The organism is Chitinophaga sp. S165, from assembly GCF_003182155.1.
In the GTDB taxonomy this organism is placed as follows: Bacteria; Bacteroidota; Bacteroidia; order Chitinophagales; family Chitinophagaceae; genus Chitinophaga.
In genome coordinates, this window is sequence record NZ_QGTG01000001.1 from 536,061 (window position 1) to 766,746 (window position 230,686).

The 230,686-nt window shown below is 46.2% G+C and carries 169 protein-coding genes and 4 riboswitches (2 of these 173 only partly in view); of the genes, 80 read left to right on the forward strand and 89 right to left on the reverse strand.

What is annotated here, in order from left to right; all coding sequences use genetic code 11:
- The 6 genes from C7475_RS02040 to C7475_RS02065 form a co-directional block, all read left to right on the forward strand.
- A protein-coding gene (locus tag C7475_RS02040) for a hypothetical protein (RefSeq protein WP_110050525.1) crosses the window boundary here: on the forward strand, positions 1 to 978 show its final stretch. Its footprint begins 2,787 nt before the window's first position; 978 of the gene's 3,765 nt are visible here — the last part of the coding sequence; the start codon falls outside the window, past its left edge; its stop codon occupies positions 976 to 978.
- A gap of 6 nt (positions 979 to 984) precedes the next feature.
- A complete protein-coding gene (locus C7475_RS02045) occupies positions 985 to 1,770 on the forward strand; it encodes a hypothetical protein (protein ID WP_110050527.1) in 786 nt (261 codons plus the stop codon).
- A gap of 9 nt (positions 1,771 to 1,779) precedes the next feature.
- Positions 1,780 to 4,542 (forward strand): hypothetical protein, encoded by a 2,763-nt coding sequence (locus tag C7475_RS02050; RefSeq protein WP_110050529.1) that lies wholly within the window; start codon positions 1,780 to 1,782, stop codon positions 4,540 to 4,542.
- On the forward strand, positions 4,543 to 7,074 hold the full coding sequence (locus tag C7475_RS02055) for a contractile injection system tape measure protein (protein ID WP_110050531.1): 2,532 nt from the start codon (positions 4,543 to 4,545) through the stop codon (positions 7,072 to 7,074). It abuts the gene before it with no gap.
- Positions 7,059 to 8,411, forward strand: a complete 1,353-nt coding sequence (locus tag C7475_RS02060) for an ATP-binding protein (RefSeq protein WP_110050533.1) — start codon at positions 7,059 to 7,061, stop codon at positions 8,409 to 8,411. The genes C7475_RS02055 and C7475_RS02060 overlap by 16 nt, the downstream gene beginning before the upstream one ends.
- A gap of 102 nt (positions 8,412 to 8,513) precedes the next feature.
- Positions 8,514 to 10,124: a murein L,D-transpeptidase gene (locus C7475_RS02065; protein WP_110050535.1), complete on the forward strand. Its 1,611-nt coding sequence runs from the start codon at positions 8,514 to 8,516 to the stop codon at positions 10,122 to 10,124.
- A 232-nt stretch (positions 10,125 to 10,356) separates the two neighbouring features.
- Here C7475_RS02065 and C7475_RS02070 read toward each other — a convergent pair whose 3' ends face one another.
- The 4 genes from C7475_RS02070 to C7475_RS02090 form a co-directional block, all read right to left on the reverse strand.
- Positions 10,357 to 11,106, reverse strand: coding sequence for a murein L,D-transpeptidase catalytic domain family protein (locus C7475_RS02070; protein WP_110050537.1), 750 nt, complete (start codon positions 11,104 to 11,106; stop codon positions 10,357 to 10,359).
- A 1,135-nt stretch (positions 11,107 to 12,241) separates the two neighbouring features.
- Positions 12,242 to 13,288, reverse strand: coding sequence for an agmatine/peptidylarginine deiminase (locus C7475_RS02080; protein ID WP_110050541.1), 1,047 nt, complete (start codon positions 13,286 to 13,288; stop codon positions 12,242 to 12,244).
- Complete coding sequence (locus C7475_RS02085; RefSeq protein WP_110050543.1) at positions 13,288 to 14,163, reverse strand: carbon-nitrogen hydrolase; 876 nt, start codon at positions 14,161 to 14,163, stop codon at positions 13,288 to 13,290. The genes C7475_RS02080 and C7475_RS02085 overlap by 1 nt, the downstream gene beginning before the upstream one ends.
- 56 nt (positions 14,164 to 14,219) lie before the next feature.
- Positions 14,220 to 16,115, reverse strand: a complete 1,896-nt coding sequence (locus C7475_RS02090; RefSeq protein WP_110050545.1) for an STN and carboxypeptidase regulatory-like domain-containing protein — start codon at positions 16,113 to 16,115, stop codon at positions 14,220 to 14,222.
- A 68-nt stretch (positions 16,116 to 16,183) separates the two neighbouring features.
- Positions 16,184 to 16,397: riboswitch (cobalamin riboswitch) on the forward strand.
- A gap of 168 nt (positions 16,398 to 16,565) precedes the next feature.
- On the opposite strand from C7475_RS02090, the gene C7475_RS02095 reads away from it, so the two are divergent.
- The 5 genes from C7475_RS02095 to C7475_RS02115 all read left to right on the forward strand — a co-directional run bounded on the left by C7475_RS02095 (position 16,566) and on the right by C7475_RS02115 (position 23,053).
- Positions 16,566 to 17,624 (forward strand): DUF5074 domain-containing protein, encoded by a 1,059-nt coding sequence (locus tag C7475_RS02095; RefSeq protein ID WP_110050547.1) that lies wholly within the window; start codon positions 16,566 to 16,568, stop codon positions 17,622 to 17,624.
- Positions 17,625 to 17,637: 13 nt separating this feature from the next.
- On the forward strand, positions 17,638 to 19,665 hold the full coding sequence (locus C7475_RS02100) for a TonB-dependent receptor (protein ID WP_233259744.1): 2,028 nt from the start codon (positions 17,638 to 17,640) through the stop codon (positions 19,663 to 19,665).
- Positions 19,666 to 19,669: 4 nt separating this feature from the next.
- Positions 19,670 to 20,812 (forward strand): YncE family protein, encoded by a 1,143-nt coding sequence (locus C7475_RS02105; RefSeq protein ID WP_110050549.1) that lies wholly within the window; start codon positions 19,670 to 19,672, stop codon positions 20,810 to 20,812.
- Positions 20,813 to 20,830: 18 nt separating this feature from the next.
- Positions 20,831 to 21,754 (forward strand): PKD domain-containing protein, encoded by a 924-nt coding sequence (locus C7475_RS02110; RefSeq protein WP_110050551.1) that lies wholly within the window; start codon positions 20,831 to 20,833, stop codon positions 21,752 to 21,754.
- Between the two features lie 99 nt (positions 21,755 to 21,853).
- Positions 21,854 to 23,053, forward strand: coding sequence for a family 20 glycosylhydrolase (locus C7475_RS02115; RefSeq protein WP_110050553.1), 1,200 nt, complete (start codon positions 21,854 to 21,856; stop codon positions 23,051 to 23,053).
- A 102-nt stretch (positions 23,054 to 23,155) separates the two neighbouring features.
- On the opposite strand, the gene C7475_RS02120 is transcribed toward C7475_RS02115, so the two are convergent.
- Entirely contained in the window at positions 23,156 to 24,244 is a 1,089-nt protein-coding gene (locus C7475_RS02120) for an acyl-CoA desaturase (RefSeq protein WP_110050555.1), read from the reverse strand.
- Positions 24,245 to 24,535: 291 nt separating this feature from the next.
- Between C7475_RS02120 and C7475_RS02125 the strand changes: the two genes are divergently transcribed.
- Both C7475_RS02125 and C7475_RS02130 read left to right on the forward strand, forming a co-directional pair.
- Positions 24,536 to 24,739 carry a cold-shock protein gene (locus tag C7475_RS02125; protein ID WP_110050557.1) on the forward strand — a complete coding sequence of 68 codons (204 nt, stop codon included), beginning with the start codon at positions 24,536 to 24,538 and terminating at the stop codon, positions 24,737 to 24,739.
- Positions 24,740 to 24,932: 193 nt separating this feature from the next.
- Positions 24,933 to 26,012 carry an NADH:flavin oxidoreductase/NADH oxidase gene (locus tag C7475_RS02130; RefSeq protein ID WP_110050559.1) on the forward strand — a complete coding sequence of 360 codons (1,080 nt, stop codon included), beginning with the start codon at positions 24,933 to 24,935 and terminating at the stop codon, positions 26,010 to 26,012.
- A gap of 364 nt (positions 26,013 to 26,376) precedes the next feature.
- Here the strand turns inward: C7475_RS02130 and C7475_RS02135 are convergent, their stop codons facing one another.
- The 6 genes from C7475_RS02135 to C7475_RS02160 all read right to left on the reverse strand — a co-directional run bounded on the left by C7475_RS02135 (position 26,377) and on the right by C7475_RS02160 (position 36,539).
- Complete coding sequence (locus C7475_RS02135; RefSeq protein WP_110050561.1) at positions 26,377 to 28,668, reverse strand: hypothetical protein; 2,292 nt, start codon at positions 28,666 to 28,668, stop codon at positions 26,377 to 26,379.
- Between the two features lie 315 nt (positions 28,669 to 28,983).
- Positions 28,984 to 29,472, reverse strand: coding sequence for a polymer-forming cytoskeletal protein (locus C7475_RS02140; RefSeq protein ID WP_158286392.1), 489 nt, complete (start codon positions 29,470 to 29,472; stop codon positions 28,984 to 28,986).
- Positions 29,435 to 30,490, reverse strand: a complete 1,056-nt coding sequence (locus tag C7475_RS02145; RefSeq protein WP_110050565.1) for a ParM/StbA family protein — start codon at positions 30,488 to 30,490, stop codon at positions 29,435 to 29,437. Before C7475_RS02145 ends, C7475_RS02140 begins: the two co-directional genes overlap by 38 nt.
- Positions 30,491 to 30,818: 328 nt before the next feature.
- Positions 30,819 to 31,793 carry a hypothetical protein gene (locus tag C7475_RS02150; protein WP_110050568.1) on the reverse strand — a complete coding sequence of 325 codons (975 nt, stop codon included), beginning with the start codon at positions 31,791 to 31,793 and terminating at the stop codon, positions 30,819 to 30,821.
- Positions 31,794 to 31,946: 153 nt separating this feature from the next.
- A complete protein-coding gene (locus tag C7475_RS02155; RefSeq protein ID WP_110050570.1) occupies positions 31,947 to 33,725 on the reverse strand; it encodes an ATP-binding protein in 1,779 nt (592 codons plus the stop codon).
- A gap of 216 nt (positions 33,726 to 33,941) precedes the next feature.
- Entirely contained in the window at positions 33,942 to 36,539 is a 2,598-nt protein-coding gene (locus C7475_RS02160; RefSeq protein WP_158286393.1) for a M1 family metallopeptidase, read from the reverse strand.
- A gap of 150 nt (positions 36,540 to 36,689) precedes the next feature.
- Here C7475_RS02160 and C7475_RS02165 point away from each other — a divergent pair, with 150 nt between their 5' ends.
- Entirely contained in the window at positions 36,690 to 38,330 is a 1,641-nt protein-coding gene (locus C7475_RS02165; protein ID WP_110050572.1) for a hypothetical protein, read from the forward strand.
- A gap of 106 nt (positions 38,331 to 38,436) precedes the next feature.
- On the opposite strand, the gene C7475_RS02170 is transcribed toward C7475_RS02165, so the two are convergent.
- Complete coding sequence (locus tag C7475_RS02170) at positions 38,437 to 40,233, reverse strand: ATP-binding protein (protein ID WP_110050574.1); 1,797 nt, start codon at positions 40,231 to 40,233, stop codon at positions 38,437 to 38,439.
- Positions 40,234 to 40,894: 661 nt separating this feature from the next.
- On the opposite strand from C7475_RS02170, the gene C7475_RS02175 reads away from it, so the two are divergent.
- Complete coding sequence (locus C7475_RS02175) at positions 40,895 to 41,257, forward strand: hypothetical protein (RefSeq protein ID WP_110050576.1); 363 nt, start codon at positions 40,895 to 40,897, stop codon at positions 41,255 to 41,257.
- A 95-nt stretch (positions 41,258 to 41,352) separates the two neighbouring features.
- On the opposite strand, the gene C7475_RS02180 is transcribed toward C7475_RS02175, so the two are convergent.
- The 4 genes from C7475_RS02180 to C7475_RS02200 all read right to left on the reverse strand — a co-directional run bounded on the left by C7475_RS02180 (position 41,353) and on the right by C7475_RS02200 (position 49,175).
- Positions 41,353 to 42,855: a reverse transcriptase family protein gene (locus C7475_RS02180; RefSeq protein WP_110050578.1), complete on the reverse strand. Its 1,503-nt coding sequence runs from the start codon at positions 42,853 to 42,855 to the stop codon at positions 41,353 to 41,355.
- A 442-nt stretch (positions 42,856 to 43,297) separates the two neighbouring features.
- Complete coding sequence (locus C7475_RS02185) at positions 43,298 to 44,956, reverse strand: hypothetical protein (RefSeq protein ID WP_110050580.1); 1,659 nt, start codon at positions 44,954 to 44,956, stop codon at positions 43,298 to 43,300.
- A gap of 10 nt (positions 44,957 to 44,966) precedes the next feature.
- Positions 44,967 to 48,170: a HEAT repeat domain-containing protein gene (locus C7475_RS02190; protein WP_110050582.1), complete on the reverse strand. Its 3,204-nt coding sequence runs from the start codon at positions 48,168 to 48,170 to the stop codon at positions 44,967 to 44,969.
- A gap of 540 nt (positions 48,171 to 48,710) precedes the next feature.
- Complete coding sequence (locus tag C7475_RS02200) at positions 48,711 to 49,175, reverse strand: YhcH/YjgK/YiaL family protein (RefSeq protein ID WP_110050584.1); 465 nt, start codon at positions 49,173 to 49,175, stop codon at positions 48,711 to 48,713.
- Positions 49,176 to 49,280: 105 nt separating this feature from the next.
- On the opposite strand from C7475_RS02200, the gene C7475_RS02205 reads away from it, so the two are divergent.
- The 4 genes from C7475_RS02205 to C7475_RS02220 all read left to right on the forward strand — a co-directional run bounded on the left by C7475_RS02205 (position 49,281) and on the right by C7475_RS02220 (position 54,759).
- The gene (locus C7475_RS02205) at positions 49,281 to 50,723 is read left to right on the forward strand and encodes a cell wall metabolism sensor histidine kinase WalK (RefSeq protein WP_110050586.1); all 1,443 of its coding nucleotides are present in this window, start codon (positions 49,281 to 49,283) and stop codon (positions 50,721 to 50,723) included.
- Entirely contained in the window at positions 50,695 to 51,393 is a 699-nt protein-coding gene (locus C7475_RS02210) for a response regulator transcription factor (RefSeq protein WP_110050588.1), read from the forward strand. Before C7475_RS02205 ends, C7475_RS02210 begins: the two co-directional genes overlap by 29 nt.
- Before the next feature lie 104 nt (positions 51,394 to 51,497).
- Entirely contained in the window at positions 51,498 to 54,044 is a 2,547-nt protein-coding gene (locus C7475_RS02215; protein WP_158286394.1) for an outer membrane beta-barrel protein, read from the forward strand.
- Positions 54,045 to 54,069: 25 nt separating this feature from the next.
- Complete coding sequence (locus C7475_RS02220; RefSeq protein ID WP_110050592.1) at positions 54,070 to 54,759, forward strand: hypothetical protein; 690 nt, start codon at positions 54,070 to 54,072, stop codon at positions 54,757 to 54,759.
- Positions 54,760 to 54,787: 28 nt separating this feature from the next.
- Here C7475_RS02220 and C7475_RS02225 read toward each other — a convergent pair whose 3' ends face one another.
- On the reverse strand, positions 54,788 to 57,250 hold the full coding sequence (locus C7475_RS02225; RefSeq protein WP_110050594.1) for a TonB-dependent receptor domain-containing protein: 2,463 nt from the start codon (positions 57,248 to 57,250) through the stop codon (positions 54,788 to 54,790).
- A gap of 327 nt (positions 57,251 to 57,577) precedes the next feature.
- On the opposite strand from C7475_RS02225, the gene C7475_RS02230 reads away from it, so the two are divergent.
- The gene (locus C7475_RS02230; RefSeq protein ID WP_110050596.1) at positions 57,578 to 58,705 is read left to right on the forward strand and encodes a sensor histidine kinase; all 1,128 of its coding nucleotides are present in this window, start codon (positions 57,578 to 57,580) and stop codon (positions 58,703 to 58,705) included.
- A 15-nt stretch (positions 58,706 to 58,720) separates the two neighbouring features.
- Entirely contained in the window at positions 58,721 to 59,464 is a 744-nt protein-coding gene (locus C7475_RS02235) for a LytTR family DNA-binding domain-containing protein (RefSeq protein WP_233259745.1), read from the forward strand.
- A gap of 61 nt (positions 59,465 to 59,525) precedes the next feature.
- On the opposite strand, the gene C7475_RS02240 is transcribed toward C7475_RS02235, so the two are convergent.
- Positions 59,526 to 61,751: a xanthine dehydrogenase family protein molybdopterin-binding subunit gene (locus C7475_RS02240; protein WP_110050598.1), complete on the reverse strand. Its 2,226-nt coding sequence runs from the start codon at positions 61,749 to 61,751 to the stop codon at positions 59,526 to 59,528.
- A gap of 1,287 nt (positions 61,752 to 63,038) precedes the next feature.
- Between C7475_RS02240 and C7475_RS02245 the strand changes: the two genes are divergently transcribed.
- Positions 63,039 to 63,587, forward strand: coding sequence for an NADPH-dependent FMN reductase (locus C7475_RS02245; RefSeq protein ID WP_110050600.1), 549 nt, complete (start codon positions 63,039 to 63,041; stop codon positions 63,585 to 63,587).
- On the opposite strand, the gene C7475_RS02250 is transcribed toward C7475_RS02245, so the two are convergent.
- The 3 genes from C7475_RS02250 to C7475_RS02260 all read right to left on the reverse strand — a co-directional run bounded on the left by C7475_RS02250 (position 63,571) and on the right by C7475_RS02260 (position 66,136).
- Positions 63,571 to 64,572: an outer membrane beta-barrel protein gene (locus C7475_RS02250; protein WP_110050602.1), complete on the reverse strand. Its 1,002-nt coding sequence runs from the start codon at positions 64,570 to 64,572 to the stop codon at positions 63,571 to 63,573. The genes C7475_RS02245 and C7475_RS02250 overlap by 17 nt on opposite strands.
- 85 nt (positions 64,573 to 64,657) lie before the next feature.
- A complete protein-coding gene (locus C7475_RS02255) occupies positions 64,658 to 65,824 on the reverse strand; it encodes a polymerase (protein ID WP_146217441.1) in 1,167 nt (388 codons plus the stop codon).
- A gap of 33 nt (positions 65,825 to 65,857) precedes the next feature.
- Positions 65,858 to 66,136, reverse strand: a complete 279-nt coding sequence (locus tag C7475_RS02260) for a SelT/SelW/SelH family protein (RefSeq protein WP_110050606.1) — start codon at positions 66,134 to 66,136, stop codon at positions 65,858 to 65,860.
- A 232-nt stretch (positions 66,137 to 66,368) separates the two neighbouring features.
- On the opposite strand from C7475_RS02260, the gene C7475_RS02265 reads away from it, so the two are divergent.
- Positions 66,369 to 68,375: a tetratricopeptide repeat-containing sensor histidine kinase gene (locus C7475_RS02265; protein WP_110050608.1), complete on the forward strand. Its 2,007-nt coding sequence runs from the start codon at positions 66,369 to 66,371 to the stop codon at positions 68,373 to 68,375.
- A 49-nt stretch (positions 68,376 to 68,424) separates the two neighbouring features.
- Here C7475_RS02265 and C7475_RS02270 read toward each other — a convergent pair whose 3' ends face one another.
- Entirely contained in the window at positions 68,425 to 69,285 is an 861-nt protein-coding gene (locus C7475_RS02270) for a neutral zinc metallopeptidase (RefSeq protein WP_110050610.1), read from the reverse strand.
- 171 nt (positions 69,286 to 69,456) lie between these two features.
- Between C7475_RS02270 and C7475_RS02275 the strand changes: the two genes are divergently transcribed.
- Genes C7475_RS02275 through C7475_RS02285 form a run of 3 tightly spaced genes read left to right on the forward strand, consistent with a single transcriptional unit; the run spans position 69,457 to position 74,533 of the window.
- Positions 69,457 to 71,313, forward strand: a complete 1,857-nt coding sequence (locus C7475_RS02275) for a DUF4132 domain-containing protein (protein WP_110050612.1) — start codon at positions 69,457 to 69,459, stop codon at positions 71,311 to 71,313.
- A gap of 42 nt (positions 71,314 to 71,355) precedes the next feature.
- On the forward strand, positions 71,356 to 72,210 hold the full coding sequence (fdhD, locus tag C7475_RS02280; protein WP_110050615.1) for a formate dehydrogenase accessory sulfurtransferase FdhD: 855 nt from the start codon (positions 71,356 to 71,358) through the stop codon (positions 72,208 to 72,210).
- A 10-nt stretch (positions 72,211 to 72,220) separates the two neighbouring features.
- Positions 72,221 to 74,533: an FdhF/YdeP family oxidoreductase gene (locus C7475_RS02285; RefSeq protein WP_110050617.1), complete on the forward strand. Its 2,313-nt coding sequence runs from the start codon at positions 72,221 to 72,223 to the stop codon at positions 74,531 to 74,533.
- Here C7475_RS02285 and C7475_RS02290 read toward each other — a convergent pair.
- Both C7475_RS02290 and C7475_RS02295 read right to left on the reverse strand, forming a co-directional pair.
- The gene (locus C7475_RS02290; RefSeq protein WP_110050619.1) at positions 74,519 to 76,558 is read right to left on the reverse strand and encodes a hypothetical protein; all 2,040 of its coding nucleotides are present in this window, start codon (positions 76,556 to 76,558) and stop codon (positions 74,519 to 74,521) included. The genes C7475_RS02285 and C7475_RS02290 overlap by 15 nt on opposite strands.
- 113 nt (positions 76,559 to 76,671) lie before the next feature.
- Positions 76,672 to 77,433 (reverse strand): DUF695 domain-containing protein, encoded by a 762-nt coding sequence (locus C7475_RS02295; protein ID WP_158286395.1) that lies wholly within the window; start codon positions 77,431 to 77,433, stop codon positions 76,672 to 76,674.
- A gap of 143 nt (positions 77,434 to 77,576) precedes the next feature.
- On the opposite strand from C7475_RS02295, the gene C7475_RS02300 reads away from it, so the two are divergent.
- From C7475_RS02300 to C7475_RS02310, 3 genes are all read left to right on the forward strand, one after another.
- On the forward strand, positions 77,577 to 80,054 hold the full coding sequence (locus tag C7475_RS02300) for an outer membrane beta-barrel family protein (protein ID WP_110050623.1): 2,478 nt from the start codon (positions 77,577 to 77,579) through the stop codon (positions 80,052 to 80,054).
- 27 nt (positions 80,055 to 80,081) lie between these two features.
- Positions 80,082 to 80,558, forward strand: a complete 477-nt coding sequence (locus tag C7475_RS02305) for an acyl-CoA thioesterase (protein ID WP_110050625.1) — start codon at positions 80,082 to 80,084, stop codon at positions 80,556 to 80,558.
- A 114-nt stretch (positions 80,559 to 80,672) separates the two neighbouring features.
- The gene (locus tag C7475_RS02310; protein ID WP_110050627.1) at positions 80,673 to 81,410 is read left to right on the forward strand and encodes a hypothetical protein; all 738 of its coding nucleotides are present in this window, start codon (positions 80,673 to 80,675) and stop codon (positions 81,408 to 81,410) included.
- 8 nt (positions 81,411 to 81,418) lie between these two features.
- Here the strand turns inward: C7475_RS02310 and C7475_RS02315 are convergent, their stop codons facing one another.
- The 3 genes from C7475_RS02315 to C7475_RS02325 all read right to left on the reverse strand — a co-directional run bounded on the left by C7475_RS02315 (position 81,419) and on the right by C7475_RS02325 (position 84,137).
- Positions 81,419 to 83,206, reverse strand: a complete 1,788-nt coding sequence (locus tag C7475_RS02315; RefSeq protein WP_233259746.1) for an ABC transporter ATP-binding protein — start codon at positions 83,204 to 83,206, stop codon at positions 81,419 to 81,421.
- Between the two features lie 329 nt (positions 83,207 to 83,535).
- Complete coding sequence (locus C7475_RS02320; protein WP_110050629.1) at positions 83,536 to 83,781, reverse strand: hypothetical protein; 246 nt, start codon at positions 83,779 to 83,781, stop codon at positions 83,536 to 83,538.
- A 104-nt stretch (positions 83,782 to 83,885) separates the two neighbouring features.
- Entirely contained in the window at positions 83,886 to 84,137 is a 252-nt protein-coding gene (locus C7475_RS02325; RefSeq protein WP_110050632.1) for a hypothetical protein, read from the reverse strand.
- A 101-nt stretch (positions 84,138 to 84,238) separates the two neighbouring features.
- Here C7475_RS02325 and C7475_RS02330 point away from each other — a divergent pair, with 101 nt between their 5' ends.
- From C7475_RS02330 to nfi, 3 genes are all read left to right on the forward strand, one after another.
- Positions 84,239 to 84,910 carry an MgtC/SapB family protein gene (locus C7475_RS02330; RefSeq protein ID WP_110050634.1) on the forward strand — a complete coding sequence of 224 codons (672 nt, stop codon included), beginning with the start codon at positions 84,239 to 84,241 and terminating at the stop codon, positions 84,908 to 84,910.
- An 11-nt stretch (positions 84,911 to 84,921) separates the two neighbouring features.
- Complete coding sequence (locus C7475_RS02335; RefSeq protein ID WP_110050636.1) at positions 84,922 to 86,133, forward strand: DUF763 domain-containing protein; 1,212 nt, start codon at positions 84,922 to 84,924, stop codon at positions 86,131 to 86,133.
- Positions 86,134 to 86,185: 52 nt separating this feature from the next.
- A riboswitch (TPP riboswitch) is annotated at positions 86,186 to 86,284 on the reverse strand.
- Positions 86,285 to 86,382: 98 nt separating this feature from the next.
- Positions 86,383 to 87,075, forward strand: coding sequence for a deoxyribonuclease V (gene nfi / locus C7475_RS02340; protein ID WP_199236159.1), 693 nt, complete (start codon positions 86,383 to 86,385; stop codon positions 87,073 to 87,075).
- A 691-nt stretch (positions 87,076 to 87,766) separates the two neighbouring features.
- On the opposite strand, the gene C7475_RS02345 is transcribed toward nfi, so the two are convergent.
- The 5 genes from C7475_RS02345 to C7475_RS02360 all read right to left on the reverse strand — a co-directional run bounded on the left by C7475_RS02345 (position 87,767) and on the right by C7475_RS02360 (position 93,258).
- Positions 87,767 to 88,537: a TIGR03915 family putative DNA repair protein gene (locus C7475_RS02345; protein WP_110050638.1), complete on the reverse strand. Its 771-nt coding sequence runs from the start codon at positions 88,535 to 88,537 to the stop codon at positions 87,767 to 87,769.
- A gap of 363 nt (positions 88,538 to 88,900) precedes the next feature.
- A complete protein-coding gene (locus tag C7475_RS33235) occupies positions 88,901 to 89,266 on the reverse strand; it encodes a hypothetical protein (RefSeq protein ID WP_233259747.1) in 366 nt (121 codons plus the stop codon).
- A 63-nt stretch (positions 89,267 to 89,329) separates the two neighbouring features.
- A complete protein-coding gene (locus C7475_RS02350; RefSeq protein ID WP_233259748.1) occupies positions 89,330 to 90,157 on the reverse strand; it encodes a putative DNA modification/repair radical SAM protein in 828 nt (275 codons plus the stop codon).
- 429 nt (positions 90,158 to 90,586) lie between these two features.
- Positions 90,587 to 91,501, reverse strand: coding sequence for an EamA family transporter (locus C7475_RS02355; protein WP_146217442.1), 915 nt, complete (start codon positions 91,499 to 91,501; stop codon positions 90,587 to 90,589).
- A 59-nt stretch (positions 91,502 to 91,560) separates the two neighbouring features.
- Entirely contained in the window at positions 91,561 to 93,258 is a 1,698-nt protein-coding gene (locus tag C7475_RS02360) for a hypothetical protein (RefSeq protein ID WP_110050642.1), read from the reverse strand.
- A gap of 145 nt (positions 93,259 to 93,403) precedes the next feature.
- Here C7475_RS02360 and C7475_RS02365 point away from each other — a divergent pair, with 145 nt between their 5' ends.
- The 4 genes from C7475_RS02365 to C7475_RS02380 are packed head-to-tail and all read left to right on the forward strand — an operon-like array spanning position 93,404 to position 96,975.
- Complete coding sequence (locus tag C7475_RS02365; protein ID WP_110050645.1) at positions 93,404 to 94,291, forward strand: decaprenyl-phosphate phosphoribosyltransferase; 888 nt, start codon at positions 93,404 to 93,406, stop codon at positions 94,289 to 94,291.
- Positions 94,291 to 95,622 (forward strand): FAD-binding oxidoreductase, encoded by a 1,332-nt coding sequence (locus C7475_RS02370; RefSeq protein WP_110050647.1) that lies wholly within the window; start codon positions 94,291 to 94,293, stop codon positions 95,620 to 95,622. Before C7475_RS02365 ends, C7475_RS02370 begins: the two co-directional genes overlap by 1 nt.
- Positions 95,623 to 95,656: 34 nt before the next feature.
- The gene (locus C7475_RS02375) at positions 95,657 to 96,388 is read left to right on the forward strand and encodes an SDR family oxidoreductase (RefSeq protein ID WP_110050649.1); all 732 of its coding nucleotides are present in this window, start codon (positions 95,657 to 95,659) and stop codon (positions 96,386 to 96,388) included.
- On the forward strand, positions 96,385 to 96,975 hold the full coding sequence (locus tag C7475_RS02380) for an HAD family hydrolase (RefSeq protein ID WP_110050651.1): 591 nt from the start codon (positions 96,385 to 96,387) through the stop codon (positions 96,973 to 96,975). Before C7475_RS02375 ends, C7475_RS02380 begins: the two co-directional genes overlap by 4 nt.
- 87 nt (positions 96,976 to 97,062) lie before the next feature.
- Here C7475_RS02380 and C7475_RS02385 read toward each other — a convergent pair whose 3' ends face one another.
- From C7475_RS02385 to C7475_RS02405, 5 genes are all read right to left on the reverse strand, one after another.
- Positions 97,063 to 97,833 carry an acyl-CoA desaturase gene (locus tag C7475_RS02385; protein WP_110050653.1) on the reverse strand — a complete coding sequence of 257 codons (771 nt, stop codon included), beginning with the start codon at positions 97,831 to 97,833 and terminating at the stop codon, positions 97,063 to 97,065.
- A 194-nt stretch (positions 97,834 to 98,027) separates the two neighbouring features.
- Entirely contained in the window at positions 98,028 to 98,204 is a 177-nt protein-coding gene (locus C7475_RS02390) for a hypothetical protein (RefSeq protein ID WP_199236160.1), read from the reverse strand.
- Positions 98,201 to 99,220 carry an oxidoreductase gene (locus C7475_RS02395; RefSeq protein ID WP_110052789.1) on the reverse strand — a complete coding sequence of 340 codons (1,020 nt, stop codon included), beginning with the start codon at positions 99,218 to 99,220 and terminating at the stop codon, positions 98,201 to 98,203. The genes C7475_RS02390 and C7475_RS02395 overlap by 4 nt, the downstream gene beginning before the upstream one ends.
- Positions 99,221 to 99,297: 77 nt before the next feature.
- Positions 99,298 to 100,188: an AraC family transcriptional regulator gene (locus tag C7475_RS02400; RefSeq protein ID WP_110050655.1), complete on the reverse strand. Its 891-nt coding sequence runs from the start codon at positions 100,186 to 100,188 to the stop codon at positions 99,298 to 99,300.
- Positions 100,189 to 100,210: 22 nt separating this feature from the next.
- Complete coding sequence (locus tag C7475_RS02405; protein WP_110050657.1) at positions 100,211 to 101,830, reverse strand: ABC transporter substrate-binding protein; 1,620 nt, start codon at positions 101,828 to 101,830, stop codon at positions 100,211 to 100,213.
- Between the two features lie 138 nt (positions 101,831 to 101,968).
- Between C7475_RS02405 and C7475_RS02410 the strand changes: the two genes are divergently transcribed.
- Entirely contained in the window at positions 101,969 to 103,609 is a 1,641-nt protein-coding gene (locus tag C7475_RS02410; protein WP_110050659.1) for a M1 family metallopeptidase, read from the forward strand.
- Positions 103,610 to 103,706: 97 nt separating this feature from the next.
- Here the strand turns inward: C7475_RS02410 and C7475_RS02415 are convergent, their stop codons facing one another.
- On the reverse strand, positions 103,707 to 104,372 hold the full coding sequence (locus C7475_RS02415; RefSeq protein ID WP_158286396.1) for an NADPH-dependent F420 reductase: 666 nt from the start codon (positions 104,370 to 104,372) through the stop codon (positions 103,707 to 103,709).
- A 186-nt stretch (positions 104,373 to 104,558) separates the two neighbouring features.
- Positions 104,559 to 105,296 (reverse strand): menaquinone biosynthetic enzyme MqnA/MqnD family protein, encoded by a 738-nt coding sequence (locus C7475_RS02420; protein ID WP_110050663.1) that lies wholly within the window; start codon positions 105,294 to 105,296, stop codon positions 104,559 to 104,561.
- 65 nt (positions 105,297 to 105,361) lie between these two features.
- Between C7475_RS02420 and purB the strand changes: the two genes are divergently transcribed.
- Positions 105,362 to 106,702, forward strand: a complete 1,341-nt coding sequence (gene purB, locus C7475_RS02425; protein ID WP_110050665.1) for an adenylosuccinate lyase — start codon at positions 105,362 to 105,364, stop codon at positions 106,700 to 106,702.
- 251 nt (positions 106,703 to 106,953) lie between these two features.
- Here purB and C7475_RS02430 read toward each other — a convergent pair whose 3' ends face one another.
- Positions 106,954 to 107,310 (reverse strand): YraN family protein, encoded by a 357-nt coding sequence (locus tag C7475_RS02430; protein ID WP_110050667.1) that lies wholly within the window; start codon positions 107,308 to 107,310, stop codon positions 106,954 to 106,956.
- Between the two features lie 76 nt (positions 107,311 to 107,386).
- Between C7475_RS02430 and manA the strand changes: the two genes are divergently transcribed.
- Positions 107,387 to 108,613, forward strand: a complete 1,227-nt coding sequence (gene manA, locus C7475_RS02435; protein WP_110050669.1) for a mannose-6-phosphate isomerase, class I — start codon at positions 107,387 to 107,389, stop codon at positions 108,611 to 108,613.
- Positions 108,614 to 108,647: 34 nt separating this feature from the next.
- Positions 108,648 to 109,244 (forward strand): DUF6580 family putative transport protein, encoded by a 597-nt coding sequence (locus C7475_RS02440; RefSeq protein WP_110050671.1) that lies wholly within the window; start codon positions 108,648 to 108,650, stop codon positions 109,242 to 109,244.
- A 217-nt stretch (positions 109,245 to 109,461) separates the two neighbouring features.
- Here C7475_RS02440 and lepA read toward each other — a convergent pair whose 3' ends face one another.
- On the reverse strand, positions 109,462 to 111,252 hold the full coding sequence (lepA, locus tag C7475_RS02445) for a translation elongation factor 4 (protein WP_110052790.1): 1,791 nt from the start codon (positions 111,250 to 111,252) through the stop codon (positions 109,462 to 109,464).
- A 131-nt stretch (positions 111,253 to 111,383) separates the two neighbouring features.
- Here lepA and C7475_RS02450 point away from each other — a divergent pair, with 131 nt between their 5' ends.
- From C7475_RS02450 to C7475_RS02460, 3 genes are read left to right on the forward strand one after another with little or no spacing between them, the layout of a single operon-like run.
- Positions 111,384 to 111,653, forward strand: coding sequence for an acyl-CoA-binding protein (locus C7475_RS02450; protein WP_110050673.1), 270 nt, complete (start codon positions 111,384 to 111,386; stop codon positions 111,651 to 111,653).
- Positions 111,654 to 111,678: 25 nt separating this feature from the next.
- Positions 111,679 to 112,911: an ornithine--oxo-acid transaminase gene (gene rocD, locus C7475_RS02455; protein ID WP_110050675.1), complete on the forward strand. Its 1,233-nt coding sequence runs from the start codon at positions 111,679 to 111,681 to the stop codon at positions 112,909 to 112,911.
- 25 nt (positions 112,912 to 112,936) lie between these two features.
- A complete protein-coding gene (locus C7475_RS02460) occupies positions 112,937 to 113,581 on the forward strand; it encodes a VIT1/CCC1 transporter family protein (RefSeq protein ID WP_110050677.1) in 645 nt (214 codons plus the stop codon).
- A gap of 778 nt (positions 113,582 to 114,359) precedes the next feature.
- Here the strand turns inward: C7475_RS02460 and C7475_RS02465 are convergent.
- The 3 genes from C7475_RS02465 to C7475_RS02475 form a co-directional block, all read right to left on the reverse strand.
- Positions 114,360 to 114,899 carry a hypothetical protein gene (locus C7475_RS02465; RefSeq protein ID WP_110050679.1) on the reverse strand — a complete coding sequence of 180 codons (540 nt, stop codon included), beginning with the start codon at positions 114,897 to 114,899 and terminating at the stop codon, positions 114,360 to 114,362.
- Between the two features lie 395 nt (positions 114,900 to 115,294).
- On the reverse strand, positions 115,295 to 115,696 hold the full coding sequence (locus tag C7475_RS02470; RefSeq protein ID WP_110050681.1) for a hypothetical protein: 402 nt from the start codon (positions 115,694 to 115,696) through the stop codon (positions 115,295 to 115,297).
- Positions 115,697 to 115,703: 7 nt separating this feature from the next.
- On the reverse strand, positions 115,704 to 117,899 hold the full coding sequence (locus C7475_RS02475; RefSeq protein ID WP_110050683.1) for a S9 family peptidase: 2,196 nt from the start codon (positions 117,897 to 117,899) through the stop codon (positions 115,704 to 115,706).
- A gap of 256 nt (positions 117,900 to 118,155) precedes the next feature.
- Between C7475_RS02475 and C7475_RS02480 the strand changes: the two genes are divergently transcribed.
- The gene (locus C7475_RS02480; RefSeq protein ID WP_110050685.1) at positions 118,156 to 118,398 is read left to right on the forward strand and encodes a hypothetical protein; all 243 of its coding nucleotides are present in this window, start codon (positions 118,156 to 118,158) and stop codon (positions 118,396 to 118,398) included.
- Between the two features lies 1 nt (position 118,399).
- On the opposite strand, the gene C7475_RS02485 is transcribed toward C7475_RS02480, so the two are convergent.
- The 3 genes from C7475_RS02485 to C7475_RS02495 form a co-directional block, all read right to left on the reverse strand.
- Positions 118,400 to 119,308, reverse strand: a complete 909-nt coding sequence (locus C7475_RS02485) for a YihY/virulence factor BrkB family protein (RefSeq protein ID WP_110050687.1) — start codon at positions 119,306 to 119,308, stop codon at positions 118,400 to 118,402.
- 66 nt (positions 119,309 to 119,374) lie between these two features.
- Positions 119,375 to 119,800, reverse strand: coding sequence for a hypothetical protein (locus C7475_RS02490; RefSeq protein ID WP_110050689.1), 426 nt, complete (start codon positions 119,798 to 119,800; stop codon positions 119,375 to 119,377).
- 57 nt (positions 119,801 to 119,857) lie between these two features.
- Positions 119,858 to 122,320, reverse strand: a complete 2,463-nt coding sequence (locus C7475_RS02495) for an AsmA family protein (RefSeq protein WP_110050691.1) — start codon at positions 122,318 to 122,320, stop codon at positions 119,858 to 119,860.
- 52 nt (positions 122,321 to 122,372) lie between these two features.
- On the opposite strand from C7475_RS02495, the gene C7475_RS02500 reads away from it, so the two are divergent.
- A complete protein-coding gene (locus tag C7475_RS02500) occupies positions 122,373 to 124,208 on the forward strand; it encodes a glycoside hydrolase family 15 protein (RefSeq protein ID WP_255412612.1) in 1,836 nt (611 codons plus the stop codon).
- Positions 124,209 to 124,973: 765 nt separating this feature from the next.
- Here the strand turns inward: C7475_RS02500 and C7475_RS02505 are convergent.
- On the reverse strand, positions 124,974 to 127,145 hold the full coding sequence (locus C7475_RS02505) for a bifunctional alpha,alpha-trehalose-phosphate synthase (UDP-forming)/trehalose-phosphatase (protein ID WP_110050695.1): 2,172 nt from the start codon (positions 127,143 to 127,145) through the stop codon (positions 124,974 to 124,976).
- Positions 127,146 to 127,177: 32 nt separating this feature from the next.
- On the opposite strand from C7475_RS02505, the gene C7475_RS02510 reads away from it, so the two are divergent.
- Positions 127,178 to 127,441 (forward strand): hypothetical protein, encoded by a 264-nt coding sequence (locus tag C7475_RS02510; RefSeq protein WP_146217443.1) that lies wholly within the window; start codon positions 127,178 to 127,180, stop codon positions 127,439 to 127,441.
- Positions 127,442 to 127,595: 154 nt separating this feature from the next.
- Positions 127,596 to 128,540 carry an aldo/keto reductase gene (locus C7475_RS02515; protein WP_110050699.1) on the forward strand — a complete coding sequence of 315 codons (945 nt, stop codon included), beginning with the start codon at positions 127,596 to 127,598 and terminating at the stop codon, positions 128,538 to 128,540.
- Positions 128,541 to 129,349: 809 nt separating this feature from the next.
- On the opposite strand, the gene C7475_RS02520 is transcribed toward C7475_RS02515, so the two are convergent.
- Both C7475_RS02520 and C7475_RS02525 read right to left on the reverse strand, forming a co-directional pair.
- Positions 129,350 to 130,300, reverse strand: a complete 951-nt coding sequence (locus tag C7475_RS02520; RefSeq protein WP_110050701.1) for an NADP-dependent oxidoreductase — start codon at positions 130,298 to 130,300, stop codon at positions 129,350 to 129,352.
- 22 nt (positions 130,301 to 130,322) lie between these two features.
- Positions 130,323 to 131,609: a voltage-gated chloride channel family protein gene (locus tag C7475_RS02525; RefSeq protein ID WP_110050703.1), complete on the reverse strand. Its 1,287-nt coding sequence runs from the start codon at positions 131,607 to 131,609 to the stop codon at positions 130,323 to 130,325.
- Between the two features lie 51 nt (positions 131,610 to 131,660).
- Positions 131,661 to 131,744: riboswitch (Fluoride riboswitch) on the reverse strand.
- A gap of 144 nt (positions 131,745 to 131,888) precedes the next feature.
- On the opposite strand from C7475_RS02525, the gene C7475_RS02530 reads away from it, so the two are divergent.
- The 6 genes from C7475_RS02530 to C7475_RS02555 all read left to right on the forward strand — a co-directional run bounded on the left by C7475_RS02530 (position 131,889) and on the right by C7475_RS02555 (position 143,381).
- A complete protein-coding gene (locus tag C7475_RS02530; protein ID WP_110050705.1) occupies positions 131,889 to 132,758 on the forward strand; it encodes a phosphatase PAP2 family protein in 870 nt (289 codons plus the stop codon).
- Positions 132,759 to 132,926: 168 nt separating this feature from the next.
- Positions 132,927 to 134,882, forward strand: a complete 1,956-nt coding sequence (locus C7475_RS02535) for a caspase family protein (RefSeq protein WP_110050707.1) — start codon at positions 132,927 to 132,929, stop codon at positions 134,880 to 134,882.
- A 13-nt stretch (positions 134,883 to 134,895) separates the two neighbouring features.
- Complete coding sequence (locus tag C7475_RS02540) at positions 134,896 to 136,602, forward strand: hypothetical protein (RefSeq protein WP_110050709.1); 1,707 nt, start codon at positions 134,896 to 134,898, stop codon at positions 136,600 to 136,602.
- Positions 136,603 to 136,642: 40 nt separating this feature from the next.
- Positions 136,643 to 137,686, forward strand: coding sequence for a MoxR family ATPase (locus C7475_RS02545; RefSeq protein WP_110050711.1), 1,044 nt, complete (start codon positions 136,643 to 136,645; stop codon positions 137,684 to 137,686).
- Between the two features lie 53 nt (positions 137,687 to 137,739).
- Positions 137,740 to 138,879 carry a hypothetical protein gene (locus C7475_RS02550; protein WP_146217444.1) on the forward strand — a complete coding sequence of 380 codons (1,140 nt, stop codon included), beginning with the start codon at positions 137,740 to 137,742 and terminating at the stop codon, positions 138,877 to 138,879.
- Positions 138,876 to 143,381, forward strand: coding sequence for a caspase family protein (locus C7475_RS02555; RefSeq protein ID WP_110050715.1), 4,506 nt, complete (start codon positions 138,876 to 138,878; stop codon positions 143,379 to 143,381). The genes C7475_RS02550 and C7475_RS02555 overlap by 4 nt, the downstream gene beginning before the upstream one ends.
- Before the next feature lie 430 nt (positions 143,382 to 143,811).
- Here C7475_RS02555 and C7475_RS02560 read toward each other — a convergent pair whose 3' ends face one another.
- The 6 genes from C7475_RS02560 to C7475_RS02585 all read right to left on the reverse strand — a co-directional run bounded on the left by C7475_RS02560 (position 143,812) and on the right by C7475_RS02585 (position 151,355).
- Complete coding sequence (locus C7475_RS02560; protein WP_110050717.1) at positions 143,812 to 144,702, reverse strand: hypothetical protein; 891 nt, start codon at positions 144,700 to 144,702, stop codon at positions 143,812 to 143,814.
- A 189-nt stretch (positions 144,703 to 144,891) separates the two neighbouring features.
- Positions 144,892 to 145,086 carry a hypothetical protein gene (locus tag C7475_RS02565; RefSeq protein WP_110050719.1) on the reverse strand — a complete coding sequence of 65 codons (195 nt, stop codon included), beginning with the start codon at positions 145,084 to 145,086 and terminating at the stop codon, positions 144,892 to 144,894.
- 96 nt (positions 145,087 to 145,182) lie between these two features.
- Positions 145,183 to 146,268 carry an efflux RND transporter periplasmic adaptor subunit gene (locus tag C7475_RS02570; RefSeq protein WP_110050721.1) on the reverse strand — a complete coding sequence of 362 codons (1,086 nt, stop codon included), beginning with the start codon at positions 146,266 to 146,268 and terminating at the stop codon, positions 145,183 to 145,185.
- On the reverse strand, positions 146,261 to 149,467 hold the full coding sequence (locus tag C7475_RS02575; RefSeq protein ID WP_110050723.1) for an efflux RND transporter permease subunit: 3,207 nt from the start codon (positions 149,465 to 149,467) through the stop codon (positions 146,261 to 146,263). The genes C7475_RS02570 and C7475_RS02575 overlap by 8 nt, the downstream gene beginning before the upstream one ends.
- Before the next feature lie 17 nt (positions 149,468 to 149,484).
- Complete coding sequence (locus C7475_RS02580) at positions 149,485 to 150,906, reverse strand: TolC family protein (protein WP_110050725.1); 1,422 nt, start codon at positions 150,904 to 150,906, stop codon at positions 149,485 to 149,487.
- A 74-nt stretch (positions 150,907 to 150,980) separates the two neighbouring features.
- On the reverse strand, positions 150,981 to 151,355 hold the full coding sequence (locus C7475_RS02585; protein WP_146217445.1) for a hypothetical protein: 375 nt from the start codon (positions 151,353 to 151,355) through the stop codon (positions 150,981 to 150,983).
- Between the two features lie 127 nt (positions 151,356 to 151,482).
- Here C7475_RS02585 and C7475_RS02590 point away from each other — a divergent pair, with 127 nt between their 5' ends.
- Complete coding sequence (locus C7475_RS02590) at positions 151,483 to 152,178, forward strand: LytTR family DNA-binding domain-containing protein (protein WP_110050729.1); 696 nt, start codon at positions 151,483 to 151,485, stop codon at positions 152,176 to 152,178.
- Between the two features lie 214 nt (positions 152,179 to 152,392).
- Here the strand turns inward: C7475_RS02590 and C7475_RS02595 are convergent, their stop codons facing one another.
- Positions 152,393 to 154,627: a transferrin receptor-like dimerization domain-containing protein gene (locus tag C7475_RS02595; RefSeq protein WP_110050731.1), complete on the reverse strand. Its 2,235-nt coding sequence runs from the start codon at positions 154,625 to 154,627 to the stop codon at positions 152,393 to 152,395.
- A 208-nt stretch (positions 154,628 to 154,835) separates the two neighbouring features.
- On the opposite strand from C7475_RS02595, the gene C7475_RS02600 reads away from it, so the two are divergent.
- The 3 genes from C7475_RS02600 (at position 154,836) to C7475_RS02610 (ending at position 157,923) form a co-directional block, all read left to right on the forward strand.
- Complete coding sequence (locus tag C7475_RS02600) at positions 154,836 to 155,081, forward strand: hypothetical protein (RefSeq protein WP_110050733.1); 246 nt, start codon at positions 154,836 to 154,838, stop codon at positions 155,079 to 155,081.
- A gap of 258 nt (positions 155,082 to 155,339) precedes the next feature.
- Complete coding sequence (locus C7475_RS02605) at positions 155,340 to 157,592, forward strand: ATP-binding protein (RefSeq protein ID WP_110050735.1); 2,253 nt, start codon at positions 155,340 to 155,342, stop codon at positions 157,590 to 157,592.
- A gap of 142 nt (positions 157,593 to 157,734) precedes the next feature.
- Positions 157,735 to 157,923 (forward strand): hypothetical protein, encoded by a 189-nt coding sequence (locus C7475_RS02610; RefSeq protein ID WP_110050737.1) that lies wholly within the window; start codon positions 157,735 to 157,737, stop codon positions 157,921 to 157,923.
- Between the two features lie 122 nt (positions 157,924 to 158,045).
- Here the strand turns inward: C7475_RS02610 and C7475_RS02615 are convergent, their stop codons facing one another.
- The 4 genes from C7475_RS02615 to C7475_RS02630 form a co-directional block, all read right to left on the reverse strand.
- Positions 158,046 to 158,525, reverse strand: a complete 480-nt coding sequence (locus tag C7475_RS02615) for a nucleoside deaminase (RefSeq protein ID WP_110050739.1) — start codon at positions 158,523 to 158,525, stop codon at positions 158,046 to 158,048.
- A 133-nt stretch (positions 158,526 to 158,658) separates the two neighbouring features.
- Positions 158,659 to 161,277, reverse strand: coding sequence for an ATP-dependent chaperone ClpB (clpB, locus tag C7475_RS02620; RefSeq protein WP_110050741.1), 2,619 nt, complete (start codon positions 161,275 to 161,277; stop codon positions 158,659 to 158,661).
- A gap of 163 nt (positions 161,278 to 161,440) precedes the next feature.
- Entirely contained in the window at positions 161,441 to 163,306 is a 1,866-nt protein-coding gene (locus C7475_RS02625; protein WP_158286397.1) for a transglutaminase family protein, read from the reverse strand.
- 68 nt (positions 163,307 to 163,374) lie between these two features.
- Positions 163,375 to 165,399: a DUF3858 domain-containing protein gene (locus C7475_RS02630; RefSeq protein ID WP_146217446.1), complete on the reverse strand. Its 2,025-nt coding sequence runs from the start codon at positions 165,397 to 165,399 to the stop codon at positions 163,375 to 163,377.
- A gap of 97 nt (positions 165,400 to 165,496) precedes the next feature.
- Here C7475_RS02630 and queG point away from each other — a divergent pair, with 97 nt between their 5' ends.
- Both queG and C7475_RS02640 read left to right on the forward strand, forming a co-directional pair.
- Positions 165,497 to 166,423: a tRNA epoxyqueuosine(34) reductase QueG gene (gene queG / locus C7475_RS02635; RefSeq protein ID WP_110050747.1), complete on the forward strand. Its 927-nt coding sequence runs from the start codon at positions 165,497 to 165,499 to the stop codon at positions 166,421 to 166,423.
- A gap of 101 nt (positions 166,424 to 166,524) precedes the next feature.
- Complete coding sequence (locus C7475_RS02640) at positions 166,525 to 167,067, forward strand: alpha/beta hydrolase (RefSeq protein WP_110050749.1); 543 nt, start codon at positions 166,525 to 166,527, stop codon at positions 167,065 to 167,067.
- A gap of 81 nt (positions 167,068 to 167,148) precedes the next feature.
- Here C7475_RS02640 and araA read toward each other — a convergent pair whose 3' ends face one another.
- The 6 genes from araA to ygiD form a co-directional block, all read right to left on the reverse strand.
- Complete coding sequence (gene araA, locus C7475_RS02645) at positions 167,149 to 168,654, reverse strand: L-arabinose isomerase (RefSeq protein ID WP_110050751.1); 1,506 nt, start codon at positions 168,652 to 168,654, stop codon at positions 167,149 to 167,151.
- 30 nt (positions 168,655 to 168,684) lie between these two features.
- Complete coding sequence (locus C7475_RS02650; RefSeq protein WP_110050753.1) at positions 168,685 to 169,386, reverse strand: L-ribulose-5-phosphate 4-epimerase; 702 nt, start codon at positions 169,384 to 169,386, stop codon at positions 168,685 to 168,687.
- Complete coding sequence (locus C7475_RS02655) at positions 169,383 to 171,026, reverse strand: ribulokinase (RefSeq protein ID WP_110050755.1); 1,644 nt, start codon at positions 171,024 to 171,026, stop codon at positions 169,383 to 169,385. Before C7475_RS02655 ends, C7475_RS02650 begins: the two co-directional genes overlap by 4 nt.
- Positions 171,027 to 171,200: 174 nt before the next feature.
- Positions 171,201 to 171,905, reverse strand: coding sequence for an NUDIX domain-containing protein (locus C7475_RS02660; RefSeq protein ID WP_110052791.1), 705 nt, complete (start codon positions 171,903 to 171,905; stop codon positions 171,201 to 171,203).
- Between the two features lie 125 nt (positions 171,906 to 172,030).
- Positions 172,031 to 172,681: an HAD family phosphatase gene (locus C7475_RS02665; protein ID WP_110050757.1), complete on the reverse strand. Its 651-nt coding sequence runs from the start codon at positions 172,679 to 172,681 to the stop codon at positions 172,031 to 172,033.
- A gap of 895 nt (positions 172,682 to 173,576) precedes the next feature.
- Entirely contained in the window at positions 173,577 to 174,458 is an 882-nt protein-coding gene (ygiD, locus tag C7475_RS02670) for a 4,5-DOPA dioxygenase extradiol (protein WP_110050759.1), read from the reverse strand.
- Positions 174,459 to 174,540: 82 nt separating this feature from the next.
- On the opposite strand from ygiD, the gene C7475_RS02675 reads away from it, so the two are divergent.
- Positions 174,541 to 175,803: a dicarboxylate/amino acid:cation symporter gene (locus tag C7475_RS02675; RefSeq protein WP_110050761.1), complete on the forward strand. Its 1,263-nt coding sequence runs from the start codon at positions 174,541 to 174,543 to the stop codon at positions 175,801 to 175,803.
- Here the strand turns inward: C7475_RS02675 and C7475_RS02680 are convergent.
- From C7475_RS02680 to C7475_RS02695, 4 genes are all read right to left on the reverse strand, one after another.
- Positions 175,745 to 177,049 (reverse strand): YdcF family protein, encoded by a 1,305-nt coding sequence (locus C7475_RS02680; RefSeq protein WP_110050763.1) that lies wholly within the window; start codon positions 177,047 to 177,049, stop codon positions 175,745 to 175,747. The genes C7475_RS02675 and C7475_RS02680 overlap by 59 nt on opposite strands.
- 40 nt (positions 177,050 to 177,089) lie before the next feature.
- Positions 177,090 to 178,400, reverse strand: coding sequence for an amidohydrolase family protein (locus C7475_RS02685; protein WP_110050765.1), 1,311 nt, complete (start codon positions 178,398 to 178,400; stop codon positions 177,090 to 177,092).
- Between the two features lie 46 nt (positions 178,401 to 178,446).
- Positions 178,447 to 179,619, reverse strand: a complete 1,173-nt coding sequence (locus C7475_RS02690) for a PLP-dependent aspartate aminotransferase family protein (protein WP_110050767.1) — start codon at positions 179,617 to 179,619, stop codon at positions 178,447 to 178,449.
- Positions 179,620 to 179,783: 164 nt separating this feature from the next.
- Positions 179,784 to 179,896: riboswitch (SAM riboswitch) on the reverse strand.
- 50 nt (positions 179,897 to 179,946) lie between these two features.
- Positions 179,947 to 180,918 (reverse strand): NAD-dependent epimerase/dehydratase family protein, encoded by a 972-nt coding sequence (locus C7475_RS02695; protein ID WP_110050769.1) that lies wholly within the window; start codon positions 180,916 to 180,918, stop codon positions 179,947 to 179,949.
- Between the two features lie 100 nt (positions 180,919 to 181,018).
- On the opposite strand from C7475_RS02695, the gene C7475_RS02700 reads away from it, so the two are divergent.
- The 4 genes from C7475_RS02700 (at position 181,019) to C7475_RS02715 (ending at position 187,321) form a co-directional block, all read left to right on the forward strand.
- A complete protein-coding gene (locus tag C7475_RS02700) occupies positions 181,019 to 181,621 on the forward strand; it encodes a TetR/AcrR family transcriptional regulator (protein WP_110050771.1) in 603 nt (200 codons plus the stop codon).
- Positions 181,622 to 181,813: 192 nt separating this feature from the next.
- Positions 181,814 to 183,145, forward strand: a complete 1,332-nt coding sequence (locus C7475_RS02705; protein WP_158286398.1) for a TolC family protein — start codon at positions 181,814 to 181,816, stop codon at positions 183,143 to 183,145.
- Between the two features lie 23 nt (positions 183,146 to 183,168).
- Positions 183,169 to 184,236 (forward strand): efflux RND transporter periplasmic adaptor subunit, encoded by a 1,068-nt coding sequence (locus C7475_RS02710; RefSeq protein ID WP_110050775.1) that lies wholly within the window; start codon positions 183,169 to 183,171, stop codon positions 184,234 to 184,236.
- A 43-nt stretch (positions 184,237 to 184,279) separates the two neighbouring features.
- Positions 184,280 to 187,321: an efflux RND transporter permease subunit gene (locus tag C7475_RS02715; protein WP_110050777.1), complete on the forward strand. Its 3,042-nt coding sequence runs from the start codon at positions 184,280 to 184,282 to the stop codon at positions 187,319 to 187,321.
- A gap of 53 nt (positions 187,322 to 187,374) precedes the next feature.
- Here the strand turns inward: C7475_RS02715 and C7475_RS02720 are convergent, their stop codons facing one another.
- On the reverse strand, positions 187,375 to 188,148 hold the full coding sequence (locus C7475_RS02720) for an SGNH/GDSL hydrolase family protein (protein WP_110050779.1): 774 nt from the start codon (positions 188,146 to 188,148) through the stop codon (positions 187,375 to 187,377).
- 826 nt (positions 188,149 to 188,974) lie between these two features.
- Between C7475_RS02720 and C7475_RS02725 the strand changes: the two genes are divergently transcribed.
- Positions 188,975 to 189,640 (forward strand): response regulator transcription factor, encoded by a 666-nt coding sequence (locus C7475_RS02725; protein WP_110050781.1) that lies wholly within the window; start codon positions 188,975 to 188,977, stop codon positions 189,638 to 189,640.
- Between the two features lie 44 nt (positions 189,641 to 189,684).
- On the opposite strand, the gene C7475_RS02730 is transcribed toward C7475_RS02725, so the two are convergent.
- Complete coding sequence (locus C7475_RS02730; protein WP_110050783.1) at positions 189,685 to 190,839, reverse strand: FecR family protein; 1,155 nt, start codon at positions 190,837 to 190,839, stop codon at positions 189,685 to 189,687.
- A gap of 278 nt (positions 190,840 to 191,117) precedes the next feature.
- Positions 191,118 to 193,403 (reverse strand): GH92 family glycosyl hydrolase, encoded by a 2,286-nt coding sequence (locus tag C7475_RS02735; RefSeq protein ID WP_110050785.1) that lies wholly within the window; start codon positions 193,401 to 193,403, stop codon positions 191,118 to 191,120.
- Between the two features lie 391 nt (positions 193,404 to 193,794).
- On the opposite strand from C7475_RS02735, the gene C7475_RS02740 reads away from it, so the two are divergent.
- The 3 genes from C7475_RS02740 to C7475_RS02750 are packed head-to-tail and all read left to right on the forward strand — an operon-like array spanning position 193,795 to position 197,711.
- Positions 193,795 to 196,692 (forward strand): OmpA family protein, encoded by a 2,898-nt coding sequence (locus C7475_RS02740; RefSeq protein ID WP_110050787.1) that lies wholly within the window; start codon positions 193,795 to 193,797, stop codon positions 196,690 to 196,692.
- Positions 196,693 to 196,694: 2 nt separating this feature from the next.
- A complete protein-coding gene (locus C7475_RS02745) occupies positions 196,695 to 197,231 on the forward strand; it encodes a T9SS type A sorting domain-containing protein (protein WP_110050789.1) in 537 nt (178 codons plus the stop codon).
- Between the two features lie 18 nt (positions 197,232 to 197,249).
- Positions 197,250 to 197,711, forward strand: a complete 462-nt coding sequence (locus C7475_RS02750; RefSeq protein ID WP_233259749.1) for a VOC family protein — start codon at positions 197,250 to 197,252, stop codon at positions 197,709 to 197,711.
- Positions 197,712 to 197,731: 20 nt separating this feature from the next.
- Here the strand turns inward: C7475_RS02750 and C7475_RS02755 are convergent, their stop codons facing one another.
- Positions 197,732 to 198,823, reverse strand: a complete 1,092-nt coding sequence (locus C7475_RS02755) for a mechanosensitive ion channel family protein (protein WP_110050792.1) — start codon at positions 198,821 to 198,823, stop codon at positions 197,732 to 197,734.
- 114 nt (positions 198,824 to 198,937) lie between these two features.
- Here C7475_RS02755 and C7475_RS02760 point away from each other — a divergent pair, with 114 nt between their 5' ends.
- From C7475_RS02760 to C7475_RS02780, 5 genes are all read left to right on the forward strand, one after another.
- Positions 198,938 to 200,263: a DEAD/DEAH box helicase gene (locus C7475_RS02760; RefSeq protein WP_233259750.1), complete on the forward strand. Its 1,326-nt coding sequence runs from the start codon at positions 198,938 to 198,940 to the stop codon at positions 200,261 to 200,263.
- Between the two features lie 222 nt (positions 200,264 to 200,485).
- Positions 200,486 to 200,974, forward strand: coding sequence for a response regulator (locus C7475_RS02765; protein WP_158286399.1), 489 nt, complete (start codon positions 200,486 to 200,488; stop codon positions 200,972 to 200,974).
- 94 nt (positions 200,975 to 201,068) lie between these two features.
- Complete coding sequence (locus tag C7475_RS02770; protein ID WP_110050795.1) at positions 201,069 to 202,244, forward strand: glycosyltransferase; 1,176 nt, start codon at positions 201,069 to 201,071, stop codon at positions 202,242 to 202,244.
- A gap of 470 nt (positions 202,245 to 202,714) precedes the next feature.
- Positions 202,715 to 204,073: a sigma-54 dependent transcriptional regulator gene (locus tag C7475_RS02775; protein WP_110050797.1), complete on the forward strand. Its 1,359-nt coding sequence runs from the start codon at positions 202,715 to 202,717 to the stop codon at positions 204,071 to 204,073.
- A gap of 14 nt (positions 204,074 to 204,087) precedes the next feature.
- The gene (locus C7475_RS02780; protein WP_110050799.1) at positions 204,088 to 204,450 is read left to right on the forward strand and encodes an Hpt domain-containing protein; all 363 of its coding nucleotides are present in this window, start codon (positions 204,088 to 204,090) and stop codon (positions 204,448 to 204,450) included.
- A 66-nt stretch (positions 204,451 to 204,516) separates the two neighbouring features.
- On the opposite strand, the gene C7475_RS02785 is transcribed toward C7475_RS02780, so the two are convergent.
- The 5 genes from C7475_RS02785 to C7475_RS02805 all read right to left on the reverse strand — a co-directional run bounded on the left by C7475_RS02785 (position 204,517) and on the right by C7475_RS02805 (position 207,455).
- Positions 204,517 to 204,978: a PA2169 family four-helix-bundle protein gene (locus C7475_RS02785; RefSeq protein WP_110050801.1), complete on the reverse strand. Its 462-nt coding sequence runs from the start codon at positions 204,976 to 204,978 to the stop codon at positions 204,517 to 204,519.
- Between the two features lie 163 nt (positions 204,979 to 205,141).
- On the reverse strand, positions 205,142 to 205,540 hold the full coding sequence (locus tag C7475_RS02790) for a nuclear transport factor 2 family protein (RefSeq protein WP_233259751.1): 399 nt from the start codon (positions 205,538 to 205,540) through the stop codon (positions 205,142 to 205,144).
- 78 nt (positions 205,541 to 205,618) lie between these two features.
- Entirely contained in the window at positions 205,619 to 206,491 is an 873-nt protein-coding gene (locus C7475_RS02795) for an SAM-dependent methyltransferase (protein ID WP_110050803.1), read from the reverse strand.
- Between the two features lie 113 nt (positions 206,492 to 206,604).
- Positions 206,605 to 206,868 (reverse strand): hypothetical protein, encoded by a 264-nt coding sequence (locus tag C7475_RS02800; RefSeq protein WP_110050805.1) that lies wholly within the window; start codon positions 206,866 to 206,868, stop codon positions 206,605 to 206,607.
- Positions 206,869 to 206,951: 83 nt separating this feature from the next.
- A complete protein-coding gene (locus tag C7475_RS02805; RefSeq protein WP_110050807.1) occupies positions 206,952 to 207,455 on the reverse strand; it encodes a DUF4251 domain-containing protein in 504 nt (167 codons plus the stop codon).
- A gap of 151 nt (positions 207,456 to 207,606) precedes the next feature.
- On the opposite strand from C7475_RS02805, the gene C7475_RS02810 reads away from it, so the two are divergent.
- On the forward strand, positions 207,607 to 208,953 hold the full coding sequence (locus tag C7475_RS02810) for a sensor histidine kinase KdpD (protein ID WP_158286400.1): 1,347 nt from the start codon (positions 207,607 to 207,609) through the stop codon (positions 208,951 to 208,953).
- Positions 208,954 to 209,260: 307 nt separating this feature from the next.
- Here the strand turns inward: C7475_RS02810 and C7475_RS02815 are convergent, their stop codons facing one another.
- The 3 genes from C7475_RS02815 to C7475_RS02825 all read right to left on the reverse strand — a co-directional run bounded on the left by C7475_RS02815 (position 209,261) and on the right by C7475_RS02825 (position 215,657).
- Complete coding sequence (locus tag C7475_RS02815) at positions 209,261 to 210,685, reverse strand: SusD/RagB family nutrient-binding outer membrane lipoprotein (protein WP_110050811.1); 1,425 nt, start codon at positions 210,683 to 210,685, stop codon at positions 209,261 to 209,263.
- Positions 210,686 to 210,696: 11 nt separating this feature from the next.
- The gene (locus C7475_RS02820) at positions 210,697 to 213,825 is read right to left on the reverse strand and encodes a SusC/RagA family TonB-linked outer membrane protein (protein ID WP_110050813.1); all 3,129 of its coding nucleotides are present in this window, start codon (positions 213,823 to 213,825) and stop codon (positions 210,697 to 210,699) included.
- Positions 213,826 to 214,160: 335 nt separating this feature from the next.
- On the reverse strand, positions 214,161 to 215,657 hold the full coding sequence (locus tag C7475_RS02825) for an OmpA family protein (protein WP_110050815.1): 1,497 nt from the start codon (positions 215,655 to 215,657) through the stop codon (positions 214,161 to 214,163).
- 55 nt (positions 215,658 to 215,712) lie between these two features.
- Here C7475_RS02825 and C7475_RS02830 point away from each other — a divergent pair, with 55 nt between their 5' ends.
- Positions 215,713 to 216,075 (forward strand): DUF1304 domain-containing protein, encoded by a 363-nt coding sequence (locus C7475_RS02830; protein WP_110050817.1) that lies wholly within the window; start codon positions 215,713 to 215,715, stop codon positions 216,073 to 216,075.
- Positions 216,076 to 216,213: 138 nt separating this feature from the next.
- On the opposite strand, the gene C7475_RS33240 is transcribed toward C7475_RS02830, so the two are convergent.
- Both C7475_RS33240 and C7475_RS02840 read right to left on the reverse strand, forming a co-directional pair.
- On the reverse strand, positions 216,214 to 216,510 hold the full coding sequence (locus C7475_RS33240; protein ID WP_233259752.1) for a hypothetical protein: 297 nt from the start codon (positions 216,508 to 216,510) through the stop codon (positions 216,214 to 216,216).
- On the reverse strand, positions 216,503 to 217,246 hold the full coding sequence (locus C7475_RS02840; RefSeq protein ID WP_199236161.1) for an SDR family NAD(P)-dependent oxidoreductase: 744 nt from the start codon (positions 217,244 to 217,246) through the stop codon (positions 216,503 to 216,505). Before C7475_RS02840 ends, C7475_RS33240 begins: the two co-directional genes overlap by 8 nt.
- Positions 217,247 to 217,342: 96 nt before the next feature.
- Here C7475_RS02840 and C7475_RS02845 point away from each other — a divergent pair, with 96 nt between their 5' ends.
- The 4 genes from C7475_RS02845 to C7475_RS02860 all read left to right on the forward strand — a co-directional run bounded on the left by C7475_RS02845 (position 217,343) and on the right by C7475_RS02860 (position 223,012).
- Positions 217,343 to 217,699, forward strand: a complete 357-nt coding sequence (locus tag C7475_RS02845; RefSeq protein ID WP_110050821.1) for a helix-turn-helix domain-containing protein — start codon at positions 217,343 to 217,345, stop codon at positions 217,697 to 217,699.
- 43 nt (positions 217,700 to 217,742) lie between these two features.
- Complete coding sequence (locus tag C7475_RS02850; protein WP_110050823.1) at positions 217,743 to 219,077, forward strand: hemolysin family protein; 1,335 nt, start codon at positions 217,743 to 217,745, stop codon at positions 219,075 to 219,077.
- 101 nt (positions 219,078 to 219,178) lie between these two features.
- Positions 219,179 to 221,695, forward strand: a complete 2,517-nt coding sequence (locus C7475_RS02855) for a YfhO family protein (protein WP_110050825.1) — start codon at positions 219,179 to 219,181, stop codon at positions 221,693 to 221,695.
- A 930-nt stretch (positions 221,696 to 222,625) separates the two neighbouring features.
- Positions 222,626 to 223,012: a hypothetical protein gene (locus C7475_RS02860; protein WP_110050827.1), complete on the forward strand. Its 387-nt coding sequence runs from the start codon at positions 222,626 to 222,628 to the stop codon at positions 223,010 to 223,012.
- A 307-nt stretch (positions 223,013 to 223,319) separates the two neighbouring features.
- Here the strand turns inward: C7475_RS02860 and C7475_RS02865 are convergent, their stop codons facing one another.
- Both C7475_RS02865 and C7475_RS02870 read right to left on the reverse strand, forming a co-directional pair.
- Positions 223,320 to 225,089, reverse strand: coding sequence for a M23 family metallopeptidase (locus C7475_RS02865; protein WP_110050829.1), 1,770 nt, complete (start codon positions 225,087 to 225,089; stop codon positions 223,320 to 223,322).
- A 330-nt stretch (positions 225,090 to 225,419) separates the two neighbouring features.
- Complete coding sequence (locus C7475_RS02870) at positions 225,420 to 226,394, reverse strand: sugar phosphate isomerase/epimerase (protein WP_110050831.1); 975 nt, start codon at positions 226,392 to 226,394, stop codon at positions 225,420 to 225,422.
- A 502-nt stretch (positions 226,395 to 226,896) separates the two neighbouring features.
- On the opposite strand from C7475_RS02870, the gene C7475_RS02875 reads away from it, so the two are divergent.
- Entirely contained in the window at positions 226,897 to 227,436 is a 540-nt protein-coding gene (locus C7475_RS02875; protein WP_110050833.1) for a hypothetical protein, read from the forward strand.
- Positions 227,437 to 227,558: 122 nt separating this feature from the next.
- On the opposite strand, the gene porV is transcribed toward C7475_RS02875, so the two are convergent.
- The gene (porV, locus tag C7475_RS02880; protein ID WP_110050836.1) at positions 227,559 to 228,689 is read right to left on the reverse strand and encodes a type IX secretion system outer membrane channel protein PorV; all 1,131 of its coding nucleotides are present in this window, start codon (positions 228,687 to 228,689) and stop codon (positions 227,559 to 227,561) included.
- 52 nt (positions 228,690 to 228,741) lie between these two features.
- On the reverse strand, positions 228,742 to 230,686 hold the final stretch of the coding sequence (locus C7475_RS02885; protein ID WP_158286402.1) for an Ig-like domain-containing protein. Its footprint extends 9,290 nt past the window's final position; 1,945 of the gene's 11,235 nt are visible here — the last part of the coding sequence; its start codon lies beyond the right edge, outside the window; it ends in the stop codon at positions 228,742 to 228,744.

Below are 230,686 nucleotides of genomic sequence, written 5' to 3' on the forward strand. Positions count from 1 at the left end.
AATGCAGCGCTTGCAGCCCGTGATCAGAAAGATACGGCTATCGCCACAACGCTTGCCCCGCTGTTCATTAAGTCTTTACAGCAGGACGTACGGGGTGTTCAGCGTATATGGCAGCTGTTCCCATCTTTTGGTGGCAGGCCGGCGGAAACTGCAGAGGAATATTATCAGCGTGTCAGTGAGCGCTTGCGTCATAAGAAGCGTCCTACATCCGGTATTGATATCATACAGCTCGTGTTGGAAGAGTTTCCGGATGTGCTCATTGTTAAATGTGTGACCGGCATCACTTCCTCTGACGTACAACTTGTAGTGGTTCCGAAACCACCAGAGAACGGAATGTATGAAAGTGAAGAGCCGCTGATGGATATTGCTACCCTGTACCGGATCTTCCATTTCGTGAAAGAACTGTTGCCGCCTTATGTGAAGTTATCGATACATCATCCGGACTATGAACGGGTAAAGATCATCTGTGATGTAGGCTTCGTAAAAGGTACCAGCAGTACTGACAAGAATTATTACCTGGTGAAATTACAGGAAGATATCCGCCGGTTCCTTACGCCCTGGTTGTTTGACAGCCATACGGATGTTAAGATGGGCGGAGTTTTGTATATAGCGGATATCCTGAACTTTATTAAAAAACTGCCTTATATCGCCTATGTAACCGGCTTTTCCATGGTGCACTTCTTCGAAGAAAGAGATGCCGACGACAAGCCCATTCACTGTATGCTGGACACTGCGGCCAGCAATACGGACTATGTAAAAGCCTCAACATCTGCAGCGATACTGATACCCGCATTACATCACTCAATCAGGGTACTGGACGAGTGGGAATACCGCGATCCGGAGCCTATAGGCATCAGTAACGTCATTACAGGTGAAGAGATGATCATTGGGCAGCATGAAAGGAACAGTTACCGGGAGGACGACGACTCCCATTATGCAGAAGGAGAAATTATCTCACTCACCATACAACCCAAATAACGGACTATGGCCACGACAAACAACAATAAGATCTATGGCAGAGAAGAACTGAAGGAGCATTTCCGTAATGGAAAACTGCCGACAGAACATCACTTTGCGCATCTGATAGACTCCACCATTAACAAACAGGAGGACGGTTTCTCGAAGGATGAGGAGAATGGTATGCTGGTAGCAGCATTGGGCGCTTCCAAAAGATTTGTTTCCTTTTATCGTACCAACGATGACCTGGAGCCTTTCTTCCTCATGGAGAAAGATGAACGCGATAATCCCGGTTTCCGGATGGGCGCCAATCCTGATGCTTCGAAAGAAGTACAGACAGATGAAAAGAACTTTTATTTCCATCTGAACGGCAACATGGGCGTTGGCAGGAAATGCAATCCCTGTTATAAAATGGATGTTGCCGGTTTTGTAGCAATGGAAGGCCGCACAGGCACCTATGTGATGGGCAAGGTACCGGCTGACGGTCAGTGGCATCCTATTATCAGCGGACTTGATAACTGTCACGCCTATGAGATAATGGCCAGGACAGGTAAACGTAACTCCGGCCGTTTTGCTATTATGCACGCCATTGCGGTAAGTGCATTTGGCGGTTCAGCATGTAGCATACGCCGTACTTCCGCACACTATGGTTTCTTCTGGAACAGACTGAGATTAAGGTGGAAGGGCAGTGCGCACAATTATGATCTGCAATTGCGTACCAACAGTAATTACGGAGAAGGCGTGGACATCTATTATCGTATCATGCGTTTGTGGGATGATACTTCATTTATGCCGGAGGAATATTATCATTAAGTTTCGTTTATGGCAAAGATTCCTTTACAGATCAGCCGTGATAAGGCGCGTGACACTACCCTGGACTATGCCAGGCTGAGAGCGGAAGCGCTTACACTTGTGCAGGAACTGTCCGGACACGTCTGGACGGATTACAACCTGCATGACCCGGGTGTTACCATCCTGGAACAGTTATGTTTTGCATTGACTGATCTGGCCTATAAAACGGACTTCCCGGTCAATGAACTGCTGGCCGACAAGAACGGGCGTATCAACGCAATGGATAACGCCTTCTTCAGTAAGGCGGACATCCTCAGTTCAGGACCGGTAACGGTAGCAGACTATCGCAAACTGATACTGGACCAGCTGGAGAATGTAGAGAACATCTGGATAGAGCCTGTTTTATCAAAATATACGCCCGGTGCAGGAAAGGGTACCTACCGGGTATTTATACAACCCAATGATAAACTTACACGTGAGATCGAAGTACTGGCTTCTGCTGCTGACAAACTGGTAGCATCCGTCAGGAACTGCCTGATGCGTTACCGGAGTGTAGGAGAGAATTTTGAAGAGATCTCCGTATTAAAGCCGCAACATATTTCTATCAAGGCTACCATCATGGTGGACGCCCGTTACCCGGTGAGGGAAACGCTGGCTTATATCTGTAACGCCATTGAACAGGTGGTACATCCTTCTGTAAGGTTCCTTTCGGAAAGCGAGCTGCTGGAGGCAGGTTATGCAACGGAAGACATCTACCTGGGGCCGCAGCTGACCAGGGGCTTCGTGCCCGATGAAGACCTGTTGGAAAGGAAACAACAGATCGACCCTTCGGAGATGGTAAAAGCTGTTTCTTCTGTTACAGGAGTGTTACAGATAAAGTCACTGAATGTCTCGACGGACGGCGTGAACTTTAGCAGTCGCCCGGTATTGGTGCAACCGGGTTATTATCCTTATGTGGACATTGCGGACGCCCGCAATGACATCGGCATTTACAGTGACCAGTTCGAGCAGCATTCCCGCGATGCGATATTCTGGAACGTATACGAGAAGGTCAGGGAAGTGAAGAAGCGGCATTATACTGTGCAGGAAAAGGGGCTTGCGGACCATTCACTGGAGGCTGACTATCGTAACGCCGGACAATACTTCTCCATGCAGCATTTCTTTCCTGCCATTTACGGTATTGGCATTGAAGAAATATCCCGACATGAAACATTACAACGGAGGGCGCAGGCTAAACAGCTGAAGGCTTATCTTTTATTCTTTGAGCAGATCATGGCAAACTACCTGGCGCAGCTGGGTAATCTGTCGTCTGTGTTTTCTCCTGATCTCAATAAGGTACCGGCTACCACCTACTTCACACAACCACTGTATGAAGTCCCGCACGTGAAACACCTGCTGAAAGCATTCCGGCCCAGCAAACAAAGCTGGGAGGCGTTCATGGCAGACCCTGAGAATGTCTATGTAAAGTCACTACAGGACATGACGGAGAACGATGAATTGTACCAGCAAAGGAAGGTCCGCATCTTTGATCACTTGCTGGCACGCTTCAATATGGTAGTGCCGAGATACCCTGTGAGCCTGTATGAGATGGTATATCAGCCGCCAAATGAAAAGAACAGGATCAACTACGAGTTACGCTGGAAGGCCAGCATATTGCAAAGACTGACGGTGTTGTTATCAGAGCGTGTGCAGGCCTTTAACTATATGCTTGATATGGAAGCGAAAGGTATCTATTCAGGATATCATCAATGGTTATATAAGCTGCTGCATATTGAACGTAACTTCAGACAGAAATTAACGGACGTTTTCAATAAAGACCATCTGGATATGAAAGTAGGCGGATGGCAACCGGTACCGCAATCAAAACATCTGCATGTAAATGGAGAAACTGTCTGGTATAGTGATGATATAGCGGATGACGCAATAGGTACTGACAAATATTATTTCGGTCATCAGCCTGTTTCGCTGTTGAAGCATGGTATTGATACCGCGCATTACAAGATAGTAGAAGACCCTGCGAATAATCATTTCCTTGTACTATATAAAGCGCCGGGTCAGAACACCTGGCATGCAACAGCCAAACACTTTACCAAACAGGCGGCCATGCAGGCACAATGCCGGATGATCACGCATTTGCAGGAGATTAGTATGGAGTCGGAAGGTTTTTATATTGTAGAACATACCTTGCTGAAACCGTTGCTGAAAACCGCGGCATATGGGTTCCGGCTTTGCGGGCAAGGAGGAAAGCTGCTCCTGGAACAACGTACGTACCAGTCGTTCGATGATCGTGAGAGAACAGTAAACCTCCTGATAGATACTGACTGGGAAGAACTGGAAGCGCAGGATATGTATCAGCAGTTATTGAGTTCCTGCCTGGTGTATACAAGTCAGGCTACTCTTGCCGCCGATATGGTTGAGATAGCGTCATGCCTACGGCATATAGCCGCCGGCTCGAATGCAGACTATCCCAGGATGGAATATTATATTGACTCCGGGAACGGGTACTCGCTGCCGGATACCTTTTATAAGCCCACCATAACTATCGTGCTGCCGTCCTGGCCTGCCAGGTTCCAGTATGAAGAATTCAGGAAGTTCACACAGGACCTTATCCGCGAACAGACGCCTGTGTATTACAGGTTATCTTTCCGCTGGCTGGGTATAGCTGATATGCGTCAGTTTGAAAGTATTTATTATCCCTGGTTAGAGGCATTGCCTAACCTGTATCTCCACGGCACCGTGCCCGCAGAGCGCCGGAGGATGCTGGAATTCCTGACTAAAAACAGGCGGCCGTAAATGGGCAGGGGCGAACATATTATCCGTAAGTGGACATTTGATGTGCAATATGCAGATAAGGAATCTGCCAGGTCTTTACAGGATAAATTCAGTAGTCTGTTCAATCTTCATTTGACTGCCGCAGCTGAAAGTGTAATAGACAAAGTATTATTATCAACGGAAAGCGTCTGGATACAGGAACTGGAAATTGATCTGGGAGAATTACCCTATACCAATTTTGAGCAGGACATCATCCGTTTATTGCCAGAGGCGCTGGAGAAGGCATTACGGGAGAAGATAGACAAAGCCGATCAGCATAATACTGCTGGTGAAGGACTATACTTTCATAACGAGACTGCACGTCAATATGCTTTGCTGGCACATTACCTGCGTACAGGCAGTATGCCCTGGTGGTCGCAGGCAGCAGACGGTGATCAGCTGGAAACGATATTACTGGCGCTGATAGCGGAAGACCCTTCCCGTTTTGCGGCATTCATTACGGAGATCGCGCAGCAGGATTATATCCTGAAACGTATTGCCTGGCATTTTTCCCGGGAGGTGGTACAACAGATCATCACTTCACTGGAAGAGGCACAGGCTACCTTCATTCTAGGATACATCACGGGTGTTATTACCCTTCACAATAAGCAACCTGTGATACAGAATGCCCGGAGTGAGTTTGAGCGTGCTGTGTGGCTGTTCGTACTGACCTATCTTGTTACCGACAACAGTGGTCAGTTCAACAGGAAACAGTTCATCCGCCGTAACCTTGAAAGACTGGCGCGTCACTTCAACGTTGATTATTTTCACCTGCTATATATTTTTCGTAAGGCGATAGATGCTTATCGCCAGTACATCCCTTCTGACTCTTTCGTAACCTTCATCCAGGTATTGTATGAAGAGAATGAAGCGGCGGGCTTACATACACAGAGCGGGCAATCACTGGTGGTCATGCCGCACGATGCGTATGAGAACGTGATCGCGCCCCGTTTACTGCCCTTACCTGGCGGTATGCATTCTGACCTGCCGTTACCTTTATTGTGGATCAATTACGACACGATCGTCAGTAAAGAAGACCGTGAAGAGGTGTGGCAACAGGCGGTGGTATTGTTCCGTGCGTTTATTACCGGTCAGCCTTTGCCGGTATGGTTCAGCAGATTGCAAACGGGAAGACAGGAAATACTCTTAAGGCAAGCGGTGATCCTGCTGTTCAGAAAGCGGCCGCTGGTACTTGCAGCGATGTGGGAACATCCGGTAAATAATCTGCAGGCGCGCCTGGAGGTGCACCGCTTGTTTGACAGACCGGTTACCCCGTTGGAAGAGAATATCCGTAAACAATTACAGGTCTATGCAGAGCAGGATACCTTGCAGTTCCTGCAACAGGCATTACCACACACTTTTATACAACACCGGAACAGCTTCCGCGAGATCTGGCTGCAATACCAGCAACGATCGCATCCGGAGAGGATGGCTTTTTACCGGAGCGTACTGGCACCGGTAGCAGTATTACAACAAGTAGCCTTGCATACTACAGAAGATGATTTCTGGCACATGATGCGCGATGCGCTTCCACTGTTGTGGGGCAACCATACAATTACAGCGCTGAAGGAATGGCAGGGCCTTATGGAAAGCCTGCTTACGGATAACCTGGAGCGTGAACATATCCGTTTGCTGTTCAGAAGGTTTAATTTGTTATGGCTGTCAGGTAAGTTACTGATCAATAACAGTGATGACTATATTAACAGCCTGGCGAAGTATATCGGGAGTTATAATGAGACGACCATGCATAAACTGCTGAAGGCGATCGTGAGCTTTGATGCAGGCAAGGTATCGTCCTTTATGCAGATCCGTACTGCAGTGCCTTTATTACAACAGGCAACCGCTGAAATGCTGAAGACCAGCACCTCACAAGTGGTTGCTATGGCGGAAGAGCGACAGCTGGCAAAGCTGGCGGATCATCCGAAGGAAATATTACAACCAATACCTGAAGACAGGCCTTACGAGAGCCTTTTCGGCGAGCGGAAGCCATTGGCAGCATCTGCGGAAGAGGCGGTTACTGTACAGAATGCGGGGCTCGTATTACTGCATCCTTTCTTTCATACTTATTTCTCGCGACTGCAATTATTGGAAGGAGGGAAGTTCGTCAATGAAGCTGCCAGACATCGGGCCGTGCATCTGCTTCAATTGCTGGTAGACGATAATACAGATCATCCTGAACATGCGCTGACGCTGAATAAAGTGCTGTGTAATATGCCATGGCAGGAACCATTGATGCCGGACATTGTGTTAACTGACGCCGAAAAAGAACTGTCAAAGCAACTGATAGGCGCTGCTATCCAGCAATGGCCGAAGATGCATAACAGTTCCATAGAAGGGTTCAGGGCGTCTTTCCTGAAGAGGGAAGGCATGGTGTGGCAAACGGAAGAAGCTTGGTTCTTACGGGTGCAGCAACGCAGTTATGATATTATATTACAAACATTACCCTGGAGTTATGGAATGATGCGTTTTTCCTGGCTCCCTAAAGTATTATATACCGAATGGACAATCACCTGATCTCAGCTAACGCATTGGCTTTGCACAACGACCTGCAATGGTTCTCTGAGATACTGCAGCTGAGAATGAAACAATATTTTGAGCAGGCGCATACTTATGTGGCTGAAGAACCGGCACCACCGGCAGCTGTAAAAGATGCGGTGTATTCTCAGATCGTCAGTCATTACAATATGAGCGTGCAGGAAAGGCTGGTGTTGCTGTTGGCTTTATGTCCGCATATACAACCGCAATTGCTGGATGTTTTCTTTGTGAAGAACAGTACCTACGACAGAGGATTCACTGAATTCGGCGGTATCAAAGGGAACCAGCACGGAGGCTTTCTTCCTACGGGAGAAACAGCTGCATTCTTACTGGCGGCAAATGATCTGCAACAACGCTTTCAGTTATTACAGATCTTCAGTCCGGGGCATTTCTTTGCCCGGCATAATATGCTGAAACTGGTCTCTGCACATACTGATGAACCCTCGCTCAGTGGCGGCTTACAGATCTCTGCGGAATACCTTAGTTTTTTTACGCACGGTACGGCCTATCAGCCGCATTACAGCACGCAGTTTCCGGCGAAGCAGATCAAAACTGACCTGGACTGGAAAGACCTGGTGCTGGACCAACATACATTGGCAGAAGTCGAAGAGATCCGTACCTGGATAGAACATGGACCCACACTGATGAAGGAGTGGGAGATGGAAAACAGGATCAAACCCGGTTACAGGGCGTTGTTTTATGGTCCGCCGGGAACGGGTAAATCCTTCACTGCCTGTCTGCTGGGAAAGACGTTCCAGCTGGACGTATACCGTATAGATCTTTCCATGGTGGTGTCTAAATACATCGGTGAAACAGAAAAGAACCTGGCAGGTGTATTCGATCAGGCAGCTAATAAAAACTGGATACTTTTCTTTGATGAAGCGGACGCGTTGTTTGGTAAAAGAAGCGCCACGAACTCTTCGCATGACAGGTATGCGAACCAGGAAGTAGCTTACCTGCTGCAACGGATAGAAGACTTTCCAGGACTTGTAGTACTGGCCACCAATCTGAAAGCGAATATAGATGAAGCCTTTGGAAGAAGGTTCCAGTCGATGATCTATTTTCCTGTTCCATCACCTGAACAGCGGCAACGTTTATGGCAACAATCGTTTCCTGCGAAGGTGCAGATGGATGCAGGCATCAACCTGGAAGACATTGCCAGAAAATACGAACTGGCAGGTGGCGCTATCATTAACGTAGTGCAGTATAGTTGTCTGGCGGCACTTAAAAGAAATAGTCAAACCATTTTACTAAAAGATATACTCACGGGTATCCGCAAGGAGTTCAGCAAAGAAGGAAAGACCATTAATTCCTGATTGGCCACACTTCCTGTGCAGTTTTTTCTACAAAAATGGAACGGTCAAGTATGCTGACCCTTTTGCAAAAGCAGAGGCACGCCTTTTGCAAAAGGGTTAAGCATGAGAACGAATCATCTACTGATACTGATCACTTTCGGGCTGTTTATCTTTTCTTATGGATGTAAGAACAAGACTGGTAAGAACCAGCAGGAGGAAGCCATTACCGTTACACCTCGAAACACCGATATTACTCCGGCGAATGCCTACAATGATCTCTTTCTTGATACCAGTGATGTCAACAAATTCATCTCTCAGCAAAAGCTGAACGATACACTGGCTAAACGCCTGATCAGCTTTTATAATGCACGTAACTTTCAATATGCCTGGTTTGACGGCCAGGGGCTGAATGAACAGGCATACGGTTTTCGGAGTCTCTATGACTATAGTGTGGATACCAGTGAAAATAACAAGGCGCTGGAATACCGCCTGAACGCTATGATGAACGGAGATAGTGATTCTGCCGCATCTCCGCGCGATGCGAATATTGTAAAGACAGAGCTACAGTTAACGCAACGTTTCATTAATTACTTCCTGAATAACGGGACAGATAGATCTGTTGAAGGACTGGAACATACCGTTCCTGCAACGAAAGAAGAGCTGCTGAAAAAGGCGGAGGCTATTCTAAAAGACAAGAACAGGAACGACATCAATAACAATTATACGGCACTCACAAAATCACTGGAGCAGTATCTTGATATTGCTAAAAAGAGTCCCTGGGACACAGTAATTGTTGAGAAGAAGAAACGTTATAAAAAGGGCGACAGTACTGCTTTGATCGGATGGGTGAAAAAGCGTTTACAGATCACTGGTGAATACCCTGAAAAGGATACGACCACTGTCTTTAACGACGGATTGGAAAATGCAGTAAAGGTTTTTGAAGCAACACACGGACATACACCGAAAGGCATTATAACAGATACGCTTTTACGTGAAATGAATGTTCCGGCCATCAAACTGGTAGAGCGGATGGTGGTTAACCTTCAAAGAATGATATGGGCGCCATCCACACCGGAAGGCCGTCTTATACTCGTGAACATTCCGGAATTTGCCCTGCATGTATGGAAGGGAAAGAATAAAGAATTTGATATGCCTGTGGTGGTGGGTAAAGAGGGTAAAAGCACTACCATGTTCTCAGGTAATCTGAACCAGGTTGTGTTCAGTCCTTACTGGAACCTGCCTAACAGCATCGTACGGGAGGAAGTGTTACCAGCCATGGCGCGTAATAAAAATTATCTCAGCGATAAGAATATGGAAGTGACAGGAGAGCGTAACGGGCTACCGGTGATCAGGCAGTTACCAGGAGAGGATAATCCGCTGGGAAAGGTAAAGTTCCTGTTCCCTAACAGCTTCAATATCTATTTTCATGATACGAACCAGAAGTACCTCTTTCAGAAAGACCAGCGGGCATTCAGCCATGGTTGTATCCGCCTGGGAGATCCTGTAAAGATGGCCAACTACCTGTTAGCCGACAATAACACCTGGACGGCAGAGAGAATCGACAGCGCAATGAACAGTGGAAAGGAAAAATATGTGAGAGTAAAGGACCCGGTACCGGTGTTGATCACTTACTATACCACCTGGGTTGACGAAGGGGGAAAACTGCAATTCAGAGAGGATATTTACGACCACGATACCTACATGGCGCGTAAGCTTTTTACTGATCCTAAATAATGTTCGTTGGGTCAAAATGATGAATGATCACCTACAACTTTTACATAAAGCTCATCCCATCCCCCTGGCCCTTTTCGGTACACGCATTACCACCATGCAGAGGCTGTAATGTATTGCGGCGTGACAATATAATTGGGCGCCGATCTGTGAGTATCTGAAGAGGGGCCAGGGAGGATGAAGGATGAACGGATCTGATCTATTGGAAAATGGATGTCAGACTCGTATCGTAGGTTTAGGCAACAGTAGAATCCATCTCTGGTGCTGTTAACATTTTTGAATTGGCCATGTATGATTTATCAGGGCTGTACAGGAACAGACAGCTGCCATTTTTAATAACTTCAATGATCTGTTTGTGTACCTTTTCGGGAATAGCCGGGCAACCCAGGCTACGACCTACATAACCCTGCAACTTAGCGATCTGTTCGCTTACGTATTTCGCACTATGCATCACAATACCCCTGCTCATAGCATTATCATTAATACCTTGTTCTTCGCCTTCTAAGCGCAGGGAATAACCATGCTGTCCCTTATAGGTATCGCCGGTCACATAGAACCCCAGGCTGCTTTTAAAGCTCTCAGGCGCATTCGAGAATGAATTAGCTACAGCTGTTCCGGAATTACGTCCATGAGATACGAATGTATTGAACAGTACAGTTCCCTGTTTCAGGTCAATAACGAACAAACGTTTCTTATTGGAAGGCTGACTAAAGTCGGCAATGGTAAGCAGGTCAGGATTTTTCAGTTTACCCTCTTTTTCCAGTTTCTCCAGGCCCGATAGTGCGAAATTGAACGCTGCTTTGGACAGACCCAGGGAATCCAGCTTTAATGCCTCAAATAAGGCCTGTTTGCTGCTTAGCCTGTTCTCTGTCAGCGGCACCACTTTCATCTTATTTCCGGCCGTTGGAGCAATGGTAAAAAGGACTCCGGCAAACATACCGGTGGCAAGTGTGAACTTAATGAGTTTGTTAATAGGTTTCTTCATTAGCGGAAATGGCTTAGGTTCCTAAAAATAAGCCGGGCCTATGGTGAGTCCGGCTGCGTTTACGTAAAATGACTAATGCAAATTTAACCCTCAAAAAGCTAAAGAAATGTGAAGGCGTGAATTTAAGCTCTGCTGTAGGGCGATCTTTAACAATGTTGTGACATATAAGCGGGCGCTGCAAGCGATTGATTGTTGTTTTATAGACCGCGTAAAGTAGCTCGGTTCCAGTATGGGATCGCGGTCGGCGCCTCTTTGGTTGAATTTCTATTTAGCTTTTTCAAGCGTATGGGCCGTTGGATCTTTATTTAGCGGTATCAAGCGTGTGTCAAAGAGCCGAAGGCCCGCGATTCCCATCTGAAACCGTTGCTACTTAGACGCTCCCTATTGTTAGCTGGAGTACTATATACAAGGCAAAATACAATATATGGCATCTTACTGCTTCCTGTGGTCATATTAAAGTAGATCTGGAAAGTCGATGATCCCCGAAGTACGCTTTATACATGGCGTATACATGGCTTATACATGGCTTATACGCGGCGTATACATGGAGTAAGGTTGGACCTGGAAGGACCGAAGTACGCTTTATACAGGACGTATACATGGCTTATACGCGGCGTATACATGGAGTAAGGTTGGACCTGGAAGGACCGAAGTACGCTTTATACAAGGCGTATACATGGCTTATACCAGGCGCATACATGACGTATGGTTGGACCTGGAAGAACCGAAGTACGCTTTATACAGGGCGTATACATGGCTTATACCCGACGCATACATGGCGTATAGGTGGAGTTGAACATCCAAAGTGCAGCAACTGATCTGTATCTCAGTAGGGAAGGACTGGCTATAATATTATAGGTAGCCCCGAAGCAGCGGAGGCTCAGGTGGAGAACCGGGCCTCAGTTGTTTGAAGCTTGCTGACACGACCAACCAGGGGTTAAATAACGATTCAAAAGCCCATCCGCTTGATAAAGCCGAAAAGAACGAGGCTTCAAAGAACTGCAGCCCGGGGCCCACCTGAAGCCGTAGCGAAGGGCATTCCCATGAACAAGGATGAATGCGCATAGGCGTCTACATAAAGAAAGCCTGTCCAGGGATAAACCGGACAGGCTTTATAAGTAATTTTGGAAGCGGCTTATATCGCAGGTTCCTGCTGGCTCAGACAGTGGAAGCTACCCAGGCCCCAGATGATCTCGGTAGAGTCGATCCCAACTACTTCACGATCTTTAAAACATGAAGCAATGACCTGCAGCGCCTTATCGTCGTTCTTGCAGTTGAAGACAGGAACGATTACATGTTTATTGCTGATGTAGAAATTAGCATAGGAAGCCGGCAGACGCTGGTCTTCGTAAGCTACGGCGTCCGGCATAGGAAGCTCAACCACGTTCAGCTGTTTGCCGTTTAACAGGCGCATCTGCTGTAACTGACGGAGGTTGCCCTGGAGCAGTTCGTAGTTCTCGTCCTGCTTGTCGGTTTCAACGACGGAGAGGACGGTATCGTCATTTACAAAGCGGATGGTATCGTCAATGTGGCCGTCGGTATCATCGCCTACGATGCCTTCGTCAACCCAGAGGATCTGGTCAACACCGTAGAAGTCCTGCAGGTAACCCTCGATCTGTTCCCTGTTGAGGTGTGGATTGCGGTTCTCATTCAGGAGGCAACAGCCGGAGGTGAGGACGGTACCTTTCCCGTTGAATTCTACAGAGCCGCCTTCCATGATGATACCGGGATGGTATACAGGCAGGTTGAAGTGCTCGGCGATACGGGTAGGAATGACGTCGTCTTTGTCGAAAGGCGGATACTTACCGCCCCAGGCGTTGTAGTTCCAGTCAACGATCACCTTTTTCCGAGTGGTGGGGTTGATCAGGAAAGCAGGGCCGTGGTCGCGGCACCAGGCGTCGTTGGTGGGGTGGAGGAAGAACTCCACCTTGTTCATGTTCACGCCTGCATTGCGCAGGTGGCCGGTAGCGAAGGCCTTCATGGCCTCGTCATTCACATTGATACGGACTATTTCACTTTCCGCCAGGTATTTTACGAACTGGCTGTAATAAGGATAGATCGTATGGATCTTTCCGGGCCAGCTGGCTTCTTTGTGGGGCCAGCTCAGCCAGGTAGCGACATGCGGATGGAATTCGGCAGGGAAGAAGTATCCCTGCTGTTTCAGCGTTGGTTGTCCGTTCATTATGCTTCGTCGATAAATCTTTTGGTAATAGGAGCGTAAGAGTCAATTCTTCTGTCGCGCATGAAAGGCCAGTGGGTGCGGTACCTGTCGGTAACGGCCAGGTCCAGTTCCTGTACGTACACTTCTTCCTGGTCGTGAGATGCCTGGTAGATGATAGTGCCAAAAGGATTGGAGATGAAGGAACCACCCCAGAACTTCATCAGGCCGTCCTGTTCGAAGCCTACACGGTTCACGCTTACTACGTGTATACCGTTGGCAATGGCGTGGCTGCGCTGGATGGTCTGCCATGCGTTGTATTGCTCTGTGTTGGTAGCATCGTCCTGGGAGGTAGCCCAGCCGATAGCGGTTGGGTAGAACAGCACTTCAGCACCCATGAGGGCAGTGATCCTTGCTGCTTCCGGATACCACTGGTCCCAGCAGATCAGGACACCGATGGTAGCGAATTTTGTCTTGAAGACTTTATAACCCAGGTCGCCCGGGGTGAAATAGAATTTCTCGTAATAAGCCGGATCATCAGGAATATGCATTTTACGGTATTTACCCAGGTAGGCGCCGTCTGCATCGAGAACCGCGGTGGTGTTGTGGTAGATACCCTGTGCACGTTTTTCGAACAGGGAGGCGATGATCACCACGCCCAGTTCTGCCGCTACTTTCTGAAGTGAGTCGGTAGACGGACCGGGGATAGGTTCTGCCAGGGAGAAGTTATCATAATCCTCCACATCACAGAAATAAAGGGAAGTGAACAATTCCTGCAAACATACAATCTGCGCGCCTTTAGCAGCAGCTTCACGGATTCCCTTGCTGGCTTTGGCAAGGTTTTCAGCCTTGTCATTGCTGCAGGACATCTGCACAAAACCTACTTTAACTTTTGACATTACCTGAGTTTAAATTTAACCGTTAGAAAAATGAAGGCGCAAAAATACCAAATAATCTAGAAAAACCCGATGCCGATATGCCAGCCAAACCAGGCCTTTACTCCGCCACCCAGATTGAAGGGGCTGTAATGCCTGGGGACCTTTATTTCATAATCCGGATCGGATACATCGTGTTTGTCGCTATAATACACAGTGAAGCTTGGGCCTGCAAAGAGATGAATGTTTTTAGTCAGCCGGTGGTTCCAGGCTATTTGCAGTCTGGCCATAGAGTTGGTCGAATTCCAGTTACCCACGTACAGCGCCTGGGATGTCAGTTCGGTAGAAATGGTATTGGCTGATTTTAGTTTGAACTCGTGGCCGATACCATAACCGAAGGAATATGCATGTTTATCGCCCAGGCTCACACCTGCCAACAGGAGACTATATAATTTGCGATTGCCGGATTTATAAGCGATGTTAAGGTCCAGGATCTCGTTCGTATAGATCTGCACCTGATGATATCCTCTTCTGACGAAACTGAAAAGCCCAATGCTGTACCCATCGGAGGAGTCAGCATAATTCACTATGCCGATCTGTACACCTTTAAGGACGCGTGTATAGTTGACAACGCCGGATATCTGTGTACCTGAAACGGTGTCTATGGCGACGTTAACAGCACCTGCGATCTGTACGCCCTTGACCGATTTGGTGTAGTTAATGGCGCCGGCGATCTGGGCCCCGTTGGTCGTATCGATGTTGACATTCACGGCACCGGCCAGCTGTGCACCGCCGATGCCCTGGCTGTAGTTGATAGCACCGGCCATCTGTGCACCATGAATGGTACCACGTGACACGTTTATGGCACCGGCGGCCTGTATGCCTTCGGTTGTTCCGGCGGTATGGTTAATAGCGCCCGAGAACTGTGCTCCTCTGGAATCGCCGCCGGTTTGATTATATACGCCACTCAGCTGTACGCCGGTAAAGCCGTGTTTGAGCACATTGCTTACCCCGCCCGCCTGTACACCTTTCAGTGTGTCCATGGTATGATTATGTACGCCAGCAATCTGCACACCGGTCATATGTCCGCCGACAATATTAAACACACCTGCCGCCTGCACCCACTTTACGTCCTTCTGGTCAATGTTGAACACACCTGCTATTTCCACACCGCTTAAGCCAGCGGTATATCCACCGATCAGGTTAAGAGAAAATTTGTTGATCACCTGGGAGCCGATCTTTCCATGTGTACCGAGAGCGGGTACGAGGGAGTATTGATACGGCTGTTTAGTAAAGAAGTCACTCAGGTTAAGACTCTGCATCCGTTGACGGGAGGAGAGGAAGAACTTCCCGAACATGGTCTGTTCTACATGTGAGTTTTGGTTCACATCCACGATAGAGAGCTGTATGGGAGGAGCTGGTTTAATGCTGGCGTTCACTTCCTGGTCATGGCCGGTGGTGAGCAACATGATGGTATCGCGGTATAGTTCTTTACTGACGGTAAGCATGGTAGCGCTCCTTTCTCTTTCACGCAGGCGTATCCTGAAATAGCCTTGTTCATTGGTCATCGTGGAGATGAGCTGTACCCTTTCATAAACGCTGGCATTGTTGATAGGCCTTCCCGTGTGGGCGTCATTTACATGGCCGCTTACCACAAACCATTTCTCTTTGGAAGATGTACCTGGTTGTATGATGATCTGGTTACCGATCTCACGGAACTGGAAGTTACCCTGGAATAAAATATCCAGGACCTGCTTAACGGGTTTGTCGGTGACATGTATTGTTACGAGGCTATCGTCATGAATAAATTCTTTTACATAGGAAAAGTGAAAACCGCCCTGCATGCTAATGTTATCAAGTACGAGCGCAAGGGGCTGTCGGTCGGCATCAACGGAAACCGTCTTATTGAGCGGGCTTTGGGCGTAACCGGCGTAACTCGTGGTGAAGAGTACGACCAGCAGGAATAGATGTTTCAACAGAACAGTTTTGAATTTGCGGCAAGATACTACGGATTTTTCTTTTTGGATATTAACTACTCATACAGTAGGTTTGTGCCCGCATTGGTTTCACCTGATGGTGAATTAATAGGGAATCCGGTGTAAAACCGGAGCTATCCCCGTAGCTGTGATCCTGCATCGTAATAACGATCGGTTTTTCCGGACATTTAATCTCCAACTGCCACTGTCCGCCAAAGGCGAATGGGAAGGCCCGGAAAAAGCAGGAGAGCCAGAAGACCTGCCAATAGCAACAGACATCAGTGTTTTCGGGAGAAGAACATTGAATGAAATTACAGCCTGTATGGGGCGAAATTTCTTACTTATCAGTCTATAATATACCGGTGTCACTGTCAGCAGGATCTCCTGTAACCAGGTCTGTACAGCTGATGAAGGTCATGATATCTATCAACTGAAATAAACGTTCGAAGTATGTATAAAAATTTACGTTCCTGGTTATTGGCCGGCTTTTTATTGGCCGCTGCTTCATGTAGTGACGACAATGACATTGCACCGGCTCCGGGCAAGTATGATAATGGTTTCTTTATGATCAGTGAAGGACAGTTCAATGTGGCTTCCGGAGATATCAATTTCTACGATTATGACCTGGACACCATGTACCAGCGCGCTTATTCGGTTGAAAACCCTGGTAAAAAGCTGGGCACTCCGATGACTTCAATGCAGTTTGGTACTGTGTACAATGGAAAATTGTACCTGGTAGGGAAATTTGATGGTCCGTTTGTTGTGACCGATGCGAAAACCCTGAAGGAAACAGGACGCATAGACAGTTTGCCTGGACATGACGGCCGTGCTTTCCTGGGTGTGGACGATAGCAAAGGATTACTCAGCACCGCAGTAGGTTTATATCCTGTTACTTTGTCTCCACTTGCTTTGGGCACGAAGATCGCCAGCGTTGACGGTGAAGTGAAAGACATGATCAAAAGCGGTAACTACATTTTCGTGATGTCTGCAAAAGATGGCATCGTTGCCCTGAATGCAAATGACTATAGCCTGGCAAAGAAATTGGGGACCGCTGTAGCTGGTTTTGTACAGGGCAAAGATGGTAATGTATGGGCTGCCTCCGCTACACAGCTGAAGAAGATCAATGCTTCCACACTGGCGGTAGATAGTATTACCACCGGCGTTCCTGTCTTCTTTAATGAGTGGACCTATTATAATAGTTCGATGGCGGCATCTGCTACAGATAATGCGCTCTTTTTCATATCAGGAAATAACAAAGTGTATCGTTATACCGGTGAAGTAGCCTCTCTGAGCGCACCATTTATTACGTTGCCAGCCGGACAATACTTTTATGGTAAAGGCATAGGATATGATAAGGCAAAGAATTACCTGGTGCTGAACAGCAACACTAATGTTTACGGTTCGGATCCAAATACTACGATCTATATACACAATGCCACAACAGGCGCATTACAGCACAGCGTATATTATGAGGGATACATTTTCCCTGGTATGGCTGTTTTCCATTAATCATTAGACACACTTGGACAATCGCCACTACATACGATATGTATCTTTTTTTATCCTGTGCATTGCAGCCAACTACGGGCTGCATGCACAAGATAAAGTGGCGTATCCTGCAACCTCTCCAAAAGATACAGCGGCTGCCAGGATGTTACAGGGTGTGACGATTTTCTCCAACAGGACGAATCCTCTGTCGCCCGTACAGACGTTAAGCGGCATTGCACTCGAAAAGATGAACAGCCTTTCGGTGGCTGATGCCCTGCGTTTCTTTTCCGGCGTGCAATTGAAAGATTACGGCGGATTGGGAGGATTAAAGACACTGAACGTGCGCAGTATGGGCACGAATCATACAGCGGTATTCTATGATGGCATACAGTTAGGCAATGCCCAGAACGGCACAGTTGACCTGGGCCGTTTTTCGCTGGATAATATAGAACAGATCGATCTTTACAACGCACAAAAGGGTACTCTTCTTCAACCGGCGAGGGGCTTCGCTTCAGCTTCCGCCATCTACCTGCAATCGCGTAAGCCCGTGTTTCACGGCAATGAAAAGACACATGGAAAGGTATCCTTTAAAACAGGTTCTTTCGGATTGGTCAATCCTGCTGTGAGGATGGAGCAACGTTTGTCTGACCGCTTATCGGCTGTTGTGAGCAGTGAGTGGCTGCATGGCAACGGACGCTATAAGTTCAGGTATACTAATGGGACTTACGACACAACTGCTGTGAGGCAAAACGCTGCCATCGACGCTGCACGTGTGGAAGCAGGGCTGTTCGGACAAGGAAAGGACAGCAGTACCTGGCAGGCGAAGGCATATTATTATAACTCCACAAGAGGGCTGCCGGGCGCTATTGTCAGTAATAAGTTCCTCAACGGACAACATCAATGGGACCGGAATTTCTTTGTACAATCATCTTATAATAAACCATTCGGCAAACGGTATACACTTTTGCTGAATGCGAAGTTCACGTATGACTATGTCCGTTACCTGGACACCGCTATTGTGACGGTGGACGGGCCTTTGATGAACCGTTATCAGCAGAAAGAATATTATATATCGGCAGCTAATCAGTATAAGATCACTTCCTTCTGGGACGTGGCTTTATCGGCAGATTTCCAGGTGAACAATATGACAGCCGTTAACCTGGACCGCTTTGCCATTCCTACGCGGTATAGTACATTAGTAGCCGCAGCCACGCAGCTACATCTCGGGCCGGTAGCACTACAGGGAAATCTGCTTACTACCATCATTAATGAAACGACGAAGGCCTATACTGCAGGCCGGGATTTCAATGCGATAACCCCTACAATATTAGCCTCCTGGCAACCGTTCCAGGGAGAAGACCTGAAGATAAGGGCATTCTATAAGAACATCTTTCGAATGCCGACGTTCAACGACATGTACTATAGTACAGTGGGCAATCCTGCGCTGAAGCCGGAATACACCAAACAATATAATATCGGGACTGGTTATACGCGGAACTCAGACGGTTTTCTGCAATACTTTTCCCTGCAGGCCGATGCCTATTACAGTCATGTGAAAGATAAGATCGTTGCTTCTCCAGGACGTAATTTCCAGTGGATGATGCAGAATATTGGTTCAGTTGATATCTATGGCATAGATGCCAGCATACAGTTATCGCCGGTACTGTTAAACGCGGTGAAGACAGATTTTTCTGTGAAATACACTTATCAGAAGGCATTAGACGTAAGCAATCCGGCGGAGGTCAACTACAAAGACCAGATCGCCTATATTCCCGTTCACAGCGGATCTTTCATCGCTCATGCTTCATGGCACAAATGGGATGTGAACTATAGTTTTATTTATGTGGGAGAAAGGTATTTCCTGAATACCAATATTCCGCTATATTACATGGAACCCTGGTATACCAGTGACGTGTCGGTATCGACCAGTTTTCTGTTCAGTCATAAGCTGGTGAAACTGACGGGTGAATTAAACAATGTATTTAACCAGTATTACGATGTGGTGATCAACTACCCGATGCCGGGTCGTTATTATCGTCTTACTGCCAGTATAAATTTTTAGACGTATGCGGTTTGCTTCTTTTCATATACCTCGCCGTTACCTGTTGCTGATGGTCCTTTTTACAGGACTTGCGGCTTGTCGTAAGGGCGCGGGTATAACACCGGGAGATGATACAAATGTTGGTGCAGACAGCCTGAGAAATGGGTTTTATCTGCTGAATGAGGGTAATATGGGAATGAACCTGGCTACACTTGATTACTATAATAGTGGCACAGGTATCTACAGCAGCAATATTTACGGCACGATCAATCCGGGTGCTACCAAAGAGTTGGGAGATGTGGGGAATGACATGCAGATCTACGGAGGAAAATTGTATGCCGTTATAGCGATGTCGGACAAGGTGGAGGTGATGGATGTGCATACAGCAAAACGTTTAGGGCAGATCAATGTACCATCCTGCCGTTACATTACTTTCTACAAAGGGAAGGCGTATGTCAGTTCATATGCAACTGTGGCAGGCGGTACGCCTGGTGTAAGCGGTTATGTAGCCGAAGTAGATACCGCTACGCTGCAGGTCATCCGTACTGTTAACGTCGGCAGGCAGCCGGAGGAAATGGCTATTACGGGAGATAAAATGTATGTAGCTAATTCCGGGGGATATAGCCAGGGACATTTTGAAAGAACGGTGTCGGTGATTAATATGAATACCTTCACAGAGACAAAACGAATAGATGTAGCGCTTAACCTGCATCATGTGAAAGCCGACAAGTATGGTGATGTCTATGTTACTTCCCGTGGGGATTATTATGAGGTGCATTCAAAGCTTTACGTGATAGACACACAGAAAGATATTGTAAAAGATTCGCTGCCTACCGCTGTCAGCGACATCTGGATATCGGGCGACAGTGCCTATATCTATGGTGTTGAATGGAGTTATGTTACGAATAAGAATACCGTTAGCTATGGTATTGTAGATATTAAGAATGAGCGCCTGCTGGGAGATATGTTTATTACAGACGGAACAGATAAACAGATCACAACACCATCCGGCGTAGCCGTAGACCCGACTACAAAAGAGATCTATGTAACTGATGCAAAGGATAACCTGTTGCCGGGTACATTGTATTGCTTCAGTCCCGCCGGCAAAAAGAAATGGAGTGTAACAGCAGGGAATATTCCCGGACATTTTGCTTTTGTAAGGCATTAACCAGTAAAACTGATTATCATGAGCATAGGAAGAATAAGTAAAGGTGCAATAGCAACGGGACTGCTTTCGGTGGTACTGTTTTCCTGTTCAAAAGATGAAGACAAACCCGGAGATACGAATATCAGGCCGATCACAGACAACAGCAGTCCATATATCAGTGTGGTATTTGACTATCAGCCTGCACCGGGACAGTTTGTAAATGAAAGCAGTGTGGGCACTCCCGAAGCCGCGCAGAAGATCATCGGAGGAACGGCTTCTCTCTTGCATCTGGGCGCCTTTGGCGGTTATGTTGTGTTTGGGTTTGATCATTCCATCCTTAATAAAAGCGGTGCTGATCTGGCTATTTATGGCAATCCTGTTAAACCGCCGGTGGAGCTGTCGGAGCCGGGTATTGTGATGGTTAGCCAGGATGTGAATGGAAACGGCAAGCCTGATGATGTGTGGTATGAGCTGGCAGGAAGTGAGTATACTGCCGCTACGACCATAAAACATTACAAGGTGACTTACTACAATCCGGGGGGTAAGGCAGATGTGCCCTGGAAAGACAATCGTGGAGGTTCGGGTAAGGTAATGATCAACACTTTTCATGATCACAGCTACTATCCGTTATTTGCGGCTAACCAGGACTCTGTTATATTTGAAGGGACCTTGCTGAAAAGTACGTTCGGTCTTGCGGCCGGTACTACGGATACTTACGTTAATACAGGCTTTGCCTGGGGCTATGCGGATAACTGGGCTACAGACGCTGTAAAAGATCCTTTTGCTACTAATTTGTATAATGCACTGGACATATCCTGGGCGGTAAACGACAACGGGCAGGCGGTTACACTGAAGGCTATTGATTTCGTGAAAGTGTATACCGGTCAGCAGGACAAAGGGAATAATGCGATAGGGGAGATCTCTTCAGAGATCAGAGGGGCCGAAGACCTGAACATGCGATAATTTCCAGCTGATTTTTTCTTATTTTACAGGGGCTGTCCGCCAAAGCGCGACGGCCCTCTTTGTTTATTATCCAAGTATTCATGCTCTAAACTCAATTCCATGCTCAACGCCACATTTATGAGAAATGTGCTCCTGCTTTGTGTGCTGGCTGCCGCCTTAACGGCCTTCAGATCTGCCAGCAGGACAACACCGATCCCTGCGCCTGTAAATGACAGTATTATGCCCGTGCGTGGTTTCTGTATAGGAGCGCCAAGAAAGCCAGCACTTGATGCCTTTATCAAATTTATCAAAGAAGAACTGGTAACACGTAAGGTCAATACCCTCATACTGCGGGTGGACTATAACTATCAGTATGAAAGCTATCCGCAGGTGAGAGATTCCATTGCACTATCGAAAGCAGACGTTAAAAAGCTGGTGCAGGTATGCCGTCAGAACAACATCAATCTTATTCCGCAGTTAAACCTGCTGGGACACCAGTCCTGGGCCGGGCAGACACATAACCTGCTGGCTAAGTTCCCGCAGTTTGATGAAACGCCCTGGGTGACAATGCCGGAGAAATATGAATGGCCGAATGCAGACGGACTGTATTGCAAGAGTTATTGTCCGTTGCACCCGGAAGTCCATGATGTAGTGTTCAAGCTGGTAGATGAGCTGTGCGACGCATTTGAGAGCACTGCGTTCCATGCAGGCATGGACGAGGTATTCTATATCGGAGAAGATAAATGCCCCCGTTGCGGCGGCCGCGACAAGGCTGAGTTATTTGCAGGGGAAGTAACCCTGTTACGTAATCACCTGGCGCAAAAGGGCAGGGGCTTATGGATCTGGGGCGATCGCCTCATAGATGGTAAAACGACCGGTATCGGTATGTGGGAAGGCAGCATGAACAATACCTTTCGTGCGGTTGACCTGATACCTAAAGATGTGGTGATCTGCGACTGGCATTACGACCGTCCTGACAAAACCCCTGTGTATTTTGCAATGAAGGGTCTGAAGGTGATCACCTGTCCGTGGAGGAAGCCTGAATTTGCTACGCAGCAGGTAAAGGATATGCTGGAGTACAGGGCATCTGCTACGAAGATCATGAAAGACAGGTATCAGGGTATGATGCAGACGGTATGGTCAGGCGCTGAAGACTTTATGGACGAGTATTATGGCAGAAAGCAACCTAAACCTCGTAAGGAAGGTCAACCGGCAGATACGGTGCATACTCAGACGAAGTGTTTCCGTCAGCTGTTCACAGAGATCAATAAGGCGACGAATGAAGCAGCACCTGCTGTTGCTGTTAAAGGCTCCAAATAGTGTTATCTCCGCATTAGCATAAATAATAAAACCCGGCAGAATATTAATCCTGCCGGGTTTTATTATTTATGATTGACTTTGTCAATTAGTTATTTGCTTGCGTCAACTAGCCAGTGCGGGAACCGGTTTCCTACCAAGATCGCGCATAAAGCGGAAGTGGGAGCGTACGGCGGCCGACATGGTAGGCAGGCAGTTATATTGTACATTAAATTCAGCACATTTGGCTTCTACGATCTTACTGATTTCAGGGTAGTGTACGTGGCTGATACGTGGGAACAGGTGATGTTCCACCTGGTAGTTCAGTCCGCCGACAAACCAGGAAATGATCTTATTACCCGGAGCAAAGTTGGAAGTTGTATTGATCTGGTGAATGGCCCATTCGTTTTCGATCACTTTGGCCTCGGTACCTACCACTTCGAAATTGGTTTCTTCCACCACATGGGCCAGCTGGAAAACGATGGCCAGTGTAAAGCCCATTACTACGTGCATGGCAGCGAAACCGATCCCCCATGCCTGCCAGCCAACTGCTGCAACGGGAATAGCGACATAGAACAGGAGATACAGTGCCTTGCTGGCCCAGAAAGTGATATGATCACTCATCTTCATAGGTTGTAATGGCGTTCTGTATACTTTACGGCTGAGATATTTGGTGAAGTCCATGATGAATACCCAGGCAAAGGAGGAGATGGCGTAGATCAGCACAACGTAAATGTGCTGTACACGGTGTGCCGGAGTCCAGGTCTGCGTGCTGCATTGGCGCATAAGCGGGCTCTTGGCGATGTCATCATCCATACCGTCTACGTTGGTGTAGGTGTGATGGATCACATTATGTTTTTGTTTCCAGATGAATGCATTCCCGCCGAGTGCGTTCAAGGTAAGTCCGAGGATATTGTTCACCCTGGAGTTCTCTGAGTAACTGCCGTGGCAGGCATCATGCATCACATTAAAACCTATACATGCGAGAATGAAGCCGAGTATTGCGGAGAGCGCAATACCTAATAATGCCGGCAATGGAAATATCAGCAGAGAAAGGTAAAGTACTGCCGCGAGTGGTATAAGTACGATCGTTTTTACATACAGGTGTCTGTTCCCTGTTTTCTTAATGTTGTTTTCTACAAAGTACTCTTCTACGGAAGCTTTGAGGGACTGAAAAAAGAGTGCTTTCTTGTTATTGAACGTAACTTTGGCCATAAATTATTTTAAAGAAAATTGATTCGCAAATATGTTGTAGGTGTTGAAAAAATAGGTTGGCAAGTGACGATAGAACTGAAAAAGAAATAATAGTTCAAGTCCAAATAAGTTACATCCCCGCGTTGCGTAAGCACAATGTACATATAAGATCTCATATATAAAAGTGTTATAAATATGTTAATGTTATAATAGTGAACAATATGGGAAAATATTGAAAGAGAATGAGTTTTATTTGGTGCGGGAGGTTTTATACATTACCTTTAACCTTTACAAATTTTTTAATTTTCACAAATGACACAAAAATTCCAGGGAACTGTAAAGTTCTTTAACGAGACAAAAGGCTTTGGCTTCATTAAGCATGATGAGTCCAATAAAGAGACTTTTGTACACGTGAACGGTTTAGTACACGAGATCCAGGCAGATGACAGAGTAGAGTTTGAACTGCAGGAAGGTAGGAAAGGTATGAACGCCGTTAACGTTAGACGTATCGACTAAGCTTGCTTTTTCATACATTTAGCAAAAGACCCCCAGGTTTAACCTGGGGGTCTTTGTATTTAGGGAACTCTAACGTGCAACAGTAGCTCTGTCTGTATAACAGGTATGCCTTATTCAGCAGGCGTTAACTGCAATTCGTTCAGGATCGTTTTGTCTATATTTGTTATATCACAAAACCGGAAACGTAAACAAAATGGCAGCACTCTTCACTCCGTTACAGATCAGAGATATTACATTCAGGAACAGGATCGTTGTTTCCCCCATGTGTGAATACAGTTCAGAGAATGGCTTTGCCAATGACTGGCATCTGGTACATCTTGGCAGCCGTGCAGTAGGCGGGGCGGGGCTTATCATCACAGAAGCAGCCGCCGTAAGTCCGGAGGGACGGATTTCCCCGGCGGATCTCGGCATATGGGATGATGCACATATTTCCAATCTGCAAAGGATCACCAGTTTTCTTACAGCACATGGAGCAGTACCGGGCATACAGCTGGCGCATGCAGGCAGAAAAGCAAGTACTGATGTTCCGTGGAAGGGGATCAAACTGGTATCGCCAGCAGATGGCGGATGGGAGAATATCTATGCACCAAGTGCTGTTCCATTTTCAGAGAAGTATGGAAAGCCGATCGCGCTAACAGCAGAAGGTATCCATAAAGTGATCGGCGATTTCAAAACAGCAGCCGCACGTGCATTGAAAGCCGGTTTCAAAGTAATAGAACTCCACGGAGCACATGGTTATCTGTTACATCAATTCCTTTCCCCACTTAGCAATCAAAGAACAGATGAATATGGCGGCAGTTTTGAAAACAGAATTCGCCTAATGCTGGAAGTAGTTGCCGCTGTAAGAGAAGTGTGGCCTGCGGAATATCCTTTGTTTGTAAGGCTCTCAGCCACGGACTGGGCAGATGGTGGCTGGGACCTGGAAAGCACTACGGAACTGGCACATATTCTGAAAGCTAAAGGCGTTGATCTTATCGATACTTCTTCCGGCGGTCTGGCATCACATCAGAAAATATCATTAGGCCCCTTATATCAAACACCTTTTGCTGAACATGTCCGCAAGGAAACAGGTATTCTTACAGGGGCTGTTGGATTGATTACAACGGCCACAGAAGCCGAATCTATCATTGCAGAAGGCAAAGCCGATTTAGTGATCATGGCGCGGGAGTTTTTGAGGGACCCATATTTTCCCATGCATGCAGCGCATGAGTTAAAGGATGATTCTTTCGTATGGCCGGTACAATATGAGAGAGCGAAGTTGAGCCATGTTTAATACTGTTGGAGCCACCTCCAATTACTAATTCCAGTGAGCAATAGCTAACCGATCTTATCTAATACCAGACATCATTGGCAATTATCAATGAAGTTCTACCGATAGAAAGATGGATTTAAATTCACTGCCACGTGAAGTTATTGGGAGACCGCCATAACGAGGTTTCAGATGGAGCTTGTGGGCATTTGCCCTTTGAGAGCGTTCATACGCTTGACGGGAGTTAAATAGCGATCCAACGGCCCCTACGCTTGAAAAAGCCCGATAGTAAGGGCTCGAAAAGGGGTACAGCCCACAAGCCCATACTGAAACCGAGTAAGAAGGTCAACGCTGGAATCATGTCAGCTTAAATTCGCATAAAAGCCCCTCATTTCGTTACAACAACTTCAAAATCCGATTTACCCACCATACCATTACCGCTGATACCTTCTACGAGGCCATAAAACCTAACATTGATATCCGAAGAGAAGAACTCCAGCGTCGCATTCCCGTTTTCATCAGTAACGATGTCCGGCGCCCACAATAAGGTGTTCCGGTAATCCGGTAGCGGGTCCTTTTCCTTATCGTAATCAGGTTGATAAAACTCCTTCTTAGGATAATAGCCCTTTGACCGCGCTAGTCCGAACTTTTTAAGCAGTTCCTCTTCTGTAAATTTAGGATAGTGATACACGATCCTTTTGGTATTGGTTGCATCGAATGAGAAGGGGTGTGTTGTAGGTGGATTGGGACCGGTCCATACGATGTATGTATGTCCTTCGATGGGGCGTTCATCACCATCTCCCACAGGACAATTTAACCATCCTCCCTCTGCTCTGTCGGTAAGACCTTCATATTTTGCAAGACTGTCCAGCTGACCGATATATTTATCCCGAAACACCGTTTCTGTCCTGCCTTTTATCTCTATTTCCTTTAGTTTAATGCTGCCGCGTGTCAACAGGAAAGGGTTCTCTGCATCCGTTTTGCGATCTGTAGTAGCTGGTAGTCTTTCCGAAGGATAATCTATTTTCTGCCACGGTCTTATCTTATTGATAGTTTCGAAAGGCTCAGTGAGTTTCAGTTCAACGTCGTTCTGTTCTCCGAAGTGTTTGATGTAGATGCGTGGTGACATTTGCAAATGTTCCGGAGCAAGCCGGAAGGCTCCCTGATCGTCTAATGCCAACACCTGGTTTCCCCGTTGGTCAGCATCGAACAGCATAACCGCATGTTGAGTTGCCTTTGATTTCTTTTTAAGTGCAATCAGCTGACCCGTTGTACTGTCGGACAATAACGGATTCCCGTTCTCTGCTAATCTTTTCATTGACTGCTCATCCCATGAATAAGCGCGCCAGCCCTGGGTCAGTAGCAGGAGATCTAACGCCTGTTTCCGGTCAGCATTGGCAGTGTCGAAATAATAGCTGGGATCATAAATCCTGCCTTTCAACTGTGTTGACAGCAGGTAATGTGTTTGGATGTCTTTCGGGTCTATAGGCTGGCGATAGATACCATCATATACAACAGCACCCAATTGAGCGACAGCCGGCTGGCCTAGTTCGTCTGCCGCGTGTATTTGTAAGGAGATCTTTGATTTCGTGTTGTAGCTTTTCTTTGAAAGGGTAGCCGTGATGGATAGGCGCTTATCTGGTTTTATATAGATCAGTCTTTCTGCTACAGGAGCAGGCGTATCATCAAAAAGGGTGGCTTCAGCGATTCCCGCCGGTACGTCCTGCAAAGGTAGTTTAAGATCGAGGCTATCCTTTATTTCTGCTGCCGCCATCAGGTGTGTGATACCTTTTGCTTGCATTCTGAAATAGAAATGTCGTTGTTCAACGCCACGGTTATAGACGCGGAAAATGACAGTATCTGCAGTATTGCTTAACAACCGGAACTTCATTCCCTGCGTACGAATATCCGATAGTGTATAGATGCTATCTGTGAAAGGCGCATCCAGGCGTACCTGGTATGTTTTACCAGCTTGCGGCTGAAATACGAAACTGCCCATTCCGGCATGTGCGCTCTTAAAATGCCCGATAGCCTGATTACCGTCAAATAAGGTACAGGATACATCGTAAGGCTGACCGCTTTCTGTAACGGCCTTAAAAGCAACTCTGTTAGGTACTCCCGCCAACAGCGTACCTCCTTCCGGCAGGAGGCTGAACTGTATTTTCTTCAAAGTATCGGAATAGGGTATTGCGGGTTTCCTGCGTACCAGTTCAGCTACATTTTGCACGATCCGTATCCTACGTGCGCCAATGAAGGACTTAGCATCTGCAGTAAGTGAATGAGCGGAATAGGCACATAGCCAATAATTCCCCTCCGGCAGTGCATTGTCCAGGTAGATATGCCCGCTGGCAATACCTCTGCCGACAGGATATTTCTCCTCCCATACGATACTGTCTTTCATTTCATGGATCAACTGGACATACAACGTCTGCTCTGCGCCTGACAAAAGCTGATGCCGGGCATCTACTATGTAGGTTTTAAACCAGAGGTCTTCCATGGATTCATAAATATCTTTGCTGGTACGTATATACAGCGACGTATATGTACGGTCTGTATAGGTTTCCAGGCTGCGCGCGATCGAGTCCAGTTGATGGGTTTTGGTCTGGGCGCGCCCGTACGAAAGGATAAAAAACGAGCCGAGTACTATGAGGTATATCTTTAGCATCCTGTTAACTGCCATTCAATTTAGTGTTAAGTGATAGAACCAATCGTTCTGTTTAAGGCTTGGGCGAAGTGATGACACTCGCGGGATGACAGATAAAGAAAGCCAATAAGGTAAAAAGATAATCGCTTTTCGTGGATATTCCTACCAGCAGGACCAGAAAGATGCTTTGCAAGAAGGTTGTGAACAGAAAAAAGGGAAGAGACCGGGGCGGGTAAAAGGTATCAGGTGTTGTAAAACGGGTATCAAATAAAAAGATCAATTACAAATTACAAACGAAAATTGTGTTGAGCAGACCTTCATCCGTAAATTGTAATTGATCAGTAGGCGTGATTAAAACCATGAACTGGCCTGTTCTTCATCTTCGGCCGGTTGCTGTGGTTTCTCCATGTCTTCTTCAGTAACGGGAGGAACGACATCGTCTGCTTCTGTCGGGTGTTTGCGGATGGCGCCTTCAATAACGGCATCCTGCTCTACCTCCAGTACCAGTGCGGTTACATCTCCTTTTACATATGCTTTGTTGCTGATCACAGCTTTATTGCTTACAAAAATATCCCCATACACTTTTCCGAACACAACCAGATCTGTTGCATAGACATGACCGCGTATGTTCGCGGTTTTACCTATTACCAGCATACCTTCGGTGCGGACATCACCTCTTACGTTACCATCAATACGACCGGGAATAGTAGATTCTATAGCGCCCTGCACGGACACCTGGCTGGGAATGACAAACATGTCCTTTCCAAAGGCCTTTTTAATTAACTCTTTCAAGGGAAGCACATCACAAATTTGAGCCAGCAGATAAAGTTTCTTCTTCAAAAATCGAAATGATAGAGGATGCATTGCCCAGGTCAATCCCTACGCTACGCTGATGTTTATCGTCTGATATTCTCAAAGAGTTGTATAAATAGCCTATGCTTACAAGATTTTCAGGATTAGGCGCTACTTCCACAGGAATGAAATCTTTGAAATCTTCCATAAATGCGTCAGTCAGTTCCCTATAATATGCGCCTCCACCCATCAGGTAGATCTTGCTACAGTTCTCAAAGTCCTGATCGGTAAAGTAGTTCCTCATCAGCGGAGATACCACTTCTTTGTAGTACTGCGTCAGTAAAGCCTTGCGAAGGTCCTTCAGGTCAATACGTTTCCTGTTGGTAAAGATAGAACCTTTCATGAAAGCATCATCCAGCTGATGCTCATTTTTCATATCCAGGTAGTACTGTTTGTTCAGCTCACGGGCCAGGTTATTGATGGCATACTTGATACCATGAGAGCTAAAGCAGGTACGGTGAATGAGGCCATCCGCCGTAGCCATACCGCCTTCGATGGTGCCAAAGCCAAAGCTGACAGCTATGAAGTTTTCAGTCTTGGGGTCATTAACGGTCTTTTTCAAGCCAATGATACCACCTACGATCTCAGGAATTACTTCATAACGTTCAATGTCCAGCATGCCTTTTTTTATAGCGCCTTTATTATTGAAAGTATGCGTATCGTACTCTATAAGGAAGTGGCGCTTGTTCAGAAAGCTTTCTGCAGCGCTTTTATAGACATTATAAGTAGAAAAAGGAAAACCCATTGTGATGGACAATGGCTGTTGTACCCTATCCAGTACATTTACCAGGCCTGCTTTGAACAGGATCTCATAATCATCCTCCTGCGGAGCGGCATTGGTTACACGACCGGGGTTAATACCACCGCGTCTTGCCAGGTTTCCGACTATATACCAGTTTTCGTCTTTTTTGATCTTAAGGCCATTCAATAAGTCTTTTGAGGAATTTTCGTTGTTACCATACGCAGTTTCGAAAACACTCGGAAAGCTGATAGGTGTTACTTTCATGATAGCAGGATTAATGTATATGATTAAAATTCAGGTGTTTAGTTGTTTCAATAATCGGTCTGGTCACTCACGCTGGCTCGAGGGTATTAGGTTTCTCCAATCGGGAGGGGCATTGCTACTCCCGCACAATAACAACATTAAATATATAAAATTATATTAAACATTAGCAAGCACTCACTGAACACTTTTCAAATATATTGATTCTCAGTGTTTTGCCGGGTTAACAAATTGCTATTTAATGATTGTTACTGAGTTGTACTGGATAAGTTGCAGGAGAGGGCTGTCTTTATTTAAAAACCTGGCAGGGATCTCCTGCCAGGACTGGATACTACCTGTTCATGTAATTAAATTCATACCTGGCCGTGTCGTAGATCGACCAGTCCATGAAACCGCGGACCATCGTACCTAACGCATCCAGATGGCGCTGGATGGCAAAGTCAATGTGTGGGCCGAACGAAGGCAGCTGGGTTCGCAGTTCATTAAACAATGCTATTTCCCGGTTATGGATAGCAGCTGTTTCTGCGATGGCTTCTTCAAGGCTGATCTGCTGTTCGTGCTCAATTACGACTACCAGATTATGATCATCTCCATGCGCCAGCTCTTTTGAGAGCGAGAAGAGATCATTGGCCCAACAGACAGCACGGCGGGCCAGATCGACCAGTTTCTGGAACTGTTCATTCTGGAGCACAAAAATGGGCAGGTAAGTCTGAGCTGCCACTTCAAGCATGTCAGTACCCAGGTTAGCGCCACTAAAGAATGGCCGCATCTGCATGTACTGAAATACGGAAGGGTGCTTTTGTTGTTTGGCATTTTCAGCCTCCCAGACAGCCGCCTCAAAAGTGGCTTTCAGACTGAGGGTGAACTGGCACTGCCATGATACAGTGCTCAGTTGCCGCATCTTGTTCCAGAAATCGCTGAGGGCGGCCAGTACCGGATTTGACGCCCGGTCAATGGACTTGTCATACCGCAGCACGTTGACGAAATCAGTAATGACCTGCTGAAGGTATTTCTGTTCCCTGTAACCGGCCGTTTCAGGCGTTACATGGTCAAGCAGATCATCCAGTACGAAAAGCCATGTGTTAAGGTCATTGGCCGTACATAGAAAATCCAGGTCAGCATCCGGGTAAGTCCGGGCTGTCATCCAGGCAAATTTGTACTTACGGAAACGATCATACGCTTCATCGGACTGTAACAGGTTAAATTCCTGTAACCACGATGCTGTGTGCTGATCAATCTCAGACACGAAAGGACTGATCTTTGCCTCAAACGGGCAATCCAGTAATGGAACGTTAATTGGTTGCATAAAAATTGGGTTTAAAAGTGAGAGGAGAAAAACTAATTCAGACAAAAATGTAATGTGATGACGCGAGATAATCGCAGTCAGATAGCGTGGGAATCAGAAAGATGAGTAATTATGCAGCCGGTAATAGGAGGTGTGGGGATAGGGGATGGATGGTTAGAACAATGCCGGGCTATTCAGGCATTGTTTGAGTGCAACATTCAACAATTTAAAATCGACCGGTTTGATCAGGTAGGCAGTAGCGCCAGCATTAAAGGTGGCGATCCTGTCTTCCTCAAAAACATCACCGGAAATGACAATTACAGGCACTCTCTGCAGCATAGGTGTACTTCTTACGAAGGCCAGTATCTCTTCCGCATCCATGTCGGGCAGGTGCCTGTCTGCCAGGATGATATCAGGTGTATAATGATGCAATAATTCTATGGTGTCTGCACCAGTACTGCAGGCTTCCAGCTCGCAACCAAGACGCCGGAGGTACTGTGTCAGGTAAATCCGGCTCATATCATCGTCTTCAACGACGAGCACTTTTGCGCCGGTATAAATGCTATCGTCGATGCTGGTGCTGGTTTCAGCGACTTCCACCTGTGCAGCAGGCACTGCGCATGCCTGTAAGGGGAACGTAAAGCTGAATTCCGTTCCTTTTCCTACAACACTTTCTACCGAGATCACACCTCCCAGTAAGGTTGCAAGGTGCCGTGCAATGTGCAGTCCGAGGCCCGTACCGCCGGAAAAGCTGTTCCAGCCGGTAATGAACGGATCGAAGATAGGCGCTATCTTATCCTGGCTGATGCCTTCTCCCTGGTCTTTCACTTTGATACAACAGGAATCATTCTCAACGATAGCCGATAATGTAATGATGCTATTGTCGGCCGTGAACTTAACTGCGTTGAACAAAAGATTATTGATGATCTGGGTAAGTTTTACTTTATCGGTCACCAGGAATGGCGGTAACTTCCGCTTATTATAGTTCAGCATAATTCGCACGCCTTTGGTAGCGGCGATGTATTGACCGGTATCTACTATATTGTCCAGCAGGCTTCTGATAGCAAAGGTTTCATTATGCACTTCATGCAGCTTTCCCGCTTCTATTCTCGACAGTTCCAGTACATTATTAATAACGTCCAGTGCATGATGACTGGCAGCACATAAGTGTTCCGCCTGTTTTACATAGTTAGTGTCATTGTTCTTGTTTGCATCCAGCAGCAACAACTGACTGATGGAATATATGGCATTGAGCGGTACACGGATCTCATGATTGGTTTCACGGAGAAAGATGCTCTTATAATTGTTGGCTTTTTCCAGTTCGGCAGTTCTGATCTGCACCTGTTGTTCCAGGTTCTCCGTATGCTCTTTCTGTGCATGTAACAATTCATCATTATGTTTTACATAGAACATAATGATCAGAATATTGAGTGATACGATCACCAGGATCGCTGAATAATGAATAACGATCTCGCTAAGAGGATTGACATCGAGAGGAGGGATGATGCCCGCCACTTTGTTGATCTCCAGCATCACAAGGGTGATGATCGCTACAACGATACAGGTTGTACGGAAGATCTTATTTTTTACGATCAGGAGCGATGTGCCTATAAGAAATATAGCGAGGAGACTGGCTTCTACATTATCTGACAATAAACAACCAAAATAGAATGTTGCTGCATTATGTATCATCTGCAGATAGAATGCTGCAATATCATATTTCCGTTTTTTATTCAGGAATATCACGTAGAAACACGCAGAACCTTCTACGAGGGTGCCTAAAAAAAGACCGAGCTGTCCAGAGATAAGGTAAAAGAGCAATCCAAAGAATATTGCCGATACACCGGTTATTATGGCGAGTAAATTTACTTTAATGATCCTGCTCTTTTCCTTAAGATCTATGGTGTCTGCTCCTATCAGGGTAATCGCTCGAAATATCCCCTTTACTGTCATTCGCGTTCGGGTTTACTGGAATTACTTCCGGGGTTTGTTAGTGTTGTTGTTATAGGTCGTTGTGATATAAAAGTTGTCCTGCTTAGTTATATCCGGATAATTGTTCACAATATAATTAATTACCCGCAAAAAAAATCAAGGAGAAGCCCTTCTGCTGATAATAAAACATATCAACAGAAGGGCTTCTCCTTCAACAAATAATCTTTTCGTTATACGTTATTTAAAATCGGTATCTGTGAGATTGCTGTTCACTTTGATCTCATCCACTTTAAAATCGATCTGTTGTCCGCCGATATTATTCTTCAGCAGGAAAGGGAACTTCACACCATTTACCTCTCTGTAATCGCTGGCTTCGATAGCGCCTGTTTCCTGTTCACCGTTACGGCTTACTTTTTTCACGAGGAAGCCTGTATTAACATCATAATAAAGCTCGGATACCAGTTCCTCATCTTCCTGTACAGTGATGAGGTAAGTATCTTTACCGTTGTCATCTGTTACGATGTTGGGAGATAAATGTATTGCAACGCCATCTTTCAGGTAGTCAACTTCCGGGATCAGTGCCAAATTGGCTTTGATACGCTCTTTTGACTCAGCATCCAGCGGTGTGGGTGCACCCATCTGTATTGCAGAAACACTGTCTCCGTTCACAACAAGTTTAGTTGCGTGTACATTCATCATCGGGATGAAAACATCCAGCAGGAACTTGTCGGGCGATTTAAATTTCTTTGTCATTTTGATCTCAGTACCCTGTACAGAACCGGTAGCGGTGATCGTCTGATCTTTAATAGCTTTCACTTTATCGATACCGCCGATAGCCTGTAAGTATTTATTGAGTACATCCTTCGCAGAAACATTAGCAGGTACTTTCTTGCCCGCACCGCTCCAGGTATTGTTGGACGGATCAACATCAGGGAATGCCTTATCAGGATCTATCACAACTTTAGTGATCCTGGAATCTGAATTATGTTTAAATGTCCAGGTCCCACCACGCTGCCAGATCTCAGCAGGCAGTTTTACCGTATCGGTCTTTCCTTTGCTGTCGGTGATGGCCAGTACTACGGGAAGGGCCATCTGTTCCAGATTTTCTATGGTGATCAATGATCCTTTGGCAGGGTCATTACCTGCATATTTTACGTCTTTTACAGATTGGTCCAGCTTCCAGCTATTGAGGAACCAGCCTCTCCAGAACCAGCTTAAGTCTTCACCTGCTACATTTTCCATCGTGCGGAAGAAATCCCACGGAGTAGGATGTTTGAACGCCCAACGGTCTATATATGTGCGGAACGCATAATCGAAGCGCTCTTTACCGAGTATATAATCACGCAGGATGCCCAGGCCCATAGCTGGCTTATAGTAAGCGCCAATGCCCAGGTAGCTGCTCTGGATCACATCGGGTGTGCTCATGATAGGATCTCCGCTCATAGCACGGCCCATTGACTGGCCCTGTTGTTTATGATAGAACTCTCCGTTGTTGAACTCCTTACCTGAACCATCGTTGATGAATGTATTAAATCCTTCATCCATCCATGCATATTTTCTTTCGTTGGAACCTACGATCATCGGGAACCAGTTGTGCCCGAACTCGTGATCGGTTACGCCCCATAATCCGCCGCCGGTGCTTCTGTGGGAACAGAAAACAATACCGGGATATTCCATGCCACCTACGATACCCGCCACATTGGTAGCTACCGGATAGGTATATTCAAACCACTGTTTAGAATAGATCTCAATACAGCCTTTTACGAACTCTGTAGACCTTACCCAGCCATTAGGGGCCATGATGCTTTCTACAGGATATATAGACTGCGCCAGTGCTTTTTTACCACTTGGCAGATTGATACGGGCTGCATCCCAGACAAATGCGGTTGAAGCTGCCCAGGCAATATCGCGTGCGTTCTTACATACGAAGTGCCAGGAGAGCATACCACCTTTAGGTTGTGCGGCCGCTACTTCAGCGCTGTCCCTGATCATCACAGTTTTGTCGCTGTTACGTGCTTTAGCCAGTTGCGCCTGTTGCTGTGGCGTCAGTACCTGCGCTTCGTTCTGCAGTGCGCCGGAACCTGCTACGATCATCCCAGCAGGTGCAGTGATGGTATAGTCAAAGTCGCCGTACTCAAGATAGAACTCCGAAGCGCCCTGATAAGGGATAGAGTTCCAGCCCAGTACATCGTCGTACACTTCCATGCGCGGGTACCATTGTGCGATCTCATAGATCCAGCCGTAACGTGTTTTCAGACGGCCGGTACGGTCGGTACCATATTGCGGAACCTCGTAGGCATACTCCACATAGATCTTTGCAACGCCGCCATCTGCTTTCAGGGCTTCCGGCAGGATCAGCTGCATACGGGTATCGTTGATAATATACTTAACAGGTGTTTTCTTACCGCCTATTGCTACGTTTACGGACTTGATGTTATATCCATCCGTAAAAGAGCGGTTAGCGAAACGACCGCCGGTTACCACCGATGTAGCAGCACCACGGGAGTCTTCCCTGTAGATGTTCTGATCGAGCTGTAACCACAGGAAAGGCAGTTTGTCGGGGCTGCTGTTCTTATAAGTGATGCTCACCGAACCTTCAATGCGGTGTTTGGCAGTGTCCAGCACAACGCTGATGTTATAATCGGCCCTGTTCTGCCAGTATTTATGGCCCGGGGCGCCACTGGCACTACGATATTCGTTACCGTTGGTAGGGTAAAACAGAGGACTAAAGGCCTCATGCTGGTCATACTTTGAAGTAGCTGTCTGTCCCACTGCATTGTGGACAAAGCTTGCCAGCAGGAAGCAGGAGCAGAGCAGGATTTTGTTGATTGTCATTAGCGTTTGGTTTGGAAATAGCCATAAATATAATAAAAGCCACTCAAGCACAAAGGACAAAAAGGTTAAGAGGATTGTAATTTGTATAACAGCGGGACACACATTTGAAAAATATTATATCTTTACGATCAGAACGACATACTTTATCCTATGAAATATATCCGGACAGGCATGGGCCTGTTTTTCCTGCTATTCACCAGCCAGGCTTTCGCCCAAGTACCCACCACAGCACCATCCGTACAGCTTAGCCCAGCATTCCCGGAACCAGGGGAAGGTTTTGATAAACTGGTAATGTTACCCGGCGGAAATACCTGTTACCTGCATTTCGATAAGAAACAGGGGATCGTCGCAAACATTTACAATGAGCAGCGTGCGGTTACTGCCACGGAAGTGATCAAAGGTAAATTATGGGATGCCTCCAATCTGAACGATACGGAGATCGACGGTATCTTCGCTGTTAATAACCAGGTCGTCATCTTCCTGCAACAGCTGGTAAAATATAAACCGAATCTATATCGCCTGGTACTGGACGGTACTAATGGTAAACTGGTACTGGAAGACAAGCTGGGAGAATTACCTACCGTACTGCACCGGGACGTAATGGTACAGGACCATTTTGCTTCGCACGATTTCCATGTATCCAAAGACCCTAACAGCGGTTACTACGCCGTAGCTTCCTTTGCAGGCGGAGAATTGCAGCGTAAGGAGACAGGCGCGGAAAGAGCACAAATACTTCATTTTTCGCCTGATCATCAGCTGATAAAACAAAGTTATTATTCCGTTTCTGAAAACTATCCTTACCTGGCTTATATGGATATGGCCGTGCAGGGAGCCGACAAAGTATATCTTGCTACCGTTGCGTTGAACAATCGCAGGAAAGATACCAGCGCCGTGGTTGTTATTTCTGCCATTGGTAAAGACGATAATCATTTCACACATACTATCCTGCCATATACGGCCAACTTTACCGATGTACATGCTTCAGTACAATATGCATCTGCAGTGAATGGTCTGCAGGTATTACTGACCACGACCAATAACCAGTCGGCTAAAGCCGCTGTACCTGCCAGTTACCTGAACTATCTTGATGCCGGCACGCTGGCATTTAAAACTAATCAACTGCTGACCAATGAGAAGATTTCTGCCTTTGCACAACAGAAAATGAAATATACAGCTGCTTATGCCGGTCAGCCACAGGAACTGATCACATATGCAGACGGCAGCAGTACCGTACTGCTGGAAAGTATGAGCCAGTTTGCAACGAGCGGCAGCAACTCCTGGAATAAGATGCATACCAATATGAACGATATCGGTGTGAGCCGTATAGATGCAGGTGGTCATGAACAGGCAGGATATGCGCTGGTAAAAATGCAGGTGGCGAATGGCACTTATGAACCGTTGTATTTTCACCGTAAGAAAAAAGGGCAGTGGTTCTTCCGTAACAGGATACAGGTATTGAATACGACGCCTTATCTGTCATATGAATATCTGCCAACACCTAAAGCTACTTATATCATCTTTAACGACTATCTCGCATACCTGGACCAGGGAGGTACCTACCAGGACAAAAAGCCGATGAGGTATCTGACCGAAGCGAACACTGTTTGTTACAAATGTACCGATGCTAACCAGGAAAGGTTATTCCTGTTCGGAACGCCTGAAACATTCAAAGGATATTATTGCATGCTGGGCGCATCAGATTATGATGAGAAAAAATATACTTACGCCACGATCATGATCACGCGGAAAGGAGAGGACAAGAAGGCCTGTATTGCATGGGTTAAATTCTAAACAAATACTTTGACCATAGATAATAAAAGAGCGGCCGCCGGATCATCCGACGGCCGTTCTCTTTGCTACATGACAATCTTACCTCTCACTTTTGATAACAATAGGATCAGGGATGAACATTCGCTCTCACGTATTTAGATAAGGTGGTGTGTAATGTTTTGAAATCTATCGGTTTAACGAGATAGTCATTCGCACCTGCCCTTAATAGTTCCGCACTGTTTTCCTTGAAGGCATCGCCGCTGGCAATGATCACCGGGATATTCTTCAGCTCTTCATCCCTGCGTATCTTTAACAGCGTATCTTTACCGCTCATGCCGGGAAGATGTGAATCGAGGATAATGATATCCGGTATGGAAGCCTTCGCCATTTCCAGTCCTTCAGTACCATCCGCCGCTAAGAAGATCCGGCTGCCCATACCACTCAGGAAGCGGGACAATACCATCTGGCTCATTTTATCGTCTTCAATGATCAGGATGCTGGTATCGGTCAGGTTCACGAAGCCGGTATCATCGTCAACGGCATTGCTGAAAGATTGTTCTGTTGGCATCCTTAAGGGCAGCATGACCGTGAAGGTAGTGCCGTTGCCTACCTTGCTGTACACTTTGATCTCGCCGCCCATGCTGTTCACCAGGTGCCGGGTAATATGCAGTCCCAGTCCGGTCCCTTCCAGGAATATATTTCTCTCTGTAACGAAAGCATCAAATATCTTGGACTGTCTTTCGGCTTTGATACCAGGGCCTTCATCAGTGACCTGGATGCACAACCAGTACTCACTCCTGTAAATATCAAGTGTGACGGTACTTTCCTGCGGCGAGAACTTGATGGCGTTCGACAACAGGTTGTTCAGTGTTTTGGTAAGCAGGATCTTATCGCCCATGATGGTCTGGGGAACGCCTTTGTCAACGCTCGCGCTGACCTTAACGGCTTTGACGCTTCCTACATATCGATGCATGTTGACAATATCTTCCATCCATTCCCTAACATTTAAAGGGGCTGCCAGGGGCACATCCAGTTTGCCTGCTTCAATGCGGGAGAATTCGAGTACGTTATTGATGATATCGCGGGTATTGCAACTGGCGGCATACAGGTGGTCGGCCAGCTGGCGGATGGGAGCCAGGGAGCGGTCCTGCTCTACTTTGAGCTGCAACAGCTGACTGATCCCGAAGATGGCATTGAGCGGGGTCCGGATCTCATGGCTGGTTTCACGAACGAAAACAGTTTTTGCATCAGTGGCTTTAACCAGTTCCGTGGTCAGGTCTTCCAGGTCCCTGTTGTGCTCTTTTACGGTATCCAGCATACGCCTGACATGGAGCATCTCACGTATCCTTAACCGGTCGATGCTTCTTATGTAGTAGTAGATGACCACCAGATCCAGGAGCAGGATCCCCGGAATACTTACCCATCTGATAATGAACTGTGCGTTCGTATGCTCCTGGGGTGGCATAACGGGGACTATAAAGCCGTTGTACAGGTTGATCTCGCCGATAAGGAAGGCGAAGATGGTGAAGGAGATGCTGAATACGCGCCTGGGCTTATCCTTTTCAAATACGATCAGAGAAAGCCCGAGGAGGAAGATGAACAGCAGATGTACTTCTGTTACTTTGCCCATAATGGCGCTGTAGTACTGGATGCTGACATTGGTAATAATGATCAGCGCCAGTCCGGCGGCGGTATATTTTCCCCGGGAGTTGGTAAGGATGACGGCCGACAATAGAAAGCAGCCTATTGCGGCAGGGGCGGAGATAGCAACACTGTGGGTTGCCATAAAGCAGCAAAGGCCGAAAGCGCCGGACATGACAGCAGTCATAAGTGCAATAGTATTCACTATTTTAACCGTGTGTCTGTCGTCTTCATTAGGTACCTTACTGTAGCCAGTCGTAGTTAGTAATTGTAATAAATTCATGCACCAAGCATTTACGTTAAGGGGACATACAAATACGGAAATAATACAGGTTCCCAACTTGTAGTTAGTTCCATTCCGAGTTTCCTATTCAGGATTAATTAGCTAGTCAGTCAGTAATATGAATATGCAATATAGATTTTGGGGGCCAGTTCCAACTGCAATTTACATACATTCGAAATTATATCACTTAGTATAATCAGTATACTTTTTAACAATTTTTATTTAGTTGGCCCACATATTATTTTTGTTAAGATACAATAGGCAGGTCCGGGAAGCTACCATGGCACGTGCATTACGTGGTGTAGAGCGGCTGTCTGGTTCAGGTTGCCGCCTGGCGGCCTTGCCTGCGGAAAATGGCACCTGCGTTTAAGATCACAATAAAGCGGTAACGCATCCTGCATTTTACCATGCGAGGATACAAGGGGTGTCAAGATAGATGGTGTCATACAATCTTTAAGTTGTAACGAATGCTGATTTCGGTTAGTTGGATCGAATATTAATTAGATAAGCGAGCTATATTATAGCTATTTAACATACACCCGTGTAAAATAGTTCAATACGCTGAAGAAAAAGTTAACTGGTTGTTAATGACTTAAGATTTCTTTCTGCCTGAAGATCTTTTTCAGAAAATCTAAATAGATTGCCGGGATAATTCCACCACATGAAATATTACATATCCATTACCATCGTTGCGCTCTTCAGTTGTTATGCATGTCAGCAAACAACAACCCCGGCATCCAATGATCCATATGCACTGGCTGATACGTCAGATTACAAGCTTACTGAAACACTACAGGGACAAGGAGGTGTTTACGCCAGGACGGAAGTATACACACACAACAAAGACACAACGCGTTCTTATGTAAAGGTCTTTAGTTACAATCAGCAGGTAGCGGCCATTCAATTTTATAAGAGCAATAAGAAAGACGGACCAACGATCACCTTCAATGAAAAAGGTCAACGGCAATTAGGTACTTATTACAGAAATGATACCGTGATCGATATGCATCCGTTTAATCAATAAAAATGCTTAATTTTATCATCAGAGATTTACTAATCCTCTATTTATAAAAAAGGCCCGTATACATTTAGTACACGGGCCTTTCTGTTTTCATTACTTTATACAACGTCCCACCAGGGTTTATCGCCTTCTTTCTTTGTGTCGTTATTTCCAGGCGTAGCAGGCGGTATATCGGATTGCACAGCTGATGCACGTGCCTGTGCCTTGATATCATCCCTGTTCAGCAGGAGCAGCCATTTATCTTTCAGCTGTTTGCCTGCTTCAGGTTTCACCATTGATACATAGTTAATGTAACCTTCGATACTGCTTACAATATTTCCTTTGCCCCATTGTTTACCTGCCAGTCCGGATACAGAGATCTGGTGCAGCAAGGCCCTGAACTTACGTAAAGTATCTCTGTCAAGGCTTAACTTGTCATTAACCACAATACCTGTCACTTCTCTCTTATCACCTTTCCGCATCACCTTCAACTTGTCGGGATGGATCACAAAGCCTTCTTCTTTTACCACCTGTTTCACACCCCATATCAGCTTACCGGCATCGTCTGCAGCAGTATCTTTAGCGGAGAATGTCATATCATCCGCGTAGCGGGTATAAGTATAATTAAACCTGCGGGCAAGTCCTTCAAAACGTCGGTCCAGGCGGAAGCAGATAATATTAGTGATAGCGGGACTGCAAGGTGCGCCCTGTGGCAGATGCCGGTCCGTATTGGCTACATAATAATCCTTTCCATCAAGCGCTACCTGGTCTACTTCCGGTTCTGTGCACAACAACGCGAGGATAGTAGCCACCTGTTCACTGTAACCCAGTTTGCAGAACATTCCTTTTACACGTTTATACCCGATGGTCGGGAAGAAATCGCGCAGGTCGATATTGATCACGATATCCTGCGCCACATGATGAACTGCGTTCGTTACGATAGATCTTCCAGGTACAAATCCATGTGCTGCATCACTGTTTGGCACCTTATACAGGATGTTTTCAAGGATCCAGTACTGAGCGGCTTTCAGTTGTGGCATCGGTGCTGAGATCAGGCGTTTACCACCGGACTTCTTAGGTATGTAGAATCGCTTGTAGTGCGTAACATGCCCAACTTTCCTGTTAAAGGAGAGGAAGCGCAGTTTACCGAGGCTGATGCCCATTGCCGCTGCCAGTGCTACGCCGTCATGCAAGACAGGCAAGCCTGCTGTCGTGAGGCGTTCTGTATCGGAAACAGTTTTATTAAGTCCCTGGGATACATCTTCTCCCAGGTAAACGATCTGATGTTCTTTTTGCTGTGCCCAGAGTGCGGCTTTCTCCTTACGCTTTTCTTCATTGCGCAGTTTTGTTTCCGCTCTTTTGGCTTTAGCTGCGGCCATACGTTGTTTACGCATTTCCATCAGCATCCTTTCCCTGTTCTGGTAACGGCGTTTCTCATCCAGCAACTGGTTGAGCTCTCTGCGTAATTCGCTTTCCTTACGGATCAATACCTCCGAAGGCGAAGGCATAAGCGTATTGGGTTTCCAGAAACCCAGGCGGGTCATTTCTGCCAGGATGACTTCATCTTTGGTAGATGCTCTGATACGGTCATATAGTTGCTGACGCGTCAATCCTTCTGCCATAATCTTTCAGACGGTTTATTGCTGATAAAAGATAATACGTTGTTGATGCTAATGATGGGAAGAGAAGAAAGGGGAGAAGGGTTCAACAGGAAAAACAATGTAAAGAGGAAACGGCCTTCGTGCAAGCCATTGACTAAATCAATCAACTCCAGGGAGGGGGCTACCTACCGGATATTTGAAGCCCCCGGGGCTCGTACCGTAAATGTCCGGTAGGTAGCCCCCTCCCAAAGTAAAGATTGCATTTAGTGAAGCATGAAAATGTCATGTTACCTGAGTGACGAAACATCACTCTTCCTGAAACCAGGCGCAAGTGCAATCATTTCCTCTTTACAAAGATCTTTTTTTCTGATGCGAAAGATAGAGAGATTTATTTAAAGTGCAAATACATATTGCATTTTTTTCTTTCATTTCTTTCTACCTGCTCACTTTTCTTTTATTCCGCTTATGCGTTATTGTTATTTTTATTTTGTTCGTACGTCATACGCAGTGCCAGCATATGTTCACAAGGCCCTTTATACAACTTGTTAGTGATATAATCATAACAATCGCAATGGCCTGTGCTCATTCTCTCGTCGCCGTCTATCACAATAACAGGATGGTATGAACGACGATCTGCCGTTATCTGTCCTTCCACCTGTAAACCAACTGACGGCACCTGTTGTGCAGAAAACCTGATCTTACCTGCTGTGACCAATCGTGTTGCTGATTCTTCTTTCGGATTGGAGAACCTTAACTGGTCAAGCGGCAATGGGTCCTGACTGAGCTCACGTAAGCGATAGTAACCTGTATGCAGGTCATAGATCACTTTTCCGGCTTGTGTATAGATACCCAGTGTCGCGAGTACTTCAGGAACAGATACGCCTGTTCTCGCGGAGATCTCTTCCGGTTTGCCGAACCACATCTGCTGCAGCTCACTGAACACACGGAGTTTGGTAGCGTCTTCCACACTTGCTCTTGGCGCCATGAGGTCAAACTGTCCGGCACGTGACCAGTCGTTCGCTGTCCATCCGGAGAGACCTAATGTGAATTGCATGTCTCCCAGATCAGCCACATAGAAAGATGGTAATCCGCTGCCTGTCAGGTGTACGGTGAACTTCTTTGCTACCGGTATCAGTCGCTCCAGGATGAGCATGCGCCTGCGGCCCCATATGCGGATCTCCCTGCGTTGCGGACCTGTATAGATAGAACGTGCACATTCGATCTCCTTGTTCCACGGCTCGAAGATGGCCTTCACCGGTTTACCGGGGTCCAGTACGAAACGGATAGAACGCGGTCCTTTCTTTTCCTTGAACCTGCGCAGCCAGCTACAGAAGTTGTATACGTCCATAGGATGCAGGTCAAAGCTGGCGGCTGGTAATGTCATTGCAGAACTAACCTGCAGGAACCCACGCACCCAGCTGTCGGGCAGGTCTATCTTCACTTCACGGAACATCTCTTCCTGGGTGGTCTGCACGGAGAAACCGGCAGGATCTACAGTGAAGGTCGTTTCCTTATAATCACGGATCTTCTGGAACTCATTATACAGGGCGGCAGAGTAGTCAATGTTGGTCGTACCACATTTAAACTCGTTCACCTCTTTGAATACGTTATAGCTGGCGCTCAGTTTACCATAAGCGGATTCGTCCTGGCTGAAACATTCAAAGAAGATCTCGTCCGGATGTACGCTGATAACAGGGTCCAGTACGAACCAGGCATCTCTGTCCTTTTGATACAGATAATCGAAATAGGCTTTGCGCGCTTTGTAATATGGCGCCATCGTTCTTTCTTTCTCGTGGTATATGCTGCTTAATTCCTCGTTCAGGAAACTGATACGGCTGTTGGCAGCTTCTGCATCATATTGTCCCATGTATTGGGCCAGCCAGATCGATTCCTGCTGAGCAGCCCATTCTTTATAGGCAGTTTTGTCTTTGGGTTTGAAACGCAGGTCAGAAACTACCACGTCATGCAATGCAGAGATAGCCTCACGGAACGCGATCTTCTTATGCAGCTTACCGGCAAAGTATGTCGGGTCTCTACGGGTATCGGGCGCAAAAGATATTCCCGCTGATGTCGCATTGCTGTATACCTCACTTTGTCCGCTGTATCTGTAGTTAAATAACATCTTCCAGGGTTTAAGATTGTTTCATGGGAAATTCAGTGAATCTTACCGGCAATGCCAGGTCAGCATACAACTGATGGATGTTACGCATGATGGCAATACAGCGGGCTTTATCGCCGATGGCTACCGTTGCGGATATATCTGTAATAATGTCGCCAATATATGCAGCTGCTTCTCTCGATTTCAGTGCTTCCTTTTCCAGGAAGTTGAAGATCCTTTCCTTTGCCACACGTGCCTTGTTCACTCTTGACAGCACTGACCTGAAGTAGTGTTCAAGCTCCTTCAGATAGGACAGATTATCTGCTGCATAATTCTCCAGGTAATTGGTGGCGAACAATTGCATTGTGACTGTAGGATGCTGGCTGAGTTTCATCAGGTAAACCGTGCCATCCTGCTCCTGGAAGAAGCGGGTGAGCAGTTCCCGGCCAAAGGCCTGTACGTGTGGGTTCACGCTGTCAGCAACAGCTACGAGCGACTCAGGCGACCAGTCTGCAGCTTCAAACTGACTACGGAAGTAGTTCGCTGCAAACTCGCGGGTATCATCCCAGGTCGCATCCAGCAGGGCTACGGCTGCATCTCTTTCATAACGGATGCGGGTAACATGCTGTTCGAAGAAACGCCAGCACCATTCCCTCACTGCCTGCAATTCATGATTGCCTGCTGCAATGACCTGCTTGATGGTCAGGTTATCCGCCGGGATATATTTTTCCAACACCACTATACCGAATGCCTGGGCCGGACGGTAATTTGAATATAATAAGCGCAGTGCGGTCGCCTGATCAATATCCTGCAGGTGACTAACCAGTTCATTACTGAGCATTTCAGCCAGGTCTGCATGCAGTCCTTCGGAAGTTTCCTTACGCATCAGCAATGGCACCAGTTCATTCACCAGCCATACCGCGAGGTCCGCAAATTGTGTGGTGAGCCTTTTCAGTAATGGCCGTACTGCATTCCTCACATCAGTATGAGGCGCGGTACAACAGTATAACAGCAATCCGTGACGTTTAACCAGCTCCGTTTCACTGATGGCGGAGATAACGTCAATACCGGCCGCTCTTACCGGCTGGTAGCTGTGATCCAGTAAACTGTGCAACAGGCTGTCGGTAATATGATCGAGCGTGAACTGTCTTTTCTTGAGGATCAGCAGGCGGGCTGCGAATGCCTGTGCCGCTGGCAACTTGCTCTGCAGCAGATCTTCCATGATCTTGAAATCAAGGTGTACCAGCGCATGACCGAAGTATTGTTCGAGGATGCGGCAGCTATCTGTAAGATCATCATTGGTCTTGTCATCAGCTTCAGTGACAGACAGGAGATAGGAGATGACCTTAACCGCCAGCAGTTTCACTTTATCTTCTGTGAGTTTAGCCTGTCCCAGCTGCGCTTTTGCAAAAGCGCGTACGTCTTCATGCGGACAGAGGATCAATTCACGGACAAAATCAATATCTGCGAAACAAAGATCAGGTCTTGCTGCTATCCATTCCAGCCCCTGCTCACGTGCTTCGGCGGACGTGCTGCATAACAGTGCAAGTATTATCGGCAGAGATGGATTATTGACATCAAACTTCTCCCTGGCAAGCTGCAAACCATATTCCTGCGGCAGGCGGAATGGATTGCCCAACAGTGCGCGTATCACATGACTGTCCATCTTTTCCTTCAGCGCATTGTAGTCAGGATGTTGCAGTAACTGATGTAAGGCAAAGTCATGGACCTCATCCAGTTTTCCTTTTACAAGCAGCTGAATGAATGCCTGTGGCAACTGACGCCATAAATGAAGGAATGGTACATCACTTGTCTCGGCCTTAGTCACCTGTTCCGCTGAAATAGTAGGCTGTACATCTGCATGTTTACGGCCGCTCCTGAAGAGGGATGCAACTTTCTTCAGCAGACTTTCCCCTTTATTTTGTTCCTTATTTGCTTTGTTTGCTTGTGTTTGATCATTGGCAGGAATGAACCATAACGTACCATCAAATGCTACTTCTTTGCTATTACCCTGCAGGATATAATGCAGCAACACCGCTCTTGCATTGGCTGGATAGTTCTTGGTAGCAGGACTGTAAATACTATTGTAAGGACCACCGCCCCAGCCGTAAAGCTGATACACAGGGCCTGTCTGTTTATCCGCGTCGTATTGCAACAACATGGCCGTTGCAAACCTTACATACTGGATATCATCCTGTTGGCCCATCCGCTTCAATCTTCTCAGCACACGGCGGCGCAGATAGAGACGGGTATGTTTTGAATAAGCTCTTTTTTTACTTGGAAGAGAATAATCCTGCGCAGCTTCCTGTTCTCTTTCAAAACGTTCTGTCAGCATAGCTACCAGCTCGTGATCGTCCCTCAATTCCGCCTGTTTGAACAGGTGACGGATATGCTGGAAGAAGTTGTTTTTCAATGGCAGTGTAGCGAGAAATCGCAATAATACTTCTCTTACGACAGGATTTGTGATACCTACTATATAAAGCTCTTCCAGCACCGGATACGCCGGTTGTACGAGGAGCTTTATTCTTTCATTCAGTAAACGGCTCAATTGCAGTTTATCGCCCGACCGTACCGCTTCCTGGAATTCCGGTGGCAATCCTTTTTCAAATTGCTCTATATAAGTCTTGCGACCATCTTCAGACAGCAGCAACAGTAGTGCGTGTACCGCTATCTGACGCTGATAGTAAGGGTAGGTCGTATTTTCCGCATATGCTTTCAGCGTAGGAATATCTGCCTCACTACCGCAACGCCCCAACGCCCACAGCGACGAATAACGCTGCATGGTATCTTCGCGCTCAATTAGTTTGGTAATATAAGGCGCTGCTTCTTTGATACGCAATTCACCTGCCTTCCAGATAACACGGGAAGTCTTCCATTCTGTTTTGAACTTCGAATGCCGCTTCAGGGCATATTCAAGGCGTTTGAGAATAGCAATATGAGCAGGGTTGCCCACCTGTGAAGTATCAGGAGGAACAAATTCCGCTACCGGACCAGCATCCTGTTCGGCGGCGTACCCTTTGGAGCGTTTTTCCTTTTCAAGTGCGTCATAGATAGCGGTTGCTGACGGGAGGTCCACCGGGGACACCGTTTTGCTACCTTCTTTCAATGCACTTCCCCGCTTACCGTAGCGGAAGTTTACTATGTATTGTCCGGGGCCAACTTCACATAAATCAATCTCATAGGTCTTGTCAGAGTTCCCCTCCCTGAAAAAAAGCTTCGTTTGCTTTATAAATCGCATGAGCTAACAACATTAAAGACGGGACCCAAAATAATATTATTTTTAATATATATAGTAGATTTTTTTTATCAGGGTCATCCTGAAAAGGTAAAGCGATTGTTCACTTATATGCAAAAACATGAGGGGGTAGTTTTCAAAAGGAAAGATGAAATAGCGCGCCTGGCATTGAGTGATAAGAGCACTATCCGGGAGTAGCTTTTTTACCGGTTAATGTTCGCTTATGTATCGCTTAGATACCGCTCATCCTACGTTAATCTTACGTTCATGAACGTAGGATTAACGTAGGATGAGCGGTATCTAAGCGATACATAAGCGATATCAAAGCGAACATCAACTGAAGATAAACACTTTATATGCCTTTATCCGGAAATTATTACATTCTATTGAAAAACAGCTTGTTATGTACGAAAAAATCCGTATTTCCCGCATCTCTTTTCTAATTAACTTTGTGATGTGATCAGAAAATAAGATCATCTGAAACGAAAAATCCGCGTTGTTAACGCGTCAAAATAAAAGTGTATTTGGCTTATAGCATTGGCATCATTCCGGAGATGCGGTGCTTATCTTAATCACTACTTTCTTTACAGGAACAGGAGCTTTTACCTTGATATTCGGCATGTGCAGATCGGTAGGGAAGAAGATGGCGAACATGCCCTGTTCCAGCTTTGAAAAGAATGTGGGCGTTTCTCCGAACAGCATGAAATCTGCTGTTTCGTCGTAGGCTTTAGAAGGCGTGTGACTTTTCAGGAAATCATGCCCGATCAGTTCTTCACCGCTCACAATATATTGTACGTCGATATACTTCTTATGTGACTCCATCTGCTCGCCTTCAGTAGATATCGTATCGTACTCATTCACAATGGCGAAGATATCCGTACCGTCAATTTCATATTTACCCTTTTCCACTTTGGAAAAGTCCGTCTGCTGCAGATATTCAAAAGCTTTTACAAATCTGCTACCCAGGCCGTAATAAAGCTGTGCGTTCTTTAAAGTATCGATGATCATGTCAGTATTTTAAGCGCCGGAAAGATACAATCAAATGTGAACAAACGTTAACGATTGTTAAAGAAACGGCTGCCGGAAGTACGGGATGGTTAAATTTGCGGGAATATGGGTAAGATCAGGAAAAGAATATGGTGGATAGCTATGCCGGCATTACTGACGGTACTGCTGTTTCAATCGTACTGGCTACGGCAAACGTACCAGTCGCAGCAGGAGGCTTTTGTAGCTACTGCTACGGAGGCTTTCCATAATGCTTATGATAACACCATCATTGTTACTGCGAAGCTGTATGGCGGAGATACATCGCAGCCGCTGAAAAAGTATAGTATTCAGGCCTCGATAGGCATAAACGACATCCCGGACAGTACACCGCTGCCCCCGGGCCATGTGTCGGGAGCGCGCATCACATATGATACTACGGAGAAGCCTTTGGGAAAAGGCATTCACATGGATACTTCTGCGGCTAACAGGAACCTGTCTTTGGATAGCGGCTCTCCACTGTCTCATTTTATATCCACCATCTTTTCATCCTTTACGGATGTTATACCGGATAAGGATACCCTGGATAAAAACTACAGGAAGGAATTGGACAAGAAGCATATTCCGTTGGCATTCAGGGTCCTGGCCAATAACAAGGAAATCGATACGATCAGCAACCGTCCTACCTTGCTCATCTATCCCGGTTTGAATAACCCCAACAGGGTGATGGGTGTACAGTTCATCGGGCTGCCCAGTTATCTGCTGAAGAAAATGAGCAGCGCCATCATTCTTTCCATATTCGTCGCCTTTCTTATTACAGGCTGTATCTGGATCTTGTGGCGGATCATTCTGCGCCAGGAGAAACTGGAGAATATGAAGCGGGAATTCATCAGCCATGTTACACATGAACTGAAAACACCAGTTTCTATCTTACAGGCTACCAATGAAGCATTGCTGACCTTCCGGGGTATGAATGATCCGGATAAAACGGAACGTTACCTCCGCCATTCGAAAACCGAGCTTGACAAACTGCAGGACCTGATCGACAAGATCATGCAGGTGACGAGGGAGGAACAGGAACAACAACCACTGTCTGTTACAAGGGCGGATATTAATACCTTGGTGGCCGATGCCGCCGGCCGTTTCTCTCACTTACCCGGATTGACCATAGAACAGCAGTTCGACATACAGGACGGTACCTTTTTTACTGATGTAACTGCGTTCAATACCATTCTTTCCAATTTGCTCGACAATGCGGTGAAGTACAACGATAAGCCGCATAAGGAGATCCTGATTCATGTGAAAGAGACAACAGGGCATTATAGTTTCACCGTAAAAGACAACGGGAACGGTATTGAGAAACAGCATTTGCCGTTCCTGTATGATAAGTTTTACCGTGTGGTGCAGGGCGACAGGCATGACATAAAAGGATATGGTCTGGGACTGAGTCATGTGAAAGCACTATTGCATCAATTACAGGGGAGTATCAGCGTTAGCAGTACTCCCGGCAATGGCACTACCTTTATTTTCCAATTACCGAAATATGAAAAAGATCAAGCTGCTGCTGGTTGAAGATGAGATAGTATTGGCGGGCGTGGTGAAAGAAACACTGGAGGCACATGGCTTTCAGATCAGCCTCGCGGAGAATGGCGTGCAGGGCTGGGAACAATATCTGTCGTTCCGTCCTGATATATGTGTGATAGACATCATGATGCCTAAAAAAGACGGTATTTCGCTGGTGAAGGATATCCGCGCTGTGGATGAGCAAACGCCGGTGATCTTCCTGACGGCTAAAAGTGAGACACAGGATGTTATCAAAGGATTGCAGACAGGGGCGGACGATTATATGAAAAAGCCTTTCAGCATGGAAGAGCTTATGCTGAGGATCAGAACATTATTAAAACGTACACAACCCAATACTACGCCGTCTCCCGCTAAAACTAATACGGGGATCTATCTGCTGGGAAGTTATACCTTCGACCATAACAGGCAGGAGCTACGTCATGAGAAGGAACAGGTCCGTCTCTCGTTACGGGAAGCCGATATACTGAAAATGCTGGCGGAACGGCCTAATGTCACTACCCACCGTAAGAATATCCTGCTGGAGCTGTGGGGAGATGATAACTTCTTCAACGCCCGTAATATGGACGTTTATATCAGCAAGATCCGTAAGTACCTGCAACACGATCCATCTGTACAACTGATCAATGTACGTGGACTGGGATATAAACTGGTGTATTAACACAAGCGGCAGATTAACATTCATTAACTTTATTCCTGTACTCGTTAACCTTCTTCCATAGCACTCACAGCTACTTTTGCATGGTCTGTAAACATAAAAGGACCATGCGAAGTTTTACCATTTTTAGTCTGCTGTTATTAGTTACTGTCAGCCTGTTTGCCCAAAACAAGGATAGCGTGCGGACAGATACCGCTAAGCCCAGGGTACGCGACCTGAAAGAAGTGGTCGTTGAAAGCCGTACACCCATCCGTATGAAAGGCGATACGGTAGAATACAACGCGGCACAATTTAAAACGAAGGAGAATGCGGTAGTGGAAGATCTGTTGAAGAAGTTACCCGGCGTGAAGGTGGACCAGGGAGGTAATATTACGGCACAGGGAGAAACAGTCGGAAAAGTACTGGTGGACGGAAAAGAGTTCTTTGGGAATGATCCGACAATTGCTACTAAAAATCTGCCTGCGGATATGGTGTCTAAAGTGCAGGTGCTGGATAAGGCAAGCGACCAGGAAGAATTCTCCGGTATTGACGATGGCAATAAAGTAAAGACCATCAATATTGTTACAAAGAAGAACAGTAAAAAAGGCTATTTCGGGAACATCTCCGCAGGCATCGGACCGGACGGCAAGTATGACGGCGGACTGAATATCAACAGTCTTGTGGGGGAACAACAACTTTCACTTCTATTCAAGGCGAACAACGTTAACAAGTCCGGCTTCTCAGCTTCTGAGCTGATAAGGATGGTTAGCTCCAATCCGGAGTTATTCAATAATCTGCCTGCTGCTGCCATTGCTGAACTTAGTAAGATGAAGGGGGTAACAATTAACAGTGACGATCCTTCGGAGAAGGCGCAACTGGCGCGTCCTACAGGTATCAACAATACACAGTATGGTGGCGTGAACTGCAATAATGACTGGAATGATGTGCTTAAGTTACGCAGCAGTTATTTCTATAATCGTTTCACCTCACGCAATAACTTTAATTACGATCGCCATTACCTGCTGCCGGATACTGCTTATAATTATCTGCAACAGGGAATTTCACAACAGGAGAATAATAACCATCGTGGTAATGCGGCGATTGATATTAAGCTGGACGATTACAATTCACTAAAGCTATCACCGGTTATAAACAACAACACAGCTATCCTCAACAGCAACAGAAGTTATCGTTCCTATAATGCGGATAATACGCTACTACTCAATGAAGGTGAACAGGCATTGAACAGCAGGAATACCAATACGAATGCAAGTGCCGACATCCTGTACCGTCACCGTTTTAATAAACCCGGCCGGACATTCTCCATTACGGTTACGCCGGAATATTTAAAGCTGGAGAATAATTCCCTGAACATCTCCCGGAACCAGTATCATAACCTGGGAACGATAGACAGTATTAATCAGCAGATGACGGGGCATTCCGACAACTATTCGTTGAACAATAACCTGGTCTATACAGAACAGCTTTCAAAACATACGGCCCTGCGACTGACAGAACAGTTTAATATCAGTCAGGGCGATTATAAACAACTGGCCTACAATATCAATCATGCTGATGGCAGTTATTCGCTGATAGATGACCGGTATAGCGATATTTATAATAGCACGATTACAAGGAATATCGCCGATGTGGCTATTGCCGGCCGTTATAAGAAGTTTAACTATACTTTGGGGCTGAGTATCGAGAATAGTCATCTGAAGGGAAATTCTGACTATAAGACGTATCGTCTCAATGGGTCTTATAACACGCTGTTACCACATCTCTATGCACGCTACCGCTTTTCGAAGTCAAAATACCTGACGCTTAACTATAACAGTAATGCTGTTTTACCGGGGCTTAATCAGCTGCGCCCACTGGAAGACATCAGCGATCCGCTTTATATAAAGAGAGGAAATCCAGGACTGAAACAGGCTGTTAATCAGAGTATGACACTGGCTTACCTGGCAAACAACGTTTACAGGAATACGTTCACCAATGTGCAGTTGCGCATGTCCACGATCAGGGACCAGTTCACTGATGCCTATGCAATTGACAGCAGTGGCAGACAAATCATTTCGCCCATTAACGCCAATGGCTATTTCTCAGGAAGCCTTCATGGAGAGCGCTCTGTTCCCTTTGGAGGCAATGGTTCTGATCTGAGCTTTGGCGCGGAATTGTCCTACAATAGGTATCCCGGTTATTTTAATGCCATTGCCGATGATATCAGGCAATGGGGTATTACGCCGGATTTCAATTTCAATTATTATCCTGTCAACAATCTTAGTGTGACGCTAAGAGGAGATGCTACCTGGAATGACAGACGATCCAGGGCTAATCCGAACGCCAATCAGCAATACTGGTTCCTGAACTATGGTCTGGACCTGATGGCTACACTGCCCTGGAAAATGAGTGCTGATGCAGGTCTGGAATGTTATACCACCACCGGCCTTAGTGCGGCGTACAATAATACGGTAGCGCTGCTGAATGCCGGTATTGCCAAGGATCTCAGCAAACAGTTCTCTCTTCGCCTGGAAGGGCGTGACCTGCTGAACCGGAATAAGAGCTTTAACAGGCTGGCGCGCAACGGGTATACGGAAGACAGGCAGAATAATGTGCTGGGCCGCTACTATATGCTGAGCCTCATTTGTAAACTGCGTCATTTCAAAAAACAATAGTCACTAACAATTTAAATAATCACATATGCAACACATTCTTCGTGCACTGCTTCTTACTACAGGTGTAGGCTTGGTACAGCAATACAGTTTCGCACAGGATAAAACACAGGGACAGATCCATTATGAGATCGTTTATCATGTTCATGCGTCTTTAAAGCCTGATCAGATGCAGTATAAAGACCTGATACCGGAATCGGTTATTGAAAAAGCAGAACTGATATACAAAGGACAACGCCTCAAAGCTTACTTTAATGATGAAGTTAAAAAAGAGGAAGACGGCGTCAGCTCAAGTATCAAAGTGGCTACAGACGATGGTAACGAGCGGTATGTGGACCTGGACAAGAAAACACTCTGGTGGGTAGATAAAACAAAGAACCCGGCGGTGCTTGTTGAAAAGGCCGTATTTGAACAAGACAAGGACAGCGATAAGGAAGTAGAACATCCGGACACGAAAAAGATCCTGGATTATAACTGCCGGAAGCTTACGTTTAAGTCAAAGGACGGTATGCGTACCATCTGGTATACGACAGAACTGCCCTTGAAAGCGGGTACGCCACTGGGGCAGTTTACCGATAAGGGCGTGATACTGGGACTGGAAAGTAAAAAAATGAGCTTTACTGCCACCAGCATCGATTTCGTACCGGTGGCAGAAGATATCATAACTCCCCCGGCAGACCTAAAGATCGTTAAAACCGGCGACCATAAAGGAAAGTAGCCGACTGAAAGGGGCAGGAGGGGAGTGGTTAATCCTTCCTGATCCTGTCTCTTTCGTCTTTTGACCCACTCTCCTTCTTCGTAGTCTTCAAAGTGCCTGTACCAAAGGGTTTTGACCAGGACAGCCTGAAGATAGGGGAGCGGCTGGACTCCTGCCTGATCGTCAAATGATTTTTTATGTGGAAAGCTTCTTCAGTAATAGTGCCGTAATCAACATTGAAGCTCATGGTGGTGAAAATATCTGATACAGATAGCTGAAGACTACCGGCATTATTTTTCAGCTCCTTTTTCACACCAGCGCTTACTGTACCCATTCTGCCGACTTTTATAGTGCCGTTGTAGAAAGGAGAATTGTACCAGCCGGTCAATTCCGCAGAGAAATTTGCAGGAAGTTTGAACGTCTCAGTAAAGTTCAGGGAATATCCGAAGTAACTTTTTGTAACAGGTTGTAAAGTGTGATCTGCTTTAAATTGCCGCAGACCGCCAGTAAAGCTATAGCTCATGTCCCACCAGTTATTTACCTTAAATGGGAGCGTGGTTTGAAAGGTGATATTATTCTGGTAAACAAGGTTTTGTGGTGACACGTACAGGATATTAGCTGCCGGGCTTTCACTTAACTGGTAACGTGCAATGGGATGATCATCCCTGCTGAAGAGCAATGAAAAAATATAAGCGTCGTAGCTATACCCCAGCTTGATATTGTTCGTAATAGTTGGCTTCAGGAGTGAATTACCAGCGTAAACGGCCGTAGGATCACTATAAGCGACAAAAGAAGCGAGGTCATTATAAGACGGTCTGCTGATCCTTTTTGTGTAAGATAATTGCAGATCGGAATGCCCGTTCAGCTTTTTGGAGAGGAAGATGTTCGGGAATAAGGTGGAGAGTTTTCTGTCCACAGTATGTTTGTCTGTTTTCGTATCATCCATAGTAGTACGGGCATATTCATATCTGGCCCCGGCAGTCAGACTAATGGATGGCGATAGCTGTATATTAGCCGAAACATATGCAGCCGCGATACCTTCTTTCATACGCATTTCGTTGATCGTCTCGGTCCTGTTAACCCAATGGCCGTCTATCAGGCTCTCTATGCGGGATAAGGTATTGCTGTTGGTATAGGTACCTTTGATACCGCCTTCCAGTTTTATCTTGTCGTTAAGCTGTTTGCTGTAATCCGTTTTAAGTACGCCCACCTGAATAACAGTATTGCCAAAGCCTTGCTGGTGAGGAGAAAACAGGCTGTCATTAGCGTTTACCGGTTTGCCGTTCTCATTGAGCAGGGAGCTGTATACCTGTGACGGATTATCATTCTTAAAATAGAGATAATCCATGTCTATATTGATCTTTGAGGTGGGGTTCAGTTCCTTTTCCAGGTAAACAGATGATATGAGATTACGCCAGCGGTTCTCCCTGTCAATTCTCCCATCAAAGGTAAGCAGGGAATCGGGCAGGAGACGGTAGTAAGCAGCAGGAGTATTGACTGTTGACGCCTTGCTGGCATTGTAGGTAAGATTAGCGCCTATGGTTGTTTTCCGGTTTAGTTTTATATCAGCGCCCAGTGTGATGTCGTGGTTATGTTGCCGGAGGTTTGTCGTATCCCAGCCCAGGACTTCCATTTTTCCGCCAAAGACGGGCATATCCTGGTAACTGAGTACTTCAAAATCGCTGTAACTACGATTGAATGAATAGTTATAAGAGCCATAACTGTTGATCTTCGCGCTATTGTGCGACAGGCTGATACTGGCGGCAGCCTTTTCTTTATAGCCATAACCACCTGTTAATGAAACAGTGCCGTTAGTGCCCAGCTGTTTGTCTTTTTTCAATACGATGTTGATCATACCAGCGCTGCCTTCTGCATCGTATTTAGACGAGGGAGTACTGAGCAGTTCTATCTTATCGATATCATCAGCACTCATACCGTTCAGCAGATTTACGAGTTGTTCCAGTGGCATACGTATCAGCTTACCGTTGAGCATAACGGAGACACCGCCTTTTCCATTCAGGGCGATATTATTGTTCCGGTAATCGATCATTACCCCGGGAGATCGTTCCAGGATGGCAAGTGCGGTACTGCCTTTTGTAAGCAGGCTGCTTTGTACGTTGACCACCATGCCTTCCGCCCGTTGCTGGAATAGTGGCTTTTCTGCTTCAATGACCACTTCTCCCAGTTGACGCGAGTTATCATTAACTACCTGGCGCCCGAAATCGTGCACCTTCTGTTGTGCGCTTAGTTCAAATACAGGGGAGTTCCAGGTTTGAAAACCCATACTGTTAAAGCGGAGGAGATACTTTCCGGAGGGAGTACCCTCTATGCGATAAGTTCCCTTTTCGTCTGTCAGTACTGCTTTCACAAGGGTAGTATCTGTTCCGTTCAGCAGCAGCACATTGGCAAAAGGGACTGGTTGTCCTGTGGTAGTAGCAAAGCTGCCGGAGATCTGTGCGAATGTAGTCTGCGTAAGCAATACCCAGCACAGGAAGAACAATAATCTTTTCATATTTCATTGATTTAAAGGGGACCATTCTACTTCAGCAGCCGCGAAGAGGGCTGTTTACACCTGATATGTCACTGCAAAGAAATGAGCGGCGGAAGGCTTTAAAAAAAGAGAATGACCACCAGCAGGAATGGATTGATAAAGTGCAGCAAACGGGTCGGAAGGCACATAAAAATGACCAAAATGGTGGGAGAGGACCTCTCCTGTAGCCAGGGAAACATTTGGTCAATTATTTCCTGCAGTTCAAATAGTATTACTTTAAAATCGGTGGAAACTGGCGTAACTTCCAGAAAGGCCTTTAGTATTCCCTACAGCTAAAATCCAGATGAAATGAACGCTTCATTATATAATCCGTCAGCGCAGAACTGGTTGATCAGGAATAAACTTTATCATCTTCCTTTCTGGGTGTTGTATAATTTTACCTGGTGGACGGTAGCAATGGGCAATCCGGTAAAGGCTTTTGCGGCGATATTCTTTACGGCGTTCATACTGAAATTCCTGTTTTATGTAGTGTTTCAGGCGCTGGCGGTATACTTCAATCTCTATTATCTCATTCCAAAATACCTGGCAAAAGGGAGGTTCACTCAATACCTGGTAGCGCTGCTACTTACGATCACTGCTGCTTCGCTGCTGATCATCCCCGGATATTATCTCAGTGCTTTCTTTTCCGGTCAAACCATGCAGCAGGCATATGGCGCGAACGGCGATTGTTTCTACGGATATCTGGGTACTTCGTTGCCATCCACTTTGGCAGCCATGACACTCGCGATGAGTATCAAACTTGGCAAGAACTGGCTGCAGACGCAGCGGAGGCAACAAGTGCTGGAGAAGGAAAAACTGGAAACGGAGCTTAATTTTCTGAAGCACCAGTTCAATCCACATTTCCTTTTTAATACGATCAATTCCATTTTCTTCCTGATCCATAAGAACCCTGATATGGCGTCAGCTTCGCTGGCTAAGTTTTCAGAGTTATTACGATACCAACTCTATGAATGCAATGACAGGCAGATCCTATTGTCCAAAGAGATCTCTTACATGGAAAATTCCATAGAGCTGGAGAAGCTCCGCCAAAACGACAATGTGTCCGTTAGTTTACGTATAGACCAGGAAAACAGCGGCCAATGGGGCATAGCGCCGTTCATCCTGATGACGTTCGTGGAGAATGCATTTAAACATGTATCGAAGCATACGGACAGGCACAACTGGATCAGGATACAACTGGACCAGGAGCAGGGGCAGCTGAATTTCCTGGTATCCAACAGTGCTGCAGATGTTGTAAGCAGCGACATTGTACATTACGGCGGCATTGGCCTGAAGAATGTGCAGAGAAGGCTGGACCTGCTCTATCCTGGTCAGTACAGCCTTGACATCCAACATAACGGCAGTAGTTTTGAAGTCCGTCTTCAATTGCAGCTAACGCCGCTGGAGCTGCCACAACCAATGCAAAAGATCGCCTGAATACAATAACACCTTATGATGATGAACTGTGTAATTACCGATGATGAACCGCTGGCCAGGGAAGGCCTTTCGAATTATGTGAGAGAGGTGGATTTCCTTCATCTGGTCGATACCTGTACCAATCCGGTTGAACTGATCAAAGTACTGGACCAGCATCCGGTAGACCTGATCTTCCTGGATATCCAGATGCCGAAAATGAATGGACTGGATTTTCTGAAGATCGTTCAGAAGCCGCCCATGGTTATTATTACTACAGCATTCCCCAGTTATGCACTGGAAGGGTTTCAGTTGAATGTAATGGACTATCTGTTGAAACCGATCACGTTTGACCGTTTCTTTAAAGCTGCGAATAAAGTGAAGGACTATTACCAGCTGCTTAATAAAAACACGCAGGCTGACAACTATAAACCTGACAGGGAAGAAGACTATTTCTTCATCAAATGCGGCAGCAAATACGAGAAGATCTATTTCGATGATATCCTGTATGTGCAGGGCATGCAGAACTATGTTACCATCTATACACGCAAGGGTAAATACATGACATTACTGTACCTGAAGAACCTCGAGGAAAACCTGGACAGGAAGGCTTTCATACGGGTACATAAATCTTATATCGTTTCTATCAATAAGATCGAAAGTATTGAAGGGAATGAGATCTTTATTCAATCAGACAAGATACCTATCAGCAGGAACTATCATGATATGGTAATTGAGCAGGTGGTGAAAAACAAACTGTGGGATAAGATCAAATTCTCCTGAAGCAGGGCATAAAAAAAGGTCCCACGTTATAATAACAGGGACCTTTTTTCACTGTCTGGTATCAAACGCCCGCCTTTTCCAGATGCACTTCCGGACGGGGGGATTCCCCATGCAGTTCGTGATTCATTAAAGGCAATGACCTGATACGTTTGCCGGTTGCGGCAAATATTGCATTTGTTAGAGCAGGCATGATCTGACCGGTGGCAGCTTCGCCAACGCCTCCGGGTTTTTCTTTACTGGGGAGAATAAACGTTTCTATTTCGGGTGTTTCATTGATACGCATCACTCTATAGTCGGTGAAACTATGTTGTTGTACTCTTCCCGCTTTAAAAGTGATTTCACTGTATAGAGTAGTTGACAGCCCAAATAGGATATTGCTGTCCATTTGCGCCAGGACGCCATCAGGATTGACAGCCGTACCACAGTCGACAACGCAGGTCACCTTATGAACCTGCAGCTGGCCATACTTTGTAACAGATACTTCCGCCACTACAGCTACAAAACTACCCATTGCTTCAGACACGGCAATACCTCGTCCACGTCCGGCAGGCAGTTGTTGGTCCCATTTACATTTTTCTGCTGCTACCTCCAGTACGTTCAATAAGCGGGGTGAATCTTTATACAACATACGGCGATATGCTACGGGATCTTTTTTAGTGGCATGAGCTAATTCATCAACCAGGCTTTCCATTGCGAAAATGGTATGGCTCAGTCCTACGGCCCTCCAGTTGTCTATAGTAATTGGCCAGACAGGCGTATTGACTTCAATCCGCTGGTCGCGGATACTTTTTACATACACGGCAGTATGCATGCCCTCAATGGAGTATTGATCAACGCCATTGATAACGGCTAGTTTTTCAAAAGGGCCGCCTGTCATAACGGACTGCCCGACAGTGACCTGTTTCCAGGCAATAGGCATGCCGCTATGATCCAGCCCGATCTTGAACCGGTGGAGGAATGCGGGACGGTACCTGCCGCCTTCTATATCGTCTTCCCGGGTCCAGACGGTCTTTACGACTTTGCCGGAGGCTTTAGCGACTTCTACGCCTTCACGTACAAAATCAGACCGTGTGATGTTCCTTCGTCCAAAGGAACCGCCCAGGAACTGCATATGGATGAAGACTTTATCTAAGGGTAATCCTGTTATTTCCGCAGCTGCGTGTTGATCGTCTGTTACTGTTTGAGTGCCAGTCCAGATCTCACATTTATCAGCAGTTAACTTTACTGTACAATTCAAGGGTTCCATAGGCGCGTGTGCGAGGAAGGGTTGGAAGTATTCAACTTCCACGACATGCGCTGCGTTCGGGAAGATACTGTCAGGATTGCCTGCATTGGTAGCAACGAGGCCGCCTTCGTTTGCACGTTGTTTGAACTCAGCCAGCAGGGTATCGCTGTTGATACGAACGGCCTGTCCGAGGTCCCAGTCAATTTTCAGTTTATCACGGCCCTTTCTGGCGGCCCAGTAATTATCTGCCAGTACAGCTATACCACTGGGTACAGCAACAACCTGGCGCACACCGGGAACGGCCATGGTAGCTGTAGCGTTATATGTTTTTACTTTGGCCCCGGGAACAGGCTCGCGGGCTACAACGGCAGTCAGCATGCCCGGAAATTGGATATCCATTCCAAAGATAGCTTCACCGGTTACTTTAGCAGGAGTGTCCAGCCGTTTAACACCCTTACCGATGAACTTCCAGTTGTCAGGGTCTTTCAGCCCAACATCAGTGGGGACAGATAAAGTTGCGGCTTCTTCAGCCAGCTCACCGTAGCTTAGTTTTTTATCGCCCGAAATAACGTAGCCGTCTTCGGTCCTGCAATCTTTTGCATCCACCTGTAAACGTTTAGCGGCAGTCTGCACCAGCATGGCACGCGCAGTAGCTCCGGCAATGCGGTAACGGTCAAATTCAGATAACAGGCTTGTAGAGCCACCTGTGCGCTGCGTGCCATAGATGGTATGGTAATAGATCACGGCAGCGGGAGCGTCTTCCACTTTTATTTGCTTCCAGTCTGCATCCAGTTCTTCCGCAATCAGCATGGCGAGCGAAGTAGAGATGCCTTGTCCCAGTTCGCAATGGGATAAGGTGATGGTGACGGTATTGTCTGTACCGATCCTGAGAAATGCATTAGGAGGTACTGCATTCAGATTATCTGAAGGAAGTTCCTCTTTACTTAGTAATCGTTTTTTACGGCCAATAGCTGGTACGGTAAAAGCGATCACGAGTCCGCCTGTGGCAAGGGCGGCATCTTTAATGAACTGTCTGCGGCCAGGCATGTGCGGTGTTGTCATGGCGTTACTTTTTAGACGGTTTGAATGGGATCTGTTCACATGTCATATACTAAAGGAAGGCAATCATTAGAGATCCTGGAGGACCAGGAAATGTGATTATTATAACCGCTATGTGATTGTAAATGTTCGGGGAGCGACCCCGGCGTTAAAGGTGCCAGGGCTTCAAGTATTTGTTGAAGGAGCGGTATATCCGTGATTTGTAAGGGCAAAGAATAGTAGCTTAATTTATTGATAATTATATACTTATAGTGAATGCTTAGAGTAAGGCTTGCGAAGGATTGAAAATCAGCAGGAGAGATGCAAGGCTATGAATTTCACATCTGTTTGCTTGAATTCTACAATTCCTAACGGGCGAGATCACAGGGCTACATTCAACATGAGATACGAGATATGCCTGTTTATGGCAAACCTTAATAACGACAGTAAAGAGGTAAATTATGACCAACGAAACTACAACGGCCAGGTGTTGGGATTTTCTGAAAACGGCGACCTTGTTCGGCAAAACAGGCGATGGGAAGGTCGGGGATAGACGGTTCTTCGGAAGTCCATTCTGATATTATTTTCTCATGCCAGGACCTTACATAGGAGATCAGTGGCGTATACATGCCGAAAGGTAGTCGTATGGCGGCTTTATACGTGAAGCATACATGGAGTTAAGGTGGACATGAGGTGGACTTGATCGCCATATGATTGAGGAGAAAATTATATTAAAATCATCCGTGGAGAGAAAGATATTTGAGCCATATGTATAGGCGTTGTTTTATAAAGAAGTATCTGCATCAGTTTAAAGCCTTGTAAAGCGATTAGAAGTCTGTTTAAATATGATAATCCAGGAAGAACAAATAGAAGAGAATTGAGCTTATTCTGACTTATAGCCTATTTAACATAATATAAATTATAAGTCTTATACGGATGAAATAAAATAAGGGAAGATATCGTATAAATTGGCCATAGCGCTGTGTTTAAGAAGTAATTTAGGGATTTATCGCTAAACAGCTTTCAGCCATTTTCATTCAGTTTTAACATAGGGATTTCATTCAAATATCAGCTTATGGATGAATGGTTTTCCTGGTCCGGATATAACAATTAGATTAGCAGCTTGCTAAAATAAACAGTCTGTTTTAGGCTGATCTATGCTTCAATAATTCGTCGATAAAGCGAACTTTTAAAGCCTGGAATTACATCGTTTGTCTGAAGATTAAATCTTGTTTTGGGCAATCAATTTGGGAAATTCCGGGGCTTTAAAACAGAGAATTTTCAACTACAAATTTACGAAAAAATCAAGGGATGACAGTCAGAATATTAGGAATATCAGGCAGTTTAAGAAGTTCTTCGTCCAATACAGCCTTGCTCAGAGCCATTGCTGCGATCGCTCCGGCAAACGTTCAGCTAACGGTCTATGATGGCCTGGACAAACTGCCCTATTTCAGTCCGGAGCTTGATACGGAAGGCTCCACTCCCATTGATTCCGTGCTTTCTTTCAGAAACCTGGTACGCGACGCTGATGCGGTTATATTCAGCACACCCGAATATGCTTTTGGCGTTCCGGGCGTGCTGAAAAATGCTTTGGACTGGCTTGTTTCCTCCGGGGAATTTGTACATAAACCTACTGGCGTGATCAGCGCGTCCCCGCTGGTTACCGGTGGCGATAAAGCCCACGCATCGCTCGTACAGACGCTGAATGTGATGACGGCAAGCATACAGGAGGAATATAAACTGATTATCCCGCTGGTACGTACAAAAATGGACCCTCAGGGAAATGTTACCGATCCTGAACTGGAAAGATCATTGTTAGCTTTGGTCAACAGTCTTGTCAGTGCTAGAACTTCCATTTGAGGCCTGCATTAGCGCCTAAACCACCAATGTTGATGTAGGACTTCAGGTCATTTGAAGGCTGGTCGTCATGCTTATAAGTAACTGTTGCACCTTGTTGGCTTACCGGTGTGTTGGAGCTCTGATCCAGTGTCGTCACATATTTTGTATGTCGCTCGGCCGTCGACAGGTCGCCCAAAGCGCGACGTTGTGTAGAGATCACAGTGCCATTGGCAGGATTCAGCAGCGCGATTGCTTCATCATAACTGGTCACTTCTTTTTCCTTGCTTCTTACAGGAATGTTCCTGTATTCGGCTTCAACAAAAATGTCAAACCTTTCAGACACCGGGAAAGCAACGCCGAGTGCCCCCTGGAAGCCGAGGGTAACATTTGGCTTGACAGTTTCATTCCTGTGGATCGTTGTTTGCGTCAGAACGGTTTGTCCGGCTACTACCGCAGACCCGCTGCGACTGGCGTCTGTTTCGATCTTCAGGTTGCCCCATAACGGCACGACCATACCAAAACGAACGTAAGGATTTACTTTTTCCAGTCCCGGGCTGACTACAACACCTGGCGCAAAATCGATGGCGTCTACATAACCATGTGATTCAATTTTACCGAGCGTCTGATTGCTACCGGCCATCGTGGTGACTTCACGTGTCATCAGATTTTTCTTGCTCCGGTAATAGTTGAACGTTCCTTCAACAGCAATATAACGGTTGATGTTCCAGCCGAAGGAGAGTCCTCCCCTCCCACCAGCGCCATAAGATCCGGTTAGCACCTTTTCGGAGACAGACGTGGACGATTCAGTTGCAGGATTGTATTCCAGGTGCTGATCATGCGGCTGATAGCTGCCGACCTTTGGGAATTGTCCCGGAAACACACTGAAATAGTAGCCTCCGGCGATCTTTACGTAAAACTTGGACGTAGGTTTAATACTCTGAGCCTGGGTTGCGGGCACAGAAATGACAGCGCATAGCGCAGCCAATAGGGCTGTTTTTGGTTTCATAACGGATTGTTTGAATTACTAGCTTGATTGATCTATAACGTGTATAGGTTCACAATTTATATGCCCAATAACGGGGATGGCAATACTAAAATGCTTCGGCGAGAGACAGGTATAAACCAGACTGACGCTGTTCTCCGGAACGTTTTTCGCCCCATGCATAGTCGATACGGATGGTAAGCCGGGCGCCTTCGTCGTAAAACCAGCGTCCGCCAATGCCATAACTGGGTTTAAAGTGTGACATGGCAATATCCTTATTGTTGAATACCGCACCGGAACCGCCAAATACTGCCAGTGCAAATTTAGGTTGCATATGTACGAACCAGATATTGATAGGGATCTTCGGGTCCAGGAAATAACGGTATTCTACCTGTCCGGCCAGGTAGTTCTGATCGCGGTACCTGCCACTGTAATATCCTCTCATCATGAGATCGTTCCCCATTTCGGGCAACAGGTAAAACGGTAAACGGCTTCCCTGTAATGAATTGAATAATCCGTTGAAACCTACTGTGCTCTTAGGAGAAATGGGGATGAAATGACGCAGCTGGCCATCTATTTTCCATAGCTCATGTTTACTGAGGAATCCCGGTGCATAGGATATATTCAAACGTAACCAGGTACCGGTACGTGTATAGTTCTGGTTATCCCTGTTATCGAAGATGCCGGTAGCGCCAATGAAGGTAACATAACCGCCATCTTTGTCAATCAATGACATACCGGGATAAACGCCTTTCTGATCACGCGCTGAATAATCGTCCTGTTGGAACAACAGGGACAGCCCAGCGTAAAAATGTCCGCCTACACGTTTTTCAGCCTCCAGCTGTACTTTATACCGCCTGTTATCGAGCAGTGTTGCTCCGGCCTTACGGGTAGTATCTCCCAGTCCGTAGAAGTTAATAGGGAAGTCGTGATACCGGAGGTTACTCTTAAAATGCCAGTTATTGGCATCAGTCCAGATATCCGTTTTCAGGTCTATTTTAAGCTGTTTCTCTGTCGTGATTGACGGAATGAGGTTAATTGTGGAATTGCGTAGTACAGGATCTTTAGAAGTGTAGAAAGAATACAACATAGCCGCGCCGATCTCCAAACCTTTCTCGGGCGAATAGCCCAATACCGGCAGCGGAAAGAAACTACGCTTATGCACTACGGTGGTATCGGTTACAACGCCTTGTATTGTATCCTTTCCTTGCTGTTGCGCTATCAGGTCCTGGCCTAACGCCAGCATTGCTATAGTAAAAAATATGGTCCTTTGCATACTCATCCGGGTTGCAAAGAAACAACTTTTATACTACTTTCTGTCACTATGTCCCAGGCTCTTTTCCGGGGCCACTTTATCCCTGATCAGCTGCTTAACTTCTTTTATTTCAGGGAAATGTCCCAGTTCCTTCCGGTTGATCAGCGCTACACCGTCCACGTAGATGATATAACTGCCATTCACCTCGCTGGGCTGTAAGGTAAGGCTATATATATCGTCTGCGAAGGTGGTCAGCAGTTCCTGTGCCATCCATGCCGCCCGCATCAGCCATCCGCATTTAGGGCAATATTCTATTGTTACTGTCGGTTTCATATATCAGATAATCTATTTAAAATCATTGCCAATGTAAGATTTATTCTTTCCAAAGTTCATAGATATCAATCGGCTACCGGAATACTCCTTACATAAGTATCGTTACATCCCGAAAGATACAACGATTCATAATATTTCGGATTTTGAAAACTTGCATCCTTTTTTTTATTTACTTTAGCGCCAGCATTCAGGTTACCCTTAAAGATCGTTTGTGCCGACAACTAGACTCTCAATGCGGATTGTTCGACGTAATTTATATACTGTTATATATCTGGCTTTGCTATGCACATTGAATACCAGTGTTTTTGCCCAGACAAATGAACTACAGCAACACCCCGCGAAGGACACCGTTCGCGTTCGTTTACTGAACGAGTCAAGCCGTAGGTCCTTCCCCAAAAACCTCCTTCAAACAGAACAGTACGCCCGGGAAGCGTTATGGCTTAGTGACAGCCTCCATTTTAAAACGGGGACCATGTGGGCCACCCGCAATCTGGCCCTCGCTGAGAACATCAGGGGTAACCTGGAAAAACAACTGGACCTGACTATCAAGGCCCTGAAACTCGCTGAAGAATTAAAGGATAAACATGCGGAAGGCGTTTTAAACACCGATATCGGCAACATCCTGGTGGAACAGAACCAACCCAGGCAGGCCTTGCGTTACCAGCGGAAGGCATTACGTATTAAACAGGCCCTGGGACAGCCGGCCGAGATCGCGAGGACGCTGAATAGTATCGGATCAGGATATATCCGCCTGAATAAACCGGATTCCGCACTGTATTTTCTGCTGGAATCGGAAAAGATCAAATTATCACTGAACGACCATGCCGGGCTGGCCGTTACCTATGAAAATATTGGGTTGGTTTATACGCAGCTGGAAAAATACGGCATCGCCCTACCCTATTTTGAGATCTCGGAACAGTACTATCAGGAAGCGGATAATATGAACGGTATGGTGAAAGCTCATCTGAATATCGGGTTCACCAAGACCATGCTGCATAGGTATGAAGAAGCCGAGCAGGAGCTTGCAGAAGCGGCGAGGCTGAACAGTCATATCCAGAATGCGAAAAATAAGCTGATCTATCATAAGAACATGGCGACGCTGGATTCTGCGCGTGGAAATTATGCGGCAGCACTGGCTAACTATAAGCAATTCAGCATGATGAGTGAAGAGATGTTCAGCCTGGAGAAGTCGAAGTTCATCGCCAATACCAAAGAAAAATACGAGTCTGAAAAGAAGCAACATGAGAATAAACTGCTCCGGAAAGAGCAGCAACTGCACCTGGCTACTATCAAACAACAACGTATCCTGGTGGTTTTCTGTACAATGTTATTGCTGGGGCTTTTTGTGATCACTGCGGTGTTGTACCTCATGTACAGGCGTCAGCAGGACCTGTACAGACAGTTAAACCATCGCAATATACAAGTACAGGAACAGAATAAGATCATCATGGAGCAGAATGCCGCCCTGGAGAGCGGTAACCAGGTAAAGGATAAGATCTTCTCTGTTATTTCCCACGACCTGCGTTCTCCGCTGGCCATCCTGGAAGGATTGCTCTTTCTGTTAAGGGACGATAAGATGTCGGAAGAGCAATTCAGGATCTTCTCTCACGAGCTTTGGCGGGACATGAAGAACACTGCTTACATGATGGACAACCTGCTTCAATGGGCCAGTAGCCAGATGAAGGGTATTCATGTTACGCCGGATGATTTTGATATCAGCACGATCCTGAACAGTGAATTTGAACTGCTGCAATCACTCGCCAAACAAAAGGAAATAACGCTGACGCATGCACTGCATCGCCGGTTGATGGTCTATGCCGATCCGGATATGATCCGCCTGGTACTCAGGAACCTGATCAGTAATGCGATCAAGTTCACCCCTGAAAACGGAACTGTCAACGTCAACTACCTGCTGTTGCCGGATAAAATAGAACTGATCGTAGAAGATGACGGATTGGGCATCGCTACAGCAGATCAGACGAAAGTGTTCTCCAATATTTACTACTCTACCAATGGCACGCGGAATGAAAAAGGATGTGGTTTGGGACTACCCTTATCGAAAGATTTCATAGAACGTAATAAGGGCAGGATCTGGTTCCACAGCGTTGCGGGAAAAGGTACCAGCTTTCACTTTACTTTACCATTATCTGCTGAGGATGAAACTCCGGGCCGCGGTTATACCATTATAGTGAAAGATAATCAGGCGTATAATGAAACTGCGCTGAACAGCTGGAAATAAAAAAGCCGTACCCGGTAAGGATACGGCCTGTATAAGAATATTCAACTGATTACAGATCAGCAGCGTTAAATGTATCTCCCTGTCTGATATCACCTGTTTCAAAACCTTTCTTGAACCAACGTACACGCTGTGCTGAAGTGCCATGTGTGAATGCATCCGGAACTACACGTCCCTGGGACGCTTTCTGCAAGGCATCATCTCCAACAGCGCTGGCGGCGTTTAAGGCTTCTTCGATATCACCCGGCTCCAGGATATTATGCTTTTTCTGTGCATGATGCGCCCATACACCTGCCAGGAAATCAGCCTGTAGTTCCAGCATTACAGACAATTTATTGTATTCACGCTCACTCAGTTGTGAACGCATAGATTGTACTTTGCGGCTGGTACCGAGCAGGTTCTGTACATGATGGCCAACTTCATGTGCAATGACATAAGCCATGGCAAAGTCGCCCGCTACCTTAAACCTTTGTTCCATCTCGGTAAAGAAGTTCAGGTCCAGGTATACCTTTTCATCTGCAGGACAATAGAACGGGCCCATAGCAGCTTGTGCGGCGCCACAACCGGATTGGTTGTAGTCGGTGTACAATACCATACCTGCATCTTTGTAGTTCTTATTCATCTGGGAAAACAACTCATGCCAGACTTCTTCAGTATCTGCCAGTACAGTGGAGGCAAAGCGTGAAATTTCGTCACTGTTACCGGTAACGGTCTGGGATTGTGACTGAGGCGCTCCGCCATTGCCCTGCTGAACGGATTGTAACGCCTGTTGCGGGTCCTGGTTGAATAACAATGCCAATACCACGATAATAATACCGCCAATGCCTCCTCCGATACCAATGGTCCGGATGCCACCACCGCCACCGCGGCGATCTTCTACATTGTCGCTTAGTCTTCTGTTTTGCCAGCGCATATTTTAGGTTCTTTTTATATGTCGAAAGTACAGAAATTTTAATCTCCTTTATTAGAACAATTTCCCTGCCCAATTCAGCTGTAGCCCGGGCTTCATTTTTTTTAATACCTGTTTTTTACATAAATTGGGTAGTGCGATACCCTCATTGTTACACCTCTACATTATGAAGCTATGCAATTTACTGACTTCTGGATCGGGAAAATACAGGCAGATAAGTTACCTGAAGCACTGGACACCGCAGGGCTTATCAAGTATCTGTCAGTATACACTTCCGATGAGCAATGCTTCCATATTATTTTCCAATGGCATGAAACGACTTTAAAGCGTAGCAGCGACTGGTGGTTTCCCAAACAGGAACTGCTCAATGTCATCCAGGCCAAGATCAGCAAAAAAGGCGTGACCGATACCCTGCGCCATTGTCTTGAACTGCTGGACACCTCAGAGAAGAAAACGCTGAGTGTTGCGGCAGACAAGGTCAATATCCAGATAGATATCCTGCTGCATGGTGGTCCGGAATTGCTTATCAGCCGCCGGGACTCCCTCGGGATCATCGTTATTGAATTCCTTTCCAATATTAAAAGCACACGGCAGAGAGAATACTGGACAGCCTTCGTGGATCATTGCCTGAACGTAGGTGAAGGCAGTGCGCCGAACCGTAAATGGTGGAAGAAGGCTAAGGAACTGGTGGGGCGTATCAATGCCGAACATTTCATTGCAAAACTGAAGGACTGGATCTCCTTTTCTCACGGTTTGCTGATGAGGATCCATGAGGGACGCGATCACAGTTTCGTTGACTATGATATTGATTTTCTGAGCGCTATCAATCATAACATGCTAAAAGCCGTTATATGGTGCAGCGCCATTCCCGACAACAAAGCGTTGCTGGATATACTGGAACCTTATGCTTTATGGGCATATAAGAAAAAGGAAGGCATTGGCCCATTGTCGGCCAAAACCGGTACGGCCTGTATCTATGCCCTGACCTTTCTGCCTTTCAGGGAAGCCCTGACGCGGATCAGCAGATTCCGCTCTTTGATAAGACATGCAGGCATCCTGAAAAGCATTGATAAGATATTACATGAACTGGCGGAGGAACACGACATTCCTTTATACGAACTGGAGGAATACATTGTACCCGATTACGGTTTGAATAAGGAAGGGACGGTCCGTGTACAGATAGGAACGGACCTGATAGGTGTGTATGCGATTGGCAATACCGGTAAGTCAACCGTTTCCTGGGAACGGGACGGTAAACCGGCAAAGGGGCCGCATGCCTGGTTTGCTCCCGGAATGGAATTCAAGAGATTAACCAGAGAGATAGATCAGGCATTGATCAACAACAGCGCCCGGATAGAACGGGCATTCATGCGTATGACCCCGTGGCCCTACAGTCACTGGAAGATCTATTACCTCGATCATCCCCTTGTCAGGACACTGACCACACGGCTGATCTGGAAGTTCAATACAAATGGTCTGCTTACGACCGGGTACTACCTGGATGGGCTTTTTATTGATTGTACAGGCAAACCGTTGACCGTCACCGAAGAGACAGCTGTAAGCCTGTGGCATCCTATGAATGAACCGGCCAAAACAGTAAAAGCATGGCGGAACTTCCTCGATCAGCGTCATATAGATCAGCCATTCAAGCAGGTGGACCGTGAGATCTTTACCCCTAACAATGTAGAACTGGCGGATGGTTTCTACTCTTCACGTTTTGCTTCACAGGTACTTAATAAGCAGAAGTTTAAAAACGTCATCACGCAAAGAGGCTGGACATTGCGACAAAAGGCCCAGCACAATTGGGCATACATTCCCTATATACAACTGACCGACTGGGATATCAGGGTCAACTTCTTTGCCGACAGGAAAGAGGAAGAGACCGTTCTTACGGATATGATCAACTTTTACAAGGAAGGCGAGCCATTAGCCCTTCGGGATGTTCCTGCTGTTATTTTCTCTGAAACCATCAGGGATATCAGCTACTTCGTTAATACAGCCGGGACTACCGAACTGCACAACCGCTCCTGAGTAAGCGGTGTGTTCGCACCTTATTTTATGTAACTTTACTCCATGCTAAACCCTGCTATTTCTTATACACGGATAACAAGAGTACAGGATACAACTGTTACTGCCTCGGAAGATGCATTGGCTGCCGAAGAACCGCTTGAGATACAATTGATCTACGGTCCGATGGCCAACAGGCAGCAACAGAGCATTTCAGTTACTATGCGTACTCCCGGCCAGGACGCTGAACTGGCCACAGGCTTTCTGTTTACAGAAGGGATCATCCGGTCCGAAAAGGATATCAAAGCTATCAGCTCCGACAGTGACGTCACCAATATGGTACAGGTAAGCCTGCACGAAGATGTCACTCCTGTACTGAAAACCACACAACGTAATTTCATATCAAATGCCGGATGCGGCGTCTGTGGAAAAACAGACCTGGCGGCTATTTATACTACTGTTGAAGTGCAGGCATCTGCACAGACCGTTCCTGCATGGCCAACAGAACTGATACTCCGTTTGCCTGACCTGCTCCGCAAGCAGCAACAGCTTTTTGACGATACCGGAGGTATACATGCAGCGGCGTTATTCGATCAGTCATCCACGTTACTATTGATGCGGGAAGATATCGGACGGCATAATGCGGTGGACAAACTAATCGGCGCTTCTTTGCAGCAACAGCTCTTCCCTATGCAGCCATACATCTTATTACTGAGCGGCCGTGCGGGTTTTGAACTGATCCAGAAAGCCGCAGTAGCTGGTATTAAGGTGATCGCCGCAGTAGGCGCTCCTTCAGGAATGGCGGTGAAGATGGCCCGTGAATGGGACATTACTTTGATCGGGTTCCTGCGCCAGCAAAGGTTTAATATATATACAGGTGAACACAGAGTAGCTGTCGGATCACTCACGAATCTCAAATGACTTACTACAAATGGATCAGCATAACACCACAGACCCTTCTCAGAATCCCGAGCATTTTACAGGGCATGTCCGCCTGGGCAAACCTAAGACAGTGGCGGCAGGCATTCCTGCTGTGGTATCCAGCGTGAAACACATCCTGGATGAAATGGACGCTATGCGCGGCATGAAGGCGCTGTTGAAACTGAACCAGAAAGATGGTTTTGACTGTCCGGGTTGTGCCTGGCCCGATCCTGACGATGATCGCTCGGCTATTGGAGAATATTGTGAGAACGGAGCAAAAGCAATTGCCGAAGAAGCTACCAGCAAAAAGCTGGACGCTGCTTTTTTTGCAAAGCATAGTGTGGCAGAACTGGCTGCGCTGACCGATTATGAAATAGGTAAAAAGGGCCGTGTAGCGCAACCTGTATATCTTGCCAAAGGAGCTACGCACTATGAACCGGTGTCCTGGGAATATGCGTTTAACAAAGTAGCTGAACATCTGAATGCACTGGCTTCTCCGGACGAAGCCATTTTTTATACTTCCGGCCGCACCAGTAATGAAGCGGCTTTCCTTTATCAGTTATTCGTAAGGGAATTCGGCACGAACAACCTGCCCGACTGTTCCAATATGTGCCATGAATCCAGTGGTGTAGCACTTTCTGAAACGGTGGGCATAGGTAAAGGTTCTGTAACGCTGGATGATCTGTATAAGGCTGAGGTGATCATTATTCTCGGACAGAATCCCGGTACTAATCATCCCCGGATGCTAAGTGCGCTCCAAAAAGCAAAGGCGAACGGAGCGACGATCATTTCTGTGAACCCCCTTCCTGAAACGGGACTACTTAACTTTCTGAATCCACAGACGGTCAAGGGCATGCTGCATATCAAAACCCAGCTGACCGACCTGTTCCTGCAGGTGAAGATCAATGGGGATATGGCATTGCTGCAGGCTATCGCACTGCTCTTGCTGGAGGAGGAAGAACGCCATCCGGGAACTGTGTTTGACCATGACTTCATTGGCTCCAATACAAGCGGCTATGAAGAATATCTGCGTCACATCCGGCAACAACAACTGGACACACTTTCCGATGCCTGTGGTATTCCCATAGAACAGATCCGCGAGGCCGCATCTATACTGATGCATAAAAAGAAGATCGTCGCCTGTTGGGCCATGGGATTGACACAACATAAAAATGCCGTTGATACGATCAAAGAGGTTGTGAACCTCCTGTTGCTGAAAGGAAGTATCGGCAAAGAAGGTGCTGGCACGTGTCCGGTTCGCGGGCATAGTAATGTACAGGGCGATCGTACCATGGGGATCTTTGAGAAGCCTTCTGATGCATTGCTTAATAAGATAGAATCAGTATACGGGTTCGAACCTCCGCGGAAACATGGTTATGATACTGTGAATGCGATCCGCGCTATGCGTGATGGTAAAGCGCGTGTGTTCTTTGCCCTGGGCGGTAATTTCCTGTCTGCAACACCAGACACAAAAGTAACCGCTGAAGCGCTGCAAAATTGTTCCCTGACGGTACATGTCTCCACTAAACTGAACCGTAGTCACCTGGTACATGGCAAGGAAGCCATCATCCTACCTACGCTCGGGCGTAGTGATCTTGATATCCAGGAAGACCAGAAACAATTTGTGACCTGTGAGAATTCCATGGGTGTTATCCAGATGTCCAAAGGCAACCTGCCGCCCGTTTCTTCTCACCTGTTAAGCGAACCTGTTATTGTGTGCAGACTGGCACAAGCCACACTCGGTGAGCGCTCTAAGGTGAACTGGCAACATTATACCAGGCATTATGACTACATCCGTCAGGATATTGAAAAAGTAATCCCCGGCTTTAATAATTATAATAATCGTGTAAGGCATCCCGGTGGTTTTTACCTGCCTAACAATGCACGTGAAGGACGTTTCAATACCAACACTGGTAAGGCGAATTTCAATGTCGCCGGAGTGACTGTTCAACGACTGGCGGCAGATGAGTACATGATGATGACCATCCGCAGCCACGATCAGTTCAATACTACCATTTATGGCCTGGACGACCGCTACCGTGGTATTTATCAGGAAAGAAGGGTGATACTCATGAACGCGAAGGACATGCGGGCCGCCGGACTTAAGCCCAGTGATGTAGTAGATCTGATCAATAACTTTGAAGGTGTAGAAAGGATCGTACATAAATTCCTGGTAGTGGCGTACGATATTCCTGAGAAGTGTACAGCAACCTACTTCCCTGAAGCAAATGCGCTGGTACCGCTTAACAGTGTTGCCGACAAAAGCAATACGCCCACATCAAAAATGGTCATCATTAAGATCAGGAAATCACTTGAACTGTAAGAAGGCCGGTGCTCTTAACGCGAAGATGTTGAAGCGGAAGTCGACAGTGGTGGTCGCTTCCCAGAAAACGGACTTCATCGGCGAAGGGGCGTTGGGGTAATAGTTGGCTGATAATCGCAAGGTATTGAGAGACAGGTTTTCGTTCTTTATTTTCATACCCAATCCGAAACCTGCGAAAATGGGGTTGTTAAACAGGGAGCCTTTGTCTTTATAATCGAGCTGCGAGGCCTGGATGGTCGAGAAGAAATTAAACTTGAAACCAAAGACCTTCAGGGGACTGTAATAGGTGGTTTCTGATCTGACATTCAATCGCTCATAACCACTTAACGGAACATCTCTGTACCCCCACACACCGAGGTCCCGGTTAATATTCAGCGGGCGATAGAAGTAACTGTTAGGATTGCAGACATAGTCTGCATAAAGGAACTGGCGAAGCTTGCCACCTGCAAACCTGAAAGCCCGGCTATAGTATTCTACCCTGGCATGGAGCACCGCATCTTCCGACTTACCCTGATAGAAAGTACTGATTCCCAATGCTCCCGAGAGGATACCTTTCCCATTCGTTACCCAGAATTTCTCGGCCTCTACGCCTACATATGCGCGTGTGCGTCCTTTCCAGGTTTCCCATCCCGCAGTGGCGGACGCGGTGTACCCCAGCGGAATATCCTCCGTTCTACCGAACCCAAAGAAATGGCTTGTTTTGAAGAATTCCTGCCGGAAGGTGACGACCTGTCCGAGGTAAAAGCGATGGTTATTATAGACGGGGTCCAGCTTATAGATCTCCTGGAACGGCTTTTTCGAGAACAGCAGGTTGAAATGCCGGACCAGGAACGCGAGGTTAGGTTTGCGCGAATCGGGATTGCGGCTGTCCTGTTTCAGAAAGTTGAAACCACCCCACACGTCGAGAATATTATACCGGTAGTCGCGGTACAGTGTATCCGGACGATTAGACACGTTAATCGAGTAGTTAGTACTGAAATTCAAGCCTCCCAGCCAGGTCGCCCCACTTTTGTAGAGCGGTCTGTCGAACGCAACATAATATGTCCCTTCATAAGTGCCCGAATCCAGTGTATTGATATTGTTCAAAGTGGTATAACCGCCTGAGAAGTCAATAAATGAGCCCAACAGGTTTGTTTTAGTGTACCTGACCTGCGAACCGAAGGGCGGGTTATCACTGTCGCTCCAGGACCCGCCGATCCTGATACCTTGTCCTGCACCGAAGAGGTTATCGTTAGATACGCTGGCCCTCACACCGGAGGTACTGAGCCTGGACAGGTCAAAACCGTACTCGAATACGTCTTTAGTCACAACAAGGAGGTCGATAGAATCTTCTGAAGCCCCTGTATTAATGATATACAAGCGGGCATCCTGTATGAAGGGCCGGCTACGGATATAACGTTCATTGTCCGACATCTCGTAAGGATTGAGCGTATCGTTCTGCCTGAAAAAGAGCAGCTGCCGTATGACCCATTCTTCTGAGTTAAAGTGAAGGCGGTTAGCCAGATGTACCAGCTTCATGGAAGTAGAGAAGGTGGTATCCTTGATATTGCTGGGACCAAACACGTTTACGCGGCGGTAGTAGATATCGCGGATCACCTTTCCTGTAAACGGTTTGAAGTATTGTTCACTTTTGATGATGCTGCTGTCCATTCCCGGTTCCGGAACATTTTGCCGGGTCACTTTCCTGATGAGCGAATCCCGGTATTGTTTGTTACGCAGGGAATCGCGGTAGGCCCGCATACGGCCGAACCAGGAATTGGAATACTTCTTTGATACGGGGATCGTATCTCCTTCCAGGATCACATCTCCGGGTACTATGGTATCGCCGGGATTGGTCGGAACGATGGGTACTGATGGGATGTGGGGAATGATCGGGAAGATCGTATCATCCGGAACAGGACTGACCGGGACGGAGGGTACTACCGGAACTACTGTATCGCGGGTGATAGAAATACGGGCTGTTTCGTTACCGACAGGGCTGCCATATGCCTTTAATAATCCAAAGGCCAGGCAACAGCTGATCAAGACATAAGTTAATATTTTCGGCGATTTTCTCACTCGTTTCTTAGAAGTAATAAGCAAGCTACTCTTTACTTAACGTAAAGAGTATGTAACAGTTGTAATAAGTTAACTAAATATTATTGCGCCACTATAACAGTTTCCCACCCATCATAACGTGCGTTCATTTCCTGGGCCAGTTCCCAGAGCAGCATAACCGCTGCGTCAATGCTTTCCTCATCGGTCCGGTCGTTACGGGAAAGCCTTAATCCATAGGGTTGAGGGTCTTTTTCGTCAACCGGACGGGCCTCTATGACGAATCCTAACCGTTGCACCTGCTGGCCGTATATTTCGCGTTCAGCTTCGGCAGAAAAATAGATCCAATGATCAATGAGGCGGGCTTTTTCGGCAATGTCCCCATGTTGTTTCAAGGTACGTAATACTTTGCGGTTCTGGATGCGCTGAAATTCCTGGACATCCGGGAAGAGGAAATCGAAATACAACTCCCATGTCTTGTCTTCCTTTACCCCGAAATCATACTGATAATCAGGGAACTGGATCATGGCATCAGCAATGTATTTGTCGTGCAGCAAAGTACCAGCGGCGTAAAAATAAAAATCCCTGACTCCATTTGACATAGTACGGCCAACAAAATGTGCCTGCAACGTAGTTTCGAGCTGTTGCACCAGGCAGTCTTCAATCTCTCCCAGCATGGTGAACTCATCCCCTTGCGGAAAGCCGTCCGCGCGGGGATCTTTCAAATATACTGATACGAAGATGGCATACGGCTTTTTACTTAAGGGGGCAAAACGCCGCAAGTCCAGGTCCAGGCCTATAATAGCCGGCTTATCTTCGATATGGCAGGTATAGATGTCCCAGTCTGGTTGGTAAGCGTCAGGCATAATGCATTGATTCGAAAGGTAACAGTTCGCCGTAAAGATACGGAACCCTTCCCGCCATTCATCCATTAATGGATCAATCTTTTTTTAAATCAGACTACTTTTATGGGTAGTTACAGGCTAATATTAGAAAAGTACTTTGGATCATGCAGAAAATTGTCGCTTTATGTTTGGGGATGATACTTTCATCCTTCTCTATTATTTACGCTCAGCAACCGGCGCACGGACCCGCTGGTAATGGCTCCCTATACGGAAAACTCGTTGATGCAAAAACTAATTCTCCTATCGAATACGCTTCAGTCGCCCTGCTCCGCGCAGCAGATTCCAGTGTGGCTACAGGGATGTTATCAAAGCCTAACGGTGATTTTAATTTCCCGGAAGTTGCTTACGGCAAGTATATTGTGAAAGTGAATTTCATTGGTTACGAAACCGTTTATAAAACAATTTCACTTACAGGAAAAAATAATAATGTAGATATTGGTAATATCAAAATAAGCCCTAACGTGAGGTCGCTGGCCGGTGTGGAAGTAGTAGGCGATAAACCTACTTTCCAGATGGCGATTGACAAACGTGTATTTAACGTTGATAAGAATATTTCCAGCGTGGGCGGTACTGCAACCGATGTACTAAAGCAGGTGCCTTCTGTGAATGTTGATATTGATGGAAACGTCAGCGTGCGTAACGGCTCTCCCACCATCTTCGTAGATGGCCGTCCGACCACACTGACACTGGACCAGATACCTGCCGATGCGATCGCTTCTGTAGAAGTAGTAACAAACCCTTCTGCGAAATATGATGCTGAAGGTGTGAGCGGTATCCTGAATATCGTACTGAAAAAGAACCGTAAGGCGGGCATCAACGGACAGATCAATGGTGGTCTTTCTACGCTCGGCGGAGGCAACGCAGGAATGGACCTGAATATCCGCAGAGAGAAATTCAACGTGTCTCTTAGTTACAATCTGAGAAGCCGTCAGGGTAAAGCCCGCTCAAACCTCTTCCGTAAGAATATCGGTGCTGACACTACGACTTACCTGGATCAGCATAACGAAGGTGAAAATGGCCGTCGTTTTCAGTTCGGCCGTGTCGGCTTCGACTGGTTTATGGATAACCGTAATACGTTCAGCATTTCCCAGGGTATTATGGCGGGCGATTTTAAAGATAATAGCGATCTGAAACTTTTCGATCTGAATGAAGCACAGCAGCAGATACGATATGGTACCGGTATCGACAATGAGAATCATAACTTCCGCAACTACAGCACACAGATCGGCTATAAACATACTTTCGCCAAGCAGGGACATGAGCTGACCGCCGACTTTAACTATAATTATGCTACCTCGGAAGATAATTCCGATTACTCATTACAGTATTATAGTATGGCACACCAGCCTATTGACTCGCCGAATATTCCACAGGAACGTTATGGTCGCGGTCATGGCAATACGACTTACATCACCGGTCAGATCGATTATGTAAATCCGCTGACCGAGCATTCCAAGATAGAAGCTGGTTTACGTACTACTACCCGTAAGTTCAACAATCTGCTGAATACCAATGGAAAGGATTTCTCTACAGGTGATTTCGTATTAGACTCTTCCCTGTCTAACGACTACCACTACTCTGAAACGATCAACGCTGCTTATCTGAGCTACGCAGGAACCGTAGGTAATTTTGGTTACCAGGGAGGTCTGCGTGCAGAGCAGTCCTTCTATGATGGTGAAATGAGAAGCATCAATAAGAACAGTTATAAAATAGATTATCCTATCAGTTTGTTTCCCAGCGTGTATCTCTCCCAGAAATTCAAAGGAGATCATGAGCTGCAGCTGAACTATAGCCGCCGTGTACGCCGTCCCTGGTTCCGCGACCTGTTACCAAACCTGGAGTACACCGCCCAAAGCGCCAATCGTGGTAACCCGGCTTTGCGTCCGGAGTTCACTAACTCGTTCGAGCTGAGTTACCTGAAAGACTTCAACAGGAAACATAACGTACTGGTATCCTTGTATTTCCGTAATACGGAAAAGGCCATTACTGATTTCTATACAGATACTACCATCACCATCAACGGCGTAACGCAGAAGGTTGTATTGTCCTACCCTGTCAATGCCGATACAAGGAATGCCTATGGTGCGGAATTCACTGTCCGTAACCAGATCCTGAAAGGCTGGGACATCACATCCAACTTTAACCTGGCACAGACAAAGATCAATGCCAGCAACCTGCAGAACAGTCTTAGTAACCAGGGTTTTATCTGGTTCGGTAAGATCAACAGTAATACCAAACTGCCATGGAACTCGACCCTGCAGATCACCGGTAACTATGAATCAAAGCAGATCCTGCCACAGGGAGAAAGAGCAGCTCAGTACTCAGCCGACATTGCGCTACGTAAGGAATTCCTGAAGAAAAGGAACCTGGTAGTGTCCCTGGCATTGAACGACATCTTCAATACCGACCGCAACCTGACTTATACGACAACTGAATTCTCCGAACAGGAAAGATACCGTAAACGTGCTACCCGCGAGTTAAGATTGAATGTATCCTACCGTTTTGGTAAAATGGATACCCAATTATTCAAACGTAAGAATAATAAGAAGGAAGAACAGCAGGATAATCAACAAGAGTATTAATTTTAGCTGTCCAAAACCTATTTACTTATGATTGATGTAATCGGCAATACTATTACTCTTCGCTTTCTTGCGGAACCTTCAGATGTCAATTTCGGCGGTAAAGTACATGGAGGCGCTGTAATGAAATGGATTGACCAGGCAGGATATGCGTGTGCAGCTAACTGGAGTGGTCAGTATTGCGTAACTGTGTATGTTGGGGGTATCCGTTTCTTTAAGCCTATTTCCATTGGCGATATGGTCGAGATCACGGCTACCGTTATTTACACCGGCAATTCAAGTATGCATATTGCTATCAATGTGCAGGCAGGCAATCCAAGACGTAAAGACCGGGTGAAGACCACCCACTGTGTAATGGTGTTCGCAGCAGTTGATGATAATGGAAAGACCGTACCGGTCCCTAAATGGACGCCACAAAGCACTGAAGGCATTGATCTTGAGAATTATGCGAAAAAGTTAATGGCGCTGAGACAGAATATTGAGGATGAGATGAAGCCGTACATGTAAGATACTATCGATAAAGCATTGAAATGCAGGAGGTAATTCTCCTGCATTTTTTGTATGTTTTCATAACCGTCATGTCTGGTATATTTTTACATCAAAACATTTTGAAGTACCCCGATGAAGGAAATAAACAAACAGAAAATCGGCATTTTAAGGCAGCGCGTCCCTATTGGTTTTTCGCATGGGCTAACCGTCCTTGAAAAAACAAATGGCGACATTGATGCCGCTGAGATAATATTTAAGGACGAAGTCTTACAGATTGTCTTCAACAAAACTGGTATTGCGAAGGATGTTGCGCAGAAACATCTGATCAACAGCAACTATGACATTCCAGCCACATTAAAAAGCATAGACGAGGAGCGGTTTACGTTGACCGAACTTATTTACAGACGGTATAAAGACAAGGAGAACGCTTTAGCGAAAGTCGTGCATGTGGTAGAAATACATTACAACATACAGGGACCGACTGAGAGCTGGTTATATTTTAAGACACTTTCAGATTTACTCCCAGAAATATTTTGTCCGCTGGCAATTATGAGGTGGTTAACTTATGAAGAATATGAAAGTTTCGGGGTCGCATTGTGTTTTGAGTTAGACACTGTAACCGATCTGATTGAAAATGTTTTGAAACTTGCCCCTCTGGCCAGCTCCCTTAGAGAAGCAAGAGATATACAGGAGATAATATACAGGGAGAATGCTGTTGTGGGTAACATTGAGAATTATATAAAAGCAAATAATGAATTGAGGAAAAATAAAGCCTATCAAAAATGTGAGAACAACTATTATGATCAGAAAAATTTGCTAATAGAAACGCTTTATGATTTCGTGAAGGTGAATATCAACAAATTTCCATGATGCAAGGATCAATGCGAGAACTGCATTTCGCTCAGATTCCTGTACAACCCTCCTTCTACCAGTATCAATTCCTGGTGCGTTCCTTCCTCTACCAATTTTCCCTTATCCAGCACAATGATCTTATCTGACTGACGCACAGTACTTAAGCGGTGGGCGATGACAATGGAAGTACGTCCTTCCATCAGCTTCTCCAGCGCGTCCTGCACTAGACGTTCTGATTCGGAATCCAATGCGGAAGTGGCTTCGTCGAGGATAAGAATGCGTGGGTCTTTCAACACTGCTCTGGCAATAGCGATCCTTTGCCGTTGCCCGCCCGATAACTGGATACCCCTTTCGCCAACGATCGTTTCCAATCCATCAGGGAACCGCTCGATAAACTCCCATGCGTTAGCTTTTCTTGCTGCTGCCTCAATTTCATCGGTTGTTGCTCCTGGTTTGCCATAGGCGATATTCTCACGGATCGTTCCGCCAAAGAGAAATACATCCTGTGGTACGATGGCCATCTGACTGCGGAGGGCTGATAACGGGAAGCTGGCAGCATCCTTCCCGTTAAAACGGACCAGACCTTCCGTCGGACTGTAAAGACGCAGCAAGAGAGACACGATTGTGCTCTTTCCCGCCCCGCTGGGTCCTACCAATGCTACCTGCTGGTCGGGCGCGATATCGAAGGAGATGCCTGTCAATACATCCTGATCGTCTCTTGTAGGATAGCGGAAGGATACATCTTCAAAGGATATCTGGCCGGTGAGATGATCCTGGGGAGCAATCGTTGTAATTTCTTCTACTGGTTCTGCAGGTTCGTCCAGAATTTCCAGCAGATGCTCTGTCGCTCCAATGCTCTTTTGAATACTGGTATATACTTCTGCCAGTCCTGCAACAGATCCACCGATGAAGCTTGAATACAGTACGAAGGATAGCAACATTCCCGGGTCCATCTGGCCTGCAGCGATCAGCAGGGCGCCTCTCCAGATCACGGCGATCATGGCGCCGAATACCGCTATCAGCATACTGGCGGTGAAGGCTCCGCGGAAGCGGCCGGTTTTCATACCGGTAACTGCTACTTCCTGGATCTTCGTCCGATAGCGTTTCATTTCAAAGAATTCGTTCGCGAACGCTTTGACATTCAAAACGCCCTGCAATGTTTCTTCAACAATTGTATTTGCTTCAGCTACCTGGCTCTGTGCCTTCTTCGAATAACGTCTTACCACCTTTCCGAAGAGATAGGCGATCAGGACGATCAGCGGCAGTGTTGCCAGCATCAGCAAGGTGAGTTGTATTGAAGTATGCAGTAGCAAGGCCAGTCCGCCGATAATAATGATCACCTGCCTGATAAATTCCGCTACTGTTGTAGTAAACGTCTCCTGTAATAAGGAGATATCCGAGGAGATCCTGCTACCCAATTCACCTACACGCCTGCTCAGAAAGAACCGCATGGGCAGTTTGATAAGATGATTATAAATATGCTGACGTAAAGATGCCAGTGAGCGTTCCGTTACATTGACAAACAGCATGATACGCATGTACCCGAAGATGCCCTGTGCCAGCAGTATCCCCACCAGCAACAGGCCGATACGGTTAATCTTATGAGGATCTGTCAATACTTTATGGGTATTCGCAGCATTTACCAGGTCTCCCAACAATTTTGGAAAAGCCAGGTTAGCCAGACTGGATATAAAAAGGAAGAATAATCCCAGGCCGAAGGCCGGCCAATAAGGCTTTACGTATTTATACAATCTGAACGTGCGCTTTAAAGCAGCTGCCTGGAATGGCTTCTTCTGTTGTGTACTGTCTTGCATCAGCGGATAAGAATTACAAAAATATGGAGGTATGCACAAATCTGCTTACGTGCCTCTGAGTTGTATAGGTTATGACGGGCAGGGAAGGTAAATATTTTATTCCTGTTTTAAATAAAGAAAGGAGGCCAGGCGCCTCCTTTTCTTTTGACGAAGATACAATCACGAATATATTCTATTGCCTTTTTTTATAACATTATCGACTTAAATAGCCAATCTGCGTCGATTTCAATGAGTTTTACCATATCCTTTTAGGGGCAACATTTACCAGATGATAATCAGAATAATCCGTAATTGTAAAAAATGTATTTACTACCAGTACATTTAACCGTTTATTTCTGGTTCCTGCTTGAATCGCCGGTACCGGTTCCATAACGGGAAGAATCTTCTCCCGGGTTAATAGCTCCCGGTGGTATTTCTGCTGAAGCCGTATCTGGTGTTACCGCCGCGGTATCCGGACCTCCTACCGTGGTAGAATCGGTACTTGTCGTATTGCCACCTCCGCACGAAGCCAGAAAGGTTCCTCCTGCTATAAGCAGGCCGCCGAGGAAGAGTTTACTTTTTTGGGTCATTTTCATAAAAATGTTTTTAACCAGTTAACAAATATGGGTTATTGGACATATGTCCCTGAACTTTTTTCTACAAATAGTGGACGCTTGTAGACAACCATTCACCCCAATAATTATTTAATAGGCATTGAATCCGGCCTCATAGAAGACGTATCCGTAGCCCTGTTCATTGTGTCTATGGTATTCGTGTTATCTGATTGTATTACAGACGATGTATCTGTCGTATTACCACTTTCCCTTGAACTGCCACAGGCAAACAGGAAGATGCTCAGGATAATAGCAAGACACGTAGTAATACCAATTTTGCACAGCGCCAGGCGCACAGTGATTGCATTATTTCCGAGGTCTTTCTTTTGCATACTCATGATTAACAAATTTTCAGGTTGAACAATAAATATTTACGTACGATTTCTGCTTAATGCATAAAGAATTATGCCAAGGCTTACATTTGTGATTGAACACGCATATGGAATATTCTATCTTTCAGGTTGTTGAACAGCATCAATTGCTAAAGGTTCTCGTTGCGCTGGTCATCGGCGGACTGCTCGGCCTTGAGCGGGAATACCGTCGTAAAGCGGCCGGTATGCGCACCCTTACGCTCATTTGCCTGGGAAGCACATTGTTTACGATACTTTCAGCGGAGTTGGGATATCCTTCCAGCCCCGACCGTGTGGCTTCCAATATTCTTACAGGTGTCGGCTTTATAGGCGCCGGGGTAATCTTCAAAGGCGATTACACAATTGACGGTATTACTACCGCCGCTACTATCTGGATAGCCTCCGCATTGGGGATTGCCATCGGTATGAGCCATTATATGCTGGCAGGTTTCTCACTTGGGATCGTGTTGTTGCTGCTGCTGGGTTTAAAAGCACTGGAAGGAAAGATCAGCAGCTTGAATGAGAAACGTACTTACACCATTGGTTGTCACATTGAACAATATGATCCTGTTGCAATAGCTGGTATCTTTAAGCGTTTTAACATTAAACACAAACAGCTGCTTCATACAAAAAATGAAGAGCTTATCATTGAAGACAAATACGAAGCAGTTGGCAAACCCGATGATATCGCAGCTATCAACGCCTTCCTTTTGAAGGATAAAAGCATTCATCATTTTACCGTGCAGGTCAACCCATTATAGGAGAATAAATTATGTCAGGAGCCCATGCCGATCTACCCTTACATTATGGTCATGTACCACCCTGGCTGGCTAAGAGAATGAGCCTGCTGGGCGGTGCTATTATGGAAACGATCATCGCCGACTACGGAAAGGGCGAAGTGCTGCGCCGCCTGAGTGATCCCTGCTGGTTTCAGGCACTAGGTTGTGTGCTTGGAATGGACTGGCATTCTTCCGGTATTACCACCAGCGTGATGGGCGCACTCAAAAAGGCGTTGAACCCCAGAGCACAGGAACTGGGTATTTATATCTGTGGTGGAAAAGGCAGGCATTCTAAAGAAACACCAACAGAATTACTCGCGATAGCCGAACGTACAGGCTTACCCGGACAAGAGCTTGTGCGTTGCAGTAAACTGGCCGCCAAAGTAGACAACACTGCTGTACAGGATGGCTTTCAACTGTACCTGCACTCTTTCATTGTATCCAACGAGGGTGAATGGGCGGTAGTTCAGCAGGGAATGAATGACGCCAGCGGCATGGCCCGCCGGTATCATTGGCATTCTACTGCGTTTAAAGAATTCACGGAAACTCCCCATACGTTCATATATGGTCATAACCAGGGGCTCATTCTTAATCTGACCGACAAAGACGCTTCGCCTACCAAAGCTGGTATGCTTCAGCTGATCCAAGAAAAGCCCGCACACCTGCTGCCGGAGATCCGCAACCTGATCATGCCTTCCCATCATGATGTGAGAACAAAGGACGTCGATCTTAAAAGATTGGGAAGTGTACTGGCTGTTGCGCATGAACGGCAGTTACATGATTTCGAGTCCCTCTTACTGCTGGAAGGCGTCGGTCCACGTACGTTACAGTCGCTCACACTGGTCAGTGAAGTCATTCATGGCACTCCCTCGCGCTTTACAGATCCTGCCCGCTTTTCTTTCGCTCACGGCGGTAAAGACGGTCATCCCTTCCCTGTCCCGGTCAACGTGTACGACGAAACGATCAGCGTGTTGAAAGATGCTGTCAACAAAGCTAAGATCGGCCAGTCCGATAAACAGGAAGCTATCCGTAAATTGTCTGTATTGTCGCAACAGGTAGAGAAAGACTTTATTCCTAATGCCAGGCTTGAAGAGCTGATTCAGGAGGAAAGAGATAACTCCTGGCAATATGGTGGCAGGACTGTCATGGGAAAAGCACAACCTCCGGATAAGAAAAAGGGCGGCTCACAACTCAGTTTATTCTAGGAAACTTACCATTGTAAAATAGAAATCCCGGCTTTTTAAGCCGGGACTCCTTTAGAATTTCTCTATCCCATTTTCTACGCTGGCATTACCCAGTTCAGATAATTAGGGTTTCATCTCAGGCTACAAATTATAGCCACCCCTAGGCTAGGAAAGAGAAATCGTTCTGTTATAAATACCGCGAAGTTCATGCCAGAATCACTTCCTTTTCTGGAGTAAAATTTGAATCCGGATATCACTTAAATGTACAGCATGGCCTCATTGAACTATGATACACTGACAGTTACAGCAGCTACACAAATACAGAACGAACTCAGGAACGATACCATTATACAGCCACGGAATTTCCCTGTGAATGTTATTGCAGGTGCAGACATCTCTTTCAACAAATTCAGCACTGCTGTTTATGCCGGCATCATTCTTCTACGTTTTCCGGAACTGATTCCGACAGGTTATTCGTTGGTAAAACGTGAGGTCCTTTTCCCCTATGTACCGGGTTATCTCGCATTCCGCGAAGTGCCTGCTCTTATGGCGGCCTGGGACAACCTTCCTGTTAAACCGGATCTGTTAGTTGCTGATGGTCACGGAATTGCACATCCCCGCCGTATGGGTATTGCTGCTCATTTTGGCGTCCTGACACAAACACCGACCGTGGGTTGCGCTAAAAAGGTGCTTTGCGGGAAATACGAGGAGCCTGCGTCTGTAAAGGGTAGTTATACTCCGCTTGTTTTTAAGGACGAGGTGGTGGGTGCTGCTCTGCGGACGAAGAATGCGGTTAAGCCAGTGTTTGTTTCTCCGGGTAATTTGATGGACGTTGAGAGTACTGTGGAGATTATCACACAGTGTGTAGGGCGTTATCGTATACCGGAACCTACGAGACTGGCGCATGATATTGTTAACAGGTTCCGGGTCGGTGAGATCAGCGAGGGGTATGCGGAGATATAAGGTTCCTCTTCATTAGGCTTTAGCGGCTGGGACTCGCCTTTTTCTTAGTTCGTGAACCGGGTTTTGCAGTTATTCTAGCGTTGACCTTCCAGCAGTTCGGATGGTAATTGGTTTTCGCGGATGTTGGCTGACAGTTATTCTAGCGTTGACCTTCTAGCAGTTCGGATGGAATCACTGGCTCTACTTCTTTGAAGTTGCCAGGCATTAGGCGTTGGTGGTCGGTTGAGCTTTAGTTTTCCTATTAAACCCCTCGTGCGACGCATCCCGCGTACTTCAAAGAACTAAAGGCCAGTGATTTCCACCCGAATGCTCGCCGCGGCCGGTCTCAAAATAAATAACAGGGCATCTAACCTCGATATCTCATGTTCATACGCCGATGCCACCATATTCACTTTCTAAAGCTAATATTGGATAGAAATAAGGATTACCTTGATTATAAAGTGCAGAATGCGTTAATCAAACCTAACTCCTGAAATAATTATTCAATATTCAGCATGCCTACCTCCAAAAGCCATTACCGCAAAGGGGAAAAGAGAAAAGCCAAACCGTCCATCAACGTTCAATACTTAGGAACTTCAAAGAACAACAGCCAGTGATTCCATCCGAACTGCGAGCTAGAAGGTCAGCGCTAGAATCACTTTCAGTCCTATTTGCGAATATCCATCGGCAAACGCTTGTGATGCAAACGAAATTACCCAGCCCGCATCTCCGTTAAATACTTCCAATATCGCCTCGGCATATGCTGCAGTTGTAACCGCGGATTTCTCCGGCTGGCAATATCCACCTCCTTGAAGTAGGTATTCCATAAACGCTGATACAATTCCTCCTCCGGTGCCCAGACATTTCCCGTACTGTGATAATAAGGATCGTAGTCGGCATTAAAATGCAGGCGGATAGTCTCTACATGCCCGAGGTTATAATAGATGCCGAAACGGCGACGCTCATCATAGATGAGCCAATACTGATCGGCATAACGGTCCTTAAAATGCCGCGCGATCAACGGTAATACATTATAGTCCGGTGAAACAAGCGAATAATAAATATTGTCTTTTGTAAGCTGGAAACGGACGAAGGCTTCCATACGATGTTTTTCGCGCAATACTTTACGCGATACCTGTGAAACATGCAGGACATATCTATTTCCAAAATCGCTCGTTACATCCTGCTCATTCGCGAAAACATAACGGATAAATCCTACCATATTATCCTCTTCTCCAGGCAGTTCTGAAAGATAGCAGCAAAACAACTGCTGCAAACTTGCTTCAGATAATTTCTTCGTTAGCCCAGCCCATACCCTGTCGGCATTCGCTACCACGGTAGGGGTAAATATAACATTCTCAAACAAGCCACGCACGTGGTCCTGCTCCTTCCTGATCATGACATCTGTCCTCTTTTGCCAGTATAAATCAAATACGGCAGACAGGAAGCCGTCAAAACTTCCATCATACAACCACGTAGTCATTTTAGTAACATTTAGCCTACCGCCGGCAGACTATCCACCACAGCACAGGAGATAGCCCGCCCAACGATAGTAATTGAGGATTTTCATAGCTTATAGCTTCTGATATGGTATATTGTTCATCGTTCGAATATGCTTTGCCTTTCAATATTGTTCATTTTTCGATATCGTTGCCTGACAAAACCTTCTGTTCGTGCTGGTCCGGAAGGTTGTTAATTATTTGAATTATTTAAGAATACTTACCGCTTGATTATCTTAATGTTTTGTTCTCTTATCGTCTTATCGCAACATTGTCTTGTTGTAACATGTCCGATTATTACTTGACTGTTCTGTATGGTTTGACTGCTGAAAACTATTTCCCACATCTTAAAACAGGCTCAATTGAGGCGTATGTGACCGTAACCATTTACTGTGTGATTGGGTCAGTAATTGCTGTCTGATCTGTTCCGCGCTCAGTTCCCGCTTTTCAAGTGATCTGGCCTTGCAGATAATGAAATACCGCGCTTTACTGATCTTCACTCCTATCTGTTTCAACTGATCCCATCCCAGTGCGGCATGTACACGTGCTGCACATATCTTTTTTGCACTCTCCAATCCGATGCCTGGCACTCTGGCTATCAGCATTTTATCGGCCTTATTGATATCTATCGGAAAACAGTCCAGGTGCCGGAGCGCCCAGGAGAGTTTGGGGTCAATATCAGTGTCGAGGTTCGGATGACCTTCATTCAGCAACTCATGGGGTTCAAATCCATATAGTCTCAATAACCAGTCCGCCTGATAGAGGCGGTTTTCACGCTATAGCGGTACCTGGCTATGCAGAGCTGGCAACCTTGTGTCGTTGCTAATAGGTACATATCCTGAATAGTATACCCGCTTCAACTGGAATTGTCGGTAGAATTGGGAGGCCATGTGCATAATTTCCATATCTGTCTCTCCACTGGCCCCCACGATTACCTGGGTGCTTTGTCCGGCGGGAACAAACTTGGGTACCTTCTTCAAAACCTTCCGTTCATCTTCCAACCGGATGATCTCACTTTGAAGGAAACGGATCGGCTTTATCATAGCCGGCCGGCTTTTCTCCGGCGCCAGTAATTTCAGACCTGCCTCTGTTGGCAATTCGAGGTTAACGCTCAAACGGTCAGCATACAGCCCTGCTTCCTGCATTAACTCATCACTGGCCCCGGGGATGGCTTTCAGGTGAATATAGCCGTTGAAATTGCATTCTGTGCGCAATTTCTTTGCTACCCTCACCAGCCGTTCCATGGTATAATCAGGATCTTTGAAAATCCCCGAACTGAGGAACAACCCTTCTATGTAATTCCGGCGGTAAAAATTGATGGTGAGGTCAACTACTTCCTGTACCGTAAAAGCTGCTCTTTTGATGTCATTGCTTTTCCGGGACACACAATAAGCACAATCGTAGATGCAGACGTTGGTTAACAGTATCTTCAACAGGGACACACAACGGCCGTCGGCTGTATAGGAATGGCAGATACCCATTCCAGGATGAGCATTGCCCAATCCTTTTGTATCATTCTTGCGGTCGCTACCGCTGGAAGCACAGGAAACATCATATTTCGCCGCATCTGCCAGTATCGCTAGTTTTTCCTGTATCCTCTCCATAACATTCAACTGAAAGACTAAATTACTAATATTTTTAGCAAATACTAATTGGCTTAGTGGATTTATTTTTCAACAGTGATGATTTTCAGATAAATGTATGATGCAGTTATGAGGTGGACCGGGCAGATCCTGTAATCAAATCGGCCTATCCGACGGCGTATTTGAGACATTGATTGCCTTCAAGTTCGCTGAGGCGTAGTTAAACGGTCTGATGATCGAGGATATTTTCTGGGGGCTGACCAAAAAGTAAAGTGAGGGCTTTGAGAATCGCTTAAACGATGACAGGCCTCCATCAGGTACCCGAATAAATTAGGGCTGACCATTACTTTTTGGTCAGCCCCCAAGTTGTATCATAGTTTAGAACAACCATGCGGGAAAGTCGGTTTGACCCTCGCAACGAATAAGTCTTAGTGCCAGGTAAATTTGCAATTATGTCTTTCTCTTACCCAATGTCATCAGCACTACCCCACCAATGACAATCACGCAGGCCATCAAGGCCTGGGAAGACAAGCTTTCATGACCTATAAGCCAGCCCAGAAAGAGGGCGACCACCGGGTTTACATACGCATAGGTAGACAATAACCGCGGCGGTGCATTCCGGGTTAGCCAGCTGTAGGAAGTAAATCCGACGAGGGAGCCAATGAGCACCAGGTACACATAAGCGGATATTGTACGAGTGGAAATATGATGGAGGGTATCCCAGGCACCCGGTTCAACAACGGCGCTGATCAGGAAGCAGAAAACAGATCCTGTCAGCATCTGGAGCGCTGCAGAAGTCATCGGCGCCGGCATTGCCAACTTTGATACGGCTAATGAGCCGAGTGCCCAACAGGCGCATCCGCCAGCCAGGATGGCAATGGGCCATAGAGGATAATTCCTGGTCGTATGAGCCGCAAACGGATTGAACAGCAGGACCAGGCCTGCCAGTCCGACGATAATACCGCATGCCGTCATTACAGTGGGACGCTGTTTGCTGAAAAAAGCCCAGTCGAACCCAATGAACCATACCGGTATCGCTGCCACGATCAACGCGACAAGCCCGGAGGGCATGTAGTGTACCGCGAGGGCTGTACAGGAATTGCCTATGCCGATCAGCATCAGGCCCACGAAAGCGGCCGATAATACCTGCTTACGGGAAGGCAGTTGTTTTTCACTGCTCCGGCTAATGACTGCCAGCAGTGTACCGGCTACGAGGAAACGGAAGGCCGAGAGAAGGAACGGAGGTACTACTTCCGTGGCGATCTTCATCCCCAGGTAAGTAGATCCCCAGATGATGTAGACGGCAAAGAGAAATCCCCATAGCTTGGTTTTATCCGGATTAGAAGACACGTTTTCAGTTGCCACAGGCTATTAAGTAAAGATGAAGCAAATAACTATAAATCGCTGAATATTAATTAATTCATTCATTCCTTCACATACACTTCGATCGTCGCATTGGTCGGACGGCGGGGTGCAAGGAATTCATCTACCTTCCGGTAGTGCTTTTGTAGTTGATATCTAAGTGCAAACGGGAAAAAGTTGTTGTTACCCGGTGCGTATTCATACAACACCACGTCATAATGATGGTTCTGAACTTTTTTTACAAAAGCGGCCAGCTGTTTATTGAACATACCTACTCCCAAATGATACCATAACGGGTAATCACTTCCTGTTTCAAGCTTGTAAGGCATGGCTTGCGCCAATGGGGTTAATTCAGTCATATTCAGCAACTTAAGCGCCTCTTTCTTTTCTTTTACAACAGGCAGTTCCATCACGCGGGCCATACCATGCACTGTAGATGGCGGCATATAGATCTTATGGAAAGCCCAGAGATCAGAAAAGATCCATTGGTCCACCGGAACATCTGTAGTATCGTTATTGATCATGAAATTGTTACGGGACACAACGTTTTCTCCGGTAGGGCTGATCTGAGGATTGTACATCGCGTAAGCTGAACTGTCGCCTTTAACCGCATCGCTGTTGCCTGCTACTACCTGCTCATGTGGTACAAGACGGGCTACGACCCTATCCAGGTATTTCCAGAAAGAACCTGACCACCAGAGTAATACCAGCGCTGCTGCGGCACCGAAAGACGGCCAGCGTCCCATATCAAGTTTCAGCTGTTCCTGAAAACGGCTGGCGATGAACGCAAAGGCGAAACTATGGAAGAAGATATTGTTATCCGGAGGAGTATAACTCGTTACCTGGAAGATGGCTGCTTCTGCCAGGATGCCCAGGGTGAGCAAGGCAAACAACACGGCAGGTCTGTCGTTCCAGAAACTTTTCCATTGGCGGAACGCGGGCACAAGACATAAGATCACCAGTAACAGGTACAATTTGATCCATTGTGAGAAACCCATTAATTCCGACAGGATATCATACAATGACAATCTCGAATTGTGCGGCGCTTGTCCGTGGTTAAACCAATAACCAAAACCGTAAGGCAGCAACGGTAAAATGATCGCCAGTGCAATGATGCCGTAGAAAGCGAGGTAAGCGATGAAATCAAGCCATTTCTTCCCCTGTAATGTATTGTAAGCCAGTAAAGCGAGTGAAAGCAGTAATGCCAGTCCGCCGCCATCCTGCTTCGTGAAAAAGGACAGGAATGTAAAAAAAGCAGACAGGAAAAGGAACAGGAAGCGGAGTTTTCCCTGTGGTCCCATCAGGTAACGGAACAGGAAAGCAAGCCCGATCAGCTCATATACGATCACTGTCTGGTTATACCAGGGCCAGAAATTGAAAAACGAATACGACAATACGAACAACAATACGGCAAGTACCCGGATGGCTGCCTGTACGTTCAGGCTTTTCAGGATAGACCGGAAGGCAAGTCCTGCCAGGATATTCATGAAAACCTGGGCTTTCACGAGGGATATCAGCTGGGGACCAAATAATTTGAAGAACAATGCAGGCATGAGCCAGAAGCCATAACCCAGCGGCAGACCAAAATCTTTATACGGCACCTGGCCCTGTGATATCCGGTAAGCGCCCTCCCACGATAGAAAGATATTTACCCTGTAGGGGAATGTCACAAACAAGGGGACCAGGGCAAAACCGATGATGATCAGCAGTTCTGCGATAAACGCACCTTTACGGCTGAACGGAGCATAAGTTGACGGCATAAACGGGGATAATAAATTGATGAAAACGAGTATAAATTAACATGAACGGCCTCAAAAATAGTAGAATTTACCCGAAAATAGCATAAATCGATATCGTTGTTCGGTAATCAGTCGTATCTTGTCGCCAACTTTAAGTTATATCCCCGTGCAATATTTAAAACTCTTAAGACCCTCCCATTGGGCAAAGAACCTGTTCTTATATATTCCCCTTTTCTTCGCGGGAGAGATATTCGACCTGCATAAGGTGGCGGAATTACTCGTCGGATTTTTTGCATTCAGCCTCACTGCCAGCAGTATCTATGTCATCAATGATTATAAAGATGTAGAAGCCGACAGGCTGCATCCGGTGAAGTGTAAACGCCCTATTGCATCAGGCGCTGTTTCCAAACCGGCGGCGTTATTCTTCTTCGTGTTATGTCTGGCCATAGGTGGGGTACTTGCGTATTACGTTAAACCCAAGTTTGCGTTTGTTGTAGGCATTTATTTCATTATCAATCTATTATATTCTTTTGGTTTAAAGAACATTTCTATCCTGGACATCCTGATCCTCTCAGCGGGATTTGTATTAAGGGTAAAAGCAGGTGGGGTAGCCGCTACCGTAGCTGTATCGGAATGGTTGATGATCATGGTTTTCCTGCTGGCGTTGTTCATGGCTATCGCCAAACGCCGCGATGATGTGCTGATCAAAACACAGTCGGGCCAGGACATGAGAAAAGCGGCCAAAGGATATAACATGGACTTTATGAACGTAATGCTTGCGCTTGTATCCGCTGTTATTATTGTGGCCTACCTGATGTATACCATGGCTCCGGAAACGATGGCACGCTTTGGTACTTACCGCCTTTATTATACATGTCTTTTTGTAATTGGTGGATTATTACGATATTTGCAAATAACATATGTGGAGAATAATACAGGTTCTCCAACCAAAATCCTATACAAAGACCGTTTCATTCAATTAACCATACTCCTGTGGGTGCTGAGTTTTTATGTGATTATTTATTTACCCACTAACAAAAGTTTTTTTGAGTAATGGAAAAACGGTTAGCAAACTGGGGGAATTACCCCGCAATGTCCTGCGATGAAACAACATTTTCGCAGGAAGAACAGGTTCAGGATTTTATATCCACTCACTCTTCTGTTATCGCCCGCGGAAACGGTCGCTGTTATGGTGATGCTTCTCTGGCCCAACACAGCGTTTCCACCCTTAAATACGACAAGGTGCTGGCTTTTGATACCACCAATGGCGTCTTCGAATGCCAGTCCGGTATCACACTCGATCAGATACTCGATATTATCGTTCCCCAGGGATGGTTCCTGCCGGTTACACCCGGCACGAAATTTATCACTGTCGGCGGTGCTGTAGCCTCTGATGTACATGGTAAGAACCACCACGTAGACGGCTCATTTTCAGGCCATATCATCGATATGGACGTGATCACCGGTAATAAAGAAACGATCACCTGTTCCGCCAGTATCCACCCCGACCTCTTCTGGGCTACCTGTGGTGGCATGGGGCTTACCGGTATCATTACCAGGGTTAGATTTGGCTTGAAGAAGATCAATACTGCTTACATCCGTCAAAAACAGATCAAGGCCCAGAACCTGGAAGACCTGATCCGTCTTTTTGAAGAATATAAGGATTATACTTATTCCATGGCCTGGATCGATTGCCTGCAGAAGGGCGATAGTTTTGGCCGTGGTATCCTTATTGTTGGCGAACACGCTACCCCTGAAGAACTGAACGAGCAGCAACGGAAAGCGCCACTTCAACTGGCAGCAAAACGTAAACTGTCTGTCCCTTTCAATCTCCCTTCCTTTGTCCTCAATACGCTGACCGTCAAAGCATTCAACTGGCTTTATTATTTAAAGAATACCAAACGGGAGATCAATAACATTATCCCTTACGAACCTTTCTTTTATCCGCTGGACGCTATTCTGCACTGGAACCGCGGCTATGGTAAAGCAGGTTTTGTGCAATACCAGTTTGTACTGCCCCTGGAAAAGAAAGAAGGTCTGATTGCCATCCTGCAGAAGATCAGCGATGCCGGTCTGGGATCTTTCCTGGCAGTACTGAAGATCTTCGGTAAACAGGATAGCCTCATTTCATTCCCTATGGAGGGTTACACATTGGCGCTGGACTTCCCCGTTCGTAAAGGGCTCTTTGAATTTCTTGATAAGCTGGATGAGATTGTGCTGCAATACGGCGGGCGCCTCTACCTGTCGAAAGATGCCCGCATGAAACAGGAGGTTTTCTGGCAGAGTTATCCCAATGCGCAAAAATTTGCCGATATCATCAAAACATACAATGGTACTAAGCTGTTCCGTTCAGTACAGTCAGACAGATTACTGCTGACGGAATAAACTTCTTCTACCTTAAATACCGACAATCAATTATATGCCTACTGTTCTTATTCTGGGAGCTGGGTCAGACATGGCTGTTGCCATTGCCCGTCAGTTTGCCAGTAACAAATTCGATATTCAACTCGCTGCGCGTAATGTAGCGTCCCTCTCCGCGCTGGAGCAGGACCTCCAAATCCGCTACGGGGTTACTGCCAGCTCTCATACCTTCGATGCAACTGATTTCACCGGTCACGCCGCTTTTTATACGGCCCTGCCCCAGCCTCCGGATGTTACTATTTCTGTATTCGGCTACCTGGGTTCGCAGGAAAGAGGCCAGTCTGACTGGAACGAAGCCGCCCGCATTCTTCATACAAACTATACCGGTGCCGTCTCTGTGCTGAATATCATTGCAGATGAATATGCTGCACGCGGAGCAGGCACCATCGTCGGTATCAGCTCTGTAGCCGGCGAACGTGGCCGTCTGAGTAACTACCTTTATGGTAGCGCAAAGGCAGGTTTTACTGCTTATCTCAGCGGGCTTCGTAATCGTCTTGCTCACAAGGGAGTACATGTGCTGACCGTCAAACCAGGCTTTGTATATACCCGCATGACGGAGAACATGAAAACACCTGCCCCACTTACCGCCCAGCCGCAGGACGTTGCGAAGGATATTTACAATGCTGTGAAGGCGAAAAAGAATGTTATTTATACCAGGTGGTTCTGGCGATATATTATGCTCATTATCAAATCAATTCCTGAGGGCATCTTCAAAAAACTCAAATTATGAAGCCCGCGATCGCTTTTTTCGATTTTGATGGCACCATCACCCGGAGAGATACTTTGTTTGAGATCATCCGTTTTCAAAAGGGCGAGGGTGCATTGTATGCCGGTCTGGCTTTGCTGTCTCCCGCGCTGATCATGATGAAAGCAGGATTGATCTCCAAGCAGAAAGGTAAGGACCTCGTGCTGCAATACTTTTTCAGGAATACCCCTGTCGATGAGTTCCGTGACAAATGTGCCGCTTTCTGCCGTGACAAACTTCCTGGCCTGATCAGAGAAAATGCGCTAAAAGAGATCAACCAACATCTCTCGAAAGGACATCGCGTAGTGGTAGTCACTGCTTCCGCCCAGGAATGGGTAAAGCCCTGGTGCGATTGTCAGGGTATTGAATGTATCGGTACGCAACTCGAGGTCCGGAATGCGAAGGTTACGGGCCGCATCCACGGTGTGAATTGTAACGGTGAGGAGAAAGTTCGTCGTATCCGCCAGCAGTACGATCTGCCTGTATTTGGTGATATCTATGCCTATGGGGATACTGATGGCGACAGGCCCATGCTGCAGTTAGCCACCTTTGGTTTCTTCAGGAAGTTCTAAAAACACTCAGGCCATCAATCATAGTCGTCTGGACTATAATTGATGGCCTGGAATGTATCTATCTATTTCTACTTACTATCTGTGTGATCAGGCAGCCGCCTTCATCTTCACTACTTTCACTTTCGCAGTCTTCAACTTAATGATACCAACGAAGTTAAAGAATTTCATTACCGGATAAGTTGGGTCCAGTTCAAACCATTTCTTAGCGAAGTTAGGACTGTCTTTATACTTGTGGTGATTGTTCTGGAACAGTTCACCCAGCAGCAGAATACCCCATGGAGAAGTGTTCCTGGATTTATCACCGTTGTCAAAGCTCTTATAACCATATTTATGACCACACCAGTTCACTACAGCGCCCTGTACAGGTCCTACCAGGAAATGGATCGGCAATAACAGGAACCAATACCAGGCTGGTGCGAAAGCTACGTAGAAAGCTATATAAACCCCTGCCCATGCCAGACGGGTAATGGTATGATCGCCAAAGCGGTCCATCGCATTCCATACCGGCAGCGGAGGATTGGTTGTAAATTTCTCATCCAACACCTTTTCACCAGTATAAATATCGTTGTACAGTTTACGGGTTTGCCACATCATGCTCCATACATCTTTAAAGAAGTGTGGAGAATGCGGATCGTCTTCGGTATCACTGAATTCATGGTGCATGCGGTGCATAGCGCCATAAGCACGCGGAACTAAGTAAGAAGTTCCCTGGAAGAACCAGGTACAGAAGTAAAATACCCTTTCCCAACCTTTACTGGTAGTATACATCTGGTGGGACGCATATCTGTGCAGGAAAAACGTGTGGAAGAATAAGGATAAGAACCAGTGTGAAAAAAAGAATATTAAAATCGCAGTCATTTTCTCTCTTTAAACGTAATTAATAAGTAGACAAAGGTAGCCTAAAATGAGCGGTAACCCTCATAAATAATTACGTATCAATCCCCGATACCCTTAATCGAGTACCGAGATAGCCACTGGGGCTTGTTTAAGAAATGTTAAAATTATTTTAAGGTTCGGGATTTTGTCACCCAAACGTGGGATGAGTACGATCCTTATTCCTTCGCATACCTGATAATCAATGCCGTAACCTGAAAACTGCTGCGTGCAGGTTTCTTCTCACCCGGTACAATTAATCTGAGCGGTCCCTTACCGTCCGGAAGAGGGCCATTTTCCAGGCCATCCGGGAATACGTTTCCTCCAGGATGGCTGTCATATTTAAGATCAATCATGTCAACCCTGTCAATTGCTCGCTCAACTCCCACAAACGCTCTGCTGCCGCCGGATCTATAGCGTAAGGTAATACACCAAATGCCCTGGATGGGGTCCTGTCGAGAATTTCGTTATTTTTCTGTGCCTGCTCTTTTGTTGTTACTGGTGATATATCACAGTTTTCGCAATACACACCACCCATGCCATTCAGCTGTGGGCTTACGGCACACCAGATGCTTGTGGCGGCGCCCTGCTCTATGGTCTTCAGTTGTCTTGATGGATCAAGTATAGCCTTGCCGTCCTTATCGAATACGCCGGCCTTTTCGAGTTCGTCCATAGACATATGCCGCTTAAGGTCAGTGTCTACTATACTTCCCGGATGTACCGCAAACGCACGGATACCGTCTTCCCGACCGCGCCTGTCCAGTTCTACAGCGAAAAGTACATTTGCTGTCTTTGACTGCCCGTAAGCCAGCCATCGGTCGTATGCCCGGTGTTGAAAATGGAGGTCGTCAAATATTACCGGCGAATATCGATGGCCCCAGGATGATAATGCTACTACCCTCGCCCCATTGGCACGGCGTAGTGCAGGCCACAACCGGACAACCAGTTGGAAGTGCCCCAGGTGATTAGTGGCGAATTGTGATTCATACCCACGCGCATCAAGGGTAAACGGATTGGCCATGACACCTGCATTATTTATAATGAGATGTAACGGTTGTTCAGTAGCCAGAAATCTGTCAGCAAAAGCATTAATAGACACCGGATCTATCAGATCAAGCTGCGTGATCTGTACACCGTCGATTCCCTTTAAAGCAAGGGAGGCTTTCTCCAGATCCCGGGCAGGAACGATCACCGTGGCGCCGGCCGCACACAATACTTTTGTGGTTTCCAGACCAATACCGGCATAACCGCCTGTTACGATGGCTGTTTTGCCTGTCAGGTCAATGCCTTGTATTATTTCTGCTGCTGTAGATGCACCGTCAAATCCTGAATGAATGGGTTGTTGTAAAGTTGTCGTTATCTGTATGTCCATAAACTGAATTTTCTGATCCAAAGGTAGAACCATCAGCTACGGAAACTTTGTGTGCTTCAAACCAATATTTGTAAAAATCAAACCTGCCGGAAAACAGAGGGGGATGCTTTTACCCGTTTCTTAAAGAAGTTATTGAAGTGCGCCTGATCTTCAAATCCCAGAGCATAACTGATCTCCGCGATATTGAGGCTGGTATGTTTTAACATAGCTTTAGCCTCGCCGGTCAGTCTTTCGAAAATATGTTCAGTAGTAGTTTTACCGGTCTCTGTTTTTATTGCCCTGTTAAGGTAATTAACATGAATGGAGAGCCTGTCAGCGAAGTCTTTAGGTGTGCGAAGCAACACACGGCCGGAAAATAATTCAACGGGGAATTGTCTGTCGAGTAATTCCAGGAAGACGGCAGTAACACGTGCGGTGCCATTCGACTCCTTATGTGTATTCCTGAACGGAGCCAGTTTCATGGCATAGTAGATCAACTCAGTGATATAACTTCTGATCAGCTCAAACTTGTAGTCATACGTGCTGTTGAGTTCCCGGACGATCTTCTGAAACAGTACTTCTGTTTCTCTTAACTCCTCAGTACCAAGTATAAAAACCGGTTTAGCATCAGGCATGAAAAGCGGGATTTCGTCCAGTTTCAGGCGCAGGTTTTCCCTGAAGAATTCATCCTTGAATACGCAGGCATATCCGGAGATGTCTTCCCGGAAGTTATCAAACTTGTATGGCACCCTGGGATTGAAGAAAAGCAGCGTATCATTATTCAACGCAATACTCTGATCTCCAAAGTGTAAGGTTGCTGCGCCACGAAATAACATGATCTTGTAGAAATCCCGACGGATATAGGCCGGGTATACCATGCCCGACTTCAGGCGTTCCTGTATACTGTATGCATTGAAAAGCGGCCCGGCGCGATATTCTCCGTCCTGGTTACATTCATGGGTCTCCCACGGTTGAATTGCCATTCCCATAACTCTTCCTTTTTTGCAAATATCAAACTTTTATCTTCACTTTCCGCAGTTCGAGCAGGTTGAGGGCATTACTGGTGAATCCTGTCACATTGGGCTGTACCAGGTGAATGACCTGGTCATAGAACAATGGTACTACGGGGGCATCTGCTACTATCATCCTGTCCATCTCCTGGTAAAGCAGGTAGCGCAGGGAGTCATTATTTTCCTGCAGCGCTTTTTCATACAAGCGGTCAAACGCCGGATTGGCGTACCGGGTATAATTAGGCGGCGCGGGATTTTTACTATAGAAAACAGCCAGGTAATTTTCGGCGTCAGCGTAATCGCCCATCCAGCTGCCACGGAAAAAGAGCGCTTCTGATTTGGACGTTTGTTCCAGCAACAGCGCTTTTTGCATCACCTCTACCTGTACAGGAATACCGACCTGCTGTAGTTGGTTCGCTACATAGTTGGCGTAATCTTCATAGATCGGTATGGATAACAAATGCATGGCCGGCAGCCCCTTCCCTTCCGGAAATCCGGCTTCCTGTAATAGCTGCCGGGCTTTCGCAGGATCATAAGGGTAGCCTTTCACCTTCGCAGTATCAAAAGAAGGTAATCCCATCGGCACGAATCCGGCATTAGCCGGATAGCCGATACCGTTACGGAGGTATGTGATCATCCTGCCTCTGTCGATACTATAATTAATGGCCAGTCTTATTTTTTGCAACCGGGAGGGCGAGATCTTTACGGCTGATTTTGTACTGTCCAGCAGGAATCCCAGGTATTCTATATTAAGATACGGGCTTTTATCAAGCACCAGCTTACCCTCCCACTCCTTCTTAAGTAATCCCTTCTTAGTCAGCACCTCGTCCTTAAAAGAAGCATCAATGTCATTCATAAAGTCTAGCTGCCCCTGGCGGAACAACAGGAACTCAGTCGCCTTACTGTCCTGGAAGGTCACCTTTACAGCATCGAGGTAGGGCAATGTATGGCCTGTGCTGTCCTTTTCGAAGTAATGTGGATTTCGATGCAGGACCAATGCCTGTCCCTCTTCCCAGAAAGAATACATAAAGGGTCCGGTACCACAGGGATGGTTCCTGAAGTCCTTTCCATGCTTGTCTACAATTTCGTGTGGTATGATGGAACAGTACTGCATGCTGAGGATCCCGAATATGGGATGGAAAGGTTGCAGTAAGCTAAGCTGAAAGGTAGAGTCATTCAAAGCCTGAAACCCCTGCTCAGGGTCAACCTTTCCGTTAAAGATCCAGGCGCCGGGAGAGGCGGTGGCGGGGTCCATGATACGTCTCAGGCTGTACACAACATCTGCAGCGGTCATCTTCCTGCCTTTGCCGCCATCAAATACGGGATTATCATGGAAATAAACATCCGTCCGCAGATGGAAAATGTACGTTTTATGATCAGGTGCCACCTCCCAGCGGGTAGCCAGAGAAGGACGGATATTCAGATGATCGTCCGGCTCTACAAGGGTATTGTATAATTGTTTTACCGCCCATATTACAGCCTGGTTCTTGGCAAACGCCGGGTCCAGGGAAGCGATGCCTTCCTGTACGTTATAACGGAACACCTGTTTACCTGAAGATGGCGGATGGCCGCAGGCTGCAAGTAGTAAAATCAACGGTATGCATAAATATCTCATGTACATGTGAACAGACTTAAGACCCATTGACCGGGGCCGCTTACCGTTCATGTATATCTACATTATCCGCTAAGCATTAGCCATTCAGCGCTAGGCATTATTAAATGAAAATTAATACCTTTCCGGCATAAAATAAGATTTTCTATGCGAGGCATTCTAATGCTTTTCCTGGTTCTGCTTACGGCTCTTACCGCCGGCGCCCAACATCAACAAACATTTACCCGGGCCGACTCCCTACGTGGAACTATCGGCAGAGAACGTGCATGGTGGGATGTGAAATCCTACGACCTCCACGTAAAACCCAATATCAGCGACAGTACGATTGAGGGCTACAATGTAATCACCTACAGGGTCCTGAAAGTGGATAGTATCATGCAGATAGACCTGCAGGAACCCCTGGAGATAGATAGTATCTCGCAGGACAAACAATCTCTCACCTATCAGCGGGAAGGCAATGCCATCTTCATTAATATGGTTGCTAAAAAACAGGTGAAAGGCAAGGACAAGAAGATCACTATTGTTTATCATGGCAAACCACGTGTGGCTGTCAACCCACCATGGGACGGAGGACTGATCTGGAGAAAAGACAACCAGGGCCGACCCTGGGTAGCTACCGCCTGTCAGGGTCTTGGCGCCAGTGTGTGGTGGCCTAACAAAGATCATCAGAGTGATGAGCCTAACAATATGACCATCAGTATCACCACTGCTCCTGACCTGGTGAACGTTTCCAACGGGCGACTGAAAAAGAAAGCGATGGACAAGGACGGAAACATAGTATGGACATGGTATGTGAGCAATCCTATCAACAACTATGACGTAGCGATGAATATCGGTCATTACGCTGAAATTAAAGATACTTACTCTGGCGAAGGTGGTAAGCTGGACCTGGACTACTGGGTGCTCGATTACAATGTTGATACCGCCAAAGCCCAGTTTGAGGTAGTAAAGCCTATGATGAAATGTTTCGAGGCCTGGTTTGGTAAATATCCTTTCTATAAAGACAGTTACAAGCTGGTAGAATCACCTCACCTGGGTATGGAGCACCAGAGTGCCGTAGCCTATGGCAATAAGTTCCAGAAGGGCTATAAAGGGACCGATCTTTCCGGTAGCGGCTGGGGATTAAAATGGGATTTCATCGTCGTGCATGAAAGTGGACATGAATGGTTCGGTAATAATATCACTACTAAAGATATTGCCGATATGTGGGTGCATGAGAGCTTTACAAACTATTCCGAAACCCTTTTTACGGAATGTGAGTATGGTCCGCAGGCCGCCTTTGAATACATTACCGGTATCAGAAAGAACATCAGAAATGATATACCTATCATCGGTAACTACGGCGTCAATAACGAAGGCAGTGGCGATATGTATTATAAAGGGGCGAACATGATCCACACCATCCGCCAGATCGTGAACAACGATTATGTGTTCAGGGACATTCTCCGTGGACTGAACAAAACTTTCTGGCATCAGACGGTTACTACGCGCCAGGTAGAAGAATACTTCAACCAAAAAACGAAGATGAACTTCAATAAAGTATTCGAGCAATACCTGACACATACTTCCATTCCTACGTTAGAATATCATATTGAAGGTTCTCAGCTGAAGTTCCGCTGGGTGACAGACGTAGAGAATTTTAACATGCCGGTGAAGGTAACGCTGAGTGATGAGGGATATCGTTTCATCTATCCGGGAAGAGGCTGGCAATCAACAGGTATTACCTTGTCAGATCCGAAGAAGTTTAAAGTAGATCCGAACTTTTATGTGAATGTGAAAGAGATCTAACTTAAGGAGATATTATTGTACTACGCCCCGGGTCTGTAAGCCCGGGGTTTTCATTTGCTATATTTTTTCCGGCAGTATGCCGTTGATCCGGTTTCGTTTACTTCACCAGTTTGAAAGCGTGGCTCCAGGTACCTGTCCTGAACCCATAGGCGTACCATAATATACTTAACGGCTCTATATTCCGGCTCATTTCGATCGTTCCCATATCAACAATATCTTTCCAGCCCATTTCATTCAGTAACGTTGTAACCGCCATTTTCGCAGCCCGTTTATTGCCACAGATGAACATTGTAGGCGTTTCCTTTTCCGGTTCCTGCTGGGAACGGAACATGGATTCGTGCCCTATACAACTCAGTGCTTTTACAACATGCGCATCGGGGGGTAACCAGGCCTGTAGCTGCTCGCCTGCCGAGTTGGTATGTCCGACGGAGAAACTAAGTCTGCCCTGCTGGTCCGGGCCTTTTCCATCGAGCGGATTTGTCACGTCCACCACGACCTTATTCTTAAAGTTCCAAAGTCCGGCGGCCTCTATGGCCTTTTGTGTGCCTGCCCAGCTGGTACAGATAACGAGTAACTCTCCTTGCGCGGCTGCGTCCCTGAAGGGGGCTGCCGTGACCTTCGGACCGCCCTTTTTCTTAATCCATTGCTGAAGTGATTCTTTCGCAGGATTACGGGTGCCAAGTATGACCTCATGACCAGCCATGATCAATCCTTCCGTTAACGTGAGTCCGACAGGGCCGCTACCCAGGATACCAATTTTCATGTGCAGGAGTTTGTGTGAACAGATGGGTTGACTAATATAAAGAAAAAAGCCGAATGAGACGTGTAAATGCTTCAGCCTGACGCGATTGATATGAGTAGACGGGAATAACAACGCAGTGTTCCGGTGAAATATAATAAAGGCGGATTGCCTTTCAGCCATCCGCCTTTATTAATTATTCTTTTTGTATTACCTGAGATAACTCAGGAATCTTTGCATCCCCTGACGCTTTGAAGGCGTAAGCGGATAACTGATATTCTTTGTATAATAAGTGGTCAGATCATATACAGGGTAAGCATTTTCCGCCACTACCGCGGGAATGTTATGTATCCCTATACTGTTAGCATTACTGAACTCCTGAATAAATTCAACAGGTAATGGTTTATTGCTGATCCATGCTGCAAATACGAATGGCAGGCTGGTAAACCGCATCCAGTGTTCCGCAAGGTCATAAATATAGGGAGATACATGCCGCTGCTCCAGGGCGCGGTCCCCAATAACCACACCGGCATCGGTACCTTTGATCAGATGTTGGTAGTCGCCCGTCGTCTCTATCAGCTCCACGTCAAGCTTCCAGTACTCACGCACCAGTACCTTCAGCAATGCCACTGAGGTCCGGCTCTGATAATCGAGATAAATACGTTTGATCTCGTTCATGGGTACTTCACTGAAAAGGCAAACAGAAGCAACAGGACCTTCTGCTCCGATACAATAATCTGAAATGATATGATATTCTTTCAGTTTCGGGATGATTGCTACTGGCACAAGTGCTACATCTACTTCTCCATCAATCAGTTGCTGTGCTATTTTTGCGGGATAATCTACCGTCAGTTCCAGCATTTTCATAACCGCGTGTTCCCTGAATCCGTATAATAATGGCCTGGTATTCAAATAACTTACTGCCGCTACTTTTACTTTCCGTTCCAATTTCAGTAATTTTGGCGGCTAAATTAGGTAAAAAGTGATAAACGCTCACTTAATCAAATAACATTATGCAATTACAAGCTTTAACCGCCATTTCTCCGTTGGATGGACGCTACCGGAGACAACTGGAAGAACTGGCCCCCTACTTTTCAGAATTTGCGCTGATCCGTTACCGTGTACAGGTGGAGATAGAATACTTCATTGCGCTGTCAGAGCAGAAGATATTCACCCTCTCCAAAACGCAGGTACCGGCATTGCGTAAGATCTACCAGGATTTTACCATCGAGAACGCTCAGCTGATCAAAGAAACTGAAAAGGTGACCAACCACGATGTGAAAGCTGTAGAGTATTTTGTTAAAAATGAACTGAAGGCGCTTGGACTGGACGATAAACTGGAATGGGTCCATTTCGGATTGACCTCTCAGGATGTCAATAACACAGCTACTCCGCTGTTCTGGAAAGATGCAGTAGAACATGTATACATGCCTGCCATCGCCAATCTGATACTCGACCTGAAAAAGATGGGCAAGACCTGGATGAAGATACCAATGCTGGCCCGTACGCACGGTCAGCCGGCTTCTCCGACCATTCTCGGAAAAGAGATCCTGGTTTTCGCGGAAAGACTGGAAGGGCAGGTGAAGTTACTGGGAGACATTCCTTTTGCTGCCAAATTTGGTGGTGCAACCGGTAACTTTAACGCGCATCACGTAGCGTTCCCGAAGATCAACTGGGAGAAGTTCGGCGACAAGTTCGTGAACAATACCCTGGGACTGCAACGTATGAAATACACCACCCAGATCGAGCATTACGACAATATCTCCGCCCAGTTTGATACCCTGAAACGGATCAACACGATCCTGGTTGACTTCTGCCGTGATATCTGGACATATATCTCCATGGATTATTTCAAGCAGAAGATCAAAGCTAACGAAGTTGGTTCTTCGGCGATGCCTCATAAGGTGAACCCGATCGATTTTGAGAATGCTGAAGGTAACCTCGGACTGGCCAATGCCATTTTCGAGCATCTGAGTGCGAAACTGCCGATCTCCCGTTTACAGCGCGACCTGACCGACTCCACCGTACTGAGGAACGTAGGCGTACCTTTCGGACATACTGTTCTGGCATTGAAATCCATCCAGAAAGGTCTGGGTAAGCTGATCCTGAATGAAGGCAAGCTGCAGGAGGACCTGGAAAACAACTGGGCCGTGGTAGCTGAAGCCATTCAGACCGTTCTTCGCAGGGAAAGCTTCCCGCAACCATATGAGGCACTGAAAGACCTCACCCGTGGCGGCGAGCAGATAACGCAGAAGACGATGCATAAATTCATTGACGGATTGAAGATCAGCGCTACCCTGAAGAAGGAATTGAAAGCGATCACACCACAGAATTATACAGGTATCTGGAGTTAATGATATGCGTCCCCGCACTTAAACACGATTGTGTATAGTGATATGGGGCTGTATGATAATAAAACTTGTGACGATATCCGGGTTACTCCGGATATCGTTTTTTTATAGGGTTCACGGTATACCGGGGTTACGAACCCGATACAACGGACATCCCCGGGGCTACAAACACGTGCACTCCTGTACGGAGTGCTACCGGATCGGAGATTAAACAGGATGATTCTTCTTTGCTGGAATATTAACCGGGCTAGCTCTTAAAACGCATCTTCGAAATGTACCAGTTCATACGTTCCGTCTTTCTGAAAGGTAATTGAGATCACATCAAAACGGATAGCTGGCGGTAACCGTGGCAGGCGCTCCATATAAACATTCGCCGCTGCCTGGATATGTCTTCGTTTGGCAGCGTCCACCTGTTGCTCGGGCCAGCCAAAAAGATCGGTGGCCAATGTTTTGACCTCAAAGAATACCAGACACTCCGCGGTAGCGCCAATAATATCTATTTCGCGACGTCTATGCCGCCAGTTTATTGCTAAGATCGAGTATTGCTGCTGCCGGAGAAATTCCCTTGCTATCAATTCCCCTTTTTTGCCCAAAGCTATATGGGATGCCATTGTTTTGACTATTTTTGTCCTTCCTTTTCGGAATTCAACAGGTTAACAATTCTAGGAAAATACAAACATATTACGCATGAGTGAGAAGAAATTATTCAGATTGGATGGTAAGGTTCAAAACTATGCATGGGGTGGATATCACTATATCCCTGCCCTATTAGGCATTCCTGAAAACGGCAAGCCAAGTGCAGAATATTGGATGGGCGCGCATCAGAGCGCACCTTCTGTTATTGGTACCGGCGCTCAGCCATCCACGCTGGACCAGTTGGTAAAAGCCAAGCCTGAACAAGTGCTGGGACCGAAAGTATGGAAGCGCTTTGGCGAGCTGCCTTACCTGCTGAAGATCCTGGATGTTAAGGACATGCTGTCTATTCAGGTACACCCGACCAAAGCGGAAGCGGAGAAAGGGTTTGCCAGAGAAAATGAAGCAGGCATCCCACTGAATGCTCCTCACCGTAATTACAAAGATGCCAATCACAAACCTGAGATCATGGTGGCGCTCAGCGAATTCTGGCTGTTACATGGATTCCTGCCTGAAGATAAACTGAGAAAGGTGTTACAGCAGGTAAAGGAATTTGCACCGCTTGCTCCCATCTTTGAAAAAGAAGGCTACTATGGCTTGTATAAGGCCGTGATGGAAATGCCGCAACCCGAAGTAAATACCATGTTACGTCCGCTGGCAGAAGCAGTATCAGAAGCTTATACGAACGGACGCCTCGCTAAATCTGACCCGGCATTCTGGGCAGGAAGGGCTATCGTGAACGATCCTCAGGGATTGGAGAACCTGGACAGAGGTATCTTCTCCATTTACTTCTTTAACATTATGGAAGTACATCCCGGAGATGCGGTATTCCAGGACGCAGGTATCCCGCATGCTTACCTGGAAGGTCAGAACGTGGAGCTGATGGCTAACTCCGACAACGTTTTACGTGGCGGACTCACGCCTAAACATATTGATGTGCCGGAATTGCTGAAACATACCCGTTTCGAACCGGTACATCCGAAAATACTGGGTGGTGAAAGCGTACATGGCGGGCTGGAGACTATCTACCATTCTCCTGCTCCTGATTTCGTTGTAAGCCGTATCGCAATGGAAGGCGATCAACGTTATGAGCACACCAGCGAAGCTACTGAGATCATGCTGGTGATGGAAGGTGCTGCAGAGATCACAGAAACAGGTGGCGAAACTATCTCCCTCCAAAAAGGTCAGGCAGTGGTTACTTACTATAACACCTCTTATAGTATTGAAAGCAATGGCGGCGTTGTGATCTTTAAAGCAAGCGTACCTGTTCAATCTATTTAAAATCAATTATCTTTGGCTAAATAATCTACCCACTATGAAGAAGGATTCTATCCGGGAAATATTGATCATTGCCGTGTTGATCTTCCTGTCCGCGTTATGTCGCATTTTCACTAACCAGATCGGTCTGTGGAACTTTAATGCTATCGGAGCAGCAGCCTTATTTGGCGGTATCGTACTGAAAGATAAACGCCTGGCGTATGTTATTCCGTTATTGTCTTTATTTCTGTCTGACGTGTTCCTGCACTACTTCACCGGCATTCACGCACTGGCTCCTGATTACATCGGACAGCTGTTATTTGTATATGGTGCGTTCCTGCTGATCACATGGATAGGTACTATGATAAAGAAAGTGAACGTATTGACGTTACTGTTATCTTCTATCGGTACAGGCGTACTTTTCTTCCTGATCTCCAATCTGGGTACTTTTATCACGACAGATCTGTACCCTAAAACAGGTGCGGGCCTACTGGCATGTTATGCCGCTGGTATTCCTTTCTACCAGTCAGATAATATGTTCAGCAGCTTTGCATTGAATGGCCTGATGGGCAACGTATTCTTTACTGCTGTGTTGTTCGGTGTATGGGCAGCATTAAAACAGGTAGTGATCACTCCGAAAAGCCAACTGGCATAATAAGGAGGTAATAATATTAAACGGCCGGCTGAGAGTGATCTTAGCCGGCCGTTTTGTTTTAAGGTATCACGAAAGATGGTACATCTTCGGCTACAATTATACAGCTTGTCGGGACAGGTGTATCTATATTGCCAATGGAATGATGGGTTTATCAAAATAAAAAGGCGACCAGTTTCCTGGCCGCCTTAATTTTCCCAAATTTGATATAAACTGCGCCTTAGTCATCCAACTTGAGTACTGCGAGGAACGCTTCCTGCGGTACTTCCACATTACCGATCTGACGCATACGCTTTTTACCTTCTTTCTGTTTTTCCAGCAACTTACGCTTACGGGAGATGTCACCACCATAACATTTGGCGGTCACGTCCTTACGCATAGCGCTGATTGTTTCACGGGCCAGGATCTTGGCGCCTACAGCTGCCTGGATAGCGATCATGAATTGCTGACGTGGCAGCAGTTCTTTCAGCTTCTCACACAGCTTACGGCCGAAGTCCTGTGCACGGCTGCGGTGGATCAGGGCACTCAGTGCATCCACTTTATCGCCGTTCAGAAGGATATCCATCTTTACGATATCACTGTCACGAAGGCCGATCGGTGAATAGTCGAACGATGCATAACCTCGTGTCTGGCTCTTCAGCTTATCATAGAAATCGAATACGATCTCTGTTAATGGAATTTCAAATATTAATTCAACCCTGGTCGGGGTGAGATAGCTTTGGTTCAGCAAGATACCTCTTTTACCAAGACACAGGGTCATAATGTTACCTATGTAATCCGGTTTAGTGATGATCTGCGCTTTAATGAACGGTTCCTCGATACGTTCCAGCTTAACCGGGTCCGGCATTTCGGAAGGGTTGTTCACACCAATAGTTTCATTCCTTGTAGTATGGGCAATAAATCCAACGTTCGGAACGGTCGTGATCACTGTCTGATTGAATTCTCTTTCAAGACGTTCCTGGATGATCTCCATGTGAAGCATACCCAGGAATCCGCATCGGAAACCGAAGCCAAGTGCCTGAGAGGTTTCCAGTTCAAAGGTCAGGGAAGCGTCGTTCAGCTGGAGTTTCTCCATACAGTCGCGAAGCTCTTCGAAATCATCAGTATTTACAGGGAAGATACCTGCGAATACCATTGGTTTTACCTCTTCGAAACCATTGATCGCTTCCGTACTTGGATTATTACTTAGGGTGATGGTGTCACCTACCTTTACCTCTTTGGCATTTTTAATACCGGTGATGATATATCCTACGTCACCTGTTTTAACAGTTTGCATAGGCTGCAATCCCAGCTTGAGGATACCTACTTCGTCAGCATAGTATTCCTGCCCGGTATTGAAGAATTTAACTTTATCGCCTTTTTTGATGGAGCCGCTGAATATCCTGTAATATGCTATGATACCGCGGAAAGAGTTGAATACGCTGTCGAAGATCAGTGCCTGCAGTGGTGCCTCCGGATCTCCTTTGGGAGCCGGTATGCGTTTTACGATCGCCTCCAGGATCTCTTCGATCCCGATACCGGTTTTACCGGAAGCCAGGAGGATCTCATCTTCTTTACAGCCGATAAGTTCGATGATCTGGTCTTTTACTTCAGGGATCATAGCACCGTCCATATCGATCTTGTTGATCACGGGAATGATCTCCAGGTCATTTTCCAGCGCCAGGTAGAGGTTAGAAATGGTCTGCGCCTGGATACCCTGTGCAGCATCTACCAGTAACAGGGCACCTTCACACGCTGCCAGTGCACGGGATACCTCGTAAGAGAAGTCCACGTGACCGGGAGTATCGATCAGATTAAATACATATTGCTGTCCTTCATGAAAGTAATTCATCTGGATAGCATGACTCTTGATAGTGATCCCTTTTTCTCTTTCCAGGTCCATGTCGTCCAGGACCTGTGCCTGCATATCCCTGTCGGAGATAGTTTTGGTATGTTCTAACAGCCTGTCAGCCAATGTACTTTTACCATGGTCGATGTGTGCAATGATGCAAAAATTCCTGATATTCTTCATATATGCTTTTAAAACCAGGCGTTTAACGCCCCGCGTCAAGCCGCAAAGGTATTTAAAATTTGCCATTCCCAGATAGGACAATCGCTCGTATTTGGTACTATTTTATCTACATTTAATGTAAATAAAATACCATGGATCTGCAACAACAGTTTGAAGCTGCCGCTACAACCAGCAAAACCCTGCCTCAAAAACCTGATAATGAAACACTTCTGCAACTTTATTCGCTCTACAAACAAGGTACTGAAGGAGATGTGAACACCGATCCTCCTGCTAATCTTTTTGATTTTGTAGCCAAAGCTAAATATGAGGCCTGGCAGAAACTAAAGGGTAAATCAAAAGAGGACGCCCAGCAGGAATACATAACGCTGGTAACGAAATTGAAGGCCGATTCTTATTCATGAGCCGTATTGCGTACCTTTGAAAAGTATGTTACACGCATTTAAGATTAGTGAAAGAACGCAGCATTTCCTTGATCTGGAAGAACAATATGGCGCCCACAACTACCATCCGCTGCCGGTGGTGCTGGACCGGGGAGAAGGTGTATTTCTCTGGGATGTGGACGGAAAACGTTATTACGACTTCCTTTCAGGATACTCTGCTGTTAACCAGGGACATTGTCACCCGGCCATCGTTCGCGCCCTTGTTGAACAGGCACAGAAGCTGACCCTGACATCCCGTGCATTTCATAATGACCTTCTTGGTGAATATGCGGCTTTCATTACGGATTACTTTGGCTATGATAAGGTACTTCCGATGAATACCGGTGTTGAAGCAGTTGAAACAGCCTTAAAGCTGGCCCGCCGCTGGGGGTATGTTGTAAAAGGCATCCCTGAAAACCAGGCAAAGATCATCGTTTGTGCAAATAACTTCCACGGACGTACCCTGAATGTCATCTCCTTTAGTACAGACCCTTCTTCCCGGACAGACTTCGGCCCCTTTATGCCTGGCTATGAAGTCATTCCTTATAATAATCTGCCGGCTCTTGAAAAAGCGCTGCAGGACCAAAATGTTGCTGGTTTCCTTGTAGAGCCTATCCAGGGAGAGGCTGGTGTAATGGTCCCCGATGACGGTTACCTTTCAAAAGCCCGTCAATATTGTGAAGACGCCCATGTGCTTTTCATTGCTGATGAGATCCAGACAGGCCTGGCCCGTACAGGCAAAATGCTCTGCTGCGATCATGAGAACGTACGTCCTGACATCCTGATACTTGGTAAAGCCCTCTCCGGCGGTGTTTTACCGGTAGCTGCCGTCCTGGCCGACGATGAGATCATGCTCACCATCAAGCCCGGCGAACATGGCAGTACCTACGGTGGTAATCCTCTTGCCTGTAAAGTGGCCATTGCCGCACTGACTGTGCTGAAAGAAGAAAATATGATGGAAAACGCTGCTGCTATGGGCAATCTGCTACGGCAGGAACTCGCGGCCCTGCATTCTCCGCATATCAGTACCATCCGTGGTAAAGGCCTGCTGAATGCTATCGTCATCAAACATGAGCATCAGGAAGCCGCATGGGACCTCTGTCTGGCGCTCAAAGAAAACGGATTACTGGCTAAACCGACGCATGGCGACAAGATCAGGTTCGCACCTCCCCTGCTGATCACGGCAGCCCAGATAAAGGAATCTGTTCAGATCATTGCAAAAAGTCTTGAAATATTATAGCATTTCCGAAACAGTATAACCGCGCATGTCCAAACAACAAAAAGCCATCCGTAGCAGCGGTTGGAAAACAGACTTCCTGATCGGATTTCCTGACGGATTATTACTATTGTTTTTCACCACTTTCCTGTTACATGGCTTACCCGTCACTGTACAACAATTCTATACCCTGAATGTCTGTATCTGGCTGGCGGGAGGCTTGCTGGTGATGATCTCCGCCTACCGGGCGAATCACGGGGACGCTCAGCATGATGAGAGCACCTTGTCGCCGGAGGAAAGACAGAAACTGGAACGGCTTAATATCAGCAACCCGATTATAGAAGATATTGCCGCTGAAATGCAACGGGATGCCGTGCAATGGGAAGAGACACTGGAAGCACAACAGGTACGTGAAAGCCATTTCAGTCAGGCGGTTGCTATTCGTGGTGCGTTGTTCACGGGGTTTTTCTTTCTTCTAGGTGGGATCCTTCCTTTCCTTCCTTATTTACGTAATGAGAATTTCACTGCGGCCGCGAATAGTAGTTTGCTGTATGTGTTTATTGCAATAACTGTGTTTAGTTTGCTGAAGTCAGGAATGACGAGCCAGCCGGCGGTTCCTATTATATTGCGCAATTTGGCCTATGGCGGTGCTGTGTGGTTAGGCGCGTATATTATTCTTGCGGTGTTCAGGTAAGTTTGTCACCTACCGGTTGTCGTTTACGTGGACTTAGGCTGCCAGTGATTCCCGCGCTAACCTTCTCTTTATTTGCTTTTCATGCGCAAGGACCGTTTAGTTTTTATGCGGATCTTAGCTAACATTGATTCCAGCGCAGACCTTCTTACTTCGGTTTCAGTATGGGCCTGTGGGCTGTACCCCTTTTCGAGTCCTTACTATCCGGCTTTTTCAAGCGTAGGGGCTGTGGAACGCTATGTAACTCCCGTCAAGCGTATGGGCGCTCTCAAAGGGCTAAGGCCCACAAGCTCCATCTGAAACCTCGTCGCGGCCGGTCTCCCAACAATTTTAACAGGGCAATAAAACGTTTAGGCTTCCGATAATTGCGGTAGTGCAAATTATTTATGGCAATGTGGTGAAGTGGTTGGTGAAGTTAGTTTGGAACGTTTGAGAGGTTATTAAACGTTTATGGCATTACCCTGTTCTCGCGTCTCCCCTGTCAGGTATATCGGCAATCTACAGCACGTAGTCCCGCTCACCTGAAACCGCAGCAACATCTCTTTCTAACCATCAAGCCGCAAAACATATTCAATGTGGTGCATATAATACAAACCCAATAAAACGGATCAAATTGAAATCCTGGAGATTCGGGTGATTAAGTCACGGCTATGCCTATCCGCTTTAGTGCAGAATAAGATATCTTAAAATAGTCCAAACCAAACCGGCTGTCAAATTAAAGCGCATTCGGGAATGGTCCTCCCATCGGAAAGAAGCCATTCGTAAACAGTCAAGGCATTTTTTATGTAAGCTGCAATTCCTTCACCGTTTGAATCCCCGGCAAACTTTTCACTATTACAATGACTTTACCGCCTGCAGGCAGCGAAGTGGCTTTATAGCGCCAATCAACCCCGTTCCAAGCTAAAAATGCACGGCCGCTTTCTGTGATAACTCCTTCTGCGTCTATTATCTTCACCTCCACTTCTGCTACCCGGAACTCATTTTGGGCAGTCACTGCCACTTCCTCCTTTTCTAATCTGATATTCTGGACTTCAGGACTGCGGTAAGCATCCTTTACCGCTATATTATAGGCATTTTGTCCCGGCCCTGCCAGCGACTGATAGTAAGCCTTTATCTGCGGATCTTCCAGCATTATCTGCGCACGCATCGAAGCAATGGTCATCTTATGCCTTGCCTCCAGTTGCTTTTGTGTAGGTTTTTTCTTTGAAGGGCCGCGTTTCTTCGCCATAATGATCTGCCCATTCCTTTCGTAGATCGTGATTTGCTTGCCGAGAGAACCCCTGACAAGTTGCATGAGGATATTGTCTTTAACAATGGCCATAAAAAGGTCGTTTTGAGGTTAGTAATACAAGTTTCCTGTATCGTTTCTCAAAGGTACGTATAAGGATACTAAATTGATATCAAAATATCATTTAAAGGGCATTTCAATATCGATTTGATATATAAATACCCTTTAAATGCCCTTTTTATATCCTTTTGGTGACCTTATAGTAACCTTATATGAAGCCGATAGAAAGCCTATTGGAACATTTTGGAAGGATTGGCTATTGGGGTTGAGGCTATATTCAAGGGATTTCCGGATTGTCAAAGCCATTCGGTTCGTGACGTCGATGTGAGGAGTAACGGAGACAGCATTTAACTTGTCCGATAAAACGCATAAAAAAGCCCCGCGTATTCCGCGGGGCTTTCTACTATAATAGTAATTAGTATTATTAATCACTCGGCTGGCACATTCTTTTTATCGTTCCCATTACTCAGGATGACACATACAAACGCCACAATTGCAAAGAGCACAGATAGGTATAAGCCGATCTGTCGTTCAGGGCACTCGCCCATTTCGCATCTTGAAAACAGTACGAAATTACGGAACGTCCATGCCGCAAGAAATGCCGATACGAAGAGATTGACACGTGCTGACCATTTTCCAGGGACGAGAAAAAGTATGCCTGAAATCACAGCAACGATAATATTTAGTTTGCCCGGCTCACCAAAAGAAGAACCTGCGGTATTCATACCGGTAAAGGCCAGATGTTTGCTCTCTATCGTTAGCCAGGGCAGGAATGCACTGATGATCACGATAGCTACAGAAATTAATCCGAAGATAGTTGGTTTGTTCATATCTAATTTATCTCGCTCCCGGAGGACAATGTTCTTTTAAGTAGTTAGTATATAAAGTCGACAAGTGTTTGAAGGTGCCTTGTCCTTCATTGATACTGTGCGTACGGTTAGGATAAGACATGAACTGGAACTGTTTGCCATTTTTGATCAGCTCATTCTGTAATAGTTCAGCGTTCTGATAATGCACATTATCATCACCAGTACCATGAATGTATAACAGATTTCCTACCAGTCCCTTTGTATAAGTTACAGGAGAGCCTTTTATGTAGTCTTCACGATTCTCCTGTGGCAGTCCCATATAACGCTCCTGATAAATGTTATCATAAGTGAACAGACTGCCTACCGCTGCGATAGCGATACCGGTTTTGTAGATCTCAGGATAACGGAACAGCAGGTTCAGTGTCATACCACCACCGCCGCTCCAGCCCCATACAGCAACACGGGAAGTATCGAGGTAACGGTAACGTTTAAATAATTCCTGTGCACCTGCTGCCTGATCACGTACATTCACCTGGCCGACATTGCGGTAGATGCTCTTACGCCACTGACGGCCTTTGGGTAAAGGAGTGCCCCTGTTATCTATTGAGACGTAAATATATCCGTCGGCCGACATATTGCCATTGTAGATGAAGCTACGGCCTGCGCCAAACTCGTCTTTCGCAGTAGCGGCTGCAGGTTCCCCGTATACGTAGAATACAACAGGATACTTTTTGGTAGAATCGAAGTTAGCAGGACGCGTCATCCAGCCATCCATCGTTACACCTTCAGGCGTAGTTACCTGGAAGAAGTCTACATTATTTGCAAATCTTGAAGTCTGCAATGTCTTTACGATATCGCTCTTCTGATCATCTCTGTGTTCAGGCAGGAAAACAAGTTCATTCCTCGGCTGAAAATAATGATTAGAGAAAGTATGCGCTGCATACTGTGCATCCGGAGAGATGTCGTATTCGTGGGTACCATCTTCAATTGCCGGAGAAACTCTTTCGGGAGTGCCTTTACCGTCGAGTGATACCTTATAGAGATATTGTTGGGTCGGATTGTCGGGAGATGCCAGGATATAAGCCAGATTATGTTGCTCATCGATCCGCAGCAGGTTGATGACATCATAATTGCCTGGTGTGATCAGCTTCTCCTTGCCATTCATGTCTACACTGTAAAGATGTCTCCAACCGTCTTTTTCACTTACCCAGATAAATGATTTTCCACCATTTGTCCAGTCCCATCCTGTCAGTTCACTATTCCAACGGGAACGGATATCTATCCAGGCTGAGTCAGTTTCTTTGTATATCTGTTTTGCTTTGCCGGTAGACGGATCAGCAACAAACAGGATACTTTCATTCTGCTTTCTGTTGAGTTGCTGTAATATCAGTCCTGCTTTAGCGGGATTCCATTCCAGGCGCGTAATATAATGTTGTTGCGGATCGCCTGGCACTTGTAACCAGGTTGTTCTGGCAGTGGCAATATCTACAACACCCACACGGCAGGAAGAAGGACTTTCGCCTGCTTTAGGATATTCTACCGGAACGGTGTAAGAGTAAAGGGAATCTGTATTATCGATCATGAGGAAGTCCCTGATCTTGCGGGCGTCTATCTGCCAATATGCGATAGACTTGCTATCGGGGCTCCAGCGGAAACCATCGCGGCAGTCAAATTCCTCTTCGTAGGTCCAATCGAAGGTCCCGTTGATCAGACGGCGGTCGCCATCTTTAGTCAGCGCCTTTATTTTACCTGTAGCAATGTCTTCCACATAGAGATTGTGTCCGCTTACATAAGCGACCTGTTTCCCATCCGGAGAAATTTTAGCGAACATGAGTGATGAGGCGGGTAATCCTTTACCCAGTTGTTGCAATTTTCCACCAGGTACATCCAGCAACCAGTAATCACCCCTGGTTTTATATCTCCAGACTTTCTGCGATTTTGTATAGATCAGCCATTTATTTTCATCGGGCGTGTAAAAGAAATCTTCTACCTGTATAGGCGACTGCCCGGTAGGCGTCAGCGAACTGGTGGGGATCTTTACACTCTGGCGTCCTTCCTTTGCATTATAGGCGGAAATACTGGTGCCATTAGCCTCATAGATGGACTGTCCGTCCCTGCCCCACTTAACCTGTTTCCAGGGTTGCGCACCGGCGCTTCCCGCAATCAGGCAGATTAAAAAAGTAAGTGTCCTGCTGCCGGGACAACTGAGATAACGTAAACGCATTATGTCTGAAAATTTGAAACGGCAATATAAATCATTGGGGTCAAATGACGCTTTCCATTTGTGGAAAACTTATTGTGGAAAAGTTTTATACAAATGAGATACAACAAGTTATTAGTTAAATTTATATATTTATGCTGTTAAATCGAGCACGAAAATTGCTAATGTCATATCCGTGAATATTCGCCGAATACGTATAGACTAATTTAACCAATATAATTTTTTATTAATTAGTATCCTCTGAAAAACACTTTTTACTATGATTCAGGTAACATATACCTACAAAAACCGGGAATTTCTGCAGCTCGAAGATAATTTCATGAATCAGCTTGCGCAGATGGGAGTGCGTCAAATGCATGCCTTGCTGGAACCACTTTCTGACTCTCTTGTAAATGAAACGGGAAAGATCCGTATTAATCTTGATCAGCATCCTAAAATCGAGCTGGAAGGCTTCAGCAATCCGGTAAAGGACCAGATCGAGATGGTATTGCGTGGGGAGTAGGTCAGCGAACTTCCACGTCTGCCAGTTTATAAAAGGTGGCATGACGGACTGGCTGCATCGGACGATGTTTGAATTCGCTCCACACTTTAGTAAATGCAGCTCCATAATAGAAGATTATAGCGCTATAGAAGATAAAGAGCATCAACAGCACTGCGGAGGCAGAAGCCCCATATAAGATTCCAATATTGCCCCCATACAGCAACCGGCGCAAGACCAGTTTCCCAATACTAAATAACACTCCGGTAAGCAATGCTCCTGAGAATGCAACTTTCCAGGTGGGCCGTGCATCAGGTAGATAACGAAACAGTACCGCAAACCAGGACGTTACGATGAGTAGCGATGCCAGTTGGGTAAATACTCCGCTGAAAATAAATGCAGCGCGGGGAAATACCTCATGTACGTAACTGCCGAGGAAAGCATGGACGCTTTCCGCCATCAAACTGGCAAGGAAAAGAATGCCTGTTGCTCCGATAACGATCAGGGAGCGTAAACGGTCAAGTAACGATTGCAAAAAGCTTTCTTTTTCTGTCTTCCGGATCATCCATAATTGGTTCAGGGAGCTTTTGATCACCTTTAATGAGGTCGTGGCTACAAACAAGAGGAAAATGAATAATATAATAGCCACAGGCCAGGTCTGTGCCAGTCCGCGGAAACCTCTTAACGTCACCACCACCTGTTCGGCGCTATCCTGCCCTACCAGCTCTCCCAGCCGAAGGATCAGTTGCCTGCCAATAGAACGGCGGTTGAACAGCAATCCCAGTACCTGTACCAGGATCAATAGAATAGGCGGAAGCCCGAAACTGACGAAAAACGCAGTTGCCCCTGCCAGGCGTAGGGGATCATTTTTTTGTAATAGCTGAAATGCTACGCGTAATGTGCGTACGATACTTTTGATATACTCTCTGGACATTATTGCGAAAATATGGTCCGTCCTTTAACGTATAAAAACCATGCCTTTTTAGCAGCGCTTTGCAAACTAACGGGTCAGGACAAAAAAGAATTGCCTTATCTGTACCCTGTCAGGAATTACGTTATGATCGAATACCAGTGTATTGAATTGAAAAGCGCTGTCGGTAAGATGTGTTACCTCACACAGGGTAGTATCCAGTTTGAAATAAGTCGGCGTTAATGCTTCGTAGGCCATTGAGTCGGCCTTGCCGCCCAGGTAAAGAAAGGCGGCCCCTGTTCCCAGGTTTGTCTGGAAGTCGATATAATTAATTGGCGTGGGATAATCTTTCACTTCGTATTTGGTGTACGCCGTATCCCCGTTTTCTAAAGTATATTGCTTATCGACGGTTTGGTGGATATACCATTTACCATCGTAGTTAAGTTGGCGAACAGGAGTGTCATCTTTTTTACAGGCAGCCAGTGCTAAAACGGCTAAAACCAGTAGTTTCTTCATGGAACGATTGATTGTCAGGCGCTAAATTACTATAAAACGGCCGTTCTTATCAAAAAGTTACATTTCGGCATCTTCCGGTTTGTCTTTTTTGCTGCCCAATTTGATCTTCACCTTTCCATCTTCTCCGTCCTGTGCCCGCAGGTGTAACACAATACCCTTCTTACGGCGGCTCCGTTTTTCTTCCGTGTCAACAATATCCTCATCCCGTTTAGGGTTACGAAGGGGCACCGTGATGTACATATCCGTTCCTTTGGTCATGGCATATACGCCCGATACGTCCATATAAAGCGCACTTGAATTGATCTGCATAGGAGGAACAATGATCTTGTTCCCTTGTAACGTCAGTGTATTCCTCAGATTATCGAAAGTAATATTTCCCAGATTCCGCCCCCGGAAAAGCAGTCCGCCGATATCTTCCAGCGGCGCAAAATGGACGAGGGCCCCATTACGCAGATCAAAAGAAAGGCTGCCGTACATCGACTGAGGCGCCATTTTCCCATCGTCCTTTACGTTACCGGTGATGGCAGCGGTAGCGGAAAGAATGCCTTTTAGGTTTTTTGCTGACAGCGACTGCATTCCGAAATTATTAAATGCATGGAATAACTGGTCAATGTGTACGTTCTTTATATTGGAGTTGATCTTAAAGCGGTTATTCACCCCGTCCTGTGTCATTGTACCCGCCATGTTGATACTACCTCCTGCATGCAACAATGACATCTGCTGAAGATGAATATCCGATTGATTCAGCGACATTTCCGCCCTGACCTGTTGCGCCATGAAATTGCCATAGGTCAGCTTGTCGAGCAACATATGTATATTGACATTACAGCTGTTTAACACAACGTCCAGCTGACTGGCGATGCGGCTTATATTCCTGCGATTGGCTATTGCCCGTGAACGTTTTCCCTGTTTTCGCTTTCCGAGGAATGAACGGAATTCGTCCAGGTCAATTCCTGTGCTACGCACGTTCCAGTTCAATTGCAGTTTATCAGGAGCTGTGAAATACAGCCGTGTGATATTCTGCACATTCCCTTCCATTTGCAGATTGCTTTTCCGGGTGCTGATCGTGATATTGTGCAATGCCAGGTCCTGTCCGTTGAAGTCCAGCAGTGCGTTGCAATTACTGAACTGTAAATTACGCGGTGTATATTCCATTACGCCCTGTTTCAATGCTACCGTTCCTTTCAGATAAGGCAGAATAGTGTCACCTGCTGTGATCCCGCCTTTGTAATATAGTGCGGCTTGGGCCGTTCCTCCCGTAAAGCTGAACACATTTTCATCTCCCTGCGCCTCATTCAGGGCTGTTAGCGGGAAGTCCGCATTGAAATAACCCATCAGTGTCGGATGTTTCAGATTAATAATATGGACAGTATCTGCAGAAACCGGGATACTTTTATAGATCTTCGCTTTAAGCCCATACAGGCTGATGATGGAATTTTCATCAACACGTGGCTGTCCCGGCATCCATTCATTTGAAAAGCTACCTGCAAAACTACATTCCTGCAACTCCATCCCTTTTGTGGTAACTACATTGTTAACCGTCTTCCAGGTAACATCCACGGAAGGCTTATCTCCTGGTTGCATGTGCCCCTTCAACTGGGCCTCTACATCCAGCGGCTGTTCTATATTGATGCTATCCAGTTTTGAAGATATTTTTGGTGTTAGCAGCGAGGTTGCGAGCCGGAACGGGATCTTATCTGCAACGATATGTACCGTAAACGCCCGTGGCCGTTCCCCGAAGGAGAAAGTGGCCCCCGCCGAAATTGTTTGTCCGCCGATACGCAAAGCCTGTTGGGGTATACTTAATGTTTTGCTTACGCGGTTATACCGGACTTCCAGGTCTGTCTGCACGGTCTTATCCTTCAGGTAACTCCCCTTTTCCGTATTGAATGCCAGGCTACGTACCCTGAGAGATGTGTTCATATTACAGGCCCAGCCAGAATCATTATTCCGCAAGCTGCCCTTTAAATTAGCAATATCAAAGCTGAACAATTTATTTTTCTGCTGGTTGTCTATTATAAAGCTAATATCTGATAATTGCAGACGGGTAATATCCGGCCCCTTCCCTTTCTCTTTACCTTCGGCCTTCACGCGGGTATTACGTTTCAGCATACTGGCATTACTATAACCGGTGCTGTCGGTAAACAAACAGATAGTACCTTTTTCAAGAGAGATCTGCCGGATGTCCAGCTGCTTTCTCAGCAGGGAGAAGGTATTTACCTCTACGAAAATGCGTGCTACATTGAGTAACTGATGCTGGTGTGTATTCCAGAGGCTATCCTTGATGCTCACTCCTTCCAGGGCTACGGACACGTTCGGAAAACTATGTACCAGTGAGGGTTCCATGTCTTTTATTTCCAATGCACCTCCGTGCATTCTGTCACTCATCCTATCGCTGATCTGCTGCAGAATGTCAGCCTTGTTATGACGGATATATAAGGCCAGTCCAAGCCATAACAACACAAGTATAGCGAGGAGGCTGCCGGAAACAATCAGGGTTATACGAAGCCATTTCTGCATGTGGGGTAATTACATTAATTTAAATATAGCTTTTTGTTTTAATTAACACAAAATGTGCCGTAGTTCCCGTTTGTTGGAATGGCTTTTGTATTTCAATGAATCACATATGGAAAAACATACCTATCAGACAGGCATCATTGGCAACTGTGCATATCTCGCACATGTCAATCTGAACACGAACATAGACTGGCTTTGCTGGCCGAGGATGGACAGTTCCTTTATATTCGGCGGAATGCTGGACAAGAATAAGGGAGGCGAGTTTTCCATTCTGCCCTCGGGGGAATACACGTCAAAGCAGTACTACCTGGAGAATACGAATATCTTGTGTACTGAAGTGACCAGTGAGAGTGGCAGGTACCGTATTACAGACTTTGCGCCGCGCTTCTACCAGTTTGAGCGATATTTCAAGCCGCTGATGCTGATCCGTAAAATAGAAGCCCTGGAAGGTAATCCGCGTGTACGGGTGAAGTGCCAGCCGGTTTGTGACTATGGTAGCGGTTACCTCAAAGCCCAGCGTGGCAGCAATCATATAGAATTCCTGGGATGTGAGGAGAACCTGCGGCTGACCACCAATATTCCCATGAGTTATCTTTTCGAAGAAGAACACTTTGTGCTGAATGAAGATAAATTCCTGCTGCTGACATATGGGAATCCGCTGGAAGCCCCGCTGAACAGTACTGCGGAACGTTTCCTTCGCGAGACGACCGTTTACTGGCGTACCTGGATCAAACATTCCAACATCGCCAATTTCTACCAGCCTGCAGTGATCCGCTCTGCCCTCACGCTTAAGATACACCAGTATGAAGATACCGGCGCCATCATTGCCGCCAGTACTACCAGTTTGCCGGAATACCCGGGCAGCGGCCGTACCTGGGACTATCGTTATTGCTGGTTGAGGGATACGTTCTATGTGATCACCGCGCTGAACCATATCGGGCATTTCGAGGAAATGGAGAAGTATTTCAGCTATGTAGCTGATATTTCCTTTTCGGGCGATTACCGTTATCAGCCTTTATACGGCATTACAGGCAAAAAGAACCTGGTAGAACAGATATTGCCACACCTTGACGGATATCTCGGTAATCAGCCTGTACGCATCGGAAATCAGGCGTATGAACATATTCAGAACGACATCTATGGTCAGGTGCTCATTTCGATGTTGCCGCTATACACGGACCATCGTTTTATCTTCTCCGAGCGCAAAGACTCCACCTGGTGGATCGAATACCTGTTAAGCAAGATCGAACATACTATAGACGAGAAGGATGCGGGCATCTGGGAGTTCCGCAACTTCGCCAACATCCACTGTTATAGTAACCTCTTTCAATGGGCAGGTTGCTCTGCCGCCGAGAAGATGGCGCGTACCATCGGTAATGAAGAGCTGGCGCAGAAAGCTGTTGCACTGAAGCAACGTGCTGCTGCTCATATTGAGAGTTGTTATGATCCTGTGCGGAAAGTTTATACAAACGCAGCCGGCAGCCAGCACCTGGATGCCAGTACCCTCCAGCTGATCATGATGAATTATCTTGATCCTGCTTCTGAAAAGGCGAGAGATCATCTTATTGCACTTGAAAAAGAACTGAAAACTCCGCAGGGATTGTTCTATCGTTATCTTCACTCGGATGATTTCGGGAAACCGAAGACTACTTTCCTGGTTTGCGCGTTCTGGTATGTAGAGGCGCTTGCCTGTGTCGGGCGTCTTGATGATGCGATCCGCGAGTTTCAGAATTTGTTGCAGTATTCGAATCATTTGTCGTTATTCAGTGAGGATGTGGATGAAGAGAATGGTAGTCAGTGGGGGAATTTTCCGCAGGCGTATAGTCATGTGGGATTGATGAATGCGGCGTATCGGATATCGATGAAACTGGACGTACCGATATTTCTGTAATAGCCGTTATTGTTCAGGCGGATAACGTCTGTTGTTTTTGCGCTTTGCTGTTTTGCGGGATTTTAGCTGACGGTGATTCTGGCGCTGACCTTCTTACTTCGGTTTCAGTATCGAGTGATTATTTGTGAGATTTAGATTTTGTTGTTTTGCGGATCTTAGTTGACGGTGATTCCAGCGCTGACCTTCTTACTTCGGTTTCAGTATCGAGTGATTATTTGTGAGATTTGGATTTTGTTGTTTTGCGGATCTTAGTTGACGGTGATTCTAGCGCTGACCTTCTTACTTCGGTTTCAGTATGGGCTTGTGGGCTGTATCCCTTTTCGAGCCCTTACTATTGGACTTTTTCAAGCGTAGGGGCTTTGGATCGCTATTTAACTCCCGTCAAGCGTATGAGCGCTCTCAAAGGGATAAGGCCCACAAGCTCCATCTGAAACCTTGTTGTTGCGGTCTCCCAATAACTTTGAAAGGACAATAAAGGCGCTTGTCTTCCTGCTATGGCATTCCTTTAATGATTCACGGCAATCGGGTTTGTTATTGCTTGCTTCTTTTTGCTTGGAAGGCTAATTTATTTCTGATGTCCAATTTATTAGGAATATTTTCTTGTTGTTATGGCGCTTAGAATTGATGCTATAAAATGCTATAAATGCAGAGAGGTGGCCTATTAATAGAGGCCACCTCTCTGTTATATTGTAATGTTACATTAATTACTGAACTGAGATACATAACTAAGAACAGGACAAATAGAAGCCTGCACTCTCCTATTATCTATGACACCAATGTTCTTAGAAATGCTCTTACTTCCTGGTGGTTTCTAAGATAATATCTTGCAGCGGATACCTGGCTGCCTACTTTGATAGTGACGGCGTTTGGCGGTAGTGCTTTAAATATGTCTTCATCGGTATGATCGTCTCCTATGGCAAGTGTGAAATCAAATTTGCGTTCCTGCAACCATGATAAGGTGGCCTTTCCTTTATTGATCTCTACGTTTTTGATCTCAATAACTTTATCGCCTGGCAGAAGTTGCAGGCCGATATCGCTGGTAAAATATCGTAAGGTATTCATTAGTTCATTGGCACGTAATTCACCGAGGCCGGTTTCTACCTTGCGGTAGTGCCATACAAGCGAATAACTCTTTTCTTCAATAAAGGAACCTGGCGTACGGTCCATATAGGTATCGAGGATAGGCAGAATGTCCTGTTTCCATTGGGCTGTTAGTCCGGGTAACATCTGCCAGTCTTCTCCGTACTTTTTTGTCCATGCACCATGTTCGGCGATGAGGTCCAGCGGGAGGTGTCCGAGCCACTCCTCCAGGGTTTCGTGCTTACGGCCACTGATCATTACGACCTGATTGGCAGGATCGTCTGCGAGGGTTTTAAGCAATTGATAGAGGTCCGGGTCGGGAGATGCCATATCTATATTAGACTGGAAGCCGACTAATGTACCGTCGTAGTCCAGGAAGATAGCACGTCTGCCGGCACTCTTGTAGTCGTTCATCACTGCTGCCTGCATATTCATGTTCATACGCCTCGCCAGCATGGATTGCTGTAATTGTTTTACTTCCTGTAAGCGGGCCATAAATAGTTTTACCCAGTGAGAGATATTGAACTTTGCTACCACCTGCCGCATTTGTTTCATACGGCGCTGTTGTTCTCTTTCAGACATATTCAGGGCCTGATGCAAGCCTCTTGCGATAGCGCCGATATTATTAGGATTAACGATCACCGCATCTATCAGTTCCCTCGATGCACCCGCCATTTCACTTAGTATCAGTACGCCATCATTATTCTTTCGGCTTGCCACGTATTCTTTACTCACCAGGTTCATGCCATCACGCATAGGCGTTACCAGTCCGACGTCAGCGAAATTATATAACGCTGCCAGTACTTCAACAGGAAATGAACGGTAGAAATAATTTATAGGATGCCAGTTTATGGTACGGAAACGAGCATTAATGCCACCTGCCAGCATATCTATCGCCTCCTTTAGTTCTTTGTACTGAGGTACAGTATCCCGGGAGGGCACGACGATCATATACAGAATAACCTTCTCAACATATTCAGGATATAATTGCAGAAATAATTCGAATGCCTGTAGTCGCTGGATGATGCCTTTACTATAATCAAGTCTGTCGATGGAGAGCACCATACGTGTATGCTGAAAATTCTCTTTCAGGCTTTCCATTTGCCGCAGTACCTCAGAATCATCAGAAAGTTGTTCGAATTTCTCATTGTCAATACCCATTGGGAAAGTCTCGGCTATCACTGCACGGTCATTGACCATTACCACGTTCGCTGACGCATTGACAGGCAGCAGACGGGTAACCGCGTTTAAGAAGTGATGACTGTCGTCGAAGGTGTGAAAGCCTAACAGGTCTGCACCCAGCATTCCCTCGAGCAGCTCGCAACGCCAGGGTATGAGCCGGAAAAGTTCGAAGGACGGGAAAGGTATGTGTTGGAAATAGCCGATTGCCACATCAGGCAATTCGGCACGGATCATACCCGGCAGTAACAACAACTGGTAGTCATGTATCCAGATCACATCACCCGGTTCCGCCACCTGTAAAACAATATCTCTGAATTTACAATTTACCTGATAATAGAAATCCCAGTAGACCTGTTCATAGCGGGCATAAACGGACATATAGTGGAAAACAGGCCACAATACCTCATTTGAAAATCCCTCATAATAGTTGTTAATTTCTTCCTGTGTCAGGTACACAGGTCTCAAATTCAGCTCTGAAAGTTGATCCCTAATCTGTGGTTGTGCTTCCTCAATCACATCAATGCCAGGCCATCCTACCCAGATATTGTAGCCTTGCCTGTAAATGGATCCCAAGCCTGTAGCCAGACCGCCTTCACTCGGATTTAACACATATTCTCCATCCTTCTCTGTGATCTTTACCGGTAGCCTGTTAGATACAATAATGGTTTTACTCATAATACAGTTATTTATTCAAAAAATCTATGCTAATGTCAGTGCCAGTCTCTCTGTACGGAGAGCACTTCACAAAAAACGCACCTGAAATAGATACGGAAACAAACGCAGCCTGCTTATGGGATACAATGGATAGCGGCGCAAATGGTAAAGCGCTCAATATACGTAAATTTATGGTATCTGTTTTGAGACAAACTCGTACATTAGAAAAACAATATAAAAGAACAAGAAGAATTCAAGAAGAATTAAGGATTAAGAATAGGAAGAGCAGGAAGAAAGAAGCGGAAGAAAAAAAATAATTATAAGAAGATCGTAGACGAAAAGAATTAAAGAATAACAAGGCTAGCCTTAGTGCAAAGTAAGAACAAGGCAAGAACAAAACGTAAACTGCATCGAACAAAAAAATATAGCCAAAGCTATAAGCTAATTATAAACGAATAAAACGTAAAAGAGATGGAAAAAAGACAATTGGGCAGATCAGCTTTACAGGTTGCACCTTTAGCTTTTGGCGGAAATGTATTCGGCTGGACAGCGGATGAAGCATCATCATTTTCTTTATTAGACGCATTTGTTGCCGCAGGCTTCAATACCATAGATACCGCAGACTCATACTCTCATTGGGCGCCGGGTAACAGTGGCGGAGAATCTGAAACGATTATCGGCAAATGGTTAAAGAAAAGCGGTAAACGTGATCAGGTGATCATTTCAACAAAAGTAGGCGGCGGCAAAGTAAGAGACCTTTCACCTGCCTACATCGAAAAGACTGTAGAAGATTCTCTGCGCAGATTACAAACAGATTATATTGATCTGTATCAGTCACACTATGACGACCCCAAAACGCCTGTTGATGATACACTTGCTACCTACGACAAACTTGTGAAAGCCGGAAAAGTAAGGGTAATAGGCGCTTCGAACTTCAGCCCTGAAAGGCTCTTACAATCGCTGGAATCAAGTGAAAGGAATGGTTATCCAAAATATGAGTCTCTACAACCTTTATACAATCTTCATGATCGTCAGCATTTCGAAAGAGAATATTTACCCATTACACAGCAATATGAACTTGGTGTGATAAGTTATTATTCTTTAGCTAGTGGTTTTCTCAGCGGAAAATACAGAAGCAAGGAAGATGCTGCTAAAAGCCCGAGGGGCGAGAAAGCTGTCAGCTATCTCGATGACCGCGGGCAGAATATCCTTGAGACGCTTGATGAAGTGGCGGCCGACTTTAACACCACTCCTGCGAGTGTTGCTATTGCATGGCTGGTACAGCGTCCCGGGATTACAGCTCCTATTGTAAGTGCGACTGATACAAAGCAGCTGGAGGATCTTGTAAAAGCTACTCAACTTGGTCTCGATGCCGGGGCGATAGAGAAGTTGAATATCGCGAGTGATTATCTGTAACAGTACGCGGATCTTAGGTGTTTTTTTCTGGTTGCGCGGATCTTAGGTGGTTTTAACGCTGACCTTCTTTGGCTTGGTGTTTTTTCTGGTTGCGCGGATCTTAGCTGACGGTGATTCCAGCGATGACCTTCTTACTTCGGTTTCAGTATGGGCTTGTGGACTGTATCCCTTTTCGAGTCCTTACTATGTAGCTTTTTCAAGCGTAGGGGCCGTTGGATCGCTATTTAACTCCCGTCAAGCGTATGAGCACTCTCAAAGGGATAAGGCCCACAAGCTCCATCTGAAACCTCGTCGCGGCCAGTCTCCCAATAACGATAATAAACAGAAAAGGCCAGGACTTCACACTAATTCATAGGTTTGATTGCTATTACCGAGATTTCAATTGTTAAAGATGAATCTGCGTTTAGCATCAATGCCAGTCTCGCATTTGGGTGTGTACCCCGATTGGGCTGATAGTCACTGTCGGGGTAACGTATGTAAAGTCAAGAATAATTACGTCAATGCAATAGTGGGAAGGCGAGGAACTTTATTGTCTTTTCAAAGTTATTGGGAGACCGTAACAACGAGGTTTCAGATGGAGATTGTGGGCCTTATCCCTTTGAGAGTGCTCATACGCTTGACGGGAGTTAAATAGAGCGCTAAAGCCCCTACGCTTGAAAAAGTTTAATAGTAAGGACTCGAAGAGGGATACAGCCCACAAGCCCATACTGAAACCGAAGCAAGAAGGTCAGCGCTAGAATCACCGTCAGCTTAAATTCGCGCAATGCAACAATACACAAATCCAATGTAAGAATATCCACGTAAAATACTCAGCCAATCCGCACTACAGTCTTTCCGATACCCTTTAATTTCCGGCTCACTTCAACAGCCGCCGCGACCTCCTCCATACTGATCACCTCCCCGACCGGTACTTTTATAGCCCCGCTATCCACGGCATCCGCCAACGTATCCAACGAAGCCGGTGTTCCCTGCGTTTCGAAATTGCCCCCGGTAATGCTCCGTGCCCGCAAAGACTCTTTATCCGCCACAAAAGCGGTCGTCAGTGCAGCCCCTCCCACTTTCACAAGTGACGTCATTGTCTTGAAGACCGTTTGCGGACTGACAAGATCGATCAGACCTTCAACGCCTGAAGGATATTTTGATCTGATCTCTCTTTCTACAGAGAGTTTCTTGTAGTTAATCGTTTCTTTGGCACCAAGCTTCTTCATCCGCGCAGCGCCTTCCTCACTGCTAACAGTTGCTATGACGTATATTCCCTGCATATGCGCGAGCTGTACGATGAAGGAGCCTACTCCGCCGGTAGATCCGACAAGCAGCAACGTTTGTTCGTGCTTAAGTCCGAGGCGTTCCAGTAACTGAAGAGCAGTCATTCCTGCGGTAGGTATTGCTGCCGCCTCAAGCAGGGGAATGCTCTTTGGGGCCATGGAGATCGCAGCTTTCTCCGGTACGACAACATATTCCGCATAGGAGCCTTCACCAATAGGAGAATGTATAAACTGTCCGTAGATATTATCACCTGGTTTGAAATGCGTAACACCTTCCCCGATAGCCTCAACGGTACCTGCTCCGTCCACTCCGAGGACCATAGGGAAATTATGTGGCATTTTCCCATCGAGAATGCCGTCTATTAACTTCCAGTCAAACGGATTCATACCTGCAGCGGTTACACGTACGAGGATAGTACCAGGTTTAACCTGCGGTGTGGGCAAATCCATCACCTGTGGAATGGCTTTAAACTGGGGAACGGCGACAGCCTTCATAAATTCAGTTCGAGTTGTCTGGTTAATCAATATGATGGTCCTTGCGTACTGCTATACGTTGTGCACTGTAAATACCAGCATGACCGCTGAAGTAGTAAGCAGTGAAACAAGCTACAGCAAAATATAGTACATGCGACGTGCCAAAAAGCTCTACTCCCATTAAAGTACAGGCAATAGGCGTGTTTGTGGCACCTGCAAATAAGGCAATAAATCCGAGACCTGCAAACAAATCGACGGGAGCCCCGAAAAGTACTGCAAGTGTATGCCCTAAAGCAGCTCCGATAAAGAAGAGCGGTGTGACCTCTCCTCCTTTGAAGCCCATACCCAGAGTGATGGCAGTGAACAACAATTTCCATAACCAGGCCCAGGACGAAAAACTCCCGTTACTAAAGGCTGAGACAATACTAACGCCGTCAGGATCCGGACTGGTCACACCCAAACCGATATAATCGCGGGTACCAAGTAAGTAACAACCTGCGATAATAATGACGCCACCTGCCACCGGGATGAGCCAGGCCGGGCGGATCCATTTCTTTGCGCCTGCTTTTATATTATGCATGCAGATTGAAAAGAGATTGCTGACAAGCCCAAAGGCAATACCGGAGATCACTACTTTTGTTAGTAGTAGAAAATCAAAGTGGATAAAATGGAAGACGATGTTGCTTTTATCAAAAAGGATCTGGTAATGTGTATGATGAATGCCCCAGGCGGAGCAGACGATATCTGCAAACACGGCTGCTATGAGACAGGGGACCAGTGCATCATACCGGATGAGGCCAATAGCCAGTACCTCTAGTGCAAATACTGCCCCGGTAAGAGGCGTGCCGAAAACGGCCCCGAACCCGGCTGCTATTCCGGCCATGAGGATAATACGTACATCTGCGGCCGAGAGGCGCATCCAGCGGGCCAGCATATTGGCCATACTACCTCCTATCTGTACTGCGGTCCCTTCCCTGCCGGCAGAGCCTCCGAACAGATGGGTAATGATGGTCGTTATCAATACCAGTGGCGCCATTCGTGCGGGTACGCCGCCTCCAGGCTGATGGATCTCTTCCATAATGAGGTTGTTCCCGGCTTCTGCATTACGACCTAGTTTCTTGTATAAGAAGTAGATGAATACCCCGGCTAAAGGCAAAAGATAAAGCAGCCAGTCATGCTGTTGACGAATGGCGGTCACTTCTTCCAGTAACCACAGAAATAAAGCTACGAGGGACCCTACGACGATGGATACAGGGATGATGATTACGGTCCAGCGGATCAGCTGATAAGCGATCAATAATTGTTCCACCGAATGTTTAATGTATTTCATTAGCCTACAAATAATTACGAACGATCAATCCTCTCCTTCCCGGAGAAGACGTTATTTGCAGGCGCCATCAGACTTGCCGTTGATTGTGAGGCGAAGACGGTTCTTGTGCAGGAAGACACCATTTCCTGGTATAACACAAATATACCATTTGTAAGTGTAAAAAAGTGAAAATATAGTTAAAGACGTGTGATTTTTAGAATGTCTACAGTTTCTTTTGGCAAATTTGTATTAACTTAAATACAATTACCAGTAACGTAAAAAGAATTCAGCAAGTCAAATATGAGATTGTTCTTACTGCTTAGCCTGCAACTGTCGACAACGTACTGTGCCTATGCTGCTGCAGACACAGCTATTGTAAGTATCAGCGGAGATACTACAAAATCTACAAATGTTGTGCCAACGACAGCATCGACAGAAAAGGAACAGACACCTGTTCCTGTATTTAATACAAACCTGAACTACGGGCGTCGTATTCCAAATTACACCGCCAGACTTAGTAGTATTATCGTTCCCACAGCAATGCTTACCTATGGCGCCGTATCACTGACCGGCGGCAAATTACGTTCACTGGACCGCACTACCAGAAAGGAGATCATGGAAGATCACGGAACTTTCCGTACTGATATTGACGACTATCTGAAATATGTACCTGCTGCTGCGGTGTACGCATTGAACATGGCGGGCATCAAGGGTAAACACAATTTCGCAGATCGTACCATTTTACTGGGGATGTCATCTGTTATCACCAGCGGGGTCACATTTGGTGTGAAGAGCGCTACTAACAGGCTTCGTCCTGATGGTTCCACTTACAACTCCTTCCCTTCCGGTCATACTTCCATCGCTTTTATGACCGCCCAATTCATGTGGGAGGAGTATAAAGATGTAAGTCCGTGGTATGGCGTAGCCGGTTATGCTGTAGCTACGACTACCGGTGTATTGCGTATTTACAATAACCGTCACTGGGTAAGTGATGTTATTGCAGGCGCCGGAGTTGGTATTCTGAGCACTAAAGCTGCGTACTGGATGTATCCGAAGATACAGCGTCTCTTCGTTCATGATGCAGGTCCTTCTTCAACAAAAGTTTTACTGATGCCGAATTATAATGCACAGTGGAAGTCCGCAGGACTGTCACTGATGCTGTTGAAATAATTGGTCATAACAATATTTTCAGGCAGGGACCTTTACTGGTCCCTGCCTTTTTTGTGCTGTCCCCTATCCGATATGATGCCTGCACTTCCCTCTCTCCTTCTGAATATCAGCCCCAACTTGGTATTTTGTCTGGAATAGTTTAATTTGAAGATATAACACCCCAAATGCATGTCAAGTATTTACGCTTTGTTGGTTGGTATCAACCAATATCATCCGGATACTGATATTAATCCCCTGAGTGGCTGTGAAAATGATGTAAAACGTTTTGAAGAATACCTCGGACAATTATTCCCGGAAGAAAAAAGGACAATAAAAACACTATCAGGGCATCAGGCCACCCGAGATGAAGTTATCGGACAGTTCAAAGAAGTACTAATTGATGCCAGCATACAGCCGGGTGACATAGCTTTATTCTATTTCAGCGGACATGGCTCCTATGCACGCAGCAATCCCGCCTTTGACGAATTTGATGTACTGGGACTGGATGAGACATTGGTCCTATATGATAGCCGCTGTGACGGCAACTACGACCTGGCCGATAAGGAACTAGCCTTATTATTGCATAAGATACCCCAGGGAGCGGATATCGTTTGTATTATAGACTCGTGTCACTCAGGCTCCATTACCAGGGAATTTGAGCCTGAAAACGCCCAAAAACTACCAGTCCCCGGCAGCGCCAAACAAACTCCCTCCCGCGATGATGAAGAATACCGTGAACTATCCGCGTATCTGAGCCCAGACGAGGACTTAAGCTACGCAAAGATGGCGGCTGAAGGCCGGCTGTTAATTCCATCTACCCGGCATATTGTTCTGAGTGCCTGTGCCCGCGGCGAGGTAGCGTACGAAAGTACTACAGCTCCTACCGCCATATTCACGAATGCACTGTTAACTGTTTTAAAGGAAGGGCAGCCCAGCTATGCCAGTTTGTTTGAATACGTCCAGGCACTGTTACAAAGACAATCCGAGCCACAAACGCCCCAGTTGAGGGTATATGAGGGGTATAATCCAGATAAGATCTTCCTGGGACAAGGAATACAGGAAGGTCAGCCTTTATACCAGGTACAACGCCGGAAAGGCAAATGGGCCATCAATGCGGGGGCCATACATGGATTAAAGAACGACAAAGCAAGTATGCAGGCTACCACTATCAATATCTACCGGGATAAGGCGGATACTGTAAGGTGTACCCTGGCTACGGTCGGATTAGACACAAGTGAATTGTCGGGCGTCCAGCTTACTCCAGGATTGTATCCGGCAGGAATAAGCAATCTGCTCCCCATCATCGATGTCCTTGTGGAAGCGCCGGCAAATGAAGTATCGCAATGGATGCGGATAGCGGAAAAGGGTTCCCGTCAGGGGAAAATAAGATCCATCACCGGTAAGGATATCGGGTATGACTATAAAGTAGCTTTTGAAGATGACGCTATTGTGCTGAAAGACCATAGCGGAAATCTTGTTCATGGGGCCAGGCCTGTTAACGAAGAGACGATCGGCTATATGTATGACTGCTGCAGGCAGATCGCCCAATGGAAGTTGCTTTTGCAGTTGCAGAACCAGGCAATGAAGGAGCATGACTTTAAAATTGATTTCAGTGTGGACGTACAGGTCGATCCGGAAAAAGATGTGTGGCGATCTATCACTGACAGCGATACGCTTATCCTTGCTGATGGCCAGCAATTATTACGCAGCATCCGGCTAGAGAACAATTCGGATGTTGAATACTATGCAGCTGTATATTCACTCTACTCCAACTATGGTATTAAAAGAAGAACAGAAGATGTTGATGCCAGCTTGCTGATTAAAGGCGTTCCTATACCTGCATTGGCAAAGCGGGCGCGATTATTTATTGCCGACTACCTGGTTGAAGATACACTGCGATTAAAGCTGATCATCAGCAAACAACCTTTTAAAGATTTCTTTATCAGAGAATACGAAGGGTTAGAGCAAGAGATCGTGAACCTGGAGCATAACCCGGCAAACCGTGCTGCTTTAATGGGTATAGACGATGACACCATAGACCTGGATTGGTACGCTAAAACTATCACGATCCGTCTTGTCAGGTCTAAAGGAAAGATATTGCCACCGGAGTTATCTGCTGATCCCTCTACAGAGAAACTATTTTAAGCTATTGTCCGAAATGACTGATACCTGTCCATATTTCATTTTTGCTTTCGCAGATCCCATCGGGGACCTGAAGTTTATTGTCGACGAGGAAGAAAATATCGATCTGCTACTCCAATATGACCGTTCCAACAAGGTATTAGGCTTTCACAGAATACCAAAAGCTACAGGCCCTTCAATTATCAGGAACTTTGAACAATACCGCCAGCACGAGCCATGCTTCTTTCATTTCAGTGGTCATGCCAGTCACATAGGGCTTCACCTGGACGACGGCAATACAAAAAGTGCATTGGCATTATCTTCCATTCTCACCAACAATAGCGCTATCAAGGTACTATTCCTGAATGCCTGCAGTTCTTCAAGGCTTGTCAAAGAGATACTTGACCAAACCGGTGTGGAAGCTATTATTGCTACACGGGCCGCCGTTTATGATGAGCTGGCGGCGAAGGTATCCTTATCCTTTTATGAGCACTTTGTGGTGCAGAAAAAGTCCTTGCAGGAGGCTTATAATTATCTGTATGGAGACTATGAGCAAAGTTGTGTCGAGAAAAAAAGTAAGTCAAAGAAGCTGGTCGGTGAAATGGATGAGGAGTTGCAATCCCTTGATAAGACCGAAAAATTTGCATGGGGGTTATTTACAAAAAACACGGAAATATTGAACGCCAGTGTAGGCAATATACGAATGCGGTCGCAGGTGTCACTTACAGAAAATGAGGTGTTGATCGGAAAGCTTGAAAAAGACTTAGAGAAAGCGCAGCGGATGATGAAGCTTGCTGAGGAAGACCCGGAAATATTTGAAGAGCTTAAGATAAAGGTGGAGCATCTGAAGAAAATGCTTGACGAAGCCAGGTGCCTGAAGACCACGATCATACAGACCAACATAGCGAAGACGGCCGATGAGATCCTGAAGGAAGACCTGTCGGTATTTGAATCGGCCCTCAAGACACTCAATTACAGAAAGCAGCGTGGCGTATTCAAGCTGCAGGGCAAGCCTATCGGCGGGTTGGTAATGACCGGAGACAGGGATAGTGTACTTGATCTGTTATACTACCATCTGTTATTTGAGAATAAGGTTTACGAAAACAACCAGCTTACTTTTCCTTTCGATCCTGCATCATCGATCTATGATGAGTTCTGGACAGCATTGATAAAGTGGCTGCATCTGAATATCAATGCGGATAATTTAAAAGAGCAGGACAAGAAGGACATCTTAAAATATCTGATCAGGGACAAATTCTGTGGAGGCGTGGGTATAGCGCACCAGGATATCGTTTTCAAGATCATCTGCAGTAATAAAGACCTGACCCGGCTGGAATCGACGTTAGATGAGTTCTGGCGCTATTGGGATATCTGCATCGCTGAATTAAATTTAAGCATCCAGATGCAAAACTGGCATCATAAGATACTATTCTTTCTCATCGATGAGATGGAGACTGTCAATGAAGAAAGGATGAAGGACTTTGAAAAGACCGTGACCCAGCTTAAACAGAAAGGACGGTTTAATGATTGTTTGCAGGTATTATCGCCCGTAGACAAAATGACGGAAGAAGACCTGACCAGATGGTTCGAAGCGCAGCCCCAGTTAGACCGATTAGGATTGAACGCCACATTGGCGAAGGAGATCTATCAGCAAAGCAATGGCACCATCAGGCAAATACTGAAAATACTTAAAAGTAAGGTAGAATTTGAAGTGCCTTTCATCTCACGGTTTCAGATCAGTTAGTAGATATTTTCCAATTCACTAAATATAAAATGCTATTGATATGGCTCACCCCTCATATTTAAGCGAACAATTAAAGAGAACGAAAGAAGTAGACAAAGGCCAGGGCAAGGAAACAATATTCCCCTACTTCGCAGATGAGGAACTGCGTAAAGCGGTGAACCTGGCATTGTTCCTCAACCGTCCGCTGTTGCTGATGGGAGAACCGGGATGTGGGAAGTCGTTACTGGCAAAAGCTGTCGCGTATGAATGGTATAAGGGAGAGTTGTACAATCAGCATAAATATTTTGAATGGAATGTAAAGTCGACCTCCAAAGCAAGAGAAGGATTGTATGAATATGATCACCTTCTGCGGCTCAGAGACGCTAATTTCCAGGGCCAGGGTAACAACATTGAAGACATCGAGCGATACAGGCGCTGGGGGCCGATGGCCGAAGCCATGCGGCATAGTGAAGCCGGTAAAAAGGCGGTTCTGCTGATCGATGAAATAGATAAAGCAGATATTGATTTCAGTAATGATCTATTAACAGAACTGGAAAGGAATAGTTTTTATATACCTGAGACGGATGAATCTCCGTCTTTTGAGCATAAGCCATTTATAGTGATCACCAGTAATGGGGAGAAAGACCTGAGTGATGCGTTCCTTCGCCGCTGTGTATTTCATTACATCGATATGTTCTCTGTGCAGAAGCTCGAAACAGCGGATACGAAGGCCTGGCTGGAAAGGATACTGAAGGCACGGTTCTACGAACCACAGGAGGAAAGCGATCCGTTGATTGAGAAGGCCGTTATGACTTTTGTAGCGCTCCGTAAAGGCATGAATACAGAGGCCAGTTTGTACCGCAAGGCTATCAACACCAGTGAATTCATTGATTGGTTTGCTATTCTTAAAGCATGCAGTGATCCTGAAACAGGTCCGGTTACACTGGCGGATGATCCGGCGTTCAGGGATTGGCTGAATGAAACAACTAATGAGAACAACCATGTACCGGTACCGTTTGGGAATGTGTTATTCAAAACAACTACCGCGTTGTTCAACTTCAAGACAATGGAGCAACCTTTATCTACCGAGGCACAACAATTATGATGGAGCAGCAACCAGATATAACGTTCCCTTTACAAAACGCTTTCCTTGAAATTATGAGGACAGAGAAGGCTTTGCCGCAGAAAGGGGTGGATCTTTCCTCCTATCTCTTACTGATCGATACGCTTAAAAATGGTTATGGCCTGACCTCAAAAGAAGAGTTGCTGTTCCTCTGTAAAAAGCTCTGGCTGAAGCCATTCCATCTTAAGAGTAATATCATGAATGAACAGATACTGGAAGAAATACTTAACAGGCATCTGGGAATATATGCGCAGCTGGACATCCCGGTTCCCATTGATGAGAAGTCTGCAAAGAAGGAGGAGAAGATCGGCAGTGATAGTAGTAAAGAAACAAAAACATCCGCAGAAAAACCCGGAGAGGAAGGCAGCGAAGACAAAAAGGAAAATAAGAAAGAGATTGAAAACGTTCCTGACGAAGAAGCAGGTGAATTGAACTTCTATATCAGTGAGGTTAAAGATGATACGACTGCCGCAACTACGGACAATAACTATAATCATCTGTTCGGAAAAAAGAACTATACGTTTGATAATCGCTATCTACCTGTTAGCCGGCGTTTCATCGAGCAAACGATCCGGTCGTTACGATACAAAGTTCCGGGTGCCGGCCGTGCTACTATAGATATTCCGGCTACAGTAGAAGAAGTAGCCAGAAAAGGTTATTTCAATGAATGGAAATTAACGGAGGAAGACGGCTTTGTGACCCGCTGGACCTTACTGATAGATCATGAAGGGTCTATGATCGCATTTAAAGACCTGGCAGATGCCGTGGTGGAAAGTGCTACTACCGGCAGTGTGAAGAATGAGGGAGACGTTTTCTATTTCCGGAATTATCCTTCGGAATATTTATTCACCAATCCGGAGCATACGAGAAGTGTAAAACTGCGGAAGCTGATCACAAGTCCGTCGAGGAATATTCTCATTGTCAGTGATGCGGGAGCAGCGCGGGGCTATTATAGTGAAGATAGGGTCAGAAAGGTATTCAGGTTGTTATATCAGTTGCGGTCGCATCGTATAGCCTGGTTGAATCCCTTACCTGAAGCGCGATGGAAAGGGACATCTGCTGAGAAGATCAGCCGTTATGTGAAGATGTTTGAGCCTGGGAATGATAATAGCGATCATATGGGAAATATCATCCAGTTCTTCAAAACAAAAGGCGTTTCAAATATCGGTCAATGAGCAACAATAATGATCATACACAGGAAGCCAGGAAAGCGATACAATCGTTCGTGGATAAGTATGCGCAGCTATATCCGAACGGTGACCATGTGGAGCTTATACAGATGGCGGCGTTCCCTATTGCGGTGACCGTGCATCTGTTATATCAGATATGGGCCAACTTTGGAACATTTATGAAGAACGGAGCTTCAGTTAAGTTACATGCGCTGGCGGTGAACGATTGCATCCAGAGCAACATCTTCCGTCAGACGGGTCCTGACCTGTTTGAGATGGACGCCAATGTACGTCAATGTCTTTTACAGGACCTGCGGGCAAACAGGGGCAATCAATTTGTAAAGGAGGAACTGGCGGCTTTTCTATATCAGTATTCAAGGCATAACACACAAGGAAGCGCATGGAGGAATTATTATGACGCCCAGCAATGGGCGGCGGTTATGGAAGTAAACACAAGGGGTGCTGCTGAACAGATACTTAGTTCTCTTGCACAGGAACTGCAGAAGAAGAACACCAGCCGCGGATTGGGTATTGTCAACCTCATCACTGCGTTGGAGAAAGATAATAAACAGTTCTCCGGGTTGCTGCAAAAGGCTTTAAATAAGCCTGAATCTTTGACAACTGAGCCCGCGGGGGTAACGTCGAAACGTATTGTGCTGACGGATCAGGTGGTGGATGGCAGACAACCGGTTAAGATCAATCTGCCGGGGGCGTTGAGTAAGAAGTTGAAGACGATTGTGAAGAAGGAGACATCAACCATAGATGATAAAAATAATGGGAATGCAAATAAGACATATGGTCTCTTTATAGAATTGGGAGATGACATTATTAAAACAGAGATAACACAAATCAAAAATCTCTTCATTGAAAAGGAATATATACAGCCAGAAAATGTAAGTATTTTATTCCCCAGATCGGAAAATCCGACATCTGAGGTGCGGGAGCTGGTTAATAAATACTTATCCCTTTCAAAGGAAGGCGACACGATGATCATTTACGCAAGATATGGGCCTCATGTGGCGGTTAACCCGGGACTTACACCGAAGATCTTAAACGACCTGATTACAAGCCAATTTCCGAATCTTAGTCCCGATGTTATTTGTATGCTGGAAGGCGACAATATTCTTAGTGAATGGTATTTTGAGATATATTCAACATTCAGTCTTATTATTGCAGGATATGGCATAAATGAAAAAAAAGACGAAAGCTTATTTAAAAGTGTACTTGCAAGTGCTGCCAACGACATTACATATGCTCAATTCTATTCCACTCTTCTACAGGAATTTTTAATAGACAGAACCTCCGCTGACATTTTCAGCTTACCACATCTGATACCAGGGGCGTTAAACTGGGATAACCTGTTATTCTCCAGAACAACATCTGAAGCTATAGATGAAGCTAAAAAGATGCTAATTGACATGGGGCGTGGACCGGGATCAGAAAACAGTATTATAGAACTACATGAAATAATTAGCGAGGGTATACGGGAGCAGGGCAGACAAAAAACGATGGCCCTGTTAAAAATATTCTTCCTGCACCAACAGGAGAAAATCGTGAAATGCTGCTGGTTACTGCAGAAGGAATATGACTACGACATGGAAGGAATGCCGGGAGTTTCCTCAAGAACTATATTGTGGACACACTTTTTCGATGCGGAAGGCAATAAAGGGCAGCATGATATAACGGGACTAGTTAATCTATTGCTCGAAACAAATGTCCTTTTTCTCGGTTTAGGTCCTCAATTACTTTCCCCACTACATAGAATCCGGCTAAAGACGATTCTGGATATCTGCCGCGGAAGAAGAATTCTGTTATACTATATTGTAGAAGAAGAATTCGAATGGGGACTATTAAACATAGATGCGGATGATTTGTCGTTGGGAGGAGCGATATTATCTGATTACATCTCGAAGGAAGGCAGGGGTTCATTCCTGAAAATTGTATATAAGGAAATCGAGGATATGATCGGCAGGGAGCAACCAAAAGAAGACTATGGTCCGGGACAGGCGTACGGCATCTTCGTCGGTATAGATCAATACATGGACAAGAATTTCAATCTGCATGCATCAGTAAGCGATGCCAATAAGATGCTGGAAGTGCTGACACATGAAAAGCTGCTTGCAGAAGACAACAAACGTTTATTCCATGACAACGAAGCCACAAGAGATAATGTAGCCGACTTTTTCCGGAAGGTGCTTTTTAATGCAAAAAGCAATGATACTATTATATTTTACTTCAGCGGGCATTCAAGTAATCAGCAGACTAACTCGGCGCTTTTCTTTCATGACCTGGATGTAAGCTCAGAGTATACCAGTCAGGCGGAGAATGGTATTTTGACTGACTTTGAATTTAAACAGCTGGTCTTATCTGCACCCAATAATCCTACGATAATACTTATACTTGATACACATGGCGGTAGCCGCCATTGGCTGGATGAAAACAATCCAAAACACTTTTCCCTGATGGCCACGCACCTGGAAGAGAAGTGTTATGAGCTGAATGGTATAGGCGGGATGTTGACAGACGCTTTGGCGCAGCATCTGCGTGGGCGTCCCCGTACAATGTACATCGATCTTTACAAAGCAGTACTTGAACACTTCCTGAATTTGGCCAATGAGGGTAACCAATGGCAAACCCCATTGTTTGTAGTGCATAAAGATCATTGGAAAGATATTCTTCTGCCTAAAATAGAAGACGTTGGAATTGGTGTAATGACTACTATAAAGAACTATGAAGATCTTCAGGCAATAGACGCCTTACAATGCTTATACTATTCGCAGGCAGAAGCAGGCATATTTACTTTTTACAACCAGCTAAAATTCGCATTGCATGAAAAAAGAGTTGATCTTGAACATGTAAATACCTGGTCTGCAATTGATAAATCATTTTCCGTTCATAACCGGTTCCCGGATATGATCTTTATTGGCTTAAAGCAGTCCATGTATGCTTATGAGCCGAGGTATAACATTGAGAAACTACTGACGATCGCTTATGCCATGGAGATCCCTGTTTATTTTATTCTGGAAGATGAAAGTGAAGCTGATCCATCAGTGTACAAGGATTATCCTTTATTACCTGCTGATAGAAGGCCAGTGATATCCGGTGAAGATGTCAATAAACTGATACAAGAACTGGAGGGTGTTACGGGGCCGTTGATCAAATATTTGAAGCCGGAGGAGGAAGATTATGAACCATGGGGAATGTCCATTGGTATCACGCATTATGAGAATCTTCCGGGACTGCCTGCCGGAGTACACAATGCCAGAAGATTTTCAGACTGGCTGTCGGGTGCGCTGAAGAACAAAATTAAACGCGATCATTGCTTTACGTACCTTACAGGGTCGGATGTACAAGTTCAGCGGAGTGATATCGACAAAACTATCAGACGGCTTGTCAGCATGGCAAAAGAGAATAAAAAGCGGGCATTGTACATTTATTTATGCGGATATATGCCCAGGAATTCAGACGATCTGCTGCTGGCGTCATGGAGTGCGGAGCGAAGCAATGCTATCATAAGCATCACACCATATCTTAATTCTTTGTCCAATGCCGGATTTGCCAGGGTAGTTGTTTTTGCTGAGTACATACCGGTCGATTTTACTTTCGAAAGATCGCCTAAATTGTTTTCCCTCGATTCAGCTCATCTTCCGGCGCCTAGTTGCGTTTATCAGGTCCCATTAAGGGTCAATGACAACATCCCTTATGAGAATAACAGTATTGTATTGGATGGATTATATGGAGAGGCCGCTGTAAACAACAGTCATACAATTACCACGAGCTCTCTCCGGGATTATATAGACAAACGTTTTGAACTTGAAGGTATCGATGAATCGCCCAATTTTGACATAGTAAACTCAGAAACTAAATACTTTACTATTGCAGATCTTGACCCTAAGATCAGATCATCCACCAATACGCGAGCCTTCAAACACAAATGGATCCTTATAGCCGGTACCGGTAAAGACCGTCTTTCTCAACCGGAATGGATGATGAGTAATGCGCTGGCCAGAGAGTTGGCCAAAGCCGGCTATGGCATTATCACCGGGGGCTGGCCAGGCGTGGATGCTGTTGCTGCCGAAGCTTACGCTATTCAACTGGCTGAAGAGAGAATCCTTGATAAGCGCTATCTTCAACAGGTTATTCTTGAAACCCAGGAACCGGTATATAACGGAGGCCTGATAATACGGGTTGCAAACGAGACATTATGGTATGAGACCGTATTGGGCAGAGCTTATGCATTGGTAATGATCGGAGGATTGGGAGGCACCTATATATCTTATGAAAATGCGGAAAAAGCGAATGTACCGGTTATTCCTGTTGGCGCAACGGGTGGGGATGCAGCGAGAGCATTTAGAGAAATGGAGAAAAGGAGGTTATTACCACGGCATCTGTTGAATGAACTGAACAGGCCTGTAAATAATTATGACGATGCAGAAAGAATAGCTGCGGCGATATGTGGATTTCTTGATGAAAGGTTGGATAATCAATTAAATCAAAATGTGAGTTGATATCGTGATGTGGGGATATGGGGCAAACAATAACGGGGCGATTGATATGATGTTTCGATAACGGGGCGATTGATACGAAACCCCGGGTTTACACTCGGGGCTACAGACAGGGGACTCCTAACGGAGTCCTATTGTGTTTTGTTAATACCTCGAACGGATGCCGTAAGCGTATAGTAAGGTAGACGTTGCACCGGACGTGAGCTGGACTTATAAGATATGATGGGTAAAAGTTATGAAGTTGCATGATTTTTCTTCCCGAATAGGTCATTAACAGTGAACATATAGACACAATGTGTGAGTTATCTGATAGGTAGGTAATTAGTTGGGTTCAAACTGACATAGGTATTCATCCGGAAAGTGAGTTCCGATTGTTTGGGAGTTAACATACTATCTTGTTTTATGTAATTACAGCGAGATCATAAAGGCTGTTTTAGTGATCATTAGTTAGTGAAGGTAGTAGCAGGAGGTCAACAGATCCCTTTACAAATGGGGGATTGAAAACACGCTGGGGTTTAAGGTTTGGATATCGGGGAATGATCTTCAGCAGCGGGGCGTTGTTCTTATATTCGCGCTGAACCTTTACGAGCTGTGATACCGGCGGAAGTACTGCGATAACATCCAATGCGTAACCTTGTCTATTACCTGATGGCAGCAGCTGGCCGTTCACCCCGATGTGGGGTTGTACTTCGATTAAAACGATCCTCAATCCTTTATGGGCAGCGCTAGTACCGGGGATGGGACCAATAGTAAGTGTGATAGCGTCACACGGTTTCCTATTCGTTATTGTTACTGTTTCAGATGCTGATACTTCCAGGGCGCTTCTTTCGAAGTTTGCTGATATAATAATCGCTTTGATGCTCACGTCGGTCACTCCCTTTGGCGCGTTGGGCCTGAGACCGGAAAAGCTGAGTTGTACCCTACCCTGAACATCTTCCGAAATAACTTGTGTGCACGATAACAAGCGCTGGTGGTTGCTATGTGCACTGAAATGGAAGTCATTTAACGACTGCATGTTGGTTACATTCAGGCGCCGTTCACCGGCCGGGCGATACTGATCATTCTGGATAGCGCCCGTCAGTGCTTTATTAAGGCGAGTAATAACGTTACTGTCGTAATACCGATGCAACTCCGTATACAATGCATGACGTAATTGTGCGCCAGCTTTACTGGCGGTGCCGAAATCCTTTGCTGCCCGTTTCGTAGCGGGACTTTGCCTTACCTCCAGTGCTTTACGCCGGAGGAAATATTTCCCATTCCTGAGATACCCGACCCTGTCGCCGAGTTGCCCGGTAAAGGGAAGAATGCCTTGTTGTTTTCCCATGTTCCATAATTTTACCCTAAAGCTATTAAATAGCTGGTTATGTGAACATTAGGAAACCCATTATCTTATAAACATATTGTGAACATTTTATAGATAATGCTGATTCAAGACTAGACTATATATTATTTCCATATTAATACCTACCCTCCTATTCTATCTCAGGGTGTCAGCTAATAATGGGTGGACTGTCTAAGCTTTACGCCGTTTTGCGTCAGCTTTATCCTTTCCATCGTATTCATTTTCATCATACCCTTCGAGGGTATTGTTCTTATCGTCATTAAACTCTTTTTTCTCACCCGGTTTAATGATATCGGCAGCAGTCGCAACCTTACGTTTTTCCAGCTTGGTTGCACGCTTTTCGTTCATGGATTTTTTGGTAGTCATATCAGTATCTTTTACCCATGAAATACAAAAATGCTGCCGGAGGAATAAAATGAAACAGCCGCCTTGTCACTAATGAGGCGGCTGTTTCAATTATCGTTAATCTATCCTTACTCCTTCTTTGATCTCGTCATTTGCGTGGATAACGACCATATCACCCGGATTAAGGCTACCGAACACTTCAGATGAATCGCCATGATGATTGCCCTCCTGAACGTCTATCCAACGGGTATATCCCTCCCTGATGGCAACGACGTACTTTTTCTCGGTAGAGGTGACCACTGCACTGGCGGGCACCACCATTGCGTGAGCGGAACCGGTAACGGGGATGGTGATCTCTGCGTACATACCTGGCTTTAACAGATGTCCCACATTTTGTACATCCACTTCTACAGCTTCAGAGCGGTAGCGGTCATTCAGCGAACCGGCCTGGCGGCTGATAGCACCTGCGAATGATTTCCCAGGCAGGGCATTTACATGAAAAGACACCTGGCGGCTGGCCGACAGTTGTGCGCTATAAGCTTCCGGCACCTGCACCACCAGACGCAGCCTGTCTTCCTGCTCCAGCATCAGCATAGCGCCTCCTTCCAACTTAGTATTGGGACCGACCAATGCTCCCGGATGGACATTACGTTCTGTGATGACGCCATCAAAAGGGGCTGTTACTGTCAGATAGCTCCGGGTAGCATCCAATGCGCGCAGATTAGCCAGTTCACTGTTCATGATGGCACTGTCGGCCGCCATGCGGGCGTTAGCCACTTCCACATCATGCGCAGAAATGGTGCCTGGCGTTTCACTAACGGCAAGCGTACGTTCGTAGTTATCTTTGGAGGCTGCAAATACTGCCTTTGCCTGGAGGTATTTAGATTGCGCAGCAAAGTATTGCTGAATGATCTCAGGTGCGTCGAGGGTGATCAGGACTTCTCCTTTGTGCACAACACTGCCTCTGTCGACCGATACAGATTTTACAAATCCATTTACCCTCGGATAAATACTCACCCGTTGATAGGCTTCCAATACAGCAGGCAGCTGTATACTGGAAGAAAGTGGTTCGTTAACAACTGAAGCAAGCTCGAACTTTTTGCCTTTACTGTCTTTCACCACCGCCTTCTTTTGCGGGGCCTTTTCATGGCACGCGGTGAACAACAATCCGACAAGGCCTAGAGTGACTATATGTTTATGCATGAGTGGTGGCTATTTTAGTTTTTTTGATTTTTGTTTTGGGCATAAGTGAAGGATCATCATAAGATGCCTTCCGCTGGATGGCGGCATATACCAGTGGTAAGATCAGCAGGGCTGCGAGAGTTGAGGCGATCAGTCCTCCAATTACGGCCCTGCCTAAAGGGGCTGTCTGGTCGCCGGATTCACCCAGTCCGGTCGCCATGGGAATCATACCCGCAATCATTGCGAGACTGGTCATCAGAATAGGCCTCAAGCGGATGCCGGCGCTGGTGATAGCGGCCTTGTACGCGTCCCGGTATTCCAGTCTGAGCTTTTCTGCATTAGTGACAATGAGGATTGCGTTAGCCACAGATACACCGGTGGACATGATCATGCCCATATATGATTGCAGGTTCAGTGTTGCACCTGTCAGCAGCAGCATGATGAGGGCCCCTGCAATAACTGCCGGAATTGTCACCAGTACGACGAAGCTGAGTTTGAACGACTGATAGTTGGCCGCCAGCAGTAAGAAGATTACTGCTATTGCGAGGAGGAGACCGTTCTGCAAACTGGACAACGTGTCGACCAGGAGGCTTGAACTGCCTTTTAACTCTACCTTCACACCCCGCGGAGGCTCTCCCATCTGGCCGATAGCAGCCTGCACGGCCGTTGTTGCTGTGCCCAGATCTTTCCCTGTGATGTTTGCGCTGACGGTTACAAAACGCCGTGTACCGGCCCTGTCAAATTCTCCGGGCATCTCGCTGTTGGAAAAGGTTGCGACATCGCCGAGTACGGGTCTTGGCTGTCCTTTCACGAGCGGGATCTCTTTCAGGTCGTTAATGGTCTGCATGATATATTCCGGTATCTGTACCTGCACCTGGTAAGTGTAAGCTACCTTCTCGTCTAGCCACTGGTTCTTTTCGGTAAACCTGCTGGAAGATGTTGACGCAGTTACCGAGCGGGCCACCTGGTACATATTCAGTCCCATCTGCGCCACCTTTAAACGGTCTATATTGATATTGATGACCGGATAATGCAGTGGTTGCGCGATCTGCACGTCACGGAGATAGTCCAGCTCTTTCAGTTTGTCCACCAGCTGACCGGCGTATCCGGCTATTTCCTTCATGTTCTTGCCCGCTACCCGGACTTCGATAGGCGTAGCGGCTCCCTGAGCCATGATCTTCTCGGTCATGTCCACCGGTTCAAAGCTTACCCTCATTTCGGGCATTTTAGCCTTAATAAGCGCCCTTAATTCATCTTTGAGGGCTTCTATATCAACTTTGTAATCATCGTTTAAATTGACCTGTAATACCGCTTCGTGCGTACCGCTATTGAAGATGTACAGGTTACTGGTACCATAACTGCTTGGGATCAAACCGACATATCCGGAGCTGATAGCTACATTGCCGTTCACCGTACTATCGATCAAAGTGAGCACCTGATGCACCTTCTCTTCCGTTCTTTCAAGACGGGTACCGTCCGGCTCTTTCAGGCGTAGCTGGAATTGTCCGCTATTGACATGGGGCATCAGGTCTTTCCCGATTATCATAAACGCTGCGCCTGCGCTTCCCAGGGCAATGATGACATACAGCGTGATCACCCAGCGGGAGCGCCTGCCCAGCCATTCAAGCAATCCTACAAAACGGTTTTTGAAACGGTCAAAGCCGCCTTCTTTTGCAGGATGTTCCTCATCATGACTGATCTGATCAATCTCTTCATTGTCCAACGCCAGACCGTGATTGAACTTACCTTCTTTCAGCCACCAGTTGGCCAGTACGGGTACCAGCGACTGTGCGGCGAAATAAGAGGCGATCATGGCAAATCCGATAGAGAGCGACAAAGGAAGGAACATCGCTTTGGGAACACCTGTCATAATAAGGGAAGGTGCAAATACTGCCAGGATACACAAGAGTATCAGCAGCAAGGGGAAAGCTATCTCTTCACTGGCTTCGTAAATAGCTTGTCGCTTGGATTTGCCCATTTCAAGATGCTGGTGAATGTTTTCAATTGTCACTGTTGCCTGATCGACCAGTACACCAATGGCCAGTGCCAGTCCGCTTAAGGTCATGAGATTGATGGTCTGCCCAGCCAGTTGTAATCCTAATACGGCAGCTAATATCGCGATCGGTATAGTGATCACGACTACGAGACAGCTGCGTAGGTCTTTCAGGAACAACAGCACCATCAGCCCTGTTAATAAAGCTCCCAGCAAACCTTCCGTCAGCAGGCTTTTAACTGCATTGATCACAAATACCGATTGGTCAAATTCATAAGAGACCTTTACGTCTTCGGGCAAGAGGCTCTGCATCTCAGGCAATCTTGCTTTCAGTGCTTTTACCACTTCCCAGGTAGAAGCGTCGGCAGTTTTCACGACAGGTATGTAAACGGAGCGTTTCCCGTTCACCAGTGCATAATCCACCGTAATATCGGCAGCATCAGATACTCTTGCCACATCCTTGACAAAAACGGTGGAATTGCCGTCGGTGGTGATCGGGATGTCTCCAAAATCCTGCACTTCTTTTTCCAGTGAGTTAATGGTTGTTACATACATCGTGTTATTGATGCGGATATTGCCGGAGGGCGTCATCACGTTGTTCTTTGCGATGGCCTCTACCACTTCATCCGCACTCATATTATAACTGCGTAAGCGGTCGGGGTCCACATTGACAACTACAGACCGTGAATTGGCGCCAAAAGGAGGCGGTGCAGACAATCCGGGCACGCTTCCGAACATTGGTCTGACGCGCGTATTGGCAAGATCATAGATGTCCTTTAACGACCGGTTAGGGCAACTGAACACCAATTGTCCGACGGGCAATGACGAGGCATCAAAACGCACTACCTGTGGAGGCAGCGCGCCCGGTGGGAAGAACTTCATGGCGCGGTTCACCTGTAAGGCCACCTGTGCCGAGGCTTCCGCCATATTGGTATTTTCATAAAAAGAGAGCTTGATCATGGTAAGCCCTTGTATATTCCTGCTGCTGATATTCTTAATGCCATTCACATAAAGGAACTGGTCCTGCAAACGGGTAGCAAAGAAGCCTTCCATCTGCTGGGGAGACATTCCTCCGTAAGGTTCTATCACATAGATGGTCGGCAGGTTCAGCTTCGGGAAGATATCTATGGGAATATTCATGACAGCCAGTACTGAAAACAGGAACATGCCGAGAGTAAGTACTACAACGGACAATGGCTTTTTCAGTGCGCTTGTGACTAATGACATAATTATGTTTTTTGATATTACTGCTTGCGGGCAACTTCGAGTTGCTGCACCAGTTCCTGAATATTGTTAGCCGTAAATGCCTGTGTAAAGAGCGCCTGCCAGGCTGCGTTGCGCGTCTGTACCAGGTCTGTTTCCGCCCTGTTCAGAAGATACAATGCATTGGTAACTTCAATGATGTTGGTCAGTCCTCCTTTATACAATGCCATCTTCTGCAGAGCAGCGGCTCTGGCGGCATTGAGCTGTGCAGGCATCTCCTGCAGTTTATCGAGAGATGTGCGGATATTAAGCCTCGCCTGCTGCAGCTGATTATCCAGTACGGCTTGCGTGGATTCCAGTTGTACGGCAGCGGCTTTTGTACGCAGGTGCTGTTCCCTCATTTTATCTCTTGTATGTCCTATGTCAGCGAGGTTATAAGTAAGCGCCACTCCGGCCAGGTAGTTATATCTGTTGTAACCAAATCCGCTCCAGAGGTTTTTATTATAGATATCGTTGAACTGTCCGCTGGAGCCGCGCATCCATCCTGATGCCAGGAGGGATATTTTAGGTAATGCTGCTTTCCGGATGACCTGTTCATGCTTTTCCTGTTGTAGCATCAGGCCATTGTAGTACTGCAATACCGGATGTTCTTTCGCGACGTTTACTGTATCATTCAGGCTGGTTAGCATAGATAAGAGACCGTTGTTATACAGTGTATCCGCTTGTATAGCACTGGTGTCTAATCCTGTAAGGATACCCAGGTGCAGGCGCACACTGTTGTAGCTATTCTGTATATCGAGGTAGTTCAATCTTGCTTTGGATAATTCAGCAGCTGCTACAGAGCTATCTACGCCGGGTTTCAACCCATGTAGTACAATGGCCGTCACCGCCCTTTGTACGGAGCGTGTACGTGCTATATTGTCTTCCTGGATCTTCATCAGTGAACGGAACTGTAATAATCCCAGATAATCCCGTACGGCAGCTATGGTCAGGTCATTGGCGGTAATGTCTGCATCAAGGCTCAGTACTTTTTGTTGCTGAACTGCTTCCGCTTTCTGTGAGCGATAAGCACCGAAGTTGTAAACTTCCCATTGGACCTGTGCCAGGGCGATATTACCACTCATGACATCATTCCTGTTTGCACCGCGGATACCACCGGATGTAGAAGGAATCGTACCCAGGGGAAAATAAGACCCATAGATCCCATTGTCGGTTCCGACCGTAGCCTCTTCCACCAACTTGACCGATGGCCACCAGTTATGACTGATATCTGTCGTGTGTGCAAGTCCGGCCTGAGATAATGTTTGTTTTGCTTTTAATGATGGGTAGTGTTGAAGGGTCAGGGCAATCGCCTGTTGCAGGGATAATTGTTCCCCGCCCGATTGTGCATGTGCATACCGGGGTACGCTACACAACAGGCATAACATGATCACCCACATCCCTGCAGCAATTCTTTTATTCATAACTGACAGATGTGTTAAGTTTCCGCAAGACGCGTGTCTGCGGTATTAATAAAATACATGTAGAAAAATGGAGATCAGGCTATCGGAGGGCCACGCCAGTCGCTGAGTGTGACGGCAACACTGATATAGGATTCTTTATATCCCTTGTAAACAGCGTGGATATAAACGAATAAAGACTTAATGCGGATACTGGGAACAAACAGACATAACTCGTGATAATCGTTCAGCGCCCTTGTCCGGTGATTATACCTGCGGGCGCCTGTGCTCAGATGCAGTGTTCCATCAACATCGGCTGTTGTATTAATAGCGCCATGATCGGAAGTGGTCTTGCTGATGTGGGCTTGTAAAACAGTCTGTGTTGTAGTGGACGTAAAAGCGGGCTCTCCCTGCAGTAAAGGCAGGAGAAAGATACATGACAAGAACAGTAAAAGCTCTTTGAGCTGTTTCACGTTGAGACCCATTAATACGTATGCAAGATATTTAAAGAAAATTATAATACATAGCATCCCCTATGTTTTAAGCGAATTATAATCTCCCTTTAAGGCCGCTGGAATACAGGTTCCCTATCTTTGCTACATGAACTGCCTCATCATTGACGACAATAAACTCGCACGCACGGCCATGAAACAGCTGGCCAGTCATGTAGACCAGCTACACGTAGCCGGTGAATGTGCAAGTGCCTTAGAAGCTTATAATATCCTGCAGAAGGAGAAAATAGATCTGCTGTTGCTGGACATTGAAATGCCTGGTATGAATGGCATTGAGCTGACACGTAACATCGGCAAAAAGGGTCCGGTCATCATCTTTACCACTGCTAAAAAAGATTATGCAGTAGAGGCGTTTGAATTGCATGTGGCAGATTATCTTATTAAACCAGTGACTCCATCCCGCTTCCTGCAAGCTATAGAACGGGCAAAGGAAGTGCAACAGGCGAATTCCAGAGAGCTTCATGATACGGATAATGAGTTCGTATTCATCAGGGATAGCGGTACGCTAAAGCGGATCAAACTCGATGATATCCTTTACCTGGAAGCGATGGGAGACTATGTAAAATTGCATACCCCACAGAAGTTTCATGCAGTTCATTCAACGTTGAAAGCAATAGAGGAAAGATTACCAGATACGAAGTTCATGCGTGTGCACAGGTCTTATATTGTAGCGCTGGATAAGATAGAAGCGATTCAGGATGGGGCAATTATAATAGTAAAGAATGCGGTACCGGTTGCGGATGCGTATAGGGCTGCGCTGAATGGCAGGTTGAATTTGTTGTGATGAATATATAATCCGCATTGCAATCGTGGATATAAACATGAAACCCGGAGGCATCGCCCCGGGTTTCATGTTTATATCCACGGGTTATCCCCCTGGCCATTCATTCTCCGGGTGATAACCGGGACCATTCGTAACCCGGGGGTTTGCAACCCCGGGCGCACAACAGGGGACCCCTAACGGGGTCCTATTGTGTTTTGATAATTATATTTTTTTGTTATTGTTTCAGGCCTGCGGTTGTTTGCTGGAGGTAGGTAGTGAGGCGATTCACGGCGGCGGCAGCAATGGCGATCTGCTCTTCTGCCTCCTGCCATCTTCTTTGTTCGATCGCTTCGCGGATACCAGGTAACGTTTTTACACCATAACCGGTATAAAAGCCGGGTGCATATATGGTGTGTCTATACCAGGACCTGTTTGGTAAACCTTTATCGTACAACAACTGTTGTTCTGCCTGATAAAGCGCCTTGTTCAACCCATCTTCTTTTCCTGCAGGTATTGGTGCTTTCGTTCTTGCATCCTGTAATTGTTGGGTAGCTTTATCCAGTGCTACCAGTGCGTTCTGCAATTTAGAGAAGTCAATATAAGGCACCTCTCCTTTTACAGCAGGTGCTTTGATAGGTTTGGTAACATCTCCGGCCAGCTGGTATGCATTGTTGTTGATCACTTGATTTTCTACTGCGGTTGTCTCTCTCATCTGTTCTGCCAGTGAGATCAGTTCCGTGGTGTATGTGTTGATCGTTCTGGAAAGGCTACGGAAATCAAACGGTAATATATCCGCGTCTGCCAGTCGCAGGGCCGCGCGGCCACCATATTTGGAAAGCGCTACACCATATTCGAAACCGGGATCTTTGAAGCGGGAATAGTTTTCGTAAGTGTCGTATATAGAGTGATATTCCCCACCAGCGCCTTCACCACCGAAACCGATGTTCAGGGAAGGAATGCCAAGATGCTGAAGGAAAGAAGAATAATCAGAGCCTGATCCCAACGCACTGATGGTCAGGTCTTTCTTTGACAGCAGGTCTTTTTTAGCCTTCGTTGTTCCGGCAGATACGATATCGGCGGCTTGTTTTCTTTCGAAGATAGTCACGCTCGTTTGTGGGTCTTTAATGCTTTTGGCAATCTCCCCTGCAAATGGCTCCAGTGCATGAGAGCCACCTACGCCGAGGAATCCGCGGCTGTTACCGTCAGAGTTAATATAAGCTACGGCCTTCTGCTGTAGCTCTGCTGCGTGTGTTTCCACCCATTCGGTAGATCCAAGCAAGCCGGGTTCTTCACCATCCCAGGCGGCATATACTAAAGTTCTCCTTGGTTTATAACCTTTCTTAGCGAGCACGCCGATCGCTTTGGCTTCTTCCAATAAGGCCGCGAGACCACTTACAGGATCGGCTGCGCCATATACCCAGGCGTCGTGGTGATTACCTCTGATGACCCACTGGTCAGGAAACTGACTTCCTTTCATGAAGCCGATCACGTTATAGGCCGGGACCATTTTCCAGTCGAACTCCAGTTTCAGGTGCACCTTTGCTTTACCAGGCCCGATATGGTAGGTGAATGGCAATGCGCCTCTCCAGCTTTCGGGCGCTACCGGTCCTTCGAGTGCGGCCAATAAGGGGGCTGCATCGTGATAGCTGATCGGCAGCACGGGTATCTTCAACAGGTTGGTCGCTTCTGCACGTTCCAGTCTTTTGGCATTTTCAGTCGCTCCTACGCCAGGAGTAAGCGGATCGCCAGGATAGATCACCATATCCATTATAGAGCCTCTTTGGACCCCGTATTCGCTTTTAAACGGCCCCTGAGGGTATACATCTCCCTGGTAGTAACCGTCGTCTTTAGGATCGGAGTAGATCAGCGTCCCGATGGCGCCGTGCTCCTGTGCCACCTTTGGCTTGATACCTCTCCAGGAACGGCCGTATTTTGCAATAACGATCTTTCCCTTTACGCTGATGCCCAGTCTTTCGAGGTAGTCATAATCTTCCGGCAGTCCATAATTTACGAATACGAGTTCCCCGGTCACATCACCATCGGCACTCCATGCATTGTAGGTAGGCAGTTCATCTGCCTGACCGGTGCTGGCGTCTTCCTTCAATGCCGGCTCTTTAAGAACGGCTTTATAGTTTTCCGGATAACTGGCTTCCAGTACTCTTGTTTTCGGAGTAGGGAACAGTACCTGGTAGGTCTCTATCCTTGCGTCCCATCCGTAGCTTTTGAATTGTTGCAGGATGTTTTCCGCCACCCATTTATCCCTGGGCAATCCCAGGTAATGTTGTTGTGCGGACAAGGTCTTGATATTATTCCCGATAGCCGCAGCGCTTAGCTCTTTGTCGAAATTTGCTTCAAGCTCCTGATGTTGCCTGGCATGTTCACTGTTGAAACCACTCAGTTTTTGCTGGGCGTAAGCACCCTGCAGCAGTAAAATGAGGGCAATACCGGAAGTGATCTGTTTTGAATTCATGAAATAGAGGGTTTATTAATTGGTTGACATATTTGTCAGTTTAAGGAGGTGGCGAACAAATATAATATATCCCAACGACAGTTAATCCTTTTCCGACGATGGCTGACGCCTGTTAAACAATTTACGCCTCAGCAGGGCTGTTATGGCTTGTATCTTTGAGTCATCAAAACAAGCAAATAAATAATCATCAAATAAAAAATTACAGATCATGAAAAAGTTAGGAACACTGATGGCAGCAGCAATGATATTAGCAGGTACCGCCACTTTCGCAGCTACTCCTGCACATACTGCAAAAAAAGCAACTGCCAAAACCGTAACTATTTCTGCCAATAAAGCGGCAACATCTAAAGCTGCAACTGTTAACGCTAAACAGCAGGAAAAACCTAAAGCCACTACTACACCTCAGGCAAAGAAGGCTCATAAGAAACATCATGTGAAGAAAGCGGCTAAATAAGCAAATGATCGGCATGGCGTGCGGACCAGCAGGCTACGAACGGACAATAAGAGAAGAACAGCATAAGGAACAATGAAAAGGGAAGAACCGGCTGAGCGCACGAAAGGTCATCAAAAGCATGTGAAAAGCAAGCTTGTCTGAGATAAGATTTGGGTTTAAAAACGAATGACGGGTGACGAATAGACAGTATTCGTGATTCGTCATTCTTATATACAGTCAGCTGTAATTCGTAATTTTAAACAAAATATTTCCGAGAACATGCAGCCGAAGCTGATGAAATATTACTTGCTGGGTCTGTTCATTGTAGGACTGGTATTATTTATCGTGCTGCAGTTCAATTCGGCGCAGAATATACGTAAACTGATCTCCGGCAATGAGAAGCTGCTGGATGAATTGAATGTCAAGAACGAACTCCAGAAACTGCAAACCAGTATAGCCAAAACCGATAGTAAAGTACGGGGCACATTGATATCGCAGGACACACTGAATATCACCGGTATAGAAGCGGAGGTGGCTCTCATCAAAGCCGACCTCGGAGAGATCAACAAACTGGTGATAAACGACAGCACAGCGAAGCTGCTCACACAATTAAACTACCTCGTAGAAGAAAAGAACCAATTCAATATTGCTGTACTTGACACTTTTTATGCCCAGGGGAAATGGTCGGCAGAAAGAATGATCAACGCTCAGAAGGGTAAACGTTTGGGAGAGGCCATTAATATCGTACTTCATTCACTTGACAGTTTACGGCAGACGGAAGTAAACCGTACTACTCATCTCATAGATACCAGCGGACAAAAAGCATTGAACTGGGGAACGGTCATGCTGTTCTTTGCCTGCCTTTCCAGTTTGCTGTCATTCCTCTATATCACAAGCCGCATTTACAGGCAGGAACAATTGATAGATGCGCTTGACCATTCGCGGCAGCAGGAAAAGAAGCTAACCATCGTCAAAGATCAGTTCCTGGCCAATATGAGCCATGAGATCCGGACGCCCATGAATGCCGTACTAGGGTTCACGCACCTGCTGCAACAGCAGCCGCTGAATGAGAAGTCTAAAGAATACGTGGCCTCCATCCAGCACGCCGGTGAGAACCTGCTGGATATCATCAACGATATCCTGGACATCTCAAAAATAGAATCAGGCATGATGCGGCTGGAACCTGTTTCTTTCAGTCTGCACGGGATGCTTCATTCCCTGGAGCTCATGTTCCAGCCAAAGGCGCAGGAGAAAAAACTGGAACTATCAGTAGTCATAGATACACAGGTACCGGACATTCTTTACGGTGATGTGATGCGGCTGACACAGGTGCTGGTGAACCTCGTCAACAATGCTATCAAATTTACTGCACAAGGCAAAGTACAGATAAGGGTAAGCCGGGTTACTACAGAACCTGCCAATACATCCGCAGAAAGTGAAGTGAGATTAATGTTCATTGTCAGCGATACGGGTATTGGCATCGCTCCTGATAAACTGCCTTCTATTTTCGACCGGTTTAACCAGGCGGAGGCAGACATTACCCGCAAGTTTGGTGGTACAGGACTGGGTTTAACTATTGTGAGGCAGCTTGTTGAGTTGCAGCATGGTCATATCGTAGTAGAAAGTGAACCAGGGAAAGGCAGCATATTTAAGATCGAATTGCCTTATACATTAGGAGAGTTATCGCAGGACAGTGGTGAAAACTATAATTATTCTCCTGATAATTTTGCTCTGCCTCATCAACCTGACGTGCGACTACTGGTTGCGGAAGACAATAAAATGAACCAGAACCTGTTACGTCATCTGCTGGGTAACCGGCAGCTGCACTATCAGCTGGTGAATAACGGCCAGGAGGCCCTGTACGCCTTATCAAGGCAACATTTTGACATGGTACTGATGGACCTTCAGATGCCCGAAATGGATGGTTATACGGCAACGAGAAAGATAAGGGAAGACCTGCAATCTAATATTCCGATCATCGCCATGACGGCACATGCCATGTCGGGCGAACGCGAGAAATGCCTGCAAGCGGGTATGAATGAATACATCTCGAAACCCATACGGGAAGCGGAGCTTTATCATATGATACAGCTCTTTACCGGCAAAAGCGGCACACGGGAATCGTATGCGCATCATAACGGTCATCACAACAACAGCGCCGGCAGCAATAACGGCATTCCTACAGAGCCGGACACTCCATTGGTACAGCTTGAATATCTGCAGCAACTATCTATGGGCGACAGGGATTTCGAACAGAATATGTTAAAGCAGTTCGTTACACAATTGCCGGAAGATCTTTCATTGCTAAGGAAAGCCATTGATGAAGGCGTGGTTACAGACATACGTAGCACTGCTCATAACCTGAAGACAACTATTTCATTTGTAGGACTGGAAAGCAGGTTATATCCTATACTGGATGTGCTTGAAAAGCTGGATGATCCGTATGATCCTTATGTTGTAACGGAGCAGTACAATACGCTCAAGCAGTTGTGCGTTAAGGCTTTACAGGAAACGCTGCAATTGCTTTTATAACTCGGACTTTCCTTTGGCCTTTTTCGACGATAGTTATTCCCTTTTCAACGAAACCGCCAGCATTGCCCTTCTCAGGGGCGTAACTTCACATCGGGAATTGAAACAATTCATCTCCTGATTACTTTACTAAAAATCACTAGTCATGAACATCAAGAAAAGCCTTATTGTAGCCGCAGTATTTATGAGTGTAAGCGCTGTTACTTTTGCGCAGACTCCTGCTACTAAACCTGCTAAGAAAGAGAAAGCAAAAACCGAGAAACCAGCTTCTGACACAGCTAAAGCTCATAGCGGCCACAAGATGCATAAGCCTGCAGCTAAAAAAGGCGCTTAATTTACAGCTCACCGAAGAAATTTTTTGGGGTTGTCCGCTTAACTGCGCGACAGCCTTTTTTTTGTTTAGTTACAGCCTCTGTAAAGGGCATTATAAGCCCCGTTTTTCCATTTCTCCGGGGTCTAATACAAAGTCCTGTCTCCCTTGATCTGCCAGTCTTTAAACACCTTTAAAGCAGCATCAAACGGGAAGGCGATGAATGGGATCTTCTTATCGTTATGAGGTACACCAATTTCCTGGTATATAAATGAATCATCAAAATCAATGGCAGCTGCATCTTCTTTTGTGTTGGCAAAATAAACACGCTGCGGCCTGGCCCAATAAATAGCGCCCAGGCACATGGGACAAGGTTCACAGGAGGTATAGATCTCACAGTCGTGCAACTGAAAGGTACCCAGCTGTGTACAGGCATCCCGGATGGCCATTACTTCGGCATGGGCGGTAGGGTCATTATGAGACAATACCTGGTTCCAGCCGCGCCCAACGATCTCCTCTCCTCGCACCACTATTGCGCCAAACGGACCGCCTTCCCCGTTCTCCATTCCCTGGCGGGAAAGGTCCACTGCCATCTGCATAAACCGTTTTTCTCTTTCTCCGATCATAAAGTTGCTTTGTTATCAAAAATACGCAAAAATGACGCGTGTCCATTACAGCATAAAAAAACCCGGATAAAGAATTATCCGGGTATTCGTAACTGTATATCGTCGTATTTGAATATAAGATCTTGTTATGCGATTATGCATTCACGGTATGATTATTATTCCTCACCACCACTACGCCATCAAAAACGTCTATCAGTACCGGTCTGCTTTTATCTATGTCCCCTGCCAGGATCTTTTTACTCAGCAGGTTAGTGATTTCTTTCTGTATTAACCTTTTTAGCGGTCTCGCCCCAAACTGCGGGTCGTAACCCTGGGCGGCCAGGTACTCCAGTGCATAATCAGAGAATTCCAATATCATGCCACTTTGTGCTACGAGGTCCTTCAAATGCTGTAACTGAATGTTAATTATTCCCTTAATTTCATTACGGAGTAATGGCTGGAACATAATCACCTCATCTACACGGTTCAGGAACTCAGGTCTGATGGTTTCCTTTAATAGCCCCATTACTTCCGCCTTGGTAGCATCCACTATATCCTCACGGTTCTTTTCATCGATCCTTTCGAAATTCTCCTGGATGATCTGGCTCCCCATGTTGCTGGTCATAATGATGATGGTATTCTTAAAGTTCACCACACGGCCTTTGTTGTCTGTCAGCCGCCCGTCGTCGAGCACCTGTAACAAAATGTTAAAAGTATCGGGATGCGCCTTTTCGATCTCGTCCAGCAGCACTACAGAATAAGGTTTACGCCTTACCGCTTCAGTGAGCTGTCCGCCTTCATCGTAACCTACATAACCGGGAGGCGCGCCTATTAAACGGCTTACCGCATGTTTCTCCTGGTATTCGCTCATGTCGATGCGCGTCATCATGGAATCGTCGTCAAACAGGTATTCTGCCAGTGCTTTCGCCAGTTCGGTCTTACCGACACCGGTGGTACCCAGGAATATGAAGGAACCGATAGGACGTTTAGGGTCCTGTAAACCGGCCCGGCTTCTCCGGATGGCGTCAGATACTGCGATGATCGCTTCTTCCTGTCCTACTACCCTTCTATGCAGCTCTTCTTCGAGGTGGAGCAGTTTATCCCTTTCGCTCTGTAACATTCTTGACACCGGGATGCCGGTAGCTTTGGCCACGTTTTCCGCAATGTCTTCCGCATCAACTTCTTCCTTCAGCAAGCGTTTGTGATCCGAAGATATTTCGTTCAGTTCAGCTGTGTACTGAGCTACCAATTCTTCCTGTTCTTTCACTTTTCCGTAGCGGATCTCTGCCACCCTGCCATATTCACCATTACGTTCTGCCTGCTCTGCTTCGAGTTTTAAGTTTTCGATGCTGGATTTGGCATTCTGTAACTTGTCTACTATTTCCTTCTCTTCCTGCCATTTTGCTTTGAATGTGCTGCGTTGTTCTCCCAGTCTGCTTATTTCCTCATTCAGCTCACGCAGTTTATTTTCATCGTTCTCACGTTTGATAGCTTCTCTTTCAATTTCCAGCTGTCTGATACGGCGTTCCAGTTCATCCAGTTCTTCCGGCATGGAGTTCATTTCCAGGCGGAGTTTAGCTGCGCTTTCATCTATCAGGTCAATCGCCTTATCGGGCAGGAAACGATCGGTAATGTAGCGGTTTGACAATTCTACCGCTGCAATGATCGCTTCGTCTTTTATCAGTACATGGTGATGGCTTTCGTAACGTTCTTTCAGACCGCGGAGGATAGAAATTGCGTCTTCCACACTTGGCTCGTCTACCATTACTTTCTGGAAACGGCGTTCCAGGGCTTTATCTTTCTCGAAATATTTCTGATATTCATTCAGGGTGGTAGCACCTATTGCACGGAGCTCACCACGTGCCAGAGCCGGCTTAAGAATATTCGCAGCGTCCATTGCCCCTTCCATAGCGCCTGCACCAACGAGGGTATGGATCTCATCTATGAAAAGGATCAGTTGTCCGTCGCTTTCAGTCACTTCCTTGATCACCGCTTTCAGCCTTTCTTCGAATTCACCTCTATACTTTGCACCTGCCATTAATGCACCCATGTCGAGAGCATAAATAGTCTTGGACCGGAGGTCTTCAGGAACGTCCCCGTTGATGATACGGTGGGCCAATCCTTCCACTATCGCGGTTTTACCTACACCAGGTTCACCTACCAGGATAGGGTTGTTTTTTGAACGGCGGGAAAGGATATGGAGTGTTCTGCGGATCTCTTCATCACGGCCGATAACAGGGTCCAGTTTACCGGCCCTTGCCAGTTCGTTGAGGTTCTTTGCGTACTTCTGGAGGGAATTATACTGGGTATCGGCAGTTTGTGAATTTACCGTACTACCCTTGCGAAGGTCCTTTATGGCAGCCTTCAATCCTTTCTCTGTCAGTCCTGCATCTTTGAGCAGTTTGGCAGTATCGTCACTGCCACCGAGTAAACCGAGCAACAGGTGTTCTACACTGACAAATTCATCTTTAAATTCCTTGATGCTCGCGCCAGCTCTCAGCATAGCATTGTTAGCATCACGGCTTAATACCTGTCCGCCTTCTCCACCGGATACGCGGGCATATTTTTTTATCTGTTCTTCCAGTCTGGTTGACAGGAAATTAGTATTTACGTTGTTCTTTTTCAGCAGGTAATCAATTGCACTCTCCTGGTCGTCCAGCAGCGCTTTCAGCAGATGTCCCGTCTCAATGGCCTGTTGCTGTCCATTAAAGGCAAGTTGCTGTGCCTGTTGCAAGATCTCCTGCGATTTAATTGTGAAGTTATTTAGATTCATAACAGCTTAGTTTTCTCCTTTTTTGACGTCTTTTCAAACGACTTATAGAGAACAACAAAACCTGATCCAAGGTTAACAAAGGGGGCATTTTGGCAGAAATGCCGGTACCGGACTGCTCTTTTTACAGCATTTCCGGTACCGGACTGCAATTATTTCACTTATTTCATTTTTTGACGAGGACCAATCTGGCTCTATCGGCTTTATACATGCCATTATAGAACTTCTCCAGCTCCGGATATGCGGAAGCGGGAAAGGAACCTCCGTTATGGTCTATAGAGCGGGTATAGGTAACGACATTACCTTCTACGGTCACTTTAGAGGTATAGGTACCGAACATGCTCTTCAGACTCACCGGCTGGGGTACCATTTCAGGTGTGTATCCGTCGGGAATGGTGATCTTTACGGTATCGACATCACGGTAAACGTCATCAAGATAGATGTCCGATTTACGGGCTGTATCTGCAGAGAGGCGCCTGCCTGTTTTGGTGAGCAGATTTGGCTCCAGGAACATACGTTTACCCGTTACAGAGGCATAGTTATGTGCCGAGATCTCCAACTGTTCGTCGATAGCTGGAAGACTTTCTTTCATCTCCTTACACTCATACCGGTTCACATCATAACTGGAGAAATAACCGGCCATCTTCTGACGTTCAAGGATCTTCTCTTTCGTCAGCATATTGATGCGGGCATGTAAGTCATCCTGCTGAAGACCGGTATAGTGTGTATTCACCTTAATGACCATATCACCTGTTTCTCCGATGGTGGCGTTGATCTGGCGGATCTGTTGATTTTGTACCATAGTATATACCGGCGTACGGACCAGTTTTCCTCCATTTTCGTCAATCAGCAGTACGGGCCTGTCCGTCGTAAAACTACCCAGGTAGCCGCCTGCATTGATATTGCTGGTACATTCCAGCCAGGTGCTGTCTTTCGTACCGGGTACGCACACGATTACGTGATTAAAACGATTGGAAGGAAAACCGGCATCTGTCACATCCTTGTTCTCGTCGCCGGCATAAACCAGCACACAGGAAGCTTTAATACCTGCTTCTTTCAGGAGGGCGCACATATAGTTGGAAAGCGCTTTACAGTCGCCATACCCTTTGGTGGCCACATAGTTCGCATCAAAGGTTTGCCATCCGCCAATGCCCAACTGGATACTGACATACCTGGTATGTTGCTGCAGATACTTATACAGCTTTGAGATCTTTTCTTCGCGGGGCAAGCCATCTGTTAACTGATGCACTGTTTGTTTAACGGCATCAGGTAACTGGTCACGTCCCTGGTTCAATGCGTACATGAAACGTCCGAACTCCTCCCAAGTGTTCATAGAACCTTTGTACTGCTGCATTTCAAAATTTGCAGGCGCCAGCATAACGGTGGTGGTACGTTTATACCAACGTGGCGCATATGGCTCTTCTGACACTGCCGACAGGTTCTTTACCTCCCAGGTATAAACGCTGTTACTACCATCTTTGGTGATAACCGGCTCGCCCTGATAGTTCAGATTACGATAACGGAGTACATAGTCTTTCGGAGCCGTCACCGTCATTTTGCTCTGCTGAACGGAAAACGCGGCTGCTTCCTGGGGCACCCAAAATGGCAGATAGAAAGAGTGGTTATATTTTACCTCGATCTCATACTCTACTGTATGCGGATAGACATTATAATAAAACGCATGTTCCTTATAGCGGTCGTCTGTCATGAGTGATTCGCCACCTACGCCGCTTTTGTCCTGTATATCACTTTGCTTCAGCTTTTTGATAGGAAGACCGAGTGCATCGTACAGGGTGCCTTTAATAGAACGGACGTCACGGAGCTTGTCATACCATTCTACTACACGCGCGTATCTTTCTCCTTCTGCATCCATTACGGTTAGCACGTAATGCGTTGTTATGCGCACATCTCCCGGATCGTTGATCTTTACACTTACTTCTTCCAGCCGTTTCACTACGTGCGCATTGCTCTTTAGTGAATCGGGGATCATAAATGCGGGATAGATCGGATCGCCGGCAAATACGGGCGTCATAAATAAAAGGAAACCTATACAGCAGCAAATGCTGTATAGGAATTTCTTTGTGTTACAGGTCAACATGATTAGCTTTTCTTTTTCAGTACGATTTGTTCAGATTGTTTCTTTACGATCATATCGAAGAACTCACGAAGCGAATTGTACTCGTCCGGTGCGAAGACAGCCCTGTTCAGTTTTACCCTGGAACGGAACTGGATAGTATTTTCACTCTGCTGGATCAGATACTGGAATATCCCTTCGTTTTCATTGAATTTAACCACAGCTGATTTAGGCAATTCTTCAATTACATAACCTTCCGGAACAGTCATGTTCAATGTAAAGGTTTCATCCATTACACATGGCATTTCAACAGGGTACTTGCGTTCCTGTGAGCGGAAAGGATTTTTACGTGTAGCTTCTGTAAATAAAGGATTGATATAAAGCATGCCGGCATCGTCTGCTTTCATCTCAAAATCAAATTTCATCTTCAGCACATCTTCGTTATCATCGAGGTTCTCTAACTCAACTCCACTGATCGTGGTCTCTGTTACGAAGTCCTTTTCTTTTCCTTTAAAGTATGCGTCCTTGCCTTTATCCTTTATAGAGGAGCGGATAGCACAGGATTCAAAGTAGGTAGGGTTCTGCTGCATACTTCCTTTCAGGCTTCCACCTTCTCCACCCATCAGCATAACATAGGTAATCTTCGATTCCAGTAATTCATCAGGATTGAAGTATACCGGAAATACGCCAGTACTGCCTAACAATCGGGCATGACCATTGTAACAGGACATATCCACTCTACCGAAACCCAGGTACGGACGGGATGCATCCATAAAAAAGGTCAGCGAATCGACCGTGAGGGCGGCCATGGTATAGTTAAAGCGGGATGCCAGCGGATACAGTTCGTGGGTGAACCCGTGGTTACGGGTGCTCAGTACCAGCGGATCTGCATTCAGATTTGCACGGCGCAGCATCGCTATCAGCAGCAGATTGATATCCGTTTCATTACCGCTGTGGGAAGTGAAGACAGATTTCAATGTTTTGCTGAGATACAATCCATAATGATCCGTACAGGTGAAATTAGTTCTCACATAGTTGTAGATGCGGCGTGCTTTCGCAGTGTCGTCTTTCAGTCCGGCGGTCAGCTGGTCAACTACGTCTCCGAGGTAACCGTTGTTCTTACTGAGGTCAGCGCCGAAGCTCTCATGTTTGTTCATGTCTTCTCCGAATTTCTCCCAGTTACCCATCACAGGTTTAACGGGAGCGCCCGGATATTTTATTGCAGACAACTGGAACTCGATCCTTGTAATATGGTTTCTCAGAGAAGTGGTGAAACTCTCTTCTCTCAGTGCCGGAATATCTTTGGCAGTCCAGACGTTCGTAACCGTGTTAGCAGAGAAACTACCATGCTCAGAGGCGCTGGTGGGACCATTGCTTTCGAAGGTCATGTTATAGGTCTGCCTGTTGGTCGTAGTTTTTACTGCCAGCAGGCTATTGATATCCTGTTTCAGGAAAACGAAATCATAGATCTCAGGAATGGTGACACTATATTCACTGAGCAGGCAAGGATGCTCGTCCTGGAAATTCCAGGGCTGCAGGTTAAAGTAGAACGGTGAAATTACTGAATAGGTATATTCGATGATGGTCCCTTCTTTTACTGCAGGAATGGTGAATTTCTTAACGATGTGATTCTTGTCGTACTTGTCTGTGAAGACGCCTTTACTTTCAAGTTTGGTTTCTACGACCTTACCGCCTTCCAGGTTATAAGCGACGGCTTTAAGATTATTCAGCTTCTCCTCATCCTGACCGGATACATAGAGGGGAATTTCCACATTCGCGACGTCGTATCCGCTCTTGTCAACAACCTTGACCCTTTTCAACCGTTTAAACATCAGTTCAAAATGGTCTCGCTCTACCTGGAAGTCTGATGTACCAATATCCGCCAGGATAACCGCGTGTGCCGAGGTATCTTTTTCAAAGGTGGTCGGTGCAAAGTCCTCCGGACTGATTTTCCCAAATTTGACCTTGTCCCTGGTCTGAGAAAATGTTGTAAGTGTGAACAGGCACCCTGCAATGAGGTGCATGGGGAGCACAATAGATCTGCTACGCATACAGATATAAGGATTATTTTGGGATGAAGGTATGGAAAAAGTGTATTCCAACTATTGCTATAGCAAACTTTTATTTTTATGTAACTTGCACTCATTCATGAACCTTGCGGCAAAATATACGGCATTCATCAAGAAACATGCGGCGGATCTGGGCTTTGACCATTGTGGTATTGCAAAGGCAGTCCAGCTGGACGATGATGCCCGCAGGCTGGAACAGTGGCTGCATAAGGGAATGCATGGCTCCATGCATTATATGGAGAACAACTTCGATAAGCGGATCGATCCGCGGAAGCTGGTCGACAATGCACAGTCCGTTATTACCCTCTTGCTGAATTATTACCCTGCGCAGCAGCAACAAGCTGAAGGGCCTAAGATCTCGAAATACGCGTACGGGCAGGACTATCACGAAGTCATTAAGGCTAAGTTGAATACGTTACTGGCCCGCATGCAGGAGGAATTCGGCGCTGTAAGCGGACGCGGGTTTGTAGATTCTGCGCCAGTACTGGAAAGAAGCTGGGCGCAAAGAAGCGGTCTGGGCTGGCTGGGCAAGAACGGGAACCTCATCCATAAACAGGCGGGCTCCTTCTTTTTTATTGCTACGCTTATAACAGATGTCACCCTTGAATACGATGGTCCTGTCGGCGATTATTGCGGATCCTGCACACGCTGCCTGGACGCTTGTCCTACGGAAGCTTTGGTAGCACCGGGCGTAGTGGACGGCAGCCGTTGTATTTCTTATTTTACGATAGAGCTGAAAGAGTTACTGATCCCTGACAACATGCAGGGTCAATTCGACAACTGGATGTTCGGTTGTGATGTATGCCAGGACGTATGCCCCTGGAACAGGTTTTCCAGGCCGAATCAGACGGTGGAGTTCACCCCCATACCCGAGATCCTCAATTTCAGCACGAGGGACTGGGAAGAGCTTACAGAGGAAGAATTTAAGAAGATCTTCCGCCGTTCCCCTATGAAACGTTCCAAATATGCCGGGATACGTAGAAATTTGCGTTTTCTTAACGGATGAGGTTATACCCTCTTATTCTTTTTTTCGTACATTGTTATCCTCTGTATCGCCAACAATTCCATCATCTATCTGCATAAAGGGAGTGCTATAAAGTTTATTTTATGGAAGTTAAGGTATTAACTGCACCCGGTTTATATGGGTCAGGTCCGTTGCACTGGCAAAGTATCTGGGAAAAGACATCAGGTTTCAAACGCATTGATCAGCAGAATTGGGATGCCCCTGTCATGGCTGAATGGGTAAAAACAATTGAAGACGCCGTAGCGGAAGCAGGCCCGGACGTGGTCATTGCCGCGCATAGCCTGGGATGTATTGCGCTGGCTTACTGGGCGCAGCAAACGAAGCTCCGGATCAGAGGCGCTTTACTGGTAGCACCGGCCGACACGGAAAGACCCGGATTCCCGGTGGCTGCGAGTGGATTTGCACCTATTCCATTGAGGCCCCTGCCTTTTAAAAGTATTGTTGTATCCAGCACGAATGACGAGTATGCAAGCCTGGAAAGGGCAAGGTATTTTGCCAATGCCTGGGGAAGCCGTTTTGTCAATGCTGGTGCGACGGGACATATCAATGCCGATTCCGACCTGGGAGAATGGCCTAAAGGACAGGTATTGCTTACAGAGCTGGTCAGGGACTGGGGAACGCTGTAAATAAAAAAGCCATCCGCCAGAAGGCGGACGGCGATTTTTATTCCACGTCATGGCTTATTCAGCCGTTATTGATCTACGATCTTATTTAAATCCTTTCATCAGGTAGAAAGCATCGTTCCAGCGCAATTCATTCCGGAACTGATACAGGTCTGTATTTTTACCAATACGCACGTACTCTATACCTGCCATGTCGGCGAAGTCCTGCATATGTGCAGCCGTCAGATTCTGGCTGTAACAGGTATGGTGAGCGCCACCTGCCTGGATCCATGCAGCGCAACCCGTACGCATGTCAGGCAATGGCTTCCAGAGCACTCTCGCTACCGGCAGTTTAGGCAACTTATGGATAGGCTCTACCGCCTCAACTTCATTCACCAGTAATCTAAACCGATTTCCCATATCTACCACGGAAGCATTGATAGCCGGTCCGCTGGCTACATTAAACACCAATCTTACAGGATCAGCTTTTCCGCCGATACCTAATGGATGGATTTCGCAGGACGCTTTACCGTTTGCGATGGAGGAACAGATCTCCAGCATATGCGCACCGAGCACCAAACGGTTCTCCGGATCAAAGTGATACGTGTAGTCTTCCATGAAAGAATTACCGCCGGGCAAACCGCTGCCCATTACTTTCATCGCCCTTACCAGCGCTGCTGTTTTCCAATCGCCCTCACCGCCAAAACCGTAACCGTCGGCCATGAGCCGCTGAACGGCGAGGCCGGGCAACTGCTCCATACCATGCAGGTCTTCAAAAGTATCTGTAAAGCCTTTGAATTTTCCCTCTTCCAGGAAAGCACGCAGACCTAATTCGATACGGGCCGCTTCTCTTAGTGAGTTATGTTGTGCGCCGCCTTTCAGCAAGGGAGCTGCTACAGCATATGTTTGCTCATATTCCTGTACCAACGTTCCGATGGCGGCATCGCCGATCTCTTTTATAAACTTCACCAGGTCTCCTACACCATATCCATTTACAGAATAACCGAATTGCAGTTCTGCCTCTACTTTATCGCCTTCCGTTACAGCCACCTGGCGCATATTATCACCCAGACGGGCGAAGCGTGCGCCCTGCCAGTCGAACCAACCAGCAGCAGCACGTAACCAGGTACCTATTTCGCAGGTTACTTCCGGGTCCTGCCAGTGACCGGCTACCACTTTACGGTCCATTCTCATACGGGACATCATGAAGCCAAATTCACGGTCGCCATGGGCAGACTGGTTCAGGTTCATAAAGTCCATATCGATCTCTCCCCAGGGAATGTCCCTGTTGAACTGTGTATGCAGGTGCAGTAAAGGGCGTTGCAGGACCTTCAGTCCGCCGATCCACATTTTAGCAGGCGAGAAAGTATGCATCCAAGCGATCACGCCTATACAATTTGGCGCTGTATTAGCTTCCTGGCAGATGCGGTATATTTCATCGGGCGTTTTTACGACCGGCTTAAATACAATGCGAACCGGGATGTTAGCGTCTGCGCTGAGTGACTGTGCGATCTTCTCTGCGTGAGCCGCTACCTGTTGTAAGGTCTCCTCGCCGTAAAGGTGTTGGCTGCCTGTTATGAACCAGGCTTCAAATTGCTTCAACTGTATCATGCTGTTGGAATTTTTATATGATGACCTGCGCTATTGACCATAATAAGCATCGGGCCCGTGTTTACGTTCAAAGTGTTTTCTGATCAGGGAGTCTTTTAGCTTCGGGCACTCCGGACGGATGCTTTCCGTGAGGTAGGCCATTCTGGCCACTTCTTCCAGGACGGCGGCGTTATATACCGCCTTCTCCGCTGTCTTGCCCCAGGTAAAGGGAGCATGATTACCTACCAGGACCATTTCCACGTCCTTGTAGGACAGCTGTTTGCCCTGCAGGCATTGCATGATCTGAAAGCCTGTTTCATGCTCATAATTACCCTTGATCATTTCATCGCTCATAGGAGCAGCACAAGGCACGTCGCAGGTAAGGTGATCGGCGTGCGTAGTACCATAGACAGGAATATCGCGCTGCGCCTGTGCCCAGGCGGTAGCATAAGTGGAATGTGTATGCACGATACCACCGATGTCTTCCCAATGTTTATATAACACTGCATGTGTCTTGGTATCAGAAGAAGGGCGTCCGGCGCCATCGACAGTCTGCGCGTCGAAGTCGACGATCACCATACTGTCTGGCGTCAGGAGCGTATAAGGCACGCCGCTGGGTTTAATAGCGAAGACACCTGCGCTACGGTCAACCACACTCACATTACCGAAGGTGAAGAGCACCAGTCCTAATGCAGGCAGTTGCATATTGGCTTCGTACGCCTGTTCTTTTATAGCTTGATAACGGTTGCTCATACGTATAGTTTTTCGGTGAAAGCGCCCAGTTCCTGGAACTGACGGTAACGGGCCGCATAGTATGGAACATTTTCCTGGCGTGGCTGCCAGACGGTTTCGAATCCGGAGGTCATTGCCTGCTGTGCACTATTGATATCAGCGTACAAGCCAGCAGCAACCGCTGCAAACATAGCAGCACCTAATGCACATGCGTTCTCACTGTTCACTATCCTGATAGGTCTGTTCATTACGTCGGCCAGCACCTGCATAGCGTAGGAAGACTTCTTGGCAACACCGCCAAGTGCAATTACTTCGCGGATAGGCACACCTTCTTTGGCAAAACGCTCGGCAATGCTCTGTGCGCCGAAGGCTGTGGCCTCTACCAAAGCCCTGAACAATTGTACAGCATCGATACCCAGGTGAAGGCCAGTGATAGTGCTCTTTACAGTATGATTAGCATCGGGGGTACGACGGCCGTTAAACCAGTCCAATGCAAGGGGATCATTATCTTTTAGCGGCAGTTGCTGCGCCTGTTGGGAGAGATATCCCAGTAGCTTATCTTCCGCAGCAGCGAGTTTCTCTGCATCATCGGGTAAGAGGGCATATAGCGGTCCCATAATAAGACGGCGTAACCAGGCGAATACATCACCATAAGCTGACTGTCCGGCCTCCAGGCCAAGCATACCCGGTATAACAGAACCATCAACCTGTCCGCAGATACCTTTTACAAACAGATGTCCGGCTTCCTCCATAGGGGCCACCAGGATATCGCAAGTGCTTGTACCGATCACTTTACAGAGCGAGTAAGACTGGATACCACCGCCAACAGCGCCCATGTGGGCATCGAAGGCGCCGGTACCAATAACAACATCTTCGGGAAGTCCGAGCCTGGAAGCCCATTCACTGCTGATGGTGCCTGCCGGAACGGTAGCTTCTACGGTATCGGTATATGTTTTATCGTATTTGCCGAGGCTTGGATGAAGTTTCTCCAGGAAGTCCTTCGGAGGTAAACCTTCCCAGGAAGCGTGCCACATGGCTTTATGGCCGGCGGCGCAACGACTGCGTAACAAAGTGCTGAGGCTTCGGTTGCCGGTAAGTACTGCAGGTATCCAGTCGCAATGTTCAACCCAGGAGGCAGCTTTTTCATTTACGGCAGCATCTTCTGTAACAACGTGCAGTATTTTAGCCCAGAACCATTCGCTGCTGTAAATACCTCCGCAATATTTTGTGTAATCGGAGCCATTACTATGGGCGATATCGTTGATAAGCGCAGCCTCTTTGTTGGCGGTGTGATCTTTCCAGAGCACGAACATCGCGTTGGGGTTTTCTTCAAAACCGGGCAGCAGGGCCAGCGGTGTACCTGTTTCATCTACAGGACCAGGTGTAGAACCGGTAGTATCAACAGCAATCCCTTTTACCAAAGCGGCGGTACCGGCAGGGCATTGTTGTAATGCGCCGCGGATACTATGTTCCAGGCCTTCGAGATAATCTAAGGGATGCTGGCGGTATTGCTGTACAGCGGGATCGCAATACAATCCTTTCTGCCAGCGGGGATAATAGTGCACGGCACTGCCAACTTCCTGTCCGGTTTGAGCATTCACTACGAGGGACCGTACTGAATCGGTGCCGAAGTCGACACCTATTACAAATGAATTTTCCATAACGTACAACCTTAAACGGTCTTCCCTGCCGGGAGGCAGCGGAAAACAGCAGCTATTTAAAAAATGAGTAATTGTTCCTGTCTACTTTATTGTCAAACCGACAATTATTAAATAAGGCAAAAAAATGCTGATATGACCATCACTGTAACAGTGACTATCATATCAGTAGTGCCTTTATTTCAGATTTCCGGGATCGGAAACAAAATTGAGGAAGGCGTGGAATTTGGCGCTGTACTTTCGTTTATCCAGCTTATAATAGAATGCTCCCCTTTTGGAAGTAGCCCTCTCTTTTTCTTTTTGTTTGACAAGTAAGCCGGTAGATAATACTTTCCTGCTGAAGTTGCGCTTGTCAAAGCCGGCGTCATATACTGCTTCAAACAGTATCTGTAATTGCGGGATAGTGAACCTGGTCGGCAACAGTTCAAATAACAGCGGGTGAATAGCTGCTTTATAACGTAACCGCGCCTGGGCTTCGGCGACCATGTTGGCATGATCGAAGATCAGTTTGGGGGCTTCTTTGAGTGGGAACCACTCAGCCTTATACTCATCCGTGATCTGCTGTTTGTACTGGTTGATGTCGATCAGTGCGAAATAGGCTACAGAAAGCGTACGCTCCATCGGGTCTCTGTCCGGGCTACCAAAAGCTGTCAACTGCTCCATGTAGACCCCTTCCAACCCTGTAAGCTTGGTCAGCGTGCGGGCCGCTGCCTGTTCCAGATCTTCATCCGCCTGAACGAAACCGCCCATCAGGCTCCATTTTCCCTTTTCCGGCTCAAAACCGCGCTTGATCAGCAAAAGCTTTAGATCCTGTCCGTCAAAACCGAAAATAATACAGTCTACAGCTACCAGCATCCGGGTTTGCCGGGAATAACGTGTCATACTTTCCAGGAGTTTAATTCCGCTAATATAAAACTCCCCTTTGACATTGCCAGCATTTTGACCCACAGACTGTTTATTTCTACACAAGATAGAACTTTAAATGTCATTTTTACAATTATATTTTATCAGAATAACTGATCCGGGTTAAGAGCGGTATAATCCGGTACGAAAGTAATGATGTTATTATAGTCGCTGAACTCTTCACGCGTGTGCATGGTAGTGATCACAACGGCTTTCATGCCTGCATTAGCAGCTGCTTCAACGCCTTTAGGAGCATCTTCGAACACGATACACGAAGCAGGATCAACGCCCAGTTCTGCAGCTGCTTTCAGGAATACTTCCGGATGAGGTTTACTGGTAGCTACATCATTGGCGGTAATGATGCTTTTGAAGTAATGCCTTATATGAAGATTGTCCAGTGCAAAGTCAACGTTAAAAGGAATAGCTGCCGTACCTATACCCATCAGGATACCCTGTTTATCTGCTGCGTCCAGGAAAGCCTGCAAACCTGGTATTAGCTCCAGGTGAGGCAGGTAAGCCGCCTGGTACCTTTTCTCTTTTTCCAGGGATAGCTCGTCCATCTCTGCCGTGGTGAAACGGTCCTTTCCAAAAACACGTACCAGCAATTCCTGGTTCTTGCCATACATTTCCTTCTTCACTGCTTCCCTGCTCAAGCCTGCACCCAGCTCAGTCAAAGTGTTATACCAACCTTCCAGATGATAACCCATGTCGTCGATCATCGTGCCATTCATGTCGAAAATAAATGCCTTTTTCATATGCCTGTTTACAATTTTTGCAGGCCAAAGCTACTAAAATAGGATGAAGTTGAATCCCTGAAAGACGATCGCTGATTTTCCCGGAAGCAGGAGGCGCCCCTCTCCTGCTATGGGTGCCACCCTGCTGATCATGATCGTTAATGCAAATTTAGCCCTTTAATTTTCGCCATTTCCGGCAATGTATACAGGACACAAAACCATGTATACAGGATGCAAAAGCGCGTATATAGGACGCAAAAACGCGGGGTCGGAAATCCATTCAAAAGATGCAGTTATGAATTAGAAATACACTTAACCCATCGCTCCTTTCCCAGGTGATTTTGCTTATCCCGGTTTGATATCGCTCAGATATTCTTCATCCTGCGTTAATCTTACGTTCATGAACGTAGGATCAACGCAGGATGAAGAATATCAGATGAATACATAAGCGATACCAGAACAAGTGAAAAAAGGGGCGCCTAAAGGGTAAAAAAAGAAGGTCGAATGAGTTCGACCTTCGTGATCTAGTTCACGTTATTGAATCGACCGCATGCGGCAAAAATTACTGGGTTTGCATGCAGTTCGCAGAAACATTTTTATTTTTTGAGCAGGGAAATTCCACGTCATCAAACATCACGATATAACAGATATGAAACAAACCGGACAGCCTGGAGGCAATCGCTGCTCGCCGGTGATGTATCAGCACATCATAGCCTGCCGGATAGAATATCATAAACGGTGGAATATCCGGATAGTCAATACTGGGTAAATGTAATTGCTATCTCATGCAAGATAATGATAAATGTCAAATTTACAATTAAATATTTAAGCGCCTGTTTAATGCAAAAAATCCATAGAACAAAAGCTCGCTTTGGCACCATTGTCTATGGATCTTTTTATGTTCGGAAAGGTAGTACTACTCTCCTACCTGGAAGCAACGCATACTGATACTTCCGTTCTGGATCTCTTCGTAAGTGAACCTGATCTCTTCATTGTCTCCCGCAAGACCCAGACCGTAAATGAACGGAAAATAATGGTCGGGTGTTGGAATGGAGAGCTTCGCGGCCTCACCCAGTTTCTCGTAATGCAACAGGTCGTCGAACGCACGCTGCTCTATTTTGCTCTTTACAGTAGCGTCAAATTCAAGCGCCCAGTCAAACGGAGCGGCGTTATCGGAAAAACTGATCTTCCGGAGGTTATGTACGATGTTCCCGCTCCCTACTATCAGTACCCCTCTTTTACGCAACTCTCTCAATTCCTGCGCCAGCTGGTAATGATATGCCGGTGGCTTGTAGTAATCGATGCTCAACTGAAATACCGGGATATTGGCCTCGGGGTACATATGTTTCAGTACCGACCATGTACCGTGGTCCAGCCCCCACTGATCATCTTCCACTACCTGCGTGCTTTTGATCAGTTGTGCCGTTTCACGGGCAAATTCCGGTGATCCCGGCGCCGGGTACTGCACATCATGCAGTGCCTGCGGGAAACCTCCGAAGTCATGTATGGTAGCCGGCCTGCTGGCTGTCAACACATGCGTGCCTCGCGTCAGCCAGTGCGCAGATACGACCAGTATTGCGTTAGGCAGTTGTTTCACAGATTCACCCATCTCTTTCAAACGGCGGGTGAAAGCATTGTCGGAAATAGCGTTCATCGGATTACCATGTCCGATGAACATAGCCGGCATCAATGTAGTACGCTGATAATCATGGGTGATCTTCCCCAGTTCTTGTAATTGCATATATAATCCTCCTACAGGTAAAACGGCCATTGCAGCCAGAAAATCCTTCCTGTTCATAGTAGGCAAAGATACTCAACACCGGAAAAGCGATAAATGGACAAATCATCTGATAAAGTGGACTTTTCAATATATTTGAGCCATGCGGACCATACTCAAAAACTATAGCAGCCTGTTACTGCTGCTCGGTGGAATAATTGCCGGCAGCATTCTGGGACTGATCTTCGGAAAACAGGTGGAAGTGATCAAACCGATAGGCGATATATTCCTTAACCTTCTCTTTACGGCAGTTATACCGTTGGTATTTTTTGCCATTTCTTCAGCTATAGCCAATGTTGATCCCAGTCAAAAACTGGGCAAAGTGATATCTGTAATGGGAGCGGTTTTCGTCGGCACTGTACTGGTATCCGCCTTCCTGACTATCGTGGCCATCTGGTTCTTTCCCTTAAAGGCGGTCACTACCGGTCCGAATACTATGGAACATATGCAAACGGGCAGCGCAGGCGATCAGCTTACCCGCCTACTGACAGTAGGAGAATTTTATGAACTGCTATCCAGGAAGAATATGTTGCCTTTCATTATCTTTTCCGCCCTGGTGGGATTTGCAGCACTGAAGGCAGGAGAATCCGGTAAGGCCTTCCGCCGCTTCCTGGATTCGGGCAATGAGGTGATGAAGGAACTGCTGAACATTATTATGATACTCGGCCCGATCGGTCTGGGTGCTTATTTTGCTTACCAGGTAGGTACACTGGGACCAGAATTATTTGGCACCTATGCCAGTTCAATGGCGCTCTATTATGGCTTTGGGATATTTTACTTCATCGTCATGTTCAGCGTCTATGCTTTTATGGCGGGCGGTATGGCTGGCGTAAAGATCTACTGGAAGAACAACCTCATACCTACATTCACCGCATTGGGTTCCTGCAGCAGCATTGCTACTATACCGGCTAACCTGACCGCTGCGCAGCGCATGGGTATTCCTGAACATATCGGTAATGTTGTGGTGCCATTAGGCGGTACCTTGCATAAAGATGGTTCCAGTATCTCTTCAATTGTAAAAATAGGCGTGGTATTCGCCATGTTCGGCAGGCCGCTGACGGGCGTGGATACCGTACTGCTCGCATTGGGCGTAACAGTGATCGTTAGTATCGTAGAGGGGGGAATTCCTAATGGAGGTTATATCGGGGAATTGCTGGTAATGTCTGTATATGGTTTTCCGATAGAAGCGCTTCCGGCTGTAATGGTGATCGGTACCCTCGTGGATCCCCTGGCCACCATCCTGAACGCTACCGGCGATACAGTAGCTGCCATGATGGTTACCAGGGTGATGAAAGGGCGCCGTTGGCTTAAGGATCGAGCGGATCTTCAGGGTCCTGCTGCCAGGCTTTCAGATCAGGCGTTATAATATTTTCGGTAGGTCCTTTTCTTTCTAATCCTGTATAAGGCAGGTAACCTATTTCATTCATAAAGCGTGCGGCCATCTTTTCAATGGCGAGCGACTGGAATGAATCTGATACGATCAACATTGGTTTAGTTGCGGGTATATTGAACAGGTAGATCAATCTTACTGCATTCCTGATGTTGGTCGTAGTATGTCTTGCATGCGGCTCTATGATAACGGCACTATCCGGAATACCAAGCTTGCTCACCATGTACTTCTTCATCTCCACTGCTTCACAGACCGGTGTTTTATATGGGTGTACATGTCCGCCGGATACAATGATAAATGGCGCTACTTTTTTGTTGTATTGTTCTGCCGCTAACTTGCAACGGAACATGCCCATGCTGTCCATCGTCATACCTGCTTTTCCCGGCCCGCTTCCAGGTACCATGATGCTGCTGAAGCGATAGGCGTTCCAGTTGGTCCTTTTGGATTTTGCAAAAGGGGCTGCATTCTGCCCTTTGTATAAAGGTTCGTAACGGGTAGCTTCATCCCTTCCGTTGATTTCCAGTGCCTTCAGTGAAGCCACTAACGGTTGTCTGTAAAAGGCATTGCCTGCATTTGATACCAGTAACGGCTGCACAGCTGTCTTCACCAGCTTCACAAATGCCGGGCTGGCAGGGCTGAAAGAAATAGAATCGATCCTGGGGTAACGGGGACGCGCTCCTCCAAGATATACCCTGCAGATGTGGTTAATACCGGCTGCCACATCTTCCCATGCTTTGCGTATAAAGGTAGTATCGGCATCGGGTGTATACACCGGATAACGTTCTACGACTTTCAGACGTTCCACTAATTCCGCAACATCGTTATTCGACAACACCAGGCGTTTAAATTCCTCACCTGCATCGTGGATCTCATCCGGCGTCCATTCAAGAGCCTTACTGATACACGTTGCATCTCCGCATTGGCTGTATGCCGTGGTAAGACGTGTCTGTCTGTCGCGCGCTATCTGATTGAAGACGGTGTTCTTTACAACGGCATTATGTATCGGCGCCGACCTTTCCAGCATATATAACAGGTAGAACGATTTCCTGAGTTGTACCTGTTGTTGTGTGGTGTAGGAAGAAGCAACACTTCTTGTCGTTTTTACTGTTTTTGCCGTTCTGGCTTTTGATTTCCCCCTTGATGTCTTCTTACGTTGTGCCTGTCCCGTTACTGTTATTAAGCATAATAGCAGGCATAGGCTCATGTTTAATGCTGATCTCATATCTTTTTAATACAGCGCGTTGGTGGCGCTTTACTTTTGATTACTGTATCTGTTTCCCGTTCTTATATATTGCGTGAATGCTGCGTGTCGCCTTCATATTCTCCAGCGGATTTGCGTCCAGCACCATAAAGTCAGCCTTTTTACCGGGCAGCAGGCTACCGGTTTCCCCATCTATTCCTAACATAGCTGCCCCGTTATGTGTTGCATACGATATGACTTTCAGCGGAGGAATACCTGCCTCCTGCATCAGTTGTAATTCCACGTGCTCAGAAAACCCCTGGGCCCTTACCGGCTGTGCACCGGAGTCAGTTCCCATTGCAATTTTAACACCGGCACTATCCATTTTGTGAAGGTTACGGGAAGCTATCTGTAGTGACTTCATCTTGCGCTCTTTTTCTTTCTCATTCTGCTGACGAACTTCATCGCTCTTCAACATATCCCAAACGCCCGGCTCCAGAGAGCGGATGAAGAAAGGATCGTTGAACCATTCAGGTTGAGAGGCATAAATGAAGGCGAATTCTTCTATGCAGAGCGTAGGAATATAGTAGACGTTCTTTTGTTTCATGGCGGTGATCAGGGAGTCGTCCACTTCCTGGTCCCGAATGCTGTGTGCAAGTACATCGACACCTGCATCTACAAGGCGTTTGGCGTCTTCGAGGTAGTAAACGTGTGCGGCCACTTTAATATTGTGTACGTGGGCTTCAGCAATGATGGCACGATAAACGTCGGGGTGTATACGGGGTTCTCCATCTACCCAGATCTTAACGAAGTCTGGTTTCAATACGGCCATGCGGCGCATATCCTGCATGGCCTCATCCGGGCTGCCCGGGCGCAGGATGCTTGGACCGAAAGCAACTGGCGGCGTACCTCCTTTGGCGCCAAAACCATAACCGGCGGTATAAAAGGAAGCTCCTCCCAACATACCCATCCTTGAGGCATTCTGAAAAATAAAGGCCGACGGCTGATCTGTTCCCAGGCTCAATACAGTCCCTACCCCATATTCCAGGTATTGCATCAGTTGGCGGGCAACATTATCCGGAGTATAATTTGCAGCAACCACGCTCTTACCCTTTAATAGTCCGAGGTGGCCATGACCATTCACCAGTAGTGGCATTACTGTCTTTCCCTTTGCATCTATTTCAACGGTGCCTTCTACAGGATAATTTGTCTCTGCCGGCAGTACGGCAGCAATGGTATCGTTAGTTACAACAAGACTGACATGGGAACGGGCATTGGCCCCGCTCCCGTCAATCAACGTAATATCTTTGAGTATAAAAGAAGTGTTGTCCTGGGCATAGGTATATAAACAAATAGCGGAAAGGCCAACACTGAAAAACACACGTTTTAGCATAGTTAACAATTTGCAGTTTATCAATCCAGAAACTGCAAACTACGAACTATAAACTTAAAACGGACCCTGTTGACCGCTGAATTTTATGAAAGGCAAGGTCAAGGTCCGTAAGGAGGTCGGCCGGCTCCTCCAGTCCTACGGATAAACGGACAAGACTGTCGGCCACTCCGACGGCCCTCCGCTTTTCATCAGGGATGGATTTATGTGTCATGCTGGCGGGATGACATAACAAACTTTTAACACCGCCGAGGCTTTCTGCCAGTTTAAAATACTGGGTACCAGTCACAAAAGCAAGTGCCGCAGCTTCCGTATCGTCTTTCAACGTAAAAGAGACAATGCCTCCAAAACCTTTGGACTGTTGTTTTGCTATTTCATGGCCGGGGTGATTGGTCAATCCGGGATAGAAGACCTTATCGACAAGCGGATGTTGTTCCAGGTATTCTGCGATGGCCTGGGCATTCGCACAGTGCTGGCGTATACGCAGGTGCAATGTCTCTATACCGCGGATCAGGAGAAAACTGTCAAACGGTGAAAGGATCGCTCCGCAGGCGTTCTGATAGAATTTGATCTCTGCGCCCAGTTCCGCTGTTTTTGTCACTACCAGTCCCGCTATCAGGTCACTATGCCCTCCCAGGTATTTGGTAGCGCTATGTACGACTATATCAGCACCCAGTTCCAGCGGCTGTTGTAACACCGGCGATGCGAATGTATTATCTACACAGAACAGGCATTTGCTGGCTGCTGCAATTTTCGCAATGGCTTTGATATCGGATATCTTTAGCGTGGGATTAGTTGGTGTTTCCAACCAGATCAGCTTAGTAGCTGGCGTGATGGCGTTGAAAACAGCCTGTACATCTGACGTATCTACATAGGTGACCTTGATCCCGAATTTAGCATACACTTTGTTGAATAACCGGAAGGCCCCTCCGTAAATATCATCCACGGCAACAATTTCATCACCATACTGTAACAGTTTCAGGATAGCGTCAATGGCTGCCAGCCCGCTGGAAAAGGCGATACCGGTAGCTCCTGCTTCCAGCTGTGCAGCTATCTTCTCCAATGTTTCGCGGGTAGGATTGTTGGTGCGTGCATAGTCATAACCCTTATTTACGCCAGGTGCTTCCTGTACGAAAGTAGAGGTTTGATAAATAGGCACGGCGATAGCGCCTGTTTGAGGATCTACGGGAATAGAATGGATCAGTTGTGTGATTGTGCTCATCTCTTTGTGTTTTTGAGTTTGATGATAATTGTTGATTAAACAGGTCCTTATGCGGAACTTATCAAAGAGATGCAGATGTTGGCAGGAAGCTCTTAAAAACAAAAAACTCACCTGGTAGCCAGATGAGTTTTGTTATATTTTGAGTAAAATAGATCAAACCTACTGATTTATCTTTCCCGCTACTAGCGGGCTGGATGTAGCACCTTTCCGGTTTGGTGGAACCGGGTGGTTGCTAAGGCTTCGCAGGGCCATTTCCCTCTGCCTTTCTTGATAAGAAACTTAAAGAACTGGTGCAAAGATATAGGTGAACGATTTAATCTGCCAAATTTATTTTTTAGTAACCGTTAAATTTTTAACCGTCAATGCAATCCCTTCTTCATACGAAGTGGGTTTAAAAATAAAATGCTTTTCGAATTTTGTACTGTCAAAAATATAGGGGTGCGTGGTCTGATACATCATCTCATGCAGTTCTCCGATAGTTCTGTTGAAAAGTCCTGCCAGTCTGATCATAAAGCTACCAAGCTTCATATGTGCAGGTTTAACTTTTAGCGCCGCAGCGACCATTTCAACATATTCTTTTCCGTTAGGTGCAGGATTAGTTGTTGGCAGATGCCACACCTGATTAAAAGACGACGGATCTGAAGCCATGAGATACAGTGCCTTTCCTGCATCTGGGGTGAATGTGTAGCTATGTGTGACATGATCATTACCTATCCAGTTAGCTTTTGAGCCGCCTGCCAGTTTATTGATCACCATGATATTGAGAATACCGGTACTGTCTGCAGCAGGACCATAGAAATCTGCCGACCGGGCAATACTGGCAGTAAGATTTCCTTGCTTCACATTCTCCATGATCTTATCTGCAATGGCTGCCCTGACCTCTCCTTTTTTACTTCGGGGATTATAAGGTGTTTCCTCAGTCATCCGTCCATCTACAAGCCCATACATATATACATTATCAAAAAAGATCAAAGGGATACCTCCTTCGCTGCAGGCGTCTATTACGTTCTGAATGATCTTTGGCCATGTTTCCTGCCAAACCTTATGGTCATAGGTCAGTCCCGCGCATAAGAAGACCATTGAAGAACCGCTGACAGCCCTGCGTGTCTGTAAAGGGTCGGTAATATCCGCGGCCATAACATCCGACACGCCGTTAACCGGTTTACCTTGTCTGCTGACCAACCTCACCTCTTTTCCCTTTCCGAGTAGTACCGCTGTCAACTCTTTTGCTATACTTCCACCTGCTCCTAAAATTGTATAAAGTACTGATCCTGTTTCGTTTAATTGTGCGTTGGCCATAATAGGGTTTGTATTTGTTTGAAATAATTGACGTAAAATAAGAGAAAATATTTTATTTACTGAACACTGTTTATTAAGTTTGTGTTGTAAAGTTAAATACATGGGTATTACCGACCGTAAGGAAAGGGAAAAGCAGGAAATGCGGAAGCTGATCATTAGTGCAGCAATGGAGATGTTTATTACTGAAGGGTTTGATAAGACTTCTATTCGCAATATAGCTGACAAGATAGAGTATAGTCCCGCCACTATTTACCTCTATTATAAGGACAAGGACGAACTTTTATACGAAGTTCAGGGCCAGGCTTTCATGGAAATATACAACGCCTTTGTAAGGGACGTGACGGCTACCGATCCGATGGATAGACTGCAGCAGCTACTTCATTCTTATGTCAACTTTGGCTTTGAGCATCCTGATCTCTATGATCTGATGTTTATTCTCCGCTCACCAATGAACGCTACAGAAAATGACTGGCCCAATTGTGACGAGGCTTATCACTTTCTGACGAAAACCTTAGAGGAATGTATTGACCAGCTACGTTTTACGGATGTTAATCTTGCTGCTCTTTCAATATGGGGACTTGGACACGGGCTGATCTCCCTTTATATCAGGGAACGCATTAAGGTCACGAAAATCCCTGATGACCAGATCCGTACCGCTATCAAAGCCACCGTGGATGAACAGTTGCGCCTGATTAAAAGATAAGAGACCATTGACGCAATCAACTATTTTGAATGTGTATTACATCGATACTTCCTTTTTAATTGACAAAGTCAATTAGGTGATTTATCTGATTGGTACACATTCGACACAGACACTTTAGTGTCTTTTTTTATACTCTTCTACTAAACACTGTTCATAATTTCAACTACGATCATGAAAAGAAAAATGTTCATAATGCTGTTGACGTTATCCGGAATGTCTGCCGGATACGGATATGGGCAAGGCAAGGTGCTGGACGACTATATTCAGCGCGCCTTTTCACAGAACCAGGGTTTGAAACAGCAGAGCTTTCAGCTGGACAAATCATTGTATGCCTTGCAGGAGGCTAAAAGCCTGTTTTACCCCCAGGTAGGTTTGACAGGCAATTACACAAAAGCCGGTGGTGGCCGTACCATTGACATTCCTATCGGCGACATGCTGAATCCGGTCTATAGCACACTGAATCAGCTGACGAACAGTCAAAAGTTTCCGCAACTGGAAAACCAGTCAGTGTTATTAAACCCTGACAATTTCTATGATGTTCATGTACGTACCTCTCTCCCATTGATCAATACGGAAATATGGTATGCACAGAAGATCCGGAAGGAGAACATTACGCTTCAGCAGGCTTCGGTGAACGTTTATAAACGCAAGCTGGTAAAAGATATCAAGACTGCTTACTACCAATATTATCAGGCGGGAAAAGCTGTGGCTATATACAATGCAGCGTTGCTACAGGTGCAGGAAAATATCAGGGTGAACACCAGCTTCCTTAACAACGGTGTTACCAATAGCACCGCACTTACACGTGCCAAAGCAGAGCAACAGAAAATAGCAGCATCTATTACAGAGGCGGAAAATAAACAACGCAATGCCGCCGCTTATTTCAACTTTCTGCTGAACCGTGACCTGGACGCCACTATTGCTATAGACAGCAGCATCTTTATCCCAGAAGAAATATTGCCACCGCCTGCTACAACAGGCAATACCAGGGATGAGCTGCTACAAATATCCCAGCAACAAAAGATCGCGTCCCTCTTCTATCGTCAGTCGAAGTCGTACCTGGTACCTAAACTGAGCACGTTCCTGGACCTGGGTTCACAGGGTTTTAACTGGAACGTTGATAGCAAGTCCCGTTACTACATGTGGGGCGTAAACCTGCAATGGGACCTGTTTGCCGGTGGCCAGCGCAAATACAAGGCCCAACAGGCAGCCATTGACGTGAGTAACCTGCAGGCCGCTTATAATGAAGCCAGCAACTCCTTTCAGCTGGAGCAACAAGTTGCGGAAAATAATTATCGTACGGCTGTAGCCAATTTCGGAAGTGCGAGAGAACAACTGGTATTATCTGAAAAATATTATAACGATCAATCTAAAGTATACAAAGCGGGACAGCTGTTGTATATCGAATTACTGGATGCCCAAACCCAGCTTACGAATGCAAAACTCCAGTTGTCAGTAGCCTTTGCTGCCGTACAAACTGCTATAGCCGACATTGAACGTACACAAGCCTCCTATAAACTTTAATCTGCTTCTTAAAAATATTCATCATGAAATCTATTCTCACCTTTTCACTGCTGGCGTCTTTTTCCTGCATCGTTATTTCCTGCGGAGCACCCAGCGCGGCTGAAAACAACAACAATAAATCGACAGAGATACCAGTGAAATTGCTTCCGTTGAATGGTCAGTTAAACTCCAATCCTGCCATTTCCGTATCAGGTCAGTTTACCACTGACGATGAAGTACTGCTCTCTTTCAAAACGGGTGGTATCATTCAGCGTATCATGGTCAAAGAAGGTGATGCGGTGAAAAAGGGGCAATTACTGGCTGTGCTGAATCCCATAGAGATCAACGCCCAGGTACAACAGGCGCAACTGGGATATGAAAAAGCACAACGTGATCACAAACGTGTAGAGAACCTCTATAAAGATAGTGTTGCCACACTTGAACAGTTACAGAATGCGAAGACAGCACTGGATATCGCTAATGAACAGGTGAAGACGGCACAGTTCAATCGCACACACTCCCAGATCGTAGCTACAGAGAGCGGTTATGTATTGCGCAAACTGGCCAGTGAAGGACAGCTCGTACAACCCGGTACGCCTGTATTTGAGACTAACGGCGCACAATCAGGCAACTGGCTCCTTCGTGTGAATGTCAGCAATAAAGAATGGGCGGCCATCACCTTACAGGATAAAGCGAACGTCGAAGTGGAAGCTGTTCCTGGTAAGACCTTTCAGGGTATTGTTTCCCGTAAATCGGAAGGCGTACAACCACAAAGCGGTTCATTCACCGCAGATATCAAATTGACCGGAGAAAGACCTTCCGCTATTGCTTTTGGCATGTTCGGGAAAGCAGTTATCGCACCACAAACAATTGCGGCGACCGACGGACAAGGCCCCTGGGCTATCCCTTATGATGCCCTGCTGGAAGGCGATGGCAGTACCGGTTATGTCTATGTTACCAATGATAACAAAACCGCGCACAAAATAGCTGTAACCATCGCCGGAATGGAAGCAGGTAAAGTGATCATCAGTAAAGGCCTCCAGGAAGCGGGCGCCCTGATCATTTCAGGCAGCGCTTATCTTACCGAAGGCAGTCCTATCATCATAAAATAATGGCCGCACAAGCAACGGAACTCCTCTAATAAATCAACGAATCATGAAAATCTCTTCATACGCGGTAAAGAACTATCAGTTTACACTGGTGATCTTTATTATGATCATCGTACTAGGCATTACGACCATTCTATCTATGCCCCGGTCCGAAGATCCGGAAGTTAAATCTCCATTCTTCAATGTGGTGGTCGTATATCCCGGGACCAGTCCCAAAGACATGGAAGACCTTGTAGTAGACCAACTGGAAAAAGAGTTGTCTTCCCAGGAAAACATTAAACGTGTACGTACCAATATCGGAGATGGGCTGGCGGTAATACGCGTGGAATATAAATACAATAGCAATGTCGACGACAAATACCAGGAAGTGCTGCGTGTTGTGAATGGCAAGCGTAATGATCTGCCAGATAATATTAATATTGACGTTATGCGTCAGCAACCCAGTGATGTGAATATCATGCAGATAGCACTGGTATCTGAAACAGCGCCTAAAGACCAGCTACAGTACTATGCGGAAAAATTACAGGATGATCTGGAGACTATAAAAGCGTTGAAAAATGTCGAGATACATGGTATCCCCGACAGGCAGGTAAGGATTGAACTGAACCTGGAGAAGATCGCACAGATGGGATTACCGGTGAACAAAGTCATTTCAAGCATACAAAATGAAATGAGCAACATCCCTGGTGGCAGTCTCGAAGCCGGTAACCGTAGCTATAACATCAAAAGCAGCGGCAGTTATCAGCAGCTCGACGAAATAAAGAACACAGTTGTTTTTAACAGCAAAGGGAAGAATATCTTCCTGAAAGATGTTGCTGCTATTTACTATGGTTTGGCTGACGAACAATATGAAACACGCCTCAACGGCCGCAGGTGTGCCTTTGTGGTGGCAGCGCAGAAGGAAGGTGAAAACATCAGCAAAACCAAAGAGCTTTACCTGCCGGTGCTGACCCAATTTAAGAAAACACTGCCATCAAATATTGACATGGTGCAACATTTTGACCAGGCAGATAATGTGAACAGACGTCTTGGCGGACTAGGAAAGGACTTCATTATCGCGATATTGTTGGTGGCCGTTACTCTTCTTCCGCTTGGATTCCGTCCTGCATTGATCGTGATGATATCTATTCCTTTGTCGCTGGCCATCGGCGTCGTTTTACTGAATGTATTCGGCTACAACCTGAACCAGCTGAGTATTGTAGGATTGGTAGTTGCACTGGGCCTGTTGGTAGATGACAGTATTGTGGTAGTAGAAAATATTGAACGCTGGATGCTGGAGGGACATTCCAGGATGGAAGCTACGCTCAAGGCCACGAAGCAGATCGGCCTTGCCGTTGTGGGTTGTACGGCTGCACTGGTGATCGCTTTTATGCCACTGGTCTTTTTACCCGAAGGTGCGGGAGATTTCATCAGAGGTTTACCAATGGCAGTCATTCTGAGCGTATTTGCTTCTATGCTGGTGTCGCTTACTATTATCCCGTTCCTGTCCAGCAAACTACTGTCGGAACATACCGGCCATCCCGACGGCAATATCTTCATGCGCACACTAAAAAAGCTGATCCACGGGAGCTATGCGCGGGTACTTGATAAGGCATTGAAAAGACCTGTCCTTTCCATTGTCATCACGCTGATCATATTTGGCGGCTCTATCATGTTATTCCAGGTGGTAGGTTTCAGCCTCTTCCCTGCTTCAGAAAAACCACAGTTCCTTGTGAACATTACAACGCCTCCGCAGTCAAGCCTGGCTTATACAAAGAGTATTGCACGACAGGTGGAAAAGGATCTGCAGAAGGAAAAGGCCATTACTTATTTTGCAACGAATGTAGGCAAGGGAAATCCCCGGATCTATTACAACGTGATTCAGGAGAATGAAAGAAGCGATTTCGCTCAGATCTTCATCCAGCTTGATAATCATGCATCTCCGGATGAGAAGCTGAAGGTGATCGAAAAGCTGCGCAAACAGTGGACGCCGTATCCGGGGGCTAAAGTGGAGGTGGTTAACTTCGAACAAGGTCCTCCGGCGCCGGCACCGGTTGAGGTGCGCCTCTTTGGAGATAACCTGGACACACTTCGTAGTCTGGCGGCACGGGTAGAGATCATGCTGCAAAAGGTACCGGGAGCGATCTATGTGAACAATCCGGTCAAACTGCTGAAGACAGATATCAAAGTGGACATCGATAAAGAGAAGGCCCAGTTGTTAGGTATTCCAAGTATAAACATTGACAGGACCGTAAGACTTGCAGTAGCAGGATTGAACCTGGGACATTACGCTGACAAGAACGATAACGACTATGATGTGCTGCTGACACGTAATAAAGAAGGACGGCCAACGATGGAAGTCTTCAACAACCTGTATGTAAATAACCAGGATGACAAGCCATATCCATTGTCGCAGGTGGCAAGTCTGAGGATGGAGACATCACCGCTGCATATCAATCACCAGGAAAAAAGACGCGTTGTATCCGTAACAGCTTCAATACAGGAAGGCTTTCTGACGGATCGTGTGATCAACAGTACGATTGAGAAGATGAATGCATTTCCGCTGCCTGCAGGATACAGCTATGAAATGGGTGGAGAAGTGGAAACAAGACAGGATTCCTTCGGAGGTTTTATGAGCATTATTATCGTAACGATGTTCCTGTTCATTGCAGTGCTTGTATTGGAGTTCAAGACATTCAAAAGTACGCTTATCGTATTATCGGTAATACCCTTAGGTGTGGTAGGCGCAGCTGTAGGATTATGGCTGACAGGCAATTCCCTGTCTTTCGTCGCCATTATTGGTATGATAGCGCTGGCGGGTATCGAGGTGAAGAACACCATTTTGCTGGTCGACTTTACCAACCAACTGAGAGAACAAGGCAAGACGCTGGATGAAGCTATCAGGGAAGGGGGTGAAATACGGTTCCTTCCTATCGTACTGACATCACTGACTGCCATTGGAGGATTGATCCCGATCGCCATCTCTACAAACCCTTTGATCGCGCCGCTGGCAATCGTGCTTATCGGTGGATTGATCAGCTCTACACTACTCTCCCGGATAGTAACACCGATCATATATAAACTGATCCCTCCTAAAATAGGGCACTGAACAATCTGAGTCAAAAAAAAGGCCGCGATGACTATCATCGCGGCCTTTTAGTGTTATTTCTTTACTACATCCATCCAGGAAGCGGCCATCAGCGAGGCGCCCGCTATGGCAGGATGCACGCCGTCTCCTGTCCAGTAAGAACCTGGAGCCGACTTCTCCGCTTTATCATAGATAGCCTGATATGGAATGAAAGCAGCTTCAAATTTTGTTGCGATCTCACGCGCAGCAACACGATATTCATCGAAAGCCGGGAACCATTTATCGTCAACAGCTTTTACACCGTTTACTGCAAAAGGCTCGCCGATGATGAGCTGTACGTCAGGCAACTGTTGCTTCGTACGCTCCAGCAGGGCAGTAAAATCGTCCCTGTAGGTCTTGATGGTACCTTTATAGTTACCTGTCAATGTGTGCCAGAAGTCATTTACGCCGATCAGGATACTCAGCACATCCGGTTTTAGCTGTAAACAATCGGCATCCCATCTTTCAGCTAACTGGTATACTTTGTTACCACTGATCCCTTTATTATAGATCTTCAGATTTCTATCGGGGAATTCTTTCAGCAGCAATGCAGCCGCAAGATAAGCGTAACCATTTCCCAATGCGCCGGGGTGGTTCGCCTCACTGTTATCCCGTTTACGTCCCGCATCTGTAATAGAGTCTCCCTGAAAAAGGATCACTGCATCCTTCTTCAATGTTACCTTTTTAGCATGGGCTTTTTTTTCGCCGGTAGCCGCAGAAACAATATCAGGCAAACTCAGGGCGGCCAGACTGCCCAAGGATACGTTCCGGATGAAATTCCTCCGGTTGGAATTAGGTTGTTGTTCCATGGAATTATGATAGTTAAGTATGCACGTTGTGGTTATACCACGCAAATGGTGAAACCTGTAAGGGAATAAAGCTAATAAATTATAGGAATAAAATAAAGATGCCGCCCAGGAATGAGCGGCAATTTAGTTATCTATCCTATGAAAACCTGTGTTTAAAAAGTCTTCGCTTTTGCCTGGTATACATTCTCATAATCAGCATACCAGGCTTTTGCGAACCATGTGGCTTTATTATGGATATGGATATGGCAGTTTAATATTGTCAGATATGTCGAATAATCACATAAGTTTTATATCCCATTGATATTAATTTCTACTTCAAATGCTATTAATGCTAAATGATTTATGCATTTCTTGTGTAAAGATGTACAATTGTTGCCGCCGATTTCGTAAATTTCAGGAGCCAATATGTAAAATGAGTAAGGACACACATATTTCTAGGTGCTAACACTTATTTTAAACAGGGTAGCGGACTTGACGATAAAAGGCCCCAATATTTGACGCATATTTACGTCCAGCTCGCTGCTTTAACTGTTTTTACCCACCTATCTTCTCTGGAAAACCTCATTAAAAGTAAAATCCTGTATTGTCGGGTTACATTGCTGCTGACTATACGGGTGTGAATTGTTCACTGATCATTAAAAAGACTTATTTGAACACGAAATTTGATACGCGACCTATAACTATGCGGATACAATCTTTTCCCACTGCCAATTTTAGCAGCAGTTATGCGTTTAATGGAAATAACATATGCGAATGTCCGGTAAACAGGTGTTATGGGAAGAGCACTAACGGGGACGAACAAACTACCTCAAACTAGAATTAGCCAATGAAAGAGCCAATTTACAGAATACTCGTTATTGAAGAAGATGCTGCTTTAATAAAAAAAATTCAACAGTTATTAACCCTGCATCATTACGACGTTCACACCTCTACCACTCCTGAAGAAGGAATGTACATCTGCCGGCAATATCAGCCGGACCTTGTTGTTTGTGGCGTAAGACTCCGCGGAGGGAGCGGTTATCATTTTCTGATGGAGCTGCGAAATGATCCGTCCCTCCAGCATATCCCCTTTATCTTCATCAGTGGAAAGGAAGGAAAAGAAGATATGCGCATGGGTATGAATCTCGGTGCTGACGACTTTCTTGCAAGGCCCTTCAAGAGCAAGGAATTGCTGCTAAGCATTAAGTCAAGACTTACCAGGTTTACAGTATTCAGCGTGCAGCAGCGGGAGAAGAAACACACTACAATCGTATCCATGCCTGTTATTCCTCCGGAAGTACATCACAAATTAAGTAAGACGGAATTCAGGGTCATGCAGATGATCGCGGAAGGGATGAGCACAAGAGAAATAGCACAGACGCTTAACATTAGTATTAAGACTGTCGAGAATCACAGGCATAATATATCGAAAAAACTAAACCTCACGGGACACAATTCGCTGATCAAATACGCCATAAAACATCTCACCCAACAGTATAAGATACTCTCATAACGCGGCCGGTAAATGCGCCTGTCCGGTGAGTTTGCCGTTATATCCTATTTCAGATGTACGACGCCTTTCTCGTCATATCTGTAATGGACATCGCCAATCAGTTCCAGTGTTTCCAGGAAGTAATCAAGGCGTTGCAGTTTTTCAAGACCGCCGGTAAATCTTTTGCCGGACAGCTCTTTATTGTCGAACACCACCTGTACGCCGTACCAGCGTTCTATTACATGTGCGATTTCGAGCAGGGAGGTATTATGAAAAACGTATACACCTTTCATCCAGGCCAGTACTTCACTTTCGTCGAATGAGCGGACATCATAACCTTTGTCGGTTTTATAAACCGCTTCCTGTCCGGGACGCAGACGCACTTCTTTTCCGTCGGCCTTCGCTACTACGGAGCCGCTTACAAGTGCTGTCTTTGTGATGCCATCGTTATAAGCATTCACGTTAAAGGAAGTGCCTAATACCTGGATATCGGTTTGCTCAGTATGTACTATGAAAGGCTTGGAATCATCTTTTGCTACCTGGAAGAAAGCTTCTCCATCCAGATACACTTCGCGCTTATTGCCGGGGAAGCTGAACGGGAAGCGCAGTTTTGAAGTGGCATTCAGCCAAACTTCCGTTCCGTCGGATAACAACAGTTTATAATCCATTTTAGGAGGCACGGTAAGTGTATTAAATCCATTGCCCATAGCCGTTCCTCCTGTGTATTGCAGCTTCTTTGCACCTGCACTAAGCTGGACATCCCCTGTTTTAATATCCTGTTTTTCCTGGTTGTAAGGCAATGCAATGGTCTCACCTCCTGCCAGCTGTAAACGTAACCCGTTCACAGGAACAGGCGTTGAAGTAGCGACTACAGGCGCCGGCTCAACGGTCCGGCGGCTATTCTTCCATATTAGGCTGATACCCGTCAGGGCAACCGCTAATACGGCTGCTGCAAATAACCATCTCCTGATATTGTAAACGCCGCTGTTCTTTTCGGAAAGTTCTTCCCGTACAGCGCTCCAGGCATTGGCTACATCTATTTGCTGCCAGAATTTTTCTTCTCCGGGCAATGAAAAACTATGTTTCAAAGCCCTCCACATCAATTCTATGTCCTCATGGCCATTAATTAATGCTGAAACATACTGATCGTCAGATTCATTAATAGTACCATTACGCTTTTTCAACAAGAGCTGGTAAATGTGTTCGTGATTTTCACTCATCTTTCTTGGCTGTTCGAATTTATGATAGATGGCTCCGCACGTGGAAAATGCAGCTTCAGCTGCAATCTATTGCATGAAGCTACGCACATCCGTTCATTAAAACTGTTAATTACCAGTTAACGCATTTGCTAACAAATTGTTATGGAGGCCGGAAGGTAAACGATTGCGCTGGAAAAGACACCGCAGTTAAAGGGGGCGCGGGAACCTTCAAAAGGCTATAAATATCAATGGCTGCCATGTTCAGAACAAGGCAGCCATTGGTTCATATCTGTATATGATTAATACTTGGAATCAGGGCGATTAGCAGCCATTTTACCGAAGTCGTAGGCAGGTTTGTTACCCATCGTGATCTTCAGCGTACCACCTTTCAGAATGTCAGCATGACGGATATAGCTATTGTCATAAGGTTTACCGTTCAGGGTCACCTTCTGAATATAGATGTTCTCCGCGCTGTTGTTGACAGTTTCTACTGTAAAGGTTTTACCACCTTGTAATTTCAGGCTGGCCTTTTCGAACAGCGGACTACCCAATACATAGATCCCTTTCGCCGGATTTACAGGGTAAAAACCGAGAGAAGAGAATACATACCAGGAAGACATTGCGCCAACGTCCTCATTACCGGCCAGGCCTTCCGGAGTCTTTGTATAGAAATCTTTCATTACTTGTCTCACCTTTTCAGATGTCTTCCACTGATTACCGGAATAAGCATACATGTAAGTCACGTGATGGCTTGGTTCGTTACCGTGTGCATACATGCCTATCAGACCGGAAATATCATTTGAAGCCTGGGCGCCCATATCACCTTTTGCAGTGAACAGGCTGTCAAGTTTCTTAGTGAAAGCGTCATCGCCACCCAGGAGGTTGATCAGACCTTCTACATCCTGTGGTACCAGCCAGGTATACTGCCAGCCGTTACCTTCGGTAAAGTCGCCTTTCTCATGGATAGAGTTGAAAGGATCATAAGGTGTTTTGAAGCTGCCATCATCCATTCTCGGGCGAACGAACCTGATAGTGCTGTCGAAATAGTTCTTATAATAACCAGCTCTTTTTGAGTAGTACTCGAAGTCTGCCGTACGGCCCAGCTTTTTAGCTACAGCTGCAATACACCAGTCGTCGATAGCATATTCCATCGCTTTGGATACAGATTCGTATTCTTTATCTGCAGGTATGTATCCTTTAGCTTTGATGTCTTTCATACCCAGATCATCTCTCATAGAGGATGCTTTCATAGCTTCAAAAGCAGCGTTAATGTCAAAGCCTTTGTATCCTTTCAGGTATGCGTCTGCAATTACAGGTACCGCATGGTAACCCACCATACAGTTCGTTTCGCTACCCATCAGCGGCCAGATTGGCAATTTACCCTGTTGCTTGAAGATAGCCAGCATAGAGTTCACAAAACTGTTCACTCTTTCAGGCTGTGTCAATGTATACAACGGTGCGCAGGAACGATAAATATCCCAGAGAGAGAAAACGGTATAGTTGTCAAAACCTGGATTGCTGTAAACCTTCTTATCAGTACCACGGTAAGCACGGTTATGGTCATTAAAAAGAGCAGGTCCTATCATGGTATGGTACAGTGCTGTGTAGAAGATACTCCTGTTAGTCACATCCTTTGTTTCCAGCTGTATTTTGGACAGTTCCTTATTCCATTTTGCCTGTGCTGTTTTCACGGTACCGGCAAAGTCCCAGGAGGGGATCTCGCTATTGATATTCGACATTGCGTTTTCGCTGCTAACAGGAGAAATACCTACTTTCAGCATTGCCTGCGCCGGTGCCTTATCGAATGAAATAACACCTTTGATCGTCTTGCCTTTACCCTCGGTACCTGCAAGTTTCTCATCGCCGTTAAACACCTGGAAATCCTTCATTGGCACGTTGCTACGGATAGCGAACCAGAGACGTTGATCTTCAGCCCATCCTTTAGACATCCGGTAGCCTACCAGGGTATAATCATCTTTCTTCTGAATAAAGGTTTCTACGGGAGCATCCCAACCGATACCTTCTTTCAGATCGATAATAATGTGGCCTTCTTCTTCCTGTGGGAAAGTATATTTATGAAAACCCACTCTCTCAGAAGCGGTCAGTTCTACTTTGATATTGTAGTCTTCCAGCTGAACGGAATAATATCCTGGTTTAGCTGTTTCGTGTGCGTGTGTATAACGGGAACCATATCCGCTGGTAGGATTCTCCTGGCTACCGTGATTAGTTCTGATCTTACCGGTATATGGCATTATTAGGACGTCGCCCAGGTCGCCAATACCCGTACCGCTGAGGTGCGTTTGCGGAAAACCGATTACAACACTGTCCGAATAATGATATCCGGAACACCAGTCCCACCCTTTTACAATGTTGGTCGGACCGACCTGTACGGCGCCGAATGGCACACTCGCTCCCACGAACACGTGACCATGACCACCTGAACCAATGTAGGGGTCTACATATTCTACTGGTTTAAAATCTTTTGCTGCGGTGAAAGCTGCTTTTTTCTCTTGTCCCTTTACCTGCATGCCCGCTAATAACAGTGTAGCCGCCAGCACAGGATAATGCTTAAGTCCCAATTGCATATCTCAAAATTCCTTTAGACTGGCAATATACGGAGTGCCGGGCAGAAAATGAAGATTGAGCAGATATGCGTGCTAACACGTTTTGGGTAAGCGGCCGGAAATATCTGCCAATCTCGGAAAACTGCTCAAATACTTGAGGTTGATAATCAACCGCTAACTACCCGTTACTTTAAATTTTCTTTTACTATATCTACCACAAATGTGTTAATTCTGTGCCGATTATTTAGAACAATTAAGACATACTACCATCCTACTTCTGTGTGATTCGTGTAAACAATACATTAAAATAAGAATAAATAGAATATAAGTCATATCTTTACTTTATTTATAATATAAGATATAATATAATATTATATACTTATAGCCTTATTACTGTTATAACTTGTATGAGATGAAAGCAATTCTACTCATTTTATTGATCCCTATCTTTGTCTGTTCGAGCTTTCTCGCAAAAGCACAATCCGGTTTGCGAGGTATTAACTATCAGGCAATAGCACGTGTTGACAACCAAAGAGGTGATGTCCTGGCCTTACAGGCGATACAGATTAAATTCAGTATCCTTGACGGCGGCCCTGATGCGAATGCGGTATATACCGAAAAACATCAGACCACTACCACCAGCCAGGGGCTTTTTTCTTTGATCATCGGTGCTGGTACTCCTGAACTGGGCGACTTCTCCAATATTCCCTGGAGCAAGGGTAACCAATACCTGAAAGTCGAACTGGACAAAAACGGAACCAATGACTTCGTACCTGTTGGCGTAATGCCTTTCATGGCAGTACCTTATGCACTTTATGCGGCTAACGGCGGTTCAGGAGGCCCAGGTGGCGGCGGTGGTACTGTCAACATCGTATGGCTGGGTACATTGGCAACGCCTCCGGCACTTCCTGCCGCAGGTCAGGCTTATTATAACAGTACAGATAAGCGCTCTTACATTTACGATTCTACTGGTGTAGGCACCGGCACATGGCAGATCATGGCGCAGGACGGTTTACCGGGTCAGTCTCTTGCCTGGTTAGGTTCATTTACTACCGAACCATCCAGTCCGGGAGTAAACCAGGCCTACTACAACCTGACAGACCGTAAGGCATATATATATGACGGCACCGCCTGGCAGGTCTTCTCTGAAAGCGGCCAAAATGGTGTAGGTACGGGTATCAGCTGGTTAGGAACACTGGCAACTGCGCCGACCGATCCGGTAGAGAACCAGGCCTATTATAACAGTACAGACAAGAAATCTTATATCTACGATAACACCGGCGCATGGCAAACCCTGACACAGGATGGTGTAAGTGGTACAAGTGGTGTTTCTATGAGCTGGTTAGGCACAATGGCGACTGCACCGGCTACTCCTATTTTAAATCAGGCTTACTATAACAGTACAGACAGAAAAGCTTACATCTACGATAGTACCGGCACCTGGCAGATCATTGCACAGGACGGTACCGGATGGAACCTGTCATCGCTGGAATTCCGTGAAAATGGCGCTCTCGGATTAACAACCACAGCAAATGCGGACACCGTTAAGTCTTCCAGCAGGGCTTGGCTGATCAGGGGTAACAAGGATATCAACCCGGCGATTGATTTTATAGGCACTATAGATGATAATCCTTTTATTATAAAGGCGGGTGGTACAGGACCATCTTTCGAGAGAATCCGCACTTTCCCTGATAAACCACAAACGATCATAAACGGTACGGACGACGCAGGAAGCCTGATGGGAAAAGCTGTACTGACCGTTTTTTCCAGTGAAGTAAGTACAGGTATCGTTAATAATAACAGTCTTTATCCTAATGGTGTTGTTGGATACGCTAACAGTAGCACCGGTGGAGGTCTCGCGGGGTATAACTTTACTAATGGCCCAGGTGTAAAAGGTAGTTCATCTGTTGGACCCGGCATTCTCGGAACTGGTTCTACCCGTTTCAATAGAGCCGTAGTAGGTACTCACTCCTCTACAAGCGGTGGTAGCGGTGTAGAAGGTACCACTAACTCACCATACAAATCCACTACCAATGTTAGATCTGCAGGCGTATGGGGCTCCTCTACTCATGCTTCAGGTTATGGTGTGCTCGGCGTTGGTAACAACCTGAAACCGGATATGTATGATAATCCTCCTGTGATGGGTGGCGGTGCAATGGGACTTGGTACTGGTGCAGGTGTGGTTGGTTTTGCAATAAACGCTTTTAATGGTATTGGCGTAATAGGTGGTGGCAATAACGAAGTTGTTATGCTTCCTACAACCGGAGCTGGTGTTGCTGGTAGTGCCGGCGGTAACTTCCCTGGCGCTGGTGTGTTTGGCTTTGCTAAAATTAACCAGGGTGTTGTTAGCCCCGGTAATGATAATCGCTGGGGCGGTGCATTCCAGTTCGGTAACTATTCCGCTTCTGATATTTACACTTACCTGGCTGGTAGCTCTGGCGGTAGTCTTTATGGACTTATCTCCAACGGTACAAAATCGACAGTTGTAAAAGACGAAAAAGGTGAAAATCGCCTGCTTTTCTGTACAGAAGCGCCTGAAGTACTCTTCCAGGACTTTGGAACAGGAGAACTGACAAACGGTTCAGCTCATATCGATCTGGAAAACCTGCTGACAAAAGTGATCCGTGTTGACGCGAAACATCCGATGAAAGTGTTCATCCAGCTGGAAGGTGAATGTAACGGTGTATACGTGACTAACAAGTCGGCCAAAGGATTTGACGTAAAGGAATTACAGGGTGGTAAATCAAGTGTTCCGTTCACCTGGCAGATCGTTGCTTCCCGTGCGGACGAAGTAATGTCTGACGGTACTGTTCAGTCTTACTCCGACAGACGTTTCCCTGTAGGCCCTGGTCCGATACCAGTAACCGCAGCTTCTACTGAAGCCGTTGATACAGTAGCAACAGTTACCGCTAAACCGGTGTTGAAAGCAGTTACCCTTAAAACGACAGAAAAAGAAGTTATCAATAAAGCATTCTCTAACCTTCAGTTCTCCAGTGCAAAAGCCGATATCTCAGCGTCTTCACTGCCTTCTCTCGATAAAATGGCGGCCCTGTTGCAGGCGCATCCTGAATGGCAGTTATCTCTGAGCGGTCATACTGACAACGAAGGAACAGAGGCATTTAACCAGACTTTATCAGAAAAAAGAAGCGAAGCTGTAAAACAATACCTGGTTGATAAGGGTGTTGCGGCTAACAGGATCACTACCAAAGGATACGGACAAACGAAACCACTTGCCGTGAACGACAGCAAAGCTGCGAAAGGTAAGAACAGAAGAGTGGAGATGGACATCCTTACTGAAGAAAAACCTTAATAATGACAGTCATCAAAAAAATATTAACAGCTAATGTTGTGTGTGCGTCCTTCCTGTTACCAGGAAAGACGTACGCGCAATATATAGAGAGGCAGGTAATAGCCAGTACCGGACATTCCGCCACTCTCCCGATTTTACCCCTGGATTCATTTGGTACTCACATTGATTGCACCATAGGTGATATCGCTGTAAGGTCCATCAGATATCCGGATGAAGTGCTGGTCACACAGGGATTTCAGCAGCCACCCTTACAGGGCCTGCTGAGATTACAGAAAGATGAAATGCTGGTATTCCCGAATCCTACGACCGACAAGATCACCATCATGTATAAGCTGGAGGAGAACGTGAAGAAAGTGGACATCAGGGTGATCACCCTCGGCGGACATATGGTTTATACGACCACCTTTATTCCGCAGGACGGGGAACTGATGCTCAAGACCGTGATGGATTGTACACGTTTTATCCCAGGAATCTATGTAGTTACGCTCATCATGGACACGGGAATTAAAGTGAGCAGAAAGTTTGTAAAATTTGATTAGCAGTGAGTATATTGGAGAATGAAAAAACGGATTCCACAAAGCCTTTTACTGGTGGCTGTTATGATCATCTCCGGTATACCCACTTTCGCACAGCGGAAAAGCGCAATGTTAAATCATATTGCGCTTTATGTCGTTAATCTCGAAAAAAGCACTGCTTTTTACAGGGATATTATACAGATAGATACCATACCTGAACCTTTTCATGACGGCCGTCATACCTGGTTTAAGGTAGCGGAGCACAGCCATCTGCACATTATATCCGGAGCAAAGGAGATCGTTCCCCACGACAAGAATTCCCACCTTTGCTTCAGCGTTCAATCAGTAGACGAATTTATGGGCCGGTTGCGGCAGCATCACATTCCCTTCTTCAGCTGGCAGGGAGAAGCGGATAAACCTACTGTCCGCGTGGACGGCATCAAACAGATCTATTTCACTGATCCTGACGGATACTGGGTTGAGATCAACGACGATCATCCATGATGAGGTGCGACCGGAGGCCGTCACACCTGCTTCGGTAACAGCGGTTGTTCTCCTTCTTCAATAGCAGCACGTGTTTTCGGTAAACAATAAGCGTGATGTTCCTGAATGAAGGACAGCATTTTCTCCCGCAGATAACAACGCAGATCAAACGCTTTCCCTGAACTATTGGCGCTTACCAGCATCCTTACTTCTACGGTCCTTTCTGTGATATTGGTGACCTGCATCACCTGTACCCGCTTGTCCCATAACGGTTGGTCTTTCAGTACACGTTCAAATTCCACCCGCAGCAAATCGATCGGGGCCGTATAATCCAGGTATAAGAAAGCCGTACCCAATATCGCGGAACCTGTACGCGTCCAGTTCTGAAAGGGTTTCTCTATGAAATAATTGATAGGCAGGATCAGTTTACGCTGATCCCAAATGCCCACTACGACATAAGTAAGTGTGATCTCTTCTACCCTGCCCCACTCACCTTCCACTACAAGCACGTCGTCAATACGGATAGGCTGGGTAAAAGCGATCTGCATGCCCGCCAGGAAATTGGCCAACGACCGCTGTGCCGCGAAACCGATAATGATACCGCCAACACCGACCCCTGTAAGCAAGCCAGCACCGATCTTACGCAGGTTTTCAAAGCTGAGCAAAATGGCGCACAATGTCAACACCATGATCATGCTGATGGCCAGTTTACGCACGAACTGCAGTTGTGTGCGCATCTTCCGCTCCCGCAGGTTATCTTCCTTTTTAAGGTCGTAACTATGTGTTATAAAGTCCTCAAACACCTTTACCAGGCCAGTTAACATAAAACCAAAAGAAATGATCAGGGAAATTTCCACCACCTTGCTTAATATTGCCATTGGCTTTTTGTCCAGCTCCATAAACGGGAGCACCATGTTAAATACCAACACAGGCAGAAAATAATTGATGGGTTTTCCCAGCCGCTTCAGAACGGACCTTACAAGGGAATAATCAGTAACATTCCTTGACGTAAATTTCAATACGACGGCAACCAGGTATTTGATGATCAAGCCGCTGATAAGGGCTGCACATCCAAGTAAAATGTTCCATAAAAAAGGGGGAAGACGGAGATCCTGTTGTAAACTCTCGAGCATATTCGACGGGTTATTTGGTACCCCGCAGTTGCAGCAAAGAACATACCGTATGTGCTCTGCTTACAATTCCGTATCTTTAGCTAATATATTAACGAATCAAAACCATCTTGCACTTTGTATTTTGACGAATTTGACCTGGATGACCGGGTTTTGGATGGAATAGACGCGATGGGATACACCACTGCGACACCTGTTCAGGAAAAAGTTATCCCCCCAATTATCGACGGGAAGGACATTCTGGCTTGCGCACAAACCGGCACAGGCAAGACAGCCGCATTCCTGTTACCAATGCTGCACAGGCTAATCACCGAGCCACACGATACGCATAAGATCAATTCACTGATCATAGTACCAACCCGTGAACTGGCAGTCCAGATTGCCCAGACGCTGGAAGGTATGTCCTATTTTACATCTGTCAGTTCTATTGCCGTATACGGTGGTAGCAACGGCGCATTGTTCTCTGCAGAAAAGAAGGCGCTGACCTCAGGAGTGGATATTGTGATCTGTACGCCCGGACGTATGATAGCTCACCTCAACATGGGGTATGTAAAACTGGACGCTGTAAAGTACCTGGTACTGGACGAGGCAGACCGCATGCTGGATATGGGCTTTAATGACGATATCATCAAGATTACGTCCTTCCTGCCCAAAAAGAGACAGAACCTTCTGTTTTCCGCCACCATGCCCGACAAGATCCGTAAACTGGCGCTGAAGATCCTGCACGAGCCGGAAGAGATCAATATTGCAATCTCTAAACCACCGGAAAAGATCGTACAGGAAGCTTTTATCGTGTTCGAAGAGCAGAAGATCGGACTAATGAAACATGTGCTGTCGCAGAAACAATTCGGAAGTATCATCATCTTCTGTTCCCGTAAGCAGAACGTTAAACAGCTCTGCCATGAGCTTAAAAGGGCCCGTTTCTCGGTGGAAGAGATCCATTCCGACCTGGAGCAGGAAAAACGGGAACAGGTGCTCATGGACTTTAAAAACAAGAAACTGAAAATGCTGGTAGCTACCGACATCTTAAGCCGGGGCATCGACATCGAAGATATTGACCTGGTGGTCAACTATGACGTACCTAATGACGCGGAGGACTACATTCACCGCATCGGGCGTACAGCCAGAGCTGCTACCGATGGTACTGCCTATACGGTAGTAAGCGAAAAGGAACAGCGGAAATTTGCACGGATCGAAGAAGTATTAGGGAAACCGGTTGTAAAGGCCGAAGTACCTGCAGCGCTTGGCCCCGTGCCTGAGTATACGCCTAAAACCGGCCGCTCCGGTGGAGGAAACCGCACATATGGTAAGAAACGTCCGGGAGGAAACCGGAATAACAAACCATCTGGTAACCATCCGAACCGTGGTGGCGGACATAATCAACAGCTCAGCAGAAGTAACAAGAGTGGTGGCGGTGGCGGCAATAAACCGAATAAACCCTAAACGCTCAGATCTTAGATACATATCATATTATTAGCAGACGTCCCGGTATTCCGGGGCGTTTTTTTATGACCTACAACCCCTGCTTTTCCATTTTCTGGAATTTTTTCCTGCAAATGGACGTTACAGACCTCTGTGCCAATTTACATATCCGCTACTATGGCCGATTTCAAGGCATTCTCCAAACTGGCATCTAAATGGATTCTACTATACCAAACCACGCATATGGCTAACAAATACGAAAGCAAGATCTATGTGGTGGATGATGACCCGTTCTGTCTCGCCACTTACGATAAGCACCTCAGGGCACAGGGCTACCAGCACGTGACCTGCTTCTTATCAGGCACAGACTTCCTGCTGCAGCTGTCGGACGAACCGGATATTGTACTGTTAGATCATGACCTGGGAGATATGACCGGACTCGACCTGCTAAAGGATATCAAGCGGTTCAATTCAGACATCTTCGTGATATTCGCCAGCTCCCGTCAGCAACCTGACATTGCTACAGAATCGTTGAAGAATGGTGCTTTCGACTATATCATTAAAGATGACAGCGTACTGGAACATATAACAGCTACACTTAATAAATTATTCGTAGTACAGGATTATTTAAAGAAGAAAAGAAGAAACAACAGATTTTTCCTTTTTGTGGGAGTAGTGCTGGCCTCCTGTTCACTGTTCAGCTATTTATACGACGTATTGAGATCTTCATAACCTTGCTTGCCTAGCTAAAACCCACAATTGTTAAAGCGTGTTCTATTTGTCCCTATCCCTATACCTATATCATCACATTTAACAATGCACTATCATGAACAAGATCATAGCGGTACATCTGCAAAATAACCGGAGCGGTAATACACTGGTATTTCGCCAGTCGCTGGAAACCTTATCAGAAAAAGGTATGGATGTACATCTTATTACGAATCGGACAGGTGAGATTCCTGGCTTTCTGACAGGCATACCGGGGATACAATATCATTATATAAATTATTCGGAACGGGGGAACAGATGGCGTATATTCTTCAGCTTCCTGCTGGCGCAGGTGTTGATTTTCAGAAAAGTTTTGGGGCTGTATGAACCGGAAGCAAAGGTGTACATTAATACACTGCTGCCTTTGGGTGCAGCATGGGCCGGCAGGCTGAAGAAGGCGCCGATCACTTATCACATTCATGAAATGGCGGTGTCCGTGCCTTATCTCCGCTCCCTTTTGTACGGATCAGCAAGGCGGCTGGCTACACACGTAGTATTCGGCTCCCGCTATCTGCAATCACAGATGAGTTTTGCGAAAGCAGAGAAACATATCATTCATAGCTGTCTGCCACAATCGTTCGTACAGGAAGCAGTGCTACACGCTAATCACGGTTCCCGTAAAACGGTCCTGATGATCGCGCCCCTCGATGACGAAAGCGGACTACGTGAACTACTTGAATTAGCAGCGCTCATGCCAGCTACAAAATTTGAACTTGTCATCAACGCTCACAAAAAAGAAGTGGACGCTTATTTCGAAAACAGCCAAATACCTGATAATCTGATGGTATATGGTACGCAGATAAACCTGCATCCTTTCTACCAGCGTGCTGCAGTGGTACTTAACCTCTCTCACGTTGACCAGCACAAGGATACATTCGATATCAGCATTTTGCAGGCAATGAGTTACGGCAGACCGGTGATAGTGCCGCTGACCGGAGGTATTAATGAACTGGTGGCTCATGGATGGAACGGTTACCGCATCAGCGGACATTATATCGACAAGGTGCGCAAACATGTAGAGCAACTGCTGCAGAACAAACCTTTATATGCAGATATGAGCTGCGCAGCGCAACTGGTAGCGTCTCAGTTTAAAGTGGAATTTTTTAAACAACAGGTGGAAGACATTTTTGCAGAAGGAACTTACTTCACGCCTGCCCATAAGAAGGAACAATTACCAGAAGTACTACTTTATCCCGCTGCCTTACAGGAATATATCAATAGTTCAAGAAATTAATAAAGGAGGAAGGTCCGGATCTAATTCAGGAGACCGAGACTAATTCAGGAGAAAGAATACGTCATCCCGGCCCCAGTGAAACTGAAATGTTATAGAGAGGGGTCAGGTGATGATAAACAAAAAAAGATCTTCTAAAAATATTGTGTTGAGTATGTGGACTTTCATCCCGGCCCCGTGTGTTGTTGCTGTCAGTGTTTGTTGAGGGGCCAGGCGATGATCGTACTGAAAAAATCATTTGAGTGTGGACGTGGTCCTTGCCAGCTTTAAGAGTGCTTCATCAAGGCCCCGATGCAAATGGAATTGTGAGGCAGAGGGGCCCGCTGATGATGATCGAACAGTGATCCTTATATTATTTTTGCTTGCCTATTTCATAATACCCTTTCAGGCCTCCGGCGCTACATCAGAAAAAGTGTAGCAAAGGAGGCCTGTTGATGATGGAAATTTTCCTAAATTAACAGAAAATTCCATGAATGCTCGATTTTAAGATCTTTATTGTTGAGGATGATAAGTGGTACGGAGGATTATTACATCATTATCTTAGTCAGAACCCCGACTACGAAATAACCTTGATCGGTTCAGGCAAAGAATGCCTCGCACAGCTGCACCGGAAACCGGACCTCGTAACTATCGATTTCGGGCTCCCCGACATGAACGGGGAAGAGCTTTATAAAAAGATAAAACAGGCACAGCCCAATCTGCCCGTAATCATTATCAGTGCACAGGAAAGGATTACCACTGCTGTCGACCTACTCAAAATGGGAGCGGAAGATTACCTGGTAAAAGATGACAATACCCAGCAACTGCTGTGGAAAGCCATCATCCGTTTACGGGAGAAACTCTCTTTGAAAAATGAGATCTCCGAACTCAAGGCGGAACTGAAAACCAAATATGATTATTCGCGCTCTATTATAGGTAACAGTCCTTCACTACAGACCGTTTTCAAACTAATAGACAAAGCAGCCGGATCACTGATCAACGTATCCGTATCGGGGGAAACCGGTACAGGAAAGGAATTAGTGGCGCGCGCCGTACATTATAATTCCGCCAGAAGCAGCCAGCCTTTCGTTCCTGTAAATATGGCCGCTATTCCAAAGGAACTTGTGGAAAGTGAGCTATTCGGTTACGAAAAAGGCGCATTCACCGGGGCACAGAATAAAAAGACCGGGCGCTTCGAAGAAGCGAACGGCGGTACGCTTTTCCTCGACGAGATCGGAGAAATGGACCTTAACATTCAAAGCAAACTATTACGCGTACTCCAGGAAAAAGAGCTGACCCGTCTCGGTGGTACCAGCAAGATCAAACTTGATTTCAGACTGGTTGTGGCCACCCATAAGAACCTGGCGGAAGAAGTGAAAAAAGGGAATTTCCGTGAGGACCTTTACTACCGCATAATAGGACTTCCTATCACACTCCCTCCTCTTCGGGACCGTAAGGAAGATATACTCCTGTTAACACAACATTTCCTGGCAGGATACTGCAAAGAGAATAAAGTAGCGGAAATAAAGGTATCGCCTGCTTCAAGGGAAAAGCTACTTGGATACAGTTATCCTGGTAATGTGAGGGAACTTAAATCAGTAGTGGAACTGGCAGCAGTGATGTCGGAAAATAACCTCATTGAACCGGAGGACATTACTTTCCTGTCCGGCAATAATCACGATGTTGATACCGTTTTGAATACAGAACTTACTTTAAGGGAATATACAAGACTGATCATCCGCAACTATCTGAAAAGATACGATGATAATGTGTTGCTGGTTGCGGAAAAACTGGATATCGGTAAATCCACTATTTATAAAATGTTACAGACAGGTGAAATTGAGGGCGCCTGAAGATATTAGAAACCATGCAACCGGAACACAAACTATATACTTATACATACCTGTACAAGATAAGTAACTCGGGTAATTCGTTCATCCGGAAAATGATCTCGCTCTTTGTATCCTCACTGAGTGAATATGTGATAGAGCTGGAGACCTTGCAGACGCAGAAGAATCTCCCGGAACTTAAAAAAGTATTACACAAAATGAAGCCCAGTGTGATGAACCTGGAAGTAAAGGGTGCGGGAGATATTTTAAAATCACTCAGTAACGCGACTACCTGGAACAACGACACAGATCAAAAAGTAAATCGCCTGAAAGAAATTTTTATTACCATCAAACCGATGATGGAAGAAGACCTGGCTAATCTTGGAGATGACGATCTATAAATAAATAAAAAGAGGTTGCTCAGTATACTGAAACAACCTCCTTCAATCTATTTACCCGCTGGTAGTCTATCTGTTCTTATTGGCATCACGTAATGCCTTGATCTGATCATGAGATCCTTTCAGTGTAGCTTGTTGTTCGGAAACCATTTCACGTAGATAAGCAGGCAGCTCTTCATCTTCCAAGGCTGTTCTGTATGCACGTTGTGCGGCATCTTCACCAGCTTCGCAATTGGAAAGTACGGTATGACGGTCGTTACCTGTGAAGACAGCTTTTACATCCATCCATGCGCGGTATATCTTACCACTTGTAGTAGTCGAATTATCCATGTCACCACCCAGTGCATTTACTTCTGTACCCAATGCAAGACGGATCTCATGGCTTTCGCTGATCATGGAAGAAAATAATGCTTTTAGATCGGCATCTTCTTCCTTTAATTCCTTTAAGGCCTTTTCATAACCTTCTATACGATCATTATTGATCTGGATCAGATCATTCAATACCTCAATAGTTTCAACTGTAGCTTGCATAAAATATTTTTTATTGGTTAACAGATAAGGCTGTTATTGCCCTTGTTGTTACGCAATAATTGTTACAAAATTGTGCCACAGCCGATCCTCTTCTATAAGAATGCCCTGATCCTGTAGAAGTTGGAGTAATGTCTCATCACTATGTGTAAAATTAAGGACGGCCTCAAGCAGGAACCTTCACTGCCTGCCTTGCAAGCAGTTTCCACTGGTTGCCATCCTTACTCCATACAAGTAACACATAGAGCTTCACATGTCCGGCTACGCCACCGTCGTTAGTGTTGGCAGTCAGTGTGTGCCTCACAATTGCAGTGTTACCGCTAATAGCGACTTTCTGTTCAGAGAGATCAATTGAAGTGAAATCAGACTTTCCACTTACGATGTTGGAAACAAAAGTGGCTTTATCTTCGATCTTCCCGCTGGAATGCCCATAAGATAATTTCTCGTCGGATAGTTTTTCGAGTACTGCCTTATCTGCATCTATCATGGCTTTTCTCAATGATTCCACTTTTGATGCTATGGTCTTTTCTTCTTTGGATTGTGCAAAGGAAATAGTTGACATCATGCAAAACGCTAATAGTATCGGGTAAATTTTCATACAGATCTGTTATACAATAAAAATATAAAATAGGATTTTAAAAACTTATCTTTTTACAGCAAAGGCGACACGGTAGAATTCATATCCCTTTTCGGCACGTTCGGGCAGGTAATAGTTCCGGTATTCTCCAGCGCTGTAATCTTCCAGCAGTTCCATACCAAAGGCGTCCAGGTAACGTCTTGTCAGAAATGGTTCAAGGCCGAAGGTCCAGTTCTCTTCCAGCTGTTTAAGATCTTCGAGTAGTTTTTCTCCACCGAAGAAAGCTGCGGGGTACCGGATGATCTTCTCATCAACATATGTAAAGATCACATAGCTGCCCGAGGGAAACTGCTGCATAAATGTAAAAGTAGCGGCAACGGCATCCGCAGTAAGATAATTGGTAACGCCCTCCCAGATAAAAACAGTGGTAAGTGTAAGATCGATGTGTTGTTCTGTAGCCAGTTGCTCAAGACGTTTTTCGTTGAAGTCGACCTGAATGTACCTGACATTCTCAGGCAATTTTCCCATGCTTTTCACTACGCACTCCTGTTTAAGCTTTGCTGTGGCAGGATGGTCAATTTCAATAACGGGTAAAGCCCGTAGGAAGCCTAGTCTTAAGGCCCGGGTATCATACCCTGCACCTAATATGATCACTTGTTTAACACCATTGCGGACGGCCTGTTGCAATAATTCATCAATATACCGGGTCCGTGCCACACCCGATGATAAGGCGCCCGGGATCTTTTGCCTGATGATACGATATACCAGGCTCCGGATAAAGGGAATAACTGATAACTGGGTGACAAATTTAAATCCTGCAGTAAGAAAAGAAACGGCATAAGGGTCAGTGAACAGTCTTTTTCCGGATGGACGATTTGTCTCCAAAGCACGGAACAGCGCCATATACTGCGCTGTACGACTGGCGGTATTTGTTTTCATAACGGGAGAAAATTGCGGTTTTTCTAAAGATAAGTAAAAAAAACTGCGGATAACACTATCATTAATAGTATTATCCGCAGCTAACTAATGCGTTTTCGTGCAAAAGTTCTATCCTAACTTAATGAGTATTCATTATTCTTCATGAACTCTGCAAACGCTTCCTGCGTCCATTGCTTGTAATCATCCAGGTTGATGCCTAATTTTTCATCACGCTGTACTTCCTTGACTTCACGGCTGTCCCAATAACCTTTGGCCAAAGATTGCACATTGGCAGCTGTATCCCTTGTAACACCGTAATCTTCAGGATAACTTCTATAGTTACCGATCGCTAATTCCTGGATTGCATGCTTAACGCCTTCTCTACTGTTCTTTGACATAGTTAAAATTTTTAGTTCAGTAGATATAAAACAACAACCGTTCCTCTATGCCAAAACCGCGAGACGTTTAGCGGAACTTTAACTTATTTTTTAGTTTTCTTTTGGGTGATATATCCGTTGAAAGTAATGGGCTGCCTGTTATTGCTGATCACCTGTAATGATGCATATCCATTCTCAGAAATACTGAATGACAACAATCTGGCGTCCTGGGTATCCTGTGGTTTGATGGCAATATCCCAACCTCCTTTTTTCCGGGCTGTCTGATTATATTCAAACTTTGTCGATGTAAACTGAATACCCCCTTTGGTAGGGTCCATCGGAGCATTAAAGGCCCGGCCGAAATATGGCAGGAAGCTGATGACCGTATCCGGAGATACCTTTACATCATAATCAGAAGTTAGTTGTCTGTTAATTGTCGGAGCGGAAGGTAAAACTGTTTCGGCTTTAAATACAAAATTGCGGGCAGTGATCATTTTTTCTATTGCGGCCTGTTTATCGTTTGTTTTCTTCTGCGCGTATAAATAATTGGTAAACAGCATCATAATAAACATGATCGCCGCTATGCCTTTACATTGTACACTTCTCATAAAATTGATTTACTGCAGAATATGCTAAGATCATTCCAGTTTTTGTTATATAAACGTTATAACATGTATGTGTTATAAATATTCGCTTTTAATCTATGAACTTTGCGTAACTTATCTAATAATCAGCATTTACTCTAATAAAAACCAGCATTTGGATAAATTTGTACGTAAACTAGCCGACGTATGGGAAGAACTTGTAGGAGATCGTGCTACGTTCTCGCTTGAGAATCGTGCATTTAACTCTGTCAGTGTTGTGACCATGGTGCTGCTGGCCGTATTGTTGCCATTCAACATGTGGTTGGGTTTAACTGCTATTTGGGTACTGGTAGCCACACTACTGGCGTTACAGGTCCTGTTCTTCTATCTTTCGCGCTATAAGCGTGTCTATCACGCCAGTATGCTGGCCTATGTGATTGTCAGTTATATTACCCTGATTGCTACCTTTTACCTCAACTCCGGTAGCCACGGTCCTGCCCTTCTACTCTTTTTCCTGACCTTTAACCTGCTGATCGCATTCAGCTCCCGTGCTAAACACTGGATCTGGGCCTTGCTGCACCTGCTGCTTCCGGTGATCCTTCTTACAAAGGAATACTTTGACCCTACCTGGATAACAGATAGTTACAGGAATGGATCTGATCGTTACATTGATATCCTTTCCAGTTATATAGTCACACTGACCTGTATTTACCTGATTACCAATTATCTAAGAAAGAACTACGAAAGGGAAAAACAAATTGCGGAAGAGCGCGCCGACAAGATTGATATGCAGAATATCAATCTGGAGCAGCTGAACCAGAAAAAAGACAAGCTGTTCTCCATCATTGCGCATGACCTGCAGAGCCCTCTCAATTCTATTATCACGACGCTGCACCTTATCGCTGAATATGAGCTGGAGGAAGAAGAAAAAAAGATGCTGGGTGATGAATTGTTGACGTTAACCAAAAACACTTCCAATCTACTGACTAACCTGCTGACATGGTCAAAATTGCAGATGGATGGAAAAGGGGTCAGATTGTCATCAGAAAATGTCTATGAGTCAGTTGAACGTGTCTTATCGATACAACGGATGCTGGCAGATAAAAAATCCGTTGCCATCGTATCCCGTGTCGATCCGGCTATCTTCATCACTGCAGATCATAATATGCTTGAGCTGGTTGTCCGTAACCTCATCAATAATGCTATCAAGTTCACTCCTTCCGGCGGGCAGATCGATATCGGTATCCAGTTGAGAGAAAATACCTGTAACCTTCTTGTTGCTGATAACGGGATAGGAATTGACCCCAGTCAGCAGGATGAGATATTCTCTCTTAAGACACAATCCACCTTTGGCACGAATAACGAAAAAGGCATAGGCCTGGGACTGGTACTCTGTAAAGAGCTGCTGGCGCTCCAACAGGGCGAACTCTGGTTTGAGAGCGCTCCCGGTAAGGGAACTACCTTTTACGCCAGTTTCCCGCTCAGCCAGGCCGATAGTGCTGACAAAAAGTTGTCTGCCTGAGACATCCCTTTAAAATTTCATTTATTCCCCTGCCCCATGCCTTTGCCATGCCTTTGCCATGCCTTTACTATGCCTTGTCATGCCTGACAGATAGCAAGCGAAGTACTATAAGCTGACAAATATACTCATAGGGGTAAACTGAACATATTTACCCGATATAACTTTCATATAACGTCCATTGTCCTCTGATCAGATCGGAGGATAATGAACGTTATATGAAAGTCGTATCCTGGATGTATCCAGGGTTGTTAACCGGCTTAAGTTCGCTTCAGCGAAGATCAGGCGGATGACGAGGGAATATATTACATTATCTGTCCCACCACAGATGATCGGCCAGTGAGCCAACTGCCGGCACATTTTCAGGGTTCCTGCTCGTTTCTGATGTAGGATACCCGACCCTTCTGATGAAAGTGTTCAGCTGGGCATTTCTGGGCAAGACAAAATCCTTGTATTTATAGTCGAAACGGCGGGCATCCGTCCAGGTCTCTGGTTGCAGGAAGGTAGCTACATATTTTTCCTTGAAGATCAGGTCTTTAGTGAAAGCAGCGACGCCAACGGCAACGACAGGATTACCGAGATAGGCCTCTTTATCTGCTGTAGCAACCCCTACCTTATCCATGTTAGCGGCGATACCATCCAGGTATGCCTGGTAAGATCTGGCCTTATCTGAGGCAAAAGAGGCCTCTGCTTCGATGAATTTCATCTCCGCGAAGGATAACATCAATAAGGGGGCACCTCCCCTGGAATAGGCTCCATTTGGCGATAATGCACATGCTGAGTTGTCCGTACCCGAACCGGTACGTCCGACACCATTTACCGTACCTCTATAATCGCCGAAACGAGTTGTGTCAGTGATCAGGGGTAAACGGGGATCAAAAACGCCGAAAGTGGTACCGTCAAGGGCGTCTACGAAGGTGGCGCTTAACCATCCGTCCAGGGTACCGCTGGCGTTATTTTTTGCCACTCCGTTCCAGGAGCTCAGACTTTCGAAACGGGTCACCTGTGCATCATCGGCATTGCTGGCATAGGCATTTCCCAAAGCCGCCAGCACTGCTGCCGGGTCATAATCCGGCAGTTTGCTTTTTCTGTTCAGCAGGCGTGCCTTCAGGGCGTACGCCGTTTTGACCCAGGCTTCCTTTCTTGCACCGTGAATAAGGTCGTTGCTGGCGTCCAGGGTCACCTGCGGATTTTGCAGGTTCATGGCCGCTATTCCCTGGTCTATCAGGGACAGGCAACTATCGTAGATCATCCTTGCAGAATCGTACCCTGGTTTCAGGTTGATCCCCTCCGACCATGCCTCACGGTAAGGGGCATTTCCGAAAAGATCTGTCAGCATACTCATGTTGAATGCCTCCAGAATATCCGCCACTGCCAGGTGCTCGTAAGCTTTACGCTCAAGGGCCAGTTTTTTCATCTGGCGGATGTCTGTTACGTTCAGGTAAATGGCTCTCCAGGTAGCGCTCCTGTCCACATTATCATAAACATCAGAGCCGCTGCCGGTATTCGGTGAAGCCAGCTGCTGTACATAATAAGAAGTAATATTCCCCGCCGAAAAAACATTAATGGCCGACTGGTAGGTAGCCCCCGCCAGCAGTCCGTTAATAGGCGGATTTTCTGTCTGATTGGGATTTGTCTGGTTCGCGTCCAGGTACCCTTTCTCACAGGCAGCCAGGGAGAACAGCAATCCTGCCGCCAAAGCCACTGTATATATTTTGCGATGTGTACGTTTCATTGATGGCTGTTTTAGAATTGAACGTTTAAGCTAAACAGGAAGCTGCGTGTAGCCGGATAAGTGAATCCGGAGAAAGCATCCGATGCGTTATTACCTGCGGAAGAGGAACTTGTTTCGGGATCGAAGCCGGTATACTTTGTATTCAACCAGAGATTGTTTCCGGTAAATGAAACGGTTGCTCCACTGATCGTCTTCGAACCACTCAGCCAGTGACCTGGTAGTGTATAAGACAGCGACGCTGAACGCAGTCTCACCCAGGAAGCATCTTCCAGGAAGGCCTCACTGTTACCCCTGTAATAGTTCCTGTAAAAACCGGCGCCATAGTCTACTCCGTCAGGGCCAACGGCCTGCCCCAGGTAAACGGGCTTCGTATTAGGTGAGCCATCCGCCAGTACACCATTGAAAACGATGGTCTGATCACGGTTCTCCGTCTCTTTAGATTCTCCGAATGCAGCCAGGAAGTTGGAAAGCTGGTTGAATTTGTAATTGCCCCGGCGGACGTCCAGCAATAGCGACAACGACAATTGTTTGTAACGGAACGTCTGTGTTGTACTCCCGATCCACTTAGGCAAACTATTGCCCAGGTAACGCTGGTTCGATGCATCATCAAGCACCGGGAAACCATTTGCGCCGATCAGCAGCGGCAGGTCTTTGCGCAGCGTGATCTTATCATCCACTTCATTGCCATAGTAACGTTTATAGGTCCTTCCGTACAACGCGCCATAAGCCTGTCCCGGTACCAGTTTGGTTGTTACGCTGGAACTAAGATAGCCGAACTGTGTAGAAATGGCGATCTGTCCCAGTCCTTCGTTCAGCTTTTCAACCCTGTTCCTGTTCGTTGAAAAGTTTACGCGGAAGTCCCAGCTGAAGTCCTTCGTATGCACCGGCATTGCCGACAATGTGATTTCCAGACCTTTGTTGTTGATCTCACCGGCATTCACATATGCCTTATCAAAACCTGTGGTAGGTGAAACATCTACGGGCACCAGCAGGTCCTTACTTTTTTGCTGGTAAACGGTTACTTCCAGTCCAAGTCTGTTTTGCAGGAATCTCAGTTCAGTACCTGCTTCCAATGTCTGCGTAAATTCAGGACGGAGGGCGGGATTTCCCAGGGTCCTGCTTTGATAGAAAGGCACAGTAGAACCGATCTGGAGCCCTGTTTCAAAACCGTTGGTGATGGAGTAAGCATCCCCGTCTTTACCAATCTTCGCATAAGAGAGTTTTGCCTTACCATAATTCCACCAGTCAGGCAATTTGAACTGGTCACTGAACACGTAGCTAACACTCACGGATGGATAAAAATAACTGCGATTTGCCTTCGACAAAACAGTGGTCAGATCATTCCTGCCTGTCAGTTCGAGGAACAGGTAATTGTTCAGTCCTAGTGTCAGGTCTGCAAAGTAGCCGTAGTTCCTGTAGTCGAGGATATAAGAATCCGCAGTGATGCGTTTTGCATTTCCTAACAGAAAGAGGTCTGGCACCACCAGGGTGTCTCCCATTACACTGCTCCTTCTCACACGCTGATCACGAAGGTCATGACCTAATTTCAGATCAATGGAATACTTCTCTTTGAATGTATGAGAGATATTGGCGAGAAAGGTTGATGTCAGACTACGGCTGCGCAGATTATATTCACTAATGAAACCGTATTCGTTGTCATCCAGGTTAGGCGCCTCTCCTACCAGCCCCTTTGGTCCCGGCGCCTGATGCGTTCTTCCATCGGTATAGAAATCGTTCCCGATACGGTAAGAAAAATTCAGCCATTGCAGCGGTTTGTAGGTAATGAAAGCACTGGCGATAGTACGATTTACGTTATCCCTGAATTTATTGGTAGACAGCGTATAAATTGGATTGTTAGTACCGGAACTATACGTTTGCTGTGTACCGTCGGGCTTCACATAGTCTTTCATATCCCAGCGGGGCGACCAGTAAATGATCTGCTCTCCATAGCGGTCTGCATTCACCCTGTTACCACCTGAATTAATATAGTTAAGGGAAGCGCCTGCACTGACCTTGTCGCTGATCTTGAACTGCGCATTGATACGGGCGTTATAACTGGTATAATCGCTGAAAGGGATGACGCCATCCTGATCGAAGTATGACATAGATCCCATTAGCTGCGCTCTTTCCGAACCACCGGTCATGTTTACCGTATGGCGTGTTTGTGTACCTGTTCTGAAGGCTTGTTTATAATTATCGTACAACTTGTCCGGGTGAGTGTTATCCAGCTTTTTCGCCTCTTCTACCGTAGGACCGAATGTCGGCCAGAAGCTGGCAGGGTCATATACGCCCAAATATCCCTGTGAGAATTTAGATTGTATATCCGGTGTTTTATTCACCTTATCAAAACCATACATGCCGCTATAACTTACCGTCAGCTTTCCGGATTTGCCGGATTTGGTTGTGATGAGGATAGCACCATTCGCTGCGCGGATACCATACAAGGCTGTAGCAGCTCCGCCTCTCAACACAGATACACTTTCAATATCGTCAGGATTGATATCACTGGCACGGTTGCTCATCCCTCTCGTTTCTGCGTCACCGGTAGTATAGGTGCTATTATCTATTTCCACACCATCTACAATAAACAGCGGTTGACTGTTCCTGTCGCTTGCTATGGAATTGATGCCCCTGATAATAATCCTGGAGCCCTGACCGGGACCTCCGCCGGAGCTGGAGATCTGTACGCCAGCCACCTTGCCCTGCAATGCGTTCACCACATTGGATTGATGGTTTACGTTCAGGTCTTTGCTTTCAACTTGTTGGATCGTGTAACCCAATGCGCGTTTCTCTTTCTTTACACCAAAGGCCGTCACCACGACCTCGCTCAGATCTTTCTGTGAAGACTGCATAGTGACATTGAGTGTTTCACCGCTTCCCACGGGCAGCTGCTGCGTTCCATAGCCCACGTAAGAAAAGATCAACGTTGCATTGTCGCCACTTAACGTGATGGCATAATTGCCTGTAGCGCCGGTGTAAACGTGGTTCTGCGTACCTTTTTCCAGTACGGCCACCCGCTCGAGCGCTTGTCCGTTTTCTCCGGCAACAACTTGTCCACGCACAACCTTCCCCTTTTGGGCGAATGCGGGAGAACAGACAGCCAATAGCATGGCCAATGTCAGCCCTGTAAAAAATTTCATAAGCTGTTAAGTTTAAAATAAGTGATGTGAAAAAGCATGAGAAATCCTGGCTGTCCCTTTTGTACAGCATGGTTTTGTCCAATAGATACTATAAATAGCTTCCTTTAATTCTTACGAACTTAGGGTGTTATCGACATAAGCAATTTGCCTTATTAGATTTTGATTTTTTCCTGGTTAAAACAAGCAGTTTTATATTCCTAGTGTGACAAAATATAAAATCAATAGTTCTTTTGCAAGATTTCCACATATGATTTTAATTATAATCTGACCATCGGTAAATGCGCGCACAAGAGTGGAAACAGGACACAAACATCTCCGGGATTTCAAGGAACGGGTCAATCAGGACTATAAAAAATAATGATCTCTACACGGCGGTTCTTTCTCCTTCCTTCGGCAGACAGGTTATTGGCAATCGGCTGACTTTCGCCGGCACCGTTGATCTGCCGGATGTCGTTTCCCAAACCGTGTTCCTGCATGTAATGTGCTACTGCGTTTGCACGTTTGATTGACAATGTATTGTTGTAGGCAGTAGTACCGGCATTGTCCGTATGCCCGCTTACCTGCAATTGTATACTCCCGTCACGGGGTATTTTCTTCATCAGGCTGTCCAACGAACTATAAAATGCCGTATTCAGTTCGCTGCTGTTGAATTTAAACAGAATATCCGGAATAATAAGCGTATCGGGACGATGGGCCAGCGGTTGTGGACGAAGGGTATCTTTTGCTACCGGAGGACGGCAAATGATCATTTCCACGCGGTTATTGTCGCCGGCCGCATTCCCTGCAGTATCATACCGGGGATACTTCTTTCCAACACCCTGCACATCAAAATCCTCAAAGCTATAACCTTCGTTATACACGAGATAGTTGGCTACTGCTTTAGCTCTATCGGCCGAGATGATCTTATTGAATTCATCTGAAGCAGTTTGCCATGCATGGCCTACCAGGAGGATACGGGTACGTTTATCGCTCCGGTAATTCTTCAAAGCTTCATCGATCTGTTGTTTATAGCGGACATTCAAACTGTTCCTGTCCGCCGTAAAGAGATCATCTTTCAGAATGATGGTATCACAGCCGGAGGGGCCGTTCAGATGATGGATAAGGCTACCCGGAGGCATATATCTTTCAGGTATTGTGTGCCGGTGGCGCTCAGCGTAAAGGTTATGAAGGGCACTGTCTTGTCCCGCGCAAGACTGCTGACCATCTACGGGGGTCACACTGATACTGTCGATCAGCAGTTGGGCATTCTTGTAACCTCCGCCACCTTTCTGTTGGGGAGGCCTGAAATTGCCCACCAGCAAATGCGTGGCAGCGTTTGTTGCAACATAGGTCTTTTCAAGTATGTACCAGGGCTGATTAAGGCGGAATAATTTCTTCTGAACGTCATTTTCAACCAGTTCTACACTGGCGGGAGATGTAAGGCAGACAGCGCTTTCTGTAAAAAGGAATGCGGTATCGAAACGGATACCGGCACGGAGGGGGTAATTGTCTGTGTTCATGTAGATCCTGATCCTATAGGTGCGGCCTTTTTCCAGGGGGCATGACAAACGTGTCTGTATATACACCCTCGTATCGGGGTTGTCACGACCTTCCTGTAGCAAGGTAACATAGTGTTGTCCCTGAAGGGCGGCGCCATTACACAGATATTTCATCCGGGCAGCCTCGGGGGCTACAGAGAGCCAGGCAGACGGGGCACAGGGGGCTGTATATTCCGTACAGATATTTACATCTTCGAAAGAGGCATTTAGCACCAGGTTTTGGGCTATCAAAAGTGTTGTACAGCAACAGCTGATCAGTATCATTACGATACTTTTTCTAACATAGGCCAGCATGCACGTGGAATTATTATATCTTAGTCCATCGAAAACCTACTCAAAATTACTATTTATGTTGCTCTTAATTAAATTTCTCATTGGCTTTTGTGCCCTTGAGCACCTCTATATCCTATGGCTGGAGATGTTTGCCTGGACAACACGGGCTCCCAGGGTCTTTAAGCAACTACCGGCACACCTCTTTGAACCAACTAAAACACTGGCTGCCAATCAGGGGCTTTACAATGGCTTCCTGGCAGCAGGGCTGATCTGGTCATTCTTTATTGATGATTATGAATGGTCATTGAAAGTCGCCGCTTTCTTCCTCATCTGCATTGCGGTAGCAGGCATTTACGGTGCATTGACGGCAGGTAAGCGCATTTTCTTCGTACAGGCATTACCTGCATTGATCGCGTTGGGGCTGATGCTGTTTATTTAGATACTTTGCTGCACTTTATTGAATAAGCAACATAGTGATGATATGCCGGTCTGCATTAGAAACGCATTCCGGAAAAGGTAAGCTATTAATTATCATCATTACCCTGCAATGGATAGGAGCTGTGACGCAGCCAGGAGATCATCTGCAAACACCGCAGGCGCCACCATTTTTGGCGCAATGCTTACAGTAGCGGCAATTTTTGCAGGCTTTGCAATACTTACTGCCCGTACAGGTGGCCGCAGCCGCAGCTGGTTTCTTATTCAAAAATGCATATCCGCCAATACCGATAGAAAGGAAAAAAAGACATATAAAGAGGGATAAAAAGTATTCTTTTTTGCTCATATAATGGGGTTCTAAAGCTGTAAAAGAAGTGATTATTAACGTAATGACAGTTAATGCCATGTTAATCATCACTTCTTTTTTTCCATCAGGCATTAAACCCGCCGTCTATCGTCAGCGAGGCGCCGGTGATGAAACCGCTCCCGGGCCCAGCCAGAAAGGTGACCAGGCTGGCAATATCTGCGGCCTCACCATAGTGTTGCAACGCCATCATAGAACGGGCCCTATCGGCACGTGCGCCAACGGCGGGATTCATGTCAGTATCGGTAGGACCGGGCTGTACCAGGTTAACCGTAATGCCTTTCGGACCAAGTTCACGGGATAAGCCCTTTGTGAAACCGATCAAAGCAGACTTGCTCATCGCATAAAGGGTAGCACCGGGACCGGCCACACGATCGGCCATATTACTGCCGATACTGATGATCCTCCCTCCTTTCTTCATATGTTTCATAGCCGCGATAGAGGCCACAAATACTGCTTTCACGTTTACGTCCATCATTTCATCATAGTCTGCCGCCGTTTGCTCTTCCAGTGGTTTCCTTTCATAGATACCGGCATTGTTCACCAGGATGTCTATTCCGCCAAAAGCGCTTACTACTTCCTCCACAGCAGCCGTTACAGCGGTATGAGAGGCGCTGTCGGCCGCCAGGGCAATAACGGTTTGACCTGTTGCATTACTGATGTCAGCGGCCAGTTCCCGGGCCTTTCCGGCAGAGCGAACATATGTAAAAGCGACTTTTGCACCTGCTTCAGCCAGTTGTTTTACAATGGCGGCGCCCATTCCACGACTGCCACCGGTTACTAGTGCGACCTTGTTTTCAAGATGTTTCATAATAACTATTTTTCTTAATTGTTTGTAAAAGTAAAGTGGTAGCGTTAATTTTACAGGTACTGACAAGATTATTAAGTACTGACAAAAATGTAAGTAATGAGAAAGGATAGCTCAACTAATACATTGAACAGGAATAAGATACACGTAAATTGCGGTATGGCTTATACGCTTGATCTGATCGGGGGGAGATGGAAACCAACTATTCTTTGGGCGTTACTTGACGGTAAATTGAGATATAGTGAGTTGAAAAAGAGTATTCCTGATGTATCTGAACGTATTCTTGTACTACAATTGAGGGAGTTGGAAAAAGACGGTTTGATCAAACGGCTGGTGTATGCAGAAGTGCCTCCAAGAGTGGAATATGAGCTTACAAATGACGGAGAGTCAATGAAACATATGTTGCAGATCATTTCCGATTGGGGAGATCTACATAGACCTAAAAAGGCAAATTAGTATTATCTTAAGAATCCTTAGTATAAATTAAGACACATCATACATGACGTTAGACATATTTTTCACCATCTTCCTGGTACTGCTGAACGGTTTTTTTGTGGCAGCAGAATTTGCGATCGTGAAAGTCCGGTCCTCGCAGATAGAAGTCAATTCCGGGCGAAGTAAGACAGTCTCGCAGGTGGCCAAAAGTATCGTTAATAACCTTGACGGTTATCTTGCGGCCACGCAGCTGGGTATTACACTTGCTTCACTTGGATTGGGCTGGGTTGGCGAAAAAGTAACCACCACTCTGATATTAAATCTTTTCCACGCACTGAATATCAATCTGCAGGAGGATGTGGCACATAAAATAGCCGTTCCTTTTGCATTCCTCAGCATAACGATCCTCCACATCGTATTCGGAGAGCTTGCACCTAAGTCGCTGGCTATACGGAAACCGGTACCTACTACTTTTACCGTTGCCATACCGCTGAAATTATTCTATGCTGTGTTCAGGCCTTTCATCTGGATACTGAACGGCCTTGCCAACGTGATACTACGAATGGTAGGTATTCGCCCGGTACATGAACATGAAGATATCCATACGGAAGAAGAGCTTCGGGTGATCATTGCTGAAAGTCACCAGGGCGGTGTGATTGAAGAAACGGAAAAAGCGCTGATCCAAAACGTGTTCAACCTGGGCGACCGGCAGGTATCTGCCCTCATGACACCCCGTAACGAGGTGGTATGGCTAGACGTTACAGATGATCCTGAAGTAAACAAAGCCAAGATCCTGACACAGAAGCATACCGTGTATCCGCTGGCAAAAGGAGACCTGGACCATACTACAGGTTTCGTGTATTCCAAAGACCTGATCAGCGACAATTTCAACGGGGTCATTAACAACCTTGAAACTGTCAGCCGTAAGCTACTGGTGGTAACGGTACATAACCGCACCTATCAGCTGCTTGAACTGTTTAAGCGGGAAAGGATCTACCAGGCGATGGTTGTGGATGAATTCGGGTCTATCAAAGGGTTAGTAACGATCAACGACATTGTCGATGCACTGGTAGGAAATATATCCGAAACGAATGAGTTTGAATATGAAGTGACCCGCAATGAAGATGGCAGCATGTTGGTGGATGGTCAGTTACCTTTTGTTGAATTCCTGGAGCTGATGGGCATAGATGCAGATCCCAATAAAGTTAACATTGCCAATTTTGTTACACTGGGAGGGTTTATACTGGACAGGATGGGTAAGATCCCTACGACAGGCGATAGTATCACCTGGAGGAACCTGAAGCTGGAGGTGATAAAAATGGACCAGCACCGTATTGCCAAAGTACATATCTGCAATGTCGAAAAAGACAAACCGAAGGAAAAGGATGAAGAGAAATAATACATTCTTTAACTTATAAGTAAAGGAGTCCGGTGTTGCTGTCGGGCTCCTTTACTGTTTAAACCATCTCTAAATATCACTGCCCAATTATAAGCACATTTATGATGACCCGTTTGAGATCTTTACTACCACATGCCGTTGCAATACTCGCTTTGCTGATACTCAGCATTATCTATTGCAAACCGGCTATGAACGGCAAAATACTTAGTCAGAGCGACAATGTACAATGGCAGGCAATGGCCAGAGAAGCCATGCAGTTTAAAGAAGCACATGGTATTACGCCGCTGTGGACGACGAGCATGTTCGGAGGAATGCCCACCTATCAGATAGCGATGGAAACACCATACAATTTTGCAAACTACATTCCTGCTATCCTTACGTTTGGGCTGCCCAAGCCGGTCAATGTCCTGTTTCTGTCCGCCTTATGTTTTTACTTGTTATGCATTGTACTCGGCACGAATCCCTGGATAGGATTTGCGGGAGCGGTGGCATATACCTATGCGAGTTACTCGCCCATCATCATAGTAACGGGACATGAAACAAAGATGCTGGCAATGGCCTATCTGCCTGCCGTGATAGCAGGGTTTGTGCTGATCATGCAAAGGAAATATCTGCTGGGAACAGGCATAATGGCATTGTTCCTCACCTACCTGGTAGGCGCTAATCACCTGCAGATCACCTATTATTTCTTCCTGATACTGGCAGTTATTGCAGTTACATACGCGATATACTGTATTCGCGAAAGAGAATACAGGCATCTCATTATCAGTGGTCTGCTCACCATACTGGCAGTAGTACTGTCACTTGGGTCAAATGCCGTGTCTCTATGGACGACCTTTGAATATTCCAAAGAAAGTACCCGTGGCGGAGTATCAGAACTGACTCCGCTACCGGGAACATCGGAGGATAAAAGTAAGGGTGGATTAGATAAAGAATATGCCTTCCGGTGGAGCTACGGTAAGTTTGAAACATTTACCATGCTGGTACCAGATATTTACGGGGGCAGTTCTTCGGGTTCGTTGAGTGAAGATTCGGAAACATATAAGAAGCTGGCATCATTAGGCGTACCCGAAGTGCAGGTACAGCAAATGACAAAACACTGGAACCTTTATTGGGGCGACCAGTCGGTACTTGGTACCTCCGGACCGGTATATATGGGAGCAGTGATCTGTCTGCTGGTGTTGCTGGGGCTTTTCATTATCCGCTCATGGCATAAATGGTGGCTCATCGCAATAAGCGTATTAGGCATTCTTCTGGCATGGGGCAGTAATTTCTCCGCATTCAACTATTTCATGTTCGATCACTTCCCTTTATATAACAAATTCCGGGCGCCGTCACAGGCATTGATCATTCCGCAGCTATCATTTGCTGTACTTGCAGCGCTTACCTTGCAAGAGCTGATCAGCGGACGGTTATCGCGTGAGGAATTGCAAAAGAAGCTGAAATGGACCGGAATGATCGTGGCAGGTGTATTGCTATTGATCTATGCTGCCTCATTTAATTTCAGGTATACCAATGCGACCAATATAGCAGAAAGTCCCGGAGGAGATGACGTTTTTCGCTCTAAGCTCGTGCAAATGGGTCAGGGTAATACTCAATTGGCAGATGAGCTAATGGTAGCCCTTTATGCGGACAGACAAGACCTGTATCACAATGATGTATTGCGTACGGTCCTATTTGCGGGCATAGCATTCTTACTGTTGTGGCTATTTCTTAAGAACCGGGTTAATGCCACATGGCTGCTCGCAGGTATATCGCTATTGGTTGTGGTTGATCTTATTCAGGTTGACAAGCGCTATCTGAATGACGAAAGTTTTATGGATGAAAATAGTTACAGCCAGCCGTTTCAGGCATCAGCATCGGATCAGCAGATATTGCAGGACAAAGACCCTTATTATAGAGTATTTAATCTGACTGCGTCGCCGTTCGACGATGCGATGACATCTTATTTTCATAAGAGCGTAGGCGGCTATCATGCGGCGAAGCTACAACTGTATGCAGATCTTATTGAAAGGCAGATCAGTCATAATAATATCCGGGTGCTCAACATGCTGAATACAAAATATGTAATCGTACCTGGGCAGGACGGACAGCCGGTAGCACAAAGAAATCCGGATGCATTGGGCAACGCCTGGTTTGTAAAACACATTCTGTGGGCGCCAAATGCCGATGCAGAGATGAAGACGCTGGACCAGCTGGATACAAAGGATACGGTGGTGATAGACCAGCGTTATAAACCTGTGGTGAAGGAAATTGCCGGTTATGATTCAACGGCTACGATCAATTTGATTGCGAACAACCTCAATGAGATCAGTTATAATTCGGTTGCCGGCACGCAACAATTTGCAGTGTTTTCAGAGGTATACTATGAACAGGGCTGGAACGCGTTCATTGATGGACAGCCCGCACCTTATTGCCGTGTAAACTATGCATTACGCGGAATGTCAGTACCAGCGGGCAAACACACGATCACATTTAAGTTCGAGCCTTCTTCATATTACAGTGGAATTAAACTGTCAATGTCAAGTTATATAGTGATGTTATTATTACTGGCTGGAGGAGTGGCCGTGAATATTAGAATGAACAAAATGAATAAGGGAAAACCGAAAAGTGTTTAATACTTTTGAGTGTATTAAAGCCATTGTTTGATGCAGAAGAGATAAGGACACAATAGTAGTATCTCTGTTTATTTCCAGACTAGACAGAGATGCTACCTCCTGATCCGGTGCCAATCATTTTTCACGTAGAAAAACTGTTTTAAGATGACAGAGAAATACCAATGCAAAAAACGTATATCAATTCTTTTAGGGAAGGTTATTTTTTCAGATCAATTGCCATCCGGGTAGCATTCCAATTTTAAACACATAAAATAGCATATTGCCCGCCCTGGGTAGATGCTCCAGTTCAATTGTTTGTAAACAATCCCTCAATATAGATTGCCGCAATAAATCTTTTGCCGGCATCGTCCTAATTTGAAAATGAATATTGTCGTAGTGTCTGTTTGTCTTAGATGAATGGACTGGAGGCTTAGTGCCTGTCTTGTATATAGGTATCATTTTGATTTGATCTGCTTTGCCTATTGCTAAGAGCAGGAAGCTATTTGTTTTTCCGGTAAGTGGCTATGTCCTCTATGGTAGGCGCCTGCTTAAAACAGGAAGCCACTTGTTTTTCTGGTAAGCGCCTTAGACTCTATGGTAAGCGACTGCTAAGAGCAGGAAGCTATTTGTTTTTCTGGTAAGCGCCTTAGACTCTATGGTAAGCGCCTGCTTAGAACAGGAAGCTACTTGTTTTTCTGATGAGCGGCTTAGACTCTATGGTAAGCGACTGCTTAAAACAGGAAGCCACTTGTTTTTCTGGTAAGCGCCTTAGACTCTATGGTAAGCGCCTGCTTAGAACAGGAAGCTACTTGTTTTTCTGATGAGCGACTATGGTGCTGCGTCCATAGTGTGTGAATCAACGATTACCAATTGGATAAAAAATTGGTGCCACTTAAGACAGTATCTGGTATTACATGTATTTTCTAACCAATTATTAATAAACTACTTTTTATGGCAACATTAACTATTGCTACCGATGTAGCACAACAAATCTTAAGCGCGGTAATTGATCTGAAGGGCGAGGTAGCAAGCCTGCACAGAAAGTTTGACGTACTTGAAGCAAGGGTCGATTCACTCGAGGCAAACCTGAACAATTTCAGAATAGATGTCGCCGCCGAATTTAACTTCCTTCGGGAAAAAGTGACAGTAATAGAGAAGAAAGTTGTTCTGATTGAATCGAGGCATATCGACGTTGAGCAGAAGCTTATCGCACTGGAGGTCCAATCAGAAAGCCGGTTCTATTCACTGGAAGTATTGCTTGAAAGAGCTACAGGCCCAATATCTGCAAAAAACAAAAATACAGGTAAGTCTATGGCCGGAAGCCGCATCAACGGCTAATTTGTGGAATACCGAAACAGGGTATTCGAGGCAATACAAAAAAGGTAAGAAGAAGAAAAGACGCCGCCCTGGCTTATGGAATTCGTCCAAAAAGTGTTTCAACTTTCGGGACCAGCCATTAACCGGGCGGCGCCTTTATACTATGGTCTGTCAAATCGCCACCTCTTCCATCGCATAATTATAAGGGGCGTCTTTTTATGTTGTTGGTGTCTTACATTGGCCGTCCTTACGGGGATCGTACTTTGCACTGGTCATGCCTGACATAACCTGTTTTTACACAGGTGATAAGTCTGTACTAATTACCAGTTTACTTACCCCATACAGCGCTGAAACGCTCATTGTCATCATAGTTCTGCACCTTTACCAGGCGTAATCCCTGAGATGAAAACTGGTTAAACTTGGATTGATAATCTGACGATGTCATACCATAATAGGCGGCATAGTTGTTCTTTTTAGGACGCCATACCCCTCCTACCTGACTACCGTTCACACAGATGCTTTTCAACTCCCAATTAGGGTATAATTCATTGAATTTATTATTGAAATCAGATGAATTCATACCATAGTAGAGATAAAACCCATTGTCGTTCGGTTTGTTTATGAAAACTGCCGCGTGGAGTCTCTTACCGTTCACCGTGTAGTCAACGTGCTCCTGCACATGCCATTTCTTAGTGGTAACATATGTTTTCCAGGCGGTATTGAAAGCGGCATCATCTGCATTGTGTACAGAATAAGACGATTGGCCTGCAGGGTTCTTTTCCCAGATCACAGAAAAACGCGGATTTCCACTACCGTCTTTCGTTACTGATATCTGACGGGGACGCATACCTTTTGCACTATAGGTATTAAAGTAAGTCTGATAAACAGCCCCTGTCATATAGAAATGCGTATACCATTCACCTGACAATCCCCACTGGAATGAACCAGCTGCATACAGGTCACTACCATTACGGTCAACGCTTACTGTCTGCAATGCCATACCCATACCTGTATAATATGACCAGAATTTATTCACGATGTTCAGTGGCACGTTATGGAAACTTGGATAAAACGGCGCAAACAGACGGGCATAAGGCGTTGCTGATTCCAGGTCATAACAACTCACACCACTGTGGTTATATGTGCCATATGGGTCTATATTTACCCATTCTCCGCTATGACCACTACGTGTGTCCTGTACGCTGGCTTCAAAGTGGAGGTGTACATTGAATGATTTTGTATTTGAATTGGTCAGTGTACCATCATCATTAAGGATCACGCCGATACCACCAGAACCGGTGTTGCCTGCATAGGCCAGGAATTGTCCTGCCTGTACATAATCGTCCTTCTTTACTTTAATCGTCTGACTGTTTGTTCCCCAGCATAATGTACTGGTGGTACCATTTTTCGCGAACGCCTTGTATTTAGCAGTTGGAGAGTTTTTTGCCAGAGATCTGTCATTATCATATCCGTTACGGAGATGCAGATAACGGCTACGGTATTTATATCCGTCAGGCGCTGTGTGTTCGATAATCACGATGTTGCCACCTCCGTTTGACCAATATACATCGATAACCTTACCAGGAGCGATAGCATACACGCCGAAGGTAGGATCTTCGTTAGTGTCAACAGAAGTTTTACCGTAATCTATAGCACGATGTATGTCTTTGCTACCGTCATTATTTTTGTCCCAGTTGTAATAAAATCCCTGCCAGATCCCTACGCTACTGCTCTTGTAAGGCAGGTACAACGGCATATGCGGTTTTACTCCGCTATATACCGGATCCAGACCTTCTTCTACAACCGGCGGCGCGCAACTGCCTCCGCTGCGTGCCATAGCAATACCCGGAGCGTCCTTTTCTGTAAAGATCTGTTGTTTATATACAATGATCCTCCTGGAGGGAGTGATCGTTTTTAGCCTGTTGCTAAGAGGCTTATTGCTGATCTCATCCCCGTCGGGTCCATCAGGAATAGCCATTGAAGGTTTCTTAACGCTTTGGTAGAGGAGTTCCGGTGTATCCTTTTCTTCTTTTTGAGGATCCTGGGCAAATGTTTGTACGCCCAGCAGCATGACTAACGCTGTCATTGCGATTTTCATAATATGTAATTTTGGGGGTTAAAGATTGTTACGGAGGCAAAGTAAGGACATCCCACAAGAAAAGAAAACTGCGAGTTCCTATCTGGCAATAATTAAGGGGTAAATGGCGCCTTTGGCGAAATAAAAGGCGAACAATCTCCTGAAACGAGCCACCAATGCGGAAATACGCATTTAAACACATTGCGGAAACTACGTAAATATTGCGGGTTTTAAGGGATCTAAGGAGTGTATATGCGCAAAGCAGGCGCTACCTTGACGGCAAGGACGAGAAACAAAGAGGGCAAATGTTATTACATCTGCCCTCTTTTATCTTAAATGTAAATGGGATAATTATCCTTTAAGCAAATTACTCTTCACATAACTATAGCTCTTCTTAATGCTTTCAAATGGATCAATGGAGATCTGGTCCTGTTCAACAAAAGCATACTTCACTCCTGCAACACTTGCATTGGCAAAGATATTTCTGAAGTCAACAACACCGGTGCCTACTTCAGCAAATTTTACATGAGGAAGAATTTCTTTGGCAGTCTTGTGATCTGCATCTCCGCCTGCGATCTTCTCTGTGGCTGATTTATCAATATCTTTTACATGCCACATAGAGAACCTGCCCGGATGTTTTTTAAACAGGGCTACAGGATCAACATTCGCTTTGATAGCCCAGAAGAGGTCAAGTTCGAATGTTACCAATGACTTGTCAGTACCGTTCAGCATGATCTCATAACCGGAAGTTTTTGCATCCGGTTGCTGGCGGAACTCCCAATAGTGATTATGATAACCTATCAAGAGATCTGACTTCTGCGCCAACTCACCTGCTTTGTTCAGTTGTTCTGCCATGAACTTATAATCATCAGCAGTCAGTTTATCCCACGTACCTGCAGGAGGAACCGGTACAACGAGGTATTTCTGTCCCAGATCTTTCGCGATTTCGATCTGCACTTTCAGCGCTTCATCTTTACCGTTACCACGGGTAAGGTACTCACTCAACTGATAGTGACCGCTGTGGGTAACAAGGTTATTGTCTTTCAGAAGAGATTTAAGGCCTTTCGGGTCCAATCCCCAGAATTGTTCTTTCTGATCGGGTGCTTTGTAACCATAAAATGTCTCAACGTGGTTGTAACCTGTTTGGGCTACCTTTTGGATAGTACTTTTGACGTCTTTCGCCAGCTGCTCCCGCAGGGTGTATAACTGGATACCTATTCGGGTAACTGTATTTTCACGGCCTCTGCTGAAAATACCTGACGGGTTGATCATAGCGCCGGCGGCTATCAGCCCCGCCTGCTGCATAAATGTTCTCCTTGAGCTCATGTTTTTTGTGTTTAACGTGGCATGGTAAGGCAATCAAAATACGAAAAAACGATCATCACAAGAAAAGTATAGGAAGAACGGTTATAATCTTATTCGGACCGGGGTGAAACAAAAAACATCATATGACACTTGCCGGATCAAGTTGAAAACCTGGGAATTTGTGTACTCAGCATAAATTTCAGAACGTCCAAACAAGACCATCTCTATCTGTTACTCCTTTCCTTGCAGTGCTGAACCGGATAGTTTTGACAATCCGGAAATTTCCTCACATTAATAGATTCCTCACTATAGTTATCCTTCTACAGCGGTCGAATAGGTTATCTATAAGCTTTATATAAGCTTATTAAAAGGTTACCAAAAGGATACTTAAATGGCGTTTATATATCAAATCGATATTGAAGTGACCTTTAAATGATATTTTGATGTCAATTTAGTATCCTTATACGTACCTTAGAGAAACAATACAGAAAACTTGTAATTATAACCTCAAAACGACCTTTTTATGGCCATTGTTAAAGACAATATCCTCATGCAGCTTGTACGGGGCACCCTCGGCAAACAGATCACGATCTATGAAAGGAATGGGCAGATCATTATGGCGAAGAAACGCGGCCCATCAAAGAAAAAGCCTACGCAAAAACAGCTGGAGGCAAGGCATAAGATGACTATTGCTTCGATGCGTGCGCAGATAATGCTGGAAGATCCGCAGATAAAGGCTTATTATCAGTCGCTGGCAGGGCCGGGGCAAAATGCTTATAATATAGCAGTGAAGGATGCTTACCGCAGTCCGGAAGTTCAAAATATCAGATTAGAAGGTGATGAGGTTGTAGTGATTGCCCAAAATGAGTTTAGGGTAGCAGAAGTGGAGGTGAGGCTAATAGACGCTGACGGCGTTATCACCGAAAGTGGGCGTGCATTTTCGGGCTGGAACGGGATTGACTGGCATTATAAGATCACTGCGCGGCCTGCAGGAGGTAAAGTCATTGTGATAGTAAAAAGTTTGCCGGGGAATTCAACCATAAAGGAATTGCTGCTTACATAAAAAACGGCTTCACGGTTAAATCCCCAAGGTTTCCGACTCGATCGCACTAACTCTTACATAAGAAACAGAAGGCCCGCAGGAAGCGGGCCAGTGATAGGTATAGGTTACAGGATAGGTCTCATTTATTTCCACGGAAGATCTACCGTTGCGCCGAAACGCAGGGTATTGGACAGCGGGCTCCGGGTAGTTCCGCTGCCGGAAGGCACTATATAGGCGATATTGATCATAGCGGAACCATACTTGTATCCGACACCGGTGGTTAGATAATTACGGTCGCCATGGTATTTATCTTCATAGAAATAGCCTGCGCGCACGAAAAACTCATCATTATAACTGTACTCACCTCCCAGGGATACCTGGAAGGATTTTAATCCGCCGTTAGCGCTGCTAAATGATTTAAACCAGCTTTTTACAACACTGTAATCGTAATAGGACGCAATACCAGTGGAATCGCTTGGAACAACAGGCGTCAGCATCTTATTGAGTTCCAGACCGAAAGTGAATTTATGGCCCTCCTGTGCCGGCAGTGTATAGGCAACACCAGCACCAAAATTCGAGGGCAGATATTCCTTGGCGGCGCTGTTATTACTATAGTTTACCCGGGAGCCCAGGTTTGTAATGGTTGCTCCTGTAGTCAGTCCTTTCCCGTCTTCGTCGAGCGCGTTGTAAGTCATAGAGATATCTACTCCAAAAGCGTTGCCTGCTTTATAATTGACGCCAGAGTTATTGGCATTGCCACTTGCCAGTTTCGAATAGATATAACGGGCAGCCAGAGCAAGGCTCAGACGATCTCCCAATTTACGGGCGTATCCACCTTCGAGAGAGAATTCCCTGGGGCTGGAACTACCCAATGGATTACCTGAAACATCTGCAAACTGGATATTACCCAGATTGAAATACCTGAGGGCACCGCTTACAGCCTGGTTGTCATCCAGCTTATGATACCCGCTAACGGTTGCCAGGTAAATCTTGTTACTGATCTCCCGCAGCCAGGGAGTGTATGAAACTGCGACGCCATCTGGCGATTCCGCAAAGACAATCTTAGACAAATTATAGAATGGTGCATTGGCATCCGCTTTTGTAGCGATACCCATTTCACCCATACCACCTGCACGGGCATCGGGTGATATCCGCAGGAATGGCGCTGCAGACGTAGCCACATTAATAGTCTTATCCTGTGCATGAGAAATAACAGGCAGACCTGTTGATATCAAAAAAGCTAATACTGCAGAATGAAAACAAAAACGTATCATCTCAATTGTTTTGTATAGTCCTGGTAACGGCGGTTACCAGGACTATAAGTGGTTATCTTGCTATTACGACCGTCGTGTTAAAGGAGCCCTCTTTCATCCTGATGTAGAGTACATAGGTGCCTGAAGGAACACGCTGTGTATTGATCTTCAGTATTCCGTTCTTCACAATACCCGCCTGTTGCAGCAACACCTGTCCTGCCATGCTCGTCATAGTCACATTGGCATCTCCATCCCTGATTTCTATGAAACGTACATTCACCTCGTCACTTGCCGGCATCGGGAAGACAATGTCTATACCTGAACCAAACTTCACTCGGAGCGTAATTGTGGTCGAAGCTATATTTCCGTTGCCTGCCATATCTGTAGCTACATTCTCAGCAACACTTACGGTCAATTCACCGTTTCCATCCGGAGCAAGGACCACTTCATAGGTGCTTGGCGACAGTTGTTTAAATTCCTTCACCGTACCATTTTTCACGGTGATATCAGAAGATGAAAAGTCAATCACATCTTCAGTAAACCTAAACGTAAAGGTTACAGGTCCGCTCAATGGCTCCTCTCTCAATGTCAACATAGACACCTGTGGTCTCGTGAGATCTACTGTCAGTATAACCTCGTTGCTATGAGCGCTTTCGTTACCCTGTTTGTCGGATGCAGTCACAGTAATGTTGTGTGCACCTTCTGCCAGTGCAGGATCATAGGTATAAGACCAATCGCCATTAGCATCTACCACGGCTGTACCTACGGCCTTGTCATCTGTGTAAACCGTGATGGTTGTTCCTGGTTCTCCTTTACCGGTGATGGTAGGTGTACCGGTGTTTACCAGACCAGGGGTGTTAATTCCTGGTAATACCGGTGCTTCCGGAACATCAGGGGCCACCGCATCGATCGAGAATGTAAGCGGACCACCAGGAGTACTTGTATTGCCGGCGGCATCTGTAGCTGTAGCAGTTATACTATGTGCACCCTGAGATAAAGCAGGATTGAATGTATATGTGTAATGACCGTTTGCATCTGCGGGAGTAGTACCGACAACCACACCATCTACATAAATAGTTACCGTGCTGTTAGGTTCAGCGGCTCCTGAGATAGTTGGCTTAGTGGTAGTAATTACACCGTTGTTGATAGGTGTTTCCAGAACAACAGTTGGAGCAGCAGGCGCCTGGGTATCTACAGCGAGACTCAGCGGAGGTGTTTGCTGGCTGGTATTGCCAGCAGCATCTGTTGCGGTAGTGGTCACGTTATGATTACCGTCGGGCAACGCAGGATTGAAAGTATAGCTATAGTTGCCATTTCCATCTGCAGTTGTTGTACCGGCAGGTTTACCGTCCACGATGATAGTTACAGTGCTGTTCGGTTCTGCTTTACCGGAAACAGTTGGAGTATTATCATTTGTAGGTGATTTGTCGGTCGTAACTGTCGGAACAGCCGGAGCCTGTGTATCGATCACGATAGCCAGTGCCGGGCTTTGTCCACTGGTATTATCGGTAGCATCTGTTGCGGTCACTGTAATATTGTGAGGTCCGTCAGTCAAAGCCGGATCAAACGTATAGGTATAGTGACCGTTTGCGTCTGCTTTGGTGGTGCCTACAGGTTTACCATCCACGTACACTGTTACTGTACTGTTGGCTTCTGCGTCACCTTTGATAGATGGCGTGGCATCATTAATGATGCCATTGTTGCCACCGATCAGTTGAGGCGCAGCTGGCGTTTCGGGAGCCGCTGCATCAATGGTGATGTTTAAGGCCGGACTGTGTGCACTGGTATTACCTACTGCATCTGTAGATGTAGCGGTAATAGCGTAGCTACCATCAGCCAGGGCTGGATTAAAAGTATATGTATAGTTACCGTTCGCATCTGCTTTTGCCGTACCAACGTTATTACCTCCCACATAGATCGTCACTGTGCTGTTAGCTTCTGCTGTACCGGTCACTGTCGGCGTGTTATCGCTGGTAGGAGTTTTTTCGGTTGTAATAGTCGGTACTCCCGGCGCCTGC

Bases quoted from the DNA above. Each gene is read 5' to 3' on its own strand.
- C7475_RS02465 (WP_110050679.1), bottom strand. From the start codon at position 114,899: ATGGCCATTGTTAAAGACAATATCCTCATGCAACTTGTCAGGGGTTCT.
- C7475_RS02700 (WP_110050771.1), top strand. From the start codon at position 181,019: ATGGGTATTACCGACCGTAAGGAAAGGGAAAAGCAGGAAATGCGGAAG.
- C7475_RS02065 (WP_110050535.1), top strand. From the start codon at position 8,514: ATGAGAACGAATCATCTACTGATACTGATCACTTTCGGGCTGTTTATC.
- nfi (WP_199236159.1), top strand. From the start codon at position 86,383: ATGGCCTCATTGAACTATGATACACTGACAGTTACAGCAGCTACACAA.
- C7475_RS02680 (WP_110050763.1), bottom strand. From the start codon at position 177,049: ATGAGATCAGCATTAAACATGAGCCTATGCCTGCTATTATGCTTAATA.
- C7475_RS02580 (WP_110050725.1), bottom strand. From the start codon at position 150,906: ATGAATAAAAGAATTGCTGCAGGGATGTGGGTGATCATGTTATGCCTG.
- C7475_RS02725 (WP_110050781.1), top strand. From the start codon at position 188,975: ATGAAAGAGCCAATTTACAGAATACTCGTTATTGAAGAAGATGCTGCT.
- C7475_RS02085 (WP_110050543.1), bottom strand. From the start codon at position 14,163: ATGTCAAAAGTTAAAGTAGGTTTTGTGCAGATGTCCTGCAGCAATGAC.
- C7475_RS02120 (WP_110050555.1), bottom strand. From the start codon at position 24,244: ATGGCCAAAGTTACGTTCAATAACAAGAAAGCACTCTTTTTTCAGTCC.
- clpB (WP_110050741.1), bottom strand. From the start codon at position 161,277: ATGAATCTAAATAACTTCACAATTAAATCGCAGGAGATCTTGCAACAG.
- C7475_RS02765 (WP_158286399.1), top strand. From the start codon at position 200,486: ATGGCTAACAAATACGAAAGCAAGATCTATGTGGTGGATGATGACCCG.
- C7475_RS02525 (WP_110050703.1), bottom strand. From the start codon at position 131,609: ATGAAATACATTAAACATTCGGTGGAACAATTATTGATCGCTTATCAG.
- manA (WP_110050669.1), top strand. From the start codon at position 107,387: ATGAGTGAGAAGAAATTATTCAGATTGGATGGTAAGGTTCAAAACTAT.
- C7475_RS02150 (WP_110050568.1), bottom strand. From the start codon at position 31,793: ATGCAACCAATTAACGTTCCATTACTGGATTGCCCGTTTGAGGCAAAG.
- C7475_RS02610 (WP_110050737.1), top strand. From the start codon at position 157,735: ATGAACATCAAGAAAAGCCTTATTGTAGCCGCAGTATTTATGAGTGTA.
- C7475_RS02720 (WP_110050779.1), bottom strand. From the start codon at position 188,148: ATGGAACAACAACCTAATTCCAACCGGAGGAATTTCATCCGGAACGTA.
- rocD (WP_110050675.1), top strand. From the start codon at position 111,679: ATGTTACACGCATTTAAGATTAGTGAAAGAACGCAGCATTTCCTTGAT.
- C7475_RS02855 (WP_110050825.1), top strand. From the start codon at position 219,179: ATGATGACCCGTTTGAGATCTTTACTACCACATGCCGTTGCAATACTC.
- C7475_RS02125 (WP_110050557.1), top strand. From the start codon at position 24,536: ATGACACAAAAATTCCAGGGAACTGTAAAGTTCTTTAACGAGACAAAA.
- C7475_RS02840 (WP_199236161.1), bottom strand. From the start codon at position 217,246: ATGAAACATCTTGAAAACAAGGTCGCACTAGTAACCGGTGGCAGTCGT.
- C7475_RS02690 (WP_110050767.1), bottom strand. From the start codon at position 179,619: ATGAGCACAATCACACAACTGATCCATTCTATTCCCGTAGATCCTCAA.
- C7475_RS02070 (WP_110050537.1), bottom strand. From the start codon at position 11,106: ATGAAGAAACCTATTAACAAACTCATTAAGTTCACACTTGCCACCGGT.
- C7475_RS02155 (WP_110050570.1), bottom strand. From the start codon at position 33,725: ATGACAGTAAAGGGGATATTTCGAGCGATTACCCTGATAGGAGCAGAC.
- C7475_RS02385 (WP_110050653.1), bottom strand. From the start codon at position 97,833: ATGACTGCGATTTTAATATTCTTTTTTTCACACTGGTTCTTATCCTTA.
- C7475_RS02470 (WP_110050681.1), bottom strand. From the start codon at position 115,696: ATGAACAAACCAACTATCTTCGGATTAATTTCTGTAGCTATCGTGATC.
- C7475_RS02450 (WP_110050673.1), top strand. From the start codon at position 111,384: ATGGATCTGCAACAACAGTTTGAAGCTGCCGCTACAACCAGCAAAACC.
- C7475_RS02780 (WP_110050799.1), top strand. From the start codon at position 204,088: ATGCAACCGGAACACAAACTATATACTTATACATACCTGTACAAGATA.
- C7475_RS02625 (WP_158286397.1), bottom strand. From the start codon at position 163,306: ATGACGCCCGTATTTGCCGGCGATCCGATCTATCCCGCATTTATGATC.
- C7475_RS02540 (WP_110050709.1), top strand. From the start codon at position 134,896: ATGACTGATACCTGTCCATATTTCATTTTTGCTTTCGCAGATCCCATC.
- C7475_RS02055 (WP_110050531.1), top strand. From the start codon at position 4,543: ATGGGCAGGGGCGAACATATTATCCGTAAGTGGACATTTGATGTGCAA.
- C7475_RS02130 (WP_110050559.1), top strand. From the start codon at position 24,933: ATGGCAGCACTCTTCACTCCGTTACAGATCAGAGATATTACATTCAGG.
- C7475_RS02775 (WP_110050797.1), top strand. From the start codon at position 202,715: ATGCTCGATTTTAAGATCTTTATTGTTGAGGATGATAAGTGGTACGGA.
- C7475_RS02490 (WP_110050689.1), bottom strand. From the start codon at position 119,800: ATGAAGAAACTACTGGTTTTAGCCGTTTTAGCACTGGCTGCCTGTAAA.
- C7475_RS02715 (WP_110050777.1), top strand. From the start codon at position 184,280: ATGAAAATCTCTTCATACGCGGTAAAGAACTATCAGTTTACACTGGTG.
- C7475_RS02600 (WP_110050733.1), top strand. From the start codon at position 154,836: ATGAAAAAGTTAGGAACACTGATGGCAGCAGCAATGATATTAGCAGGT.
- C7475_RS02215 (WP_158286394.1), top strand. From the start codon at position 51,498: ATGCGAAGTTTTACCATTTTTAGTCTGCTGTTATTAGTTACTGTCAGC.
- C7475_RS02210 (WP_110050588.1), top strand. From the start codon at position 50,695: ATGAAAAAGATCAAGCTGCTGCTGGTTGAAGATGAGATAGTATTGGCG.
- C7475_RS02640 (WP_110050749.1), top strand. From the start codon at position 166,525: ATGGAAGTTAAGGTATTAACTGCACCCGGTTTATATGGGTCAGGTCCG.
- C7475_RS02200 (WP_110050584.1), bottom strand. From the start codon at position 49,175: ATGATCATCGATACTTTAAAGAACGCACAGCTTTATTACGGCCTGGGT.
- C7475_RS02815 (WP_110050811.1), bottom strand. From the start codon at position 210,685: ATGAAACGTACACATCGCAAAATATATACAGTGGCTTTGGCGGCAGGA.
- C7475_RS02115 (WP_110050553.1), top strand. From the start codon at position 21,854: ATGCTCAACGCCACATTTATGAGAAATGTGCTCCTGCTTTGTGTGCTG.
- C7475_RS02475 (WP_110050683.1), bottom strand. From the start codon at position 117,899: ATGCGTTTACGTTATCTCAGTTGTCCCGGCAGCAGGACACTTACTTTT.
- C7475_RS02820 (WP_110050813.1), bottom strand. From the start codon at position 213,825: ATGAAATTTTTTACAGGGCTGACATTGGCCATGCTATTGGCTGTCTGT.
- C7475_RS02755 (WP_110050792.1), bottom strand. From the start codon at position 198,823: ATGCTCGAGAGTTTACAACAGGATCTCCGTCTTCCCCCTTTTTTATGG.
- C7475_RS02520 (WP_110050701.1), bottom strand. From the start codon at position 130,300: ATGAAGGCTGTCGCCGTTCCCCAGTTTAAAGCCATTCCACAGGTGATG.
- C7475_RS02710 (WP_110050775.1), top strand. From the start codon at position 183,169: ATGAAATCTATTCTCACCTTTTCACTGCTGGCGTCTTTTTCCTGCATC.
- C7475_RS02305 (WP_110050625.1), top strand. From the start codon at position 80,082: ATGATTGATGTAATCGGCAATACTATTACTCTTCGCTTTCTTGCGGAA.
- C7475_RS02165 (WP_110050572.1), top strand. From the start codon at position 36,690: ATGAAATATATCCGGACAGGCATGGGCCTGTTTTTCCTGCTATTCACC.
- C7475_RS02225 (WP_110050594.1), bottom strand. From the start codon at position 57,250: ATGAAAAGATTATTGTTCTTCCTGTGCTGGGTATTGCTTACGCAGACT.
- C7475_RS02570 (WP_110050721.1), bottom strand. From the start codon at position 146,268: ATGCATAAACATATAGTCACTCTAGGCCTTGTCGGATTGTTGTTCACC.
- C7475_RS02460 (WP_110050677.1), top strand. From the start codon at position 112,937: ATGTCCAAACAACAAAAAGCCATCCGTAGCAGCGGTTGGAAAACAGAC.
- C7475_RS02510 (WP_146217443.1), top strand. From the start codon at position 127,178: ATGTCAGTGCCAGTCTCTCTGTACGGAGAGCACTTCACAAAAAACGCA.
- C7475_RS02325 (WP_110050632.1), bottom strand. From the start codon at position 84,137: ATGAGTATGCAAAAGAAAGACCTCGGAAATAATGCAATCACTGTGCGC.
- C7475_RS02515 (WP_110050699.1), top strand. From the start codon at position 127,596: ATGGAAAAAAGACAATTGGGCAGATCAGCTTTACAGGTTGCACCTTTA.
- C7475_RS02505 (WP_110050695.1), bottom strand. From the start codon at position 127,145: ATGAGTAAAACCATTATTGTATCTAACAGGCTACCGGTAAAGATCACA.
- C7475_RS02730 (WP_110050783.1), bottom strand. From the start codon at position 190,839: ATGAGTGAAAATCACGAACACATTTACCAGCTCTTGTTGAAAAAGCGT.
- C7475_RS02605 (WP_110050735.1), top strand. From the start codon at position 155,340: ATGCAGCCGAAGCTGATGAAATATTACTTGCTGGGTCTGTTCATTGTA.
- C7475_RS02375 (WP_110050649.1), top strand. From the start codon at position 95,657: ATGCCTACTGTTCTTATTCTGGGAGCTGGGTCAGACATGGCTGTTGCC.
- C7475_RS02300 (WP_110050623.1), top strand. From the start codon at position 77,577: ATGCAGAAAATTGTCGCTTTATGTTTGGGGATGATACTTTCATCCTTC.
- C7475_RS02735 (WP_110050785.1), bottom strand. From the start codon at position 193,403: ATGCAATTGGGACTTAAGCATTATCCTGTGCTGGCGGCTACACTGTTA.
- C7475_RS02160 (WP_158286393.1), bottom strand. From the start codon at position 36,539: ATGACAATCAACAAAATCCTGCTCTGCTCCTGCTTCCTGCTGGCAAGC.
- C7475_RS02750 (WP_233259749.1), top strand. From the start codon at position 197,250: ATGAAAAAACGGATTCCACAAAGCCTTTTACTGGTGGCTGTTATGATC.
- C7475_RS02630 (WP_146217446.1), bottom strand. From the start codon at position 165,399: ATGCGTAGCAGATCTATTGTGCTCCCCATGCACCTCATTGCAGGGTGC.
- C7475_RS02575 (WP_110050723.1), bottom strand. From the start codon at position 149,467: ATGTCATTAGTCACAAGCGCACTGAAAAAGCCATTGTCCGTTGTAGTA.
- C7475_RS02315 (WP_233259746.1), bottom strand. From the start codon at position 83,206: ATGCAAGACAGTACACAACAGAAGAAGCCATTCCAGGCAGCTGCTTTA.
- C7475_RS02275 (WP_110050612.1), top strand. From the start codon at position 69,457: ATGCAATTTACTGACTTCTGGATCGGGAAAATACAGGCAGATAAGTTA.
- C7475_RS02545 (WP_110050711.1), top strand. From the start codon at position 136,643: ATGGCTCACCCCTCATATTTAAGCGAACAATTAAAGAGAACGAAAGAA.
- C7475_RS02560 (WP_110050717.1), bottom strand. From the start codon at position 144,702: ATGGGAAAACAACAAGGCATTCTTCCCTTTACCGGGCAACTCGGCGAC.
- purB (WP_110050665.1), top strand. From the start codon at position 105,362: ATGCAATTACAAGCTTTAACCGCCATTTCTCCGTTGGATGGACGCTAC.
- C7475_RS02360 (WP_110050642.1), bottom strand. From the start codon at position 93,258: ATGCCGTCAACTTATGCTCCGTTCAGCCGTAAAGGTGCGTTTATCGCA.
- C7475_RS02265 (WP_110050608.1), top strand. From the start codon at position 66,369: ATGCGGATTGTTCGACGTAATTTATATACTGTTATATATCTGGCTTTG.
- C7475_RS02405 (WP_110050657.1), bottom strand. From the start codon at position 101,830: ATGTACATGAGATATTTATGCATACCGTTGATTTTACTACTTGCAGCC.
- C7475_RS02740 (WP_110050787.1), top strand. From the start codon at position 193,795: ATGAAAGCAATTCTACTCATTTTATTGATCCCTATCTTTGTCTGTTCG.
- C7475_RS02045 (WP_110050527.1), top strand. From the start codon at position 985: ATGGCCACGACAAACAACAATAAGATCTATGGCAGAGAAGAACTGAAG.
- C7475_RS02535 (WP_110050707.1), top strand. From the start codon at position 132,927: ATGTCAAGTATTTACGCTTTGTTGGTTGGTATCAACCAATATCATCCG.
- C7475_RS02845 (WP_110050821.1), top strand. From the start codon at position 217,343: ATGAGAAAGGATAGCTCAACTAATACATTGAACAGGAATAAGATACAC.
- C7475_RS02380 (WP_110050651.1), top strand. From the start codon at position 96,385: ATGAAGCCCGCGATCGCTTTTTTCGATTTTGATGGCACCATCACCCGG.
- C7475_RS02660 (WP_110052791.1), bottom strand. From the start codon at position 171,905: ATGACACGTTATTCCCGGCAAACCCGGATGCTGGTAGCTGTAGACTGT.
- C7475_RS02745 (WP_110050789.1), top strand. From the start codon at position 196,695: ATGACAGTCATCAAAAAAATATTAACAGCTAATGTTGTGTGTGCGTCC.
- C7475_RS02370 (WP_110050647.1), top strand. From the start codon at position 94,291: ATGGAAAAACGGTTAGCAAACTGGGGGAATTACCCCGCAATGTCCTGC.
- C7475_RS02180 (WP_110050578.1), bottom strand. From the start codon at position 42,855: ATGGCAGAAGGATTGACGCGTCAGCAACTATATGACCGTATCAGAGCA.
- C7475_RS02240 (WP_110050598.1), bottom strand. From the start codon at position 61,751: ATGACAACACCGCACATGCCTGGCCGCAGACAGTTCATTAAAGATGCC.
- C7475_RS02495 (WP_110050691.1), bottom strand. From the start codon at position 122,320: ATGCAGAAATGGCTTCGTATAACCCTGATTGTTTCCGGCAGCCTCCTC.
- C7475_RS02870 (WP_110050831.1), bottom strand. From the start codon at position 226,394: ATGAGCTCAAGGAGAACATTTATGCAGCAGGCGGGGCTGATAGCCGCC.
- C7475_RS02310 (WP_110050627.1), top strand. From the start codon at position 80,673: ATGAAGGAAATAAACAAACAGAAAATCGGCATTTTAAGGCAGCGCGTC.
- C7475_RS02255 (WP_146217441.1), bottom strand. From the start codon at position 65,824: ATGCAAAGGACCATATTTTTTACTATAGCAATGCTGGCGTTAGGCCAG.
- C7475_RS02410 (WP_110050659.1), top strand. From the start codon at position 101,969: ATGCGAGGCATTCTAATGCTTTTCCTGGTTCTGCTTACGGCTCTTACC.
- C7475_RS02825 (WP_110050815.1), bottom strand. From the start codon at position 215,657: ATGCTGGCCTATGTTAGAAAAAGTATCGTAATGATACTGATCAGCTGT.
- C7475_RS02245 (WP_110050600.1), top strand. From the start codon at position 63,039: ATGACAGTCAGAATATTAGGAATATCAGGCAGTTTAAGAAGTTCTTCG.
- C7475_RS02485 (WP_110050687.1), bottom strand. From the start codon at position 119,308: ATGTCCAGAGAGTATATCAAAAGTATCGTACGCACATTACGCGTAGCA.
- C7475_RS02335 (WP_110050636.1), top strand. From the start codon at position 84,922: ATGTCAGGAGCCCATGCCGATCTACCCTTACATTATGGTCATGTACCA.
- C7475_RS02145 (WP_110050565.1), bottom strand. From the start codon at position 30,490: ATGAAAGTAACACCTATCAGCTTTCCGAGTGTTTTCGAAACTGCGTAT.
- C7475_RS02875 (WP_110050833.1), top strand. From the start codon at position 226,897: ATGGCCATTGTTAAAGACAATATCCTCATGCAGCTTGTACGGGGCACC.
- C7475_RS02500 (WP_255412612.1), top strand. From the start codon at position 122,373: ATGTGCCGTAGTTCCCGTTTGTTGGAATGGCTTTTGTATTTCAATGAA.
- C7475_RS02705 (WP_158286398.1), top strand. From the start codon at position 181,814: ATGCTGTTGACGTTATCCGGAATGTCTGCCGGATACGGATATGGGCAA.
- C7475_RS02135 (WP_110050561.1), bottom strand. From the start codon at position 28,668: ATGGCAGTTAACAGGATGCTAAAGATATACCTCATAGTACTCGGCTCG.
- C7475_RS02095 (WP_110050547.1), top strand. From the start codon at position 16,566: ATGTATAAAAATTTACGTTCCTGGTTATTGGCCGGCTTTTTATTGGCC.
- C7475_RS02105 (WP_110050549.1), top strand. From the start codon at position 19,670: ATGCGGTTTGCTTCTTTTCATATACCTCGCCGTTACCTGTTGCTGATG.
- C7475_RS02350 (WP_233259748.1), bottom strand. From the start codon at position 90,157: ATGGAGAGGATACAGGAAAAACTAGCGATACTGGCAGATGCGGCGAAA.
- C7475_RS02695 (WP_110050769.1), bottom strand. From the start codon at position 180,918: ATGGCCAACGCACAATTAAACGAAACAGGATCAGTACTTTATACAATT.
- C7475_RS02080 (WP_110050541.1), bottom strand. From the start codon at position 13,288: ATGAACGGACAACCAACGCTGAAACAGCAGGGATACTTCTTCCCTGCC.
- C7475_RS02650 (WP_110050753.1), bottom strand. From the start codon at position 169,386: ATGAGCAACCGTTATCAAGCTATAAAAGAACAGGCGTACGAAGCCAAT.
- C7475_RS02805 (WP_110050807.1), bottom strand. From the start codon at position 207,455: ATGAGAAGTGTACAATGTAAAGGCATAGCGGCGATCATGTTTATTATG.
- C7475_RS02860 (WP_110050827.1), top strand. From the start codon at position 222,626: ATGGCAACATTAACTATTGCTACCGATGTAGCACAACAAATCTTAAGC.
- C7475_RS02800 (WP_110050805.1), bottom strand. From the start codon at position 206,868: ATGTCAAAGAACAGTAGAGAAGGCGTTAAGCATGCAATCCAGGAATTA.
- C7475_RS02250 (WP_110050602.1), bottom strand. From the start codon at position 64,572: ATGAAACCAAAAACAGCCCTATTGGCTGCGCTATGCGCTGTCATTTCT.
- C7475_RS02395 (WP_110052789.1), bottom strand. From the start codon at position 99,220: ATGGACATACAGATAACGACAACTTTACAACAACCCATTCATTCAGGA.
- C7475_RS02480 (WP_110050685.1), top strand. From the start codon at position 118,156: ATGATTCAGGTAACATATACCTACAAAAACCGGGAATTTCTGCAGCTC.
- C7475_RS02655 (WP_110050755.1), bottom strand. From the start codon at position 171,026: ATGGAAAATTCATTTGTAATAGGTGTCGACTTCGGCACCGATTCAGTA.
- lepA (WP_110052790.1), bottom strand. From the start codon at position 111,252: ATGAAGAATATCAGGAATTTTTGCATCATTGCACACATCGACCATGGT.
- C7475_RS02390 (WP_199236160.1), bottom strand. From the start codon at position 98,204: ATGATTGATCTTAAATATGACAGCCATCCTGGAGGAAACGTATTCCCG.
- ygiD (WP_110050759.1), bottom strand. From the start codon at position 174,458: ATGAACAGGAAGGATTTTCTGGCTGCAATGGCCGTTTTACCTGTAGGA.
- C7475_RS02190 (WP_110050582.1), bottom strand. From the start codon at position 48,170: ATGCGATTTATAAAGCAAACGAAGCTTTTTTTCAGGGAGGGGAACTCT.
- C7475_RS02830 (WP_110050817.1), top strand. From the start codon at position 215,713: ATGTTGCTCTTAATTAAATTTCTCATTGGCTTTTGTGCCCTTGAGCAC.
- C7475_RS02785 (WP_110050801.1), bottom strand. From the start codon at position 204,978: ATGCAAGCTACAGTTGAAACTATTGAGGTATTGAATGATCTGATCCAG.
- C7475_RS02440 (WP_110050671.1), top strand. From the start codon at position 108,648: ATGAAGAAGGATTCTATCCGGGAAATATTGATCATTGCCGTGTTGATC.
- C7475_RS02270 (WP_110050610.1), bottom strand. From the start codon at position 69,285: ATGCGCTGGCAAAACAGAAGACTAAGCGACAATGTAGAAGATCGCCGC.
- C7475_RS33240 (WP_233259752.1), bottom strand. From the start codon at position 216,510: ATGCCTGATGGAAAAAAAGAAGTGATGATTAACATGGCATTAACTGTC.
- C7475_RS02770 (WP_110050795.1), top strand. From the start codon at position 201,069: ATGAACAAGATCATAGCGGTACATCTGCAAAATAACCGGAGCGGTAAT.
- C7475_RS02415 (WP_158286396.1), bottom strand. From the start codon at position 104,372: ATGAAAATTGGTATCCTGGGTAGCGGCCCTGTCGGACTCACGTTAACG.
- C7475_RS02170 (WP_110050574.1), bottom strand. From the start codon at position 40,233: ATGAATTTATTACAATTACTAACTACGACTGGCTACAGTAAGGTACCT.
- C7475_RS02550 (WP_146217444.1), top strand. From the start codon at position 137,740: ATGAGGACAGAGAAGGCTTTGCCGCAGAAAGGGGTGGATCTTTCCTCC.
- C7475_RS02050 (WP_110050529.1), top strand. From the start codon at position 1,780: ATGGCAAAGATTCCTTTACAGATCAGCCGTGATAAGGCGCGTGACACT.
- C7475_RS02185 (WP_110050580.1), bottom strand. From the start codon at position 44,956: ATGTTATTTAACTACAGATACAGCGGACAAAGTGAGGTATACAGCAAT.
- porV (WP_110050836.1), bottom strand. From the start codon at position 228,689: ATGATACGTTTTTGTTTTCATTCTGCAGTATTAGCTTTTTTGATATCA.
- fdhD (WP_110050615.1), top strand. From the start codon at position 71,356: ATGCTAAACCCTGCTATTTCTTATACACGGATAACAAGAGTACAGGAT.
- C7475_RS02060 (WP_110050533.1), top strand. From the start codon at position 7,059: ATGGACAATCACCTGATCTCAGCTAACGCATTGGCTTTGCACAACGAC.
- C7475_RS02345 (WP_110050638.1), bottom strand. From the start codon at position 88,537: ATGACTACGTGGTTGTATGATGGAAGTTTTGACGGCTTCCTGTCTGCC.
- araA (WP_110050751.1), bottom strand. From the start codon at position 168,654: ATGATACAGTTGAAGCAATTTGAAGCCTGGTTCATAACAGGCAGCCAA.
- C7475_RS02530 (WP_110050705.1), top strand. From the start codon at position 131,889: ATGAGATTGTTCTTACTGCTTAGCCTGCAACTGTCGACAACGTACTGT.
- C7475_RS02220 (WP_110050592.1), top strand. From the start codon at position 54,070: ATGCAACACATTCTTCGTGCACTGCTTCTTACTACAGGTGTAGGCTTG.
- C7475_RS02205 (WP_110050586.1), top strand. From the start codon at position 49,281: ATGGGTAAGATCAGGAAAAGAATATGGTGGATAGCTATGCCGGCATTA.
- C7475_RS02685 (WP_110050765.1), bottom strand. From the start codon at position 178,400: ATGCTAAAACGTGTGTTTTTCAGTGTTGGCCTTTCCGCTATTTGTTTA.
- C7475_RS02230 (WP_110050596.1), top strand. From the start codon at position 57,578: ATGAACGCTTCATTATATAATCCGTCAGCGCAGAACTGGTTGATCAGG.
- C7475_RS02295 (WP_158286395.1), bottom strand. From the start codon at position 77,433: ATGCCTGACGCTTACCAACCAGACTGGGACATCTATACCTGCCATATC.
- C7475_RS02430 (WP_110050667.1), bottom strand. From the start codon at position 107,310: ATGGCATCCCATATAGCTTTGGGCAAAAAAGGGGAATTGATAGCAAGG.
- C7475_RS02400 (WP_110050655.1), bottom strand. From the start codon at position 100,188: ATGGGAATGGCAATTCAACCGTGGGAGACCCATGAATGTAACCAGGAC.
- C7475_RS02320 (WP_110050629.1), bottom strand. From the start codon at position 83,781: ATGAAAATGACCCAAAAAAGTAAACTCTTCCTCGGCGGCCTGCTTATA.
- C7475_RS02565 (WP_110050719.1), bottom strand. From the start codon at position 145,086: ATGACTACCAAAAAATCCATGAACGAAAAGCGTGCAACCAAGCTGGAA.
- C7475_RS02235 (WP_233259745.1), top strand. From the start codon at position 58,721: ATGATGATGAACTGTGTAATTACCGATGATGAACCGCTGGCCAGGGAA.
- queG (WP_110050747.1), top strand. From the start codon at position 165,497: ATGAACCTTGCGGCAAAATATACGGCATTCATCAAGAAACATGCGGCG.
- C7475_RS02260 (WP_110050606.1), bottom strand. From the start codon at position 66,136: ATGAAACCGACAGTAACAATAGAATATTGCCCTAAATGCGGATGGCTG.
- C7475_RS02790 (WP_233259751.1), bottom strand. From the start codon at position 205,540: ATGATGTCAACTATTTCCTTTGCACAATCCAAAGAAGAAAAGACCATA.
- C7475_RS02795 (WP_110050803.1), bottom strand. From the start codon at position 206,491: ATGAAAACAAATACCGCCAGTCGTACAGCGCAGTATATGGCGCTGTTC.
- C7475_RS02175 (WP_110050576.1), top strand. From the start codon at position 40,895: ATGAAATATTACATATCCATTACCATCGTTGCGCTCTTCAGTTGTTAT.
- C7475_RS02665 (WP_110050757.1), bottom strand. From the start codon at position 172,681: ATGAAAAAGGCATTTATTTTCGACATGAATGGCACGATGATCGACGAC.
- C7475_RS02615 (WP_110050739.1), bottom strand. From the start codon at position 158,525: ATGATCGGAGAAAGAGAAAAACGGTTTATGCAGATGGCAGTGGACCTT.
- C7475_RS02675 (WP_110050761.1), top strand. From the start codon at position 174,541: ATGCGGACCATACTCAAAAACTATAGCAGCCTGTTACTGCTGCTCGGT.
- C7475_RS02285 (WP_110050617.1), top strand. From the start codon at position 72,221: ATGGATCAGCATAACACCACAGACCCTTCTCAGAATCCCGAGCATTTT.
- C7475_RS02590 (WP_110050729.1), top strand. From the start codon at position 151,483: ATGAACTGCCTCATCATTGACGACAATAAACTCGCACGCACGGCCATG.
- C7475_RS02865 (WP_110050829.1), bottom strand. From the start codon at position 225,089: ATGAAAATCGCAATGACAGCGTTAGTCATGCTGCTGGGCGTACAAACA.
- C7475_RS02595 (WP_110050731.1), bottom strand. From the start codon at position 154,627: ATGAATTCAAAACAGATCACTTCCGGTATTGCCCTCATTTTACTGCTG.
- C7475_RS02850 (WP_110050823.1), top strand. From the start codon at position 217,743: ATGACGTTAGACATATTTTTCACCATCTTCCTGGTACTGCTGAACGGT.
- C7475_RS02330 (WP_110050634.1), top strand. From the start codon at position 84,239: ATGGAATATTCTATCTTTCAGGTTGTTGAACAGCATCAATTGCTAAAG.
- C7475_RS02110 (WP_110050551.1), top strand. From the start codon at position 20,831: ATGAGCATAGGAAGAATAAGTAAAGGTGCAATAGCAACGGGACTGCTT.
- C7475_RS02555 (WP_110050715.1), top strand. From the start codon at position 138,876: ATGAGCAACAATAATGATCATACACAGGAAGCCAGGAAAGCGATACAA.